Source organism: Microvirga lupini, from assembly GCF_014191055.1.
In the GTDB taxonomy this organism is placed as follows: domain Bacteria; phylum Pseudomonadota; class Alphaproteobacteria; order Rhizobiales; family Beijerinckiaceae; genus Microvirga; species Microvirga lupini_A.
Window position 1 is genome coordinate 730851 of sequence record NZ_JACHWB010000001.1, and the last position, 215743, is coordinate 946593.

The window sequence follows — 215743 nt, forward strand, 5'->3', positions numbered from 1 at the left end:
GGCCGTCTCGTCGCCATCCTGCCTGCCAGCGCCAAGGGCAAGCAGGTGCTGGAAGGCTTCGACCTGCAGTGGTCGCCGGTGATGGAGAACCAGTTCGCCGGAACGAGCGTGGACGTGGTGATCCTGACCGCTACCCGCCTGTAATGCTTGCTCATATCTGAGCAACACAGGTACAATTCAGCCAACACAACAGAGCCGGGCAACGCCCGGCAGGGGAAAGGAAGGTGAAATTAGTAGAGTTGCTGGCACGGAAGCTGGGCGAGTGGCCTGATAGCTGCATGGTTATCGCCCAGGACTTAAGCGGCATAGTATTTCTTTGGAAGTATCAAGACATCGAGTTCGAGGGTAATGGGTGGCGTCACCGAACGAACATGGGTCTTTGTGATTTCGAGTATGAAATCGGCCAGCACGAGACTTGCACTGACCACGCCACCGCCATCGTCACCCGCGAGCAGTGGCAGGCCGAGCGTGATCGACTGATCGCCAGCGGCGAAGAGCTGCCCACCCATCGCATCGTCGGTGACGCCAACGATGCCGAGGGCGCGCTGGCCGGCGCCCAGGCCGAGGCCGACACCTGGGAGCAGCGCGCCGTCAAAGAGGCAACCCGCGTCGTCGAGCTGGAGGCGGAGCGAGCCGATCTCGTAGCGGCACTGGAAGCCATTATCACCATTTCCGACCGCAAGCACGACGCATGGGATCACGCCAAGGCGCTGATTGCCCGCGTCAAGGGCGGTGCGCAATGAACCATCATCTCCTGATCGGGCAGAAGCTCCAGCAGCTGCTGGATCTTGCCGAGCGCGCGCGGCAGAACACCGACCTGCTCAGCAACCACTTCGAGAGCAAAGTCCCGCAACGCCTGACCGACCACTTGGCAGCGCTGCTTGATCACCAGCAGAAGATCATGGCAGCGGACGGTGGCGAGAGCGCCGGCGCCGACTACATGACGTCAATCGATGCTGATATCCGCAAGGTAAAGCACGCCCTCACCGCGTATGTTCCTGAAGCGGCGGGCCTGGTGAGCGGAGGTGCGCAATGAGCATCATCGAGCAGATCGCCGGGCGACTGTTCGCCATCGAAATGCTGCGCAGCGTAGACGGCATGCCGAAGTCGATGTTTGCCGATGGTGGCGGCCTGGACACCGTGGCGCGCAATCTGGAAGCCACTGCAGCGCGCTATCCCGCTGACTACGCCGCCGGCATCCGCCAGGTGACCGGCCAGGTGCTCGCCAAGCTGGCGGCTGGGGGTGGGAAGTGAGCATCGTCAAGGTCAAAAAGGCTTTGGTCATCACCCTTGGTGCCGGGAGCGTGCTGGTCGGGCAGGCCGTCACGCGCCACCAGGCGGCACTGTGCTTCGTCCGGCCAGCAGAGTCGAAGGCGCCAGGAACGCCTGCGCCTGAGCTGGACAACACCATGCAGGTTGAGGATGTCGACGCAGCCATCGCCTTCCCGGACGTCCTGGCGATCGATCGCATGATCAACAACCTCACCCAGCTGCGCGCCGCCTTCGCGGAAGCCAGGAAGCAGCCGGCCAAATGCGTCGAGTGCGACGACGGCATGTGCGGCGGCACCGGCATCTACGAAGGCCGCAAGTGCGATGGGATACCGTTCTGATGGGCTGTGTCATCGAAGGGGAGCGCTGTACTCGATGCTGCGAAGCAATCACTCTGAAAATGAGCCGGTCGCAACTTCTGGCTCATCCATCTTCAGATGCCCAGTTCATCCGCGAGCACTGGAAGCCGATCAGTAAGCGTAGGGCGAAGAAGAAAAACCCTTACCTGTTTCAGCGGCACCCGCGCCTGCAATCTGCAAAGGCATGGCGCCTGTACCACTGCACGGCTCTGACAAGTGAGGGATGCGGAAAGTACGAGGATCGTCCGGCGGTGTGCAGCGGTTACCCTCTGTATGGGGCGGGCGGCCTGCACAGCAGGCCTGACTATCACCCGCAGTGCGTGGAGTGGAAAATGATCGACGTGGTGCAGAATCCCTGATCCCAAAGCAGGGCATCAACACCGCCTCACCCTCGGTGCAGTAAGGCTGCAGTGGTGAGGCGAAAACTTCGGGCGCGTATAGGGCGCTCCAGCAAACAGCCCGGGAGGGCAGAAAGGATGTCGGCTCCACCACTTCTCAAGCGTTTCCCCGCCAACACAGTCGGTCGCGATTTCGCGGTCGGCGATATCCACGGCCATTTCACCCGCCTGCAGGCCGCCCTGGACGCAATCGGCTTCGACCCTGCCGTCGATCGCCTGTTCTCGGTCGGCGACCTGGTCGACCGCGGGCCAGAGTGCGAGGAGGTGATCAAGTGGCTGAACAAGCCCTGGTTCCACCCCGTGCGCGGCAACCATGACGACTACGTGTGCCGGTACGACACGTGCGACATCGGCAACTGGCTGCACAACGGCGGCTCCTGGTTCCTGGGTCTGCCCAGCCTGGAGCAGGCCAACTACCAAGTCATGTTCAACGAGCTGCCGATCGCCATCGAGGTCGAGACGCCGGAAGGCCTGGTCGGCCTGTTGCATGCCGACTGCCCATTCCCATCCTGGTTCGAGCTCCAGTTCGAGCTGACTGGTGCGACCGAGCACAAGCGCCTCAAGTTGGTGAAGAACACCTGCATGTGGTCGCGCAACCGCATCGAGTTCGGCGATGCCAGCGGCGTTGCGGACGTCCGCGCGGTAGTCTGCGGCCACACGCCAGTGCGGCAGCCTGTTGTTCTCGGCAACGTGTACCACATCGACACCGGCGGCTGGTTCCCGGACGAGAGCGGGCACTTCACGCTGCTCGACCTGCAGACGCTGGCGGCAACACCACCGATCCCTGCGAAGCTGGAGTGGTGACACCAACCCCGCTACGGCGGGGTTTTCCGTTGTCGTGACTGCAAAATTGCAGCATGAGCGAAGTCAAAATCCGCCTCCCGGCGCCCCATCCTGTCCAAAAGAAAATCCTCAGTCGCCCGACCCGCTTCAATGCCATCTGCATGGGCGAGAAGGGCGGCAAGACCACGCTCGGCATCGAGGTGCTGATCATGTCAGCCCGCGGCGCATTGGCCGGCAATGCGCCGGTAGCCTGGTTCGCCGCCACCAAGGAAGAGCTCGTCGAGGTCAAGCGCATCGTCCGGCGCGCCATCGACCAGGTCATCAAGCGGCAGCCCAACGCGCGCCGCATCGAGCTCGCCAACGGCAACGCCATCGACTTCTACTCGCTCGACGAGATGCCTAAGAGTTTCCCGCAGTACGGCCTGATCGTGGTCGACGACGTGTGCCAGGTGCCCCTGTTCCTCGATACCTGGGAGGACGTGCTGAGCGAGTGCCTGCGCGAGCACCAGGGCGAGGGCTGGTTCCTGTCGAACGCCTACGGCAAGCGCAACGACTTCTACCGCCTGTACCAGATCGGCAACCTGGATCCGGACTGGTCTTGCTGGCAGTTCCCGTCCGACTGCAACCCGTTCCTGCCCGAAGACGCGAAGGCCGAAATGGCCGAGGTCACCGAGCTCGAGCTGCGGCAGCGGTTCGGCGCCGAGTTTCTGGATGTCGCCGTCGAGCTGACGGCTGCGCAGCGCGTGCTGAAGCAGGGCGAGACCTTCATCCAGTGGTGCGAGCGCCTGGAGCAGGATGGCCTGAAGGTGGACGGCGTCCCGTTCACGCTGTCCGACCGCCCCGCCATGCGCTTCATCTACGAGCTGATCCCGTCCACCAGGGAGGAGGCCTTCGAGCGCGTCGACGTGATCATGAAGTGCACCCAGGTGGGATTCACGGTGATGGAGATGCTGGCGGCCATCTACCTGGCCCTGCGGTTCGCCCCGGCCAAGATCGGCATGTTCATGCCGTCGACGTCCCTGGCGTCGGGCAAGTCCTCTGAGCGCTTCCTGCCGATCGCGCGCACCGTGCCGGCCGTGCACCGCCTGATGACCGAGAAGAACGCCTCTGGCGGCCGCGGTGGCGAGGGTAACGTTCTGATCAGGAACCTGGGGCCGTCGCGCTTCCACTTCCTCTGGACGTCCGGCGCGACCGCGACCGAGTCGTTCCCGATGGACGTCATCTCCTTCGACGAGGTGCAGGAGATGCTGATCGCCGACATGGAGAAGGTGGTCGAGCGTCTGTCGGCGTCCAAGCTGAAATACACCCTCATGGGCAGCACGGCCAACTGGCCAGACAGCGACATCCACTGGTGGTACCAGCGCGGCACCCAGCACCAGTTCCACACCGAGTGCCCGCACTGCGGCCTGGGCCAGGTGCTCGACGAGCACTTCCCGGAGTGCATCCAGTTCGACCCGCAGCACCCGAAGCGCAAGCAGCGCGGCGACACCATCCTGCTCGGCGAGTACCGCTACCAGTGCCACTCGTGCAAGGGCTGGATCGACGACCCGCAGCAGGGCGAGTGGATCGCCAAGAACCCGGCGGCCGACATCCGGTCGGTGCACTTCCCGCAGTTCCTGTCGCCGACGATCAGCCCGCGCAACATCATCGAGGCGTTCCGCAACAACGACAGCATGAAGGGCTTCTACAACCGGAAGCTGGGCAAGCCGTACACCGACCCGTCGCAGGTGCCGGTGAACCTGGAGATGCTGAACCAGTGCGCCGCGGAAGGCATGCGCCGGGGCGTGGTCTGGAAGGATCGGGCGCGCAACACCTTCATGGGCATCGACCAGATGGGCGCCTACAACGTGGCGATCATCAAAGAGCGCATGGACAGCGGTCACCAGGCCGTGATCCACCTCGAGTACATCTTCGACGCAGACCCGTTCATGCGCTGCAGCAAGCTCATGGAGCTCTACGGCGTGCAGTGCTGCGTGGTCGAGACGCTGCCTAACTACAACGATGCGAAGCGCTTCGCCCAGCGCCACTCCGGCAAGGTGTTCCTGGCCGGCTACGGCAACATGGACAATGAGATGCTGATCTGGGGCGACACCCCGAAAAGCAACTCATCCGATCGCCGCACGGACGAAGAAGCGCTCGACCGCTACACGGTTCGCCTCGACCAGTACAAGTGCATGCAGGTTTCGATGGCCCGCTTTGCGACGCAGAGCTGCCTGTTCCCGGATCCTACCGCGCTGGTGCAGATGTATGCCGAGAAGGGCGAGAAGGCGCTGACGCCGGTCTGCAAGGACGTGGCATTCTTCCACTTCACGCGCACGGCGCTGGTGGTCGAGAAGGACGAGGACGAGAAGAAGTACAAGCGCAAGGTGGTCAAGGTCGGCATCGACCCGCACACCAGCTATGCCAACATGCTCTGCGACGTGGCCTGGTCGCGCGCGCACGGCACGAGCACGTTCATCCTGCCGAGCGGCGGCACCGATCACCAGAAGGCCCTGGAGCCCGGGCAGATCGATATTCCTGACCAGATCGCGGCAGTGATGTCTCAGCTGCAGATTTCGAGGGACGAGGTGTGCGGGAACTGCGTCAACCGCGACGAGGAGACCGGCCTGTGCTCTGAGCAGCGGGTGCTCACCGCGAAGGCCGATCCTGGGTGCTGGGCGTTCATTGCCAAAGGCTGATCAGTCGTAGTCGAACGAGCTGACAGAGTAGCTGCGCAGGATCGCAGGTGCGCCTGGGTTGTTGATCAGTACGTCTACGGTGTCGCCATTGTCGATCCAGCAGCCCTTGACGCCGAATGCGTCCTGCCCGGGCTTGCTCAGGCGGATGTCAGCGGCCTTGCCGGGCACGCCGTGGCAGCTCATGTGGGTGTCCAGGTCGAGACGCACTTCCATCTGCCCGTTGGCGCCGAAGGTGTCGCGCAGTACAGGGCGCACCTTCGGCCGCGGCTGGGTGGCTGACACCGGCGACATGTTCCAGTCGGTGAAGTGCTCGGTCTTCACAAAATCGTTGATGTTGCGGATGAACTCCGCCGGCGCGCCGGTCTCGTTGCTGCGCATGAACAGGGTCACGGTGCCGTCACCGTTCGGCCACCAGCAGCCGATGCCCAGGCGATGGATCAGCTTGGGGGCGTTCGGCGACATGCCACCGATCACCGCCGCCGGGTAGCCCGTGCGGCCCTTGCAGGCGCGAGGCTCGGCCTCGTGGTCGTGCAGCTCCAGGGCGTACATGACCGAGCTGGATGACTTGGTGAGTGCGGCCGCCACGACTTCGGCATGGGCGGAGGTGGTGGCCAGGACAGCGGCCAGGGCGATGGCATAACGGATCATGGGCATATACTCCTCAGCTTATCGACTACCGGACGTTGAGTCCGGCGTCGACGCACCAGTGGTTGAGTGAGGCGCCTGGCGCTGTTCTGGTGTGGATGGCTGCTCCTGCAGCTCGCCCCAGGCCTGGCGGCGGCGCTGGGCCGCCCGGGCTTGTGTCATTCGTCGCATTCTTCTTCCTCGGCAGCCATCGGCCCGTGATCTGGGCAGTGTGGCGGCCCTACTTCATCCAGCCATTTGCGCGAGACGCGCGCCACGTAACCGCAATCTGCGCAGAGCACCTTCATCAGGCGGGTGGTCTGCTTCTTCGGAGCGTTGGTGATCAGCTCCTGCAGCTTGTCGCCCGCCAGGCCTTCCCGGATGCCCTTGGCGATCAGGCCGGCGCCTTGTGGGCGTTTGCCGGACGGGAACAGGCCCTCTGGGCGCCACTGCAGCTTGCCGTGTGGCAGTTGGCCCAGCTCGTCGATGAAGGGCTGCACCCATGCCTCGAACACTGGTGTCGGCACCGTGCAGGTGAATGGCTTGGTCATGCCGATCAGCATCATGAGCCGTTTGAAATTGCCCTTGTGGCCCTCCTGGAGCCCGACCGCCACGTGGCAGAGCTCGTGCGCCAGATAGGCGGTCACCATCATCGGGCGATCCTCATCCGGACGGATCAGGATCTCGAACTTGCCGTCAGCGCTGGCCACGTCCGACCAGACCTCGGCGGCCGCGCGGGCGTTCTGCCCGCCGGAGGTGAAGCCGATCGAGACGCGGAATGGCTTGAGGGGGAAGCCGAGCTCGGCGAAGCGCGGAGCCATACGCTCCGCGATCGCGTTCAACCATGTTTCCCTGTTCACGGCTTGGCCTGATCAGGTACGCCCTTGTTCAGCATGCTGCGCACACTCTCGACCAGCTCTACAGGCGCCAGGGCCTGGGTTTTCTTCGCTGGCTGAGGCAGAAGCTTGCCGGCTTCAGGAAAAATATCGATCAACTGACGGGATGTGCGGCAAGAGCTGATGACGTTAGTTGCCTTCGCATGGAATTCGACGGCCGCCCTCAAGATATCCAGCAGCTGTTCTTTGACTGCGCTGGCCTGTTTGGCGATCTTGCTGCCAGCCTCTACCTCTCCCATGCCGTTCAGACGAGGGACTGAACCATTGGTCGACGTGAACTGGAGCTCGTAGTTATCGTAGTAGCCTTCCTTGCGAACGAAGCTGGCAACCTGTGCGTACTCAGGTGTTTTGAGGATGGTTTTAAAAATATCGAGACGCGCGCTCTCGTCGCTGCGGTGGCGGGAGAAGGCGATCCGCAGAGGGTTCCCTTGTCCGGGCACCGAAAGGCTCTCCCGCGTGGTTGCCGCCACGACACCGGCGGCGATCAATTCTGGGTAGCGCTTCGGATCGATCTGCAGAACCTTCCCGACCGCGGCAGCGTGATCGGCCCAAAACTGCTCGTTCAGCTTGGTAAGAGTTGCACCGATGCGCTTGCCATGCTTCGCGACAGCCTGCTGTGTGAGTTGGTCTACAACGCGCTCGCGCATCTCTTTGGATAGCGCAAAAGATTGAGTGGTCATTTCCTTTCCTTCTAGAGTAATCGTCAGTATTTAAAGGCCATTTGCTGCGGCCTGGATGAATCATACTTGATCAAAAATAAGTAATGCAAGCATTTGGTCAAAGAAAACCCGCCGAAGCGGGTCTTTTGCATGGTGCAGGTCAAAGCAGAACGAGCGGCTGCTTCGGCACCAACTGATCAGCCAGCATGCGGCGCAGGATACGCTCATGCGGTGACTGGCTGACCTGCTCGTTCGCCCAAGCTTCCCAGTCGCTGCGCTTGCCGTACTCGGCGATGATGCGCCCGGCCTCGCCGCGGGCGGCCAGCCAGGTGTCCAGGCTCTTCTGGCGTTGTTGAGCGATGAGGGTCATCAATAGGCCTTCCCGCCGGCCAGCTGCCGGGTTTCCAGCTTGTGATCGGCGCGACGCTGGTTGTAGGCCAGCTTCTCGATGGCAGCGCTGGTAATGTCGAGCTCGAGGAAGCCACCCAGGTCAAGAATGCGGATCAAGGCGTCCGCCAGCTCAACCTCGATCATCTGACGGTGAGGCAGGTGGTCGTCCATCAGCTTTTTGCGATCGCCTTCCATCGCCTCGCTGATTTCCGAGTGGATCAGGCACAGTTTCTCGGCGACGTTGACCTGCTCCAGGGTCTTGCGCTCCCCAGTCGCTTTGTCAGTCCACCAGCCGCTGAGGCAGGCCAGCGAGTGGCAGAGATCCTGAAGGATATCCAGGCCCTCGACCGCGCGCTCAATGCCACGGGTATGTTGGATGCCGCCGATGTATGGAGTGGTCGCCATGATGGCTTCGAGTTCTTGTGCTGCCTGGTTGAGTGGAGTGGTCACGTTCCTTTCCTCGTTGGTGGTTGGTCATGCTGCCGCGCGCCTGGCGGCTGTCTGTTCGGCCCTGCAGGCCTTGCATTCTGAGTGGTAGTGCCCGCGCGTGGTAATGAAGCTGAAGAATTCGTCAGTCTGCGGCCACCACTCTTCGCAGTGCCCGCACAGCTTTTCTATCTCGCCGTCAATTTTTCTGAGTACAGGCCTACCAGCGTAGCGTCGGATTACCATCGCTTGACTGCTCTGTGGGTGCTGGCGTGCTGATGATACTCAAAAATGAACAAGCAGCGCAACAGCACCCGTCGTGACGTGAAACTAGCGCCATGAGCGATAAAGCGATCGAAGTAGCACACAACCCAGCAGCGCCTGCCGACGAGCAGCGCGATGCCATGCGCGTCGCTCAGAAAGACGCGATGCCGTCCACCGTGCGCGATATGCTGCCGGTGGTCGAGTTCATGCAGCGCCAGATCGAAGAGCAGGACATGCACAAGGCTCTGTCGAAGCCGAATGTGATCCCGTTCCCGTCGACCGCTATCGAGAAGAAGCGCGACGGCATGCAGTCGGTCTTCCTGGACGATCGCCGGATCCAGATGCTTGGCGACTACTACGAGCCGCCCGGCAATTTCGGCTTCGACATGATGCGCGCGATGGTCGACCAGACGCCGATCCTGTCGTCGGTGATCTTGACCCGCCAGCGCCAGATCAAGCGCTTCTGCCGCGTGCAGGAGAGTGGCAAGGGGCCAGGGTTCGCCATCAAGCTCAAGGACACCTCTGCAAAGCAGGGCGATTCCGAGCGCCAGTCCATCCAGCTGCTGGAAGGGTTCTTCACCAACTGCGGGTGGGAGGCGAGCCCCAGGGTGCGCAAGCGCCTGCGCCGGGATAACTTCTCCGGCTTCATGATGAAGCAGGTACGGGACAGCCTGATCCTGGACAGCGCGCCGATCGAGACCGAGTGGAAGCGCGACCGCAAGCTCGGCATCGACGGGTTCTACGCCGTGGACGGCGCGACCATCCGCCTGTGCAGCGAGGAAGGCTACCAGGGCGACGACGAGATTTTTGCCCTGCAGGTCGTCCAGGGCAACCTGCGGGCAGCCTACACCTACGACGACCTGATCTACGAGCCGCGCAACCCGCGCACTGACGTGATGGTTGGCGGCTACGGCATGTCCGAGACCGAGCTGCTTATCAAGGTGGTCACCGGCCTGCTCAATGCCATGACCTACAACCTGAAATTCTTCGACAGCAACAACATCCCGAAAGGGATGCTGCACCTGTCCGGCGACTACTCCGAAAGCGACCTGAATTCGTTTAAACGCTACTGGAACGCCATGGTGAAGGGTATCAACAATGCCTGGAGCCTGCCGGTGATGGTCTCCAAGAACCAGGAGTCCAAGGCGTCGTTCGAGAAGTTCGGCGTCGACATCGATGACGTGATGTTCGCCAAGTGGATGACCTTTCTCACGTCGATCGTCTGCGCGATCTACGGCATGGCCCCGGACGAGATCAACTTCGAGTCGTTCACGGCCGGCAATACCTCGGCGCTGTCCGGCAGCGACACCGAAGAGAAGCTGATCAACTCCAAGGACAAAGGTCTTCGCCCGCTGCTCAGCCACTTCGAGGACGTCTTCAGCGATTTCATCGTCGCCGAGTTCGGCGACAAGTACGTGTTCCGCTGGACTGGCCTGGACGAGATGAATCCGGAGCAGGCCTGGAAGGAAGAGGAGGCCCTGAGCACGCTGAACGAGGCGCGCAAGGCCCGCGGCTGGGACGAGATCAAGGACGAGATCCTGGGCAACGCGCCACTGAACCCGAACCTGATGGGCGCGTACATGCAGGCCCATGCGCCGGCAGGCGATGAGCCCGAACAGTCGGCGGCACCCCAGGGCAAGCCTGCTCCCAAGGCCGATCGCAACCCGGAAGACGACGCCGAGGATGGCGAGGATCTGGCGAAGTCGTTCGGCCTGCCAGTTTTCAGGGTCGACCCATGAATCAAGCCCAAGCATAACCCTGAATCCTGACAGGGCCTGGCCGGGGCTAAGCGGCCGGGGCATTTTCTACCTCTCGCGGTCGGAGGTCTGCCCATCAGTGATGGTGGTCGGCAGGAACGACTGAGAAGCGCAGCCCTCTGCTCGGTTCGCCGGGTTCGTCGCTAAGGGGGAAGTTCCAGCCGCCGGCGCAGCGCTAACTGCCCGGCGGCCGGGGCGCCACCACTCCAGCTGCGAGCCAAGGCCAATGTCCAACCTCTTTCTCGACATCTACCCCCTCTCCGAGCGCGCCACCAACGACGCGCTCGAGTACATTTTCAAGGCGCACGACCACGGCGGCGACGGCATCTGGTCGCCTCACGAGTCGCCGCTGATCCGGCGCCTGGTCGAGCTGTTCACCAAGCGCGGTCTCGACCGCCTGGACGCCGTCCAGAAGCAGATCCTGGCCTGGGAGGCAGGTGATCACCACAAGCCCAGCGAGGCGCCGGTGGCCCGCCCTGGCATGATGGAGCGCTGGAACGAGGCCGAGCTGTCTCTGGTGAAGCTTTACCTGGAGAGCCTGCCGCCCGAGCAATGGGGACTGGATGACCATATGATGGCCGTCGACTACGTCGTGCAGCGCTACCTGCCGGCCGACGAGCTCAAGACCGAAGCCGAGTGGCTGTCGACCCGCGCCGGCATGATGGGCAAGGTGCAGGCAAACCTCGATGCCGCCGCCGTAGCAACCATGACGGGCAAGGGCGCCGACGCGATCCTGGCGGCTCTGCCCAGCACGGTTGCCCAGGCCGTCAGCCAGTTCAACCTGCCAGCGCAGCAGCGCGCCACCCTGGAGTTCGCCCGGGTGCGCACCGCTGAGAACGTGCGGGCGCTGACGGATTCCGTGCGGCACCGCATGCGCAACACCATCGTGCAGCACCTGGAGGAGCAACAGACCACCGCCGCAGGCGTGCCTGGCCAGGCCCTGCAGTCGAAGCTGTTCGACCAGTTCGCCATGCTCAACCGGGACTGGCGTCGCATCGCCGTGACCGAGGCTGGCGAGGCACAGACGCAGGGTTATATCGCCAGCCTCAAGCCGGGCACGAAGGTGAAGCGGGTCGAGCAATACGCAACCGCCTGCGGGTTCTGCAAGAAGATCGACGGCGTGATCGCTACCGTGGTGGCCGCCGACGCGCCGGACAAAGACCCGGAGACCCAGATTTGGCCAGGCAAGAACAACGTCGGTCGCTCCGCCTCGCCGCGCAAGCGCGTTGGCGACCAGCTGGTGGCGCGTGATCCGGACGAGATGTGGCAGTTGCCGGCAGGCCTGGCGCATCCGCACTGTCGCGGGCGCTGGGTGCCGGTGATCGAGGACGAGCCAGGTGACGATCCTGAGTTCGCCGACATGTTGCGCGAGCTGCTGGCGTAGCGCCACCGCTCAGCTTGCGCTAAAATGATCAAACCTGACCCGGAGCCAACCACATGAAAAAGCTGCTGCTGTCCCTGTACATCGCCACCGCCACTGCCTGCATGGCCGGCGGCCCTGTGTTCGCCGCCGATGCCGGCAGCTGCTATGCGATCGCTGACGCGGATGCGCGGGCCTACTGCCTGGCGAAGGCGCGCGGCGACAGCGGCACCTGTTACACGATTCAGTCGAGCGGCCTGCGCTCGCAGTGCCTGGCCGAGGTGCGGAAGTAGTTGCAGGCGCGATAGCTCTGCGCGCATACTACCCGGGCACTTCCTTTCCTTCCCCAATTGCCGCTCCCTGGAGCGGCTTTTTTATGCCTGCGCTCCCAGCTGAAATCGTCGTGACAGCAAACTGACTTCATGAACGAAGCAGAGCGCATCGGCGCGAACCCAGAATACCTGAGCATTGGCACCATGCTCAAAGCTCGCCCCTCCGAGGAGGGTGGCGAGCGCTTTATCTATCTGGAAGCCGCCCGCGAAGGCGTTGACCAGCAGAACGAGTGCGTCCTGGCCAAAGCGCTTGGCGACTCTGCAGAACACTTCCTCAAGTTCGGCAACATCGACATCGATCACAAGACCATGCCGGTGATCGCCAAGGCTTACGGTTTGACCCTGGCCGAGGCCCAGTCCCATGAGATCGGCACGCCGGAAGACGTGCAGGTCGACGGCAAGTCCGTGCTGGTGAAGGCCCGCCTGTACCGTGGCGACACGCCGCTGGCAGCGAACGCGAACATGGTCTGGGACAGCATGACCAAGCTGAACCCGCCGAAGCGCTGGTATGCGTCCGTGGGCGGCGCGACTCTGGCGAAAGCCGCCGGCATCGACCCGGCCACCAAGAACCGCGTCGAATTCGTGACGAAGGTGCGCTGGTCGAATCTCGCGATCAGCCAGCAGCCTGTGAACCAGCATGTCTCCCCGGTCAGCACCATTCCATTTGGTGCCCTGGCCAAGTGCTGGACGGCTGAAGGCTTCAACATGGCCAAGGCCCTGGAGGCGAGCTTCGCCACCGACGCCGCGGCAAAGACCGGCGGCGCCGCGCTCGGCATGCAGTCGCTCGATACCGGCAGCAACCAGCCGGTCAGCTACTACGACTTCCGCAACAAATTGGCCGATGCGCTGCAGGGCAGCCTGGTCGGCCAGAACATGCACGCGATGATCGATCACGCGGTGCAAGAATTCAGTCTGTCGCCAGATGAGGCGGCGGAGTGGGTGGATCGCTTCCTGAGCGATTTGAAATCTAGTCTATCCAAACGGAGCTAAACATGAGCACTGGCAAATTCGATGAATTGCTCGCTCAGCTCAATGCTGAGCAAGAAGAGCAATCCACCCTGGCCAAGGCCCTTCCGGCGGATGGCGGTGAGGACGACAAGGCGATCCAAACTGCTTCCGCTGAAGGTGCCGAAGGCGAGAACACCAATCCCGAGGACGAAGGCGAAGAGGGCAAGCAGCCCCTGGCCAAGTCCATGACCACCGCCGAAGGCGAAGAGCTGGAAATCGTCGACGCAGGTGAGCTGATCAAGTCGCTGCACGACCTGACCGGCCGCACCACCGTGGTCGAGGAAACCCTGACCAAGGGCCTGGAAGCCGCTCTCGGTCTGATCAAGGGCCAAGGCGACATGATCAAGTCCCTGCAGGGCCAGATCAGCAAGCTGGGTGGCCAAGGCGCTGGTCGCAAGACCGTGCTGGCTGTGCACGAGCGCGCCGCTCCTGCCGCCGAAACCCTGGCCAAGTCCCAAGCCGAAGAAGGCATGACCAAGGAACAGTTCCTGGCCAAGTCCGAAGCTGCCTGGCAGGCCAACAAGATCACCGGCATCGAATTCTCCGCAGTGGACGCAGCTTTGCGCACCGGCGGCAAGCTCGACCCGTCGCTGATCCAACGCATCGTTCAGTAACCCGCCGCACTGGCAAAACCATCCACTGAGGATACCAAATCGATGGACGCAAACTCCCTACTCGCTCAGCTTGCCAGCAGCGCAACTGCTACGAGCGGCGGCAACTCCCAGCTCGGCGGCTCGATGGGCGGCGCAGGCGCTGACCTGCTGAAAGCCCTCGAGGCCAGCAACTACCAGACCGACGTCGCCACCCTGGACGGCGGTGGTGCTCTCGGCATCCAGTCGCTGGACACCGCGATGAAGACCGTTGTTCAGGAAGAGAAGCACTTCACCCTGTTCAACCGCCTGCAGCGCACCAACGCCACCAACATCGTCGACGAGTACACCCGTCAGAACAACATCGGCGGCTTCCTGGGCGGCTCGACCAACACCCAGATGGGTCAGGTTCGCGCGGCTACCGGCGAATACAAGCGCGAAGTTGGCTTCGTGAAGTTCCTGATGACCCTGCGTCAGGTCGGTTACGTGCTGAACGTCGGCAACAACCTGGCCCAGCCGCTGGCTGTCGAAGAGCGCAACGGTGCCAAGCAGCTGCTCACCGACGCCAACTACCTGCTGTATCACGGCAACGCTGATGCCAGCCCGACCCAGTACGACGGCATCATCAAGCAGATCGAAGACGGCGTTTCCAAGGGCGAGATCGCTCCGGAAAACGTCATCGACATGCAGGGCAAGAAGCTCGACAGCGTCGAGGCCTTCAGCCAGGTCAACGTTTCCGTGGGCAACTACGGTTCGTGGGGCCGCAGCACCGACGTGTTCCTGCCGATGAGCGTGCAGAACGACCTCAACCAGGGTCTGGATCCTGCCTTCCGCTGGACTCCGCAGGGCATGAACACCCCGATGGTCGGTGGCCATGTCGAAGGCATCCGTCTGCAGGGTGGCGTTCTGCGCACCAACGAAGACACCTTCATCCATAACGAGTACCACCCGATGGTGTCGCCGTTCGAGGTGACTCAGCCGGTCGTGGCCGCTGCCAACGCCGCATTCAAGCCTGCCAGCATCGCCGGCGTGGCTGCTGCCGACGCATCGTCCCAGTTCACCAGCACTCGTGCCGGTAACTACTTCTACGCTGTCGCCGGTATCGGCGCCAACGGTGAAGGCCTGACTGCTGTCGTGAAGTCGGCCCAGGTCGCAGTTGCTGCGGGCAACAAGGTCACCCTGACCATCACCCCGTCTGCCGCGAACTCCGAAACTGGCTACGCGATCTATCGCAGCCGCCAGAACGGCAGCAACGACACCGCCGACATGCGTCTGGTGAAGGTCATCGCGAAGGCCCAGGGTGCCAACACCGTGTTCGTCGACCTGAACCGCGACATCCCGGGCACCGTCACTGTGCCGCTGCTGAACATGGACACCGGCGCCGATGCCATCGGCTGGCGTCAGTTCCAGCCGATGACCAAGATCCCGCTGCCCTTCGGTGTCGGTGGTGTCCCGGTTCATTCCTGGTTCCAGTTTCTATTCGGTTACCTCCGCGTGACCAAGCCGAAGCACCACGGCATGATCAAAAATATCTTGCCCTCAAACTCGAAGTGGCGCCCGCACCAAGGGGAGTAATGGCGTCCACACGCTAGAGTGAGTTAGAATGGCGGCCTTTATAGGCCGCCATTTCTATTTGACCATGCCAAAATTTACGATCGACGAATGCTTTGAAGAGGCAAAAAAATACAGCGCGAGAGTTGATTTTTTCAAAGGAAGCCCGGCCGCATACGCCGCTCTTCAGAAAAGAAAACTGCTTTCTGATGCTTGCTCCCACATGACGCTTTCTCCCAGGTATTCGTACACGCGCTGGGACGTTGCATCGGCATTCGCTGAGGCAGCGAAATACAAAAATCGAGCTGAGTTCAAGCGCAAATGTCCTGGCGCCTACGAGTTCGCGCTGGCCAACGAAATCCTAGACCAGGCATGCTCAACAATGCGTAGTGGGCATCGCTTTTGGCACCTGTTTGAGCTTATGGCGGTCGCGCTGAAGTATGATGACTGGGGTCAATTTCAAAGGCATGAGCGTCAAGCCTACACTTACGCTACGAAATACAAGCTGCAGGCTCTAGCTAGCTCTCACATGAAAAAGTTGCGCATCACCTGGACAAAGGATTTGGCAATGGCCGAGGCCGCCAAGCACCAGTCGCGCGGACTATTCCAGGCAGCAGCCTCCGGCGCCTACAAGCACGCCGATCAATATGGTTACCTCGACGAGGCGTGTGCCCACATGCCGCCACCGGAGTATGGGTTCTCGAAGGAAAAGCCGTCCGTGCTTTACCATCTCCGCATCACCACCCCTAGCGTCGTGCTCTACAAAATCGGCATTACAAACCGAGATCCTGCCGCAAGGGTGAAAGGCATGGGAGTGCCGGCGGGCACTGATGTCGAGGTTCTGGACATGATCAAATTTGAATCTGGTCGTGATGCCAGAATCGCAGAGAAGCGTTTGCATCGGCGGCATGCCGAGCATCGCTACACTGGAGCGCCGGTGTTGAAGAACGGAAATACCGAGCTTTTCACCGTCAACGTTCTCGAAATTTAGCGATCAGAGGATCCTTCCATGCCCCGCGTAATTTGTGACCTGCCGTTCGCCAGCGATCTGATCAACGGCGTTGCATTCCATCCGCTCGACCAGGGCGGCAAGATTTCCGACGACATCGAGACCGAGCTGGCCGAGTGGTTCGCCACCATCCCCGGCTACAAGCTGGACGAGGAAGGCACCGAGCCCGAGGCGCCGGTAGTGACCCCGCCCCCGAAGCTGACCAAGGCCCAGCAGAAGGCTGCCGATAAGGCTGCCGCGCAGAAGGCCGCGGAAGAAGCGGCAGCCAAGGCGAAGCCCGAGGCTCCGGCGACCACCGAGACCGCTGCAACCGAGTCCCAGGCCGAGACCCAGTCTGAGGGCGACACCCAGACCGAAACCCAGTCCGAAACCGAAACTGAGACCGAAGCCACGGCCTCGGAAGAAGGTTCGCAGGACGCAGTGTTCTAAGGAGGACACATGAAGGAGACCATCCGCAAGCTGTTGAACAACCTCAACATCGGCACCAACAAGGCGAAGGTCGGCGACTATGTTGCCAGCCTGGAAGACCGCATCAAGACCCTGGAGACCAAGGTCGCCGCTCTGGAATCTGCCGCCGCCTGACCGGCGTGATGTCACACTAAAGGCCGCCGCGTGCGGCCTTTTTCTTGAGGATTTTTCATGACCACGATCATCGCCGGCAGCCCGGCCAGCTTCTCCGTAACCGTCCAGGCGAACGGCCAGCCTGTGCCGATCACGGGCGGCGTCGAGGCCCGTGTCTTCTCCATGGACGGCAAGCAGGAGTTCGTGCCGGCCTTCCCGGCCCAGGGCGACGCATCCGGTGCTGTCGCGGTCGAGCTCGACGATACCCAGACCGGCACGCTGCCAGCCGGCGACGTCATGCTCGTGCTGTCGGGCGGCTTCGGGATCAAGCGGTTCAAGCTGACAGTGGAGACGCTGTTCGAGCCCACTCGCACATCCCTGTTCATCAAAGACATCATCATCGAGGAGCTGCGCAACGATCGCCTGATGGCGGCCGCTGCCGGCGTGCTGCAGGACGTGGTGGTGAGCGACGACTACCTGTGGGACAAGATTCGGGCCGCAGAATCCGAGCTGTCGCACACCCTGCGCGTGCCGTTGGTGCCCACCCGCTTTTTCCCGAACCAGCCCACCCAGGAGCAGATCGACGCACTGGACGGCATGGCCTGGGCGGTCGAGGTCGGCAACGACTACGACCCGACCATGTGGCAGGGCGACAAGTGGGGCTTCATCGTTACCCGCGAGCGCCCGATCATCTCGATTGATGACCTGGTGTTCCGGTACCCGGGCGGCAGCTTCGGTGTGGTGAACATCCCGCCGCAGTGGATCAACGTCGACGCGAAGTACGGTCACGTGCGCATCGTGCCGACCACCAGCGTGGTCTACAACGGCATGGCCGGCGCCGTGATGATGGCCGGCGTCAGCGGGCGGATCATTCCGTCCATGATCCAGATGACCTACACCGCGGGCCTGACCGACGTTGCCAACACCTACCCGGAGCTGCTGGACGCCATTAAGAAGAAGGCCGTGCTCAAGGTCGTCGGCGACACCTTCCTGCCGCAGTCCGGATCGATCAGCGCTGACGGCCTGTCGCAGTCGCTGTCGGCCGACATGGGCAAATACTACGAGGCCATCGACCACATCATCAACGGCCCGGCCGGCAGCAACGGCGGCCTGATGTCGAAGATCCATGGCATCCGTATGATGGTCATGTAAGGGGGCTCCATGCGCTTAAATCCCAACGCCTTCAACCGCCACGTGGTCAAGATGGGCCAGCAGGTGCTGTGGCGCCCGGCCTACGCCTGCTCCTGCACCAACCCGGACAGCGGCGCGCCGGATCCGAAATGCAAGCTGTGCCGCAAGCACGGGCGCATCTGGAGCGAGCCGCTGCAGACCGTGGTCGGCCTACAGAAGCAGGAGGTCAAGCCAGAGTGGGAGAACTCAGGCCTCTGGGAGGCCGGCGACCTGATGGTGACCGTCCCGGAGAACTCGCCCATGTGGAATGGCGGCCAGTTCGACCGGGTCACCATGCTCAACGCCGAGGATCGCTTCTCCAAGCCCCTGGTGCGCGGCCGGCCCGACGAGGATCTGTCCACGCTGTCGGTGAAGCGGATCGAGCGGGTATTCTGGAAGCACCCGGTGACCCAGGCGCTGGTCGAGGGCGGCATTCCTGTGGTTGACGCAGAGGGCAAGATCACCTGGGGTGAGGGGGCGCCACCAACTGGCATGGCCTACAGCATCACCGGCTTCAAGTACCCCGACTATTTCATCTGGGCCGAGCTCCCGTCGAACAGGAACATGCATTCCGGGGTGCGCCTGCCCAAGCGGGTCGTGCTGCGGCGATGGGATCTTATTTCGCGCGGGTGAGGCTACCCGCCGAGCTGCTTCTTGATGGCCGCGGCGAACGCGGCATTCGCTTTCGGCTGCATTTTTTGCTGAACCTTGCGTGCCAGAAATTGCCCGGGTTGTGCCGGTCTGACCCATCCCGTCGATCCCTCCATAAGCACCCTGAACGTGAGGTAGGCGCTACTCTTAGCCCCGCCAGGCGTGCTCGTATTGAACCGCACCATGCCGGCGGCCCACTTATGCTGGCCCGCGTCCGCCTTGCTCAGCTTCTGACCCCAGGCGTAGTTGTTCTGCGGCACCATCATCGCGCTGTGCGTCTTGGTGCTCGAGAGGAATGGCGTCTGGTTCTTGGACGGCGACATGCCTGACTTTGGCGACAAATGGGTGACCTCGCCGCTGGGGCGGGTGCTCTGGCTGGCGACGGTAGACGCGCCCAGCGCCTGCGCCTGCTCGTACAGGCCTGCTTCCTGCAGCTTCTTCACGTTGTGGCGCATCGGGATGACCAGGAAACGCTTGCCGCTCTCGGTGCGGCGCACCTTGGGGCTCGTGTTCAGCATCTGCTTCATGTCGTAAGCAGGGCGGCCGTTCTCGATGGCCTGGTCGTGCTTGTAGTTCGACTCGATCACCGCGGTGAAGTCGCCGGTCATCTTCCAGGTGATGGTGCTGGCGTAGGCGTCCTTTTCGCCGCTCCAGAGCTTGGCCTGGTAGACCTCCTTCTGCCATTCCGCCGCCGTTTGCTGGGCGACAGCCCGCACCGCCTGATTCAGGAGCGGGAAGACCTGCTTGTTGATGATCGCCGTGACGTCGAGCTTGGAGCCCAGGTCAAAGCTGATTTTGAAGGATGATCCGGCCATAGGCTTAGCATGCCGTCACGCCTCGTCGTGACGCCACAATGCCCACATGGCAATTTCAATCGTCCAGCCACTCCCCGCCGGCAACGCTATCCGGCTCTTTATCGCCCCGCCTCCGGGTGCGAGATACTGGCTCGTCCTGCGTTCCGCGATGGATGATTTCGACAGTATGCAGCCCCTGGCAGACGCGCAGCGGGTCGACCACGACGGCCTGCCGTATATGGTCTGGGATGACGGCGCCATGGTTCCGATCGCCTACGAAGGCGACGAGCGCGTGGTGATCGATGCCAAGCACCTGCAGAACGAGGTCATGGCGTTCTACCGCCCGTACTACCGGATGCCTGACGGCAGCTGGCAGGCTGCTCAGACCGCCACCGGCACGCCCAAGGCCCTGTTCGAGGAGAGCACGACCGACGTGCAATCCTTCATCCGTGATCGGCTTGAAGCCGGCCTGAAGGTCGAATGCGAGCGCGAGAACCTGGTGACCGAGCACGGCTACGTGCAGGTCTACACCGCCCCGCCAGCGCTCGAACAGAACCTGCGTTTCCCTCTGGTGACGATCACCCTGGAGAACGAGTGCCCGGTCGAGCGCGGCATCGGTGAGGACGTGGCCGGCGACGCGTTCGACGCAGTCGGTGACGACTGGTTCGACTCCGAGGGCTGGCTGGCGCAGGTGCAGTTATCCCTCGTCGGCTGGTCGCTCAACAGCGACGAGCGCATCGAGCTGCGCAAGGCCATGCGCCGGGTGATCCTGGCCAATCTGCCGATCTTCGAATCCGTGGGCATGCTCACCCCGCAAGTCAGTTTTCAGGACGTTGACGCCCTCAGCGGCGAGTTCAACGCCAACATGTACCAGGTCATGGGCTCCTTCTCGTGCCTGGCCCCAGTCCGCGTCGGTCGCCGTTACGGCGAGGGCGAGGTCGTCAACGATGTCATCACCAGGAGCACCAATGGCTAAATCTCCCGCCGTTGCGGACAAGCCCGTCGAAAGCGCGGGCAGCGAGCCGCTTACCCTAACCGAGTTCTGCATCCGGCTCTCGAAGCGCGTGAAGCGCGTCGAGCTGATCGGCGCCTTCGAGTTCGTCGAGAAGGCTGCAGGCCACGTCCGCGATACCGAAGAAGCCTTCCAGGGCCGCTTCGACGCGTTCATCAAACAGCCTGCATAAGGAGGCGACATGTCCGTTTTCTTCGACGGGAAACTTCTCGTTACCCCGACTACCGCGTCTGTCGTCAATGACGAGGCGATGCGCAACCAGAACATCTCGGTCGGCAACGTCGCCGCCCTGGTCGGCCGTTCCACCGGCGGCGAGCCGCACAAGCCGCTGCGCTTCTCCAGCCCGAGCGAGGCCAAGCGTGTCCTGCGCAGCGGCGAGCTGCTGGAAGCCGTGCTAAAGGCGTTCGATCCGTCCGCCGAGGTCGGCAGTCCTGCCACCGTGGTCGCCGTGCGTGTGAACCCGGCCATCCAGTCGGCGCTGACCCTCAAGAATGGCGCTGATGCCGACGTCATCAAGCTGACTTCGATCGGCTTTGGCCTGGGCGAAAACCAGATCAACGCCAAGATCGAGTCCGGCACCCTGACCGGCAAGCGCATCACCATCCAGCAGGGCAACCGCTTCTACTCGGCCGACAACATTGCTCGCAATACTTTCAGCGTGCAGTACAGCGGCGGCGAAGCGACCGCAACACTGACCGTGAGCGGCACCCAGGTCGTGCTGTCGGCACCGGCCGGTACCGCTGTCGAGACCATCGCCCTGGCTGACTTCCCGACTGTCGGCGCGCTGGTCGATCGCATCAACGCCGTGCCTGGCTTCGCCGCCTCGGTAGAAGGCCGCAGCGACTCGCAGCCGACGCTGACCGCGCTGGACTTCGTGTCTGCTCAGGACGTCCTGACCAAGTACACCGCCACCGCCAACCTGCAGGCCGTCGTCGACTGGTTCAACGGTTCCAACCAGGATCTGGTGCGCGCCGAGCGCCTGGCGAATGCCGGCACCGTGCCCGCCAACATCGGCTTCACCTACCTGGCTGGCGGCAGCGACGGCACGACCACCGTTCAGGACTGGGCTGACGCCTATGAGGCCCTGCAGCGCGTCGACGTGCAGTGGGTTACCCCGATCAGCGGCGAGGCTGCCATTCACGCCCTCAACGACACCCATTGCGCCTTCTGCTCCGAGCAGCTGCGCAAAGAGCGTCGCAGCATCGTCGGCACCACGGTGAACACCAGCAACGAGGCCGCCCTGACCGCCGCCAAGGCGCTCAACAGCGACCGCACCTCGCTCGTGCACCTGGGCTACTACGACTACGACCTGAGCGGCAAGCTCGTGCTCATGCCTCCGTACATGACCGCGGCCCTGCTGGCTGGTGCGTTCTCTGGCGTCAACCCGGGCACCCCGCTGACCAACAAGACCATCAAGGTTCGCGGCCTCGAGCGCGACCTGATCAACCCGACCGAGACCGACGAGCTGATCCTGGGTGGCGTGCTGCCTCTGGAAAACACCGAGGCCGGCTACAAGGTGGTCAAGTCGATCAGCACCTGGCGCCAGAACGACAACTACAACCGCGTGGAGCAGTCCTGCGGCTTCGCCCTCGACTTCACCGTGCGTACTGTGCGTGAAGCGCTGGACGTGCTGCGCGGCCAGAAGGCCAACCCGCTGCTGCTGTCGCGCGCGATCAGCATCGCCGACAGCGCCCTGCGCGAGCTGGCCCGCCAGGAGCCTCAAGGCCCCGGCATCCTGGCTGGTGACGCAGAGAGCCCTGCCTACAAGGGGATCAAGGCCTCGATCGAAGGCGACGTGGTTCGCGTCGAATTCGAATGCTCGCCGGTGATCCCTGCCAACTACATCCTCGTGAGCGTGTTCGCTGTCCCGTACAGCGGCAGCGCGAGCGCATAAGGAGCCTGACCCATGAGACAGAACCTCAAAACCCGCTCCGGCAACCGGATCGCCATCGTGCTCGATGGCAAGCAGATCGGTCTGCTGCAGTCCGTCCGCGCAAACGATGACTACTCGCCCGAGCCGGCGAGTGGCATCGGCGACATTCACGTCGTCGAGCACGTGCCGACCATGGCCCGTCACTCGCTGAGCGTGAGCGCGATGCTGCTCAACCGCGGCGCCATGCTGGAGGCCGGCGTCGCCACCGAGAATGGCGAGACCGCGCTGCTCGGCCTGGTCTGCGACATCGAAGTCTACTCCAAGGACGACGGTGCCCTGCTGCGCAAGTACATCGGCTGTACCTACGCATCCGGCGACCTGGAAGTCAGCAAGCACGCCATCGTCATGCAATCTGGCCAGTTCATGGCCCTGGACGTGACCGGCAGCGCGGCGTGACGCCACAATAGCTGTAACCGCCGCCCACCCGACCGGCTGGGCGGCTTTTCTTTATCAGGAGAATGACCATGGCTCGTGAGCCGCAGAAGACAGATTTCCCCGTCGAGGTCGAAGGCCTCGGCACGTTCATTTTCGCCCGGCGCACGATGCGCGACGAGATCGTGATCCAGCGGGAGTTCGCCCGGTACATCGACGGCGTGGAGCCAACCGCCTGGCTGGCCCAGATCGGTGGCTGGCTGTCGGATATGCGCACGCTGATGGTCGAGGCCCCAGAAGGCTGGCTGGCCGATATCGACGGCAACCCGATCAAGGATCTGATGGACGTCGACCCGCTCGACGAGGACACCTACTCCAAGCTCGCGAAGGTGCACGAAGCCTTTCGCGACAAGGAGCGGTCTTTTCGACGCAAACCTGCACAAGGCGGCGAAGCGTAACGGCAAGGAGAGGGCCAAGACGATCGAGTTCTGGTTCAGGCGCAAATACAACCTGACCAGCACCGACCCAAGGTTCCTGGAATGCACGCTGGAAGAAATGACCACCGACTACTGGGCTCACATCTACCACGACGACCCGAAAGCCGGTGACGAGGTGGAAGACGAAGACTTCGACATGGAAGCTGAGCTGGCCAAGCTGGAAAACGACCCTAACGCCTGGGAAAACCTGAGCAAATGAGCATCAAAATCCCTGTTGAGGCCAGTTTCGATTCTGGCGACATTGAGAAGCGCATCGCGCAGGTCAATCGCCAGTTCGAGGCGATCGGCAAGGCAGTCGCAAAGGCCAGCAACCAGCGGTTCGAGCCGATCACGCTGAAGAGCAAGCAGGATCTGGACTACTTCACGAAGCAGTCCCAGCAGCTGCTGCGCATCCAGGGCGAACTCAGCGCGCGGATGAAGAAGAGCGGCCAGGAGGGCAAGAACCCGTTCGAGGCCGACTGGTCGAAGATGTACCTCAACGAGAGCACCCGCCTGCGCCGCATGCGCGAGGCGGTGGTCTTCATGGGCGCATCTTTCGAGGACGCGCATTCCCCTGTCTCGCCATCCCGGCGCCCGGGAGGCTCCTCGAGCCAGCCGCCGACTCGTGCCCCTGAGCCACCGACCCGTCGTCAGCCAGGTGTCGGCGCCGCGATCATCGGTGGTGGCCTGCGCGGCCTCGGCCCGGCTGGCGGCGTTGCTGCCGGCTCGCTGTCGACCGGCCTGTCGATGGGTGCCGGCGCCGGCCTGATGGGCCTGCTCGGCGGCCTGGGCGCCCTTGGCCTGGGCAAGCTCGTCGGCGCCGCCACCGAGAAGATGGGCGTCGCCGAGGACAACGCTGTCGCCTATGACCGGCTGAAGCGCAGCCTGGGCGACGTCAATGTGTCGTTCGGCGCCCTGAAGAGCGTGCTGGAGAGCTCGGCCGACAACGTGAAGGTGACCTTCACCGAGGCCGCGCAGCTGGGCACCCAGTTTGCCAAGCTGGGCAACCTGACGGCCGACCAGTACAAGACGCTCGGCAGCGAGCTGCAGACCGGCGTCGGCCTGTCCCGCGCCTACGGCCTCGACCCAAGCCAGGGCGTCGGCGCGCTCGGCACCATGCGCGGCATGCGCCTGACCAGCAGCGAACAGGACAGCCGCAAGTTCGCGCTGATCATCGGCGAGACCATCGCCCGCTCGAACGCCTTCGCCAAGGCCGACGAGGTGATGGACGCGATCGCCGGCTACGCGACCCAGCAGACCCGGGCGAGCCTGGGGGCGAACGTGGGCGGCTATGCCGGCATGTTCTCGGCCCTGACTGGTTCGGGCATCCCGGGCCTTGACCCTGCCGGCACGGCCGGGCTGCTGGCCCGGGTGAATGCCACGCTGGCCGGCGGCGGCGCCAAGGGCGAGGCAAGCCAGTTCTTTACCCAGACCATCGGCGCGCGGCATGGCCTCGACCCGTTCCAGATGCAGCTTTGGCGTGAGGGTGGCGCATTCTCCACCCTCGACAGCACCTTCGGCCCGGGCAGCATGGCGAGCCGCTTTGGCATCCGTGGCCCCCGCGGGCAGTCCACCTTTCTGGAAGAATCGCTGGCCGGCCTGAAGCAGCAGTACGGCAGCAACGGCGGCATGATGCTGCATGCGACGGCCAACCACCTGGGCGTCAGCATGGCCCAGGCCGGCGCCCTGCACATGATCAACCCGAACCAGGCTGGCGAGATGGAGCGTCGCCTGTCTGCAGCTGGTGTGAAGCTGAGCGACCTGAATGCTGGCGGCATCTCGTCCCTGTCCAAGGTGATGTTCGGCTCGGACGCTGACCGGGCCGGCATTGCCAGCAGCCTGCGCTCCCGCACCGGTGCCGGTGCCCTGTCCGCCGACGAGCAACGCCAGCTCGACCAGGTCATGGGCGGGAACAACATCTCGGCCCAGAAGGAGCTGCTGACCCGCCTGGTGGCCAGCCGCGACCAGGAGCAGACGCAGGGCAAGGACATCCGGGACAGCAAGAACGCCATCGATAACATCAAGACGTCGATCGCCGACAAGCTGATCCCGCTCACCCAGGAGATGCGCCACGGGATCATGTACATCGCCGGCAAGGGCGAGAAGTCCGCGGCCGACATCCAGGAAGGCGTCATGCGGGCCGACTCGAACGGCCGGGCGCAGGCTATCAAGGGCAAGTACGGCGCGCTGATCGACGAGCAGGGCAAGAAAATCTTCGATGCCCGCATGGGCGAGAACCCGGCCGACTACAGCACCATCGAACGCTCCCGCGAGATCCAGAAGGCGGCCAACGAGGAGATCGATCGCCTCAAGCAGGAGCAGGCCGACCTGCTGGCCGAGGAGAACGATATGCTGAGCGAGCGCGTCAAGGCGATGCGCGACGACGAGACCCGCAAGCTGCTGCCGGAGCCGGCCAGCTATTCGTCTGGTGGCCCTGGCCAGCGGTTCGTCAACGGCAGCGGCCGGCGCGGCACGGGATCGGCTGCATACCCAGCCGGCGCCGGTGGTGGCGTGATGCCCAAGGGGCTTGGCAAGCTGGCCTACGACCCGGCGTACCGGGCGATGGTCGCCGGCTACGAGAAGGAGATCGGTGCGCCTGAAGGCCTGCTGTGGGCGCAGATGCAGCAGGAAAGCCGATTCCACGCGGGCGCTGTCAGCCACGCGGGCGCCGAGGGCGCTGCCCAGTTCATGCCGGAGACGAAGGCAGGCATGGAGCGCAAGTTCGGTCGCAAGTTCGACTCGTTCGACCCGCAGGACGCCGCCTTCATGCAGAAGGAGCTGATGCGCGAGCTCTATCAGCAGTTCGGCAACTGGGACGATGCCCTGCGCGCCTACAACGCCGGCCCGCGCCGCAGCCGCTGGAACAACAGCGAGACGCGCAACTACGTGCCGGCCATCCGCGGCCACATGGAGCGCAACGCTGCGAGCCAGGGCACGCCGCTGCCTGACGGCGCCCCTGCTGCCGGCGGCCGAGACCAGCGCTTCATCCTCGATGCGCCGCCGATTGAGGTCATCCACAAGAACGCAGCCGGTCAGCCAGTGGCGCCAACGCAGATGCTGGCGACCACCATCCGTCCGGCCAGTCCGTTCGGCACCACCGGCTAAGGGGTCAGAATGCCGCATATCCAAGACGCGCAGCCGCAAATCAGCGTGCGCCTGTACAAGACGATCAGCCGCACGACGGTGGATGGCCAGACAGCCGTCTCCACCCGGTACCAGGGCAAGGACGAGTACATCGACCTGACCCCGTTCCTGGGTGAGGGATCGAGCGTGGTGACCAGCAAGAGCGTGCGCGAGCCCGCAGGCGCCTTCAGCGTCACCTTCGCCGACCGGCCGCAGGGATCTGTTCTGGCCGAGGTGCAGCAGATGCTCTGCGTGCCGACCCAGGCTATCGAGTCGATCTATGGCCTGGTCGAGCCAATGGACGTGGTCGAGATCCGCATGTGGGGCGGCGTCGGCCCACGCCCGGCGGTGCTGCCGATCAAGATGCGCGGCTTCGTATCGGAAGTGCAGCGCATGCAGAGCATGTCCGGCGACGGCAAGCCGGTGCGCCAGGTGGTGATCAGCGGGCAGGACTACGGGAAAATCTGGCAGACCTTCCAGGTGATCTACCTGGCCGCCTATGCCGAGGGCCAGGCGCTGCTGACCAGCTTCAACCTCTGGGACATGTTCGGCGTCGATGCCAAGAACGTGCTGTCGGCGCCTGAGTTCGTGCGGCAGATGATCAAGAAGGTGATCAACCCGCACATCACCAAATTCATGCCGAAGAACTCGCCCATGCCCAAAGAGCTGCAGACCGGCGACAGCATCGCGGTCAAGCACGGTGTGGTGAACAACAGCTACCAGAACATGCAGGGCTCGATCTACGACATCCTGAAGTTCTACGGCGACGTGGGCGTGTGGAACGAGCTCTACACCGAGGATCGCGAGGACGGCGTGCACGTGGTCTATCGCCCGATCCCGGCCATGCACCTGACCAAGCCGAAGGGGGCGAAGAGCCGGAAGATCCAGGATGATGCGCCGGAGCCGGTCTATGTCACGGTGCCGGACGACTACATCGCCAGCGTCTCTACAGCGCGCTCAGACGCGAACGTGGCCAACTTCTACTGGGTCAACAACAGCAAGTACGACCTGGTGGACGACCTGTACCGCAAGCTGTCGGCCATCAAATCCTCCGATGACACCGTCAACTTGAAGGAATACCCGAACTCGGCCGTCAAATACTACGGTGTGCGCCCCATGTACGCCGAGACCCAGCAGGGTGGCGACGGGATCACCAACGAGACCAGCGGCCTGCCGGAAGAGCAGCAAGACAAGCGATCGTCCGAGATCGAGTCCTGGATCGAGAAGCGCCGCCGGCTGATGGTCGAGATGAACCGCGACAACGTGGTGCTCGAGCGGGGCATGGCCCGGATCAAGGGCGGCCTGATGCGCCGGGACGGCAGTGGGCCGCTGCGCGCTGGCGACTACGCCGTGCTCACGCTCGGCACCACCGAGGCGAACGCCTATGTCGTAACCCTCATCGACGAGTTCCTGCCGTTCCAGGGCTACACGGCCACGATCCAGTTCGAGCGTGGCGAGGGCTTCGTAAACCGTACATCCGCCGAGGGCGGCATCAATTCACCATGGCTGGCCGAGCAGGCCCGCAGGCTGGGATTCCCATGAGTAAGCGCTTGGCGGTGGTCGTTGCCACCCACCCTGAAGACCATTCCGTCGACTTGGTCATGGCCGATACCGGCGAGCGCATGGTCGGCGTGCAGGTCATGACCATGAACGGCAGCAGCCGATCGGGCACGGTCGACCTGCCGGCGGTGCCGGAGAAGGCCAACAAGTGGGATATCTCCCAGCGCACGGGTCAGGATCAGATCGCCGTCGTCGACGTCATCAACAAGCAGCCGGTGGTCAGCGGGTTCCTGTACCCGCAGGTCAACCAGATGCTGTCGAAGGATCCCAAGCGCCTGGTCGGCCGGCACCAGTCCGATGTCCAATGGTCGATCGACGGCGACGCCAACGTGCAGTTCCAGCACCCCAGCGGCACCTACATCCGCATCGGCGAGGCGCCGGACGCCGAGGACACTGCCGGCCAGAACGCGGACGGCAACGCGAAAGCTGATCGCAACACCAGCCGCAAGGTCAACGTCCGCATCGGCCTGGCCGGCAACGCCGTGGTGCTGACCATGACCCCTGATGGCGCCGTCACCTTCAAGCTGGAGAAGGACTTCACCATCGAGGCCGAGGGCGCGATCGCCATGAAGGCGAAGGGCAACATCTCGATGGAGACCGAGGGCGAGTTCCTGGTGAAGGCTTCTGGCGACGCCAAGATCAACGGCGCCAACGTGCGCCTCAACGAGGGCTGATCATGCCAGGCATCTCTCGCGTTGGCGTCGACGCGGCCGGCGGTACCATTATCGGCAACCTGGCGCCCACGGTCTTCATCAATGGGGCGCCATGCGCTGTCCAGGGCGCAGATGTTGCGCCCCATCCGCCGTTCCCGCCACACTCGGCGGCACCGGTGATGGTCGGGCACAGCTCGACGGTCTTCGCCTGCGGGATACCGGTTTGCCGCGCCGGCGACCAGGCCAGCTGCGGGCACGCGGCAACCGGGAGCGGCAACGTCTTCGCCGGCGGCTAGCGTCGTGACCTCATACTGGTGGCATGCTACCAACAGCCCCGCCTACCGATCAGCGTGCCGGCATCCGCCCGATAGCCTTCGTGCTCAACAACGGCGGAAGCCTCGGCTCGCCCGTATCCCTGAAGATCAGGCCAGAGGATCTGCAGCGCAATGAGCCGTCCCGGATCGCTGTAACCCAGACGCTTGGCCGCACCACCCAGGGGTGGGCCGATAACTTCGGGGCTGGCCTGCCTTCGTGCACGATCAGCGGCCACACCGGGTGGCGGAAGGGCGGCTCGAGCGGTGAGGATGGCGCAGAGCATTTCTTGACCCTGCACGACACGGTCATGCCGGCCTATCACGCAGCCAAGCAGGCCGCGATCGAGATCGGCACCGATCCGGCCTCCGTCAAGCTCCTGTTCGTCGACATGCTCGATGGGTTCTGCTGGAACGTGGCGCCCATGAGCTTCACGCTGCGCCGCTCGCGTAACCGGCCGCTCCTCTTCCAGTACAACATCGCCCTGCAGGCCATTTCGACAGACATCGATAACCCTCTGCGCATCCTGCCGTTCCTGGGGAACATTCCGGCCGGCCTTGATGCCCTCGGCGGCGTGCTCGGCCGGCTCTGGGACTTCGCCCTGAGCGTGCAGGGCTGGGTCAGCTCGGCGCTCGGCTTCGTCGACAAGGCCTTGGCCCCGATCGCTGCCACGGTGAAGACTTTCGTCGACATCTCGGCTTCCGTGCTTGGAGCAGTCAGCACGGCGGTCGGGGCCGTCCGCAACGGGGTGAGTGGCGTCGCCAACCGCCTGATCGGCATTGCCGGCGACATGGCCCAGGTCGGGATCAATGTGTTCCGGACGATTTCGTCCATATCCAATCTGCCGGCCCATCTTCGCGCTGCGATATCCAGGGTCGGTGCCGCCTACAACGAGGCGCTGTGCATCCTGCGCAACTCGCTGCGCCCGCGCAAGACCTACCAGGAGTACGATGGGCTGTACGGCGCTTCGAACTGTTCCTCGACCACGGGCGGCCGTTCGATGAGCGCTTACACCAACATGAACGCTTTCGCGCTCATGCAGGAGGAAAAGCTGCCGATCGAACTGAACAGTGCGGCGCTTTCCAGCGTGTCCAGCGTGAATCGTAGTGACCCCGTTCTGGCGCCTATCCCACTGGCAGAGATCGGTCGGCACCTCGACAACATCAACGCCGGCACCGTGGTGAACCAATGAGCGAGTTCGAGCGCGAGCTGCCGCCATTTCGCCTGGTGCAGACGCACCATGGCGACGACCTGGGCACTGTCGCCACCCGTGAGCTTGGTGACGCCAACAGATGGCCTGAGCTGGTCTGGCTCAACGATCTGCTGCCGCCCTACCTCACGGACGACGAGAGCGCAGCAAGCCAGCGCGTCCTGCTCAACGGCACGTTTATCCGTGTTCCGGCCCCGGCGGGCAGATTCCTGGGCGACGATGACAGTGTCGAGCAAACCTTCGGCCGTGATTGCGGCATGTGGGGGCGCAGAATGGCAGCCGACGCGGATGGAGACATCGCAGCCGTGTCTGGCGCCGACAACCTCGTCCAGCAGCTCCGTCACGCGATCATCACGCCACGCGGGCAGCAGAAGCGGCATTCCCAATACGGCTGCCTGGTCTGGCGCCTGCATGGCACAGCCAACGGCCCGCTGGCCTCCACGCTGGGCTCCGAGTACGTCCGCGCCACCCTGGCGGCTGACTACCGTGTCAATACCGTCAAAAGCTCCATCGCTGATGTCTCTGGAGATCAGGTGCGCGTGACGGCGCGCGTCGAGACGATTGCCGGCGACGTGATCGACGTCGGCAGCGATGAGCCGAACTTCGCCACTGAAGACCCAACCCCGGAGCAGGAATTCGGCATGCATGTCGACCTGCTTCATGAATTCGTCCACTTCACTTTGCCGCCAAGGCTGAGGTTTAACCCATGAGCGACACCCCCAACGAACGCATCGAGGCATCGCTGGTGCGTCTTGAGTCCGACACCAGCACGCTGAATAACATCGTCCATGGGCCGGAGGGCGAGACAGTGCCGACTGAATCAGGCGAGGTGCCTACCGTGCACGAGCTGTTCAGGCAGATCGGCGAGCACGTCGGCGCGGTGACGACCGCTGCAGCTGCATCGGCAGAGCAGGCGCGTGTGAGTGCTGTCAGTGCGGCAGAGAGCGCCAACGTGGCGGCCAACCAAGTCAACGTAGCCACGGCTGCGGCAGAAGCTGCCGAACGGAGCGCTCAGGCCGCAGAGCAATCTGTGGCGGCTGCAACTGGCCAAGTAACTGCTGCTGCCGAGTCGGCCCAGCAGGCGCGAGCTTCCGCCAGCACGGCCGCACAGGTCGCCAACCAGGCGCAGCAGGCGGCGCAAAATGCTAGCCAGAAAGCTGATACTGCGGGGCAGGCTGCGGCTACGGCTGATCAGAAGGCGACAGCTGCCGGCCAGGCCGCTGCCGCCGCCAACCAGAAGGCGAGCAGTGTGGTTGCCAATGATGGTGCTGGAATGGTGCCATTCGATAGCAGCATCAGTTACCCAGCCGGGAGCGTTGGCAAGGCATTGGCTGCAGCAACTCAGGCTAGTAGCTCAGTTGACAGGATTGTTTCATCGCTTGGCGAGTTGAAAAGTTTGACTGGTGCCAGAGCCGCCATTCTGAACGGGGTCGTCTATAACTTGGACGAAGAAGACGACTCTTCTGCGGAATCATTTCCGTACCTAGTCGTTTCCAACGATGGGAAAAGATGGAAGTGGGAAGTTCCAAGTGTAATAACGGCTAGAATGTTCGGCGCCGTTCCGGGGATTTCTGCGGACAATACAGCTGCTATTCAGAAGGCGATTGATTACTGTCTAAGTTTCACGCCTGCAAAATCGCTCGTCATTTCGGAACGGTATCGTATCGCCGCCACGCTTATGGTTGACAACCCGGTCGATGCGTCTGCGGGTGAATTCTACTTAATCGGCGTGAACGGCGGCGGGTTCTACGTGAATACGGCGATCACGCTGTTCTCAAGTCGTCTCCCATATGGATCTTTCGGCGCTCTGAAGTCACCTTCCTCCGAGTACCTGCACTTCGACAAAATAAGGTTTGAGGCTTCTGACCGTGCGTTGAATGCGTATGTCGTGAGTGACAAATTTCTCCGCCTGACCTTTGAGAGCTGCCAATGGCGCAATATAAAGTGCTTGCAGTCAGCAGACTATATTCAGAGCTGGGCCTTTACCGGCAAGAACCTGATGCGCCGTCATCAAGGCATATTCCTTAATGCGACTTACGGCTACGACGTCAACATTCAGGACGTAAATTTCGAGATCAGCGGAAGCGGCTTCATTTTCGATCAATTTGTTAACGTCATTCGCATGAGTGGGCTCTACGAAAACTCCGATGGCCCCTTCTTCCGTGGCGGTGCAAATACCGGCACTTTCGAAAAACTTTATTTCGAGATGAATGGCTCTCCAGAGCTAGACATTACGGGTGGCGCAACCATCCGAATTTCCGCTCACTTCCATCTCGATCAGTCTCAGGTGATCCCTGCAAATGATCACTGGCCTATTGTTCTTGGCCAATATGTTGATGCAGTGACCATCGATGGCTGCACAAGCAACGGAAACATTTGTAATAATTCTGCTGCACCCGCGTTTTCTGTTCGTCGCGGAACAAACACTGCCGGCCATCTTGAGTTCCGTACCAATCCGCTTGTCGATACCACTATGGCGGCGGCTGGCACGAACCAAGCAACGGCAACGCCTATCACGAGAGAATATTGTCTCGTGCTGTCCGGCGGAGCGGGTAATGGGGTTCGCTTACCAAGCGCCGACACCAAGGCTAGATACAGCCCCATTACTGTCCAGAATCGAACCGCTTCAACGATTACGGTCTACCCAGCGCCAAATGAGCGTATCCTCGGGAATGGCACTAACGCCGGTATGCCTTTGACTTCCGGGGCAACGGCTCGCTTTGTCTGGCAAAACGGAGACGCCTGGGCAAACTTCTAGAGATCGCCTGACTACTTGCGCAATGCCCAAGTACCGGGCGGACGTTTGAGTCGTGACCCCATACTGCCCGCATCACTAGATGCGGGCATTTTACGTGGCTTTCCAGATCAAGGACTTCGCGTCCATCACCGCCGCCATCATCAACCACATGCGTGGCGTTACCTCGAAGGTGACCGACTACCAGCCAGGCTCGGTGGCCCGCACCATCGTGGAAGGCCCTGCGGTCGAGATGGAAGAGCTGTACCTGCAGATGTTCCTTGGTCTGCGCGAGGCGATCCCGGTGGCGACATTCCAGTCGTTCGGGTTTGACACTCTGCCAGCAGCCTACGCACACGGCTTTGTCAGCGTATCGGCTGCGACTCCACCGGCGGCAGATATCGTCGTGCCAGTCGGAACCAGCTTCACATCTACGGACGGGCGCGAATACCTGAGCTCCGTCGCCGTGACCTGGGCGGCAGGCCAGTCCATGGTGATCGTCCCTGTCATCGCTGCTGCGGCCGGCCTGGCCTACAATATCGCAGCTGGCCTGATCACCAGCTCCGCCTTCTTTGGTGCCGGCTACACCATCAGCAATCAGGCCATCACCAATGGCACCGACGCAGAGACCGATGATGAGCGGTCGGCCCGCTTCGCCGAATTCGTCGCATCGCTCAGCCGCGGCACCGTCCTGTCCTGCCTCTACGCTGCAAAACAGGCCGCCGCGCGTGACGAGACTGGCAACATCTATGAGTACGTCACCAGATCCGGTATTCGGGAAACCGCAGGTTACGTCCGTATCTACCTTTACTCCTCGGTCGGTGTCCCGTCCGAAGGCCTGCTGGCCGATGGGCAGCGCCTGATCGATGGGCAGGCAGACCCGGAAACCGGCACCCCGCTGGTGGCGGGATTTCGTGCTGGCGGGATCCGCGTCGACGTCCTCCCTATGGTTGAGAGATCGATCCCCATGGGCATTGGGGTACGCATGCGGTCTGGGTATGCCCTGACGGCTGCGGTGCAGCAGACGATCTCTGACTCCTACGCCAACGCCATCCGCAACGTGCAGCCTGGTGACACGCTGCTGATCGACAACCTGCGAGCGATCTTGATCGGGACGCCAAACGTGGCGGAGCTGGCATTATCGGCGACCTCGAACATCACCTGCGAGCAGAATGAGGCGTTGGTGCCAGGCGCGCTGACGATCTACGCCATATGAACATGTTGCAGAAGCTCCTCCGCCACCCGCACAGCGCTGTATTCGATAAGCAGCCAGACGCAGTTCGGGCGTTTCGACTGCGACACCCTGATGGCGCGTCGTGGAGCGTGTCCAATGACGTGTTGATCGCTGCGCATCCATCTCGCAGTTTCACCTACGACCTCTCGACCTACACGATCGGTTCGCTGATCCTGCGGCTGAAAGCGGACGGCTTTGCCGTCACAGAGATGTCCTCCTACCTGTTCGGCCTGTCGGCCCGGGTGCTCATTACGGGCAGTGGCTCTCAGAGCGTGTCCAACGGCGACCAGCTCATGGGTTTCCGCTCTCTGCTATGGTCGATCTATTCGGCCTTCACGCCCGAATTACGCGAGGCCAGGCGCCAGGTCGGCGAGGCCCTGAAACAAATGATCATCCCCACAGCCGAGGGCGAGTGGCTGGACTACTGGGGTAGCCTTTACGGCGTTCCTCGTGACGACGGAGAGCCGGACAGTCGCTACCAGGGGCGCATACCGGCCGAGGCCTTCCGGCTTCGCGTCAACAAGTACGCGATCGAGAAGGCTGTTCTCGAGCTGACCGGGAAGAAGGTCGTCATCCGGGAAACCTGGGAAAACATGTTCCGCCTGGATGTGTCTCGCCTATCTGGTTCAGACCACCTGGTCGATGATGCTAGGTGGCGATACGGCTATATCCAGCCAGTGGCCAATGAGCTCTTCGACTGGGGCGAAGTGCTTCGGGTGATCGATCGCAACCGCGCCGCCGGGGTGATCATTTTGCCCCCGCAGGCCGAGATCGACGAGTTCATTGACGGGAGGCTCGACGGTACGGTGACGTTCGGTATCACCGAGCTCTTCGGCGCCTTGGTGCGCACCCTTGACGAGGCGCGCCTGGACTGGATGCAGCTCGGTAACGCCCAGCAGATCCGCAACTGGCGAGTAAAGACGGAGAGCGAGGGAGGAATCCTCGTAGCCGGAGGTGTCGCCGGCATCGTGGCCATGGTCATCTTGGACGAGCTGTTCCCCATCTATGTTCACGGCGATCTGCCTGCAGCTCAAGAGCCCCCCGGCATTGCCGAAGAGTTCCGTCTACCCACCAACATCAACCACTGGTCAGCAGGCAGGACATGGTCGCGCGAGACATGGCGTGCCCGCGGCTCCGCATCGCCGCGCAGGTCTGCCGGCAGGATGGATACAGAGACCGCGTGATCCCGTCGTGACGCGACAATGGTGGCAACACGAATTTACGAGGGTTCAATGGTGGCAATTCTCACCGAACAGGGTCGCGTCGCTGTCGCCGCCTACATGTCAGAACAGCCGCTGCATATGGCCTGGGGCAATGGCAGTGTTGCATGGGATACGACCCCTGTGCAGGCTGGCCCGAACGAAACCAGCCTCGTTGCCGAGGTCGGTCGCCTGAAGGCAACTGCCATCCAGTACGCGGTGCCCAACGCAAGCGGCACCATCGACCTCCCCGAAGGTCGTTTCAACGTCAGTGCGACGCCGACCAAATACCTGCTGCTGACCTTCGAGTTCGCCTACAACCACGCAATCGGCGAGGATATCCGCGAGCTGGGTGTGTTCATCGGCACGACCCTCGCCACTGGCGTGCCTGCTGGCACCATCTACCTGACCCCTGATCAGATCGACAACCCTGGTCGCCTTGTGGTCGTTGAGCGCGTGGCTCGGTTCACTCGTCAGTCGAACACCAAGCAGAAATTCACCTACGTGATCGAGTTCTGATTCCATGGCTGATATCGAGCTGGACAACTATTACAACCGCTACAACCCGGCCAAACAGTACGAAGAGCACCTGTTTCGTGCGGGCAACGTGCTGCAGTCGGCTGAGCTGAACGAGATTCAGGCCTGCTCGGCGCAGCGCCACCGGATGATGGGCGACGCGCTCTTCAAGGACGGCGACATCGTGCGCGATGCTCGCGTGATCGTGGACAGCGTCACCGGTGCTGTGATCGCCGAGTCTGGAGCCATCTACCTGGATGGCCAGGTGCGCGGTGTGCCGCCGGCAAACTTTACGATCCCGCTGACGGGAACTGTGGTCATCGGTATCTATCTGCTTGAGTCGATCGTCACCGAACAGGAAGACCCTGAGCTCGCCGAGCCAGCCACGGACGTCCGCGCCTATGGAGAGCCGGGCGCAGCCCGCCTCAAGGTCGTGCCGATCTGGGGCATCCAGGGAGAGCGCGATGACGCAGAGTTCTACCCGATCTACTACGTCGACGATGGCCAGCTCCGCGCCAAGGAGGCGCCGCCTGTTCTGGATGCCGTGAGCCAGGCAATCGCCCGCTACGACATCGACAGCTCTGGCTCGAACTACGTGGTCGAGGGCATGCTGGTGCGACGCCTGTCCGATGAAGGCACGAACCAGGTGTACACCGTGGATGACGGCCGGGCGCGCGTGAACGGCTTCGGCGTCAACCTGACCAACTCGCGGCGCCTGGTGTATCAGACCGAACCAGTCATCAAATTGATCGACAGCGAGCCGACCACGTCCACGTCTGCAACGCTGCAGCACGTAACCTTTGCCCGCCCGCCGGCGCGCGATGTCGTTCAGGTGCGCATCACCGAGCAGTCGTCCGCTACGATGACGCACGCCAGCTTCTCTGGCGGTGCCGACCCGCTGCCTGACACGTCTGTCGTGCAGATCATGAGTGTCACCCAGGGCGGCACCACCTTTGTGGAGGGCGCCGACTATGTGCTGACCGGGCAGACCGTAGACTGGTCGCCGGCTGGCAATGAGCCCGCCCCGGGCTCGACCTACCAGGTCGTATACCGACACATTTCGACTGCCCAGCCGCAGAATCTGACCGCCAAAGGCTTTGACGTGGCCGGCGCCGTGGTCGGCAGCCTGATCCTGACCACATACAACTGCATGCTGCCCCGGATCGATCGCCTGTGCATCGATGACAGCGGCCAGTTCGTGTGGGTGCAGGGCGTGTCGACCGACTACAACCCGGTGCGGCCGTCCGTCCCGTCCACGATGATCGCCCTGGCCCAGGTTCAGCAGAACTGGGACGATACCACCGTCGTCAACAATGATGGTGTGCGCACGGTCTCCATGCGCGAGATCGAAACCATGTTCACCCGCATGGATCAACTGACGGATCTCGTGGCGCAGCAGCTGCTGATCTCGGATGTGTCTACCCGCGAGGCGGCGGCCAAGAAGGGGATCTTCTCCGACCCATTCCTGAACGATAACCACCGTGACATCGGTGTCGCGCAGACCGCCGCGATCAGCAGCGGCGTACTCACCCTGCCGATTATCCCTGCCGTTCGCTCTGTCGGCAGCGACATCGAGACGCCGCAGAAGTGCGCCTTCGAGATCGAGGTGGTCATCGACCAGGCTGAGCGCACCGGTACCATGAAGGTCAACCCCTACATGGCGTTCGACGTGCCTGCAGCGCCAGTTACGCTGAATCCTTCCGTGGATCGGTGGACTGAGACCAGCACGCAGTGGCTCAGCGACGTCACGCAGAAGTTCATTGCCTACGACCCGGGCTATCACTACGCCCAGGGGAGCGGCCGAGGCCCGACCTATGTGGTGACCAGCCAGAACACCAATTTGGTCTCGAGCAAATCGACGGCGATCGCTTACCTGCGACAGATCCCGATCAACTTCACTATCACCGGCTTTGGCCCGGGCGAAACGCTCACCAGCGTCACGTTCGATGGCATCCCTGTGACTCCGGTTTAAGGAACCTTCATGGCTCTCACTGCAAATCCACAAGGTGTAGTCACCGGGCAATTCACTATCCCGGCCAACGTATCTGCTGGCTCGAAGCGGGTTGAATTCAAGGGCTCCGGCGGCAGCCACGCCAGTGCCTCGTTCTTCGGTCAGGGCACTTTCGTTGAGAACGTGATGCAGAAGGTGGTCAACTCGACCACCCGCTATTACGACCCGCTCGCCCAAACCTTCTATCTCGACAGCCTGCGCCAGGTCGCCGGGCTCGACCTCTACGTCGAAGCGAAGGGTACGACGCCGATCGTCGTGCATATCCGCGAGACCTCGAACGGCTATCCGGCCCAGACCATCTTGGCAGAGGCCAGTCTTCATCCCTCCGGCATCACCGCCGGTGCGTGGAACCGCTGGCTGTTCCAGACCCCGGTAACCCTGCTGCCGAATGTCGAATACTGCATCGTCGTCATGTGTGATGACGCAGTGTCCTCGATTGGGATCGCCGAGCTTGGCAAATGGTCGCTTTCGAGTCAGCGCTGGGTCACCAGCCAGGCGTCCAACGTTGGTGTGCTCTTCTCCTCGTCGAACAACTCGACATGGACGGCGCACCAAGACCGTGACATGACCTTCCGTTTGCTGGCGGCCAAGTACACCCAGGCCCAGCGTGTCGTTGATCTTGGTACCGTAGCTGCCAGCGGGCATACCGACGCACTCGTGCTGTCCGCGCCTGACACCCCGACCAGCGAGACCACCTTCAGTATCGACCTGGAGCTGCCTGACGGCACCGTGATCACCACGGGTGACAGCCAGAAGGTGACGTTCATTCCCGCCGTGACCGGCAATATTGGCGTGAAAGCCCGGCTGTCCGCGAGCGAGCATGTGTCGACTACGGTATTCCCGGGCACGGTGCTCGCGCTGGGCACCGTCCAAACCACGGCTGACTATGTGTCGAGGGCGTTCCCAGCTGGCGCGCCTGATAGCGATGTCATGGTGATCTTCGACGCCTACCTGCCTTCTGGCTCGACCGTTGCGGTTTCTTTGTCCGGCACCGGGGCTGGCGACACATGGGAGACGATCCCCCAGGACGGCGTTGCGCTTCCCATTGGCGACGGGCTGTATGAGTATCGATTCAAGAAGGTCGACTTCAACAAGGCCAACTGCAAGATCAAGCTGGTTCTCAATGGCACCAACGCCGCCCGGCCGATCGTCCGTAACCTGCGTGCGAGTGTGACCTGATGATCGACGATCGCACTCCTGCGCTACAGCTTCCGCTGCCGCACGCCGACAACTACCTGGACGACGACGTCGCCAGGTTGCGGGAGGCCTTCACCTCGCTGGACGAGTTGCTGGCGTCCGACGACCCGGCCCTGTCGAGCATTCAGGAGCTGGTCGATGCGATCAAGGAAAATGCATCGAACATCATGACCCTGCGGGAGGATGCTGAGGAGGTGCAGACGCTGGCCGCTGACCAGACCGTGGTCAACCTCAATAGTCTGACCGATACGACTGGCTGTACCGTCTTCATTGAAGGCGTTCGCCTGAACAAGAACCAGTGGACGCGGGATCCTGCAGTAATGACCCGCTTCACTCTCACCCAGAGTTATTCGGCGCCAATGGTCATTACCATCGTGCGTCGTCAGGGAGGCGTGTGAGCAAACTACTCGACTTTTGGGGCGACATGACTGGTGTCGTCCTCGACTATGCCCTTCCAACGCCGCCGAGTTCGGCCTGGGCTATGTGTTACGGGCAGGCACTGGTAGCGGGCGTACCTGAGACCGCGGCCCTTCGGAAAAAGCTCATCGACGCCGGCTTCCCGCACGGTAAGAATGGCAACAACGACCCGCTCGTGCCCGATGGCCGTGGCCGTGTGTTCGCTGGCTGGGACAGCATGGGCGGCACAGCTGCTGGGCGCTTAACGACAGCCGGCGGCGGGGTTAATGGGGCTGCCCTGGGGGCCGTTGGTGGCGCGCAAGCGCACACACTGACAGCTGCGCAAATGCCGCAGCACAACCATGCCGTCACTGATCCTGGGCACAGTCATAGCGTCTATGACCCAACCCACACGCACAGCGTATATGACCCTGGGCACACCCACTCGATCACAACTACCGACACGGCTGATACGACGACCGGGTCACCAGGTAACGCGCAGGGCACAGCGAACCGAATTTTCAACGCCAACGTCACTGCAAGCGCTACCGGCGTAAGCATCTACGGCGCCGCCACCGGCGTCAGTATCTATGCGTCCGGCACCGGGATCAGCACGCAAAACAACGGCTCCGGCGCCGCTCATCCGATCACCCAGCCGACCGGCGTGATGAACAAGATCATCAAACTCTGACCGCCTGTGTCGTGACAGCAAACTACCCCAAGACGCAAATCTTGGGGTTTTTTATGCAATTTATCGACGACTGGAAACGCCAGTTTCCGCGCCTCTGGAGCGTAAGGCTTTCGCTCTTGGCTGCGCTCGTGTCCAGCGTCGAGGCTGGGTTCACTTACTGGGCAACGGGCAAGGCTCCTGTCCTTGTTGTGGCGGCCGCCGTTATCTCGCTCGGCGCATCCGTGGCCCGCATCGTCGCTCAGGTAAAGGTGAGCGACAATGGCTAAAGTCGGTTCCCGCACCCTGCAAGGCACTGTCGGCGCCGGCGCCGCTGCTCTCCTCCTCGCCTACGTGCCGATGTTCGAAGGCACTATCCTGCGGGGTCACCTCGATCCGATCGGCATCGTCACGGCCTGCACGGGTCACACCAAGACCGCCGTGCTGGGCCGGCCGTACAGTGCTGAGCAGTGCAAGGCGCTGCTGGATCAGGATCTGGTCGAGCACGCCCAGGGCGTCCTGCGCTGCACGCCTTCACTGGAAGGCAAGACCTACCAGCTGGCCGCCGCCAGCAGCTTCGCCTTCAACGTTGGCGTCGGCGCTTACTGCAAGAGCTCGATCGCCCGTGCGTTCAACGCTGGCGACGCGATCACGGCCTGCAAGCGATTCAACGAGAATGCCGCCGGGCGCCCGCAGTGGGTGTCGGCCGGCGGCAAGGTTCTCCCCGGACTCGTCAAACGCCGCGCTATCGAGCGGCAAATGTGCGAGGGCAAGCTGTGATGCCCATGCACCCACCAATCAACCGAGACCAGTAGTAATGGCATCCGATGAGAAAGAGTTTCGGGAGATGGGTACCCAGATCGTCCGCCTTCAGGGGCAGGTCGAGCACATCCAGGAGCGGATGAAGAGTTTTGTCACGCAGGCCGAGTTCATCCCGGTGCGGATCATTGCATACGGACTGACTGGCATGACGCTGACCTCTGTCTTCGCCGCTCTGCTAGCGAAGGTCATCATCAAATGAGACGACAAATCCCCGCCAACATCGCTATCCCACTCATGGTGCTGTTCGCACTCTTCATCATGGTCAGCACCTGGTGGTGGGTCGTTCTCTCCGGCAGCAATCCCTACACCGTGACCAACGTCGGCGTGGTCAATGTCCGCGGCGAAGCGCAGGAGCAGTTCCGTCCGGGCGAGGTGGTCGGCATCATCCGCAATATCTGCACGAGCGAGAGCATCGGCACATCGTTCAATCCCGGACTGCGCAATGACATCGGCCTGTTATTCCCCCTGCCAGGCGGCGTCATCCATAGCGAGGCCGGGTGCCGCCAGGGCAAGTACGGCTTCATCATGCCGAACCTGCCGCCCGGCACCTACACCTACGTCAATACAGTCCTGTACCAGAGCAACCTGGTAGGCCGTGACGAGCACGCGATCTTCCCGCCGCTAACCCTTGAGGTTCTGCCATGATCTCCCTGCGAACCGCCAGCCTGGCGGTTTTAGCTGCCCTCCTGCTCGCCGGCGCTGCCGGTGGTGGTGCCGTCGTTGCTACGTGGAAGGCCAATGCCGGCCACGGCCAGGCGCTGCAGGACAAAGACGCTACCATCCTGCGCCTGGAGGGCCAGGTGTCCGAGCTCAAGCTGGCGATCGCCGAGCAGAACAAGGGCGTGGCGGTGGCCGAGGCCCAGGCCAAGGCAATCGACGACATGCAGGCCCAGGCCCAGCGGCACCTGACCGAGATGGCGACCTTCAGCCAGGGCCGCATGGACAAGCTGGCCAAACTGGCTGAGCAGTCGACGAGCTGCGGTGAGGTGCTGCGCGGTAACTGGGAGATGCGGCGATGAGCGAGCTGAAGAAATTACTGGCCCAGTGCGCGATCGCCGTGGCGGCCTGCCTGGGCACCCTGGTGATTGCCGGGTGCGCGGCTCCCGTGCAGGCGCCTGCGCCAGAAGTGGTGGTGGTCGAGAAGAAGGTGAAGGATCCCTGCATCAGCGAGGCGCCGGCCAGGCCGGCGTATGCAACCGGGAAGGGCGACTATCCGGTCGACGCAAAGGGGCAGCCGGATGATGCCAAGGCGGCGGCCATCCTGGGCCAGGACTTCGAGCTCGCCGATCAGTACGGCAAGCGGTGGGAGGCGGCTGCCGCCGGCTGCGTGAAGGTGCCGGCGGCGAACCTCTAACGGGCGTAGCGCTTGCCGACCAGCTCGGCTTCCGTCTTGCAGGCGACGCACACGTCGAACCCATGCCCGCGGCGCGCTGCGGGCATTTCCGCATCGCAGTTCACGCACTCGGCCGGGCCGTAGCCGGCGTCGCCGGGCTGGTACTTCACCGGCGCCGGCCGGCTCTTGTTATTGCGTTCCCACTCCTGCAGCTCAATCTCCTGAGCGCGGTCTTCAGCTGACATCTTGATCTCCCCAAGGGCATAAAAATGGCGCCGGTGATGTCCGGCGCCTTATGGTTATTGTGGCATCACGCCACGACTTTTATCATCGGCTCGCCCTGGGCTGGCGGCGTGCCACCCGCCAGGACGATCCCCATCCAGGCCGACCACTTGGCCATGGCCGTGCGCATCTGCGGCAGGTAATCCGCCCGGTCGTAGTTTTTCGAACCCGTGTCGTTCTTGGCGTGCTGCTGGATCAGGTCACGGGTGAAACGGTCGACGCCGGCGTCGTGGCTGCGGCTCTTCCATGTGCGGCGGATGTCCCGGGTCTGGAAGTGGGGCAGGTTCACGTCAGGACGCTCGAGCCAGCGGCCGATCGCCTGGTTGATGCTGCGGTGGCAGATCAGATCGTCCTGGCTGCCGGTGCGGGCTGGGAACAGCGGGCCGTCGCCGTGCTTGTCGATCAGCAGCTGCAGGGTCGGGATGACCACCGCCGGCAGCGGCACCGTGTGGGCGTGCTTCCCGCCCTTGGTCTTGCTCGCCGGCATCTTCCACACCTGGTTGGCCAGGTCGATCTCGGCGCCCTCGATGCGCAGGGTCTCCTGCACCCGCTGGCCGCAGCCGATCAGCAGCCGGACGCAGGCGCCGGTCTCCAGGCCGAAGCCGCCATCGTCGTCCAGGGTGGCCAGCCACAGGGCGCGGATCTCGTCGGCGCTCAGGTTGCGGTCGCGGGTCTTGATCGCGCCTTCATCCTTGGCCACGTCCGCCGCCGGGTTCCGGGTAATGCCCCAGTCGATGCGCTGATCGACCGGAACGGTGTAGTCGTTGGCCGACGTGATGGCCCAGGCGAAGGCCGAAGCGATGTAGGAACGGGCCTTGTCGGCGGCGCCACGTTTCCCGCGCTGGTAGAATTTGGACACATGGTTGACCACGTCGAGCGGGGCGACTTCCGCCGCCGCGCGGGTGCGTCCCAGGTCGTCAGCGGCCGATGGCACACGCTTCGACTTGAGCAGCATCCGCTCGACTTCCGGGGCGCTGGCCTGGCCTGATGCCTTCAGCTGGTCGACGTAACCCTGGAACATGCGCTCGACGGTCGCCTGGTTGACCTCGGCCTTGGCGGGTCGCAGCTCGGCGGCCGGATCCAGGCCCTCGGCCACCTGGGCGAAAATCTTGCGGGCCAGCTCGCGGGCCTTCTCCGGCGGCATGTCGCTGCAGCGCGCCAGGGTCATCTTGCGCTGGGTCTTGGCCGCGCTCTTCACCCGGTACCGGACGACATAGGTCTTGCGACCGCTGGCCTGGATGCGCACGCCGAAGCCCTCGAGCTCGCTGTCCCAGTGCCACGAATCGCCGCTGGCCGGGGCCTTCAAATTATCCACAGCCGTCTTCGTCAGTTTTGCCATTTGCATCACCTTTGTCATTGAGCACAGCCCGGGTAAGGCCAGTCTGGTGCTCTGATAGCGGCCAGGATTTCGGGCGCAGGTCGGGCGCAATAATCCGGGGCCGGGTGTGATTTTGGAGGATTTAACGGTCGCGCGTCTCGGTGCTAACCCGTTGTAAACATGATCATAAATGATCAAGCGGGAAAATGCGAGAACTCATGCGAAGAGACTACGAATCTGGGGGTCAGAGGTTCGAATCCTTTCGGGCGCGCCACTTCTTCTAAGACATCGATGCAGACGAGATGAAGGTTCGAAGCGCGGTTCTCGCACTCCGAAGCCTTCACGGGCGCTGCCGCCTGGGTTCTGCCCTTATACTTCCGCCGCCGGAGTCACGCCGAGATCATCCAGCTTGGCTCGAACCTCCGTGACCGACCGCTTCAGCTTCAGGCTGATGACCGAGACGGGAATTCCCTCTCGGGCAAGCGTCAGAAGGGTTTGAACGGATTCATAGCTCCAGGAACCGCCGGAAGAATTCATGGCCGAGACCTCCAATCGTGAGCCGCAAGCGTCGCCTTGAAGTGCGGCGAGATCATGAAAAGAAAATCCACAGGGGCCTCCGCCGCAACCTTAGCCGAAGATGCGCGTTCCTTGTGGAGGCAACACTGACAGGGACTCTCTCATGGGCATTATCTGGACCATCATCATCGGCTTCGTGGCTGGTTTGATCGCAAAGTGGATCATGCCGGGCCGGAACGAGCCGTCGGGCTTCATCATGACGACGATCCTCGGCATCGTCGGTGCTTTCGTCGCCACCTATCTTGGTCAGGCTCTCGGCTGGTACCGGGCTGATGAAGGGGCTGGCTTTATCGGCGCCATCGTCGGCGCCATTGTCGTGCTCTTCATATATGGCCTGATTGTCGGACGCCGCTCGAGCTCGACGTACTGATCGCGCCAGATTCGAACTCAGGAATACGAGGGCCACAGTGATCACTGTGGCCCTTTTCTTTAGCCATGGTGGGCGAGACGACTGCTCTCTGAAGAGCTCATCAGGGCCGCCTTGACTGGGCATTGGCCCATATATCCGCGCCAGGCCAGGTAGGATCCACCCGCAAGCGCCAGAATGTTCAGAAGCGGATTGGGGCGGGGTTTGGCGGCGGCCGCGGCAAGGCCGAGGCCCGCCAGCATGTAGACGCTGCGCTCCGTGGTGCTGAGATTGGGCTCCCCGTTCATCAGCGCCCCGGCCCTGGCGGATATCATGTTCGTCACGTCATTTCTCCTTGATTGGCATGGGCCGAACGCGACGCGAAGCGGTGTTGTTCCCCTCTGAAAAAGACTCCGGAAGACGCCCGGAACCTCCAAGCTTGGCCTCCGTTGAGTCCACGCTTCAACCAAGGAGTTGTCACCATGCCAGCCAAGGAAAAGACCTTAGAAGACCTGTTCCTGCATACCTTGAAGGACATTTTCTACGCCGAGAAGCAGATCCTGAAGGCTCTGCCGAAGATGGCGAAGAATGCGGAGTCGGAAGAACTGGCGCAGGCTTTCGAGACCCATCGTCTGGAAACGGAAGGCCAGATCGAGCGCCTTGAGAAGGTCTTCGAGATGCTCGGCAAGCCGGCCCGCGGCGTGCAATGCGAGGCCATCAACGGCATCATCGAGGAAGGCAAGGAAGTCATGGAGGATTTCGCCGACAGCGAAGCTCTCGATGCCGGCATCCTGGCCGCCGCCCAGGCGGTGGAGCACTATGAGATCACCCGCTACGGTTCGCTGAAAACCTGGGCCCAGGAACTCGGCATGAACGATGCCGCCAAGCTCTTGGACCAGAACCTTCAGGAGGAGAAGAAGACCGACCAGCTTCTGACCCAGCTGGCCGAGGCGCGCGTCAATACCAAGGCGGCCTGACGTTGTCGTCCAAAGTCGAGAACCCCGCGCCCGGAAGCGCGGGGTTCTCTTTTGAGCCTCTGGAGGTTGGGAGGCTCAGTGACGATGGTTCGGGCACGGCGTGACAGCCGTGTCCAGGGTCAGGCGCATGGAGCCTGATGGGGTGATCTCGAGCGCAGCTTTCATGGCAGCCGGATCTTCGACCAGATGCATGAAGGCCAGAAGCCGCAACCGCACGATTGGCGGTAGTTGAGAAAGACAGGCTGCCAGCGTCCGGGCGGCTCCGTCCATCATATGATCCGGTATGATGGACACGACGGGAGGGGTCTCATCAGGTAGCGACATGGGGCACCTTATCGGTAAAGGTGGAAGCACCGGTAGCGCGCATGAGGCATGATCCGCGCAGGCCCGCCAGCCGGCTGACATGCCTCAGGCTGTTGTCCGAAATCTGAATGGCGGCCGCGATGCAGGGCTGGCCCGCGACCATGGTCGGCAGACCCAGGGGCCGGACATTGAACCCCGCCTGCTGCCAGCGCGGCAGCCACCACATCTCCACCACGGCGGTGACCTCCGTCACTCCCTCCTCAAGGCAGAATTGCTGGAAGGCCGCCAGCAGGCGGCAATCCGTGCGGCCCATGCGCCGCTCCCTGACAATGAAGTAACGGGTGCACTCCAGGATCGTCGGGCCGGACAGCACATCCTGACCCCTGACCAGATGGGCAAAGGACTGGCTGATCATGTGCGGCAGCACGGTTGGGTAAAGCCTCAGGCCCCCGACAACGCGATCATGGTCGAGTGCGATCAGGTAGGACGCCTGTTCATTGTCGTAGGCATCGACCTCCCGCCCATTGGGTTGCTCGAGGTCGTGCCACCCGCGCTCGCCCACGAATATCTCATGCCTCAGACGGAAATATTCGTCGAGGATTGCTTCATATCCCGCTCTGTTCTCATCGTTGACGATGTGAATTGAGGTCATGCCCCATGCTCCCCTTTTCTGGAGAGCAGTGTTCATGACTGGCCGGGTTTGAATATTGTAGGAAATTACAGGTGCTGATGGCGCATCGTGCGGCCCGCCGGGTCCGGTCCTCACGATGCGCTACTTCAAGGATTGAGCGTCGGCTTCGATCCCAAAAGTGCAAATCCACTTTTGGGTCCGATGCTATCGGTCAGATCTCGATGAGACGGTGCTGAAGCGCCTTGGCGACCGCATGGGTCTTGTTGGCGGCACTCAGCTTGGCGCAGACGCTGCCGATATGAGCCGTGATTGTCCGTTCCGTCACCCCCAGGATCTCTCCAGTATCGGCAGCCGACTTCCCCAGGGCTGCCCAGCGCAGGGTCTCCTGCTCGCGGGGTGTTAACGGGTTGGGCCGCGGGGACGGGGCCAGGACGAGCCGTGCACGCTCGAACGCATACATGGCCATGAGGTGGATGGCTGGCTTGGTCTGAGGCGTCAGGTCAAGGTCGGGTCCGCTCATGGAGAGACAGGCCTCGAACCCGTTCAATCCATGGATCGGCAGGCAGTAGCCCTGTCGCATGCCGAAATCGGCAGCTCCCTGCATGATTTCCTGGCCCCTGGGGTTTGTCTCGGGATCGTTGCGGGCTTCGCTCCATTCAAAGGGCTGAACGGTCTGGCGGCACAGACGGATGACCGGATCGTGCCGGTCGAAGCTGTTTCGCGTATAGCGCTCGTACCAGCCGAGGGGCCATTTCTTGAGCAGGACCAAACTTTCGATGCGCTGCTCCGGATGAGGTAACCCGGTCATGATGAAGTTCTCGAACCCGAACTGGGCAAAGGAGCGCTCCATCGCGTCAATGATCGCCTGGGGCGATGCCAAGCGGTCGAGCTCCTCGATGAACCCAAACGCCTTTGCCGTATAGTCAAGGCTGCGGCCGCTCACGGGCGTCTCCCTCACAGGTCTAAAGCTTAGGGTTGTTTTCAGATATAATGCTACCAAAAGTTTTAAAGTTGGCATAGACAGGGCAAGGTTCATCAAAGAATGGGAGCGGGGCTTGCAGAAGAAGGCGCCAAACCACATCGACAGGCATATCGGCAGCCGGGTGAGGGCACGGCGGACCATGCTCGGCATGAGCCAGGAACGGCTTGCGGACGCCTTGGGACTCACTTTCCAGCAGGTTCAGAAATACGAAAAGGGCATGAACCGCATCGGCGCCAGCCGCCTGCTTCAGATCGCCGGCATTCTCGATGTCGGCATTGAGTTCTTCTTCGAGGGGCTTCCTGGCCTGCGGACCGGCGGTTTCTCCGAGGATAGCGTCATGGCCGAGTTCCTGACCCGATCGGAGAGCGACCGGCTCGTGCGTGGCTTCCTGCGACTGAAGGACGACGAGGCGCGCAGGAAGGTTGCCGACCTCGTCGACTGGCTCGCTTCGGTTGGCTAACCCAAAAGCGGACTAAAATCCCCTAAGTCTCGGTTTCTAGACGCGGTCGGAACCTGCCGCGCTTCTAGTGGTTACTCCCTCACGATTGAGAGAGGTTGACCATGGGCGTGGGACAGCAAAACACCAACAGGCAGCAGGACAACGGCAACGAAGATTGGGATGCGCTGAAGGGCGACGTTGGCGATATCGCAGACGCCGCCGTGGAACGCAGCCGTTACTTCATCGACACCGCGCGCGAGCAGGCGACGGATTACGTCGATCGCCGCAAGGACGACATCGCGCAGTCGGTCGCCGATTTCGCCACGTCCTTGCGTGAATCCACCCATTCCTTCGACGAGCGGCCGAATATCCGCGCCGTTGTCGATACGGCGGCCGAAGGGCTGGAGCAGCTGGCGGGTTCAATCCGCGACCGGAGCTTTGCCGACTTCTTCAATGATTTCGAGGATGTGGTGCGCCGTCGCCCCGCGACCGTGGCCGCAGTCTCTGTCGCTGTCGGCTTCCTCGCCGCTCGCTTCATCAAGAGCACGGCCGAGGATCTGCGCTATGACAGCATGAATGCCGGTTCGTCTCAGGGTGGCCAGCGCCGCACACGTCCGCAAGGTCAGCAAGGTCAGCAGCGCTCACGCGCCAATGCCAGTGCCTGACGGAGACAGTCATGCAAAGCAACGGCAACCAAACCATTCAGGGCCTCGTGGGTGAGGCACTGCGTGAATCGACCGATCTCGCGCAAAAGGAATTCACCCTTTTCAAGACTGAGGTCTCCCAGAACATGCGAACCCTCTTCATGGGGCTCGCCATGGTGGTCGCGGCGGCCGTCTTCGCGATTGCCGCCGTCATGCTTCTCACCGAGTCGCTGGTCGAGTGGCTGGCAACGGTCGTGAATTCGGAAGCGCTCGCCGCACTCATCGTCGGCGGTGTGCTGGCCGTGATCGCCATCGGCCTCGGGCTGTGGGGGAAGAACGCCATGACGGCGTCGTCGCTCACGCCGCAGAGGACCATGCGCTCGCTCAAGCGCGATGCGGAAGTCCTGTCTGAAAGAGGTGCATGATGACGTCGCAAAGTCTGCAGGATCTGGAAAGGGACATCGAGCGCAGCCGCGCTCAGCTCGACCAGACCATCGATCGCCTCCAGGACAAGATGACCGTCTCCGGCGTCGTCGACGATGTGCTCGGTACTGCCCGCAACGGGCAGTACGGGCCGCTTTACGACCAAGTCCTGGAGACGGTCAGGCGTAATCCCGTGCCGGTGATGCTGATCGCCATGGGCATTGGACTTCTCGCTTACCGCCTCGGCCGTCCGACACGGCCCGTGCGCCCGGCGCGGCTGATTGCGGCCGATGAGGATCTCATCACGGAGGAGCATCTGCTGATGGAGGCGGAGGATGCCCGGCTGTACGGGGCGGATGCCGTTCACCAGCCTGCGACGGACACCATGTTCGAGCGACCCGGCATGAATTCCCGCTACTGAAGAATCGAACAGGAGCTTTCCATGGCGAATACCAAGAACGAAACCGGCAAGCCGGGAGCGGACAAGCAGAACGATACCGGCGCAGCCAGCAAGGTTTCCGCTGGCACCTCCGTCGGTAATATCGGTGAGGCTCCGATGCCTCACGCCCATGATCCGAAATCTGCTCAGGGCGCCGGATCGACGACCAGCAACGCGCAGTCTGGCGGCCAGTCCAGAGGTTCGTCATCCGGTCAATCCTCGGGCCAATCCTCGCAGCGGAATGCTCAGGATCAGGCTGGCATGACGGACAAGGCGCAGCAAGCTGCCGATCAGGTGCGTCAGAAGGCTGAAGAGGCGTTCGAAGGTGCCTCCGATTGGGCGCGTGATACCTATGAGCGCGCTTCTGATTGGGCTTCCGATACTTACTCGCAACAGCGTCGTCGCATGAATCGGATGGGCGGACGTTCCTCTCGGGCTTTCGGCAATGCGCGTGGTGGCGTTCAGAGCTACGTGTCTGAGAATCCGATGGTGGTCGGCCTTGTTGGCCTTGCGGCCGGCCTGCTCCTCGGAGCTCTTCTGCCCCGCACCCGCCGAGAGAACGAGATGTTCGGCGAGTGGGCCGATGAGGTTCGCAACCAAGGTCTCCGCTATGCGCGTGACGCTGCCAGCCGTGGGCGCGAATATGTCGAGGAGAATTTCAGCGGCGACGACGCGCAGTTCAGCCGTCACGAGAGCGAGTTCGGCGGCCAGCGCGACGCCAATCGCCACTAACGCAGACCTCAGGATGAAATAAAAAAGGGCGCCGGTTAAAACCGGCGCCCTTTTCGATGCGCTTATGAGGAAAACGTCGAGTGCTCAACGGCCCTGCAGAAACGACAACGGCCACGGCGAGGTGATGCGCGTACATCCGGCGTCATCATCTCGGCATCGTGACCGCTTCTGGTCGGCACAAGTGCCGCCAGCGTGACCCTGAGATGGTGCCAGTCTGTCCTGAATTCAAGTGGGCGGGGAAATTTCTTAACTCTGTTCGACTAAATTCCTTATCCGCACAGGACTCTTCAGGAACGAGGTGCCTCTGAGCTTGTTGGCTTTGGACCAGGGCCAATTTCCTATCTCAAAGGCTCTGCGCGAAAGATGATCCTCCTCAGGCATCAGACTATGGAGTTGGGGCATGCGTATTCTGATCCTCGAAGACGATCCGGCGATCGCGTTTGATCTGCAGGCCATCCTGGAGGCCGATGGGCACGAGGTTGTCGATTCCATCAGCTCTCTTGCCGAAGCCTATCAGCACCTCGACGACAGGTTCGATTGTGCTCTGCTCGACATCGACGTGATCGGCGGCAAGAGCTTTGGTGTGGCCGAGACCCTTATGGAGCGCCACATCCCTTTCGTCTTCGTGTCGGCCTCCGCTCCGTCTGATCTGCCTCAGCCCCTGCAGCGGGCAGCTTTCGTGGCGAAGCCGTTCGAGGAGAAGGTGCTGCTGAAAACCGTCGAACACGCGGTTCCCCATTTCCTTCCTTGCTGATGATGCGAGGGACCGAGGAACCTGTCCTCACCCGGCGACTTCCCTCATGATGCGAGACTTCCGTTTCGGCTTCTGCTGCAAGTACATTCCCGAAGATGGTTCGGCGCAGGCTGCCCGGGCCTTGAACACGACCACGGTGACGATGGCTTACTTGAGCCGTCTCGAACCGAAGGCCGCGTACGATAAGCTTGCGGCTGTAGTGTCTCACAATCTTGAAGCCTTTCGGCTGCAGATCGAGCATGTCGCTGGAAGGCAGAAGCTGGAACGCCTCCACCGTCTCTCCAGCGATCTGCTTCCCGGCTATACCCATGCAAGCTGCCGGGAGTTCTATCGGGATCCCGATCTTCGCAGCCTGATTGAGACGAAGCTTGCACAGATCGGGCATTTCGCCAGGGACAAGGATGTGCGCCTGAGCATGCATCCCGGCCAGTTCTGCGTGATCGCCTCCGCCAATCCTTCGGCTGCCGCCAACGGCATTGCGGAATTCGAATATCACGCCGAAGTCATGGCTCTCATGGGCTATGGGGAAGGGTGGCATCCGCATGGAGCCCACATCAACATCCATGGCGGCGCAAAAGCCTTGGGTGCGGAAGGGATCCGGAGCGGCCTTGCTCACCTGTCACAGACCGCGCGCAATCTGATCACCATCGAGAACGACGAGGTGAGCTTCGGCCTCGACGATCTTCTGCCTCTCGTGAATGACGTTCCGCTCGTTCTTGATCTTCATCATCATTGGATCATGAGCCAGGGCGAGTTTATCGAACCTGATGATCCGCGCATCGCCCAGATCATCGCGTCCTGGGGGGGCGTGAGGCCGGTGAGTCATGTGAGCGTGTCCCGCGAGGGCCTTCTTCCGGATTACGACATCCACAGCCTTCCGGATTTCAAGGCGCTCGTCGCATCAGGCATCAAGCCAAAGGATCTGCGTGGCCACTCCGACCTGATGTGGAACGAAGCCGTCAATGATCTGGTGATGCGTCATCTGTCATGGTCCGACTTCGAGATTGAGGCGAAGCTGAAGAACATTGCCACCGAGGGTCTGGCGCATCACGTGGAAAAGCGGGGACTGTCCTGCGAGCAACGGGATAAAGTTGCATAAACTGCGAGAGTGGTGGAACCAACCCAACCGGGAGTCGTTGTCGCGTATTGTATCGCGAGTCACGAAGTGATGTTGCCTGCCCATTCCACAGTCCTTCTAGTTGAAGACGAGCCTTTGATCCGGCTCTTCCTGTCCGAGCTTCTTGAAGAGAACGGGTTCAGAGTTGTCGAAGCAGCCAATGGCGCCGAGGCTCTGGTGCTGATGGAGGCGGGGCTGCAGATAGACGTGCTTCTCACCGATGTGGACATGCCGACCGGCTGCAACGGCTTCGAATTGGCCCATCGGGTTCACGAACTCTGGCCTGGAATCGAACTTCTGATCATGTCTGGACGGCAATGGCCATCGGCCGGAGATCTTCCTCCTGGAGCAGCCTTCCTGGCGAAGCCATGCCCCAACGAGGCGATCGTCTCCCATGTCATTTCCGCAGCGGAGCGCAGAAAACGCCAGTTTCATGTTGCTGAAAACACACGGAAGCCCACGGAGCGAGGTTCCAACATCCTGCTCTTTCCGAAAACAGCCTAAATTCCTGAACTCGATCTTGCTGACGGCGTTGAGCGGACATAAGCTCTGCCGGAATTGACCTTCACCAGGGGCCGGGGGCGGTGAACACTCCTCGGAATGTCCGACCGAAGGTTGGTCAATACGCTTTTCGAGCCTGGTCCAAGGCTTTTGACAAGCTTCCCCACACCATTCCCGGAGGAATACATGGCGACCAAGACGACTGACGGAAAAGCCGGCGCGAAGAAGGCTGCAGACAAGCCTGCCGCCAAGAAGGCTGCCGGTTCCAAGCCCAATGCCCTTCAGCAGCCCCTGCAGCCGTCCAAGGAGCTGGCCGTGATCGTGGGCTCGAACCCGCTGCCGCGCGGTGAGGTTGTGAGCAAGATGTGGGAATACATCAAAAAGAACAACCTGCAGAACCCCGAGAACAAGCGCGAGATCCTGGCTGACGACAAGCTTCAGCCGATCTTCGGCAAGCCAAAGGTGACGATGTTCGAGATGAACAAGCACCTCGCCCAGCACCTGAAATAGGCGAACGGCCTCAGGCTGATCAGGAGTCCTGCCGCCATTGATCGAGCGGCAGGATCTCCGGCTTCTGACCCGGAGCCTTCCTCCACGGGTCCACGGCCCATCCGGCACCAGTGTGTTTCTCGGTGATCACGGCCGTGAAATGCGGGTAGCGCCCGTCAAGAAAGAACCCCCGCGATTCCGGCTGCTCCACCACATGATGGGTCAGGAGCCCGCGCTCTTGGAGGACGAGGAGCAGGCTGGTCGTGTTCGCGGTTTCATCCAGGCAATCCATTTGCCCGTGAACACCAGACATATGAGCTGGCGATCCCGGAACGTCGGGGCTCCCACCCAGGGAAGCAGCCAGATACGCGGTATAGGATCTGATCACCTCGGCCAGCGCCTGCCTCTCGGCCGTGGGCGAACCCTGCGCTGACCGCAACAGCCCGCTTGCACGGCTCAGCAGGCCGCCATCGACCGAGAGCGCCAGCCGCCGGGTGCATCCATAGCCGTGGCAGGCAATGATGCGGCCTCCTGCGGGCTCGACATAGCCACGTTCGTTGAACCATCTCTCGGCCGCCTGAGGTCCGGCGACCGCCGGAGCGTTCAGGAACAGGGGCGGCAGAACCGTCGAAATGAGAAGTAGCGTCGATCTCACGATGGGGGTACCTATCGCCTTAGCTTGCAGGGCTCTTGGCGATATAGGTCGAGCGGCTCAGCTGCCCATAGGTTAAGCTTGTTTGAGTCGGGTTACGACTTTTGAGGTTTTCATGTCCCGCATCGTCTTCCTGAATGGGTCCTTCCTGCCGATCGAAGAGGCCAAGGTGCCGTTCATGGATCGCGGCTTTCTGTTCGGCGATGGGGTCTATGAAGGGATCGGTGTGCTCGACGGCCAGCTGATCGACAACGAGGCACACCTTGAACGTCTGGAGCGCTCCCTTGCCGAGGTGCACATCCGCAACCCCTATTCGAGAGCCGAGTGGACCCGCCTCCAGGAGGAGATCGTCCGTCGCAACGGCATGACAGAGGGTTTCATCTACTTCCAGGTCACCCGTGGCGTGGCTGAGCGCGACTTCTTCTTCCCGGAGAACGCCGAGCCCACAGTGGCCATGTTCACCCAGGCCAAGGCCATCGCTGACGCTCCGGCGGCCCGGACGGGTATTGCGGTGGTAACCGTGCCGGACCAGCGTTGGGGGCGTCGCGACATCAAGTCGATCAACCTGCTCGCCCAGGTCCTGGCCAAGCAGGCAGCCAAGGAGGCCGGGGCCCAGGAGGCTTGGTTGGTGGAGGACGGTTACGTGACCGAGGGCGGTTCGTCGAGCGGCTTCATCGTCACGAAGAAGGGCAGCATCGTCGTGCGCCCCCTCTCGAACGCCATCCTGCCCGGCATCACCCGCAAGTCCCTCCTGCGGCTCTCAGAGGAGGCCGGCATCCCGCTTGAGGAGCGCCGGTTTACGGTCGAGGAGGCCTACGATGCCGCCGAGGCCTTCCTGACCAGCGCGTCGAACTTCGTCCTGCCCATCGTGTCGATCGACGGACGTCCCGTGGGGGACGGCAAACCCGGTCCCATCACGAAGCGGCTGCGTGAACTCTACCTGTCCATGGCCCGCGTCCCAGCCCTGGCCGCCGAGTAGCTTTGCCGGAACCGGCCAATGGGTCGCTCGTTGCCTTTGCAAAGGAGCGACCCATGAACCGTGTTCTGGTGCTATCGACAATTCTGGCGTGCTGCCTCAGTACGGCTGCTCTCGCGCAGAACCCTGGGGTGCTGAATCAGCAGGCCCCTAACATGCCGGCGCCGAGCCAGATGCCGGCCGAGAAGGTGGAGCCCGACAGCAACCTCTCCGGCACCAACGGTCCTTCGTCTACAGGCTCGACCAAGACCTTGAGCGATAAGCTCGAGCAGACCGACGGCGTGATCCGCCCCCCGGAGACGGCCACCCCGGACATCACCGTACCGGCGCCCGTGCCCAATCCCGGGACTACGCCGGTCATTCGCCCGCCGGCCAACCAGCAGATCGATCCGAAATAAGGTTATGACGCCGGGATCTGCTTCCCGGCCGAACGGCGGCGCTTACCCTCGCGGGACCTGTTGTTCTCGCGGGGTTTGCCGTTTGACGTCGGGTTGCCTCCGCTCTTCATGATCTGAGCGGCCACCTCGGAGATCTGACGACGGAGCTCATCGTTCTGGCCGCCGGAGGTGTCCATACTGCTGAGCCGTTCCTGGGCTTCGTCGCGCTCCGCCTCGATTTCGCGGATGCGCTGTTCGAGGATCAGGCCGCGCTCCTGCTCGGCGGCAATGCCCTTGGCGAGCTCCGCCAGGCGCAGGCGCTCGTCGGACAGCTCGCTGTGGCGCTCGTTCAGGGCCCGCTCGAAGTCGTTGCCGCGGGCGGTCTGGGTCATCAGGCGGGTTTCGAGATCCGAGATGGTGATGCGCTTTGTGTCGAGATCGCTCAGGGCGGTCGTGAGCCGGCGCTCCATATCGGTGAATTCCGTCTCCAGCCGGGCCAGCTTCTCTTCGGCGTGAAGGAGCTCGGTCTTCGTCCTGGAGCGCTCGTGCTGGGTGAGTTCCAGCTCCATGCGGGTGTTGGACAGCTCATTGAGGGTTGCCCGGTGGGCATTCTCGAGGGCGGTCAGGGTTTCGCGGGTGCTGGTGAGATAGGTCCTGGTCTGCGCAAGGTCTTCGTCGCTTGCCGCTAGGCGCGTCTGGGTGCCGGCGAGGCCGACTTCGAGCTGGGCCACCGTCTGGTCGCGCTCGGCCAGGGTGCTCTCCAGGGCCTCGATGCGGATCGCCCGCCGTCCCAGTTCCTCCATGCTCTCGCGCTTATAGGCCAGCGCCTCCTCGGCCTTGCGTTCGATCCGCCGCTGAAGAACGGCGAATTCCGCGCGCAGATGGTCCTTCTCCGCGGTCAGTTCGGAGATCGACATGGGAAAGAGGGCCTCAGCCCTGCGACGGGCAAGACGCTCCGCGCGGGCGTTGACGGCTGGGATGATCAGAAGCGCGATGAGGGAGGCCGCAACGAACCCCAACGCGAAAATCATGGTTGTTTCGATCACGCGGACGCCAACTCCAAGGTGCTTGACCGGTAACGCTCAAGCACCTTGCCTTGTGCCTGCGCAGCTTTCCAGAACTCCAACGCTCCAGACGGCCCGTTGTAGCGCATCCGAAGGCAGTTTCCACTGCCTCGGAGATGGCACCCGCTCGTCTCGCAGCCTAGAATGGGTTCCAGGTCGGTTCCGAGGTGAATTTCAGGTAGCCGATATTGACGCCCAGACGGGCCCCGACGCCGGCGCGGATCGGCACCACGATCATCTCGTCCGCCGCCACGGCCGTCACGCCGAATCCGCCGATGAAATAGGCCGAGCCGTCGACGCCGACGAAGCGCTTATAGAGCGCGTCGGTGAAGGGCATGTTGTAGACCAGCATCATGGTGCGGGCGCCGTCGCCGCCCACGTCAAAGCCGAGAGAGGGACCCTGCCAGAAGATGCGGCGATCCCCGGCATTGCGGGTGAATAGCTTGCCCTCGCCGTAACGCAGGCCGCCGAAGAAGGCCCCGGAGGCTTCCTGACCCAGGATATAGCCGTTGGGTTCGCCCCAGCGGCGGATCGCCTCCTGGAGGGCAAGGGCAAGGCCCCGTGACGCCGAACCGAAGAATTGATGGCCGGACTGGACCAGTTCATCGGAACGGAAAGATTCCGGGCTGCCGGGATTGGCAACATAGGCGCGCTGGACGGTTTGGGCGGAAGCCTGCAGGGGCAGGGCGCCGATCAGGGCGGCAAAGGCCGCAGCCGCAAGAAACGTGGACCGGGAGCGCATGGGCTATCTCCTCGCATGAGACAGGGGACAATTCGGCCATCGTAGGCCGAAAGGCTGCTATCGAGGTTCGAACCTTAAGGTCATCAACCCTAACAATCTCTGTACGGAATGCCCTTTGGACAGACCTGAGGGCGTTTTGAGCCGGGATCACCGGAATTCGACGAAGATGCAGGAATGTAGGACTGGTCCTATGCGGCCGAGGCCGATACGGGCAAGTCCAGCCGGGGCGCGAGAGCCGTGTCGCCGATGGCCGCGAAGGGGCCGTTCCGATAGCCCTTGTCCTCATGGCCGTAAGTGAGGGGGGCCCCCCCCGGTCCGACCACGCTGCCGCCGGCACAGGTGAGGATATGATCGCCCGCCGCCGTGTCCCATTCCATGGTCGGGCCGCAGCGCACATAAATGTCGGCCTCGCCGGAGGCGATAAGGCAGAACTTCAGGGCCGAGGAGGTCATGCGCCTCGTGCCGATCGACAGGACGGAGAGGCAGGCTTCCGTGGCGATGTCGCCATGGCGGCGGCTCACCAGCGCCACGAGATCCTTTTCGGGGGCCGGGCGCACCTTCGCCTCGCGCCAGTCGAAATCCGTGTCGCCGCCATTGGGCAGGGTGCTCAGGCGGGCGGCTTCGCCGGCAATCCAGATCGACCCCATGGCCGGAGCGGCCACCACGGCCGCCATGGGCCGGTTTCCACGGATGAGGGCGATGTTAACGCTGTATTCGCCGGTGCCTCGGATAAAGTCTCCCGTGCCATCGAGTGGGTCGACCAGGAAGAAGTAGTCGTCCGTCTGGGCCGTGCTGGAGGTCTCCTCCGCGACCACCGGGACGCCGTGCCAAGCCTCGTTCAGGCGCCGGATGATCAGCTCCTCGGCTGCCAGATCGGCGTCTGTCGTGGGGGTTCCATCGTCCTTGATGCGCTTGTCGACCAGCGCATTCTCCATGCCGAGCAGGACCCGGCCCGCCTCCCAGGCGATGTGAGCGAGTCTCAGGGCGATGTCGTCCGGGGTCTGTCCATCGAAGCGCATCATGGAGTTGTGCCTGTTCCCTCGCGGGCTGTCGATGTCTTTTTGCCCGCTTTTCAAAGAACTCTGAGCCGGGTATCCCGGTTCACGTTCTCTTTCCTGTTTGGCTGTATTCATGCGGTCGAAATCCCGATTTCATGAATGAACAGCTGACGTTACGGTGCCTCCGGAGCCCTCATGGCCACGATCTCCCTCGATTCGCTCGATCTCGCCGCTCTCCTCTGCTCACGCGTCTGCCATGACGTGATCTCGCCGGTGGGTGCGATCGTCAACGGGCTCGAGGTTCTGGAGGACGACAGCGACGCCTCCATGCGCGACTTCGCGCTCGACCTGATCCAGAAGAGTGCGAAGCAGGCTTCGGCCCGTCTCCAGTTCGCTCGCCTAGCCTTCGGGGCGGCGGGGTCTGCCGGCGCCTCGATCGATCTCGGCGATGCCGAGCAGGTAGCCCGCGGGCTTTTTCTCGACGACAAGATCAGCTTCTCCTGGTCGTCGCCCCGGCTCCTGTTCCCAAAGAACCGGGTGAAGCTCCTGCTGAACCTGGTGATGATCGCCACTACGGCCATTCCGCGGGGCGGCTCGATTGCCGTGACAGTGACGGGGGACGCCGAGAACTGCGCCTTCACCATCGTGTCGAAAGGCCTGAATGCCCGCATTCCCGCCCATTCCGAGGCGCTCCTCGCGGGCAGCTCGGAAACCGGTACCGTCGATGCCCATGGCATCCAGATCTACTACGCCGGCATGGTGGCCCGCGCCTCGAACATGACGATCGCTTTCTCCATCGAGGGCGACGAGGTGACGATCAAGGCTGCTACGCCTTAAGACAGCCGACGGCATTCTTTTCGACGCATAAAAGAAAAGCCCGGCATTCAGCCGGGCTTTTTCGTGTCGGATGTAAACTGCGTCAGATCGCGATGCGCTCTTCGGCCTCGTTGGGCTCGCGCAGCACGTAGCCGCGGCCCCAGACGGTCTCGATGTAGTTGCGGCCCTGGGAAGCATTGGCGAGCTTCTTGCGGAGCTTGCAGATGAAGACGTCGATGATCTTCAGCTCCGGCTCGTCCATGCCGCCATAGAGGTGGTTGAGGAACATCTCCTTGGTCAGGGTCGTGCCCTTGCGCAGGGAGAGGAGCTCCAGCATCTGGTATTCCTTGCCGGTCAGGTGCACGCGGGCGCCGCCGACTTCGACCGTCTTGGTGTCGAGGTTGACGATCAGGTCGCCGGTGGTGATCACCGACTGGGCGTGACCCTTCGAGCGGCGCACGATCGCATGAATGCGGGCCACCATCTCGTCCTTGTGGAACGGTTTGGTGAGGTAATCGTCGGCGCCGAAGCCGAGACCCTTCACCTTGTCCTCGATGCCAGCCATGCCGGAGAGGATCAGGATCGGCGTCTTCACCTTCGCGACGCGGAGCGTCCGCAGAACCTCGTAGCCCGACATGTCGGGCAGGTTCAGGTCGAGAAGGATGATGTCGTAATCGTAGAGTTTGCCGAGGTCGATGCCCTCTTCTCCGAGATCCGTCGTGTAGATGTTGAAGTTCTCGGACTTCAGCATCAGCTCGATGCTTTGCGCTGTCGCGCTGTCGTCTTCGATCAGAAGTACGCGCATGTTCAATCCCCAGCCCTTGCCCTTGAGCTTTGAAACAGCGGAAGGCTGTTCATCCGCCGCCGGGCTTGGGACGGATGCTCTTTTGAACTGATTCGAAACGCTAGTACGGAATGGTTAACAAACCCTGATTCTGGGACGCAAGCGCTTAACGAACTTGACAGGCAGATCATCCGCCGAAGGCAATTATCCTGTGGATTCTGGGTAACCATAGGGAACCGCCTTACAACATCCCAAAAGCTTATCATTCAAGCGTTTCAGCCTTTGCCCGGAGACGGACCCGAGGGGACCGCGACCGTGACCAGGGCAGTCTTAACGAAATCGGTAAACGAATGGTTTACGGGGCCGAAGCAACGCAAGCTTGGGGCAAGGCTTCGCCCAGGGGATTGAGATCACAGGAATTTTTTGTCGGTCCCGGTAAGGAAAGCTCAACCTCCATGGGCGATGGTGTCGCATGTCTGGCGGATAACTGAGCGATCCGTGAGGCGAAATGAAACAGCGACGTGTGGAGTTGAATCAAGATGAAGTCGCGGGACACGCTCATCCGCCTCAAGCGCTTTCAGGTCGACGAGAAGCGTCGCCGCGTGGCGCAGATCGAGATGATGATCGCCGAGTTCGACCGCATGGCGGCTGACCTTGATCGGGAAATCGCAGCGGAAGAGCAGAAGGCCGGTATCACCGACCTCAACCACTTTGCCTATCCAACTTACGCGCGCGCTGCCGCCCAGAGGCGCGACAACCTGCGCCTTTCGGCTCAGAACCTGCATATTCAGCTCGACGACGCGAAGGCCGAGCTTGGAGAGGCGTTCGAGGACCTGAAGCGGGCTGAGAGCCTCGAAGACCGCGAGCGCTCCATGGATGCGGCCATCAGCCAGGCCGGCCAGGGCCGCGTGGTTCGTGCCACGGCCTGAAAGCCACCGCACTGGAATCCGAGAGGGCGCGCCAGACCGGTGCGCCCTTTTTTATGCCGCAGGCGACAGCAGCGGAATGTGGGGAGCCGCGTCCCGGGGGAGGAACCCGAGAAGACGCGGATCGTCTGCCACCTCGATGGCGCGCCGATAGGGCGTGAAACCGGAGCGCGTATAAAAGGTGAGGGCGCCGGGGGAGTCGAGCGTGCAGGTATGGACGAAGAAGCGCCGGATCGGCCGGGCGAAGGCACGGTTGATGGCCTCGTTCATCAGGAAGCGTCCTGCTCCCTGTCCAATACAGTCCGGCACGAGCCCCAGAAAGGCGAGTTCGACCTCGTCGTCGGCGCGGAAGTCCAGTTCGAGCAGGCCCACATCGCCGGTTCCGTCATGAAGGGCATAGGCCTCCACCTTCGGATCATCGAGGATCGCGGCGAGTTCATCATCGGACATTACGGCTCGACTGAACCAGAGCCACGGCTCTCCCACGGTACGAAACAGCGACCGGTAGCGCCCATGGTCGTGATCGATCCGCTGGAGGGTCCAGCCTTCCGGCTGCTGGATCGAGGGCAGTGCCGGCGGCTTCCGCATCTCGAGATAAGTGACAATCGTGGCGATTTTGCCAGGAGGCAGATCGGTATAGCCATTGAGGTTGAGAGCTGCTGCCGAAGCGCTCGTCATGGATGGTCGCCTTCCAGGGTCTTCAAGGACATGGCTGCTTGATAAAGCGATCGCATCCTCACGTCACGCTTTCCGCTTGGACTTTATGTCATGGACCTCCACACCAATATCTCCTTGCAGACCAAGGGGATTGTGGGCACAGAGGAGCCAATGAGGGAGATATGCCGGCTCGATGAAGAATGTGCGTGAGTTCATTTGGCCTGTGATCGGGCTGCTGGCAGTCATCGTCTCCGGCTGGCTTCTCTATCGCGAATTGCGTGGCATGTCCCTGGATGATGTCTGGGACAGCCTGACCGCCGTTCCGCCTCAACGCTACGCTCTTGCCGGCCTCTCGACCCTTGTCGCCTATGCGGCGCTCGCCTGGTACGACCGGATCGCGCTGCTGCATCTCGGCGTCCGCCACATCTCCTGGCTGTTCGTGTCGGTCACGTCGTTCACGACCTATGCGCTTTCTCATAATATCGGCGCCTCGGTCTTCTCCGGTGCGGTCGTCCGCTATCGAGCCTATACGTCGAAGGGCTTGAGCGCCCCACAGATTGCCGTGTTGGTGGCCCTCTGCTCCTTCACCTTCGGGCTCGGCACCATCCTTCTCGGTGGCGTGGCGCTGGTGGCCGATCCGACGCTCCTTCACAGGCTGGAGGAGCTTCTGCCCGCAATGCTGACCAATCCGGCCACGGCCCGCATCGTCGGGCTGCTGCTGCTCGCCTTCGTGGCGCTCTACGTGATCGGCTCCGTCCTGCATCTTCCGCCGCTCGTCATCCGCAAGGCGAAGCTCGAATATCCCCGCCCGGCCATCATGGTGCGGCAGCTGATTGCAGCGCCGCTCGAACTCCTTGGTGCTGCCGGCATCATCTACTTCGTGCTCCCGGCCCATCTGGAGCCGAGCTTCATCGTCGTGCTCGCCGTATTCCTGGCCTCCTTCTCGGCGGCCCTGGTGAGCCATGCCCCCGGCGGGCTCGGGGTGTTCGAACTCGTATTCCTCACGGCCATGCCTGATATCCCCAAGGCGGACGTGCTGGCGGCGCTCATCATCTTCCGCCTGTTCTATCTCCTGATCCCCTTCGGCATGTCGCTCGTGGTCGTCCTCATGTTCGAGCGTGCGCGGCTGGCGCAGGCCTGGCGTGGCCGGATGGTGGCCGCCGACGGCTCCGTGCCGCCGCCGCCGCTGTCGTCGTCCGATCAGTAAGAAAAAAGCGCGAGCGCTCAGGCCGGGCGCTGGCCCGGCTCCGGCACGGCGATGCCGGCCTGCATGTATTCATTGAGCTTGTTGCGCAGGGTGCGGATCGAGATCCCAAGGATTCTCGCCGCATGCGTCCGGTTGCCGAGGCAGGAGGCGAGCGTGTCGAGGATCAGGTGCCGTTCCACATCGGCGATGGTCCGGCCGACCAGAATGCGCCGCAGGGTCTCGACGGTCTGTTCCTGACCGGCAGGAGAGGGCGCTTCGAGGGAACTTGGTTGGTCCAACAGATCCTGGGTGCCGAGCACGTCGATGGCCTGCCTTAAGGGAAGTGATTCAGGAGTTTATGCTCATCTTATGGTTAGGAAGCTCTTAACGGCCGAGCTTCAGCATCGAACTTTCGTCCTTCAAACGGAAAAGGCGCTGGCTCGGGTGAGCAGCGCCTCATCGTCGGATCTTTACTGCCGGTACTGCTGGATGCGCGTGGTGCGCAGACCCGCCAGGCCATGCTGGTCGATGGACAGCTGCCAGCTTAGGAACTCCTCGGTGGTCAGCGTGTAGCGCTGGCAGGCTTCTTCGAGGCTCAGAAGACCGCCGCGAACGGCGGCCACAACCTCGGCCTTGCGGCGGATGACCCAGCGGCGGGTGCTGGAAGGGGGAAGGTCGGCAATCGTCAGGGGACTGCCATCAGGCCCAATGACATACTTGACCCTTGGGCGGTGGGGTTCGGTCATGATACGCTCACACAAAAATTCAACGACCTCAGTGGCTCGAACCTACGCGACGGGACTTAATGTTTTCCTAAGCCCGATCAGGCGGTTATCGAGAGCGCCTAAGCTTAGCCATAAACGTTAACGTTGCCTTATTCCTCAGCACTTTCCCTTTAAGAATTGTGGCGTGAGAGCATCGGACCCAAAAGTGGGCTTGCACTTTTGGGGTCCATCCGATGTTCAATCCTTGAAGCGACGCATCGTGTGATCCGGACCCAATGGGCCGCGCCGGCGAAAACCGGGTCCACTTTTCCGCACGATGCGTTATAGAAGGGCTTTGGCCCCTCCCGTGCGCCGCCTTGAACGGCGCCTCTGGATGGAATGATGCTCAACTCACTCGACCTGCCTACCGAACCCTCGAAGACACGCGTCGTGGTTGCGATGTCGGGCGGCGTGGACTCGTCCGTCGTCGCGGCCCTGCTCAAGCGCGAGGGCTACGACGTCATCGGAATCACGCTCCAGCTCTATGACCACGGCGCAGCCGCGCACCGTAAGGGCGCCTGCTGCGCCGGCCAGGACATCTACGATGCCCGCCGGGTCGCGGAGGCCATCGGCATCCCCCATTACGTGCTCGACTACGAGGCCCGCTTCCGCGAGGCCGTGATCGACCGCTTCACCCAGAGCTATCTGGCGGGTGAGACGCCGATCCCCTGCGTCGAGTGCAACCGCTCGATCAAGTTCCGCGATCTCCTGGAGACCGCCCGGGAACTCGGCGCCGACGTGCTGGCCACCGGCCACTACGTGGCGAGCCGCCGCCTGCCTGACGGGCGCCGCGCCCTCCATCGCGCCGCCGATCCGGAACGGGATCAGAGCTACTTCCTCTATGCGACGACGCCCGAGCAGCTCGACCTGCTGCGCTTTCCCTTAGGCGAGCTGCCGAAGGATCAGGTCAGGGAGCTGGCGCGTGAGTTCGGGCTCACCGTGGCGGAAAAGGCTGACAGCCAGGACATCTGCTTCGTCACGCAAGGGCGCTACAGCGATGTGATCGAGCGCCTGAAGCCCGGCGCCGTGCAGGGCGGCGAGATCGTTCATATCGACGGCCGGATCCTCGGTCGTCACGAGGGCATCATCCACTACACGGTGGGGCAGCGGAAGGGCCTGGGGCTCTCCGTGGGCGAGCCGCTCTACGTGGTGCGCCTTGAGGCCAAGGAGGCCCGCGTTGTGGTTGGGCCCCGGGAGGCGCTGGCCACCCGGCTGATCCGTGTGACGGACGTGAACTGGCTCGGCGACGTGCCACTCGAAGCTCTCGGTGAGAAGGGTATGGAGGTGGCCGTGCGGGTGCGCTCCACCCGCGAGCCGCGCCCGGCGATCCTTCGATCCACAGGAACCAGCACTACGGTCGAGCTGTTATCGGCGGAAGACGGGGTGTCTCCCGGTCAAGCTTGTGTCATCTATGAGAGCGATGCTCCGCGGGCACGTGTGCTTGGCGGGGGTACGATTGCTCGCACAATGGCCGAAGCCGCCCCCGCCGCGGCCTGAGGCCTCGACCGAAGGGACCTTTATGACGGATGGAGCGACCACCGTCCTGATGCGCAAGGCTTATGCGCGTTGGGCGCCGATCTATGACCTCGTCTACGACAAGCTGACTGAACCGGCTGCCCGCGCCGCCGTCAACGCCGCCGTCGCCTGCGGTCCGAAGGTGCTGGAGGCCGGCGTCGGCACGGGCCTGTCCCTGGGCTATTACCCTGCCCATGCCGAGGTTTATGGGGTCGATCTCTCCGAGGACATGCTCCGCCGGGCGCAGGAAAAGGTCGACCGGCGAGGCCTCACCCATGTGAAGAGCCTGCAGGTGATGGACGTCACCCGCCTCGGCTTCCCGGACGGAACCTTCGATGCTGTGACCGCCCAGTTCATCATCACCCTGGTGCCTGAGCCCGAGACGGCACTGAACGAGTTCATGCGCGTGCTCAAGCCCGGCGGCGAGATCATTCTGGCCAACCACTGGGGCCAGCCCTCCGGTCCCGTCGCGAAGGTCGAGGAGATGGTCTCTCCCATCGCCAAGGCCATCGGCTGGAGCTCGGCCTTCAAGGCCGCCCGGGTGGAGGATTGGGCTCGGCAGACGGGTCGCATGGAGGTCGTGGAGCTGCGGTCCCTGTTCCCGAGCGGCTTCTTCAAGCTGATGAGAATCAAGAAGAATGCCTGAAGGGAGCGAATAGCCGACTGAGCGGGGGGCTCAAAGCGAAGACGTGACTTTCGGGTTCCAAGCCCTATCTCTAAGGGCAAGGGCAACCCCAGATCACGAAAGAACTTCCGATGCGCCTTTTCATGTTCACCTCCCAGGCCAAGGAGGATCTTCACGCTTTTGCAGGTGATGAATCCGGCACCAAGCTTCCGGCCAAATACGCCCCCTGGGGCCTGACCGGTACGCTGAACTCCCGCGAGACCCCGCCGCACAAGTTCTCCCGCAAGGCCATCGAACAGGCGGTCTCGAACGAGGGCTTCCAGCTCTGGCGGATGAAGCCCAAGGGCTGACGGGAGCGAACCGCATCAACCCCGGACGAGCGCAGGTCTTCGGGCGCATCGCGCCGAAATCCTGCCGGCCGGGCGCATGGCCGGCGGGCTGGCGATAAATCCGTACTTTCCCCGCGGGTCTTTCTTGACACTGAGGGCGAACCTTCCCTATATCGCGCTTGCCTGACGCGGGGTTGAGCCCCGCTGCCTGGGGCGGAGTAGCTCAGTTGGTCAGAGCAGAGGAATCATAATCCTTGTGTCGGGGGTTCAAATCCCTCCTCCGCTACCATCAAAAAAGCCCGCAGAAGCAAGAGCTTGGCGGGCTTTTTGCTGTCTGAGACAGGCTGTTTTCGTGTTGCAAATCGCTGCAACATATTTCCTTAATTTACAAAGGTTTGTGCAACGTTGCATTCTGCTCCTCGCAACACAGATGCAACACGCAATGCTAAGCCACATCGCTCTGTGTACTAGCCATGGAGTGTGCCTTGAAGAAGCCGGAGCCCGTGTTTGAAGTTGATCTTGGCCCCAATGGCGGGCTGCAGCGGTTTTACTCACACGACGGCCTAGCCGCTTTCATCGATGCACAAATAACTACTTGGAGCTGGGTTCATACTGAAACACTTACAAATGATGGCAACATCCATCGAGTAAGGGATATACTTCACCATTGGCTGGTACACGCGAAGCAGTACCATGTTAACTGGCAAGCAGACCCAACGCTCCTCCCACAGTTCGAATCTGTATTCAGGCAGGCTTTCGCTTCCACTCCGCTAGCGGGGTCGCCGAAGGAAACCTTCATATCAGAACTGCGCTCCGACAAAGGCCCGATCACAGCTGCTGCGGCTCTCGGTTACTTCATAGGCATTGTGGCTGACATTCAATTTGCGCATCCCCTCATCTTGAGGGGGGTGTTGTCAGCATTCGCCTTCGAGGAGAATCTCAATTCAAAGGCGGCTTCCTCAACACGCCGATCAATCGAAGGCTTGGTCAGCAAATTCAGCAAGTCACTCGCGAATCTGGAAGGCCAAGCAAGAGATGAAGCTGCCCGCTACGAGGAGGCAGAGTCTCACGCCCTGCGCTCTGTCAACGTAATGAACCGCTTCGTTCGGCTTAAGCTCAGGAGACACGAAAGGAAACATGCAACTGAGATGCATGAAGCGATCAAACGCATTGATGATACGCGCGATCTATATCAGCAATTCATGCAGCTTCGTGGTCCGGTCGACTATTGGATGAGCAAGGCGCGGGCGCATCAAAGAAAGGCCAAAATCCACTGGGATCGACTGATGAAGATTGCAGGATGGGGCGGTGCAGGTGTCCTCGCGACCCTCATTCTCGTGGCCAAGATCGCGTTTGATCAGGCCAAAACCGCATATGCTAACCAGCCTGCCACCCTATACTTAGTTCTTGTCACCATTGGTGTCGTGGTCACAACGATGGTTTTTTGGGCGATCCGTATCCAGGTGCGCCTCTACATGAGCTAACATCACATGGGTATTGATGCCGAGGAGCGCGCCACCATGGTTAAGACCTACTTGGCGCTAACCGAGAAACATGCCGCTGACGAGAAGGATCGTGCTCTCGTGTTAGCCTCGTTGTTCCGACCTACAACTGATGGAATTGTGCGAGATGACGGCGCTCCAGATATGTCGCCGGCTGCTCTGCTTTCGAAAGTTCTTAACCGACCGTAGGGTCAATCGCGCTACATCTGTAATCAGATCTTTGATTTATGATCATATAGATCACGCCGCATTCGGCGTCGCTGCCGCGCGCAGGAGCATGCCGAAGAGGTCGCGGGGTTCGTCGGGGTCGGCCAGGAGGTCGAGCTCGTCGGAGAGGCCTGTCTGCTCGATCTGGCGTTTCACGTAGCGCAGGGCGGAAAAATCCTCGATGGCAAAGCCGACGGAATCGAAGAGGGTGATCTGGCGGTCTCCCGTGCGGCCGGGCTCGTGCCCGGCGATCACGCGCCAGAGTTCGTTGACCGGGTAGTCCGGCGGGAGCTGCTGGATCTCGCCTTCGATGCGGGTCTGCGGCGGATATTCCACGAAGATGTCGGAGCGCTTCAGGATGTCGGCATGGAGCTCGGTCTTGCCCGGGCAATCGCCGCCGACTGCATTGATGTGAAGGCCTGAGCCGACCATGTTGTCGGTGAGGATCGTGGCGTTCTGCTTGTCGGCCGTGACCGTGGTGACGATCTGGACGCCTTCCATCGCCCCCTCGATGGAGTTGCAGACCGTGATGCTAAACCCGAGGCCTGCGAGATTGCGCACGCATTTCGCGCTGGCCGAGCGGTCGATGTCGTAGAGCCGCAGGGTGTCGATGCCCAGCAGCGCCTTGAATGCCAGAGCCTGGAACTCGGCCTGTGCCCCGTTGCCGATGATGGCCATGGCGCGCGCTCCCTTGGGCGCGAGGTGCTTGGCGGCCACGGCGGATGTGGCGGCGGTGCGGAGCGCCGTGAGGATGGTCATTTCGGTCAGAAGCACGGGATAGCCGGTTGCCACGTCGGCCAGCACGCCGAAGGCCGTCACGGTCTGGCGTCCCTCGCGGGTGTTCTTAGGGTGGCCGTTCACATATTTGAAGCCATAGACCTCGCCGTCGCTGGTCGGCATGAGCTCGATCACGCCCTCGCGGCTGTGCGAGGCCACCCGCGGGGTCTTGTCGAAGGATTCCCAGCGGCGGAAATCGGCCTCGATGCATTCCGCCAGCTCCAGCAGGAAGCGCTCCACGCCAATCGTGAGCACGAGCTTCATCATGTTGTCGACGCTGACGAAGGGGACGACGTTCAGTTTCAGGTTCATGGCTCAGTGCGCTTTCGGCGTGTGGCGGTAGCTCTGGGTCGGGCGGTCGAGCACGCGCCGGCCCATGAGGCTCGAGACGAGATCGACCATCAGAAGGGCCGTGCGCCCGCGCTCGTCAAGGAAGGGGTTCAGCTCGACCAGATCGATGCTCCTCACGAGGCCGCTGTCGTGCAACATCTCCATGATGAGATGGGCCTCGCGGAAGGTGGCGCCGCCGGGAACGGTCGTGCCGACCCCGGGGGCAATGCCCGGATCGAGGAAATCCACGTCCAAGCTCACGTGGAGAATGCCGTCGGCTGCCGCCACGCGCTTGAGAAAAGCGTCGAGGAGCGGCGCGACGCCGTTCTCGTCGATAGCGCGCATGTCATAGACTGTCACGCCGACTGTCGAGAGGGCGGCCCGTTCCGCCGGGTCGACGCTGCGGATGCCGATCATGCAGACGTTCTGCGGGTTGAGCGGGTTGGCCACACTCGGGAAGAAGCCCTCGAAGCCTTTCAAGCCCGTCGCATAGGCCATCGGCACCCCATGGAGGTTGCCGCTGGTCGTGGTCTCAAGGGTGTGGAAATCCGGGTGGGAGTCGAGCCAGAGCACGAAGAACGGGCGGCCCTCCTCGGCGGCCCGGCGGGCCAGCCCCGTCATGGAGCCGGCAGACAAGCTGTGATCCCCACCGATGAAAATCGGCATGCCGTCGCCGCTGGCCTGATAGGCAGCCTCCGTGATGGCTTCGGTCCAGGCCACCGTTTCCGGCAGAGCCTTGATGGCGCCGTTCGGGTGGCGCACCTCGCGCTGGGGCGCAGGCACGATATTGCCGCGATCTTCGACCGCGTAACCGAGATTGCGCAGCTCTGTGACCAGCCCCGCCGTCCGAAACGCGCTGGGACCCATGTCGCAGCCGAGCCGGCCGGCGCCCTCCTGCACGGGGATTCCCAGAACGATGCACGTGGTCGCGGCCATTCATCTCTCCTGTCTTGCCGTCAAGCTACCGGATCGCCTTGGCAGAATGAACAAGGTACTTTGACAAAGAGCACAAGAGTTGTGATCAATGTGGCAAGTTCAGCTCATCAAAACGGCACTTCATGGATGATCTCGACCAGCGCTTGATCACGCTCCTGCGGCATAACGGGCGGCGCAGCGTCTCGGATCTGGCTATTGCGCTTGGCGCCTCGCGTGCGACGGTCCGGTCCCGGATGGAGCGCCTGGAGCGCTCCGGCGATATCGTCGGCTATACGGTGATCCTCCGGGCCGATGCGGTGGCCTTGCCCGTGCGTGGAATCATGCTGATCGAGGTGGAGGGCAGGGCGGGCGATCGGGTGGTGGATGCACTCGGCGGCTTTCCGGAAGTAAGCGCCATTCACACCACGAATGGCAAATGGGATCTGATCGTCGAACTCGGTGCGTCCAGCCTCGCAGATTTCGACGCCATCCTGCGGCGGGTGCGCCTGATCCCGGGCGTCATCGCGTCAGAGACGAACCTCCTGCTGGCAACCCCGCGCAGCACTCGTGCCAAACTCTAGAAGCACTTCCACAGCAGCAATGACACCCTAGGCTGGCGCGACTGTCGTCATTCGCTACAGTGCGGGCTGTATTCGGGAGGATCATTCATGTCGAAGGAAGTCGTTGAAGTTCCCATTCTGTCCGAGGGCGTGCGGAAGGTAGGCGTGCCGCTGTCCATGGTGACAAGGGCAAACGGGTTCGTGTTCGTGTCGGGAACGCCGCCTTTCAACATGGAGAGCGGTGGGTTCGTAAAGGGCGATATCGAGGTGCAGACGGAGGCTTCCCTCCGGGCGTTGCAGCATTGCCTGGAGAGTGCCGGCACCTCCCTCGACAAGGTGGTGATGGTGCGGATCTATGCGGCCAATGCCGGTTTCTATGGCGCCATCAATCGCGTCTATGCCCGGTTCTTCCCGGAGAACCCGCCCTCACGGACCTTCGTGCCGGTTGCGTCCTGGCCCATGGAGTTCGACATCGAGATCGAGTGTATCGCGGTGGCCTGATCCGGTCCTCAGGCGGCCGCGTTCGGACGAGGCGTCCGGTGTTGGACGGCATCTTCTCCGGGGCTGCGAACGGCGTTGCGCCCCGCGGCTTTCGCTCGATAGAGCGCTTGGTCGGCGGCCTCGAAAAGGGTGTTCCTCTCGCTCCCGCGGGAGGGCCGCGCTGAAGCGACACCGATGCTGACTGTTACGATGTGATAGGGGCTGCCTTCATGCGTCACTGCCATCGTGGCGATCGTCTGACGGATGGTGTCGGCAATTCTCATTGCACCAGTCAGATTCGTCTCGGGCAGGATGACAGCAAACTCCTCGCCGCCGTAACGGGCTGCGATGTCCCTGGGACGCCGGATGCTGGCATCGAGGGTGCCGGCGATTGCGCGCAGAACCTCATCGCCGCGGCCATGCCCGTACCGGTCGTTGAAGCTCTTGAAATAATCGGCGTCGATGAAGAGCACCGACAGGGCGGAGCCTGAGCGGATGGCATGACGCCATTCGCGCTCGAAAGTCTCGCGGAAGGCGCGCCGGTTCGGCAGGCCTGTCAGATCATCCGTTCTGGCAATCCGCCTCAGCTTGGTCTCGGCTCTCGTGCGGCGCTTCAACTCCCGCTGGAAGACGAACGTCAATCCGACCACGGCACAGCAGAGCACCAGCGTCACAAGGCTGAGAACAAGTGCCTTCCTCTCCCAGGCGGCGAAAACTTCATCCACCGACAGGGCCACAGTGAGCACGAGAGGGTACTTTTCCAGCCGTCCGAAGGAGATGATGCGGTGCACGCCATCGATCGGCGACACCGAATCGAATGTGCCGGCCTTGTCCTTCAGGAGGCGCTGGACGTGGGGAGAGCCGCCCAGATCTTGATTGATCTGGCTCTCATCGAAGGGATAACGCGTCAGCAGGACGCCGTCGCCGCGGAAGAGATTGATGGCTCCCTGCTGGCCCAGGCTCAGGTGCTCAAATCGCTGATTGATGGTGTTGAGGGCAATCGACCCCATGACAACACCGGCAAACCCACCGCCGGAGTCGGAAAGCCTTCGGCTGATTCCAATGGCGAGGTCACCATGGGGGGCTCTGCTCTGGTAAGGGCGGCTCACGTAGAGGCCGAGATGCTGTGTGTTCTTGTGAACCGTGAAGTACTCGCGGTCGGACACGTTGAGCGACCGTGAGGCGATCACAGGCCCGGCGTCGGCAATCAGGTCACCATTGCTGTCGACGAGCAGAAGGGCTGTCATAAAGTTTGCCGAAGCCGCGCGGTCGAACAGCATCCGATACCGGAGATCGGGCGACAATTGGTGAGAGCTGAGGTGGCGCAGTCCCTCGATGGCCCCCTTCAGGGAGAGATCAAGCAACTCAAGATTGTTGTCGAGATCGCGGGCGATGGTCGTCAACACATTCCTGGAGGATCTCTCTGCCTCCTGCCAAGTGCCAAGCCGATCCATCCAGAGCGTATGGGCGGAAATCCCAAGGATACCGAGGGCAATCACGCCTGCGATCAGGTGCAAGTAGACTTCTGATAACAGGCGTTTCATTCGGCTGCACAACGATCTTGTCTGAATTTATTCTATAGTGAAGGAAATGAAACGAGCCAACAGAATTGTTGGCGACAGAACAGTGGCCATTAGTCTCTTGTGGAGATTGGTGCTTGATTTGGGATGGAGCTAAATGCCTCTATGGCATGGACCATTTTATGTTCTGTTATAAAGGTAAGTTATAACTCAAGCTTTGCTTTATCGTGTACATAGCTGCCCGCAAAGCTTTAAAGATCCGCCATCAGAGGAGGGCGGCCTATGTTCGGTCCCTCACAATCCCACAGAATATGGCGCATGATGAGCGCCCTGATCGATGCTCGCCCGGAATGGGCCGACAAGGATGTTTTCGAGGCGGATCGGGAGAAAATCCTTCGATATGGAACTTCCATCGGGATCAGCGTTGAGGAGCTTCTCCGGATGACGGAGCCGGATGCTATCCTCGGACTCTGGACCGCAGCCGAAGCGGCGCAGGCTGAAGACTGAACAGTCAGAACATAGGATCGTGCGCGGCCATGAGGCTGCCGCGCACGATCATTCTCCATTATTGCGCCTTCTTGGCGCGTCGGGACAGCATATTGAGGGCCTCGATCAGGGCCGAGAATGCCATTGCGGCGTAGATATACCCTTTGGGGACGTGAGCACCGAAGCCTTCCGCAATCAGCACCATGCCGATCATGAGCAGGAAGCCGAGTGCGAGCATGACCACCGTCGGGTTCGCTTGGATGAAGCGCGCCAGGGGATCGGCCGCCAGCAGCATGACCGTCACAGCCACCACCACGGCGATCACCATGATCGGCACGTGATCAGTCATGCCGACCGCCGTGATGATGCTGTCGATGGAGAAGACGAGGTCCAACAGCAGGATCTGCACGATCGCCGAGGCGAAGCTCATCTGGACCTTCTGCCCTTCAAAGAGATCCGGGCCTGGATCAGGATCCACATGGTGGTGGATCTCCTTAGTGGCCTTCCAGACCAGGAACAGTCCGCCCGCGATCAGGATCAGGTCACGCCAGGAGAAGCCATGGCCGAATGCGGTAAAGAGGGGCTCGGTCAGCTGAACGATGATGGCGATGGTCCCAAGCAGGCCTAAACGGAGAATGAGGGCGAGTCCGATGCCGATGCGCCGGGCCCTTGCCTGCTGATGGGCGGGCAGCTTGTTAGTCAGGATCGAAATGAAAATGAGGTTGTCGATGCCAAGCACAACTTCCATGACGACGAGGGTTGCCAAGGCAGCCCATGCGGCTGGGTCCGCTGCGAGTGCAAATAGCTGGTCCATAAAGCCTTCCTGTAATTGCGACCCTTTATTTCGGTTACTGCAGAGCTTGCACAAGGGCTAAGCCCTCTTTCTTGCCGCTTTCACATCACAGACGCGTGATCAGAGCACCAATTGGCAGGGAACCAAGGGTAGCAACGGCCAAGCTTCACTGCCGAACAGAATGTTGAGCCATGGCATAAGGTCGAGCTTTTCCTGAAAAAGACTCAAATTTCACAAATATTTAATCGTGCCGCTCCTGAATAAGGGTTGAGCCGTGGAACCGCCCATGGCGGCACAAGCGTTCTTCCATAGCAGGAATGGGAGTTGTGCCATGACAGGGTCACCAGGACGTTGGCTGTTGACAGCTTCGCTTATCAGCGTCCTGTCGACTACAATGCCGGTGCTTGCCCAAGCGGGACGTCCCTGGGTCGATCCTCCGCCGGAGGCCGGCGCTACGCCGTCTTTGCCGACTCCTGCGCCCGCGGCCTCATCACCACAGGCCGCTGCTCCAGCAGCTACACCACCAACGCCTCAGCCTTCATCAGCTTCTGCCCCCCCGCAGCCAGCCAAGGATAATGAGACGGTTGCCGCACAATCGCGTCCTGAGGTCTCTCCACGCAAACAGCAGGAAGGTGAGCAGGTTAAGCAGAAGACCGCCGCTGAGCGTAAGGTGCGCCCTTCAACGCAACAGGTCCGTAGCACTGCTCGCCCTCAGAAGCGCGAAGAGCTGGCCACCCGGCGGCGTGAGCCAAGCCTGGAGGTTTCTCAGGCGCGTCCACCTCGCAACGGGATTGAGCGGCGGGCCCGAGGCACACGCTATGGATCGGTTCAGGAGGGACTCGATGCAGGGCTGCAGGTGATGAGGCTTCGGACGATCCAGCTCCCCGACGGTCGGCGCATCGAGATCCTGACGCGCCCCAACCAGGATATCGCAAGCCAACTCCCGGATGGTTACTGAACCGAACACGGTGAAGAGGTTGCCGCGATGCCCGATCAAAGGAGACCCGTCCCTATAGGGAGGATCGGCTGATTTCTTGAACTGCGATTTCCTGAGTCCGATGACGGATGTCGAGCCACAGGCGCATCTCGCGTCGGGCATCGGCAAGAGCGCGATGCTCGGCAGGGCCGAGTTCATCGTCCTTTCTCTGAGCCTGGGACAGAACCCTCTTCATGAGCTCATCATGAAGGTCAACCGGGACGTTCATCCCGATCAGGGCTTCACGCACAGTCTGTTGATGGAGTTCTTCCGTATCCTGCAGGCGTAGGGCATGTCGTGGGAGCCCTGCGGACCGCAGCAAGCGGCTCAGCCATTTTCCATCCCATGACGGCGCTGTCGCATAAAGGGTATAGCCTTTAAGAGCGGACATCATTCGCCGTGCGACATCAGTCACGGCGGCTCCTTCCGCATGCAGCCGATCCCGGCTGAGGCCGTGAATGGTCTCCGCCTCGAGATCCCAATCGGTCCAGGTCGGATCAGGCTGAATGAGGTGGCTCTCTTCTTCACCATTTGAGAGAACCCATGCCACCTCGATAGGATATCCATGCTTGCCCAATGAGGAAGCTTCGAAATCGAGAAAAGCAATCTCTGGCAAATCGGACATAGCGGATCCGTTATCCTCCTGGCTGCTCGTCATGACAAACTGTTCCAGTTGGAGCTATAGCTGCGAGGCCGACGACTCTTCAGCCAGTTGTGATCGGATAGCTCGCAGCAAGTCATCATCGGGGACACTCGTCTCCCAGTCTTCAGGAAGTTCGAGGCGCACGGATTTCGCTCCTCCCGATGGGGTACAGACGATATGGATCTGGTTTCGCGTGCCTTCGACGCGCGCGGCATCCGCTTTCTCGGGATCATTGCCGAGCCCGGCGAAAGCCTGGATGCAGGTCCACGTGACGCCCTCAGCATCACTTACATCGCGTGGCATGTTCTTCGTCCTTTCTGGCATGCAGAAGTGCGCCAGTCCCGTCAACGCGTGAGGTGGTCCGATGCTCCAGGTGTCCGGGTTCACCCCGTCTGAGACTTTATCTTTCTTGACACATGGCGCCCTCGGGCCGAGCCTTGCTCGGCTGCCAGATGGCAGAACCCTGTGTGGAGAGGACCATGGCTAGAAATGTGAAGGATCTGCTGGCCGAGGCAAATTCCTCAGTGCCCAAGCTGTCCCCCAGTGAGGCTGCCGAGAAGATGCGCTCGGACGATGTTCTTGTGGTGGATGTGCGCGATCCGACGGAGGTTCAGCAAAGCGGAAAGCTCAAGGGTGCCGTCAATGTCTCCCGCGGCATGCTGGAATTCCGGGCCGACCCGGAGAGCCAATATCATAATCCGGCATTTCAGAAGGATAAAACCATTCTCCTGCATTGCGCCTCTGGAGGGCGCTCCGCTCTGGCAGGCAAGACCCTGCAAGACATGGGCTACACGGCTGTATTCAACATCGGCGGCTTCAAGGACCTGACGGAAGCGGGCATCGATACGGAGCCTGCCTGATTGCGAAGGATCGAGCCTCGGGAGTCAAGTCGCTCGGCCTTGTCTATGGCCGAGCGTCGAGCGGCAAGGATCCTAGATGCGCCGTCTGGCAAGATCACTGGGCATTTGCAGACGTAAATGCCGAGGATCGCAATGCGGGTTCGGCCGCTGAGATGGACCCAGTCGAAGCCGGATCGGCGACAGCCGTGGCGAGCGCGTGAAGCAGCCCCTTGCGCTTGGCCTCATAGTAGTAGCCGCTTGAATAGAGCGCGACCGCCCGATCGGAATTGCCGCCTGCAACTTTATAGGCATTGGCAAGATAAGGGACTGCATAAGTAAGGTTGGTGTTGGCATCGAGCAGACCTGATGGGCTTCCTCGATATCCCATCCCACGAGCTGTTGCGTAACGGATCTGCATCAGGCCGAAATTACCCCTGCTCAGTGCTCGCGGATTATAGCCACTTTCTCGTCTGATCACTCTGTGAACCAAGGCCTCTGGAACATTGTGGGTCCTGGCATGATGCGCAACAAGCGAGTTGATCGTTGTGAGATCCGATGCAGTCGCGGGCATGGAGCAGACGACTGCAGCGCAGGCAAGAAGAAGACGAGAAATCATGCATATCCCCTTGTTTGAGGGAAATTTCTCATCGTCAATCGTGGCAGCAAGAGGTCAGCTTGGCTGTAAGGCCTTCTATAATGTGGATGTGGGCGTCAGCAAAAGGTCTTTATAAGCTGAAAGATCAGCCATCTACCTCTTTCGGGTGAGGGCTGCTTTTCACGTCAACATTTCTGTCAGCTGATCATGGACGATACGCTCGCGAGTGCCGCTTGAAACAGAGTGATTCCTGCTAGATGACCAGGAAGTCAGCTGCGGTCAGCTTCAAATTCTTGTCGATCTTGGCAAACTGGATGGCACGAGTTGGACCGGATCCATCGGGATCATAGAACAGGTTGCCCGTCTTGTTGTTGTAGACGATCCGATCCTGTGCATCCGATGCCTTTGAGCCGATGCTAAAGCTTTCCGGCGGAAGCCTTCCAGATTTGAGCTTTTTGAACACAGTATCATTGAGACGGATTGTGTCGTCCTTGGTGCTGAAGTTCAGGATGACGTCGACATTGTTGGTTCCGAGCTTTGTGTCGAACGTAAAAGCATCCCTACCGGACGACCCGACAAGAATGTCGTTCCCGCTCTTGCCCCAGATCATGTCATTGCCACCTTTGCCTTCGATCCTGTCGTTTCCGCTTGAGCCTGTGAGCTTATCGGCCTTGCTCGTGCCAGCGTATGTCTTCGACGTGGATGGAAGGGCAGCATTCTTCAACAAGGCTTGAGACGCGTTGCTCGTGTGGCTGAATTTGAGCTCGTAGAAAGACGTCTGGCCATAGCCGGTTCCTTGCGTTTCATTCACTCCGAGGTAAGTGCCCGCCTTGAAGTAGAACGCATCGGCTCTCCACGCCTGATTGACCTTGTCCGAGGCCATATAGGTCTGGCCGTCAGCCAACACAGTCACCTTTACACGATCGGCTGTGACATCAATCGTATAGGTGAATCTCTCGTTGAGAGTGACATTAGGCTTTGAGCCGATCTTGCTGGTCAAAGCAAACTTCGTTTCCTGACCCGTGGCACCTGCAATATCGTTCACGAAGTAGAGTGTGCCTTTTTCCCAATAGAGACGAACGAGTTCGTCGTCTTGCCCGTGAACTTGCCCGACGACAACACGTCCCTTTGTCCCGTTGAAGAGGCTTGGTGCCTGGTCGATCTTGAGGGTCGCCTTCATGAAGCCACCTTGCATGACAGTCCATGCTGCTCGTTCCGAACCACTCATCTCCCGAAGCTCGGAGCGCGCGTATCGTGAGCCGGTCGTCGTTGCTCCTTGCACGGGAGCTTTGAAGACCATAGCTCCGTCAGACCCCATGTAGAAGTATTCCGGATCTGCGTAGCCATTAAGGTTCTTCACCTCATAGGCGGTGCCTGAGAAAGCACCTTTCCGATCTGTTGGAAGAGTAATTTTCCAAGGCTTCAGATTGAAGAAGCGACTTGGCGCGTATGATGAATACGTAGTCAAAATTGATATGCCCCAAAATTTCTGAGCCTTTGATCGGCTTGTTTTCTGCTAAGGGACTAGAGGTCCTTTAACGTTATAAAAATCGTTCTGACGCTGAGAGTGGAAGGTCGCATGTCCTGAGGGACGAAAGTGACTAATTTTCCTAAACCATGGGTTAAAATGGTATTCTGAAATCGATCATTGTGAGGCTGGCTGCTGCGTCGCTGAAAAATTAGCCAATTGGGGCAGTCGCAGGAGCACAGATAACCCTTGATATTTACCTCACTCAAATGGGCTAGACCGATATAGAGCGCCGCATGGCCTAGTTGGCCAATGAGGCTTGAAGTCTTCAGTTTTGATGAGAAATCACAGCTTCAGATCAAGATGCTCTCATCGAGATTAAGCATGAGTTTTGATGTGCCTGGAGGGCGCAGCCTGGGAGGCCTGAAGGAAGAACCCGATGAAGGTTATTCCTTGGGACACCAATTTGAACAGGAATTGCCTCACATGTCTAATTTATCTTCCCCATTATTTCGTTTAAACATATGAATCATAAAGCACAACAAGCGTATAGTTTTGTAATTCATGCTGTGTGCGATGCAATATAATAATCAAGTGGGTGCGCATACTCTTATGAGTTAAGCATGATCTATTGATGGGAGTAATTCTCTACTTAATCCGTATGGGGTATCTCTCCAGCCGAAATAGTGAAGCGCTTTTGAGTAAAGCAGGAGTATTTATTGGGCTACACCCGGCGCATATCTTTTGGGCGCCTTGATTTCACTGTTAGTCGGCAGGAACAGCCTAATGCAAATTAGTGTCTTTGGGATTGGCTATGTCGGAGCGGTCTCATCGGCGTGCTTGGCCAATGATGGTCATCACGTCATCGCAGTCGATCCGAATCCTCAGAAAGTGGGCCCTCTCAATGAAGGTATCAGCCCGATCGTCGAGCCGGGATTGGGTGAACTGATACAGAGTGGAATTCACAACCGGCGCCTTATGGCAACAAGCGACGTGCGCGAAGCCGTGAATGGAACGGACATCTCATTCGTGTGCGTTGGAACACCTTCGCGGTCGAACGGCTCTCTAGACACCTCATATGTCAGCGCCGTCGCTGAGCAGATCGGCGCAGCGATCCGGGAGAAGAACTCCTTTCATTCCGTCGTCATGCGCTCCACGATCCTACCTGGGACAATGGAGAGCATCGTTCTGCCTGCGCTCGAGCGTGCGTCCGGACGCCAGGCCGGAGTAGGGTTCGGCGTTGCCTATTATCCGGAGTTTCTGCGAGAAAGCACCGCTATCAGCGATTACTATGATCCAGGTGCCATCATCTTCGGACGCCATGATCAGGCAACGGTGGATCGACTGGTTGAAATCCACAAGATCTTCAAAGTCGAGCCGAGGATCGTCTCCATCCGCACGGCTGAGGCAGTGAAGTATACCAACAATGCGTGGCACGCTCTCAAGATCAGCTTTGCCAATGAGATCGGCAATATTTGCAAAGAAGCAGGGATTGATGGCCACGCCGTGATGGACGTGCTCTGCGCAGACAATCGGCTTAACATTTCAAAAGCCTACCTGAAGCCTGGGTTCGCGTTCGGCGGTTCTTGTCTGCCGAAGGATTTGCGCGCTCTGCGTTTTGCCGCTCGAAAGCTGGATGTTCCAACGCCGATCCTTGATGCCACCATGGACGCAAACGAGGAGCAACTGCGGCGCGCGTATTCCATGGTTGCCGCAACGGGCAAGCGCCGGATTGGCATCATTGGCCTGAGCTTCAAGCCTGAGACCGATGACCTGCGTGAGAGCCCGCTGGTGGAGCTTGCGGAGCGGCTTTATGGTCGTGGATATGATATTCGCATCTATGACCCGAACATCCAGGTTTCCAAGCTGACCGGTGCGAACCTTCAGTTCGTGAAGGCGCATCTTCCTCACCTGGCTTCATTGCTGACGGCCGATGTTAACGAGGTCATCGATCACGCTGACGCGTTTGTCCTTGGTAATCGTGAAGAGGCTAAGCGCCTGCTGAGTATCGTGCAGGATGACCGGCCTCTTATTGATCTCGTTCGCATCGACCAGACAAGGTGTTCAGGTGACTTCTATCAGGGAATCTGCTGGTAACAACGGCAGTGTCTGCCTCTCGGAGTCGGTTGGGGCACATATTCTCTATGTGGTTGCCGTGGCGGCTTTTGCCGCCGCGCTTCCGCCTGAGGCGTATGTCTCTGTCGGGTCTGGCGTGATTGGAGCTATCGGAATACTTGCCATGTGGCGCTACGGATGGGGCCTGCTGCACTTCATCCGCGCGCTCATCTTCCGGAAGCTGATCTTTCCAAGCCAGCGAAAGGCCTCCGACGAGGCGATCAGGCTCGATCCTCCGAATGCGTTTCTCCTTGTAACGACATTTCGGATCGACAGTGCTGTTACGACGCGTGTCTACAGAGCAGCCTTTGAGGCCGCCCTGGCTGCCCCTGGTAAGGCCACCGTCGTTGCGTCGATCGTCGAGGCTGGTGATCAACGGCTGATCAAGAGCTTGTTTCAAGCGATTTGTGGCCAGCAAGATAAAGTGGATCTGGTCGTCGTAAGGATTGCGGGAACAGGCAAGCGGGATGCTCTCGCGTACGGATTCAGGGCCGTCGCCCGACGTGCCCCGGCAGCGGATGATGTTGTCGCTGTGATCGACGGCGACAGTATCGTTCCGCGCGATCTCGTGCAGAAATGTGCCGGATTCTTCCGGCTCGACCCCGAAGTCGGCGCTCTGACCACGGATGAACTGAGCGAAGTCAGGGGAAGCCGTATTTTCCAAGAATGGTACGCACTGCGTTTCGCACAGCGGCATACACTCATGTCCTCCGTAGGGTTGTCAGAGCGAGTCCTGACATTGACTGGCCGCATGTCAATGTTCCGTGCAAATATTGTGTGCGATCCGGAGTTCATCCGCCAAGTTGAGCTTGACTATGTCGATCATTGGCGCCTCGGCCGTTTCAAGTTCCTCACCGGCGACGACAAGTCGAGCTGGTTCTGGCTGCTGCGAAACGGCTACAAGATGCTCTATGTGCCGGATATCGTCGTTCTGACGGTAGAGGATCCACCATCGGAAAACTTTGTCTCGGCCGCAGCCATGCTGATGGTGCGATGGTTCGGTAACATGCTGCGCACGAATGCGAGGGCTCTTGCTCTTGGACCCCGGAAAATCGGCTTGTTCACGTGGTGGTCGATCCTTGATCAGCGTCTGTCGATGTGGACCTCGCTTGTCGGATTTTTCGTTGCACTTCTCGCCGGGTTCTTCATCAGCGGGTACGCACTCCTTCTGTACGCGCTCTGGATCCTGACAACCCGCTATATCCTGACCCTTTCGCTCCTGGCATCCCGCCAAAGGGTGTCAGTCTTCTATCCCTTCCTTCTCTACTTCAATCAGATCTTCGGATCGCTGATCAAAGTCCACGTGACGTTCCGTCTCGACCGTCAGAAATGGACACGGCAGAAGACAACAACTGCGATTGGGGCAAAGCGTCCCCTGATCGCGAGCAATCTTATGTCCGCATACATGCATAGCGTTGCGCTCATCGCATTTGTCTCGGTCTTGGCATGGAGCATGAATGTCCTTCCGACGCCGAATTCCATGTTCTTTCTTCCCTAATGATAGCGGTGCCGCTTGGAGAGTTTATCAATGACGAGAATTACGCACGAGGCAGAGGTTCAGAGGCAGCATCCTCGTTACCGCCTGCCTGTGAACTGCATTCACAAGGGAGCGCAACTCGCAGTCGTTGACATTTCGGTTGGAGGTCTGGGGCTTCGCACTGGATCGTTGGACACGAAGCCTGGGCAGGTGCTCGACCTTACACTCGCCTTTCCGTTTAGTGGTTATGAACTGACGCTACCCATCAATGCGGAGGTGCGTTACATCGCCAGCGAGCACAGCAGAATTGGTTTGCGCTTCGTCGATGTCTCGCCGCGCCAGCATAGTCTTCTGCGGTTTGTCCTCGATGCCTATCTTGCTGGTGAGGTCGTGGAGGCAGGGGATGTGCTGGATGTTGTCTCACGGCGCAATGAAGGGAAGACCCGTGAGGTTCCTCCACAGCCTCAACCCCAAGGGGCTGTGGCTAGCCTCGTTCACCGTGGCCGGAGCGCTGCGGGCTACATCGGCATCGGTGCGGCGACACTGCTCCTCCTGGGGTTCATCGGAACGAGCCTGTTCGACCGCCTCTTCCTGATCCCAGCTCAATCGGCCCAGATCACCGCCGACTTGGTCAACGTGCCGGCTCCATCGAACGGCCAACTCACCTTTGTCGCCGCTGGAGACGAGGTCAAGGCCGGCGAGCCGCTCCTCACAATTCAAGGGGCGCAGGGCAACAGCATCGTCATCGATAGTCCCTGCAATTGCGTGGTTCAGGCGCGGTACAGCCGGGCCACCAACTTTGTGCGGGAGGGGGCGCCGATCATTACGCTACGGGAGAAGACAAGTAACCCTTACATTACCGCCAGCATTCCGCAGGATCAGGCCTTGCGGTTCTATAAGGGAGCAAATGCGGTCATCGAATATGCTGACGGAACTCGCGTAAGGGAAGCCAATATCGAGCGTTTGCCATCCCTCGAAGATCCTTCGCTTGAGGGCCGCTTGATTGTCAAGTTGGCGCCTGGCCGTGAACTCGGCGCGTCGATGATCGGTCAGCCTGTATCCGTCGTCTTCAACACGTTTTCAGGATCTTCGATCGGATCTGCCGCCAACAAGCTGCAGACAGCCCTCAACTGGGCAGGAAACAAGATTGCAGCTATCCTGTCTCAGGACAGCGCGACGGCCGATGCACCAAGAAAGGCCACAGAGCCTCAAAGTGAGAGTGGAAGGCGGCTAGCCGGGCTCAGTTCTGGGGAATGAACGATCCCGGGCCATCACCGGAGGACATCACTTGGATTTTCTGGAGATCAACAATGGACAATATCATCCCGGTTCTCATGTGCGGCGGCTCAGGCACTCGACTATGGCCAGTCTCTCGGTCCAGCGAACCAAAGCAATTTCACGCTCTTTCTGGCAGCGAGAGCCTATTTCAACAAACGGTTCAGCGCTTCCGCACGGAGCAGTACGCAGAGCCTCTCATCGTCGTTAACACCAATCATCGCGATCTTGCATTGCGTGAGATCGGGCATTTGAGCGCAGGGTCGGCCCGGCTTCTGGTCGAACCATGTGTCCGAAGTACCGGCCCCGCCATAGCGGCCGCGGCGGCTCTGATCGCGGAAGAGGATCCTGACCGTTTGATGCTGGTCGCACCGAGCGATCACGTCATTGAGCAGAATGAGGTGTTCACGAAAGCTGTGGCGCAAGCCGCAGTCGCGGCACGTCGAGGGCAGATCGTTCTCTTCGGTATTCGCCCGACTCATCCTGAGACCGGTTTCGGGTATATTGAAGTCAGCGAGGCTTTTGACGAATCCAGCTTCAAGGTCGCGGGCTTTGTCGAGAAGCCGAAGCGAGATGCGGCTGAGGCGTTGGTAGCGGAGGGGCGTCATCTCTGGAACAGCGGTATCTTCATGTTCACCGCGCGGACCATTCTGGAAGAGCTTGAACGTTATGCGCCAGACGTCCTGGCCTGTGCCCGCCGGGCTCTGTCGACAGCCCAGCGCGGTAACGACACAATCCGTCTTGCTGCTGAATTCGATACGGCTCCTGTAATCTCGATTGACTATGCTGTCATGGAGCGGAGCGACCGACTGGTCTGCGTTCCAGTGGCGCCGGAATGGCGCGACCTTGGTTCTTGGGCGGCTTTATGGGATGTGGGAAGCAAGGACAGCAACGGAAATGTCTCCCGCGGCGACACCCTCCTTCAGGAGGTGCGCGACAGCTATGTTCTCGGAAACTCCAGACTTGTTGCCGTCATGGGAGTCGAGAAGCTTGTTGTCATCGACACGGCGGATGCTGTTCTCGTGAGCTCCTTGGATCAGGCTCAGAATGTCGGACGTCTTGCAGCTGAGCTCGCGGCAGCGAAGCGGCCAGAGGCCAACCTCCACAAGAGAGTGCGGCGCCCATGGGGCTCTTATGAGTCCCTGCGCGTCGGTGAGACTTTCCAGGTGAAGCACATCGTCGTCGATGTGGCAGGGCGGTTGTCGCTGCAGTATCATCATCATCGCTCTGAGCACTGGACGGTTGTTTCCGGCACGGCGCGTGTGACTGTCGGCGAGAGGGTCTTTGTCATGAAGGCCAACGAGTCGGTCTATATCCCCAAAGGCGATGTTCATAGACTGGAGAACATTGGCGACGACGAGCTTCACCTGATCGAGGTCCAGTGCGGCACCTATCTCGGCGAAGACGATATCGTGCGTCTGGAGGACCAGTATGATCGCATCGTCACGATCTGACGGTCGAAGTCTATTGCGTATTGTCTCCCTGTTCCTGTCCATGGCGCTGACTTCCAGCGTCATGGCACAGAGCGGCAATGAAATCTCGCGCCTCGCAGAAGAAGCCCGTCAGGCCTTTCTTTCTGCGGAGCAAAGTGGCCTCAGCGTGAAGCAGAAGGCCGGATTCTATCAGGTCGCGCGAGCCCGGGTGAAGCTGCTTGAAAAGTTTGCTGGTCAGGATAGTGCAGGGGCCTCGGAGTTGCGTGATGGGGCCCGTGCCGAACTCATGCGCCTTGCAGATGACGGATTGAGCCATGACATTCTCAGCTCCTTCCTTCTGCAGACTTCGCTTGGGGATATCACCGGCGCCACATCCGCTGCGGATCGTGTGGAGGTCGGCGTATGGTTGCATCAGCTTGCCGGCGAGCAGAGGTCGCCAGCTTACCGTTCAACGGCCTTCGTGGATCTCGCTTATGCCTATGCCAAGGCCGGTGCTCAGGATCGTGCACTGAGATATGCCTCCCTTGCGCTAGACACGGCTGATCGGATTCCCGAGCTAGGAACACGAGGGGGGGCCTACAAGGCTGTAGCCCGCGTAGCTGCCGGGCTGGGACCATTGGGGGGGGATCTGGTTGACCGTGCCGTTACACGGCTTCCTCAATCCCGTGACCGCGCTCATGTGCGCCACGATTTGGCACGAATGCAGCTCAAGGGCAGTGCCTGGGACAAGGCTACGGACGCCAAGCTGGCGGCAGAGGCAAAGAAGCGGTCGGAGAATGGGGATCTCTCTGGAAGCGCATTGATGGCGCTCTCGCTTCTGGACAGCAAAGCAAGAGATGATCTGCTTTCCAGTCTCATCGATGCTGCGATTGCCCAGAAAGAGGACAGGGTAGCCCTTATGGCTGCGCAGGGAATCCTCGATTCCGTCAGCCAGGATGAGGCTATCGGGGCGCTTGTCAGGAGTTATGTCGACCGGGGTGTCCCGCTCCAGGCTGCCAACATGCTCAACGCCATGCAGGACAGCTCCGGTAAGGTTTCGATCCAGCTGACACTCGCCGCTACCCTGAAGCAGGACGGCTATGATGCCATGGCCGAGCAGCTCTTGTCCGCAAGCACGCGACTAGTGGATACTTACCCTGAAACCCTGCAACGCTCCCTTCTGCCCTATGTTGTTCGGGTACTCACACGATCCGAACGTCTCAACGAGGCGCTGGGTTATTCCAGCCGGATTGGGTCTGACGCAGAGGGATCGGCTGCCCTCAGTGAATTAGCGAAAGCGCTCGCGGATCGCGGCCGTGTAGCCGATGCAGAGGCCTTATTGCCGCGCCTTGTTCAGCGAGACGACCGCTCCCATGCGCTGAGTGGAATTGCTCAAGCGAAAGCAAAATCTGGAGATGTTGCCGCCGCCGTGCAGCTCATCCCTGAGCTCGCTGGAACAGAGGATGTGGGACGTGTTCTCGCGTCCGCCGCCAGCACCCGCTCCCAATCCGGCGAGTTTGAGCAAGCGATGAAGCTGGCTGAACGGATCCAGGATACAGGTTACCGTCTTGCGGCCCTCTCGGAAATTGGGCGTCAGGCTAGGCAGCAGAACAAGACGGAAATGAGCGACCTTGTGTTGAACCAAGCCGTTAGGATGACAGAGGGATTGGAGGCAGGGGCGCGGGATAAGGTGCTCCTGGAGATCGTCAGGGCTCTGGCATTAGAGGTAAATAGGGCTCAGGCAGCTGAGCTCGCCAGGCGTATTACGGATGATGACATTCGCGCACGTGCCGAACGGCTGGTCGTTGCAGCCGAGGTAAAAGATCTAATCAGGAAAAGGAGCCGTGGTGAGGTTCCAGAGGCTCTCCTATTGCGAGGCATCAAGAAGATACAAGGCGATGAGAACAAGGCGGAGCTCGCATTTGAGCTCGCCACTCTCCAAGAGGGAGGGATCCACGCTGCCGATCTGATCCGCTCGATCCAAGACGAAAGGCTCCGTCTGACGACTTTCCGGCGTCTGGCCGAGATGCTGGCTGAACGTCTCAGGAATCCGGCCGCGGAGGAGCCCGGTATCGGCATATCGCAGGACGTGCAAACGGTCGCATCCATCTCCGAGAGCCCTGAGGAAACAGCCCAGGAGATCCAGACCAGAAGAGGTCTAGCGCTTATCGCGGGAGATGCTGGAAAGCCCATGAATGCAGTGGGGCAGATCCCCCGAAGTTTCGTGACGGCTGCAGATGTCAGAACTGATACCCCATGGCCCACGGGCGCAGTGGTTGGAAGCACATTCGCGAACCACAATCCCTACATCGCAAGGTTTTTTGAGGACGATGAGCAGGGGAGTGCACGCCTGGAGCAGGCAATCCGGCATCAGGGATTGTCGTCGCCTCGGGTTATCGTGGTTCAAAGTGGTGTCGCGACACTAGGAATGGTTGCCCGCCAATTGCAAGGCACCGAAGCGCGGGATCTCATCGAGTATGGTTCAGGTGCTGTGACAGTGCGCGCGCCCATTTTTGTTGCTCCCGGAGCCACGCTCATTCTGTCCCGCCTTGACAGCCTGACTTATCGTCTCAGCGCCAATGCTGGCGCTTTTATCGTCAATGCCGGTAGTGTTCACATCATCGATGCCGAGGTTGTTGGATACGACGAGAAAGCAAGGGAGCCCCTCTGGGCCGGTCCTGATACATCCAGCAAGTTCCGTCCGTTCCTCCTCACCTGGGGAGACGGACGCATGAACGTGGCTTCATCCACTCTCATGGCCCTGGGCTATGATAACGCCAAGTCATTTGGCTTGAGTTACTCGTCAGGACCGGAGCGCGTGGCGGAGCTACGAGACCAAGCGCGACCTACAGGCGTTGTGGTCGATAGCGTGTTCCATAACCTGCATGTCGGCTTCCACTCCTACGAGGCAGAGCGCATTCAAGTTATCGGCAACGAGTTTCGTGACAATGTTGTTTATGCCTTAGACACTCATGATCGAACGAGAGAGAGCGTAATCGCTCTCAATACGCTCTATAATACAAAGCAAAGGCATGGGATCACTATCTCTCGTGAGGTCAACGAAGGATTGGTAATCGGGAATATCTCATTCGATAATGCCGGTTCAGGAATAGTTATCGATCGTAACAGCACGAACAATGTCATTGATGCCAACAGCTCATTTCGGAACGATCAGGACGGAGTGACCGTCTTCGAGAGCTCTTGCAACGTCCTGACCAACAATTTTCTTGCGAGCAACAGGAGAGACGGTCTGAAGGTGCGTAACAGCGTCGATGTGGGAGCTTATTCCAATCGGATCGAGGCCAATGCCAATTCTGGCGTCAGCGCCTATATCGCCAACATTCTGACGCAGAAGGGCGGAGAGAACCGCAACGCGGATACCGTCAGTTATCTTCCACTCGCCAGCCTGTCTCTCAGACATAACCGCTTCTCGGCGAATGGCGTCGGCATCAACGTCCAGGGTGTGTCGAGCTTGGCCCTGTCCTCTAACAGGTTCGTGAAGCAGTCCCGACGTCTTCTCGGCGGAGATATCCGCGGGTTGGAAGGTCAGATTCTGCGCCTTACGTCACAATCCGATGTTCTTGTCGCAAGCACATGCCGCCCGGCAAAGCCGGTTTCAGTATGCCGCTTACGGGATCAGGGTTTCTTCGAGGGAGGCCGTGAGCTCCAGGTGTTCAGGTCTCAAGGGGGATCAGACTGTACGGATGTCAGTGGGAGCGTTCAGCATCGTGCCTTCTCCAGCACATCTCAAGGTATATAGAGGCAGCATGAAATCGGTTTTCATCGTCCTTCTGCTGAATCTCCTGACGATCGGTTCATCCCACGCTCAGAACAAGGGGTATGGACTGTTCGATGTGGAACTCCGCAGGGCCGCTCTGGCTCAGCCCGCGTTCACAAGCGCTCGCGCGGCTTGCCTTGCCATACCACGCGACCCCGCGTGGAGCAGCCTCAAGCCTATCGATCGTCTCAAGGCGAGTGAGGGTTACGGAACGGACGGGGCTGCCAATGATTTTGCCTGGGCTGTCATGGTCCTCACCGGACGTGCCCTTGCAGGCGATGCCGCTTCGGAAGCCTCACTGCGCGATCTTCTGCTCGCGTGGGCCAAGGCAAAGGCTTTCTCCGATATGGAGGTCGAATATGACGCCTATCATGCCTTGAAACGTGCCCTTCTGCCCACTGTCGCGGCCTATTCCGTTCTGCAGCGCGGACTTCCTGAGGAACACAAGCGGGTGCTGTCCGAGTGGATCGACCCCCTGGTTCGCAAGACCGATCAATCCTTTGAAGGCGATGTCGACCGCAACAACCACCGCTACCTCGCAGACAGTTTGCTGATGGCCTGGGGGGCTGTCATTCGAGACGAAGCTCTCTACGCAAAAGGATATGACCGCTATCGCTCAATCCTGGCGGAGGCACGCCCTGACGGAAGCCTCGCCCGGGAGTCCCGGCGAGGCGCCAGGGCTCTCTGGTACATGCGTCAATCTTTGGCGAGCTTGGTCGTGATGGCGGAGGTGGCTGCCACGCGCGGCACCGATCTCTACGACCTTCGCGTTGGAGAGGTGAATCTTGACCGCATCGTGTCCTACCTCCTCAATGGCATAACGGAGCCCAACGTCGTCATGGCCTATGCGTCCGAGAACTACATTCCAGGTGGGGAGACGGACGCCCGCCGCCAGGATTTGGGCTTCATGACGAAACGCAACCATGGGCGTCACTATATGGCATGGACCGAGCCTCTATTGGTACGGGATCGAGCGGGGCTTGCGACAAAGAGGCTAAAAGCATTGTTCGTCCGCAGTATCCGCTCTGAGCGACCCCTTATCGATGAATTCGCTGGCGGCAATGCGACATGCTTCTGGGGACGCTGATGGCTGAAATCAAATCGCTCCTCGCCAGCACTGTCGCGCTCCTCGCCATCCTTTCGACGTCGGTACTCCAGGCACAGGATTCAACAAGTCCCGAAATCAAGGCTCGCTATCGTGCTGTAACGGCCAAATTGGAAGAGTTGAAACAGCGTGGCGATCCCGCTTCCCTGGTCGAGCATGCGCAACTGTTCCAAGATGGAACTCCGGTCAGCGAAACCAATTCTCTCAAAGTTCGGCGCCTTGACGAGGCAGAGCGCCTTTATGACCAGGCGCTCGCAGTGCAGGGAATGCACTGGCCTTCTGCCGCCGTGCGCCGAGCCAAGATGATCCTGTCACGCGACAAGGACCAGCCTTCTATCCAGAAGGCAATAGACCTTCTGCGCCGAGCCGCGGCGATGCAGAACCGTGAAGCGCCCTTCATTCTGGCTGGCTTGATGGAAGCCGGCATTGGAGGAAAACGCGATATCGAAGCGGCGAAGAATTTGTATCAGATCGCTTTGCGTTTTGAGCATGGTCCTTCGGGCCTCGCTCTGGCACGTTTGGAGACTGATCCCGCCAAGGCGACCGTGTTTGCAACCCAGGGATTGAGGCTTCTCTTCCAGGAGGCGAGGCAGGGTTCGGCCGAAGCGGCGAGGACATTGGCTGATCACTATCGGACAACAGGTGATGGTCCAGAGCGCTTGAGCGCTGCGATCGAGTGGTATCAGCGTGCCATCGAACTCGGTGATGCGGAAGCTGCCTTGCGCCTGGGTCGTCTGCGTCTCGATCCGAAGTCACCCCTGCGCCAGCCGCAGGAGGCCCGGACTGCCTTCGAGAAGGCTGCCGAGCGCGGCTCGGTGGAGGCTGCCATGATCCTGGCTGAGGATCCCTATAATGGCGCTGCTCTCGGCGTTCAGAACGATACCGCTGAACGATGGCTCAACCGCGCCATCGATACAAAAGCGCCGCGCGCGTTGGTTCTGGCAGCGGAGATCCGCAGCCAGTATGGTAATGAGGGCCGCGCAGCTGCCAAGACCCTCCTGCTTGAGGCGCTGCAGAGGGCGGACGACGATGTAACGGCTCTTCTGGCTCTCGGACGCCACGTGCGTGATGGTGTTTTGATTGATCGCGATGTTCCACTTGCGCTGAAACTCTTCGACAGAGCGTCAATCAGCGACAATACGGCAGCATATTATGAGTTCGCCCGCACTGTGCTCAGCCATCAGGACGTAGCAACAGGCGAAATGATCCACTCGGCGATTGACCGGCTGAGGACCGCGGCTGAACGCGGCCATGTGAAGGCAGCCATAACGATGGGCGACGCGCTGCTGCATGGCCATGGGGTTCCGGAATCACAAGCCGCAGCCATGGAGTGGTACCGGAGAGCGGCGGAGAGCGGATCTCCTGTGGCTTATATCCGTCTCGGAGATGTCTATGTCGGCCGTTCCGCCGGGCTGGAGGCTCCTCGGGCCCTGGAATGGTACCGCAAGGCCGCGGAAGCCAACAGCGCGATCGCTATGGTCCGCCTTGGCAAGATGTTCAATGAGGGCAGGGGAGTGCCTCAGGACCAGGCGCTTGCGGCCACATGGTTCAGCCGTGCGGCGGCAGCCGGCAGCGGCTCTGCCATGGTCGAGCTGAGCTCGCTCTACTCTCGCGCTGGCGGCCCAGGACATTTCAACTTGGCTCGCGATGCACTTGAGAAGGCAATCCGCGCCGGCGATGCTCGTGCTCCCATAGCCCTGGCAAAGCTTTACTTGGTTCGTGGAGAGCGCGCACTTGCCGAGATGACGCTCAAGAGGTCCGCCGATAGCGGCAGTGCGGAAGCAGCCTTGAGTTTGGCAGAGCTCTACCTTTCTGGGTCGGCGACGGCAGATCAGCAAAGTGCTGCCCGCCGGTGGCTCGCCTTCGCCGAAAAAGGTATGGCGAAGGAGGACGATCAGGCGAGCAGGATCGCCTCGATGTATCTGCGGCTTCCAGATCCGGCCTCGATTGAGCACGGCTCTTCCGCTTTGGAAGCTTTGGTCCGCAAGAACGACGCGGAAGCGATGACGCTGCTGGCCACCGCTCTCCTGCAGGGAACTGGCCTGCAGCGCGATCCCGTGCGAGCTGAGGCTTTGTTCCGCCGCGCTATCCAGCTTGGGCATGATGGTGCACGCTTCATTCTCGCCAAAGCCTACCGGGATGGTGATGGGATGCAACGTGATCCTGCTCGGGCATTCGCTCTCTATCGTGAAATCTACAGCGAAGAACCGGGCGATACGAAGATTCAAATCGCATTGGGTGATGCCTATGCCCGAGGTGAGGGTGTTGCCCTGGACAGGCGTCTGGCTGCTGAATTCTATGCTCAGGCGGCCCGCCAGGGTGATCCGGATGGGCAGGTTCGCCTTGGAACCGCATATCTCTACGGTGGGGGCGTGGAGAGGGATAGTCAGAAGTCGGATTATTGGTTCTCTCGAGCCGGCGACGCCGGAGTGATTGAGGCAAAAGTCCAGCTCGGCAGCGCGAAGCTGTCGGGCCTTGCGGCAGCGGTCGATGCAGAAGGGGCATTCGCATCGTACCTTCGCGCGGCGGAGGCCGGCTCACAGCCAGCCATGATCGAGGTGGCGCGAGCCTTGATGAAGGGCTTCGGCACTCTCGCCGATCCGGCTCTCGCGAAGATGTGGCTGGAGCGGGCTGCCGGGCTTGGTTCGCCGGAAGCAATGTTCGAACTCTACCGCCTTCACGATCTCGGAGCGAAGCCGAATGTTCGCGAAGCTGAAAGGTGGCTCAGGCAGGCAGCGCAGAGTGGCCATGCCGCCGCCATGTACCGTCTGGCGGTCCGCTATCAGCAAGGAACGTCCGATCAGGACAAGGCAGTGGCTCGAGAATGGCTCGAGAAGGCCGCGCAGGCTGGACATTCGCAGGCTGCCAAGGCCCTGCAGAAGTCCACTGCATCTGCAGCAGACCCGGGGTGAGAGGTGACGACGTGACGATGAGCGTGGCGCAACTGGCTTCGGAACAAGTTCAGGTAGAACGGAGCACGGCAATGATGGTCCTCAACCGTTCCACCAGCAGGAAAGTAAGATACGGCATCGTACAATCGATGCTGTGCCGTTCCGGAACAGCATTGGCCGCCTTCATGATCATGGGCAGCCTTACCGAAGCACAAACTCTGCCGCCGCAATCCCTGGCGCCTGCCTCTGATTTCAGCAAGATCTGCACGCCGGATCCCAAGCCGTTTCTGACCCGGGATTGGAGCAAGTGGGACAAGTCTCAGCCCGTCATCGATCCTGAAGAGATGTATGACGCGGCCATTGCGTATGCGGAGGGGAACTCCGCCATCACGCGCGATCCCGTCGCGGCGAAGCGCCTGCTCGAGGACCTGACCGATAGGGCTTGGCCGGGGCGTGGGCGGGCTCATTTCCGCCTTGGCAAGCTGCTTCTCGATCCGCTTGCAGGACCTGTCGACCCCGAACGCGCCTCGGCACATCTCGCAACCGCTTCATCCATGCTGAACATGGATGCATCCGTTCTGTTGGCTGAACTTCATGAACAGGGGCGGATCAGCAATGCCAGCCTGGCAGAGGCAGAGCGGCTGCTTCGTGCTGCGTCCACAGCCGGTCACGTCGATGGTTTGATCAGCTTGGCCCGGCTGCAGCGCAGCGGGCGTCTTGGCTCGGCGCCCCAGGCTGCAACCGGCGATCTCGTCAATCTCGCCTTGCAGACCCTCTACGGCGAGTTGAGCAAGGGGCGGTGCTCGGCGCTCTACCGGATCGGGCTCATCCTCAGCGACGACAGCCTTGTCCCCGGGGGCTTGCCGGAAGGTGTGAAATGGCTTGAGGCCGCGGCCCGCCAAGGCGATACCAACGCCGATCTGGCCCTGGCTGAGATCTATCTGCAAGAGCGTGCCAAGGCTAGTCCGGACCGCTTCATTCATCACCTCGAACGGGCTGCGGAGGGTGGAAGGCCTCGTGCCATGACTCTGTTGGGCGAGCGCCTCATGCTGGGAGACAAGGCACCCAAAGATGTGTCGAAAGCCGTCACATGGCTGGAACGTGCCGGCCTCAATGCCGATCCTGAAGCCTATAAGCTTCTTGCGCGACACTACCGCGGGGAATTCGGAGCTGCCCAGGACCTGCCGAAAGCTGCAGACGCCCTTGTAAAGGCGAGCCGGTTGCCTAGCCACAGCACGAGCGTTCTTGTGAGCCTCGCACGCCTCTACGCCAACGGCGTGAATGGGCAGCCGGATGTCAAGGCAGCGCTGACCTATTATCGCCGGGCTGCCGACCGGGGCGACGTAGGGGCTCTGACCGATATGGCGAAACTTCTGCTGAACTATCCGCACGAGGGACGTCCGGACGAACCATTGCGGCTGCTCAAAGAGGCTGCTGCCCGCAATCATCCCGAAGCCATGGGGGTCCTCGCAGATCTGTATGCCTGCAGCGCCGTCGTCCCTCCCGATGCATCTCAGGCAAGGATTTGGTTAGACCGTGCAGCGGAGATGGGGCATGTGCGCAGCATTCTCGCCGTCGCGTCCCGAGATGTTTCGGATCAAGGGACTGTTCAGAAGAACGCAGCATCGCTTCTTCGAGCTGCGGAGCGAGGCGACCGGGAAAGCATGATTCTGCTCTCCCATTATTTGAGGTCGGGTCTGGGTGTGAAGCAGGATAGCCAGGAGGCCGATCGCTGGCGGGATGCTGCGCTCGCACAGGGTGAAGGGCGGTCTCGTGCGCTGCTCCTTCTGGCGCGCAGAATCCAGAACGGTGAGGACGAAGACCGGAATGCTGGGGCTGCGAAGAAGTTTCTCGAACAGGCTGTACAGGAAGGTGAGCCGGGCGCTCAGCTGGAGCTCGGACGCCTTTTGATCGGCCAACGTGGCGACAACGCCGATGTATCGCGAGGTCTGCAGCTTCTCCAGGCAGCGGCAGCTGCGAACAATACCGCAGCCATGCTGGCGCTGTCCGAAGCTCCGAACGACCTGCTGCCTTCAACGGGAAGAACGGCGCAGGATTGGAAGAAAGCCGCTGCGGAGGCTGGAAACCCCCGGGCCGCCATTGCGCTTGCATCAGCTGCGCGGGACGAGACGGAAGCAACGCGTTGGCTTTCACGTGTCGAGACGCTGCCGGTATGCGCAACACGGGATATGGTTGAACTCGCACAGGCCTATCATAAGGCACCTGGCGCACAGCATGATGAGCGTGCGCGCCACTGGATGCAGAAGGCACTCAGCCATATCCAAAATGGTGTGCGGGATCCGGCGGCCTTGTTCCTGGTTGGCAGAGCCATGGCCGACGGGGTCGGTGGGATGGCGGATAAAGAGGTTGCTATCGCCTATATCAGGCTTGCTGCCGATGCCGGGCGTATTGATGCCATGCGGTACCTCGGACGTGGGTATGTATCCGGTCAGTTCGGAGAAGGTAACATTCAAGCGGCCGTGGAATGGCTGTCAAAGGCTCTGCGCAGCGGTGACGGCACTGTTGCGGCTGATCTGTCTCGCCTTGCGGCCATTCCTGGCAAGGAGGGAGAGGAAGCGATCTCTGCTCTGAAGGAGAGCGCGGAGAGTGGATTTGCACCCGCAATGCGAGAATACGGCCGCAGCTTGCAGCTCGGATTGGGACTGCCTCCGCAGCCGGATGTCGGCGCCTCCTGGCTGCAGAAAGCTGCGGAGGCTGGTGACACACCTGCGATGAAGGAACTCTCTCGCGCCTATGCCTCCGGCTATGGCGTTGAACTCTCAGCCCAGTCGAGCACGGAATGGCTGAAACGCGCTGCAAAAGCTGGCGATGCAGAGGCCATGCAGGGTCTCAGCCTCGCCATGACTCTCGGCTTCGGAACGGATGTTGATCCCATTGCGGCCCAGGAATGGCTGAAGACGGCCGAGGGAGCAATCCGGAAGTAAGCTCGGCTTCGGAACGGAAGACGGATGTAACCGTCTCTATATGGCGGTAGGAGAGGCAGATGATGAGAACAACTCAATTTGTGTTTTTGAGTTCTCTGTTGGCAATGACCGCGCCGGCCACAATGGCTTCTCCAAACCCAGGCGGCGGATCACAGGTGAGGCAATCTCAGACGGCCGTGCCCTCTGCGCCGCCTACTCAGGCGCAGCTTCGAGCCATGTCCACTTTGCGTCTGTTGAAGCTCGGGCAGAAAGCGCTGACTGAAGAGATGGACACGCAGGATTTCGTGACCGGGCTTGATGCCGTCAAGATTGCGTCTGCGCGTGGAGACCGTGAGGCGACGCGCCTGATGGCCAAGATCATGGCTCGTCATCAGATCATCCTTGGCTCTGACGATCGCGCAAAGCTTGAAAAGCGCTTTCGGTATGAGGCCCTCCGAGGGGCATCGAGTTCTGTTCTCGCCATTGCCAATATGTATGACCGCGGCGATGGCGTCCCGGCTGATACGAAGAAGGCGGCTGAATGGTACTTGTGGGCTGCACGTGTCGGGCACGAACGCGCCATGGCACATGTCGCCTATGCCTACGGAACTGGTCGCGGATTGGAGCGCAACGCGGCCACTGCCCTGAAGTGGCTCGATGGCGTGAACGAGGGGCGCCAGCGGAGCACTCTTCTTGAGATTGGATGGGCTCTCGCCTTAGGCACGGAAAGTACAAGAGATATGCCGTCCGCTCTTCGGTTCTTTGAACGCGCAGCACAGATCAAGCCCAGCGCTGTCTATCAGGTCGCCCTCGATCTTGAGAGGGGGACACGAGGGGTTCAGGATCGCGATGCTGCAGGCCAATTGATCCGGATCGCTGCCGAACGGGGCGACAGTGGCGCTGCCACTCATCTGGCCAATGCGCTTTCCAGCAGCGGCAATGTCGAGGATCAACGTCGGGCGGTGCAATTGTACAGCCTCGCGGCTCAAGACAAAACCAATCTCGCCGCTGGGCAGAGCCTCTCGCGTCTGCTTGCTCTGCGACCATCAGGAGATCTTGTCGCTGACATCATTACCGCCCTAGACAAGGCAGCCGCAGCGGGCAACACAGAAGCGCTCATAGGCTTGGCCCATGCTTATTCCGAAGGTATCGGTCTTGATCCTTCGCCCGAAAAGGCGGCCGCTCTGCTGCAGCAAGCTGCAGAGGCAGGACTTCCTGAAGCGAAGTATAGATTGGGCCTCATGTATAAGACGGGTACAGGGGTCGCGGCTGATCTCGGAAAGGCCGTTGAGCTCATAACGAGTGCTCGGGAGAGCGGTTATCCTCTCGCTGCCGTTGCGCTGAGTTCCATGACAGAGCCTGCCGTGACAAACTCCGTCGAGCAAGCTGCGAAGCCTGCAGACCAGGCAAGCGAAGCTGTTGTAAAATAACACTATGATGCCAGCCTCAATCGCAGGCTCTATAGCTCTGCAGTGCGGGCATAATTGTATAATAAGGTCTCACCGGACCAGGTGTACCCTTATGGCCGGGGCTAATGGGTAAGCTTGTCGAAGGTCGAGGTGCGATAACTCTGTTAGGACGATACGCTTCGCCGATCTGAGATCTCTACCTCCTAAGCATAGTTCTTTACCTCTTTATTAGGGATGGTTGAAGAAGCATTAATTTGTACAATTGGAGGTAATCTCTGCGGAAAAGGCACATTGCATGTCAAACCTGTTGCCGATCACCACCGTCCTGGGTTGCAAGAACTCCATGCTTCGCGAAGGCTTAAAGCATGTCCTCTCAAGCACGCGCTTTAAACTGTACTCAGAGGCTATGACACAGGACGAGATCCTTCTGGATCGGGAGGTGCTCGGTTCGCCGCTGCTCGTCATCCTCGATGCAAATCTTTATCCATCGAGGCTCTCTCATGGGGTGGCATCCATCAAGGAGCAGTATCCTCAGGCGCGAGTTGTCGTTCTCTCCGATAGCTTTAGCCTCGATGCCATGAAGTCCGCATTCCAATCAGGTGCAGATGGCTACTGTCTTGCGACGACTGGATGCGAGGCTCTGATCAAGTACCTTGATCTTGTCATGTTGGGTGAGGTGGTATTTCCGTCGGCTGCATTCCTCAATGCCATCTCCGACACTCGGCATGAGACTGATACTTTGAAGGAGGCATCAGCGATCATGATCCCTCCCGCACATGTGCCGCAAGCTCTTGAGAACCAGGAATCGGCCATACGGACACTTTCGAGCAGGGAGGCCGAGATCCTTCAGTGCCTCATGCAAGGAGCCCCGAACAAAGTGATCGCACGCAAGCTCGATGTGGCTGAAGCAACAGTCAAAGTGCACATCAAAGCTATTCTTCGCAAAATCCGCGTCGCCAATCGAACTCAGGCTGCCATGTGGGCGGTCAATCATCTCTCCGGTGGGGGAGAGGCCTCGTTGCAGTCATCCAGTGAAAGGCTGTCGGCACACGGTCTGCGTTAAGTCGACTTCCAAGGTAGGGTGACGCAGGTTGGTGTCCCATTGGCTGTTGCCGAGTCCGACACCTATGAAACGGAGCCTCAACAGGTTCTCCTCATCATCCATGATGCAAGGTTAAATGGCATCAGGCCAGACGTATCGTTTGGCCTAAGCTCGCACCTGGATCTGTGTAAATGCCCTCAAAAGTCTAGAGAATCGAACGCAAAAGTGGGCACCGGTTTTGCGTGGAAAGATGCTTTAAGTTTTAGAATCAGGATTTTGCCAGACAAATCTTTCTGATCTTCAGAGAGTCAAAGTCTGTCACGCCACTTCTCTGAACAAGAATTGATACATAATTATATACGGATTTGCCTCCAATCCAGCTTCTCTTGAAGATTTATGTTCTTTGCATTTGCTACTTTGTAGCCGATTATACCTTATGATGAACGATTGTTAAAATGTTTTGAATGGGCATTGATTGCTTCTAATAAGATTATAAGCTAAATAACTTAAGGGAAATTTTACTATTTGCCTTACCGAATCAAGACCAGAAAGGCATCTGCAATGCGGAACACCTACGATCTTGATAGCCTCCCTCATCCAGGTGCCTCTTCGGCCAAGGATGTCGCATACTCCAGATATATGGAGTTGGCGCGTTCGATCGAGCCTACTGGTTCAGACCATGCTGCAACCAGACCGATCAGGACGTTTCTTGTTGAACCCAATGCCCTGCTGCGGGAAGGCTTGAGACGAATTCTGTCGGAAACTGTGTATGCTCCCTCAGCTGCGGCAGGAACCCTCGATGAGGTCAGCGCCCAGTGCGGCCCCGACAATGGTACGGTTGTGCTCATCGTGGATGCAAGCCGCGATCACGAGGGGCTGTGCCGGCAGGCGAAGCTGCTGAAAGAGCAGAACCCGAATGCAAAGGTGGTCATGCTGGTCGACCAGTACGACCTGAACCAGGTGCTCACCGCTTTCCGTTCAGGGGCGGATGCCTACCTCAAGAAGTCCATATCCTATGAGGTGCTGGTCAAGTCGCTGGATCTCGTCCTCCTGGGAGAAGCCATCTTCCCCGGTGCGATCATCGATCTCCTGCGTGAGCAGGATGCCCGCGTCGAGCAGAGCAAGCAGACATCGGCTCCGGAAGGACCTCAGGAGTTGAACCCGCCTGCAAAGGGCCTATCCGTGCGTGAGACGGTCATTCTGCGCTGCCTGATGGATGGAGACTCGAACAAGATCATCGCGCGCAAGTTCGATATCACGGAAGCCACTGTGAAGGTCCACGTCAAAGCCATTCTGCGGAAGATCCAGGCCAAGAACAGGACGCAGGCGGCCATTTGGGCTGCGAGCCACTTGTCGGCAAGTCGAGGAGCCGCCGCCAGCTGACGGTGTCCACTTGCTTGGAAGTGTCGTTCAAGGGAGCCTATGGCTCCCTTTCTTTTTGCGCGAATAGGTCGCTCTTCGCCGAGTTCAGGCCGAGCGGAGAACCTGAACGCGGGTTTGCGCCTGATCCTCCAGGATCATCGCGGCGCCCTTGTCGGCGATCATCAGCGTGGGCGAGTTGGTGTTGCCACTGGTAATCGCCGGCATGATCGATGCATCGATGACACGAAGGTTCTCAATACCGCGGACCCTCAGCCGTGCGTCCGTGACGGCCATGGGATCGCTGTCGATGCCCATTCTGGCGGTGCCCACGGGGTGAAAGATCGTCGTGCCGATGTCTCTGGCGCCGTTCAGGAGTTCCTCATCGCTCGTGAGCTGAGCTCCTGGCTTGTACTCTTCGGGACGGTACCCCTGGAGTGCCGGCATCGAGATGATCCGCCGGACGAGGCGCAGGGCATCCACTGCCACCCGCTGGTCTTCCTCTGTCGAGAGGTAGTTCGGACGAATGGACGGAGCTTCTCCCGCCTTGCCACTGCGAATCCGCACTGTTCCGCGACTGGTGGGCCGCAGGTTGCACACGCTCGCGGTAAAAGCCGGGAAGGGGTGCGGATCCTCGCCGAATTTATCGAGCGAGAGGGGTTGTATGTGGAATTGAAGGTTCGGAGTGGCGTAGTCCGGAGAGGAGCGTGTGAACGCCCCCAGCTGTGAGGGCGCCATGGTGAGGGGGCCTTTACGGAAAAGCGCATACTCAAGCGCCATCTGGCCTTTCTTGAACAGGGATCGGTATTCCTCGTTGAGGGTCCGCACGCCACTGACCTTGTAGATGGGCCGCAGCTGAAGATGATCCTGCAGGTTCTCGCCGACGCCCGGCAGGTGGTGGACGATGTCGATCCCATGCTCCTGCAGGAAGGGGCCGTTGCCGATCCCGGACAATTGCAGGAGCTGCGGGGAGGCTATAGCGCCGGCTGACAGAACGACCTCCTTGCGGGCCATGATCCTTCGCAGGTTGCCGTTCTGCAGGATTTCCACGCCGATGGCGCGCTTGCCCTCAAAAAGGATCCGCGTGGCATGAGCGTGCGTCTCCACCTTCAGGTTCGGGCGTGACAGTGCCGGCCTGAGAAAACCGCGTGCGGCCGACCAGCGCCGCCCGTTCTTCTGGTTGACGTGGAAATACGAGATGCCCTCATTGCTGCCCGTGTTGAAGTCGCTCACGCGGGGGATGCCGGCTTCAACGGCAGCGTCGATAAAGGAGTCCAGGATCTTCCAGCTCATGCGGGGCGCCTCGACCCGCCATTCGCCTCCCGCACCGTGATGCTCGCCGGCACCAAGGTAGTGGTCCAGATGATGGCGGAAGATCGGCCGCACATCATCCCAGCCCCAGCCCTCAAGGCCCATCTGGCGCCAATTGTCGTAATCCTCGCGCTGACCGCGCATATAGATCATGGCGTTGATGGCGGAGCAGCCGCCCAGGACCTTGCCGCGGGGATAGTTGAGGACGCGGCCGTTCAGGCCCGCTTCCGCCTCGGTCTTGAACATCCAGTCGGCGCGCGGATTGCCGATGGCGAAAAGGTAGCCGACCGGAATGTGAAACCAGATCCAGTTATCCTTGCCACCCGCCTCAAGGAGGCAGACTGCATTGCGTGGATCCTTGGACAGGCGGTTGGCGAGAACGCATCCGGCCGAGCCGGCGCCGATGATCACGTAATCAAATGTTTCGCTGTCTGGCATGGTCCAGCTCAATCAATGGCCGACGCTCGCAGCAGAGAGCGCCGGCAGGGTTCCGATGCCCCTTAAGTTACGCAGCGCCTTTCGACCTGCGCTTTGTGAACTCCAGAATCTCACCCACGATGCCCCGGCGGAACAGCAGCACGCAGATCACGAAGATGATGCCGATCAGCACGGTGACGGGGAAGTCCGAGGCTGCGAGGTAGTTCTGCAGGGCGATCACAAGGCTGGCGCCGACGATCGGGCCGATCAGGGTGCCGATGCCGCCGAGCAGGGTCATGAGGATCACCTCGCCGGACATCTGCCATTGCACGTCGGTCAGGGTCGCGAATTGGAAGACGATCGCCTTCGTCCCACCGGCGAGGCCCGCCAGCGCCGCCGACATGACGAAGGCGCCGAGCTTGTACCGATCGACGCGGTAGCCGAGCGAGACCGCCCGCCGCTCATTCTCGCGGATCGCCTTGAGGATGTTGCCGAAGGGCGAGTGGACGATGCGCCAGATGGCGAAGAAGCCGAACAGGAAGATCGCCAGCGTGACATAGTACATCGCCAGCGGCTGGTTCAGGTCGATGATGCCGAGCAGATGCCCTCGCGGGACGCCCTGGATGCCGTCCTCGCCGTGGGTGAAGGGCACCTGCAGGCAGATGAAGGCGAACATCTGCGACAGGGCAAGCGTGATCATGGCGAAGTAGATGCCCTGGCGCCGGATGGCCAGGAAGCCCATGACAAGACCCATGGCGGCAGCGCCTGCCACCCCGAGCAGGATGGCGGCCAGGGGCTCCCAGCCCCAGACCTTGGCCGCATGGGCGGTGAAATAGGCCGCGCCGCCGAAGAAGGCGGCATGGCCGAAGGAGAGCAGGCCCACATAGCCGATAAGCAGGTTGAACGCGCAGGCAAAGAGCGCGAAACAGAGGATGCTCATCAGGAGCACGGGATAGAAGAAGAAGGGAGCCGCCAGCAGGGCCGCAATGGCAATCGCGCCCAGCACGATGGCGGAGGTGCGCAGCTTGGGCTGCTCTGCGAGATATTCGGTTCCAACAGCCATGATGTTACTCCTCCCGCCCGAAGAGACCTGCCGGCCTGACGAGCAGAACGATGGCCATAACCACGAAAATAACAATGCTCGAGGCTTCAGGATAGAACACCTTGGTGAGGCCCTCGAGAACGCCGAGCACATAGCCTGTCACGATGGCGCCCAGGATCGAGCCCATGCCGCCGACCACCACCACGGCGAACACGATGATGATGAGGTTCGAGCCCATGAGAGGGCTGACCTGGTAGATCGGGGCCGCCAGCACGCCGGCAAGGGCTGCCAGCGCGGCGCCCAGGCCGTAGGTGAGGGTCAGAAGCAGCGGCACGTTCACGCCGAAGGCCTGAACGAGGGTGGCATTCTCGGTCGCAGCACGGAGGTAAGCGCCGAGCCGGGTCTTCTCGATGAGAAGCCATGTGCCGATGCACACGACAAGGGAGGCGATGACCACCCAACCGCGGTAGATCGGCATGAACATGAAGCCCAGATTGACCGCGCCGGTCAGCTGCGAGGGTGCGGCGTAGGGCTGGCCGGCCGCTCCGAACCAGTAGCGGAAAGCGCCCTCGAGAATGAGCGCTAGGCCGAAGGTCAGGAGGAGGCCATAGAGGTGGTCGACACCATAGAGTCTGCTCAGCATGGTGCGCTCGATGACGACGGCGACAGCGCCGACGACCAGAGGCGCCAGGACAAGGGCGAGCCAATAGTTGATGCCGAGCCAGTTCAGGAGCAGGTAGGCTGCGAAGGCGCCCAGCATGTACTGCGCTCCATGGGCGAAGTTGATGACCCGCAGCAGGCCGAAGATCACCGCCAGACCCAGGCTCAGCATGGCATAGAAGGAGCCGTTGATCAGACCGATCAGAATCTGGCCGTACAGGGCAGGGGTGGGAATGCCGAAGATTGTACTCATGATGCTCTACACCCCAAGAACTTCGTGAAGTTCGTCCATGCGCGCGTCGAGCTCGTGCCCCGGGAACGAGTTGACCATACGCCCATCCTCCATGAGGTAGAAGCGGTCCGCCACCTTCTTGGCGAAGCGGAAATTCTGCTCGACCAGAAGGATCGTCATGCCGCGTTTCTTCAGCGCCACCAGCACGTCGCCGATGCGCTGCACGATCACTGGAGCCAAGCCCTCCGTCGGCTCGTCGAGGAGGATGATTTTCGCGCCCGTGCGCAGCACGCGGGCGATGGCCAGCATCTGCTGCTCGCCGCCCGAGAGCTTCGTGCCCTGGCTTGAGCGCCGCTCATGGAGATTGGGAAAGAGCGTGTAGATCTCCTCCACGCTCATGCCGCCGTCCGATACCGTCGGCGGAAGCATGAGGTTCTCCGACACGCTGAGGCTCGCGAAGATGCCGCGCTCTTCCGGAACGTAGCCGATGCCAGCCTGCGCGACCTTATGAAGGGGCAGGCTCAGGAGGTCCTTGCCGCGCAGCCGAATCACGCCCTCGCGATGGCGCAGAATGCCCATGATCGCGCGCAGGGTCGTGGTCTTGCCGGCGCCGTTGCGGCCGAGAAGCGTGACGGTCTCTCCCTCACGGATGTCGAGATCGACTCCATGCAGGACATGGCTTTCTCCGTACCAGGCATTGAGCCCGCGCACTTCGAGAAGAGGGGCGTTACTCATGCTCGGTTCCCATATAGGCTTCGCGCACCCGCGGATCCTGGCTGACTTTGTCGTAGGATCCATCGGAGAGGATCTCACCGCGCGCCAGAACGGTGACACGGTCGCAGAGATCGGCGACGACGTTCAGGTTGTGCTCGACCATGAGCACGGTGCGGTTCTTGGCAATGCGCCGGATCAGGTCAGAGATGCGCCCGATATCCTCGTGACCCATGCCGGCCATGGGTTCGTCGAGCAGCAGCATGGCCGGGTCGAGCGCCAGCGTCGTGGCGATCTCGAGCGCTCGCTTGCGGCCGTAGGACAGTTCGGCGGCCGTCAGGTCCCTGTAGGACGAGAGATTGACCGCATCGATCAGCTCCATGGCTCGCTGATCAAGAGCCGAGAGGGTGCTGGACGAGCGCCAGAACTGCGTCGCAAGACCTGACGGGCGCTGCAGCGCCACACGCACGTTGTCGAGCACGGTCAGATGGGGAAACACCGCCGAAATCTGGAAGGAGCGCACAAGACCCAGGCGGGCGACCTCGGCCGCCTTCAGCCGGGTAATGTCCGCACCCTTGAACGTGATCTGCCCGCGGGTCGGCGTGAGAAACTTGGTGAGCAGGTTGAAGACCGTCGTCTTGCCCGCGCCGTTGGGGCCGATCAGGGCATGGATTGTGCCCTCGTTGACGGATAGCGTCACGTCCTTGACGGCGACGAAGCCACGGAACTCCATGGTGAGCCCGGTGGCGCTGAGGATAGGTTGCGTACTGACCATAGGGTTCGGCCGCTACTCTCTGGATGAGGCGATGATTGGTTCAGGCATCCTGCGCGGTGCCCCCAGCGATCGCCGGACAGCAATGGACATAGGGCAGCGCGCAATGCTGCCCTATGTCGTTCAAGATGCTTACTGCGTGAGCTGGCAGCCGCTCTCGGCAGCCTTCATGTAGGCGCTGTCGCCGGGGATCTTGGCGAGCTGCTTGTACATGTCCCACTCGCTCTTGCTTTCTTCCGGCTTCTTCACCTGGAAGAGATACATGTCGTAGACCATGCGGCCGTTCGGCAGCACCTTGCCGTTCTTGGCGAAGACGTCCTGAACCGGCATCTCGTGCAGCAGCTTGGCAACCGGCTCGGTCGCATCCGTGCCGGCTTTCTCGACGGCCTTGAGATACTGCGTCACGGCCGAGTAGGTGCCCATATGGATCATGTTCGGCATGCGGCCGGTCTTGTCCATGAACTTCTTCGCGAAGGCACGGTTCTCGTCGCTTTGATCCCAGTACCAGCCTTCGGTAAGGGTCAAGCCCTGTGCAGCCTTAAGTCCTAAGCCTTTCACCTCGGCCAGCGTGAAGAGAAGTGCCGCGAGACGCGTGCCGCCCTGGGTGATGCCGAATTCCGCAGCCTGCTTGATGGCATTGGCGGTATCGAGTCCCGCATTGGCCAGGCCGATGACATTTGCGCCGGAGCTCTGCGCCTGGAGCAGGAAGGAGGAGTAATCGGAGGCCGCCAGCGGATGGCGCACGGCGCCGACCACCTGACCACCCTTCGACTTCACGAATTTCGAGGTCTGCTCCTCAAGGGAGTAGCCGAAGGCGTAGTCGGCGGTGAGGAAGAACCACTTGTTGCCGCCATTCTCCACCAGCGCGCCGCCGGTGCCGACCGCAAGCGCGTGGGTATCATAGGCCCAGTGGAAGCCATAAGGAGAGCACTGCTTGCCGGTGAGATCAGACGTGGCCGCACCGGTCGTCATGGTGATCTTCTTCTTGTCCTTGGACAGGCCTTGCACGGCAAGCGCCACCGAAGAGGTCGTCAGCTCCATGATGGCATCGACCTTTTCCGTATCGTACCACTGGCGGGCGATGCTGGCGGCCACGTCTGGCTTGTTCTGGTGGTCGGCGCTCACGATCTCCACCGGAACACCGAGTACCTTGCCGCCGTAATCCTGTACCGCCATGCGGGCGGCCTCGACGGAGGACTTGCCGCCGAAATCGGCATAAACGCCGGACTGGTCGTTCAGGATGCCGATCTTGACCACGCCGTCGGACGCCTGCTGAGCATAGGCCGATGAAGCCAGGGCCGTGCAGCTGAGGGCAAACAGGAGCTTATTGAGAACTCGCATCGATTTCCTTCCCTTTATTCTCAAGGCGGATTGATCCTGCCTTGCTGAGCCGCAGCCTGAGGCATGCGAGCGATGGTCAGAAAGGTACAGACACTTCGGCCCCGATCAATGAGAGGGGTGTTCATCCTTAAGTCGCAGAGGTCTTTGATTTTTATCTTAATTTCAGACGTCGGACGTCCCGGTCCCAAAAACGTGAAAGCTCCTGAGGCAACCCGGTCCCGCATCTCCTGCGGTTCACAAGCCCAGCGGCAGCCCATATATGACTTGCTGCTTTTCGTTTTCGCCTTGCCCGATGGAGCCCTGTGATGACTGCTCATGCCAAGCCTGTGGATCGTCGTGTTCTGAAATTGCGGGACCCATCCTTGCTGGTGGACCGGGCGTATGTGGCGGGGGAATGGGTGGGGGCGTCCGTCGGGCGCAGCTTTGCCGTCACCGACCCGTTCGACGGTGCCGTTATCCTCGAACTGCCTGATCTCGACGTCGAGGCCGCCCGGCAGGCCATCGACACGGCGCACGCGGTGCAGAAGGAGTGGGCCAAGCGCACCGCCAAGGAGCGCAGCGCCATCCTGCGCCGCTGGTACGACCTGATCATCGCCAACGCCGACGACCTGGCGCTGATCCTCACCACCGAGCAGGGCAAGCCCCTGGCGGAGGCCAAGGGCGAGGTGATCTCGAACGCGGCCTATATCGAGTGGTTTGCGGAAGAGGCCAAGCGCATCGACGGCGACATCATCCCCGGAGCCAGCCCGTCCCAGCGCATCCTGGTGCTCAAGCAGCCGGTCGGCGTGTGCGCGGCCATCACGCCCTGGAACTTTCCCAATGGCATGATCACCCGCAAGGTCGGCCCGGCGCTGGCTGCCGGCTGCACCATGGTGCTGAAACCCGCAGCCCAGACCCCGCTCTCGGCCCTGGCGCTCGCCGTGCTGGCCGAGCGGGCGGGCGTGCCGAAGGGCGCCTTCTCGGTGATCACCACCACGGAGGCGAAGCCCATCGGCGAGGAGTTCTGCCACAACCCGAAAGTGGCCAAGATCACTTTCACTGGCTCGACCAATGTGGGGCGATGGCTGATGAAGGAGGCAGGCGACAGCATCAAGCGCCTGTCGCTGGAGCTCGGCGGCAACGCGCCGTTCATCGTGTTCGACGATGCGGATCTCGATGCGGCGGTGGAAGGGGCGCTGGCGTCCAAGTTCCGCAATGCGGGCCAGACCTGCGTGTGCGCCAACCGGATCTACGTGCAGGAGAGCGTGGCTCAGGACTTCGCCGCCAGGCTGGCCGAGAAGGCGAGTGGCCTCAAGCTCGGTCGCGGCACGGAAGCCGGAGTCGCCATGGGACCGCTGATCGACGAGCGTGCGGTCGCCAAGATGGAGGAGCACGTTCAGGATGCGCTGGAGAAGGGCGGGCAGGTGCTGGTGGGCGGCAAGCGCTCCGATCTGGGCAGCACGTTCTTCGAGCCCACGGTGATGACGGGCATCACGCAGGCCATGAAGGTGACCCGTGAGGAGACGTTTGCGCCGCTGGCGCCGATCATCACGTTCAAGGATGAGGCGGAGGTAATCGGGATGGCCAATGCGACGGAGTTCGGGTTGGCGTCGTACTTCTATGCGCGGGACATGGCACGGGTGTTTCGGGTAGCGGAGGCGCTTGAGAGCGGCATGGTGGGGGTGAACACGCCGGCACTGGCCAACGAGATGGCGCCGTTTGGCGGGGTCAAGCAGTCGGGCCTCGGGCGCGAGGGCTCCAAGTACGGCATCGAGGGCTTCCTCGAAATCAAGTACATCAACCTCGCAGGACTCTGACCAGAACGATAAAGCCCGGCTCAGCCGGGCTTTTTCTTGCATGGTGTTATTGAAAGCTGGTCAACCCTTTGCCTTAAGCAGCAGGCTGGCGAGTTCCGCGAAACCGTCGCCCGAGTGGTTCTCCGTGATGTATGCGGGCTTATGCGTCAGCCGATGCGCGAGGGCCTGGATATTGGCGACACCCACGCTCAAGGGGAAAGCCTCGAACATGGGCTCATCGTTGGGCGAGTCGCCTGCATAAACCACGGCGTTCTTCGCCTGCTCCCAATCCATGCCGAACACATCCGCCAGAAGGGTTTTCGCCATGCTGAGCTTATTGTATGCGCCGAACCAGCCGTTCACGTGAATCGAGCTGACCTTCGCCTGCGCGCCGGCCTTCTCGAAGATGGCTACGATCCGGTCCACTTCCGTCTCCGGCAGAGCCGGCACATCCTCGCAGAAGTCGACAGCGAGGTCCGCCAGGCGGTAGGCCTGATCGCTGGCTAGCGCTGAGCCCGGCACTGTGGCCAGCACTTCCTTCTCGATGGCATCGAGCCTGATACGGTTCTGCTTCAACTCCTCGGGGCTGGCCCAGAAGTGCTGCTGCATCTTCTTCCTCTGCCGGTCATAGCGGAAGTAAAAGGCGCCGTTCTCGCCCACCACCGCATCCACCGGCCACATGCGGGCGATGTGATCGCACCAGCCAGCCGGTCGCCCGGTGACCGGGATGACGATGAAACCGGCCCGATGCAGCTCTTCAAGCGCGCCATAGGCCTTTGCCGTCAGCAGGCCCTCTGTGGTCACCGTGTCGTCGATGTCGGTCAGCACCACGCGAATGGAGCGCGCCGCCGCAAGCGGAAGCTGCGAGAGAGGCTTCATATCCCGAACTCCGAGACAAAGGGGCAGGGGAGCGGCATCGGCAGAGGCATCCTTCTTGAAGCGACCGTCATCCGAATGGTGAGACGGCTAACGGCAGGTCTTTAAGCACGGAGGAGGGGCGGGCTCCAAGTCCTTTGATCAGCATTCTCGACAGGCTTCACGGGCGCGATTTCTCACGTAAAGTGGCCTCATGCAAATCGATCGTGACATCCTCCACGCCCTGTTTGAGGCGGCCTTGCAGGCAGCGCTGCCTGATGGAAAATTCGACGGCCGTCTGCCGGAAAGGCCCAAGGGGCGCACCATCGTCCTCGGCGCCGGCAAGGCCTCGGCCCGCATGGCGGCTGCCTTCGAGGAGGCCTGGGCCCGTATGGGCGGAACCTGCGAAGGGCTTGTGGTCACCCGCTACGGGCATGCGGTGCCGACCCGGTCGGTCACGATCGTGGAGGCGGCCCATCCCGTTCCGGACGAGGCCGGATTACAGGCGGCCAGGCGGATTCTCGCCCTGGCGCAGGATGCGGGCCCTGACGATCTCGTCGTCTGCCTCATGTCGGGTGGAGCCTCGGCGCTCCTGTCCCTGCCAGCCGAAGGCGTCACCCTGGCCGACAAGCAGGCGCTGAACCGCGCCCTGCTGAAATCCGGTGCGCCGATCGGCGAAATGAACCTCGTGCGCAAGTCGTTGTCGGCCATCAAGGGAGGGAGGCTGGCAGCGGCTGCAGGGAAGGCGAAGCTCGTCACCTATCTGATTTCAGATGTGCCGGGTGACGATCCTTCGAGCATCGGATCGGGGCCGACAATCCCCGAGAGGATCGACCCGGAGGCGGCCCTAGCGATCCTGCGCCGCTATCGCATCGATGTGCCGAACCATGTCATGCAGACCATCCGGTCGAACGCCATCACAGAGCCTGTCGCGGGTGGCGATGTCCATATGCTGGCAACCCCCAAGATGGCCCTCGATGCGGCGGCTGCCAAAGCGCGTGAACTGGGCTTGAATGCTCTCGTTCTCGGCGATGCTCTCGAAGGAGAGGCGCGCGAAGTCGGGCGCGTCATGGCCGGCATTGCACAATCCGCGCTGATGCATGGGGAGCCCGCCCGGGCGCCTTGCGTCCTTCTGTCCGGCGGCGAGACCACCGTGACGGTGCGCGGCCAGGGGCGTGGAGGGCGCAATGTCGAGTTCCTGCTGTCTCTGGCTCTCGCCCTGAAAGGGGAGGCCGGGATCTCCGCCCTTGCGTGTGACACTGACGGCATCGACGGATCGGAGGATAATGCCGGTGCCTGGTGCGATGGCAGCTTGCTGGAGAGCGCCCGTGCAAAGGGGATGGATCTTGCCGCCCGCCTGGAGGCGAATGATGCCTACACGGCGTTTGCGCAGCTCGAGAGGCTCGTCGTCACAGGGCCGACGCTGACAAACGTGAACGACTTTCGCTGCATTCTGGTCCGTCCGTGAAGGAGCGGCCAGACCTTCTTCAGATGGAATAGCTGAGGCCGGTCGTGTTCGTTTCCGGCACGATCAGACTCACCTTGGTGCCGCGCCTCGCGCGGCTCTCCAGCTCAAGATTTCCGCCATGGAGCTTGAGGATGTACCAGGCAAGGCTTAGGCCCAGGCCAGTTCCGGGCAGCTTCTTGGCATTCCGACCGCGAAAGAAGGGCTGCAGGACGAAAGGCAGATCCCGCTCCGGAATACCGATGCCGCGATCCTTGACGGTGATCCTGATCATGCCGTCCTCCCCGCGTGCCGTCACATCGATCGGCTGATCCGGGCGTGAATATTTCATGGCGTTCGACACCACGATGACCAACGCCTGCTCCAGCAGGACCGGATCTCCGATGATCGTCTCCGGCATGTCCTTGATGTCGAGATGAAAGGGGCGGTCGGGCTCCTGACCTCCCTGCTCGCGGCAGACGCGCTTGATGAGTTCCGACGGATGAAACTCGCTCGGGTTGAGCATGATCCCGCCGGCGCTGGCGCGGGTGTATGACAGGATCGTTTCGATCAGCTCATCGAGCCGCAGGCTCGCCCGCCAGATTTTTTCGGCTTTGACTTGAATATCAAGCGTGCTCAGCCGGTCGGCCCGCCGGATCAGGCCCTGAGCCAGGGCATTGATCGTCGATAGGGGCGTCCTGAGCTGATGGGCCAGCAAGGCCATGGGGTCCAAAGGCAGAGCCGCCCCGCGAGACGCTGTGCGGGAGGTGGAACGGCGGGAACCCTTGAGCGAGGATCGAGAGGGACGGGCGGCGGACACGTAATTAAACTTTATAACGTTAAATTTCGGTTCGATCCGAACTAGGGCTCCATGGCCTATTGTCCATCCCCATCCAAAGAAAGACTGATACACGCCAGGCGAGGGGAGCATCACCTCCTCGGCTTGGCAGCAATGAATAAAATGTGTAGATGGTCTCCGTAATTGCTGGATTTGACCAAAATTTAATCCAGAAATGCTCTCGATAATAACTAGATATCTTCTCTAGAACTATATCAAGACCGCTCTGATCAGCATGCGTTTGCATTTTGCAGAGTTTGCCATGTTCCATCGAAACCTAAGGCTTTCTCGAGCGTTTGCTTGTCAGATGTCTTGAGAGGAGAGAAACATGGATCGTGATCGCAGCGAAGGCAGCATGAAGAACATCAAGGGTCGCATGAAAGAGGGGCTCGGCAAGGCCCTGGGCGATTCGAAGATGGAAACCGAAGGCAAGATGGATAAGGCCGAGGGCAAGATCCAGAACACTATCGGTGGGATCAAGGATTCGCTCCGCAAGGACACCTGATCCTCAGAAAGCCGACAAAGGGGCCCGGTTCGCCGGGCCTTTTTCATACCGGCGGGCCGGCCTTGCGGATGACAAAGCTGATGCTGGTGTTCTCCTGCCGCTGGTCCTCCAGAATGTCGCCGGTTTCGCGGATCAGGTTCGGAACATCGATCCCGGCCAGAGGATCCGTGCACACAACCCTCAGCAGCTCGCCGGGCTGCAGGGAGTGAAGGGCTTTGCGGGTTCGCAGAACCGGCAGGGGACATTTCAGGCCGGACAGGTCAAGTTCCGTCATTCAACGCTCTCCTGCCGGACCAGGGCCTTGGCATGCCTGAAATCCTCGGGCGTATTGATGTTGAAGAAAGGGTCGACAGGCTCGACCGGCCATGAGGCTTCGGCATGGCCGTGGCGGCCGATCCAGTCTCTGATGCTGCGCATTCCCTGATCCGCGAGCGCCTGACGCAGATCGTGCCGCAGTGAGACGGGCCAAAGGCCCACTGCGAAATGCACCTGCGAACCCGAGGCGGCGCAGGCAATGAGCTTGCGGTTTTCGCTGCATGCCCTGTGCAGCCGCAGCACCAGATTCATGGGAATGAAGGGCGTGTCGGCCGGGACGCTCACGATCCAGCCGATGTCCGGCTGGTGGGCCGCACTCCATTCGAGGGCAGCCAGGATGCCGGCGAGCGGCCCCGGATGATCCGGAATGGAATCTGGGATCACCGGAAACGACGTCCTCCCGAACCGCGAAGGGTCGCCATTGGCATTGAGGATCACGCCCTCGCATTGCGGCGCAAGGCGCCCAGTGACGTGATCCATCAAGGGCCGACCTGCAAGAGACAGAAGAGCCTTGTCGTTGCCGTCCATGCGCCGCGAGAGCCCACCGGCCAGAATGACACCAAGCGTCGGAGGCAGGCACATGCCAGGCGCGCTCACTCGATGACGATGCGCGGGGCAGGGCGCGCGGCAGCGCCGCCCGACAGAGCGGTCCAGACCTGCTGCGCCATATCCTTGTAGATCCTGGCATGCGGTCCTTCCGGCTCCGCGACGACGACGGGGCGGCCTGCATCCGACAGCTCGCGGATCGTCATGTTGAGCGGAACCTCGCCGAGGAAGGGCACACCGAGGCGCGCCGCCTCATCCCTGGCTCCCCCATGGCCGAAGATGTGCGAGCTCTGTCCGCAATGGGGGCAGACGAAGGTTGCCATGTTCTCGACGATGCCGAGGATCGGGATCTCCACTCGCTTGAACATGGACACCCCGCGCCGCGCATCGATGAGGGCGAGATCCTGGGGCGTGGAGACGATCACGGCACCCGCCAGAGGCGTCGCCTGAGCCATGGTAAGCTGCGCATCGCCCGTGCCGGGCGGCATGTCGACTACGAGCACGTCGAGGTCGCCCCAGGCGACCTCCCGCAGCATCTGGGTGATGGCCGACATCACCATCGGGCCGCGCCAGATCATGGCGGCTTCCTCCTCCACCAGGAACCCGATGGACATGACCTTGATCCCATAGGCTTCCATCGGCTCCAGGATCCGGTTCTCGAGCAGGCGGGGCTTGCCGTGGATGCCGAGGAGCTTCGGCATGGAAGGGCCGTAGATGTCGGCGTCCAGCAAACCGACCTTCAGGCCGAGCGCCTTCAGGCCCAGCGCAAGGTTGCAGGCGGTGGTGGACTTGCCGACGCCGCCCTTTCCGGACGCCACGGCGATCACATGCTGCACGCCTGGAATGCGCTGGTTCTTGGGCTGGGCCGCCGAGCGCGGGCGGGCTCCGCCGGGAGGTGACCCGGATGGGCCTGCGCCGGCAGGCCGGTCGGCCGTGAGGCTGGCGAAGACACCTTTGACCGCCGGCAGACCCTGCACGGCCGTGACCGCCGCCTGGCGTACTCTTTCCATGCTGGCAGCCTCGGACGGCTCGATGGTGATCGCGAACATGACCCGGCCCGCATCGTCCACCACCACATCGGACAGGCGGCCTGATGCCACGAGGTTGGTTCCGTTTGCGTCGACCGGCACGGTCGACAGGGCCTGCAGCACATGCTCACGGGTGATCGCCACTTCGTCGTCTCCTGGGCCATTCAAGGCGTCATCTTCGTGACATCTATAGGCTGCCGGGCCGTTCGTTAAGGCATTCCCGCTGAGAAGATGCGGTATTCCGAACCAAAGCTCACCTTGTCCGTTGTTCACCCGACCCCTCGGGAGCCGGCTCGACCGGCCGAGTGGCTGCCTTCGCTGATCACATCCCGGGAGCGCGAAATCAATCGAGGAGACGACAATGCACCAGCACGGCCATAACGATCCGAATGCTGCAAAGCTTTACGATCTGATCAAGGACGTGAAGATCGCCATGATGACCACCGTCGAGACCGACGGGACCCTGCACAGCCGGCCCATGCACAGCCAGGACGCTGACGAGCATGGCGACCTCTGGTTCTTCACCCAGATTCAGTCTCCCAAGATGACGGAGATTTCGCGCGACAGCGAAGTCAACCTCGCCTACAGCGATCCGAAGACCCAGACCTATGTCTCGGTGTCCGGCAAGGCGGAGATCGTTCGCGACAAGGCGAGGATCGAGGAGAAATGGTCCGAGCCTCTGCGGGCCTGGTTCCCGAAAGGCACGGACGACCCGCAGATCGCCCTGATCCGTGTTCATCCCGCCAAGGGCGAGTACTGGGACAGCCCATCCTCGACATTGGTGCATCTCTATGGCTACGCGAAGGCCGTCGTGACGGGCGAGCAGCCGAAGCCGGGCGATCAGGCGAAGGTCAACTTGAGCTGATTACGAGCTCAGCATGAAGAGTAATCGGGGCCGCTTCGTGGCCCCTTTTCTTTGCCCTTATTGCATCTACCTGTACGTTAGAAGCTTGGGTATAGTCAGTGGTTGAGAGACGGAGATAATCCGCTTCAAGCTCACAATGAAAAATTTCAGGGGGCACTTGGAGGAAGCGATGAAATCCATCCTGCTTGCTGCTGGTTCCATTGTTGCTCTTGCGTCTTCCAGTCTTGCCCAACCCGCCGCTCAGCCGTCGGCGAGCAATCTTGAGAAGCTGACCTCTTTCCAAAGCACAGGGACCGAGGAGCCGAGGCCCATTGCTCAAGAGGGGCGCCGCGCGGACGCCCTGCGGCGCAATCTGGAGAAAATCCAGCTTCCGGCCGGCTTCAAGATTGAACTCTACGCCGTCGTGCCCGATGCGCGTCATATGGCTGTGGGCCCCAATGCCAGCGTCGTCTTCGTCGGCACGAGAAAAAGCAATGTTTACGTTGTGACGGATCGCGACAAGGATCGTGTCGCAGACGAGGTCAAGCAGTTCGCCCCGTCGATCGCCATGAAGATCCCGAACGGCGTCTGCTTCTCGCGCGACGGCATGCTCTACGTGGTGGAGCAGAACCGTGTCCTGCAGTTTCCCGCCGCAGAGTTCTTCTATGAGGGGCCGGATGTTGCTGCCTTCGTAGTCGCGAAGCAGGGCGATCTGATTCCGCCCACCGAGGAAAGCTTCAACCACACGGCACGCGTCTGCCGGATCGGGCCTGACAACAAGCTCTACATCGCGCTCGGACAGCCCTTCAATGTGCCGCCGAAAGACAAGATGGATCTCTACAAGCGCGTCGGAATCGGCGGCATCATCCGCATGGATCAGGATGGCAAGAACCGCGAGGTTTATGCGACCGGCATCCGCAATTCGGTCGGCATCGACTTCAATCCGGCCGACAAGTCGCTGTGGTTCACCGACAACCAGGTCGACGGCATGGGCGATGACCAGCCTCCCGGAGAACTCAACCGCATCGCCAGCATGGGGCAGAATTTCGGCTTCCCCTATTATGGCGGCGGCACCGTCCGCACCGTTGAGTACAAGGATGATCCGGTTCCGGCCGGCGTCGTAGGCCCACAGGCCGAAACGGATCCGCACGCGGCCGATCTCGGGATGATGTTCTATACGGGCAAGATGTTCCCTCAATCCTATCAGGGTGGCATCTTCATAGCCCAGCATGGATCCTGGAACCGCACGAAGCCGATCGGCGCACGCATCATGTTCGCGCCGCTCAAGCAGGACGGCACGGCCGACAAGCCGCAGGTCTTCGCCGAAGGATGGCTCACGGAGAACGGCGAATATCTCGGCAGGCCGGTGGATGTCGCCATGTTGCCGGACGGCTCACTCCTCGTGTCAGACGACACAGCCGGCGCAATCTATCGTATCTCCTACGAGGGCCGATAAGCCTGTTCAGACGGGCGCGCCGCGCGGCGCGCCCCTTTTTCGCTGGAACGTCAATCATGAAGATGATCCCGATCCTCGCCCTGACGGGACTAGCCCTGAGTTGTGTTGTTGCCGGTCAGGCCCATGCGGGAGACGCCAGGGCAGGGCGCCAGAAGCTCACCACCTGTCAGGGCTGCCATGGTCTCGATGGCCTCTCGAAAAATCCGGAAGCGCCCAATCTCGCCGGTCAGCTCGAAAGCTACCTCGTCAGGAGCCTCGCCGCCTATAAATCCGGCGAGCGCAAGAACGAGTCGATGAACATTGTAGCAAAGGACCTGTCGGACGAGGATATCGCCGATGTGGCGGCCTATTACGCCTCGATCCAGGTCGATGTCCTGCCGCCTTAAGCTGTGGCTGCCGCCATCCTTGTCGCCGGGCACCCTTTCATCATGGGCGGCCCTTCGCTATTGTCCTGCTCCCCGCGAGTGGCAAGGAGCAGGCGATGGTGGACATCGCAACCCGCGTCTACAACCATACCTGGAAGATCGACCCGATCGTCCGGTCGGTTCTGGACACGGATTTCTACAAGTTGCTGATGGCGCAGACGATCTTTCGCCGCCATCGCGACGTGAAGGTGACGTTCGGTATTCACAACCGGACCACCCGCATTCGCTTGGCCGACATCATCGATGCCGGCGAACTGCGCGAGCAGCTCGATCACGTGCGCAGTCTGCGACTGACACGAGGCGAGTCCACCTGGCTGCGGGGCAACACGTTCTACGGCAAGCGGCAGATGTTCTCACCGGAATTCATGGACTGGCTCGAGACGTTCCGCTTTCCGGAATATCTGCTGGAGAAGGAGGACGGCCAATATGTCCTGACCTTCCACGGCCCCTGGATCGAGACCACCATGTGGGAGATCCCGGCGCTCGCGATCCTCAACGAGCTGCGCTCGCGAGGAGTCCTGAGAGGCATGGGCAAGTTCGAGCTTCAGGTGCTCTATGCCCGCGCCATGACCCGGGTGTGGGAGAAGATCGAACGGCTCAAAGACCTGCCGGATCTCTCCATCGCTGATTTCGGCACCCGTCGCCGTCATGGCTTTCTCTGGCAGGATTGGTGCGTGCAGGCCATGATGGAAGGGCTTGGATCGTCCTTCCTCGGAACGTCCAATTGCCTGATCGCCCTGCGCCAGGAGGTGGAGGCGGTGGGCACCAATGCCCATGAACTTCCCATGGTCTATGCGGCGCTGGCCGAGACCGACGAGGAACTCGCCCGATCCCCTTACGACGTGCTGTCCGATTGGCAGGAGGATTACGAGGGCAACCTGCTCGTCATCCTGCCCGACACCTATGGCACCACGAACTTCCTGCAGAATGCCCCCGACTGGGTGCCCGCCTGGACCGGTATCCGCGTCGATTCCAAGGATCCCATCGAGGGCGGCGAGGAGGCGATCGAATGGTGGCGCAAGCGCGGACAGAACCCACGCGACAAGCTCGCGATCTTTTCCGACGGCCTCGACGTGGACGTGATCGAACGCATCCACGGGCATTTCCGCGGCCGCATGCGCATCGGCTATGGCTGGGGTACGCTGCTTACCAATGATTTCCGTGGACTGGCGCCTGAGGGCAAGCTCGATCCCATCTCCATCGTCTGCAAGGTCATCTCGGCCGATGGACGGCCGACGGTGAAAATCTCCGACAATCCGACGAAGGCCATGGGGCCGAAGGCGGAAGTCGAGCGCTACAAGCGCATCTTCCAGGTGGGCGAACAAGCGGCGAAACCGGTATTGGTGTGACGGACATGATCATCGATCTCAACTGCGACATGGGTGAAGGCTTCGGTCCCTGGCCGATGGGAGACGACGAGGCGATGCTCGACATCGTATCCTCGGCCAACATCGCCTGCGGTTTCCATGCGGGCGATCCGTCCATCATGTTCCGCACGGCGGAGACCGCGAAGCGCAAGGGCGTGGCCGTTGGGGCGCATCCCGGCTTCAACGATCTCCACGGCTTCGGCCGCCGCATGATCCGAGGCGATTCTCCTGCCGAGATCGAGCGCATGATCGCCTATCAGATCGGCGCCATGCAGGCCGTCGCCTCGCTGGCCGGCCACAAGGTCACCTATGTGAAGGTGCATGGGGCGCTCAACAACATGGCCAATGAGGACGAGAGCCTCGCACTCGCGATTGCCCGCGCCATCAAGGGCGTGGATGCAAGCCTCATCAACATGTGCATGCCGGGCCTTCTGATGGAAAAGGCATCGCACGATGTCGGTATTCCGGTCGTGCGCGAGATCTTCGCCGACCGCACCTATGAGGATAACGGCACGCTCACCAGCCGTAAGAAGCCCGGTTCCGTGCTGCACGATGCCGAATTCGCGGCCGAGCGTATTCTGCGCGCCGTTCAGGACAAGGCGATCACGACGGTATCCGGCAAGCGGATCCCGGTCGAGATCGACACCATCTGCGTGCACGGGGACGAGCCGAGCGCCGTGGCCATGGCTCGCACGGTGCGTGCGAAGCTGGAGGCGAACGGGGTCACGATCGCGCCGTTCTCACAGACCGGTTTATAACTCTCACCTCATCTTGAGGAGGATTGCGCGAGCAATCCGTCTCGGTGGATCATCCAGAGAGCACTGGAGCCTCCTTCGAGACGCCGCTGCGCGGCTCCTCAGGATGAGGTGAGACGTTACAATTGCGCGAAAGCTTTGGCGAGGAAGGGCTGCAAGGCTGCCAATGTCTCCTCCGGCGCCTCCTCAGCCAAGTAGTGACCGCAATCGATGGCATGGCCCTCCACGTGATCGGCCCAGTCGCGCCAGACGGACAGCACGTCGTACCATTGATCGAGCCCGTTCCTGCGGCCCCAGAGCGCCTGGACCGGGCACATGATCCGCCGGCCGGCCTTCTGGTCTTCCTGGTCGAGACGCATGTCGATGGTTGCGCCGGCGCGATAGTCTTCGCACATGGCGTGGATCGTGTCCGGATTGGTGTAGCAGCGGCGGTATTCCGCAAGCGCTTCTTCAGTGAAGAGATCGCGTCCCCTGCGAAGATAGATGGCGTCCGGATCCGACGCGATCAGGCGCTCCGGCAGGGGATGAGGCTGCGCGAGAAAGAACCAATGCCAGTAGCCCATAGCAAAGGCCATGTCGGTGCGTTGGAAGTGCTCGGCGGTCGGGATGATGTCCAGAACCGATAGCGCCAGAATCCGCTCCGGGTGGTCGAGGGCCATACGGTAGGCGCAGCGTCCGCCACGGTCGTGGCCGACGACGGCAAAGCGCTCGAAGCCGAGAGCCTGCATGACCTCCACCTGATCGCGCGCCATCGCACGTTTGGAGTAAGGTTCATGCGTGTCGTTCGTCGGAGGCTTGGAGCTGTCGCCATAGCCGCGCAGGTCGGCGCAGACGATTGTGTAGGTCTCCGCGAGTTGCGGCGCCACCTTGTGCCACATGACATGGGTCTGCGGGTGTCCATGCAGCAGGAGCACGGGCGGCCCCTTGCCGCCGACACGCAGGGTGATGACGGCTCCGGATGTTTCGATCCGGCGATGAGTGAAAGTCTCGAACATGCTGTGAGTGTCTTACACTTTTCGCTGCGGATCCAGGGGCTGCCTCCTGGTTCAGGATCGAGCTTCACCAGGAGCGACGCTCTCCATTGTCGATGTGAATGATGCCGTTCCGGTACATCTTCAGGCCTCCGACCTGCGGATGAGACCGCAGATAGGCCATGACGCCGCGCACGCGGGTGCGAACCCTGAAATCGATCGCCCGGCAGGAGAGGTGAAGGGATTGGCGGGCGCCGCCGGCGCTCCAGTTCCGTGACCGGCTGCGATGGGTGGACTCGACGCTGACGGCGCCGAACTTCTCCGCCACGGAGGCGACGACTTCCCGCAGATTGCCCGGAACGCAATGGGTCGGGGCACTCGCCCGCAGCGTGATGGTTCCTTGTGAGACCAGAGAGGCGAAACCGGAGAGGGTTCTCGCATTCGGCAGGCTTCCCGTCGTTTTGGGATCGTTCATCTCGTCGTTCGAGGGAAGGCTGGCATATTGAGCCGGAGGGATGAGCCCGCCTTCTTCACCGGCTTTCAGGACGTTTGTTGAGAAACCAAGCAGAAGGGCGCTGACCGCAAGAGTCGTTTTGAACGCATGGCGGACTCGGCATTTGTTGCTCATCGGGTTCTCCCGTTCTGAGCCCCTACAGATCATGCCGCGCGTTGATCCTCCCGGCGGCATGTTTGTCTTCTTGGTCAGACGACTGACGGTTGCGCGAACAGCGCTAAAGATGGCTACCTAAAGTAAGCTCTATCTTAGGCAACAAGACCTAAGCGGATCTAAGCCATGAGAGACAATGCATGGCTGGCAAAGCTTTGCTCTGCAAGGATTCCTATGAAAGGAAATTTTGGGTGAGTTATGAAATAACAACGGTCTGATCTTGCAGAACCTTATCCGAATTCACACATCAATGTCCGTTGAGCCGATCATCGGGATCGGCCCGCGGAGACTGGAATGAACACTGTTCGTGGTGATGTTTTCGACGCTATCAAAGCTGCCGGCCCGAGCCGGGAGGATGCGATGGCGCGCATCACGCTGGTTGCGAGACTGATGGACAGCGCCGTGCTGATCCCAGGCCTGAACCGGCGCGTCGGTCTGGACGCGATGCTCGGCCTCGTGCCGGGGATCGGCGATGCCGTCTCCGCTGCCATCGCAAGCTACATCATCTGGGAAGCCCGTCAGCTCGGTCTGCCGCGCTGGAAGATCGCGCGGATGATCGGCAACGTCGCGGTCGATACCGCCATCGGCGCAATCCCGTTCGCAGGCGACCTGTTCGACGTGTTCTTCAAGGCCAATATGCGCAACCTGCGCATCATTCACGACCATCTCGGCACCCCCAAGCGCGGCCCGAAGGAGATCGACGGGACCGCAATCCGGATCGAGGAGCGCTGAATGAGACGGCTGCTGTGGGTCCTCGCCTGGATGGCCGTGGCGATCTGGTCGCTGTTCGCCTGGGGCGCCTACGGACTTCTGGACTTCTTCGGCGGCATCGCCGCCCGCAATGCCGACATCGTCACGGGACATCCCGAGACGGTCGAATGGCTCTCCTGGGCATTGACGACTCTGAGAGGCCTGGGCCTCGGGGCCATTGTGGTCGTCTGGGGACTGGTGTCGCTCCTGATCCTGGCCGTTCCGGCCGTGTTGAGCCTGTTTCTGGGCGGCTCGCGACATGAGCAGTATGGTGGCGAATGGCGCGGTCCGCCGGTCGATGCTCGACCATCGTCGCCCCCGTTTCCACCCGCCTCGGGACAGCCCCCGATCCGGCGCATCGAAAGACGCTGAACAAAAGGGCGAAGCAGATGTTGCTTCGCCCTTCGTTTTGACTTCTCAGCGGTGGCTTGAGATGAACTGCTTGAAGCGCTCGGATTTCGGAGCGCCGAACACCTCCGCGGGTGCGCCTTCCTCCTCCACCACGCCCTTGTGCAGGAACACGACCCTGTTCGAGACGTCGCGGGCAAAGCCCATTTCGTGGGTCACCACCAGCATGGTGCGGCCCTCTTCGGCGAGCGAGCGCATGACGCGCAGCACCTCGCCGACGAGTTCCGGATCAAGCGCCGAGGTCGGCTCGTCGAAGAGCATCACCTTGGGGTGCATGGCGAGCGCCCGCGCGATGGCCGCGCGCTGCTGTTGGCCGCCGGAAAGGTGCGAGGGATATTGATTGCGCTTGTCGACGATGCCGACCTTCGCCAGCAGCTCCTCGGCTTCCGCGATGCATTCCGCCTTGGGGCGCTTCTGCACATGGACGGGTGCTTCGATGACGTTCTCCAGGATCGTCATGTGGGACCAGAGATTGAAGCTCTGGAACACCATGGCGACGCGGGAGCGGATGCGGTCGACCTGACGTTGATCGGCCGGCTCCATGCCCTTGCGGGTCTGCTTCAGGCCGATGGTCTCGCCCCCGATGCGGATCTCGCCGGAATCCGGCACTTCCAGCATGTTGATGCAGCGGAGCATGGTGGACTTGCCGGAGCCGGAAGCGCCGAGGATCGAAATCACGTCGCCTTCCCGGGCGCTGAGCGACACGCCTTTGAGGACTTCGAGCGATCCGAAGCTCTTGCGGAGATTCTGCACGGAGACGGCCGGGGCCACCTCAGAAGACGCAAGGTGAGACGACAAGGATGCAACTCCGTTAGACATGGGCGGCCTCCAGGCGCGGCTCCACGGCCGGTGGGCGGCGCAGGTGAGGCGAGAGCCACCATTCGATGGCCATGATGATGCGAGTGATGATGAAGTTCAGAACGAGATAGATCAGGCCGGCGACAACGAAGACCTCGACCGCGCGGAAGCTCTGCGAGATCAGTTTGGCCGCGAGGCCGGTCACTTCCATCATGGTGATGATCGAGGCGAGCGACGTCGCCTTCACCATCAGGATGATCTCGCTGCCATAGGCCGGAAGAGCCTGGCGGACCGCGATGGGAAACACGATGCGGCGGAAGAGCAGGAAGCCCGACATGCCGCAAGCCCGTGCCGCCTCGACCTGATTGTGGGGAACCGACTGAAGTCCGCCGCGGATGATCTCGCTGGCGTAAGCCGCGGTGTTAAGCGTCAGCGCGAAGACTGCGCACCAGTACGGCTCGCGGAAGAAGGTCCACAGGCCCCATTCCTGCAAGGTGGGGCGGAACTGCCCGAGGCCGTAATAGATCAGGAAGATCTGCACGAGCAGCGGCGTTCCGCGGAACACGAAGACATAGGCCTGTGCCGGCCAGTCGAGCACCTTGAGACCCGACATGCGCATGAGCGCCAGCAGCATGGCGAGAACGGCGCCGAGGCCCACGGCCATGAAGGCGAGGTTCAGGGTCAGCGGCACGCCGCCGATGAGCGTCAGGAAGCTATCCCGCATGAAGGCGAAATCCATCAGGAAGCCCTCCGCATGCCACGCATCGAGTGGGTCTCCGCGCGCTGGAACAGGTAGGTCGAAACCCAGGTGATGAGCAGGTAAAGCACGGCGGCCGTAAGGTAGAAGTCGAACGGACGGCGGGTGGAGCCGGCTGCGATATGCGACTGCCGCAGCAGCTCGACGAGGCCGGTGACCGAGATGAGCGCGGATTCCTTCAGGACCAGCTGCCATGTGTTGCCGAGGCCCGGAATGGCATAGCGCAGCACCTGCGGGGCGATGATGCGGCGGAACATGAGCCAGCGATGCATGCCCACCGAGCGTGCTGCCTCAATCTCGCCGCGGCTCACCACCTGATAAGCGCCGCGGAAGACCTCGGCCTGATAGGCGCCCGATATGATGCCGATGGCGAGCGCCCCGGTGACGAAGGCTGGCACGCCGATGAATCCGTCGGCGCCGAAGAGGCTGCCGATGGCGCCCAGGGCCGCGCTACCGCCGAAATAGAACAGGTATATCACGAGAAGATCGGGAATGCCGCGCAGGACGGTGGTGTACCCGTCCGCGAGGCTGCGGATCACGAGATTGCCGCCGATCTTGCCCCAGGCCACCAGGGTTCCGACGACGGAGCCCGTAAGAAAGCCGCAGATGGCGACCGCAATCGTCATTGCCGCTGCAGTGAGGAGAGCCCATCCCCATCCATTGGGACCAAACCCGACGAGCTCGAAATAGCTCAGTTGCTGCACGCGTCTAAACTTTCTTGAATATGTCTCCCCTCTGTGGAAGGCAGCGGGCGAGACGGCATCGGTAACATCCGGCCTTGAGCCGGATCATATCCCGGGTCCGCACTACAGGACCCGGGACTGCACTTCCGGCACGCCGTTGTCAGACTTGCGGGGTCGCGTCAATCTTGAACCACTTCTCGGACAGCTTCTTGATCGTGCCGTCCTTGATCGCAGCCTGGATCGCCTCGTCGAAGCTCTTCTTGAGCTCCGTGTCGTCCTTGCGCATGCCCACGGCGACGCCGCGACCCAGCAGGCCGCCGCGCATGCCTGTGCCGGCGATGACCATGTCCTTGAACTCGGGCTTCTCCTGCGTGGCCTTCAGGGCGCCGTGGCCGGCAAAGATGGCGTCGATACGCCCGGCGGTCAGGTCGAGATCGTGCTGCTCCGTGGTCTTGTACTCGCGGATTTCGATCGTGTCCTTCAGGTAGGTTTCCAGGAACTGCGAGTTCACGGTCGAGCCCTGCACGCCGACGGTCTTGCCCTTCAGCAGCGGCTTCCAGGCCTCGATCGCCTTTTTCGCGCCCTCAGGGTCCTTCTCGAAGCTCACCGTGGTGCCGGTCCCTGCCAGCTTGGCGAGCGGGGAATCCTTCATCACGCCAAAGCCATGCGGAGTGGCCGCATAGGGGAGCGAGAAGTTGATCACTTCCAGACGCTTGTCGGTGATGTTCATGCCGGCCATGATGGCGTCGTACTTCTTGGCATTCAACGCCGGAATGATGCCGTCCCAATCCTGAGCCACGATCTCGCACTTCACCTTCATGCGCGCGCACAGGTCATTGGCGAGGTCTATCTCGAAGCCTTCGAGCTTGCCGCCTGCGCCGGTGAAGTTCCAGGGAGCATAGGCGCCCTCGGTGGCGATCTTGACCGTCTTCTCCTGAGCGGCCGCTCCGCCCATGGCGAGTGTCGTGGCGAGTAGGCCGAGACCCAAAGTCTTGAACAGTTTCATTGTCTTCCCTCTGGTCAGTTTCGACTGATCCGGTTTTCGGGTGGAAGGCGGCTCCCTCGAGCCAGGCCTCCCATCCTGCGTGTCAGAGCTAACATTCAAAAGCCAAGCCGGTGCAAGCCCTAAACATGTTGAATAAGGCAGCCAAGCTGGCAATTTCGGTGGCAGATGGCGCGCATCCATACAAAAAAGCGCGGCCGGAGCCGCGCTTTCGAAGAAAGGCGTCAGAGATCAGACGCGGGGGGTCGTGTCGATCTTGAACCACTTCTCGGACAGCTTCTTGATCGTGCCGTCCTTGATCGCAGCCTGGATCGCCTCGTCGAAGCTCTTCTTGAGCTCGGTCTCGCCCTTGCGCAGGCCGACGCCGACGCCGGCACCGAGCAGGCCGCCGGTGATGGACGGGCCGGCCAGGGTGTAGTCCTTGAACTCAGGCTTCTCGAGGGTGCCGATGATGGCCGTCGCGTCCGCGAGAACGGCGTCGATGCGGCCGGCAGCCAGATCGAGATCGTGCTGCTCGGTGGTCTTGTACTCACGCACCTCAGCCGTGCCCTTCAGGTACTTGTCGGCGAAGTTGGAGTGAATGGTCGAGGTCTGAACGCCGACGGTCTTGCCCTTCAGGAGCGGCTTGTAGGCCTCGATGGCCTTCTCGGCTGCGGCCTGCTGGGTGCTCAGGTTGAAGGCCTCCCCCTTGCCGGGCATCTTGGCCAGCGGCGAGTTCTTCGCCACGAGGAAACCGTTCGGGGAGTTGGCGTAAGGACCAGCGAAATCGATGGTCTTCTTGCGCTCTTCCGTAATGCTCATGCCGGCCATGACGGCGTCGTACTTCTTCGCCTGAAGGGCCGGAATGATGCCGTCCCAATCCTGAGCCACGATCTCGCACTTCACCTTCATGCGCGCGCACAGGTCATTGGCGAGGTCTATCTCGAAGCCTTCGAGCTTGCCGCCTGCGCCGGTGAAGTTCCAGGGAGCATAGGCGCCTTCGGTGGCGATCTTGACCGTCTTCTCCTGGGCGGCCGCTCCACCCATGGCGAGAGCGGAACCCAGAAGAGCCAAACCCACAGTCTTAACGATATTCATTGTCGTTCCCTTGTTCGTGGGCTTCGGGTTTGAGCCGAAGCCATACTCATCCGCAGCCCGTCCGGGCCACGCCGTGACGCAGTAACGGCCAAAGTTGCATAAAACGCAAGAGGTAGCCCGCCGGGCTTACACAACCCGCAGCCGGATCTCGCCCAGGCCTTCGACGGCGCCGATCATGGTCTGCCCTTGCGTGACCGCCCCCACGCCATCCGGGGTGCCGGAGAAGATCACGTCACCGGGGGCAAGCTCGAAATAGGTCGAGAGATAGGCGATCTGCTCGGCCACCGACCAGATCATGTCCGACAGATCGGCCTTCTGCTTGATGGTGCCGGCGACTTCCAGAGAAATGGCACCGTTCGCCGGGTGGCCGACAGCCGAGGCCGGATGGATCGGCCCAACCGGGCCGGACAGGTCCGCAGACTTGCCGAGCTCCCAGGGACGTCGGAGCTGCTTGGCCTCGTCCTGCAGATCGCGGCGGGTCATGTCGAGGCCGACCGCATAGCCGAAAACATGGTCGAGGGCTTGGCTGACGGGAATGTCCCGGCCGCCCTTGGCCAACGCCACCACCATCTCGATCTCGAAGTGATAGTTGCCGGTCTTGGGCGGGTAGGGGTGATCGACGGTTGCGCCTTCCGCGACGGGCTGCAGGGCATCGGCGGGCTTCATGAAGAAGAATGGGGGCTCGCGGGTCGGGTCACCACCCATCTCGCGGGCATGGGCGGCATAGTTGCGGCCGACGCAATAGACGCGGCGAACCGGGAACAGGTCTTTGGTGCCGGCAACCGGAAGAGCGGGTATCGAAGGCGCGGGAATGACGTAGGCCATGGGGGCTCGCGTTAGGTGAGGTGAGACAGGATCCCTTCCTACACTCTGCGGCTCGCATCACAAGCCGGGAAAAAGGTCCAATCCTTCCTCGGGCTTCCTCCATAAGAACGCGGCGGGTCCAATGGACCCGCCGCACTGTAAGGTCAGGCTGGAAGCCGGTTAGCGGCGACGGGCGGTCGCTCCCGGGAGGCGGCGAGCATCCTGAAGGTGATGCTCGATGTGCGGGACCACCGAGGCCGCGAACTGGCGCAGCGACGGATCGTTGCCGGCCTGGGCATAGCTCGAATGCAGGGCGAGAGCTTCCTGATGGCCCATGCGCTGTGCCTGTCCGTAGAGGCGGTCGAATTGCGGGCCGGAGGTCGAGGCGAGCTGGTTCAGCATGGCCATCTTCTCTGGCGGAAGCTGAACGCCGAGCTGGATCGGGGTCACGGAGCCCGTCGCCTGGACGTCGGCCGCACCACCGGCCGCTGCACCGGTGGTCGCGCCAACGCCCGCACCGACTGCGGCGCCAACCGGGCCGCCCACCAGGGCACCGACGCCAGCACCGGCCAGGGCACCGGTCGCCGTTCCGCCAGCCGTACCGGGGGAGCCGCTCGACGCAGCACCGGCTGTCGCGCCTGCCGTTGCGCCGATGCCGGCGCCGACGGCCGCACCCACGGGGCCGCCGACCAGCGCACCGATGCCCGCGCCGGCGAGGGTGCCGCTCAGCGAACCGCCGATGAACTGACCGTTGGCGCTATAAACCGGACGGCCGCCATTGAGGGCCTGGCTCGTCATGGAGTGATCCTGGATCATCTGCTGGGCATAGCGACGGACCGTAGGATTGCGGGAGCGCTCGAGGGCGAGCTGGCTCGTGGCAATCTCGAAGGCATCCGATTGCGCCGCCATCATGCGATAGCTCTGGCTGCCCATGACCATCTGGGCGGAGGCCGGGGCGGCCGAAACGGATGCGAACAATGCCGCGAGGGCAACGTACTTCTTCATGAGATGAACTCCTGTTTTCTCGGGTCGCAGAACACCGTGCGCAGCCCGACAGGCTTGCGAAGTTCATGGGTGGCTGCTGCACCCCTTCAACGGAGAGCGATCTGAGCGGTTCCAGGAAAGTGACTGGATTGTGCGAAGAAAATCCGGTGCGAATACTGAAGCTTAGCTTTATCTATGCTCATTGGAGCATGCCGCTTAACTTGTGTTAGCTGGAGCCTGCCGAGAATCGGGCTCTCGGCCTATCTCTCCTCATGCGGCTGACGAATGCGGGCGAGGGACAGCATGCCTAAGCCGCCGACCGTGCCGTCGGGCCTCAAGCCCCGTCGTTCCGCCGTCAGGAGAAAGCCGGTTTCATCCCGACCGATGGTGAAGAGATGATAGCCGGCCGTATGGGTGAGCGTGCCGCCGCGGGCCGAAGCCGAGGGAGCGCCGATCACGGGGATCGGGCCGCGCGGGCCATCGAGATGCGCCAGCGATCCCACATGGTTGTGGCCATGGAGCACGAGCTCCGCGCCCGCCCGGCAGAGCATCTTCTCGAAGCGCTTGGCATCGGTCAGATTACGCCCGGCCTCCGCCCCGCCCACATGCGGTGGGTGATGGATGAGGACGATCCGGAAGCAGCCCGGATCCTGACCCAGCTCCTTGAGGATCTCCTCGGTGGCTTTCATCTGCCTGGAGCCGACCCGGCCCGATGCCACGAAGGGAAGCGTCGGGATGGCCGATGACAGCCCGATGAGCGCAATCGAGCCGTAGCGGCGCAGGTAAGGAAAACCTCCCTCGCGACCGTCATCGCCCCGCGTCCACGGGGCGATTTCCCTCAAGAGCCCTTCCAGGGAGCCGCGGACATAGGCGTCGTGATTGCCCGGCACGAAGGTGACGCGGGATGGGTCGCCGAGCTCCTCGAGAAACACCCGGGATGTCTTCCACTCTTCCGGCAGGCCGATGTTGCAGGTGTCGCCCGTGCAGGTGATGTGGTCGGGCTTCTGGGCATGGATGTCGGCCACCAGCGCGGCCAGAAGTTCCATATCGTGCATGTCCTGCCGGCTGCGGTGCCAGTTGTACCAGCCGGTCAGGCGCTTGCTCAAAAGCTGCTTCAGGCGCGGCCGGGGCAGGGGGCCCACATGGGGGTCGGTCAGGTGAGCGATGCGGAACATGGCGGCCGGGTTCATGCGGGTGGACACGAGAACTCGCGCGGCCGCCCCGCCCCGTCAAGCGCTGCCGATGAAGATACCGGCCAGAAGCACCAGCACGCCGCCGACGATCACCTGATAGGTGGCGCTCCAGAACGGCGTCTCCATGTACTTCGTCCGGATCCAGGAGATCGCAACGAGCTCCACCGCCACCACGAGGGCCGCGATGCTGGTGGCCAGGATGAAGGCGTTGGGCCAGGAATCCGGCACCAGATAAGGCAGGGTGTGGCCAAGGCCGCCGGCCGCCGTCATGAGGCCGCAGACGAGGCCGCGCAGCCAGGGCGAGCCGCGTCCCGTGATCTCGCCGTCGTCCGACAGGGCTTCCGTCAGTCCCATGCTGATGCCGGCGCCGACCGATGCTGCCAGCCCTACCAGAAAGGTCTCCCAGTTGTTCTGGGTGGCGAAGGCCGCGGCGAAGAGCGGGGCAAGCGTCGAGACGGAACCGTCGATGAGGCCGGCGAGGCCCGGCTGCACATATTGCAGCACGAAGAGACGGCGGCGGGCATGCTCCTCGGCGGCCTGCGCATTCTCGGTCAGATGGGCGGCATGAAGCTCGCCGGCCCTGCGCTCGTGCCCGCGCTCGATCTCCGCCAGCTTGGTGAAGAGTTCCCTTAAGGAGACGTCCAGACTCTGCTGGGCGGCCTTCTCGTAGAAGCTCGCAGCCTGCAGCTCCATGACCTCCGCCTCGCGGCGCATCCGGTCGAGATCGAGATGGGCGCTCCACCAGACCGCGCGGCGCTTCAGGAAGCCGCGCACATCCTCCCGGCGGATGGGAGGCAGATGCTCGCCGAAACGGGAGCGGTAGAAGCCGTAGAGGGAGTTGCGGTGCTCGCGCTCTTCCTCGGCCATGCCGTCGAAGATCTCGGCCGAGGCGGGAAAATCAGGCCGAAGGCGATCCGCAAAATGCTGGTAGATCCGCGAGTCTTCCTCTTCGCTCGCGATGGCGAGCGCGACGACTTCGCGTTCGGAAAGTTCGGACAGGGACTTCATAGGGGCTCCAATTTAGAAATATTCTAAAATAGAGCCGCGCCGTAGCCAAGCCCCTGTCAGAGACGGGGATTGTCTGAACTCAGTACTGGGCGCCCGGGATCAGGGTCGAGTAGATCGTGCGGTCCTCGAGGTTGAGGGCGGGCGACCAGGAAAAGCGGGCGGAGCGGTTCAGACGCGAGAGGATGAAAGCGAGAAACATTGGAACACCTTTGGTTGCCGCTGTCTTAGACCTTCGTAGTATGCGGGTCACGCGCCATTTTGAGGTCACTGCTATGCGTTTCATGAATGACTACATTCATCCTCCGGTAATCTTGTTATGATCGCATGGTCCGATGTCTGACTCCCCGCCGTCACGGAAAGCCTCACGCCTCCTGTCCCTGGGGCTGCACACCTATTGGCGCTTCTCGCGAGGCATGACCCTGGGGGTGCGGGGCGTCGTCCTCGACCGGGAGAACCGTGTCTTCCTCATCCGGCACACCTATGTGCCCGGCTGGCATCTGCCGGGCGGAGGCGTGGAGACCGACGAGACGGCCTTGGAGGCGCTCGACCGCGAGCTGCGCGAGGAAGGCTGCATCGCCATGGACGAGCCTCCCTCTCTGTTCGGTGTGTTCTTCAACAACCGGGTGTCCCGGCGCGATCACGTGCTGGTCTATGTGATCCGCCGCTTCACGATGCTGCAGACCAAGCAGCCCGACCGGGAGATCGCGGAGGCGGGGTTCTTCCCCATCGACAATCTGCCCGAGGAGACCACGTCGGCCACCCGCAACCGCCTGGCGGAGATCCTCGACGGCCAGCCTCCCTCGCCGCATTGGTGAAGAGCGTTTGCGCCGCGTTCCCGACGCTGCTATGGCCTAGTGAACAGAGGAAACGCCGAGCCCCATGAGCATCACCCGGATTCTGCGACGACGACACGGCTGACATCCATCAAGCCACCCTATTCTTTTCGTCTCTCGCGCCCTGAGTCCGTTCATGACCGAGCTCTCGCTCCAGATCCGCACCGAGCAACCCATCGATTCCGAGGCCATCGAGCGCCTGCATGAGCGCGCCTTCGGCCCGGGCCGCTTCGCCCGCACCGCCTCGCGCCTGAGGGAAGGGGCGTCCCATCTGCTCGACCTGTCCTTCACCGCCATGGTCGGCACGCTGCTCGTCGGCTCGGTGCGCCTGACGCCGGTCATGGCCGGCAACGAGCCTGCGCTTGTGCTCGGACCGCTGACGGTGGAGCCGGCCTTCGAGAGCCGCGGCATCGGGGCTGCCCTCATGCGCCGGTCGCTCGACGCCGCCAAGGCCAAGGGACACACCCTGGTGCTGCTGGTGGGCGATGAGCCCTATTACAGCCGCTTCGGCTTCAAGCGCATCCCACCCCAGCACCTGCAGCTACCCGGCCCGGTCAATCCGGGGCGGTTCCTGGCGCTGGAGCTGGAGGAGGGGGCGCTCGCCCGAGCGAAGGGGCTGGTGAGCACCCTCCCAGCATCTGAATGATCAGGCGCGCCGCCGTCCCTCGATCAGCCAGGCGGCGAGGGTCGAGCCGATCAGCAGCACCAACCCGATGAAGCCCAGCGCCATCGGGAAGACCGAGACGCCGCGCAAGATGGCGCTGTCGCTCGGTTTGATGCCGATCCAGTCGCCGCCGGCAAAGCGGGAGCCCGAATGCACCGCGATGATGCGGGGCAGGGTGATGCTCTGGTCGCCCTCCATGGCCACGCGCCGGACCGATCCGCCCGTCGCCTGGGCTATGGGTGCGAGAGCCTCGGTGTTGCTGAACACGTCCATCAACTCGCGCGGATTGGCCGGCCCGATGCTGACGAAGGCGATGAGGTCGCCCGAGCGCACCGTGTGGAGCCCGAGTTCGCGGCTCGCCACCTGGGCGGTGAACAGGCCGGGGCGCGACTCGGTGAGAGCCACGCTGCTCTCCTGGCCGCTTGGCGCGACGAGGGTCACCGGGTCGGCCGTCTCCGCCATGGTCTGGCGCTCGATGCGGATGTCGCGTCCCTGCGCACTCGCCCGCAGGGCCTCCTCCTCCAGAGCCGGTTCCTTCATGAGCCAGTGGGCGAGACGGCGCAGGAGGTCGAGATGCGGCCCGCCTTCCTGATAGCCGCGGGCCCAGAGCCAGGCATGGTCGGAGAGCAGGAGCGCCACACGGCCCTTGTCCTCCCGGCGTAGTACCAGGAGAGGCAGGTCGTTGGCGCCCGACATGAGTGTGTCGCCTGACTGCACCTGCGAGCCGATGATGCGCAGCCACTCGCCCCAGGCGGGCGGCGACTGCTCCGATCCCGGCAGGTCGCGGGTGACCGGGTGGCGGTCGCCGGTATCGGTGATCTCGGCCTTGTAGGGCTGCTCGATGATGCTGCCGTTGGGCTGGCCTGGAATGATCGGCGAAAGCCGCGTCTGCGCGAGGCTGCCATAGCTGGCGAATTCCGGTCCCGCTGCCACGAGGATCGCGCCACCCTCGCGCACATAGCGCACGATGTTCTCGAAATAGCTCGACGGCAGGATGCTCTGGTTCGCGTAACGGTCGAAGATGATCAGGTCGAATTCCTTGATCTTCTGCTGGAACAGCTCGCGGGTCGGGAAGGCGATCAGCGACAGCTCGTTGATCGGGGTCCCATCCTGCTTCTCCGGCGGGCGCAAAATCGTGAAGTGCACGAGGTCTACATTGGCATCCGACTTCAGCAGGTTGCGCCAGGTGCGCTCGCCTGCATGGGGCTCGCCGGAGACCAGGAGCACGCGCAGCTTCTCGCGGATGCCCTCGATCGGAATGACCGCCCGGTTGTTAGCCTGCGTCAGCTCGTTGGGCAGGCCCTCCACTTCGAGCTCGACCACGTTGGTGCCGCCATGCTCGATGCGCACGTCGAGGGAGAAGGGCGTGTCAGAACGCACCTGCTGGCGCGTGAGCACCTGTCCGTCCCGACGCACCGTCACGAGGGCCGATCCGGTGCCGCCGCGCTCCATGATCTGGGCGCGGATGGTCTGGTCCTTGCCGACGATGCCGAAGCGCGGGGCCTCCAGGAGTTTGATCTGCCGGTCGCGCTCGTCGGGCCGGCCCGTGATCAGCGCGTGAAGCGGCGCCCTGAACCCGAGCCCTTCCACGGAAGGCGGAATGTCGTGCACGACGCCGTCGGTTACGAAGATGACGCCGGCAAGCCGGTCCGGCGGCACGTCGGCAAGGCCGTTGGAGAGCGCCGCGAACAGGCGCGTGCCGTCGTCGCCGCTGCCGTCATCGGCCTCGATGAAGCGCGGATCGACATCGGCCAGCGAGCCGAACCGGCGCTCCAACTCGGCGCGCACCTGATCGGTCATGGGAGAACGGTCGCCCAGTGTCTGCGAGGTGGAGCGGTCGATGACCACCGCCACGATGTCCTTCACCTTCTCCCGGTCCTCCTGCACCAGCGCCGGGTTGGCGAGCGCGAGCAGAACCAGCCCGAGCGCGACGGCACGAAGGATCGCCACGGGACCGCGCGTGACGAGCGCCAGGATCGCCAGAAGAGCGACGACCGCGCCAAGAGCCCAGAGCGCGTAGTCAGGGATAAGGGGCGAGAAGCTGACCGAAAGCAAAAGACCTCCCCCTTACTGCCCGAGGCGTTCGAGCAGGGCCGGCACGTGCACCTGGTCGGCCTTGTAGTTGCCGGTGAGCGCATACATGACGATGTTGACGCCGCTGCGATACGAGAACTCCCGCTGACGCTGGTCGCTGCCGACGACGGGATAGAGCCACTCGCCCCGCTGGCCCACGGCCCAGGCGGCCGCGAGATCATTCGACGTGATGATGATGGGTGAGACGCCGTCGCCCGAGCGGGCCGGCCGGTTGGCCTCGCCTTCCGCCTGAGGCGGCAGGGCCTCGACCCAGGTCTGACCCGTGGCGTAGCGGCCGGGGAAGCTGTCGAGGATGTAGAAGGTCTTGGTGAGCACGTGATCGACCGGTACGGGCTCGATTTCCGGAATGTCGAGGCCCGCGAGCAGGCGGCGCAGATACTGCCCCTCTGCGGTCGGCGCGCCGTCGAGGCGATTGCCGAAGGCATCGCGCGTGTCGAAGATCACGGTGCCGCCGCCTTTCATGAAGGCGTCGAGACGCCGGATCGCCGCTTCCGACGGGATGGGCCTGCTCGCCACGATCGGCCAGTAGATCAGGGGGTAGAACGCCACCTCGTCCCGCGACAGGTCGATGCCGATGGGCTCGCCCGGCGACAGGGCGGTGCGCTGGCTCAGCACCTGCGTCAGCCCGGTCAGGCCTGCCTTGCTGGTCTCGTCCACCTGCGAGTCGCCCGTAATCACATAGGCGAGCCGCGTCACGAGGGCGGGGCTGGAGCTTTCCATCGTCATCGACGACCGGCGCTCCTGTGCGCTTGCGTCGGACACGGGGTTGAGCAGCCACGTGGAGCCCAGGACGATGGCCGCCGCGGCGCCGGCTTTCCTCAAACGGCCGGAGAGGTTCGAGAGGTGACCGCCGAGCCAGAGCGACGCGATGGTATCGACCACGAGCAGCAGCAGGGCCAGCATGAAGAGCGGCATGCGCAGATCGATGGTCTGGGCTCCGGCCAGTGGGGCGATCCGGGCGTTGAGCGGCGCGAAGTTCAGCGGGGCCAGCCGGTCGCCCGGCAGCAGTGCGTTGACGGCAAGGCTCGAATCCACCGGACCGTAGAAGCCGGGCGGGTGTTCGCCTGTCGCCCGCTCGGCGTAGTTGCGCGTCACGGCACGGGCATTGGCCGGCGGCGAGATGTAGATGCCATAGCCATCAAGGGTCAGACGGGGCGCCACGGTCTCGTTCTCCGCATTGCGCGCCTCCGCATTGATGTCGTTCGGAGCGCCGGCCAGAGCGGTGGTCCGGCGCAGCATATCGACGAAGAGGCCGGACAGGGGCAGGTTCGACCAGGTGGTGTCCGCCGTCACGTGGAAGAGCACGATCATCCCGTCGCCGCGCTTGTCGGCTGTCACGATGGGCGTACCGTCGGCGAGCGACGCCCAGGTCTTGGCCGGCAGATCGCCGTCGGGTTCCGCGAGGATCTGGCGCCGGATGCCGATTTCCTCCGGCACGGCGAGGCCGAAGAACGGGCTCTCGCGGGTGAAGGGCGCGAAGGTCTTGGGGGTATCCCACGACAGCGTGCCGCCAAGGCTGCGCCCGCCGCGGCGCAGGCGCACCGGCACGAGCTCATCGTTGCCGGCGGATAGCCGCGAGCCGGCAAAGCGCAGCAGCATGCCGCCCTGTTCCACGAAGGCCGTGACCTTGCCGAGCGTCTCGCGGTCGAGCCCGCCCACGTCGGCCAGAACCAGCACGGAGACCTGCTCGTCGATGAGCTGGTTCACCGCATCGGCCACGCCGCCGCGTCCCATGCGGATCTCCGAGTAAGGCGCGAGCGCACGCTCGATGTAATAGAGCGGCGAGAGGAGGGGCTGCGCCTGATCCGAGGTGCCGCCGAACACGAGGCCGACGCGCCGGCGCTTGCCACGCTCGTCGAGCAGGTGGACGGCGCCGGCCGAGCCTTCTCCCAGGATCTCGACGCGGGCGATGGCATTGCGAATTTCTGTCGGCAGATCGAAGGGGACGGAGGTCTCCGTGGCATTGGCCTCGAAGGAGAAGCGCATGTCGGCGAGCGGCAGGCTCTTGAGGTCGAGAGCGCGAATGGTGCCGGTATCGCGTCCGTTCGGCTCAGGTCGTACGAGCCTGACATTCAGCTGGCCGCTGGCATTCTCCACGCCGGCAACCGCAAGGGCCGGAGCGCGCTCCGCTTTCAGAACGGTGATCCGCTGACCGTCCGCCATGGGCGCCAAACCATTGATGAAGCCTTGCCCGTCAACGCCCGCGACCCCGTCGCTGATCCAGATGATATTGGCGTCCGGCGTCGATTCCATGAAACGCCGGATGGATTCGAGATGCACTTGGCGGTTCTGCAGGTGCGGCAGGGGCTTCAAGGAGCGCAGGCGCTCGAGCGCTGCGGCGGGGCTCGCGGGCTCGATGGCGGCAGGCGTCTCGGCCGTTGCCACGAGAGCGACCGTGCGCCCGTCACGTCCCGCCGCCTCGATGCGCTCGGACGCCAGATTCATGCGGTCGCGCCAGTCGTGAGCCGCACTGAATCCGTTGTCGAGCACGATCAGGAGGGGCGAGCGGCTGCTGTCCTCGGCCAGGGGATTCCAGATCGGCCCGGAAGCCGCAAGGATCAGAAAGGCGGCGAGCAGCAGCCGCAGGAGCAGCAGCCACCAGGGCGTGCGCGCCGGCATTTCCTGCTCGGGGCGCAGGTCCGCCATGATCCTGAGCGGCGGGAAATCCACGCGCTTCGGCTGTGGCGGCGTGATGCGCAGGAGCAACCAGATCGCCGGCAGCGCGGCAAGCGCCGTGAGAACCAGGGGAACGGTGAAGGTGAGAGGCAGGCCCAGCATCGCTCAGCGACCTCCCACACCAATGCCGCGGGAGGTCGCCACCAGCGTCATGAGACGAAGCGCCGCTTCGCTCGCCGGCCGGTCGGTCCGGTGGATGGTCAATGTCCAGCCGCGGCGACGCGCCAGTTCCTGCAACTCCGCCCGATGCTGCTCGAGCCTCAAGCGATAGGCCTTGCCCCAGGCGGTGGCGTCGCCGATCCGCAGCGACAGGCCATCCTCCAGATCGTGCAGAACCGCCTGTCCCTGGAACGGGAAGGTCTCCTCCACGGGATCGACGATCATCACCAGATGTCCGCGCGCCCCGCGGGACGAGATGCCCTCGACCATGGTGGCGATGTCGCGCGCAGGCGAGAGGAAATCGCTGATCAGGATCGCCTCGTGCTGCGGCGCCACAGCGGCCTGCGGCGGCAGGTCCTCTTCGAGGGAGGCGCGGTCCGCCACCAGGGTCTGGGCCATGGTCTCGGCAATGCGCCGGGTCGCCCGCGGCGACATCAGTCCCAGCATGCCCACGCGCTCGCCGCCCTCGACGAAGCAGCTGGCCAGAGCCATGCCGAGCACGATGGCGCGCTCGATCTTGGACGCCTGAGCGAGGTCCGAGGCATAGCCCATGGAAGCGGACCGGTCGATCCAGAACCAGACGGTCTGGGCCGTTTCCCATTCGCGCTCGCGGACATAGAGGCGGTCGTCGCGGCCCGAGCGGCGCCAGTCGATCCGCTGCGCAGCCTCGCCGGCCACGAAGGGGCGGAACTGCCAGAAGGTCTCGCCGATGCCGGCGCGGCGGCGGCCGTGAATGCCGTGGGCGAGGTTGGCCGCGACACGCCGGGCTTCGAGCACAAGGCGCGGCATCCGGTGAGCGAGGGAAAGCGCGCTCTCCGTCTCTTGGCGGCCCGGCGAGCGGGCGCTTTCGGGGAGGACCCGGACACGGGCCATGGTGATGATCCTAGCCTGCCAGCCGCGCGGTGAGCCGGCCGATGACGCTGCCGATCGTGTCCCCGTCCGCACGGGCCGAGAAGGTGAGCGCCATGCGGTGCTTGAGCACCGGTTCGGCCAGCGCCACCACGTCGGCCAGCGAGGGAGCCACGCGGCCCTCGATGAGCGCACGGGCGCGCACGGCCAGCATCAGGGCCTGGCTGGCGCGGGGGCCTGGGCCCCACAGGATCTTGTCGCTGACGCCCTCGATCCGCTCCGCTTCCGGGCGGGCCGAGCGCACGAGATCGAGGATCGCCTCGACGACGCTCTCGCCCACCGGCAGCCGGCGGACGAGGCGCTGGGCGTTCATGAGTGCTTCCGCGTTCATGACGGCCGTGGGCTTGTGATCCTCGGCGCCCGTCGTCTCGATCAGGATGCGCCGCTCGGCCTCGCGGCTCGGATAGCCGACATCGATCTCCAACAGGAAGCGGTCGAGCTGGGCCTCGGGGAGGGGATAGGTGCCCTCCTGTTCGATGGGGTTCTGCGTCGCCAGCACGTGGAAGGGCTGGGGCAGGTCGTGCCGCTCGCCGCCCACGGACACGTGATGCTCCTGCATGGCCTGCAGCAGGGCGGATTGGGTGCGGGGGCTGGCGCGGTTGATCTCGTCGGCCATGAGGAGCTGCGCGAAGACGGGACCCTTCACGAAGCGGAAGGAACGACGCCGGTCGGCGCCCTCGTCGAGGATCTCGGACCCCAGGATGTCGGAGGGCATCAGGTCCGGGGTGAACTGGATGCGGCGGGCGTCGAGCCCGAGCACGGTGCCCAGCGTATCCACAAGCTTCGTCTTCGCGAGGCCTGGAACGCCCACAAGCAGTCCATGGCCGCCGGCGAGCAGGGTGATCAGGGTGAGGTCCACCACGTCTTCCTGGCCGAAGATGACCGTGTGAATGGCATCACGGGCACGGCCGACAGTCTCAAGCGTCGCCTCCGCGTTGCGGATGATCGCGTCGTCCAAGGCGGTGGGCGCTTGAGCAATGCTGGCCGTCATGAGGTTCGTCTCCCTCTCATACGCATGTGCCCCCGGTAGCTAGTCTGCCTTTGATCCTAGTCGAGTGGCAAGGGTCGATGCGCCGCAGCGTTGAACCCATGTGGAGTGGACGAGACAGCAGAGGACTCTATGCTCTAGGAAGTAACAATTGCCAGCCGTTCGTCGATCCCGAAAAATGAAAATCCTGTTCACGCTTGCGTCATGACCGATCCTTCGTCCCTCACACCCGGAAGCGCCCTGGCCCGCCTGACAGAGGCCCTCGGGTCCGATTCAAAGCGCAAAGGCCCGCCGCCCGTCGAGCGCTGGAACCCGGCCTATTGCGGCGAGATCGACATGCGCATCGCGGCCGACGGCACGTGGCATTACATGGGCTCGCCCATCAACCGGCCCGCCCTCGTGAAGCTGTTTTCCACGGTTTTGCGCAAGGATCCGGAGCGCTACGTGCTCGTCACGCCGGTCGAGCGGGTCGGGATTACCGTGGAGGATGCGCCTTTCCTGGCCGTCGAGATGGCCGTGGAGGGTGAGGGGGAAGGCCGGCAGATCGCCTTCCGCACCAATGTGGACGATCTCGTGCAGGTCGGGCCGGATCATCCTGTCCGCTTCGAGCGGGACGCACATGGCGGCGTGAAGCCTTACGTCAAAGTCCGAGGGGATTTGTGGGCTCTTGTCACGCGAAGCCTGGCCCTCGATCTGGTTGCCATGAGCGAAGAAAAAACCATCGATGGGGCGGCGACCTTCGGCCTCGCCGCAGGCGGCACCTTCTTTCCCATCGCTCCCGCGTCCGAACTGGACATCGCTTGATGCGCCTTGCTCCCCATGACGCGCCGGACTTCCTGACTCTGGCGACTGAGCGGCTGCGGCCTGAACCGCCCCATGCGGAGGAGGCCCTGGCGAATCCGCGCGGCGATCACAGCCTCGACGACGTGCCGCTGGTTTACCCTCTGTCGCCGAAGCCTGCCGCCGTCCTGGTGCCGGTGGTCATGCGCGATGAGCCGATGCTCCTGCTCACCGAGCGCGCCGCGCATCTGCGCCAGCATTCGGGACAGATCGCCTTTCCGGGCGGCCGGGTCGATGCGACGGACGCTTCGGTCCTGGAGGCGGCTTGCCGCGAGGCCATGGAGGAGATCGGCCTCGACAACCGCTTCATCAGCCCGCTCGGCTACCTCGACGCCTACCTGTCCACGACGAATTATCTCGTCATGCCGGTGGTGGCCCGGGTCTCGCCCTCCTACACGCTTGCCATCAATCACGAGGAGGTGGCCGATGCCTTCGAGGTGCCGCTCAGCTTCCTGATGGATCCCGCGCGCCACGAGCTCCATTCCCGCGAGTGGAAGGGCAGGCTGCGCCGCTACTATGCAATGCCCTATCAGGGACGCTACATCTGGGGCGTGACGGCGGGCATCATCCGCAATCTTTACGAGAGGCTCTATATTTCATGACGCGGGCGGTCGTTCAGGGTCTGGTGCTGTTCCTGCTGCCCTTCGTCCTCTTTGGTGCATATCTTGTGATCCGTCGCCGCAATCCTTTGCTCTGGTCGCACTGGAGCAGTCAGTCCGTCTGGCTCACGATTGCAGGCTTGAGTTTCGTTGTCATTTCGCTGATCGCGACAGCGCTGCTGGACGAGCGCCAGACGGGCACCTATGTGCCGACGCATATCGAGAACGGGCGACTTGTCCCGGGACATTTCCAGTGATGCAAAGCCTTGATCGACACGCGCTGACGAGCCTGCTCCAGCGCCCGCAACTGCGCCGCCTCCTCGACGTGTACAACGGTGAGGGCGAGGAGACCCGCGTCGTGGGTGGGGCCGTGCGCAATGCCCTGCTCGGACGGCCCGTGACCGAAGTCGACTGCACCACGACCATGCTGCCCGATGCCATCATGGAACGGGCGAAGCGGGCCGGGTTCAAGGCGGTGCCCACAGGCATCGAGCACGGCACGATCACGGTGATCGTCGACGGCGAGCCCTTCGAGATCACCACCCTGCGCGAGGATGTGGAAACGGACGGGCGCTATGCGGTGGTCCATTTCGGTCGCGATTTCATCCGCGATGCCATGCGGCGGGATTTCACCATCAACGCCCTGTCCCTCGGCCTCGACGGGCAAGTCCATGATTACACCGGCGGCGAGGCGGATCTTGCCGCCCGGCGGGTGCGCTTCATCGGCGAGGCGCGGACCCGCATCCGCGAGGATTACTTGAGGATCATGCGGTTCTTCCGCTTCCACGCGGAATATGCGCAAGGCGATCCCGACGCCGAGGGACTGGCAGCCTCCGGGGCCGAGCGGCAGGGGCTGGCGATCCTCTCGAAGGAGCGGATCCGGCACGAACTTCTGAAGCTTCTCGTGGCGAAACGGGCCGGGGAGACGATCCGCACCCTGGCCGATCACGGCTTTCTCACCGGCCTGCTCGGCGGCGTGGCAGAGTTCGGGCGCTTCGACCGCGTGGCGGCCTATGACACGGACAATCCTGTTCCGATCTGGCGTCTGGCGGCACTGGCCGTGCTGGTGGAGGAGGATGCGGAGCGCCTGCGGGAGCAGCTTCGGCTGTCCAATGACGAGCACAGGAAGCTTGCCGCCTATGCCGGGCTTCTCAACCTCCTGAAGACCCGGGCACTGCCGCTCGATGCCGGGGCCATCCGCCGCCTGGTGGCGGATCATGAGCCTGAGGCTCTCGGCGTTGTTCTCGCGGCAACAGCCGGAGAGCCGTCTCCGGTGGTCCATGAGGAGGCGCGTGAGGCGCTTGCGCGCTACCGCAGCGGCGCCGAGCCCGTGCCGGTTTTCCCCCTGCGCGGGGCCGATCTCATCGAGGGCGGTGTGCCGAAGGGGCCGAAGATCGGCGAAATGCTCGCCCGTGCCCGACAGGCTTGGCTGGCGGAGGGCTGCCGGACGGATGAGACTTCCGCCAGGGACCTGCTCAGGTGCGTGCTGGAGCAGGCTTAGGCCCCCGTATCTCCGGCCGGGAATGACACTCTCTCCTTACATCCCCGGGCTCGTCCCGGGATTCCCGTCTCTGCTGTCCATCTCTCCAGCCTCATCCTGAGGAGCAGCCGTGAGGCTGCGTCTCGAAGGAGCGTCCAGAGGGCACTGGACCCTCCTTCAGGACGGTGCCGCCCCTCCTCAGGATAAGGGAAGAGGGAGGGTAGCAGTCATGTTCTTCTTTTGTTCTTGACTTCTGTCCTAAGCTGGGCTATATGATGGTTCATCCTCGTCCACAGAGGGGCGCGCTCGCGAGGCGTCGCAGATGCGGGACGGGGCGCGGTCCCGCCGCAGGTCTCGCACGCCTGTGATCGCGGGTGGCCGATCCTGGCGCAGATCCAGGTCCGCTGAAACAAACCGCGCGTGACGAGCAGGTCCGGCTCTTCACTTCTCACCACACATCGAGCCGGGCTGCCCAGCACGCCTCCCTCGACTGACCTGACGGCTCGCAGCCCACCCGCTGCGGGCCTGAAGGCGCTGGTTCTTTGACAGGCTATCACACACGTCATCCCGGGGCTGCGCAGCAGAGCCCGGGATCCATCACTGCTGACGGTGCAGACAGAGGTGCAACGCGGCTCGCCTTTTCTTGAAACGCCGTGGTTCTGGATCCCCGCCTGCGCGGGGAGGACAGCGGGGAGGATCCAGCGCTCCGTCCTGCACCCGATCCAGCTACTCCTTCACCCATTCCCGGATGAGGTGGTGCGCGATCGCGATCAGGGCCGGCTCAGGGCCAGCGCACCGTCGGCGGCATGGAGGACAGGATCGACGCGATGTTGCCGCCGGTCTTCAGGCCGAAGATCGTGCCCCGGTCGTAGAGCAGGTTGAACTCCACATAACGCCCGCGCCGGACCTGCTGCTCGATGCGGTCCTGCTCCGTCCAGGGCTTGCTGACGTTGCGGCGGACGATCTCGGGATAGACCTTGAGGAAGGCCTCGCCCACGTTGCGGGTGAAGGAGAAGTCCTCGTCCGGGTTCCCGGTCCAGTGGTAATCGTAGAAGATGCCGCCGATGCCGCGCGGTTCGTTGCGGTGCTTCAGGAAGAAGTACTCGTCGCACCACTTTCTATACTTGTCATAGGACCCCTCCGGCGCGTGGGTGCCGCAGGCCGCCTCCATGGCCTCGTGGAAGAGCACCGTATCCGGATCCTCCTGCGTGCGCCGCCGGTCGAGGACCGGCGTGAGATCCGCCCCGCCGCCGAACCAGGGCTTCGTGGTCACCACGAAGCGGGTGTTCATGTGAACGGTCGGCACGTTCGGATTCCAGGGATGGGCGATGAGCGAGATGCCGCCGGCCCAGAAGCGCGGGTCCTGATCCGAGCCGGGGATCTGGCCCCGGAATTCCGGCGCGAACTCGCCGTGAACGGTCGAGACGTGGACGCCCACCTTCTCGAACACGCGCCCCTTCATCATGGACATGACGCCCCCGCCACCGGGCGTGCCGCTGTGATCCATGCGCTCCCAGGGGGTGCGCACGAACCGACCGGGCTCGGAAGCCTCCGGGGGGAGGGGGCTTGTCACCTCGTCCTCCAGGGCCTCGAAGGCGGCGCAGATCCGGTCGCGCAGCAGCGCGAACCAGACGGGAGCCTCAGCCTGCAGGCGCTCGACGGCAGCTTGGTCGGTCATGGCAGTCCTGTCTTTCAAATCATAAGAAGGCCTCATCCTGAGGAGGATTGCGCCAGCAATTCGTCTCGAAGGAGGATCCAGAGAGCACTGGATCCTCCTTCGAGACGCCGCTGCGCGGCTCCTCAGGATGGGGTTGGTGTTTTACTTTCACGGGTTGATCGTGTCCGGCTGAGGAAACGAACGGGTCTGCCTCAAGGACTCGCCCAGGATCATGGCGGCGGTCACGGCCACGTTGAGGGAGCGCATCCCGGGCTGCATGGGGATCAGGATCCGTGCATCGGCCGCGGCATGAACCTCCTCCGGCACGCCGGCGGATTCCCGGCCGACCAGGACGACGTCGTCGGGCCTGTACGTGAAATCCGCATAGGGGATCGCCCCCTTGGTGGTGGCAAGGACGAGACGTCCCCCGGCCTCCTGCCGCCATGCCTCGAAGGCGCGCCAGGAGATGTGACGGGTGATCGTGACGTGCTGGATGTAGTCCATTCCGGAGCGGCGCAGGTTCCGGTCGGAGACGTCGAAGGCCGCAGGTTCGATGATCTCCACCGGCACGCCGAGGCAGGCTGCCAGGCGCAGCATGGTGCCGGTGTTCTGCGGGATGTCCGGCTGGTAGATGGCAAGACGGGGCATGGCTTCGTCATCGTGGCAATGTGCCCCGCCGTCAAGGGAGCGTCCAAGGAGGCGCCTGAGGAAGCGCCTCGCGGCTCCCGGGTCGGCGGCATTTTGAGGCACAGGCTGGAACAACTCCAATCCGGCTATGGACAGGCGGGCTTGACCGTGCCAAAGAGCCACCGCGCGGCGACTCCCAGTCGCATTGCGCGCGTATTGTCGTGTTCCATATCGGGACGCGTGAGCCGAATGCCAGGGTTACCAAGGCATTGCCGATACGCGGTTCTCGTTTTTTGACCAATGCTGGAGAGCCAAGTGGCCGAGACCACCACTCATGTCGCTGAGCCGACACGGCGCGATTTCCTCTACATCGCCACAGGCGCAGCCGCCGCGATCGGCGGAGCCACCCTGGTATGGCCGTTTGTCCAGTCCCTGGCGCCCGACGCGGCGACGGTGGCTGCCGGCGCCCCCGTCGAAGTCGACTTGGCTCCGATCGCCGAAGGCCAGATCGTCAAGGTGTTCTGGCGCGGCAAGCTGATCTTCATCCGGCACCGCACGCCGGAAGAGATCAAGGCCGCCGAGGATGTGAACGTCGCCTCCCTCCGCGACCCTCAGCCCGACTCGGCCCGCGTGAAGGACGGCAAGGCCCAGTGGCTCGTTGTCTACGGCAACTGCACTCATCTTGGCTGCGTCCCGCTGGGGCAGCAGGGCGAGTATCACGGCTGGTTCTGCCCCTGCCACGGCTCGGTGTTCGACACCTCGGGCCGCGTCCGCGGCGGTCCGGCGCCGATCAATCTGCCGATCCCGCCCTATGCCTTCGCGTCCGACACGAAGGTCATCATCGGCCAAGAAGCCACGGCGTAACCTAAGCGACGATCAGGCGATACACATGAGCCAGCATTCCACAACTTACGTTCCCAAGAGCGCCTTCGGTCAGTGGTTCGAGAGCCGCCTGCCGATCGCGGGTCTCATCCACTCCTCCTTCATCGCCTTCCCGGTGCCGCGGAACCTGACCTATTTCTGGACCTTCGGCGCCATCCTGGCCTTCATGCTCGTCGCGCAGATCGTGACCGGCGTGTTCCTGGCCATGTACTACACGCCGAACGCCGGCATGGCCTTCCAGTCCGTCGAGCACATCATGCGCGACGTGCAATACGGCTGGCTGATCCGCTACCTGCACGCCAACGGCGCATCGATGTTCTTCGTCGCCGTCTACATCCATATCTTCCGGAACTTCTACTACGGCTCCTACAAGGCGCCTCGTGAGGTTCTCTACATCCTCGGCGTGATCATCTTCCTGCTGATGATGGCCACCGCCTTCATGGGCTACGTGCTTCCCTGGGGCCAGATGAGCTTCTGGGGCGCTACCGTGATCACCAACCTGTTCTCGGCGATCCCGCTCGTCGGCGAGACCATCGTGAGCTACCTCTGGGGCGGCTATTCGGTGGGCAACCCGACGCTCAACCGCTTCTTCTCCCTGCACTACCTGCTGCCCTTCATGATCGCCGGCGTCGTCGCCCTGCACATCTGGGCGCTTCACGTGCCGGGCCAGAACAACCCGACCGGTATCCCGATCAAGTCGGGCAAGGACGCGGTTCCGTTCACCCCCTATGCCACGATCAAGGACATCTTCGCCGTCGTCGTGTTCCTGATTTTCTTCGCCTACTGGGTTTTCTACATGCCGAACTATCTCGGCCATGCGGACAACTACATCCCGGCGAACCCGGCCGTGACACCCGCACATATCGTGCCGGAATGGTACTTCCTGCCGTTCTACGCGATTCTGCGCGCCATTCCCGACAAGCTCGGCGGCGTCATCGCTATGGGCGCGGCCATCGTGATCTGGTGCTTCATGCCCTGGCTCGATACCTCGAAGGTGCGCTCCACCGCCTATCGTCCGCTCTACAAGCAGTTCTTCTGGGTCTTCGTGGGCGTCTGCCTCGTGCTCGGCTGGCTCGGCTCCCGTCCGGCCGAAGGCTGGTACGTGATCGCCTCCCAGATCTGCACGGTCTACTACTTCGCCCACTTCCTGATCGTCCTTCCGGTGCTCGGCTTCGTCGAGCGTCCGCTGCCGCTGCCGAATTCGATCCTCGAATCCGTCATGGGCGTGCAGAAGGGCGGGGCTGGCATGCCGGCCGGCGCCAATGCCGAACCGCAGTCCAAGGGCTGAACCGGAGCGTTGAGGAAAAGATCATGATGAAGCGTACCCTTCTCATCGCTGCGGCCGTGCTCGGCCTCTCCGCTCCGGCCTTCGCTGCCGGCGAGACCCCGGTCCCGCCGCAGCTCAAGTGGAGCTTCCAGGGGCCGTTCGGCACCTTCGACCGGGCTCAGGTCCAGCGCGGCTTCAAGGTCTACCGGGAGGTCTGCGCCTCCTGCCACAGCCTGAACTACGTCGCGTTCCGCAACCTCTCGCAGCCGGGCGGCCCGGAATTCTCCGAGGCTCAGGTCCGCGCCCTTGCAGCCGAGTACAAGATCCAGGACGGCCCGAACGAGGCCGGCGACATGTTCGAGCGTGCCGGCCGCCCGGCCGACCGCTTCCCGTCGCCGTTCCCGAACGAGAACGCGGCGGCTTCCGCCAACGGCGGCAAGGCTCCGCCGGACCTGTCCCTGATGGCCAAGGCCCGCACCTACGAGCGCGGTTTCCCCTGGTGGATCACGGACGTCTTCCGTCAGTATTCCGAGAACGGCGCGGATTACCTTGTGGCGCTGCTCAACGGCTACCACGAGGCTCCGCAGGGCTTCACGGTGCCTGAGGGCGGTCACTACAATGAGTATTACCCGGGCCACGTGATCGCGATGCCGAAGCCGCTCAGCGACGGTCAGGTCGAGTATCCGAAGAACGAGGCCGGCCAGCCTCAGGCTCCGGAGACGGTCGACCAGTATGCCCGCGACGTGACGGCGTTCCTCACCTGGACGGCGGAGCCGCACCTTGAAGCCCGCAAGCGCCTCGGCTTCCAGGTCATCCTGTTCCTGATCGTGCTCGCAGGCCTGCTCTACTTCACCAAGAAGAAGATCTGGGCCCGGGTGGGCGGCGAGGTCGAAGGCCACGCCACGCCTCCGATGACGCACAATCCGTAAGGATCGAGATCAAGGCCCCGCAAGGGGCCTTTTTCTTTTCAGGTGACAGCGTGTGACGGCAGCCCTATGTCGGCAGCCATGCTGCAGACGATCGCCGACGATATCTGGGAAAAGCCCTGCCTCGCCTACCATGTTCAGCCCAGTCTCGAGCCAGACACCCGCCAAGCCTTCGAGGCCGTGCAGCGGGCGATTGCCGAGCTCTGGCCTGAGCCGTTGCATGTCGGCCCTCAGCACGGGCTGCATGTCACCATCTATCCGCTAGTTCCGGTAAAGGGCTCCTTCGACAAGGATACCTACTGGCAGGGCATCGCCCGACAAAGCCACAGCCTCCTGCAGGAGCTTTGCACGGGGCACCAAACCTTGGAATTGCGCTTCTTCCGCCTCAAGGTCACCGACACGGCCATCATCGCGACCGCGACCGAGGCAACAGGCCTGATCGATGCCATTCGCAGCAGAATCGTCAGCGATATTCCCCCACCGCCGGGACACAAACCGATCATCTACGATCTGATCCACACGACCCTGGCCCGTTACCGGACAAGCGCCTCCCTTCCAAGAACTGTCGTCGATCGCGTTGAGAGCCTGCCGGTTTCCATAGCGGCACCAGTAAAGCGGATCAGGCTCGTTCGGGAGACGCTGTTCCCTTGCCTCGCAACGGACGAGATTGCCGCGATCCCGTTGAGGTGAGGCTTGGGGAGAAGCCTGCACTCGTCTATGGAGGAGACCAATGGGCTCAGCAGGCGAGGGCGAAATGACGAAGGCGGTTCTAGGCATCATCGGCGGATCGGGGGTTTATGACCTGCCGGGGCTTGAGGACATGCGCGAGGAGCGCATCACGTCTCCCTGGGGCGAGCCGTCGGACGTGCTGCGCATCGGCCGTATCGGCGAGACCACCATCGCCTTCCTGCCCCGCCACGGACGCGGCCACCGCCTGTCGCCCTCCGACATCAACTACCGGGCCAATATCGACGTGATGAAGCGGGCCGGCGTCACCGACCTGATCTCGGTTTCCGCTGTCGGCTCGTTCAAGGACGAGTATTTCCCGGGCTTCTTCGTGCTGGTGGACCAGTATGTGGACCGCACCCACAAGCGGGAGACCTCGTTCTTCGGCCAGGGCTACGTCGCCCATGTGCCCATGGCCCATCCAGTCGGTCCCCTGCTGCGCCAGCGCATCGCCGATGCGGCCGTGGCCGAGCACATCCCGTTTGCGCTCGGCGGCACGCTGGTGTGCATCGAAGGGCCGCAATTCTCTACCTTTGCCGAGTCGATGACCTACAAGCGGCAAGGCTACGACGTGATCGGCATGACGGCGATGCCGGAGGCCAAGCTCGCCCGCGAGGCCGAGATCACCTATGCGACCATCGCCATGGTGACCGACTACGATTGCTGGCACCCGGAGCACGACCATGTGGACGTGGCCTCGGTCGTGGCCGTGGCGCAGCAGAACGCCGCCAAGGTCGCTCGTCTCGTCGCCCGTGTGGCCCGTGATTTCCCCGCCGAGCACGAGCCGTGCCCCGCAGGATCCGACAGGGCGCTCGACGGCGCCATCATGACGGCACCCTCGGCGCGCGATCCGGAGGTTCTGAAAAAGTTGGATGCGGTGGCCGGCCGGGTGCTAAACCCCTCAAAAGCGTGATCGTCGGCGCCTTGCGCGCACAGCCGTCACGGATCCATTCTCATAAACCACCCAGGCAGGCTTGACCCCATGGACCAGCGTCTCCTCACCGACCTGAAGGCCGCGATCCGCTCGATCCCGGATTATCCGAAGCCGGGCATCGTCTTCCGGGACATCACGACCCTGCTGGGCGATGCCCGAGCCTTCCGGCGCTCCGTGGACGAGCTCGTGCACCCCTTTGCCGGCGGGCGAGTCGACAAGGTGGCAGGCATCGAGGCGCGCGGCTTCATCCTCGGCGGTGCGGTGGCCCACCAGCTCTCGGCGGGTTTCGTGCCGATCCGCAAGAAGGGCAAGCTGCCTCACGAGACCGTGCGGATCGCCTATTCGCTGGAATACGGCGTCGACGAGATGGAGATCCACACGGATGCCATCGGTCAGGACGAGCGCGTGGTCCTCGTGGACGATCTCATCGCCACCGGTGGTACGGCGGTCGCCGCCACCCAGCTCCTGCGCCAGATGGGTGCCAGGATCGTGGCCGCCTGCTTCATCATCGACCTGCCGGACCTCGGGGGCGCGAACAAGCTGCGCGACCTCGGTGTCGAGGTGCGCAGCCTCGTAAGCTTCGAGGGGCATTAGTTCGACAGTGGCATCCTCGCCTTCGAGGAAGACACTGGAAAGAACAGGTCACCCCCGCCGTTCCCAGAACACCATGCCGTCGAAGGCGAAGACCTCCTCGCCGTTCTGATTGGTGCCGGTATTGTGGTGGAACACCAGCCCCCATCCCGGGCGGGACGCTGATGGGCGCTTGGCCGTCACGGTGGTGCGGTAGGTGATCGTGTCGCCCGCATAGACGGGCTTCAGCCATTTGAGGTTCGAGAAGCCCGGGGAGGGGCCGAGCCGGGCCGGCCGCTGGCCGTGGGCGAGGGCATAGGCGCGGATTCGGTCGCGATGGCCGACCATGTGCTTCATCCACACGCTTGCCGTATGCCAGCCGGAGGCGCAGAGCGCCCCGAACAGGCTGCTCTTGGCGGCCTCCGCATCCACATGGAAGCGCTGCGGGTCGTATTGCTTGGCGAAGCGGACGATCTCGTCAGGCGTGAAAGGATAGGAGCCCAGCTCATCGGTCTCGCCGATCACGAGATCCTCGAAGTAGGGATTGGACGAGATCGGCGGGATCTCACGTGGTGGATGGTCGCCAGGCAGCGAACCTGCCACTGCCGTGAGAACTTTGCTGCCCTCAGAGGCAAATGGCTCCGCATCGCGGGTAGCGAACATCACCCAGTTGGCCTGCGTCAGCACGGTTTCGTCGGCCTGGTTGACCATGTCGAAGTGGAGCTTCACGAGGCCGAGCGTGGGCCGGCTCTTGGAGACGCGGCTCTCCAGGACCTGCACGTGGGAACGCAGGGTGTCGCCGGGTCTCACAGGCCGGACCCATTTCACCTCCTCGATCCCCGGCGCCCCCATGGCGGACGAATCCAGCAGCAGCCCGTCGGCCACAAGGCGCATGTTGAGGCTGCAGCTATGCCAGCCCGAGGCGATGAGAGTGCCGATGAAGGAGTCCTTGGCCGCAACCTCGTCCACATGGAAGGGCTGGGCGTCGTATTCCCGCGCAAAGGCCAGGATATCGTCCTTCGACACATGGAGTGGGCCGAGGGCCTGAGAGAAGCCGACCGGCAGATCTTCGAACGTGCGCATGAAGCAATCCCTTGTCGAGAATTGCCCTAGCACAAGGGAAGCGCCGTTGGGAGACCCGCGCCTGCAACCCTGATCCGTCGCTCGCACGGCCTGAGAAGCAAAAAGGGGACGGGCGATGCCCGTCCCCTTGAATGCGTCCGTGTCTCGAAGGCTAGAGAACGAACCAGCTCTTGCTGAGGTCGATCGAACCTTTCAGCTTGATCACGGCCTCGGCGGCTTTGTCGTTGTCAGTGTTGAGGTAGACGTAGGTCGCGCTCTTCGTTTTCTCGTAGCGCACCTCGCCAGCCTTGCTGAACGCCTTCTTCCCGATGAAGCTGAAGTTCTGGTCGCCACTCTTCTTCGTATTGGCGTCCACTGCCCGCAGGTCGAGACGGTCGCCGCTGCGGCCGGAGAAGTCGATGATGTAATCGGCCTTGCTCTTGGAGGAGCCCGTCTCCCGGTCGTCGAAGACGAACACGTCCCGACCCGTGCCGCCGGTCATCGTGTCTTTGCCCAAGCCGCCGACGAGGCGGTCGTTGCCGAGACTTCCATCCAGCAGATCATTGCCAAGTCCTCCGATGAGCGAGTCGTTGCCCATCTCGCCAAGCACCCGGTCGTTGCCGCCGCCCGCATCGAGCGTGTCGTTCTCGGAGCCGCCCATCAGCGTATCGTTGCCGAGGTCTGCTTCGATGCGATCATTTCCGCCAAGGCCATTGAAGGAATCGTTGCCGCTTCCGCCCTTCATCACGTCAGCACCGGCGCTTCCGGTCGCCTGTTCGGCAGGAGCGTCCTGAACGTAAATGACGAAGCTGCTGGTGATGCTCTCGCCAAAGGAGTCGGTGGCCATCACCTCGATGGTATGCTGGGTTTCCTGCTCGTAATCGAGTCTGACGCCGTCAGCCACGCTGAGCTTGCCATTCGAGTCGAGGGAAAACCGACCGCCCGCGCTGTTCACGAGAGTGAACGTGTGCCTGTCTCCGGAATTATCATCGACAGAGAAGTCGCCGATGGGTTTCCCGTCATTGCTGTTCTCCATTACCGCGTTGGCATCCAGCTTCAGGCTGCTGGGGGGCGTGTTGAGCAATCCTTCCAGGTTGACTGTGCGATCGGCAAACTGGAAGAACTCAACGTTGACGACGGTATCCGTTCCATCCCGGTTGGCGACGTTGTCTTTGACCTGGAAACCGGTTGCAACACGCTCGATCGTATAGTCGCTACGCTTGCCCTTGAAGACAACGGTGTCGGAACCGCCCGCTCCGTTGAGATAATTGTCGCCCTTGTTGCCGATGAGGGTATTGCCTACCTCGTTTCCGATAAGCTCGCTGACTTCGCTATCCTCGTCCGCCTTTAGGATCTCGACGTCAGCTCCTCCAGTTAGCATATATCCGGACGTCCTAACGATGACAGTGTCCGTACCCTCACCAGCTGTCTCAACGATCTCTTCGCGGCCGTCCGAGATCCAATAGGTGTCATTGCCACCTCTACCGATCAGAGTGTCTTGCCCGCCCTTGCCGTCGAGAATGTTCGCCACACCGTTGCCAGTGATGACATTGTAGAGAATGTTCCCGGTGCCTTTGATGGCATTGCCTCGAAGAACCAGATTTTCCAGATCGGCGCCTAGAGTGTAGTTGATCGTGGATTCGACCGTATCGGTCCCTGAGCTCTCAATCTCGATAACGGTGTCATCGGCATCATCCACGACATAAGTGTCGTCGCCGTTGCTGCCGATCATCGTGTCGGCGCCAGCCTTACCGTCAATGCGGTTATCGCCGTCATTCCCTTCAAGCATCTGATCGAACTCATTGCCCGTGATATTGAGTTCGCGTTCGCTTGCATAATCCTCGGCACGAAGCCGCTCTACCTCCTGGCCGGCCTGCAATACAAAGTTTGGGACGACATTGTCTTGAAGTTTCACGAGAATTTCATCGATACCATTGCCAGTCGCTTCAACGACGCTGTCGCCATTGTCGACATAATAGGTATCGTTGTCGGCACCGCCTTCGAGCGTATCAACACCGTCATCGCCGTACAGATGATCGTTACCCGCATCGCCATAGAGATGATCATTATCATCTCCTCCGTGAATTGTGTCGTCCCCACCGCCACCATAGATGGTGTCGTTGCCGCCGGCGCCATTCAGATCGTCGCCCACGTCCTCAACGGGAGTATTGTCGCTCAAGCGGAATACACGACCAGTATCGTTGCCCCATGTGTTGTCGGCGTAGCTGATGGCGTAGAGATTGCCCTGCCCATCGAGGCCGAAGGACGAGAGGTGCCCGAACTGCATGGGATTGCCGTTCGCATCCCGAAACAGGTTGGTAATGTCTTCAACCTCAGCTTCGGCTCCGCTCACATCCATGGCGAAGATGTGGCCGTTGTTGAAGTCGCCGAAGATGTACTTGCCATTCAGCGGACCCTGGCCTGAGTAGAAGTAACCGCCGGTCACCGATCCACCGATGTCGCGGCCATAATAATGATATGGATCTGTATAGCCCGGTGTATTCTGAGGGCCGTCGGCGACGGGAGCGACGCGCCAACCGTAATTCTTGCCAGCTTCGACGATATTGATTTCCTCGTAGGTGTTCTGACCAACGTCTGCAACGTAGAGCTTGCCATCGGGACCGAAGCAGGCGCGCCAGGGATTGCGCAGGCCAACGGCCCAAATTTCAGATGGCTGTGCCAGCTCGCCAGTGATTTTGTCGAATTCTGTGGGATTGTCCGCCGGGATACGATAGCTTCGGTTCGCATCCGCCGGGAAGTCATCGCCGCTTACATCAATGCGCAGCATCTTTCCGAGGTGGTTGATAGAGCCGTTCTGATTGACGACTGTCTGCGCATTAGAGGCGACTGTATCCTCGCCAGTGGCGATGTAGAGCATGCCATCCGGTCCGAAATCGAGCCAGCCCGCGCGGTGATGCGTGTTCTGCTGCGGGTAGTCGATCAGCATGATCGTCTTTTCCGTCGGCACTTGGCTCAGATTGTTTGGATTGAACGTATACTCGACAATCGCCTGCTTGCGTCCGGTTCCCTGATCATTGTCGGGCGTGGTGTAGTTCACGTAGCATTTGCCGTTGGTGGCAAAGTCAGGGTGGAAGGTGAACCCGAGAAGTCCCGCTTCTGTGTTGTTGTTGACCCTGTTGCTGATGTCGAGGAAAGTCTGAGGAGCCGTCTCAGGGTTATTCAGATCGTGAATCTTGATCGTGCCACCTTGGGACACGACGAAAAGGCGCCCTGTGTCACCTTCCGGTGCCGTTGCATAGAGCGGGCGATAGAGGCCTGAAGCGATTACCTTGCTAGGCGGAGTTCCAGCTTCGGGATAGCCGTAGATCAATTCTGCATTGTCGGTACCGGTGTACCTGTCTGACCCAATGGTGCCGCGATAATCTGCCATGATGAAAGCCCCCGCATTGAAAGAGTTCCTGGCCTAATCTGTCGCGGAGGGCTCCTTGGGCGGCAACTCTCTGAACAGGGGGGATTCCTGACGAAACGTCAGGTTTTTATTCGGGCCGTGCTATTTGGCACCAATCAGGGCGAGAACTGACCCGCCGCGTTGTGCGCCAGGCGGATCGGTTCCGGCAGGCGGTATTTCGGCGAGCAGCGCAGGACGAGTTCGGCGGCTGTCGGGATGTCGGCGAGGTGGCCGGGGGAGATGAACATCGGGTTCTTGGCCGTGCGGGTGCGCAAGGCCACGCCGATGGTCTCCTTGCGGTCGATGAGCGGCGCAGCAGAGCCTTTCTCCTCACCCAGATCCTTGTAGCGTCCGCACAGGAGCGTCTTGCCGCAGCCGATGGTCGGGCGCTGCACCCACAGGCCCATATGGCTGGCGATGCCGATGCGGCGGGGATGGGCGATGCCCATGCCGTCGAAGAGAAACACGTCAGGCTCGGATTTCAGCTTCTCGAACGCTTCTTCAAGCACAGGTCCTTCACGAAAGCTGAGCAGGCCCGGCACATAGGGGAAGGGGGTGGGGCGCTGCGCCAGCACCGTTTCCACCGGCAGGAAGCCCGGATAGGTGACCACCACGATGGCCGCCTGCGACTGCTCGTTCTTCACGCTCACATCGACGCCGGCCACGAGCTCGACCCGGTCGAGGTCGATAGGCCGGTCGGAGACGACCTCCCTGCGCAGCTCATGCTGCAGGGCGATGGCCTCGGAGGGGGAGAGATTCCAGTCGTGTCGATGGTGAAGCTTCATGGCCGTTCATTGAGGATCCGAAACCTCAACGCTCAAGGTTGAGGATCGATCCTTAGGGAGAGGCTGATATGGCCAAGCCTATGAACCCATTACGGGAAAATCCTTAGGGGCATTCTCTGAATTTTGTCCTTGGCCCGATGGGGATACACCCTCGGCCGTCCCAAAGATAAATCCAACAACGAGGATGTCATGTCTCGCGTATCTGCCACGGCCGGCCTTGCCGCCCTCGGCGCCGGCCTCTGGGCGCTGCCCGCCGAAGCGCATGTGAAATGGTTCGCCCCCTACATCGTCGATGCCGCCCCGCAGCCGATCTCCGCCACCCTGACCAATGTATGGTTCTGGACCGGGATCGGCCTGGTGCTGGCCTTCTTCCTGGCCACGCTCTTCGTCGAGCGCACATTCGTCGGCCGCGGCATCCAGTCGGGGCTCGACCGCGTCAGCGCTCCGCTCTGGAGCCGTGCGGACGACTTCATGCGCGTCTCCATCGGCGGCTTCTTCGTGGCGATCTTTGCCGTTGGCGGCATCTATCTCACGCCGGACCTCAAGACGGATTACGAGCTCATCTCGTGGGCTCAGCTGCTGATCGCCATGTGCGTGTTCTCGCGCCGGACCATGCCGATTGCCGCCGCCGGCATCATCACCCTCTGGGTGGTGGCGCTGCGCGAATACGACCTGTTCCATCTGCTCGATTATCTGGCGCTCGGCGTTGCCGTCGCGGCCTATCTGGTGATGGCGTCCTCCCGTGACGAGAAGTGGCGTGCCCGCCGGTTCCTAGCCCTGCGCTGGGGCATCGCGATCGCGCTGATGTGGTCGTCGCTCGAGAAATTCGCCTATCCCGACTGGTTCTTCCGCTTGTTGAGGAGAAGCCCTTCCTGACCTTCGGCATGCCGCGTGATGTGTTCATCCCGATGGCGGGCGTCGCCGAATTCACCATGGGCTTCGGCCTGCTCTGGACCCCGCTGGTGCGCCGTCTCTCGGCCGTGGCCCTGCTGGCGATCTTCTTCACCGCCGTCTATCCGTTCGGCCGCATCGATCTCGTGGGCCATGCCCTGATCATGGCCGCTCTCTTCCTGGTCGCTGCCGATCCGTGCCGCGAGGCTAAGGCGGTTGCCGTGAAGATGCCGAACACATTGCCGCGCTTCGGCAGCCTGGCTTCGGTGCCTGCTGGTCTTGCGGTTGCCCTCGTGGTGCTGGTGAGCGGGTATTGGGGATTGCATGGCGTGTTCTACAGCGCCGGGTATGAGGCCGAACAGCAGATCGAACTGACGACACATTCCCACAGCAAGGAATATCCGCATGGACCTCAGGCCAAGCCTGAGACCCGGAGCCATCACTAATCAACCTCAGGCCGGGCCGTTATAAGCGGTCCGGCTTGATCTTTCGCAAGGAATGGCCGAACGGGATGGAGGCATGATGCTCCATCCTTTCTGGTTTTGAGGAGATCCGCTTTGGCGCCATCAGCCACAGGCCGCAGCATCCCGATCATCAGCCCTGCCGAGGGCGTGACGGAGGAGATGATCCGTCAGCTCGTGGAGACCTTCTACGACCGGGTGATCCGCGATCCGGAGCTCGGGCCGCTCTTTCACACGGCGCTCTCCGGCCGCTGGAGCCGGCACCTGGCGCTGATGGTGGATTTCTGGTCCTCGATCGCGCTGCGGACAGGGCGCTACCAGGGCAAGCCACAGGCGGCGCATATGAACATGAAGCTCACGCCGGAGCTGTTCGCCCGCTGGCTGACGCTGTTCGAGCAGACCGCGAGTGAGATCTTTGAGCCGGACGTTGCGGCATTCTTCGTGGATCGGGCTGGACGCATTGCAGAAAGCCTGCAGATCGGCCTCGGGATCGGACCGAAGGCGTTGCGGCTGGCTTAAACTACCGCTCCCACCACTCAAGCTCGTCGTTGCCGCTCTTGGGCAGCAGGGACGAGATGCCGATCATCAGAAAGCCGCAGGCCACGAGCACGCCGACGAAGAATTCGGCGCTACCGAGGCCGGGGGACAAGAAACTCTCGAAAAAAGCCTGCATGAAGCCACCCTCCATGCAGGCTTTGTCGCATTGTGGTCCTGAACGGGCGAAAAAGCCTGCGTTCAGGATTCCGACAGATTCTAGGTATTGAACCGGAAGTGCATGACGTCACCGTCCTGGACGACGTATTCCTTGCCTTCAAGCCGCAGCTTGCCCGCATCACGCGCGCCGGCCTCGCCCTTCAGGGAGGTGTAATCCGTGTACGCAATGGTCTCGGCACGGATGAAGCCCTTCTCGAAATCCGTATGGATCACGCCGGCGGCGCCCGGAGCCTTGGTGCCCTTGGTGATCGTCCAGGCGCGGGCCTCCTTCGGGCCGACGGTGAAATAGGTGATGAGGCCAAGCAGATCGTAGCCGGCGCGGATCACCCGGTTGAGGCCAGGCTCGGTGAGACCCACCGCATCGAGATACTCCTTCTGCTCGTCGGGCGGCAGAACGGCAATCTCGCTTTCGATCTTGGCCGAGACGACGACGGCCTTGGCACCCTCTTCCTTGGCTCGTTCAAAAACCTTGGCCGAGAAGGCGTTGCCCTGGTCGGCGGAGGCCTCCTCGACGTTGCACACATAGAGAACCGGCTTGGAGGAGAGCAGGCCCAGCATCTGGAACAGGCGCTCTTCTTCGACTTTACGCTCCACCATGCGGGCAGGCTTGCCATCGCGCAACAGGGGCAGGGTGCGGTTGATGAGGTCGAGGGTCTCCTTCGCCTCCTTGTCGTTGCCCTTGGCTTTCTTCTCGAGCGCAGTGACGCGCTTCTCGAGGCTGTCGAGGTCGGCCAGCATCAGCTCCGTCTCAATGGTCTCGATATCGGCAATCGGGTCGATCTTGCCCTCGACATGGGTGATGTCCGTGTCCTCGAAGCAGCGCACCACATGGGCGATGGCATCGACCTCACGGATATTGGCGAGGAACTGGTTGCCGAGGCCCTCGCCGCGGGACGCGCCACGCACAAGGCCGGCAATGTCCACGAAGGTGAGGCGGGTCGGGATGATCTGCGCCGAGCCGGCGATTCCCGCCAGTTGATCGAGCCGGTCGTCCGGCACCGCCACGTCGCCCACATTGGGCTCGATGGTGCAGAACGGGTAGTTGGCGGCCTGGGCCGCAGCGGTCTGCGTCAAGGCGTTGAAGAGAGTGGACTTGCCCACGTTCGGCAGGCCGACGATGCCCATTTTGAAGCCCATGGCCTCACTCCTTTGCGTAGCCAGCGCGTGCCGCTGACGTTGTTTTTAAAAGTTATGTGGCCTTTTCTCCGGGCCGCTTCACGTCCGTCCAGCCTCTCGCCTCCATGGCGAGGTGGACCTTGTTCTGAAAGCTGCCGTCCTCGCCCTTGGCGAGGAGCGCGGCGCTGTCCGCGATGATCCGGCACAGGTCATCGACCCAGGCCTCTTCGCTCTTGCCGAAATCGCCCAGCACATGGCTCTGCACCAGGGCCTTGTGGCCCGGGTGGCCGATGCCGAGGCGTACGCGGCGGTAATCGTTGCCGCAATGGGCCGAGATCGAGCGCAGGCCGTTATGGCCCGCATTGCCGCCACCGATCTTCACGCGCAGCTTGGCCGGCGGCAGGTCGAGTTCGTCGTAGAAGACCGTCACGTCGTGCAGCGGGATCTTGAAGAAGTTCTGCGCTTCTCCCACGGCCTGTCCCGACAGGTTCATGAAGGTCTGCGGCTTGATCAGCAGCACCTTCTCGCCGCCGATGACCGCGTCCGCGGTCTCCGCGTGGAAGCGCTTGCGCCACGGGCCGGCATTGTGCTCGCGCGCGATCTCGTCCACGGCCATGAACCCGATATTGTGACGGTTCCTGGCGTAGCGGGATCCGGGATTGCCGAGGCCGACGAAGAGGCGCATCCTATTTAAGCCATTCGTTTTTGAGAGGCTCGATCTCAGCTGCCACATGGGCCGCGGACCCGAGGGTTTCATCAGCAATTTGCATCGCGATGAGATACTTAAGGTTTTGCACCTGTCCTCTTAAGTGCTTCTTCCATTCCAGAGGGTGCTCAAGCTCGACTTCTATGAGTTGTGGATCGAACTTGATTTCTCTTGGAATCTCGAAAGAGGCGATGCTCGAGCCATTCACTAGAATAGAATAAAGATCTTCACTCTGGTCAGGCGTCCAGTTGAGTAAGAGAGCCGATTGGACGCCCTTAAAGGCTCGAAGGAGTACCGAACGGATAGTCGCAGTTTCAGGAGCCTCTAAGAGCCAGGATTGTGAGTGTCGCAGCTGACTCTCAATCTCTCGCTCCCTTTTGCTCCCGATGAGCTTCATCACCAGCACCTAGGCTCATATTGGTGTAAAAACGCTCCGGCCTTGCGGTCGGAGCGTTAAAGCCTGTCGATGGGCTCAGTAAACGCCCGATCAGAGCCTTTAGGCTGCGGGGGTACCTTCGGCAGCCGCCGGAGCCGCGTCCTCTTCCTTCAGGCCGGTCGGGGCCACGACGGTGACGAGGGTCACGTTCTCGGCCGAGGTCGCCTTGGCGCCGTTCGGCAGCTTGATGTCGTTGAGGTGGATCGAGGAGCCGATGTCGAGACCATCGACCGATGCCTCGATGTAGTCGGGGATCTGGTCGGACGGAACGAGCAGTTCCACCGAGTGCTCGACGATTTGGAGAGCGCCGCCGCGCTTCAGACCCGGGCTCTTCTCCTGGCCGACCACGTGCACCGGAACCACGACCTTGATCGCCTGGCCCTGCGCGAGGCGCAGGAAGTCGATGTGGATCGGGAAGTCACGGACCGGGTCGAGCTGGTAGTCGCGCGGAATGGCGCGGATCGTCTGGCCGTCCACGTCGATCTCGAAGATCGTGGTCAGGAAGTGACCAGCGAAGATCAGCTGCTTGGTCTGGTTGAAGTCGAGGGCGATCGCCTGGGCCGGCTGGCCGGCTCCGTAGATGACGGCGGGAACTTGGCCTTGGCGACGAACGGCCCGGGCGGCCCCCTTGCCGGCCCGGTCGCGCGCCACGGCCTTGATTTGCTTTACTTCGCTCATGGTCGTGGTCCTTTGAAATGGGTTGAAAAACCGATGGCCGCCAAGGTCTTGAAACCTACCGGCGGCCATGAGGTCAGCGCCCGTGCCTCCAAGGGTGTCGAGCGGGCGCGAGGCGGCTTATAGAGAAGAACCGCCGGGAATGCAAGAAAGTCCCGTTTAGTCGAACAGGCTCGACACCGAGCTTTCTGTCGCCGTGCGGCCGATGGCTTCGCCCATCAGAGACGCGATGGAGATGACGCGGATGTTGTGGGCCGCCTTCACCGCCTCGGTCGGCATGATGGAATCGGTGATCACGAGCGCCTTCAGGCGGGAGCTGGCGATGCGGGCCACGGCTCCGCCGGAGAGAACTCCATGGGTGATGTAGGCGTAGACCTCCTTGGCGCCGTTGGCGAGGAGTGCATCGGCGGCGTTCACCAGGGTGCCGCCGGAATCGACGATGTCGTCGACCAGGATGCAGGAGCGGCCGGAGACGTCGCCGATGATGTTCATCACCTCGGACTCGCCGGGGCGATCGCGGCGCTTGTCGACAATGGCGAGTGGGGCATCGATGCGCTTGGCAAGGGCACGGGCGCGCACCACGCCACCCACGTCCGGCGAGACCACCATCCGGTTGCCGCCATCAAGGTGCTCCTTGATGTCGCGCGCCAGGATAGGGGCGGCGAAGAGGTTGTCCGTGGGAATGTCGAAGAAGCCCTGGATCTGGCCGGCATGCAGATCCAGCGTCAGTACGCGGTCGACGCCCGCATGAGTGATCATGTTGGCGACGAGCTTGGCTGAGATCGGCGACCGGGAGGCGGGCTTCCGATCCTGCCGGGCGTAGCCGAAATACGGGATCACCGCCGTGATGCGGCGGGCCGAGGCCCTGCGCAGCGCATCCGTGATGATCAGAAGCTCCATGAGGTGGTCGTTGGTGGGAAACGAGGTCGACTGGATGATGAACACGTCCTCGCCGCGCACATTCTCCTGGATCTCGACGAACACTTCCATGTCCGCGAAGCGCTTCACCTGAGCTTTTGCCAGAGGAACATTGAGATAGGCGGAGATGGCCTCCGCCAGCGGACGATTGGAATTTCCCGCAACGAGCTTCATGAAAGCAACTTTGGCTTTGTGTGACCGATAATGCCCGCTGCGCAACGCCGTGATCCCTGCGCGGCCGGGCGCAAGGGTCTTAGCAGCGATATCAAACCGTCACAATACACGTGAGCGGCTTTGATGCACCGCAAAGCCGGGTTGTTGCCATGCGGTTATTGCATTGCAACTTGGTTCTCCTCGTCGGAGGCCTCTGTCGGCTGGGCCTCCGCCGTCTGGAACGGCGCTTCGGCTGCCGGTGTCTCGGATTTGGCCTCGCTCAGGAACTCCGCGATCTCGCCCATGCTGGCCTGGGCCAGCTTGGCAAGAGCCTGCTTGTCGAGGGACGAGATGGAAGCAACCGGTGCGGGGCTCGACCCCTCCAGACGCTTAGCCCGGCGCTTCTGGGAATCGAACACGTCCCAGACGTAGGACACCTTGGTTTCGCCGTCCTCGGTGGCGGTCGAGAGATAGCCGCGGACCCGGTAGCGGGCCTCGGCGCTGGCGCCGACGAGATCGACCTTGCGGTCGGTGGCCGCGGTGGCGAGCTCCTCGGCCAAGGCGGATCGGATGGGGGCAGGTGCCCCGTCGATGCTCTCAAGGGCGACGGGAATACCCTCGGGCGACGCGCTGAATGTGCCTTGGCAGGCTCCCAGAGCCGCCGTCAGCGCGATTGCGGCAAGCCGTGCAAGCGTCATCCCACTCATGAAAGCCCCCGCTCTTATTCTTCGTAACGAAGTCTTAAGCTTAACGGAGGCGCCCGTCCAGTTCAGCCGTGGCGACGCAGCCGGGTCGCGAGCGAATCGAGCCCTAGGGTGGCAAGACCCGCAACTAGCCCCCAGAAGGCCGAGCCGATGCCGAAGAGGGTGAGACCCGATGCGGTCACCGCCAGGGTGATCACGGCCGGAAAAACCTTGGAGCCTTCGGAGAGGGCAGAGCCCAGAGCCCCGGCGAAGGCGCCCAGGAGGGCCAAGCCTGCCACGGTCTTGATGAGTTCCGGCGGCAGAGCGGCGATCAGGCCGATCAGCGCCGCGCTGAAGGCGGCAAAGACCAGGTAGCTCAAGGCGTAGAAGGGACCGACCATCCAGCGCTTGGCAGGGTCGGGATGGGTGTCGGGCCCGGTGCAGATCGCCGCCGAAATGGCCGCGAGATTGCTCGTATGGGCGCCGAAGAGGGCGGTGACCAGGGAAGCCAGCCCTGTCACGGCCAGGATCGGACGGGACGGGGGCTGGTAGCCGGAGGCCTTCAGCACGGCGAAGCCCGGCAGGTTCTGGGACGCCATGGTGACCAGGAACAGGGGCAAGCCGAGCCCGATCAGCGCCGCAGGCTCGAAGACAGGCGCGATGAAGATCAGGGAGGATAGGCTCAAGGTCGATGTCAGCGGCTGCGCCATCCCGCCGCCGAAGGCGATGCCGAGACCCACGAACAGCACCGCCAGCACGGCCAGCGCCGGATTGACGAGCCGCACCACGAGGAAGATGGCGACCAGGGGCAGGACGAGGCCGGGCGCGCCCTCAGCGCTCTGGAATACCCCGACGACGAACTGGAGGAGCACACCGGCCAGCATCGCGGCCGCGATGGAGGTGGGGATGCGTTCGATCGAACGCCCGAACGGCTTGATGAGAGCCGCAAGCACGATGAGAGCACCGGCCAGCAGGAAGGAGCCGACGGCTGCATGGATGGAAATGCCGGCGGAGGCGGCAATGAGCGCCGCGCCAGGGGTCGACCAGGCCGTAATCACGGGCATCCGGTAGCGGACGCTCAGGTATCCGCTGCTCGCCGCCATGGCAAGGCACAGGGCGGCTACCCAGGAGGAAGTCTGCTCCGCATCGGCCCCCACGGCCTGGGCGGCCGCGATGATGATCGCGATCGTACTGCCGAAGCCCACCAAGGCCGCAACGACGGCTGATGTGACGATCGACAGGCGCATGACCGGCTCCAAAAATCCCCAGGAGCTTAGCCGTTTAGAGGCATCGGAGCGGCTGGTCCAGGCTTCCCGTCTTCTCGAGCGCTCTCACGGCTATTTTAACTAAAGTTACAAAGTTTCTTGCTGGAAATTAGTAACGTTGCATCGTAATCGTGTAGAAGGCTTGAAAGCTAAAGCCTCGGTCCTCGCCTCGAACCCATTTGGAGCTTTCCTATGGTCAGCAATGCCGTCAAGGTCGGCAGCGAAATCCGCGTCAACATTACACCTACCGGATTTCAAGAAAACTCAAGCGTAACGGTTCTCGCGGATGGACGATGGGTCGTGACTTGGTCAGGGAATGGCCCTGATGATGCAAATGGCATTTTCCAGAGGATCTATAAAAGTGACGGGACACCGCTTGTTGAAGGCGAAGTTCGCGTCAATGCTACGACTGCCAGCAATCAGTCCAACCCAAGCGTAACGGCTCTGGAAGGCGGGGGATGGGTTGTAACTTGGCAGGGCAACGGTCCCGGAGATACAAACGGTATCTTCCAGCGGATCTATGACAGCAGCGGAACAGCGATAGGCAACCAGGAAATTCTCGTCAACTCTATGCCGGCCGGAAACCAAATTCGGCCTGACGTGACATCCCGACCTGGGGGCGGCTGGATCGTTACCTGGACTGATATTGCCACTGCCCGCGTCGTACAGAAAGTTTATGACGGACCGGAGGATACAGGCAAAGAAATCGTAGTCGGCAACGTCGGCGCTATCGGTGTCAGCGTGCCGAATGTCACGATACTGGCAGGAGGCGGATGGGTCGTCACTTGGCTCGGGGACATGTCCGGGGAACAGGGGATCATCCAGCAGGTCTATAATGCCAACGGCACGGCAAAGGATGATCCAGCCGTCGTCAAGGCAGGTGATTTCAGCCTGCTGTTCCACTGCGTAACAGGACTTGCTGACGACATGTGGGTCGTCGCCTGGAGCGAAGACGGTAAAATCGTCCAGCAGTTATACAATGCGGACGGATCTAAGAACGGAAGCGAGATTGTGGTTCCTGCGGTGCCTGGCGTGACCGGCACCGTCACGGATCTGACCGCTCTTGGCGGTGGCGGATGGATCGTCACCTGGCTGGGGATGGACGGCAACGGCCAGTCCTATGTCTACCAGCAAATCTATGACGCCGATGGTGCCACCGGTGAGCGAGGCAGCCCGATCAGCAGCGCGGCCGGATCCTCGACGACACTGAGTGCCACCACAACTCAACTCGCTAACGGCGAATGGGTTGTCGTTTGGGATGGCGATGGGCGAGCGATCGGAGACCAGGACGATGTTGGAATCTTCTTCCAGCGCTTCAGGATGCTCGGTACCGCCCCGACGGACATCGAGCTGTCGGGTGTCACAATCGACGAGAATTCCGAACCCGGTACCAAAATCGGCACGCTCTCGGCCACCGACGAGGATCCGGGCGACACGTTGACGTTTTCGCTGCTTGACGATGCCGGCGGCATGTTCGCCATCGAAAACGGGAAGCTGGTCCTCAAGGCCCGCGGCGTGCTCGACGCCGAGGGGACGAAAACTTACAGGATCGAAGTCAAAGTCGAAGATGACGACGGGCTCTCATATACGCAGGAGTTCACGATCACCGTCAATGACGTGAACGAGAACCCGAAGGGCATAGGCATCGATGGTGGAGAGGTCCTGGACAACGTCGCGGCCGGCACGCGAATCGCCACCTTGACGACAGCAGATCCGGACGCGGGCGACCAGGATCCATCCGACTTCACCTATTCCTTCGTGACCGACCGGTCTGGAACGACGCCGGCCACCAGCGACCTCTTCGTCATTCAGGGCGATCAGATCAACCTGAAGGTTGGGAAGGGGTCTCTCCCGCCGGGCGCTTACAGCTTCTGGGTCAAGACGACGGATGACGGAGGCCTCTCCTATGTCAGGCCGGTCACGCTTACCATCACGGCGTCCGGCGAAGTCTTCCCCCAGGAGCCGGACGTCGTGCCTCCCCCGCTCAAGGAAGTGTTCGACGGAACGTCGGGCAGCGACACGCTCACTGGCAATGAGATCGCCAACATCATCAATGGTTGGGCCGGCAACGACAGGCTTTACGGGCTGACGGGCGACGACAAGCTCTATGGAGGGGCTGGTAACGACATCCTCTATGGCAACGAGGGCAACGATCTCCTCGCCGGTGGCCTGGGCAAGGACAAGCTTTACGGTGGCAGTGGCAAGGACATCTTCCTCTTCGACAGCGCCGTGAAGAAGGGGCAGTTCGACCAGATCATGGACTTCAGCTCGAAGGACGATACGCTTCAGTTCAGTCTTTCCGCCCTGAAATCCTTCAAGATCAAAGCCTTCAAAAAGGGTAAGCTGAACAAGAAGTTCTTCACGCTGGACGATAAGGCTGAGGATAAGAACGACTACCTCGTGTACAACAAGAAAAAGGGCGTCGTTCTGCTCGACAGTGATGGCTCCGGGGGCAAGAAGGCGATCGAGATCCTCAAGATCAAGCCTGGGACGAAGCTCGCCGCCGACGATTTCGTCTTTATCTGAGCGGCAGTCCTGCTTTCAGTGCCAGAACCCGGCGGTTATTCCGCCGGGTTTTTGCATGGAAGGCGGCAACCGGGGAGGGTTCAAGCCCTTCCCCTGCGACTCCCGAGCCCTTAAATCTCCCCCATGAGTCGCAACACCACCAATGACGTCCCGCCGGATATTCTGGACAATGAGGAGGACGATGAATCCGTTGCCGTCGAGAGCGGCTCCGATGTCGAGTTCGACCTCGAGGCCAATCCGGGCTCGGTCCAGCGCGGCACCGAGGTGATCCGGCATTTCTGGACGACCCTGCCCAATGCGCCCGGCGTCTACCGCATGCTCGATGCGAGGGGCGATGTGCTCTATGTGGGCAAGGCGAAGAGCCTGAAGAACCGCGTTGGCTCCTATGCTCGCGGGCAGGCTCACTCCAACCGCATCGCCCGGATGATCGGCGAAACCTCGTCGATGGAATTCGTCACAACGGCGACGGAAACCGAGGCGCTGCTGCTCGAGGCCAACCTCATCAAGCAGCTCAAACCCCGCTACAACGTGCTGCTGCGGGACGACAAGTCGCTGCCCTACATCCTCCTCACCGCAGATCACGAGGCGCCGCAGATCGTGAAGCATCGCGGCGCGCGAAAGCGCAAGGGCGATTATTACGGCCCCTTCGCCAGCGTCTGGGCGGTGAACCGCACCATCAACGCGCTCCAGCGCGCCTTTTTGCTGCGCTCCTGCAACGACAGCTATTACGAGAACCGCACGCGGCCCTGCCTGCTTTACCAAATCAAGCGCTGCTCCGGACCCTGTACCAACGAGATCCCGCGTGAGGACTATGCCGAACTCGTTGCCGAGGCGCGGGCGTTTCTCTCTGGCAAGTCGAATGCGGTGAAGCAGCGCATCACCGAGGAGATGCAGCAGGCTGCCGAAGAGCTCGAGTTCGAGCGCGCCGCGCGTTGTCGCGATCGTCTTGCTGCGCTCTCGGCCATCCAGGGCGTGCAGGGCATCAACACCCAGTCGGTGGAAGAGGCGGATGTGTTCGCCCTCGACGAGCAGGCTGGGCAGTTCTGCGTCGAGGTGTTCTTCTTCCGCAACTGGCAGAACTGGGGCAACCGCGCCTATTTTCCGAAGGCCGACAAGTCCATGAGCGCGGACGAGGTCCTGGGCGCCTTCATCGCGCAGTTCTACGACGACAAGCCGGCGCCGCGCCTGATCCTGCTCTCGCACGAGATCGAGGATGCGGAGCTCATGGCGGCCGCGCTCTCGACCAAGACCGACACGAAGGTCGAAATCCACGCGCCGCAGCGCGGCGAGCGGCGTCAGCTCATCGAATACGTGCTTCGCAATGCCCGCGAGGCGCTCGGCCGAAGGCTTGCCGATACGGCTTCACAGCAGAAGCTGTTGGTCTCCCTTGGGCAAGCCTTCGGGCTGTCAAGGATACCGCGTCGCGTCGAAGTCTACGACAACTCGCACATCATGGGCACCAATGCCGTCGGCGCCATGGTGGTGGCGGGAGCGAACGGCTTCATGAAGCAGCACTACCGCACGTTCAACATGAAGTCGGAGGAACTGAAGCCCGGCGACGATTACGGCATGATGCGCGAGATGCTGCAGCGCCGCTTTGCCCGTCTGGTGAAGGAGGAACCGCGTGCTGCAGATGGGGATGGCGCGGCGACTGGAGATGACGGATTTCCCGCCTGGCCCGATCTCGTGCTCATCGATGGCGGCAAGGGCCAGCTCGAGGCGGCCCGTCAGGCGCTTGCCGAGGTCGGCGTCAGCGAGGACGACGTGGCCCTGATCGGCATCGCCAAGGGGCGCGATCGCGATGCGGGCCGCGAGACCTTCTTCAAGCCGGGCCAGCCGCCCTTCAAGATGCCGCCGCGGGATCCGGCGCTTTACTTCGTGCAGCGTCTGCGCGACGAAGCGCATCGTTTCGCCATCGGGGCACACCGGGCCAAGCGCAAGCGCGAGCTGGTCAAGAACCCCCTCGACGAGATCCCTGGCATCGGGCCGACCCGCAAACGGGCGCTCCTGCATCATTTCGGTACCGTCAAGGCGATCCAGCGGGCGGCCCTGGAGGATCTGATGAAAGCGCCCGGAGTGAACGCCGCCACGGCCCGCGCCGTCTACGACTTCTTCCACGAGCGGGGGTGAGGGCGCTGTGAACGAGGAGGGTGGCGCCATGGTGCTGTGCCGCAATTCCAGCCCTGTGCAATTGACGGATTGTCCGTCCTCATGCTTCCTGCGGGTGTGATGAAGTCTGTTTCCTCCTTTGGCCGCTCGAAGGCCTTGAACCTGGCCAACCTGCTGACCTACGGCCGACTGGCGGCGGTGCCGGCCGTGGTCGGCCTGCTGTTCTGGCCCGAGGACCACTGGTCCCGTTGGGCCGCGCTGGTCGTCTTCGCGGTGGCGGCCATTACCGACTACCTCGACGGCTACGTGGCCCGCACCTTCGCCCAGCAATCGGCGCTCGGGCGCATGCTCGACCCCATCGCCGACAAGCTGCTCGTGGCCGCCTGCCTCTTGATGCTGGTGGCCGACGGCACGATCCATGGCTGGGCGCTCTGGGCTGCCATCGTGATCCTGTGCCGCGAGATCCTGGTCTCGGGCCTACGCGAGTTCCTGGCAGAGCTGAAGGTCAGCGTGCCCGTGAGCCGGGTGGCCAAATGGAAGACCACCCTGCAGCTGGTGTCACTCGGCTTCCTGATCGCCGGGCCGGCCGGCGAGACGGTGCTGCCGAACAACACCCTGATCGGCATCGTCCTGCTCTGGGTGGCGGCGGTTCTGACGATCTATACCGGCTGGGACTACTTCAAGAACGGCATCCATCATCTCATGGACGAGGGCTAGAGCCATGAAGCTCGTCTACTTCGCATGGGTTCGTGAGCGGGTCGGCAAGACCGACGAGGAGGTCGAGGTGCCGGTGGGCATCGGGACCGTGGCCGATCTGGTGCGCTGGTTGAAGGGCCGAGGCGAGGAATACGCATACGCCTTCGAGAACGAGGGCATCGTCCGTGCCGCCATCGACCACGTCCATGTCAAGCCCGAGGCTTCCCTTGCCGGCGCGCGGGAGATCGCCTTCTTCCCGCCGATGACGGGAGGCTAGCCTCAGGCGCGCCATGGCACGCATGATCCGCATTCAGGCCGAGCCCTTCGATGTCGCCGCCGAGACGGCTGCCCTGACCGTGGGAAGGGCGGATATCGGCGCGGTGGTTGCCTTCACGGGCCTGTGCCGGGATGAAGGCGGACGGCTCGCAGCCCTCGAACTCGAACATTATCCCGGCATGGCCGAGGTCGAGATCAACCGGATCGCCGAGCAGGCGCAAAACCGCTGGCCGGTGCTGGGGCTTACCGTAATTCACCGTTTTGGACGGATCTCTCCAGGCGAGGAAATCGTGCTGGTTCTGGCCGCCAGCGCCCATCGCACGGCCGCCTTCGAGGCGGCATCGTTCATGATGGATTATCTCAAGACCCAGGCTCCGTTCTGGAAGCGCGAGCACCTCAAGGGCGGCACAATCGGCGCCTGGGTCGAGGCCAAGGAGGCCGATGATCGGGCGATAGAGCGGTGGGGCTGATCTCCTTGCTTGACGCTGCCTGAGGAGAGGAGGACCATCTTCGGTGTCATGACACGCGGAGATGCCTCATGCGCAGCGTTGTCTTCGTTCTCGGCCTGCTGATTTTGGTTCCGGCGGATGCGCATGAACGGCCAGTGCTTCCCCAGCAGGCACAAGCTCCCGATCACAATCCGCTCGATTGCTACTGCCGGGCGCAAGGCAAGATGTTCGCCCCGGGAGAGAAGGTGTGCTTGAAGACGGTCGATGGGCCACGGCTCGCTCAGTGCCGGATGGAGATCAACGTCATGTCGTGGAGCCTCACGGAGGCACCGTGCCCTGAGACATAAAAAAGGCTGCCGGTCAGGGCAGCGCGGAGAGACCATGAAGATTGTCAGGCGGGTTGCCCGGAGTTGCGAAGCGTCCGCTCAGAAAAGACCGGCTACGACAGCGACGATGAAGGAAGAGGACACGCAGACGGCAGCGATGTTGAGCTTGGCTGTCCAGTCGAGATTGGATGTCAGATACATCGTAGCCCCACTTCTGCGTGAGGGGTTAATCCCCTCTGAATGGATAGGTAGGCTATCAAACCTGCTGCCTCCTGAGAAGCAGTCCTGAAGGGATTGAGGGCACTTCGCAGACTTCCCGGAATGGTTAACAAATGGTTAACGCCTTGTTTTGATTGGCTCGTAATCGTTTTCAGCCGCAGGCGAAAAAAGTTCCTGCTCTATTCTGTCGCACCCTGTTTTCCTTACGGTTTCAGAGAGAGGCAAGGCTGATTGAGCCCTCGAATCGGCTGATGCTTTCCGCCGTTGACGGGATGTTTACGGCCCCGGCTTAGTCTCCCACCCATGCGTCGTGGGTTAGTTGCGTTTTTTGCCCTATCGCTCATTGGGCTCGGAGTCACCGGTTGCGGACTGTTTCGGTTCGAGCAGCGTGAGCCTTGGCGCGCGCAGGCCGAGGAGGCTTGCCTCTCGCAGCGGCTCGTGCAGCCTTCCGCCTACATGGCCCTGAGCTCCAAGATCGAGGGCCCCGGCGTCTGCGGCATGGATTATCCGTTCAAGGTTTCCGCCTTCAACAATGGCGCCGTCGGCCTGAAGTCGAAGGTGACGCTTGCCTGCCCGATCATTCCGCAGATCGATACCTGGATCGACGAGATCGTGAGGCCCGCCGCGAAGATGTACTTCGGCGTCCCGCTCGCCGACATCAAGGCAGGCTCCTATTCCTGCCGTCCCCGTAACAACCAGAGGGGCGCCAAGCTTTCCGAGCATTCCTTCGGCAATGCCCTCGACATTATGGGCTTTGCCCTGATCGACGGACGGGAGGTATCGGTGGTCAACGGCTGGCGGAGCCGGGATCCTGCCGAGCAGGAATTCCTGCGCGAGGTCTTCGTCGGCGCCTGCCGCTACTTCACGACGGTTCTGGGGCCGGGCTCCGATGCCTTCCACTACGATCACCTCCACCTCGATCTGGCGCGACACGACCCCAGAGGGCAGCGGCGCATCTGCAAGCCGATCCTGAAGTTTGCGCCGCGAATCGATCCCGAGAAGAGCCAGGAGGTGCTCCAGAGCGCGGCCGCAGCGGGCGATCTGGCCCCGGTGGATCTCGAGCAGGACGTGCCGGAAGGCGAGGCCTACATCCCGCCTGCGCCCCCGCCGCCAGCCCCAAATCTGTCGGCTCCGGTGGCTCCGGCACAGCGCTATTCGTCCTCGAACGGCTATGCGGCCGATCTGCCCGGCTCGGGCGCCTCGAGCGGTTCACCGCCTCCGTCCAATCTGCCGCCCGGCCGGCTTCCGGAGCAGACCTATGCTCCACCTCGGCCTCAGACGCGTCCGGCCAATGCGCCGATGATGCTGAACCGACACGCTCTTTATTAAACCACAAGCGGAGCCTTGACCTTCTCGGGCTTCGCCCACATGGTCGATGGAACACAATCCGAAGACCTGTTGGAGCATCCGAATGAAGTGGCTGGCGGCTTTCATCTCCTGCATGATGTTGAGCGCACCTGCGATGGCCCGTGAGGTCACGCCGGCAGAGCGTCGGGAGGAGCCTTTCGATGCCTCGCTGCCGGCCTGTGCCGATCCGTCCGTGCTCCAGGACATCAGTGCGAACTTCGCTCACAAGGAAGGTCTATACTGGAACTCCAATCTCCAGATCGTCTCCTTCGAGCGGGTGCAGCAGGTCGCCTGGCGCCCCTGGGGTCTCGACTACATTCCCCGCCGCTACTGCACGGGCACCGTGCTGGTCTCCGACGGCTACAGGCACAAGATCAATTTCTCGATCCGCGAGGATCTCGGCTTCATCGGCATTGGCTGGGATACGGAGGCCTGCGTGGACGGCTTTGACCGCCACTATGCCTTCGCGCCCCATTGTAAGCAGGCCGCTCCTTGATCCTGCGTTGGTGCCTCTCTTTTGCGGGCGCCTGCTTTCTCTTGCTCTCTCCCACGGCGGCCCAAGGACCGCGGGAGGCGAGGGGCGCCCCCACGGGGCAGTTCGACTTCTACGTGCTCGCACTCTCCTGGTCGCCGGGCTTCTGCGAGAACAGCGGCAGCCGCAGCCGGCAATGCGACAGCGGCAGCGGACTGGGTTTCGTGACTCATGGCCTGTGGCCGCAGAACGAAAAGGGGTATCCCAGCTTCTGCGAGCCCAACGGGCGCTTCGTGCCGCAGGCAGCCATTGCGGATGCCAAGGGTCTCTTTCCGGACGACAACCTGGCACGCTACCAGTGGCGCAAGCATGGGACCTGTTCGGGCGAGTCCCCGAGCGGCTACTTCCAGGCCGTTCGGCGGGCCCGTGAACTGGTCCGCATTCCTGATGGTTTCAAAGGACTGGACAGCCGCTCGCGGGTGCTGCCGAGCGAGATCGAGCGGGCTTTCCTGAACGCCAATCCGGGCTTGCGGCCCGACATGATCGCGGTTTCGTGCGGACGGCGCATCTTCCAGGAGGTGCGCATCTGCCTCGGCAAGGACCTGCGGGGGTACCACCAGTGTCCCGAGGTCGATCGCGACGGCTGCCGCGCGGGCGAGATCACGGTCCCGGCAGTAAGATAGCGCATCTTTCGACTGTGGAGCCTCCTTTTGGGCTCGATGCCTTAGGACAAACATGAACTACCGCCACGCCTTCCACGCCGGCAATTTCGCCGACGTCATGAAACATGCCCTCCTGGTCCGGATCCTCACCTATCTGCAGCGCAAGGAGACGCCCCTTCGCGTCATCGACACCCATGCGGGAATCGGCCTCTACGATTTGACGGCCGACGAGGCCGAGCGAACCGGGGAGTGGATCGACGGAATCGGGCGCCTGGACGAGGCTCTTGCTCCCGAGGTGGAGGAGATCCTGACTCCCTATCGCAAGGTGATTGCCGATGTACGCGCCCGGCATGGGGGGGCCATCTATCCCGGCTCTCCCGGCATCGTGCGCGAGATCCTGCGGCGGCAGGACCGGGGCGTGTTCGTGGAATTGCATCCGGCCGACCACGCTGTGCTGAGCGAGGCCTTCAATGAGGTGACCAACCTGAAGGTCATGCATCTCGACGGGTGGACGGCGCTGAATGCCCTCATTCCACCCAAGGAGAAACGCGGTCTCGTCCTGATCGACCCTCCTTATGAAAAGCCCAATGAACTGGAGCGCCTCGGCACGGAGCTGCTCGCGGCGCTCAAGAAATGGCCCACCGGCGTCTATGCCGGCTGGTACCCGATCAAGGATGTCGGCTCCGTCGATGCGGTGGCAGAGCGCCTCCATCGGGAGAGTTCGCGTCCGGGTTTGCGGCTTGAGCTCTATGTGGATGATCCGCGCGATGCCACACGGCTCAACGGCAGCGGGCTTTTCGTGCTCAACCCGCCATGGTCGTTGAGGGAGGAGGCGGAAGTTCTCCTGCCGGCTCTCGCAGAGCGTCTGTCGCGCAGCGGCTACGGCGCTTATCGCTGTGAAGCCTTCGGTCCCCCTGCTTAAAACGGATTGCCGCAGGCGCTGCGAGCGTTCATGACTGCCTCATTCTCTCAGATTCAGGGGTTTGCTCATGCTCGTTCTCCGCTCCTCGCCCGCTTCGCCCTTCGGCCGGAAGGTGAAGCTCACCGCCGCAATCCTCAACCTGTCCGACCGGATTGAGATCGTTGAGGCTGATACGCTGAACCCTGAGGATTCGATCCGTCAGCAGAACCCGCTGGGCAAGATCCCGGCCCTCATCCTTGAGAACGGGGATGTGCTCTATGATTCCCGTGTGATCGTGGACTACCTCGATCATCTGGCCGGTGGCGGCCGCGTCATCCCGAACGGGCCGGAGCGGTTCAGCGCCCTGCGCGATCAGGCGCTGGCCGACGGCATCATGGATGCGGCACTGTTGCAGGTCTATGAGGGCCGCTTCCGCCAGGAGGACAGGCGCGAGCCGAAATGGGTGGATCACCAGGCCGACAAGGTCCGCCGTGGCCTCGACCATGCGGAGGCCTGTCTGTCGGCGCCCGGCCAGAACCTGCAGATCGGCCAGATCGCTCTTGCCTGTGCCCTGGGCTACCTCGACCTGCGCTTCGGCGGACGCTGGCGTGAGAGCTATCCGAAGCTCGTGGCATGGCTTGCCGACTTCGAATCCCGCGTTCCGGCCTATGCCAAGACCAGGGTGACGCCCTGAAACGAAAAAGGCCCGGGAAACCCCGGGCCTTTTCCATCTCGTGAGAGACGGATCTTAGTAGGTGCCGAAGCGGAAGTTCAGACCGGCACGAATGACGCCGAAATCGTTGTCGAAGTCGTCGTCGAAGCCCGGGATGTCGTCCTCTTCGAGGTTGACGTAGAGGCCTTCGATCTTGGCCGACAGGTTGTTGGTGAAGGCGTACTCGAGACCACCACCGACGGTCCAGCCGTTGGCGTCGTCAGCGAACGCGAAACCACCGGTGGCGTAGATGAGGGCGCGGTCGAAGGCCACACCGGCGCGAGCACGCACCGTGCCGAACCAGTCGCTGCCGAAGTCGTCGGCATCGCCGTCGCCGTCGAAGTCGAACACGTTGTCACGGCCGAAATCGGCGTACTGGATGTCGCCTTCGAGACCGACCACGAAGGAGCCGATCTGGTAGTTGTAGCCAACCTGGGCGCCGCCGACGAAGCCGCCGTCGTCATCGTCATCAGCGAGATCGAAGGCGTCGAAGTCGTCGTTCGACCAGCCGTAGCCGGCGTTCACACCGACGTAGAAGCCGGTCCAGGTGAAGATCGGAGCAGCTGCGATGATCGGAGCCGGAGGAGCGGAGCGGACCGGGAGGTCCGCAGCAGCAGCAGCCCCGGCGAAGCCGAAGAGGGCGACGCTGGCGAGAAGAATCTTCTTCATGGTTTCTCTTTCCTAATCGATGTCATGCCAGCCGGACCCACTTGCCGTCGGTTCAGGCCGGGCACTCCCCATTTATAGAGCGACAATCTCGCGAGGGCTGTGACCTCACAACCACAGCGGCTAAGAAGTGCTGTGGCAGGATTGTGGCGGCAATACGCAAATGAACCCCTTGCGACATCGCTGGACCTCTAACGCACAGCTTGGCCGTTGGTTCGACGACGCAGCGAAAAAATGTCATTTTCTTGGCGAAGACTGATAATTGACGCTACATACTTACATTTCAAGAGGTTGAGAATGCAAAAAGCAGCCCTGGTGACGGGTGGGGCCCAGCGCATCGGGCGCAGAATCGTCGATCGACTCGCCACAGAGGGGTATGCGGTGGCCATCCATTGCCGCCGCTCCACCAATGAGGCTGAGCGCATAGCGGCGCGGATCAGGGAGGGCGGCGGGAGGGTGGCCGTTGTGCAAGCCGATCTCGCCGATGGCGATGCCGTCGAGCGTCTTGTGCCGGAGGCCGTACGGGCGCTGGGTCCTCTGACTCTTCTCGTCAACAATGCCTCCGAGTTCGAACCCGACGAGGTCGAGACCCTGTCGCAGGAGCGCTGGGATCGGCACTTTGCGGTCAATCTGCGGGCTCCTGCCTTTCTCGCCCGCGACTTCGCGCACCAGCTGCCCGCTGAGGTCCAAGGATGCATCATCAACATTGTCGACCAGCGGGTCTGGAAGCTGACGCCGCAGTTCTTCTCCTACACGCTCACGAAGGCCGCCCTGTTCACCGCCACACAGACCATGGCCCAGGCGCTGGCGCCCCGAATCCGCGTCAATGCCATTGGACCCGGACCGACCCTGTCGAATGTGCGCCAGGGGGATGAGGATTTCGCCAAGCAGAGCAGCGCCGTGCTGCTGGGTCATGGCGGAACGCCGGACGAGATCGCCGATGCGGTACTCTACCTCGCCGAAGCCCGCAGCGTCACAGGCCAGATGATCGCCGTCGACGGCGGCCAGCACCTCGCCTGGGAGACGCCGGACGTTGCCGGTATCAGGGAGTGAGCGCGATCGCCGAGATCAGACGGCCGTAATCCGTCTCCTGCCGGTGGGTAGTGCGGCGATAGCTGAAGAAGCGCTGTTCGTCGGAATAAGTGCAGAGCCCGAGATCCATGAAGGCCCTAATGCCTGCTGTCTCAAGGCGCGCGCCGATGAAGCCGGGGAGGTCGAACATGGCATGGCCCGGCCTCTCAGCCTCCTTGAGAAAGCGCTCATGACCTGGCGCTTCCTTGGTGAAGCGTTCGATGAAGTCGGGGCCGACCTCATAGGCCTTCTGGCTGATCGTGGGACCGAGCACCGCGACGATGGTCTCGCGTCGGGCGCCGAGCCGCTCCATCGCATCGACGGTGGATTCGAGAACGCCCGTCACGGCCCCGCGCCAGCCCGCATGGGCCGCCCCGATCACGCGGGCCTGCGCGTCGGAAAACAGAATCGGCCCGCAATCCGCCGTGGTGATGGCGAGCGCAAGGCCCGGCACCCTGGTCACCATGGCATCGGCCTTGGGGCGCTCAGCTCTCCAGGGCCCCTCGACGACTACGGTATCGGGCGAATGGACCTGATAGACGCTGATCAGAGACTCGGGCGCGACGCTGAGTGCCTCGGCCATGCGCAGCCGGTTCTCCTGCACCTTCGAGGGATCGTCGGAGGATCCGATGCCACCATTCAGCGAGGCATAGATCCCCGTCGAGACGCCGCCCTCACGCGTGAAGAAGGCGTGGCGAATATTCGACTGAGAGGAGAGGACGGGGGCTTGGATGAACATGGCGCAATCTTACGAAGAGAAGGGCAGGGCGGGCAATCCGGGCACGGCTTGGGTCGCCTCATGTGTAACGGCTAAAACCTTAAACAGCTCTCCCATGCCAGCCGCTCCGCGTTCTATCAGGCGAGCAAGCGCCTGGTCGATATCGGCAGCCTGGGCCGGTGTGGCGCGCGCCCTCAGGGCGTTGGCGCGCGCCTCGATCCCGAGCGCTCGAAGAAAGTCGCCCTGCGTGGCGATTCCGTGCCCACGCGCGCCCTGTGCTGCGGCAGCCTGGACGAGGCGGTGGAAGTCCACGTGGGTGGTCAGGTCCGCTTCACCCGGCTCCTGCAGCGGATCGACGGGCTGATGGTTTTTCAGGGCCTGAAGGGTGTCGCCGAAGGCCGGACCCCAATAGCCGTAATCCAGGATCAGGGCCGCGCCGCCGTCCCGGGCCAGCCTTCCGGCGAGCGTGCTCATGACGTCGACCGAGGCGCTTGGCCACTCAAGGATATCGTCTTGGCGCAGCGGCTTGCCGAGAGCCTGCTCCGGCTCCGGTCGCAGGCCGAACACGAGGCGCTCGCCGTCGAGGCCCACCAACCGCTCGCACCAGCCGCGTTCGGTGGCCTGAAACTGGCGCACAGGAAGCGCATCGAAGAATTCGTTGGCAACAAGGAGCATGGGGCCGGTGGGCACGTCCTCGATGCTGTCATGCCATTCAATCTCAAATCCCGAGGAGGCGAGGGCGGTCTTCTGGCGCTGCCTCAAGGAGGGGCTCGTTTCGACGAGGTGAACGGTGGCGGCCCCTTTGAAGTCGGGCAGGAGACGCGTTGCTCGCAAGAAATCCGCCATCAGGGTGCCGCGTCCGGGTCCGAGTTCCACGAGGCGGCAGGCCGGCCGTCCCATGCCGTTCCAGACCTCGAGCATCCAGAGGCCGATCAGCTCGCCGAACATCTGACTGATCTCCGGCGCCGTGGTGAAGTCGCCGGCGGCACCCAGCGGGTCGCGGGTGGCGTAGTAGTGCCGGAGGCACAGGTTCATGTAGCGCTCGACGGAGATCGGCCCCTCCAGGGCGATCGTCTCCCGCAACGTCTCCTTCAGCGCCTTCACGCGACTTCGACTGCCTGCCGGGGCCGCGTGAGGCCCCGGGCCGCCAGCACGATGACACCGGCGCCGACGAGCGCCATAGGGATCGACAGCAGCATGCCCATGGTGATGCCGCCGCCCAGTGCCCCGACGGACGAGCCGAACAGGAAGCCGAGCTGCTCATCGGGCTCGCGGAAGAACTCGCAGACGATGCGTGCCAGCGCATAACCCAGCACGAAGATGCCGCCCAACAGCCCCGGCCTGCGGAAGCCGAAGCGCCGTGCCGCGAAGGCCATGACGATGAACAGAATGAGACCCTCGCCGAAGGCTTCGTAGAGTTGGCTTGGGTGACGCGGTACGGGGCCCGCATGGGGGAAGACCACCGCATAGGGAAAATCGGGCGCCGGCCTTCCCCACAGCTCGCCGTTGATGAAGTTGGCGATGCGGCCGAAGAAGAGGCCGATAGGCGTTACCACGGCGGCCATGTCGAGCATGGCGAGCGGGTTGAGCCCGCGCGAGCGGGCAAACAGCACGATGGCAAGCACCGCCCCTAGGAAACCGCCGTGGAAGGACATGCCGCCGCGCCAGATTGCGAAGATCTCCAAGGGCTGAGAGAGATAGGAACCCAAGTTATAGAACAGCACATAGCCCACACGCCCCCCCAGCACCACGCCGAGCGCCACCCAGACGATGAGGTCGTCTACATCGATGGGTTTCGGCTGCCTCAGCCCGCCCCAGAGATCAGCCTTTGCGGCCAAACGCTTGGCATAGAACCAGCCGCCCAGCAGGCCGGCCACATAGGCCAGCGCGTACCAGCGGATCGCGATGGGACCGATGGAAATGGCAATCGGATCGATGAGCGGAAAGGAGAGCGGCATGAGTGGGCCTTGATCGAACGGGCTGCCATTGGACCTTTCCGGGGAGGATCGTCAACCCTGTTGCAGTTTGAGCCGAATGCGGCCATGTGTGGCGTTCCAGGGCCGATGAGCCCACCGAACGCTGTGGATTGACCCATGACCCAATCGTCCAACCGGATCTTCGATGAACTCGCCCGCTTTGCCACCGATGCCGCAGGAGCGGCCCAGGGCGTCCGGCGCGAGGTCGAGAGCGTGGTCCGCAGCCAGTTCGAGCGGCTGATCAAGGACATGGACGTTGCCACCCGCGAGGAGGTTGAGGTCCTGCGCGAGATGGTGATTGCGGCACGCGAGGAGAACGAGCGGCTGGACGCCCGGGTCAAGGAACTCGAGGCGAAGCTGACTGCCGCTGGCGGCAAAGGTGCCGTGACACCCTGATTGGAGTTAGAGGCCGGCCTGCATTCAGCGCGGGGCTCCTGTTGTGGACAGATGAATCCGGCGCATTGTGACGGAGGTCGAAATCTAAGACTGTCGATTCATGAGCTGATTCGAGAGGCTGGCGGCGGGTTCTCCGAATATTTCAGGTATTCTGAGTACTTCTTCCGAATAGTTCCGGGTCAAAGCAACGGTGTTGCCAGGATGTGTTTACCATATTCAGGCAAGTGAGCGTCCGGGAACGACATGTCGCAGATTCATCTTGAAATCGACCGCTCGGAACATCCGCTCGATGTGGTCGAGCGCCTCGCTTCCCTGCGTCACTGGATCTTCGACCGGGCCGAGGCGGACGAGATGTCCGTCTCCGTTGCCGGACGCTGGGCCGACTACGACATCGCCTTTACCTGGATCGAGGATGTGGAGGCCCTGCACGTGGCCTGCGCCTTCGATCTCAAGGTTCCCGAGCGGCGTCGGCAGGATGTCCTCCAACTCATTTCTGCTGTCAACGAGCAGCTCTGGGTCGGGCATTTCGACCTGTGGAGCACCGAAAACGTGGTGATGTTTCGCCACGCTCTCCTGCTCGCCGGCGGCGCCGATCCGACGGACGGGCAGTGCGAGACCATGCTGCGGGTCGCGGTGGAAGCCTGCGAGCGCTATTTCCAGGCCTTCCAGTTCGTGATCTGGGCCGGCAAGTCGGCCCGTGAAGCCCTCGACAGCGTCCTGTTCGAAACCGAAGGCGAGGCCTGAGCCTCGCTCGACAGAGCCAGACGGACGTGAATAGAGTGCGGCCTCTCCTCTCCATTCCGTCAGGGTAAACCCATGTCGCCGAACGCCTCGCACCTCCCATCGTCGCTCATCCTCATCGGGGCCGGCAAAATGGGTGGCTCCATGCTGGAGGGCTGGCTCAAGGTCGGTATGAGACCGCAGGGCGTCACGGTTCTCGACCCGCGGCCGTCCGAGGATATGAACCGGCTCTGCCGGGAGCAGGGAATAGCCCTCAATCCCGCAAACCCCGCCGCGCCCGACGTGCTGGTGCTCGCCACCAAGCCACAGATGCTGGATGAAGCGGCTTCATCGGTGAATGCCTGCCTCGGGCCGCAGACCCTCATCGTCTCGATCCTCGCCGGCAAGACCATCGGTGACCTGCGCTCCAGGCTCCCTGCCGCAGGCGCCATCGTGCGGGCCATGCCGAACCTGCCCGCCAGCATCGGACGCGGCGCCACGGGCGCTGCCGTCAACGATCAGGTCAGCGAAGAGCAGCGCCTCATGGCCGATGTGCTCTTGAGCAGTAACGGCATCGTCGAATGGCTTCCCACCGAAAACCTGATCGATGCCGTCACGGCTGTATCGGGTTCAGGGCCGGCCTATGTCTTCCATCTCGTCGAGTGTCTCGCCGAGGCGGGCACCGCCGCAGGGCTCCCGCCGGATCTGGCGCAGCGCCTCGCCCGCGCCACCGTGACCGGGGCTGGCGAGCTTCTGTTCCAGAGCGATCTGTCGCCAGCGACGCTTCGCCAGAATGTCACCTCGCCTGGCGGCACCACGGCGGCGGCGCTCGAGGTGCTCATGCGCGACCCGAACGGAATGAAGGGCCTCATGCGCGAAGCGGTGGCCGCGGCCAAGCGGCGAGCGGAGGAACTCGCCGGGTGAGCCTTGGGATTGGTGCGGCGCATCCCTAGATTAAGCGCAACGGCCCATCTTCAGGAGGTTGATCGTGACGGCACAGGCTTCCACAGCTCCCACGGACAAGCGCAGGGCGATTGTCGAGGCTCTCATGGATCTCGCCGCCCGGCGGCCCTGGCACGAAATCGAGATCACCGACATCGCGAAGGCGGCGAATGTCTCGCTCGCAGAGTTCCGCGATCTCTTTCCCTCGAAGGGTGCAGTGCTTGGCGGGTTATCCCGCATGATCGACAAGCAGGTGCTGGAAGGCACGACGGACGACCTTGCCGGCGAGCCTGCACGCGAGCGCATCTTCGACGTGCTGATGCGCCGTTTCGATGCGATGCAGCCCTACAAGGAGGCGCTGCGCCGGATCTCGCAGGATTTGCGATACGATCCTGTGTCGCTCGCGGCGCTCAACCAAGTGGCGCTCAACTCCCAGCGCTTCATGCTAGCGGCTGCCGGCATAAACACCGAAGGGCCGCTCGGCACGCTGAAGCTGCAAGGCGCGGTGCTCGTTTATGCCAATACCATGCGCACATGGCTCGACGATGACGATCCGGCGCAGGCCAAGACCATGGCGCGGCTCGACCGCGAGTTGCGGCGCGGCGAGCGTATTGTGGAAGGCGCCGAGGATATGCGTCGCCTGAGCGCTCCATTGCGCGCGGTCGGCCGCGCTTTCATGCAGGGGCGCCGCTCGTCCCGATCCGAGAGGCGCCGGGCCACGGACGATAATGGCGATGCGGAGAATCCCGCAGCGGCGATCTGATCAGACAGAGAGGGGCAGATGGATCAGGGGCAATCGATCTCGCCGGAGATCACATTCGATGAATTCCTAAAGGTTGAGATCCGTGTCGGTCGCATCGTCACCGCGGAACCCTTTCCGCAGGCTCGCAAGCCGGCCTTCAAGCTCACCATCGATTTCGGACCTGAGATCGGTACCAAACGTTCCTCGGCGCAGATCACGATCAACCACGCGCCGGAGGATCTTGTGGGAACGCTCGTTCTCGCGGTGGTGAATTTCCCGCCGCGGCAGATTGGGCCGTTCCGGTCGGAGGTTCTGACGCTCGGCGTACCTGATGCTAATGGCAACGTGATGCTGATCCGCCCCGATCGTGACGTGCCAGTGGGCGGGCGGCTTTACTGATCAGGCCGGCAGCCGCACCGTTGCACGCAGGCCCCCGAGCGGAGATTCGCCGAGCACGATGTCGCCACCATGGGAGCGTGCGACGTCGCGGGCAATCGCGAGGCCCAGACCCGAGCCGCCCTCATCCTGGTTGCGCGCTTCATCGAGGCGCACGAAGGGCTTGAAGACCTCCTCGCGCATTTCGGGCGGGATCCCCGGGCCGTCGTCGTCCACATGCAGCACGAGCCAGCGGGTTTCGTGATTGGCCGTGATCTCGATCCGGTCTCCATGCCGCGCCGCGTTGCCGACGAGATTGAACAGCAGGCGGCGGAACGCGTCCGGGCGCACCGTGATTATCGGGTCCCCGACTATGTCGAGCTCCGTCACATGACCCTGCCGTTCGGCATCCGATTGCACCTCTTCGAGCAGCTGCCGCAGGTCCGTGGCGATCGCCTGCTCGCCCGCGTCGCCGCCTTCGCCGCGGGCAAAAGCGAGATAGCCTTCGAGCATGCGGCTCATCTCGTCCACGTCGCGCTTGAGGTCTTCCACCTCGGGCGTCTGATCGAGAAACACGAGAGATAGCTTGAAGCGTGTCAGGATGGTGCGCAGGTCGTGGCTCACGCCGTTGAGCATCGTCGTGCGCTGTTCCATGTTGCGCTCGATGCGCCGCTTCATCTCGAGGAAGGCGTGACCGGCCTGGCGCACCTCGCGCGCGCCGCGAGGGCGAAAATCGATCTCGCGTCCTTTGCCGAGAGCCTCTGCGGCTTCCGCAAGCCTCAGGATCGGCCTGATCTGATTGCGCAGGAAGAGAATGGCGATGCCGAGCAGCACGAAGGATGAGCCGCCCATCCATACGAGGAAGATGTGCGAGTTGGAGGCATAGGCCTGGCTGCGCCGCGCCAGGATGCGCATCACGTCGTTCTGATCGAGCTTGACGCGTACTTCCACATAGCTTGAGCGCCCGACCGTATCGATCCAGTAGGGGCGGTCGATCTGTCGGCGCAATTCGTTCGAGAGTGTTTCGTCGAGAATGTCGAAGAACGGCTTTGGCCCCGGCGGCGGCAGATCGGTATTGCGCAGGATGTCCACATCGAGCTGCAGGCGCTCGGAAGCGATGCGCGAGAGGGTGGTGGTGTTCCGGTCCTGTGGATAGCTCTCGTAGATGTCGATGAGCGCCGCGATATCCGCCGTGACTGCAGAGGAGAGACGGCGTGTCACGAGCTCATAGTGGCGCTCCATGAACACGTAGGCTACAACGGATTGCAACAGGATGACCGGCGCAATGATGATGATGAGCGCCCGCGCATAGAGACCCTTTGGCAAAAATCGCCCGAACCAGCGCGCGGCGTGGTCGAGGGGCGTATAGTTCAGGGTCGCGCCGATCTTCATCGGTCTATCACGAGCCGGTAGCCGATGCCGCGCACGGTCTGCAGAAAGATCGGATTGGCCGGATCGGTCTCGATCTTGCGCCGCAGCCGGTTGATCTGCACGTCCACAGTGCGCTCGTTGGCGGCAATTCCGTTGCCGGCCAGAGCCTCGCGGGGCACGTTGTCGCCCGCATGACTGCCAAGGATCGTCAGGATCTCGCGCTCGCGTTCGGTAATGCGCACCATTTCGTCGCCGCGCCGTAATTCGCCCCGGTCGAACCGATAGGAGAACGGTCCGAAATGGATCACGTCGGGCATATCCCCATTGGCCGTGCCCGGTACAGGCACCGCGCGCTTGAGGATGTTCCCGAGGCGAAGGAGCAGCTCGCGCGGCTCGAAGGGCTTCGACAGATAATCGTCAGCGCCGATCTCGAGGCCCGTCACCCGATCCGATGTGTTGGAGCGGGCGGTGAGCATCAGAATCGGTACCTGCGAATGCTCCCTTAAGGAGCGGGCATAGTCGAAGCCGGTTTCACCCGGCATCATCACGTCGAGGACGAGAGCGTCGAAGACGAAGCTTTCCGCCTTGGCCCGAGCCTCCGCGGCGCTGGCCGCCGCCGTCACCCGATAGCCGTTTTCGCTGAGAAACCGGGTCAGCAGGTCGCGCAGGCGGCGATCGTCGTCCACGACGAGGACGTGGGGGGCGTGGTCTGGAATGTCGATGCGTGCATCCATCGGGTCTACAGCATCGGACCCAAAAGTGGATTTGCACTTTCGGGATCCATCCGATGCTTCCTCCATAAATGAGAGCATCATGTTGAGCGGAAAACCGGGTCCACTTTTCCGCACGATGCTCTAGTGCTTCAAGGTCATGGCCCCTGCTTTATCAGGTTTCCTCGGACCCGAATACGAGGTGCTTCACATGGGCGCTGTCGTTCGGATCGATCAGGCTGAGGAGATAGCGGCTTACCGCATCCTTGGCCTCCGGCTCCATGCCGGACAGTGCACGCATGATGCGGCGGGTCTGCAGCTTTGCGAGCTTCAGGGCCAGTTCCCGACCCTGGGGCGTGGCAAAGAGCAGTCGCTGGCGTCGGTCGGAGGTGCCCATCCGGCTCTCGATAAAGTCCTTTTCGATCAGCTCCTTCAGAACTCGGTTCAGGCTCTGCTTGGTGATCCGCAGGATGTCGAGGAGCTCCGCGATGGTCAGGCCCGGGTTGCGGCTCACGAAATGCAGGACCCGGTGGTGGGCCCGCCCGAAGCCGTACTCGTCCAGAATCCGATCCGGATCGCTGACGAAGTCGCGATAGGCGAAGAAGAACAGTTCAATGAGGTCATAGGCAGGGGTCTCGGCGAGAATGTCCTTGCCGGGGTGATGAGACTTCAAAGCCGGTATCGCGTCACGCACCATCCTGTTCCCAAATTTTATGTCAGCCTTGTTGACATATCTCAGGACGATTGTTACTCGTCAAGCCGCTTCCGCGAAATGAATGAAATTGAAATCGATTGGAAGCGCACCGGAAATTACCCGGCCCCGGTTGCCACAAGGCTGGTTTTCAAGGAGATACACGATGTCCGCGACCCCCTTCGATCAACGTGATGGATGGATCTGGTACGACGGACAGCTCGTACCCTGGAAGGATGCCCAGCTCCACGTTCTCTCGCACGGCCTTCATTATGGCTCGTCCGTGTTCGAAGGCGAGCGTGCCTATGGCGGCGAGATCTTCAAATCGACCGAGCACTCGGAGCGCCTGAAGAAATCGGCCGAGATCCTCGACTTCGAGATCCCCTACAGCGTGGCCGAGATCGACGCGGCCAAGCGCCTCGTGCTGGAGAAGAACGGCATGGTCGACGCCTATCTGCGCCCCGTCGCTTGGCGCGGCTCGGAGATGATGGGCGTGGCCGCGCAGACCAACAAAATCCATCTCGCCATCGCCGCCTGGGAATGGCCGAGCTATTTCGACCCGGCTCAGAAGATGAAGGGCATCCGCATCGACATGGCGGAGTACCGCCGTCCCGATCCGGCCACCGCGCCGTCGGCCGCCAAGGCCGCGGGCCTCTACATGATCTGCACCATCTCCAAGCACAAGGCCGAACGGAAGGGCTATGCGGATGCGCTGATGCTCGACTGGCAGGGCCGCGTGGCCGAATGCACGGGCGCCAACGTGTTCTTCATCCGCGATGGCGTCGTTCACACGCCGATCGCCGATTGCTTCCTCGACGGCATAACCCGCCGCACGGTAATCGATCTTGCCAAGCGCCGCGGCTTTGAGGTCGCCGAGCGCCGGATCATGCCGGACGAACTCCCGAGCTTCAACGAGTGCTTCATCACCGGCACGGCCGCCGAAGTAACGCCTGTGTCCGAAATCGGCCCGCACAAATACCAGCCGGGCAATATGACCAAGGTGCTGATGGACGACTACTCGGCCGAAGTGCAGCCCAAGAGCAAGGCCGCGTAGGCTTCTCTCATAGAGGTCACCTGATGCCCGGCCTCGTGCCGGGCATTTTCTTTTCGAGAGGCCGTTCAAAAATCCTCCGCATCGGGAATGCGGTTGAAGGCGATCTTGGCGCCTGCATAACCCCCGGGGATCGTGACCCAGGGACCCCAGTGCAGAAGCGTCTTTCGATGGCGGACGTTGAAATGGTCGGCGATCGCCGAGAGAGACTCCATGCGCCGTTTGAGCTGCGCCTCCGGAGCGTGATCGAACAAATCACCCTCGATATCGCTGAGCGGAACCAGATCGTGCAGCGCCACGTGGACGCTGCGGCTGCGGCGCATGTCCTCCCGCTCGGCGTGGAGAAACAGATGGCTCAACGATGCGAGCAGGGATGGGTCGTCCCAGGTGGGCTGGAAACGCTCCTCTCCATACCAGCCGGCGCTGTTCCGGTCAGTCAGCCAAAGAGCCAATGCCTTGGCGGCGAAACCAGCACGGCGCATCCGGGCTGAAGCCTTGGCGAGCAGCACGCGGGCGGCCGCATAGGCGCCGTTCAGGGAGCGCCAGTCGGCGGGAAGAACCCGGCCGTGGCCGAACATGCGGCGGCGGGTCTCGGGCCGCTCCACGGTGTAGCCGTGCAGCCCCATCCACATCCGTTCCCCTTCGACACTGCCCCAGAGTTGACGCAGCTCCTTGGGTTGGAGCCGCAAGAGGGCGGCCATGTTACTGATGCCGGCGCGGGCGAGCCTCGCCGCGTTGCCTCGCGCGATGCCGGGAATATCCGTAAGCTCAAGGGAGAGCAGGGGGCCAGGCAGATCGTCGGGATGGAGCGCCATGAGCCCATCCGGTTTCTTCATCTCGGCGGCGATCTTGGCCAGCAGGTCATTGGGTCCAAGGCCTACCGAGCAGGTGAGCGTGGGGCCGATCGTGGCGGCGATCACATCCTTCACGCGTTGCCCGATTACGAGCCCTTGCGGCCATTCCGAGGGCATCAGTGCACAGACCATCTCGTCGATGGAGCAGACTGCCCTGACGGGAAGGACCGTCTCGATGGCGTCCAGGATCTGCCGGTGCAACTCCACATAGGCTTCGTGCCGCGCCGTCACGAGAACGAGGCCCGGGCATTGTCGACGGGCGTCGCGCACGAAGGTGCCGCGCTTGAGGCCTTGGGCCTTGGCTTCGCGGCTGACGGCAATGAGCCCCGTATGCTCCGAATCGACCGGAATGACTCCGACGGGCCGACCGCGCAGGCCGGGCTGGAGGTGCTGTTCGGCACTGGCGAAGAAGGAGTCGAAATCGACATAGAGCCGCTCCAGACCTGTCGGTTTGCGCATCAGCCGTCCATCCCTCTCGCTTCGTGAACAAAGCAAGAACACGACCGTGCGGGTGAGTCGAGGGCCAGATCTGTGGATAACGGGGATGAGTCTCCGGGAGTAGTCCGCCTTTCTTTGAGGAACCAAGGTCCTGCAAGCGTGTTCTCATCAGAGAACAAAACTAGAACAATAGGAGTCCTGCATGTCTTCGCATGGCAAAGTGAATTCCGGTGCTTCCGTTAACCATAAACCTTCCGCAGAGGCAGTTAATCCGAAGACCAACCCGGATCCTTCCGACAACCAGATCAAGGATCCGGAGGATTGGGTAACGGGCGATGAACCGATGACCGGCGCCCAGGCATCCTACCTCAAGACCCTATCCGAGCAGGCGCACGACCCGAAGGCCTTTGATCCCGATCTCGACAAGGCCGAGGCCTCGAAGCGGATTGACCAGCTGAAGCAGAAACAGGGTCATTAAAACTTCCTATGACGCGTCATGACCGCGATAAGCCCGGTCATGACGATTCTGAAGAGCACAGCAACCCACGTGATCGGGGTCGCCGGCACAAGGTCGGTGGTGACGAAAGGAAAGAGGATGTTCGAGCCCGGACCAAAATCGGCCGGCCGAGCCCTTTCGCAACCCCTCGGGCATCACCACATTATCCTTCGAGAGCACTATGCTCCGAAGGGATGAAACAAAGACGATGATGAATTTAGCTTCTCGCCGTAGCCGGGTGATGATTGCCCTGGCGGCCGCTTTGGTCTTTGCCGGCAGTGCGGCCGAGGCCCGCGTCGGGCGGGGAAGCGGCGGTTTCGGATCGCGCGGTGCGCGCACCTACACGCCTCCCCCGGCCACGAGGACGGCGCCTGAGGCTGCAGCCCCGATCCAGCGTTCGCAGATTCCGAACCAGGGCCCCAACGTCACTCGCCCGGGCACCCCGGCGCCTAATGTGGCGCAGCCGCGCCGCTTCGGCTTCGGCACGGGCCTGATGGCCGGCCTGTTCGGTGCCGGCCTTCTCGGCCTGCTGTTCGGCAACGGCTTCTTCGGCGGCCTCGGCGGCTTGGCGTCGATCCTCGGCCTTCTGCTCCAGGTCGGTCTCGTGGTCTTGCTGGTGTCGTTTGCCATGAAGTGGTTCCGCCGGCGTCAGGAGCCGTCCTATGCTGGTCAGGGTTATGCCCGCAATATGGGCGGCAGCGTGCCCCCGACAGGCGGACAGCCCATGGGCGACGGCTTGAGCGGCGGTCTTGGTGGCTTGGGTGCAGGCCTTGGTGGCGCGATGGGCGGCCTCGGTGGCCGGTCCCAGCAGTCGCAGGCTCGTCCAGGCGTACGGGATGAGATCGGCATTGGCGAACGTGACTACGCGGAGTTCGAGCGTGGCCTCGTTGAGATGCAGGATGCCTATTCCCGCGAAGACGTCGCCAAGCTCTGGATGATCGCAACCCCTGAGATGGCTGGCTACATCCAGGAGGAACTGAACGACAACACGGCCCGTGGCGTCGTGAACAAGCTCTCCAACGTGCGCCTCAACCAAGGCGATCTGTCCGAGGCCTGGCGCGAGGGCGCGACGGACTACGCGACTGTGGCCATGCGCTTCGGCATCACCGACGTCATGGTGGACCGCGCCAGCGGCCGCGTCGTCGAAGGCGATCCGAACAAGGTCGAAGAGGCGACCGAGCTCTGGACCTTCCGTCGCGATCAGGGCGGCCCCTGGAAAGTCTCGGCGATCCAGCAGGCCTGAAGTCAGGCTATATAAAAATACGAAAGCGGCCGGTGAAAACCGGCCGCTTTTTTGTTGGCTTCAGAGAGTGAATGATTACTCGGCGGCCTGACGACGGCCCGCATGCGAGCCTTCGCGCACCTCTTCGATGATCTTGCCCACGAAAGCATCGAGATCGCCAGGATTGCGGCTGGTGATGAGGCCGTAATCGGTCACCACCGTCTCGTCGCGCCATTGCCCGCCGGCATTGATCACATCGGTCTTGATCGAGTGGTAGGACGTGCACTTCTTGCCCTTGATGATGCCGGCCTCAATGAGAAGCCAGGGCGCATGGCAGATCGCAGCAACGGTCTTGCCTGAGGAATAGAAGGCGCGGATGATCTCGATCGCTTTCGGCTCCACACGCAGCTTGTCGGGATTGATCTGTCCGCCGGGCAGCACGAGCGCATCGTAATCCGCCGGGTTCACTTCCTCGATGTCCTTGTCGACGGACACGGTCTTGCCCCAGTCCTTCTCGTCCCAGCCATAGATCTTGCCGGACTTCATGCGGGACTTGGGCGCGGCGACCTCGACTGTCGCACCGGCATCCGAGAGTTTCTCCTGCGGCACCATAAGCTCCGACTGTTCGAAGCCGTCCGTTGCCATGATGAGGATCTTGGCCTGTTTGATGTCAGGCATGATGTTTCTCCATCGTTTCCTGGGAACTGCTTGGGAACGGGTGAAGCACGGGGCGGTTCCGTCGGAAGACCGCTTTCGGAACCCTGCTCACGCGGGCTTGTTGACCCAATCACGGATTTTACAAAGCGAGGAAGAAACGATGGTCAATCCGGGAGCTCCTACGAACGATCCGCTGCCAGGCGGGAACATCCCAAGCGAGGTGCCGCCAGGAACCATTCCTGATGAGGAGCCGGATATCGGTCCGACGGGACCGCGCACGCCCTATCCCGTCAACGATCCGGGGATCAACGATCCGAAAGGGCCGGGTTCCGAGCCCGATTACCTGCCTGGTAACCCAACGGATCCCGGCACGCGCTATTGAGTGAGGAGCATCATGAGCCGGCAGCGTCTAGAGGCCGGCTCATATTTCGATGAGCGCATAAGGCTTGCCGGTCGGCTTCTCGATATGCTTGGCTACATTGTAGACCGGCTGTCCGCCGGGTGTCCTGCCCTCGAAGCGGCCGCGATGGGCGTGACCGTGCACAATGGCGCTGACCTTGAAGCGATCGATCGTTTCCGCCAGCCGCGACGAACCCAGGAACGGATAGATCTCCAGCGGCTCACTCTCGATGGTCTCCGTGATGGGGGCGTAGTGCAGAATGACCATGGAGCGCTTGGCGCGCACCTGACGCATGGCATTTTCGAGCCGCAGGGTCTCGTTCATGGTCTCGCCGACGAACTGCTTGATGGCGGGCTCGCCGAAGGAGCCTAGCATGCGGCGACCAAAACCACCGGCAAAGCCTTTCACGCCCACGAAGCCAACGCCGTCGATCTCGACCGATTGCCCGTCGAGGACCCGCATCCCGGCATCGCGCAGGATATGCGCCACCTCTTCATGCGCGCCGCATTCGTAATCATGGTTGCCGAGAACGCCGACGACGGGGATTGAGCAGGATTTGATATCCTGGGCCAGAAGTTCGGCCTCCTTGGGCTTGCCGAGATCTGTCAGGTCTCCTGCGAGCACCAGAACATCGGCCTCCTTGGAAATCTCGCTAAACAGGTCGCGATAGGACACCCAGTTGTCTTCGCGCACATGCAGGTCGCCCATGGCAGCGACCTTCATGACTTGCTGTGGTTCGTCACTCATTCCGCCATTCACCTTCGCCGCCCACGTCGGCGAAGCCCCATTGCTTCACGTCGATCTCGTAATCGACACGGGAGAACATCCGCCCGCGGCAGACCTTCATCTGTGGCGGTGGAAGTTCGAGCTGCTTGCTGAGCCTGTCGAGAAGCTCATCCATCACCCAGCGCGGAACCTTGTCGCGCTCGGACGGGTAGATCCAGCGGAAGTTGAGCAGGTGCATGAGCAGCACTTCCCAATGCACTTCCATGTAGGCCAGGAGCCCATGCCAGTCGATCTGGTCGTGAGCCTTGAGGATCGTATGGGCCACGTCGGCGCCATCATAGCGATGACGCAACTGGATGAAGCATTTCGACCAGACGAGTTCGGTGGGTCCGACGATGCGCACCGGAGTGCCGAACACCTCGATCTGACGCGCGTGCTCGAACCACGGATCGCCGATCGGCATGGTGCCGTTCGACGAGGCGAAGATCACGTCAAAGAAGTATTGGCCCTTGAACACCTTGCCGAGCCAGCGGTCATCCTCGATCTCGATGGAGTAGCCGAGACTTTTGAAATGCGAGAGAACGCGCGTGTAGTCGCCGGCCTTGCAGAAGATGTCGAGGTCCTTGGTCGGGCGGGTGATCCCGGTATAGGCCGAGAGCGCATAGGTGCCGGCGAGCAGGAAGGGCAGACCAAGCGTGTTCAGCTCCCGAAGGGCTTCGGCATAGAAGGTCTCGGATTCCGGGTATTTGAGGGTCGGCTCCGCCTTGGCGTCCATGATGGGAACGGCCGGATATGCGCCGGAGGTGAGATCTGGGTCGTGAACTGCCATGGGCCCTGTCCGAAGCGCGGCCAATGATGCCCCGCGTTCGACAACAGAATGGCATTCATGAAGTTCCGTTAAAGGTTAAGCTCGTGACGAAGACGTGAGGTTGGGCTCAGGCGCGCAGCCGCCGCTGCTCGGATTTCTGCTGCGGGGGATCGCAAAGACCAAGGTTTGTCCAGACGCCGAGGGTATTCTCCCCGAACTCGTCAGCGCGCTGGCGAAGTTCGGCTGCGTGCTCCGCATCGCTCAGCGGCTTGCCATCCTTCAACAGGCGCTGCCCCGCGGTAGACAGAACATCCCCGACGAAGCGGATCATGTCCGTATCCTTGTCCTGCAGGGACAGCCACATCAGCTGAGCCATGCGATCCGCCGCGATGCCGCCTCCCGTGATCGGTGAGGCGAGATGGCTGAACTTGCGTTCGAAACGCGAAAGCTCCGCAATGGCCCTGTTGAAGCGCTCTGTCGTGAGCCTTCGCTCACCAGCGCCTTGTACCGGGAGGCAGGGCTGGCAAGAGCCCAGGGCTACAAGGATCGTGAGGGCCTGAGTCAGGCGGTTGAAGCCCGCTTGTGCCAGAGTAGGTTCGGTCAGGATCTCGCGCAGCGTGCGGGGGCCGGGCTCAAGCGCTGCGATCAGGGGATCGTAGATGCCGCTGTGCAGTTTGACAGTATGTCGGAGGCCACGCAGCTCGCGCGGGATCTTGCTGCCTCTGGCCGTCAGGGCGAAGCGTGTCTCAAGCCAGCGCTCGCGGACCTGCTGGGCGGAGAGGCGGACCGCGCCCTTGACGAAGATGTCGCGCCGGAACTGCTGGTCGACGATGTGGTCGCGCGTCATCTGGCGCAGGGCAATGTCGCCGATCCTGGCAAGGAACTCCCGCTGCTCCTTCGTCAGATTGACGTCGTCGAGATTCTCCAGCGCGTTCGCTGGGCCCACCCAGGTCAGCTTCGCCTCAGCGAGTTCTTGCGCCAAATCCGTGAAGTAGAACGGCTCAAGATCCTGGTTGAGATATTCGTGGGCAATGTAGTTGGGGTTATGCTCCTTGAGCTTCTCGATCCGCTTCGCCAACTTGGGGTGACTGGCGAAATAGCGCGTGTCGAGTTTGCCGAGCGCGTCCGCCAGGTCGACGAAGTTCGTGACACGGGATGGGCTGGAGGATCGCGATCCTTGTGCTGCCGTGTGCTCCAAAAGCAGGCGCCGGAGCGGCATCATGGAGGCCCAGCCCGGCATGGTGTTGTAGGAGATGTAGACGAGGCCGCCGGGCTTCAGCTTGCGGCGGATGAACTCGACGATAGTCCGCCGGTTTTCAAGGGAAATCCAGCTGTAGATCCCGTGCAGGCAGATGAAGTCGAAATCAGGCAGGTCGGTGCGGAGCAGGAAGTCGGCGAAGCTGTCGTCGTAGAAGCGGATGTTATGCGAGCCCGTCGACTGGGCAAGGCTCTGTGCCCCGACGATGTGACCAGGATTGAAATCGGTGGCGTAGAACTCAATGTGCGGGTTTGCGGCCGCCAGGAGGTTTGTTGAGAAACCCTGGCCGCATCCGAGCTCGCAATACGCGAGCGGTGCGCCGAGATCGGGCGCCTGGACACCCTGCAGGAGCGTCAGGAAGCTCAAGAGGCTCGGCGTCAGCTCCTGATAGAACCCGTGGGTATAATCGACATCGATAACATAACCTGATGACCAATGCGCCATGACAATATCCCGGCTGCCTCAGAACGGAACTCCGCTTCATCGGAGGCAGAAAAGTTATAAAATAACTTTACGTCGGGCGCCGGTCTTGGGCAATTCCTTTCTGCGGGGTGGATGGGCAGCGGTTGAGCTTAATGGTCCCCGTGCGACACCCGCACATCGCGGGGGCTGTTGAGGATTTCGAGCAAGCTCTGGGCGATATGCCTCGCCTCATCGTCCTTCAGGCGCAGCAGGAAGGGTGGCATCGCACCGGCCTGGAGCGCCACCACGGCCATGCCGTGCTCGTCCATGCCGACGTCGATGGTCTGGGAGGTCACGTCCACCAGCTCTTCCGGCATGTCCTCGCCCTCCTCACCGGCGCTCTCACCGATGGCCGTCAGGAGCTGACTCACGGCCCTGACCAATGAGCGGGCGGCATGGGGGTCCATGACCACGGCGGTGGATTGTTCGCCCTTCTGGAACGCCAGCTGGATGTTGTCGCCTTCGAGCGTGACGGAAATGCCTGCCATCGATGTCCTCGTCCTTGCCCCTCTCATATGGGGTCTGATCGCGACCGGGGAAAGGCAAAGGCCTTGGTACGACGGATGCGCCTCGTCCCCAAGAGGAGAAGCGCATCCTGGTGAATCGACGGTCTTCGGTCCGGGCCGAGGGTCAGACGCCGCTGCCCGAACTCCCGCCGGTCCTGCGGCGGGCGGCGGCCGTGGTGCCGGTTTCCGGAGTTCTGATGCTGCCGGCTCCTGCGGCCCCGGCCCCGGACATCGCGGTGCCGGCAATGCCCGCATCGGCCGCCTGCTGGATGCGCAGATTGTTCTGCACATGGATGACACCGGATACGGACTCGGCGATGTCTTCCGCGTGGCGCTTCTCGAAGCGGCTGTTGACCGTGCCGGAGAGGGTGACCTCGCGGTTCTCGACCCGCACGTCGATCTCGGAGGCGTCGATATGCGGATCCTCGGTCAAACGGTCGTTCACGTCCTCGAGGATGCGGGCATCGGAGCGCTGATAGCCCTTCGGCCCGCGGCCGCGATGCTGGCCGGCTTCGCGCATGTCCCGGTCGCGGCGGCGCTCGGCGTCGTCATCGCCGAACCAGGACCGCACCTCGTCGCCGGCTCGCTCGAAGAAGCCGCGCTCCTCGTTGTAGTCGCGGGAGCCGCGGCCGAAGCTCTCGGATCCGGAGCGGTCGCGCCCATAGCGGTCCTGCCCGAAGCGATCCGGATCGTGCCGGCGATCCGTGTCGAACAGGGGGCGCCCCTGGCCGCGTTCCTCGCCGACGACATCGTGCCAGTCGAGGGCCGACCCACCGGTGCCGTAGCCGGCCGAATCCCCGAAGTCACGGTCACGGCCGCGGCCATAGCCCTCGTCCGAGCCGGAGCGGCGGTCGACGCCGGCGCCCCGGTCGTAGCCGGCGCTGCGGTTGCCGAAGCCGCGTCGGGCGATGTAGCCGTCATCCTGGTCGCGCCAGCCGGAATCCTGATTGCCGTAGCGGTTGCGATCATTGGCCATGGATGCGCTCCTCCTTGCTGTCGTTCGGGCCCCTGGAGGGCCCGCTCTCGCGCAACCAACGTGAGGCGCGACGGTCTGTTCCTGGCTTCCGAGAGTGTTGCGCCGCCTGTTTTTGCCGCCTCGCTTGAACGCTCCCGGAGCCTTCGCATTGAGAGGGTGGGTATCTCCAACGGCAAGCGAGGATCACGATGGCGGATCTGTCCGGGTTGAGCGACGAGGCGCTGGCGGTGTTCGCCTTCGCGGCCTATCACCAGCTGTCGAGCGGCCAGATGGTGCGCAGCGTGGTGCAGAAGGACGGATCGGGCCATCAGGCGAGCGAGGCTGCCGTTCAGGAGCTGAAGGGCCGGGGCCTCATCGAGGCCGACGGCAGCGAGATCCGCTTCACGCCTAAAGGAGAGGAGGCCCTGCAGGGGGTGATTTCAGGGATCCGGGGCAGCCGCTAGAAACCCGTGCTGCTCAGGCATTCGTTGAGGAAGTCACAGGGGAGGAGCCCTGGGCTTTGCCTTGCATTTGCCCCATCTGTACCCTACCTAATCGTTCATCGACATTTGGCCGGACGACTGGGCTTCCCGCTTTGGCACTGCCGGGCGCACGTTCCTTCTCTACCATCTATCGACTAACGGGTGTCTGGCCTTGAGCCCGCATCCACGTGCAAACGACAGTGAAAAGGGAATTCCCATGGAACAGGGAACCGTGAAGTGGTACAATGAAACCAAGGGTTATGGTTTCATCCAGCCCGACAACGGCGGCAAGGACGTGTTCGTTCACGCGACGGCGCTCGAGCGCGCCGGCATGCGCGGCTTGCGCGAAGGTCAGAAGATCTCCTATGAGCTTCAGACCGACCAGCGCACCGGCCGCGCTTCTGCAGTGAACCTGCAGAACGCCTAAGGTTTCAGGCCGGAGGACGTACTTAGGGTACGTCCTCTTGCATATGAGCCGTTCCGGTCCAGGGGCGGCTCTTTTTGTTATGAGGAAAGGCTTTGCATGGCCAAGGAAGAACTGATCACCTTTGAAGGACTTGTGACCGAAATCCTGCCCGACGCGCGCTACCGCGTGCAGCTCGACAACGGGCACGAGGTCATCGCGTACACGGCCGGCAAGATGAAGAAGAACCGCATCAAGACGCTCGCCGGCGACCGCGTGACCGTCGAGATGTCGCCCTACGATCTGGAGAAGGGCCGCCTCATCTTCCGTCACAAGGATTCGGGTGCCTCTTCCGGTCCGCGTCCGCCGCAGCGCGGCAACCAGCAGTTCCGGCGCCGCTAAAGCGACAGGCGCCCCCTGCGGAGCGCCTGTTGAGGGAATGCTCCCTGAGAACAGATCAGGCGACCGCGTGCATCACCGAGAGGGTGACGCGGTCCGGGCCGAGATCCTCCTCCATGTCGGTGAGGTGCATGAGTTCGGCAAGACGGTTGCGGGCCCGGTTGACGCGGCTCTTGATGGTGCCGACCGCGCAGCCGCAGATCTCCGCCGCCTGCTCGTAGGAGAACCCGGAGGCGCCCACCAGCAGCAGCGCCTCGCGCTGGTCGTGGGGCAGGCGGGCCAGAGCCTTCTGCAGATCCTCGAAATCGAGATGGGGCATCTGGTCGGGCGCCACCGAGAGGCCGGCCGCGTATTTGCCGTCCGCATCCTCCACCTCGCGGCGGCGCTTGCGGTATTCGGAATGGAACAGGTTGCGCAGGATGGTGAAGAGCCAGGCCTGCATGTTCGTGCCGGGCTGGAAGCGGTCGATATTGGCGATCGCCCGCATCAGGGTTTCCTGCACGAGGTCGTCGGCGCGGTCCACGTTGTTGGTCAGCGAAATGGCGAAGGCGCGCAGGTTCGGCGTCGCCTTGAGCATGGAATCGCGCAGAGAGATGTCGATACTCATGACTGGTGCTTCTCCGGCTTGCGCTCGTCCAGCCGATTGATGATCTCGATGAACCGGTCCGGGACCGGCTGCTCGCCGAGCGCCAGCGTCTCGTAGAACTGGCGCAGCCGCTGGCCGATCTGGGCCTGCACCGAGCGGCTGAGCGCCGGGGATGATCCGTGAAGGCCAGGGACGGTTTCTGTGTCTTCGTCACGCATGATGTGTGGATTCTTCTTCTGCATCGGGGTGTCCTGGACCATCGTGGACTAGCGACTCCCGCCGGGGACGCACTCGAAGGCGGCACCCAATCGCCGAGGAGGTAACGTCAGGCATTTGTGATCGTTCCGCCCTGGAACCTACCCCTTCGGTGCTCATCCACAGCAAAACCCTTGGCCCCCGAAACAGGGGAACCTTTCTTGAACGGCCAAGTTTCCCGCTTGAAGCGTGGCAACGACACGTCCCGCGGTCATCAAGGAGTTTTTCTCATGGGTATCAGCACCATCCTGCTCATTCTGGTCATCCTGCTGCTCATCGGCGCCGTGCCGGCCTGGCCGCACAGCCGCAGCTGGGGCTACGGCCCGAGCGGCCTGCTCGGCATCGTCCTCGTGATCCTCATCATCCTGCTGCTGATGGGACGGCTCTGACGGGGCTTTTCGGATCACAGCAGAGCGGACAAGGGCGGCCCTGGGGCCGCCCTTTCTCTTTGGCGCGCCGGCACCCTGCGGGCGCGGCGCCGCCTAAGACCGGCAGGCCATCCGCGCCGGATCCATGCGCCACGGCTCCGGGTCACATCGACCCGTGGGGTGGCTTCGCCTTGGCCCTGCGGCGCTGCGCGGTCCAATAGGCCCGGTAATCGTCCAGCTCGTAGCGGATTGCATCGGCGAAAAGGTTGCGCTGCTGCAGGAAGCAGGGCGGGCCGAACCCGCCCTGGCAGCTCTCGTGCCACCGGCAGGTGCGCCGGCGGCAGATCTTGTACGCCATGAACAGGTCGGACAGGCGCTGAAGCGTGTCGTCGAAGTCGGGCATGATGCAGAGGGGAACGTCGTCGTCCTGGATCATGATGAATCTCTTGAGGCAATGGGGATGGAAAGGAATGAATGAAAAGGGCACGGGCTCTCGGTCCCGGGGCCGGCGAAGGCCCCGGGAGGGGAGACAATCGAGGGTGGCGTGTCGTGCAGCCCGGCTCGATGCTATTTGGTGAAGGTGAGAGCCGAACTGCTCGTCACGCGCGGTTTGTTTCAGCGGACCTGGAGACATGCCAGATCGGCCACCTGCGATCACCGGCTTGCGAGGCCTGCGGCAGGACCGCTCCTTGCCCCACTCTTGCGACGCCTCGCGAGCGCGCCCCTCGTCGGGCGAGGATGTTTTTAGATATAGCCGAGCTTAGGCATATTGTCAAGAACAAAGTGAGAACATTGAGAGCGCCCTCACCGAGTCATGGCCGGGCTCGTCCTGGCCATCCACGTCTGAAGAACCACCGCGCATCGAAGACGTGGATCCTCGAAACAAATCGGGGGTGACAACGAAGGTGTCAGAGTCAGAAGCACCACAACCGGTTGATGTGGGCGTCAAGCCCAGACTTTCCACACTGTACGCTGGGACTACCGAAGTCTTGTGTTCTTCCAGTCTCCTTGGCTGGCTTTCTTTACAACTGCTCGCTTTTTAGATGAGGCTTTGCCCGTAGGAACGGCAATGGGCTCCTTTGGAGTTACTTGGCCAACTAGAGGGCCAAGAGCTACAAGCTCAACATCCATGTATGAGCCTGTTACAATTTCTAGCATCGGTTTCTCATCGCCGCCGAGCCACCGTTTAGCCGTGCCGTCAGGGTTCTTTCTTTTACCTTTCTGGAAGATGTCCCTGTATCGAAATGGGGATATGCCTAAAAAGGGTACAAAGGATACGCGGGTTGCACTCTCATTCTCGATTTCAATCTCGTTCTCATGAAGGTCTTTTGCCTTACTTTTAGGGTAGGGCTCCATATAAACTACTCTCTCAATGCCTGCTGCTAGAATGTGCTTGGTGCAGTTATGGCAAGGAAAGGTGGTGCAATAGAGTGTTGCGCCTTTTACACTACGTCCGATGCGAGCGGCATCACATATGGCGCACATCTCAGCATGCACTACTCGACCATACTCGGTGAGGTCCATCGCAATGGCTCCAACTAATGGACCATCCGCATCTTCACCTTTGTCCGCCTTACGACTTAGTGCATCTACCATGTCAGCAGGGCCGCCAAGATTGATGGCCTTTTCAGAGAGAAGTTCAGCTTTCGACAAGCGTTCAAAAAGATCTCTTAAAAGCTCCTTTTTGAGTATTTCATTAGGATCATGACCAAGTCTCACGTCTCGAAAGTCAGGCTGTTCCAGATCCCAATACGTTCCTCCAAATGCCTTAGGAACCTCATTGCACCCTTGAGTGATCAACTCTCCATCTTTGCTAAAGATTGCTGCTCCAACTTGGCGTGATAAGTCTGAGGAACGGAGAGAAGCAGACTTGGCCGCGTACATACCGTACTCGTTTTTTGATGGAGCTATATCTGTCCGACCAAAGAAGGCTTGAATGAACCTTTCGAGCTTCTCATCCATCTCTTGTTTGCTTATGCCATCAATAAATACGTCAGCTAAATGAAACGTCTCCCGTAGCTGCTGGCCATATTTCTCTCCCTGTTCACTCGCATCTTTATCAATCAACTCATCTGCCAAGAAAGAGATGTTTGGCTCGCTAGTGAGTGTTGAAAGGCTTCTCTTTAGTTTTGCCTCTATCAGCTTCTTCCTCTGTTCCGCAGAACCATATGCAGACACGAGGACGAATTGACGCCCGTATACTCTGCGGAGGAGGGCCACTTCGTCAGGCCGCTTGAGTTGCCGAACTATATAAGCAACCTTTTCCGGTATCTTGTTCGGCTGGCCGGTAATTTCGCGTCGGCGGGATGCAATGGCCCGGATTGCTATTCGCGCAAGAGTCGAGGCGTCTTGATACCTCTCACACAGAGCATTCGCGTATTTGATTTTGTGCATGACCTCGGAGTGAAAGTCTCGTTCCTTCGGGTCTGAAACATCAGTGGCGAAGACCTTCATCTCTGTCGTCAGCTTTATGACTTCGGATTGGTATCTGACCACGCGCAGTGCACTACTCAGGCTATCGGTGATTGCGTCAACATCCACTCCAATTGGTCCAGCGATGCCAAAAACCAGTTCTGGAAAATCCCAGGGTTTGAGTGGATCAACCATCAGCCCATCTACTCCTAAAGTGTTGCACGCATACACTAGCCCCGGAACCATCCCGGACTTAACGTGTTGGAACAATGATTCATTGGACGGGGACGAGCCATGGCTGATGAGCGCAAGGACTGGGCGCCAGAGATTGCACTCATAGTTGAAGCTTCAGTTCGTATGGCGGAGCGTTTCAATTGCCACTTTGTCCCAGATTTAAGAAAAATTGAGAGTTTCCCAACCGATGACCGGGTGCTCTCAAACTTTGTCCCGCTGGAATTTCTTTCCTCTCAGAAAGAGACTCGGATTGAGGACAAATAATAACTAGAAATTGAAGCAGCGGTATATCATTCGTTGGTCTATACCCGCACTCCAAGTATCCAATAATTACCTGTTGATTCTCCCCATCGCGCGGAGAACCCTTCATGCCCTTGTCCATCCAGGCCGGCCTGTGGGGCCTGCTCAGCGGGTCGGCCCTCGTGCTGGGGGCGCTCCTCGGGTATTTCTTAAAACTGCCGCAGCGGGTGATCGCGGGCGTGATGGCGTTCGGGGCCGGGGTCCTGATCTCGGCGCTCTCCTTCGACCTCATGGACGAGGCCTATCGCCAGGGCGGCATCGGCTCCACGTCGCTGGGGTTTCTCGCGGGGGCGGCGGTCTACACGGCGGCGAACATCCTCGTGTCGCGCCGGGGCGCCCACCACCGCAAGCGCTCAGGGTTCGCGGAGGATTCCCGGCAGGCCGGGTGCGACGAGGCGGGGAGCGGATTGGCCATCGCGCTCGGGGCGCTCCTCGACGGCATTCCGGAATCCATCGTAATCGGCGTGAGCCTGCTGGAGGGCACGGGCGTCAGCCTCGTGGCCGTGGCGGCGGTGTTTCTCTCCAACCTGCCGGAGGGGCTCTCCAGCGCGGCCGGCATGCGCCGGGCCGGGCGCTCCAAGGCGTATATCTTCGGCATCTGGGGCGGCATCGCGGCGGCCTCGGGCGTGGCGGCGCTCATCGGCTACGGGGCCTTCGCGGAGGCCGGCCCCGCAACCATCGCGTTCGTGACCGCCGTGGCGGCAGGCGCCATCCTGGCCATGCTGGCCGACACGATGGTGCCGGAAGCCTTCGAGACCGCCCACGAATATGCCGGCCTCATCACCGTCGCGGGTTTCCTGGCGGCGTTCACGCTGTCACGGGTGGTGGGGGCGTAGGGGAGGGGCCGTTCTCCCCGACCTGTCACCCTGTCACCTCATCCTGAGGAGCAGCCGTGAGGCTGCGTCTCGAAGGAGCGTCCAGAGAGCACTGGAGCCTCCTTCGAGACGGTCACTGACGTGACCTCCTCAGGATGAGGTTGCATCAGTTGAGAGCGAAGACGTGGATGGCCGGCACGAGGCCGGCCATGACGCGGTGCGGGTTCAGCCCGGGATCCGCCGCTCGTAGTCGGGCCGCAGGCGGGCGATCTGGTCCCAGAAGGGCTCGGCCGGTTCCTGGCCGGCCATGCGGGCCGCCAGGATGTCGAGATGGGTGTGCCAGCCGGAGCTGACGCTGAGCAGGGTCGAGCGCTCGGGCACCCGGTGGTGGGTGACGGTGAGTAGGGCCTTGCTGCCGATGGGCTCGAGCGTGAAGGTGACGCCGCCCGTGGAGCCCCAGGTGATGGCGAGCTTCTTCGGCGGGTCGAGCTCGGTGATCCGGCATTCCAGCCGGTGCTCCTCGGCCGTGCCCGCCGGGCGGGCGCCGGGCGGGGAGGTGAGCTCGTCGTTGCGCCAGACGAACTCGAAGGGCGCGCCGACCGCGAGCGCCATCTCGCCCGCGGCCAGCCATTGGCGGCGCAACTCGCTCTGGGTCAGGTAATCCCACACCCGCTCGACCGGGCCGGGCAGCAGGCGCTGGATGGTCAGCGTGTCGGGTCCGGTCATGACGCCATAGGCATCGGGGGCCAGGGTGGTGGGCGAGAGGTCATTCATGGCTGTCTCCTTCTGGGTTTTGTGCGGGCTTGGTGGCATTGCGGGCATCCTCCTCGCGAAGGAGCCGGTCGAGGGCATCCAGACGATCGGTCCAGAAGCGTTCGTAAGCGGCGAGCCATTCGTGGGCGCTCGCCAGCGGGCCGGGATCGAGGCGGCAGACATGGGTCCGGCCGCGCACCTCGCGCCGGATCATCCCGGCATTCTCCAGCACCTTGATGTGCTTCGAGGCCGCCGCCAGCGAGATCGCGAAGGGCTCGGCGAGCTGACTCACGGTGCGCTCGCCATGGGCGAGGTCGCGCAGCATGTGCCGCCGGGTGGCATCGCCGAGGGCGTGGAAGACATTGTCGAGCGGGGATGTATGTAATTCAACCATGTGGTTGAATATGCATGAGGCGGCGGGGATTGTCAACCGGTCGGTTGAATGATTGTGCGGGGTGGCGCCACAAAGATGGCACGGGCTTCATCCATCATGATGCTTGAGGCGGAAGCCGGAGCGCCGGGATGGTCAGAGGGCTGGTCTGGTTCATGCTGTTCGGGGCGGCGTCCCTGGCGTTCTACCGCGTGAACGACCGGATCGTGTGGGACATCTGCCGGCGCGAGCGGCGGCCCTATCCTCAGGCCTGGACCTTCTCGCCCTACTGGCAATGGCGCACGATCGTCGGCGGCTGGTACACGGATGCCCGGCAGGCCGGCCTGCTCATCCCCAAGGCCGCCGCCACCGCGGCCATTCTGATGGCCGGCATCGGCCCGGTGGTCACGGGCGTGTTCGAGCGGATGCCGGGATAAGGGTCAGAGCGCCCGTGCCGTTCACCATGCCGCAAAGGTCCGGGGTCTTTGCCTGTCGACAAGCCTGGTGCTGCATTGACGGACGAGGGGCGGACTGATGTCTGGCGAGATCGTTCTCAACGAACGCCAATCGGGGGCATCATGAAGAAACTCATCATCCTTGCAGCCATGGGGCTTGCGGCATCGGGCACCACCGCGCTCGCGCAGGCGAAGTTCGGCGCCAACCTGCGCTGGTGCGGCAGCTCGCCGGAATTCAAGCTCTCCGGCGTGCCGAAGGGCACCGCGACACTCGACTTCAACATGGTCGATCTTGACGTGCCGGGCTATCGCCATGGCGGCGCCAAGGTGCCGTATCAGGCGGGCCGGAACACCATCGACTGCAGCGCCGTTTCGGCCGCAGCGCTCGGCGGCTATAACGGCCCGAGCCCGCCGGCCGGCCAGGTGCACACCTATCAATGGACCATCAAGGCCCTAGACGCGAATGGCGGCGTCATCGGGCAGGCCGTCACTCAGCGCAGGTTTCCGGAATAAACGCTCCGGCGAAGGGGCGGCCTACCGCCCCTTCCGTCCCTTGTATTTCGGCTTCTGGCCGGCAAACCCTTGCGTGGAGCGCCCGCTCGGCCGCTCGCGGAAGTTCAGCGGCACCTCGCGGTCGGTGCCCGGGCCCATCTCGTCGAGGCCAGGCTTGCGGATGCGCGTGCCCTCGTCCGAGCGGCCCTTGCCGGTCGGGCCGTAGCTGTCCGAATCCTCGTCGCCCGCTGTCGTGCCTTCGCCTGAAGGCGGAAGCCCTTTCGGCGGAAGGTTGGCGCTGCGGCCATATTTGCGCGAACCGCCATACTTGCCGGCCTCCCGCTCCACGTCGGATTGCCGCGCCATCGGGTCGTCGCTGATCGCAAGCTCCGTGGCCTGGAGGCGCTTGAGTTCGTCGCGCAGGCGCGCCGCTTCCTCGAATTCCAGGTTCGCCGCGGCCTCGCGCATGCGCTTTTCCATGTCGGCGATGACAGCCTTGAGGTTGTGGCCCACCGTGCGGTCTGCGAGGCCCGTATCGACCGACACGTGGTCGCGTTCGTAGACGCTTTCCAGAATGTCCGCGATGTTCTTCTTCACCGATTGCGGCGTGATGCCGTGCTCGGCGTTGTAGGCGAGCTGCTTCTCGCGGCGGCGGTTGGTCTCGGCGATCGCCCGTTCCATGGAGCCGGTGATCTTGTCGGCGTAGAGGATCGCCTTGCCTTCGATGTTACGCGCCGCGCGGCCGATGGTCTGCACCAGCGAGGTTTCGGAGCGAAGGAAACCCTCCTTGTCGGCATCGAGAATGGCGACCAGCGCGCATTCCGGAATGTCGAGGCCTTCGCGCAGCAGGTTGATGCCGATGAGCACGTCGAAGGCGCCGAGCCTGAGATCGCGGATAATCTCGATGCGCTCCAGCGTGTCGATGTCCGAGTGCATGTAGCGCACGCGGATGCCGTTCTCGTGCATGTATTCGGTGAGGTCCTCGGCCATGCGCTTGGTGAGCGTGGTCACCAGCGTGCGGTAGCCGTTCGCCGCAAGCTCCTTCACCTCGTGCACGAGGTCATCGACCTGCGAACGGGCGGGCCTGATTTCCACCACCGGGTCGACGAGGCCCGTGGGGCGGATGACCTGCTCGACGAAGACGCCGCCGGTCTGCTCCATCTCCCACTTGGCGGGCGTCGCCGACACGTGCACCGATTGCGGGCGCATGGCGTCCCATTCCTCGAAGCGCAGCGGTCGGTTGTCGAGGCAGGAGGGCAGGCGGAAGCCGTATTCGGCCAGCGTCGCCTTGCGCCGGAAGTCGCCGCGATACATGCCGCCGATCTGCGGCACGGTCACGTGGCTCTCGTCGGTGAACACGAGCGCATTGTCGGGCAGGTATTCGAACAGGGTCGGGGGCGGCTCGCCGGGCTTGCGGCCGGTGAGATAGCGCGAATAGTTCTCGATGCCGTTGCACACGCCGGTGGCCTCGATCATCTCGAGGTCGAACTGCGTGCGCTGCTCGAGGCGCTGTGCTTCCAGCAGACGGCCCATGCGGGCGAGCTCCTGCAGGCGGTGCTGCAGCTCGTCCTGGATGCCCTTCACGGCCTGCTGCAAGGTCGGGCGCGGCGTCACGTAGTGCGAATTCGCGTAGACCTTCACGAATTGCAGGTCGTTGGTCTTCTTGCCGGTGAGCGGATCGAACTCGACGATGCTCTCGATCTCGTCGCCGAACAGGCCGATGCGCCAGGCGCGGTCCTCCAAGTGGGCGGGAAACAGCTCGATCACATCGCCGCGCACGCGGAAGGTGCCGCGGGCGAAGTCGCTCTGGATGCGCTTGTACTGCAGGGCCACGAGATCCGCGATGAGCTGGCGCTGCTCGATCTTCTCGCCCACCTTCACCGAGAAGGTCATGGCCGTATAGGTCTCGACCGAGCCGATGCCGTAGATGCACGACACGGACGCCACGATGATCACGTCGTCGCGCTCCAAAAGCGCGCGCGTCGCCGAGTGGCGCATGCGGTCGATCTGCTCGTTGATGGAGGATTCCTTCTCGATGAAGGTGTCCGAGCGCGGCACATAGGCTTCGGGCTGGTAATAGTCGTAATACGAGACGAAGTATTCCACGGCGTTGTCGGGGAAGAACGACTTGAACTCGCCGTAGAGCTGGGCGGCCAGCGTCTTGTTCGGCGCGAGGATGAGCGCGGGACGCTGCGTCTCCTCGATCACCTTGGCCATGGTGAAGGTCTTGCCCGAGCCGGTGACGCCGAGGAGCACCTGGTCGCGCTCCTGCCGGCGCACGCCGTCCACCAGCTCGCGGATCGCGTTGGGCTGGTCGCCGGAGGGGGTGAAATCGGACTTGATCCTGAACGGAATGCCGCCTTCCGACTTCTCGGGCCGGGGCGGGCGGTGCGGCACCCAGAGCGTGCCGTTCTTGAAGCGCGGATCGCCCTCGGTGAGCAGCCGCGACAGGGCATCGACCGTGGCGGAATAGCCGGACCCGGAGGAGATCTCGCCCAGTTCCTCGGCCACGTCCGGCCCATCGTCGGGACCCTTGAGGCCGAGCTTCTTTGCGAGCGCCGGGTCGACCTCGGTGATGTCGCCGTGGATGAAGGTCTCCTGCGCGCGCTCGGCGAAACCCTCGGCCGCCTCCCGCTCCCGGTTGACCGCGGGATTGAGGAGATCGGCCAGGTGAGGCGCCAGGGGCTTCAGCTCAGGCTTGGAGGCTTTCCCGGTGGAAAGCTTGGGCTTCTTGGGTGATTTGGCCATAGAACGAATATGGTACAAACAGAGAGGGATTGGAAGGGCGGCAGCCCGGCTCAGGCACCATGCTTCTCGGCCTTGCGGCTGCCGCCGCGCATGGTTTTGATCAGCGGTACGGCGACGAAGTGGGTCAGTGGGATCAGGAGAGCGCCGAGGAGGAGCCCGAAAAGGCCCGAGGCCGCTGCCGAGACCAGCCACTCCACGAAGCCACCCAGCGCCGGAACGGCATGACCGGCCGCCACCGCCACGTCATGGATGGCGTGGCCCAGCCCGGCGAAGCCATAACCTTCGAGCCCGTGAATGATGATGCCGCCGCCGACCCAGACCATCGCGGCGGTACCGACGATGGCGAGAAGCTTGAGCAGGACCGGCATGCCCTTCACCAAGCCCCGGCCGAAGGCCTTCGTCAGGGGCGCCAGGGCTTGGTCAGCGCCCGTGGGCGCCCTGCCCGGCAGGGCGCGCCCCAATAGGCGCGAGACGGGCCGGTTGCTGGCCGCCATGGCGACCCCGGCATCGTCGGCCTTCACGATCAGCGCCACGGCGCCATAAACCAGGGCCGTGATGCCGATGCCGACCACGGCGAGCACCACGGCCTGCATCCAGGTCGATCCGACCGGGATGCTCGCGAGCGTAATGGCCATGATCTCGGCCGAGAGGATGAAATCGGTCTTGATCGCCCCGCTCACCTTCTCGTCTTCGAGGTTCTGGGCCGTCTGCGTGGCTTCGCCAACGGCATTTTCGTGCTGATGCGCCCCGTGAGGGAACAAGGCCTCGAACACCTTCTCCGAGCCCTCGTAGCAGAGATAGGCGCCACCGATCATCAGCAGCGGCGTGATGGCCCACGGAGCGAACAGGCTCAGCAGCAGGGCTGCGGGAAGAAGGTAGATCAGCTTGTTCTTCAGAGACCCGAGGGCGATCTTGCCCACGATGGGCAGCTCGCGCGCGGCGGCGAAGCCCACAACGTAGCGCGGCGTCACGGCCGCATCGTCGATCACCACGCCGGCCGCCTTCGCGCCCGCCTTCGCGGCCTGGGCACCCACGTCGTCCAGCGAGGCGGCGGCGACCTTGGCGAGGCCCGCGATGTCGTCCAGCAGGGCGATCAACCCGATGCTCATGAGGGCTCCTGTCGAATTCGTTCAAGCGTGACTGTTGGCTGAGAGGCAACAGCTACAGGGTGACTGTGCTTCCGACAACGTCTTGGGCGGGGATTGGGTGCAAAGCGGTGGTCTCATCTGCCGTCATTGGCCTGTCATACGACGGGCGCATGAGGATCCGGCTAACCTTGACCGTCTTGCGGGGATCTCATGCATCGCTCCATCATCGTCGGCTCGCTTGCCGCCGCGCTCCTCTCCGGCACCGCGCTCAGCGCCTCGGCTGCCGAGTATTTCGACCGTATCGCCAGCTTCCCGATCACGGCGAACCTGCCGAAGGACGAGGATCCGAAAGCCGAGACCGTCGCCGAGATCATCACGGCGAGCGAAGACGGCAAGCTGCTGATCTATACCGACAGCCCGCGCAAGGCGCTCGGTTTCATCGACATCACCGATCCGGCAAATCCGAAGGCTGGCGGCTCGCTTGCCCTTGGCGGCGAGCCCACCTCCGTGAAGGTCGTGGGCCAGAAGGCTTACGTCGCCGTCAACACCTCCGAGAGCTTCACCAATCCGAGCGGCAAGCTCGTCACGGTGAGCCTCGCTGATCGCAAGATTGCGGCGGAATGCAGCTTGCCGGGCCAGCCGGACTCGGTTGCAGCCAATGCGGGCGTTCTTGCCATCGCGATCGAGAACGAGCGCGACGAAACGGTGAACGACGGTGCGCTGCCGCAGATGCCCGCCGGTTCGCTGGTGCTCGGATCGCTCGATGGCGATCAGCTCGCTTGCGCGGGTCTCAAGACCGTGAGCCTGACCGGTCTTCCCGCTGTGGGAGGCGAGGATCCCGAGCCGGAATATGTCGATGTGTCGGACGAGGGCAAGGTCGTCGTGACCTTGCAGGAGAACAACCACATCGCCGTGGTCGACGGCAAGACCGGCAAGGTCGAGGCGCATTTCTCCGCCGGCAGCGTGGACCTCAAGACCATCGACACCAAGAAGGACGGCAAGATCGAGCTGACCGGCACGATGGACAAGGTCGTGCGTGAGCCGGACGCGGTGCACTGGATCGATGCGAACCGGTTCGTGACGGCGAACGAAGGCGACTGGAAGGGCGGCTCGCGCGGCTTCACCATCTTCAACCGCGATGGCAGCGTGGCTTACGAATCCGGCGCCAGCCTCGAGCACGAGATCGTGTCGCTTGGCCATTATCCAGAGAGCCGCAACAAGAAGGGCGTCGAGATCGAAGGCGTCGAGACCGGCCGCTTCGGCAACGACACGCTGATCTTCGTCGGCTCCGAGCGCGCCTCGGTCGTTGCCGTCTATCGCGACACGGGGGCAGCACCGGAACTCGTCCAGGTGCTGCCGACCGGCATCGGTCCTGAGGGTCTCATCGCCATACCGAGCCGCAACCTTTTCGTCGCCACCAGCGAGACCGATCTGCACGGTGAAGGCGGAGTCGCTCCGCACGTGATGATCTACCAGCGCGCCGAGCGCGCCGCTCCAGCGTATCCGACGATCCGCTCGGCGAAGAACGTCGATGGTCTGCCGATCGCCTGGGGTGCGCTGTCCGGCCTCGCCGCCGATAAGACGCAGGCCGCCAAGTTCCATGCGGTCACGGACAGTGTCTATGGCGCTGCGCCGCGCATTCTGACAATCGATGCGAGCAAGAAACCTGCGCTGATCACCGGCGAAGTGCTTGTCACGCGCAATGGCGCCGCGGCCGAGAAGCTCGATCTCGAAGGCATTGCTGTGGCACAGGACGGCTTCTGGCTCGCCTCCGAGGGCAACCTGGAAAAGGGCGTGAAGAACCTGCTCATCAAGGTCGATGCCAAGGGTGCGATCCAGGAGGAGATCACGGTGCCGGCCGATCTCGAGAAGGGCGCGAAGAACTACGGGTTCGAGGGCGTGACGGTTACGGGTTCAGGCTCCGACGAGATCGTGTGGCTTGCGGTTCAGCGCGAATGGGCCGACGACGGAAAGAACGTCGTGAAGCTCTTGGCCTACAAGCCGTCGGATAAGAGCTGGAGCGCCGTGCGCTATCCGCTCGACGGCGCGGAAGCCGGCTGGATCGGCCTCTCCGAGATCACGGCGGCGGGCGATCGGGTCATCATCATCGAGCGCGACAACCAGATTGCCGAGAAGGCGACAGTGAAGAAGCTCTATGCCGTGTCTCTCGCCGACATGAAGCCTCGGGCGCTCGGCGGCGAGCTGCCGCTCGTGCAGAAGACGCTGGTGCGCGATCTTCTGCCCGATCTGAAGGCTGCGAAAGGCTATGTGCTCGACAAGGTCGAGGGCTTCGCCGTCGACGCCGCGGGCGATGCCTACATCGTGACCGACAACGATGGTGTCAGCGGTTCCTCCGGCGAGACGCTCTTCCTCAAGCTCGGGAAACTGTGAGACGAAACCGTCCACACGGGAAGGGCCGCTCAACGAGCGGCCTTTTTCGTTCGGTCTGTCGATATCCAGGCTGAGCCGAAGCCTCGCAAAAAAGGCAGCCCCGAGGGGCTGCTGAAGTTTGTGATCACTGGGAAACGGGGCGGAGCTTTCGCTCCGCCCATGCCGGGATGTGGGGGATCAGCCCGGCAGCAGAACGGTGTCGACCACGTGGATGACGCCGTTCGATTGCATCACGTCGGCGATGCTGACGGTGGACTTGCCGCCTTTCTTGTCGGTGATGGTGAGCGTGTTGCCCGACGGCGTGACGGTCAGCATCTCGCCCTGCACGGTCTTCAGCATGGCCTTGCCGCCGCCTTCCTTCACCTTTGCCGCGAGATCCTGCGCGGTCATCTTGCCAGGCACCACGTGATAGGTGAGGACACCGGTGAGCTGCGCCTTGTTCTCGGGCTTCAGGAGCGTGTCGACCGTGCCGGCGGGCAGCTTGGTGAAAGCCGCGTTGGTCGGGGCGAACACCGTGAACGGGCCCTGGCCCTGCAGGGTCTCGACGAGGCCTGCAGCCTTCACGGCGGCCACGAGGGTGGTGTGGTCCTTCGAATTGACGGCATTCTCGACGATGTTCTTCGAGGCATACATCGGGGCGCCGCCCACCGTCTTGGTCTGCTCCTGCGCCGTCACGGACAGCGTGAGAGCCGGAGCGGCCAGGGCGATGGCGGCGGTCATGCAGGCAATGCGAATGTTCATGGATCTTGTCCCTGAATTGGTTTGCATGGGATCCCGGCTCCATTGCCGGTGATCGAAGGCTCAACCTTCAGGGCGGGTACCCCGCATGGGTGGGATTGGATGCGAGGTCGCGTTTTCGTGAAGAGAGAATTTTGGGGTCAGGCGGTGAACGCCGTCGGACCCCTCAGGTAAGCCTCCATGCGGTCAAGCTCGACCTCTTCTGACGCCACGAGGTGCGGCTCATCCTGCTTGATTTCAGCAACGGGCAACTTATCGATGGCCGTGCTCTCTTGAAGCGCTTTGTGGAGGGCCTGCAGATGCTTGATCTGCTCGTCATCCGAACTCTCAGGCGGCTGGCGCGGAGCCATGACATCCTCCTTTGGGATTAGCAGAAAGTATTGTCGCGATCCGTGTCACAAATAGGGCGCCGTCACAGTGCGGTGGAGGCCGTTCCCTTCATCACCACCGGTCCCGTGGGCTGTCCCGTAGGGGAGCCGGCGAGCGGCTCGACCGAGATCGCGAACAGTTGATTCGAGTGCGGTTGGGGCAGGTTTCTCGGATCGAGCAGCACCGTCCTGGCCGTCTGCACCACGCCCACGGAGACAGGCGCTCCGTTCGGGTCCGGGAAGGTCCAGACCTGGATGGAGTGGTTGTGCGGGATCTCCATGTCGCCGAGCGGCGTGAGCTCGAGGCGCCCGTCAGCGAAAGTGCGCAGCACGGCGCCGGGCTGGTTCGTCTCGCTCATGAGAACCGCGACGAGCATCGGTTGGCGGGTGGCCTTGTCGGCGAAGTAGCCCACGCCTAAGGCGAGCAGGAGGGCGGCCAGCGCCCCGGCCATGCCGAAGCTGCGCCAGAAACTGAGGCTATTCCAGAGCCCCTGCACCAGGCTTGGCGAAGTCACCCGCCGTTCGGACGCCACGGGCCTCGCGGCTGTTGCTACCGGTTGAGGTTCAAGGCCGGTCTCGATCCGCCGCCACAGGGCATCGCTCGGGGCGACATCGGCCGCCGTGTTGTCCCATTCCGCGAAGCGGGTGCGCCATTGCTGGACGAGAGCCTGGAAGCTCTCGTCAGAGGCCAGCAGGCGCTCCGCCACTCCGCGCTCCTCGCCCTCGAGAAGGCCGAGGACGTGCTCGGCGGCGAGGCGATCCTGATCGTCGCGCGTCATGCCATGCACTCCCGCAGGGCCAGCAGGGAGCGGCGGATCCACGACTTGATCGTGCCGAGCGGCACGCCGAGGCGGCCGGCGAGTTCGCCGTGGCTGAGGCCGTGGATGTACGCGAGGGTGATGGCCTGGCGGCGCGTGGGCTCCAGGCGCTCCAGGCAGCGCTTGAGGCTTCCCGTATCGGACAGGCGCAGCATCACGGCTTCGGCATTCTCCTCGTCGCTTACGAGACCCATAGGCTCGAAATCCTCCACGAGGTCGGTGCGGGTCTCGCCGCGAAGAATATTCAGAGCCCGGTTGCGCAGGATGGCATAGAGCCAGGAGCGGGCATCGCCCCGGGCCGGGTCGAAGCTCTCCGCCTTGCGCCAGACCTGAAGAAAGGTGTCGTGCACGGCCTCCTCGGCCAAGGCCCGCCGCCGCAGGAGCCGCATGGCGACGCCCAGCATCCGCGGCGCCTCGCTGTCATAGATGGCACGCAAGGCTGCGCGATCGCCCCGGGCGCATTGGCCGAGGGCGTGGTTCAGGTCCAGGGCCGGGGTTGAAGCCGTCCCGAGCGCTAAGGCCACACGATGTTCTCCGTTCGAACGTAGCCTTTATACACGCCAGAAGAGCGCCTGGATGCGCGCGAGGTAAAATATTCTGTGAAGGGGCTGCGATCAGGCGCAGCTGCGGCCCATGGCGTTCAGGCCTTCGTCGAGAAGGTCGGCGAGGTTCGGGATACCGATGAGCCAGTCGGCGGTCGAGGCGGAGCTCGCCTCCTCGCGCTCGCGGGCGAGGCGCACCGCGGCGCCCCATTCCTCGGGCTCCATGTCGCCGCGGCCGATATAGACCAGGGCGATCAGGTCGGCGCGCTCATCGTCGTTGAGGCCGGCGATCACATCGCGGACCTCGTCTTCCGTCGCGTCGTCCGGAGAGGCGGTGAGCGCATCGATGCTGCCGTCGTCGATGGGATTCGAGCCCGAGGCCGGATCGGTGATGCCCTCTTTGACGTCGATGGCCCTGACCCGGAGAATGAGTTCGCAAACCTTGTCGAGCGCGATATCCATAGAAACCCTCTTCGAAGCCCTTCCGGGGCCATCGTTTCGTGACGTAGCTGACAGGGAAACCCGGAAGAGGGGATTCGGTTCAGCCCAGCCTCTCCTCGGTCCAATTCCCGTCTTGGCGTCTGACGGGCTCTGCGCATAAGCTGGACGCAGGCTGGGGAATGTCACATGCTCCGATCGATCGTTGTCTGGCTGGTGGGGCTGTTCCTCGCCGCCGTCCCCGTTCAGGAATCCTTTGGGCAGACTGCCCGGCGTACCGATCCTATGAGGCTGGAGCCCCAGCGGGCGGGGCAGACCGACGTCTACATCCTGTCCTTCGGTCTCTGGGGGCCGCAGAGCGTGTTCGAGAGCGAGGCCAAGGGCGCAGCCCGCATCCTCGAGCAGCAGCTCGGCGCGAAGGGGCGCTCCATTGTCCGGTTCAACACCAAGCGCTGGGCCGGCGCCACGCCAGAGACCATCCTGGCCGCCGCCGAGGCGGCAGGCCGCACGCTCGATCCGGCCGAGGACATCGTGGTGCTCGTCTTGACCTCTCACGGGGCACCGGAGGGCATCGGCCTTGTGGCCGGGCGCGAGACCCGTCTCGTCACGCCCGGCGACGTGAGAGCCCTGCTCGAGAGAACCCGGGCGCAGCACCGGGTGGTGATCGTCTCGGCCTGCTACTCGGGCGTCTTCGCCCGCGAACTGGCCGATGCGCAAACCCTCGTGATCACCGCGGCTGCGGCCGACAAGCCGTCCTTCGGCTGCCGGGACGGGGCGACCTGGACCTATTTCGGCGACGCTTTCTTCAACAAGGCCCTCCGGGGTGATGCGCGCCTGGATTCGGCCTTCGAGAGGGCGCGCGGCCTCGTCACCCAGCGGGAGATGCGGGAGGGCTTCGATCCTTCCAATCCGCAGATGGCCGGCGGCTCTCAGGTTCTCGAACGGCTCATGGTCGCCTGCGGGCCTAGCCCCGTGCGGCAAGCGTGCCGATGCGGGCCACCCAGCGCTCGATCCGCCGCCTGTTGACGCCGAAATCCGAGCGGCCGACCTGGCTGCGGGAATACAGGGCGAGGGTCGATGCATCCTGGCCCCGGTCGAACACCTGCACGACTACCGTGTCGGGAAAGCGCATGAACCGGGTGCGCACGAGATAGCGGTCCTGCTCCTGGCCTCTGTCGAGAAGCGTCGTGCCGGGCTCTGCCAGGGCCACCTCGGCGACGAGGCTGCGCAGGCGTGCGCCGGGCACGGAAAAGACCGGCGGCTCGGCATCGGGCTGCGCCTGAGGGCAGATGTCGGCTGAGCAGATCAGGGCATCGTTCGGTGTAGTGCGGCGTTTGAGGGTGGCGAACGCCACAGAGCCGAGGTCGGGCGAGCCGAACAGGCCCTGCCATGCCCGCTCGACCCCCGTTTCCCAGCCGCGCCACAGGCCATAGCCGAGCCCGACACCGACGAGTCCGATTGCCACAGCCTTCTTACGCATGTTTCGCCCGCTCCCACCGACCGCTTGACAGCCCGGCTGAGAAGAATAGGGCAGGGCGCGCCCACCTCCTACCATTTCCGGAAATGCCGATGAGCCCTCACGTTGCCCCCGTCCTGATGCTGGTTGCCTCGAACGTCTTCATGACCTTCGCGTGGTATGGGCATCTCAAGTACAAGACATCGGCTCTCTGGATGGCGGTGATCGTCAGTTGGGGCATCGCCTTCTTCGAATACTGGCTGGCCGTGCCCGCCAACCGGATCGGCTCCGCGGTCTATTCCGCCGCCGAGCTGAAGACCATGCAGGAGGTCATCACCCTGGCGGTCTTCGCCGGATTCTCGGTGCTCTACCTGAAGGAGCCGCTCGGCTGGAACCACCTGATCGGCTTCTGCCTCATCGCAGGAGGGGCCGCCTTCATCTTCCAGGGACGTTGAGCAAACACATCAGGTCGCGGGCTTCATCCGCAGGATGCGGCCGTTGCGGGAATCCGTGAGCAGATAGACGAAGCCATCCGGGCCTTGGCGCACGTCGCGGATGCGCTCGCCGAGCTGCTGCAGCATGCGCTCCTCAGCCGTCACGCGATTGCCGTTGGTGTCGAGCCGCGAGACGAGCTTGCCCGACAATGCACCGACCAGGATGCTGCCGCGCCAGGCCGGGAACTTGTCGCCCGTGTAGAAGGCCATGCCGGATGGGGCGATGGAGGGATCCCAGTAATAGACCGGCTGCTCCAGGCCCGCTTTCTTCGTGCCTTCGCCGATCTTCGCGCCTGAATAATCGACCCCGTAGGAAATGACCGGCCAGCCGTAGTTCCTGCCCTTCTGCGGGATATTGATCTCGTCTCCGCCGCGCGCACCGTGCTCGACGGTCCACAGCTCGCCCGTCGTCGGGTGGAGGGCTGCCGATTGCAGGTTGCGGTGGCCGATGGACCAGATCTCCGCTCGAGCGTCTTCGCGGTTCAGGAAGGGGTTGCCCGGTGCCGCCCCTCCCTCCGGCTTGATGCGGACGATCTTGCCGATGTGGTTGTCCGGGTTTTGGGCCTGATTGCGCAGATCGAAGCGGTCACCCAGGGTCACGAAGAGATTGCCCTCGCGGTCGAACACCAGGCGTGAGCCCCAATGGTTCGGCCCTGTGTAGCTCGGCTCCTGGCGGAAGATGATGTTCAGGGATTCCAGGGCGGTCCCGTTGTCGCTGAGGCGTGCCCGCGCCACGCTCGTGCCGGCACGACCCTCGCCGCGATCTTCGGCAAAGCTCAGGTAGACGAGCCGGTTCTGGGTGAAGTTGGGGTCGAGAGCCACATCGAGCAGGCCCGCCTGTCCGCGCACCGCAATCCGCGGAAGACCCTTGATCGGTTCGGAGAGGGTGCCGTTGGCATCGACCATGCGCAGGCGACCGGCGCGCTCGGTGACCAGCATGCGGTTGTCGGGGAGGAAGGCGAGGCCCCAGGGGTTCTGGAGATCGCGGGCGACCGTCTCGACGATCACCTCCACCTTGTCGGTGCGAAGGCGCTGGGTGTCCTGGGCCAGGGCTGAGGGGAGGGCGCCGAAGGTCAGGGCGCAGGCCAGGGCAACACGAAGCTTGAGCATGCATCTCTCCGTCGATCCGTTGCCGGAGAGCTAGACTCTTGCAGCAGGGCGTCAACCGCGCCGGCGTTCACTCACGCGTTATCGCACAGAATAAACGTGGATGGTTTTCGTGTCCTGAGCGGAGAGGGTCTGGGTGGTGGCCATGACGGAGAGCGTCGCCAAGCTCATCAGCATGATCAGGGCGAGGGAGCAGCGGCTTTCCTGACGCCGGTCGAGACGCTGGACCCGGGACGAGACATGGCAGGTGTTTCTGGCCTGGAAGGTTTTCATCGGTTCTTCCCCTAGCAACCGAACGATGATCACAAGAGGAAAACCGCTTTGATTCAAGAAAGTTCCAGGGTGCGGCGAAAGTGCTGCTTGCGGAGTCTTGGCTAAGTCTTTGTTAACCAATTATTAACCATTGTGGCAAGTCAACCCGACCCAGCCGCAGTCACAACGACCGATGAGGCGGAGCGTTCCCGAGGCCCGTGATGCGCCGCCTCGATGTTGTGACCGTCAGGATCGAAGGCGAAAGCCGCGTAATAGCCGGGATGGTAGGAGCGCTCGCCGGGCCCGCCATTGTCCTGGCCGCCAGCGCTGAGGGCGGCTGCGTGGAAGGCATGAACGCTCTCGCGGTTCTTGGCCTGGAATGCCAGATGGACTCTGGAGACCGGACCCTCGGCCTGATCGACCCAAAGCTCGTCGCAGGCGAAATGCTCCGCGCTCTCGGACGTGAAGTCATGCCCCAGAGCCTGCAGGACCGCGCGGTAGAAACGCCGGCTCGCTTCGAGATCGGAGACGCGCAGGTGGACGTGGTCGATCAGGCGGCCTTGGTGGCGTTCCATCTCTTGTCTCCCATATCTCGCCTCATGCCCGCACTTGTTGCGGGCATCCACGTCTTCAAGCCTCTTAAAACGTGGATGGCCGGGACAAGCCCGGCCATGACGGAGAGGGTGTCATCCCCGGCGAGCGTAGCGAGGGAAGGGGGTCCACTCGCACCCTCGGCGCTATGGATTCCCTTCCCCTCCGCTGCGCTCCGGCCGGGAATGACACCGAGCAGTCTCACTCGGCCTTGATCCCGGCCGCCTTGATGATCTCGGCCCAGGTCTGGATCTCCTTGTCGAGATAGGGCCTGAAGGCGTCCGGGTTGCGGACGTTCAGGGTGAAGCCGAGCTTGGTGATCCGCTCCTTCACGTCGGGCTTGTTGAGGATCGCGATGATCGTGCCCGAGAGTTTGTCGAGGATGGGCTTGGGCGTGTTCACCGGGGCGAAGAAGGCGGCCCAGGATTCCGCATCCGCATTGGTGATGCCCTGCTCGCGCAAGGTCGGCACGTCCGGAGCCTGCGGATTGCGTTGCGGGCTGGCAATGCCGATGGCGCGCATCTGGCCGGCCTGGAACTGGGAGAGAACGCTCGGCAGGGTCGAGTTCGACACGTCGATGCGGCCGGCCATGAGCTCGGTTACGAGGGGAGCGGCGCCCCGGAAGGGCACATGGGTCATCTTGGTGCCCGTGCGGGTCATGAACAGCTCGGTGGCCAGATGCGAGCCGGAGCCCACGCCGGTCGAGCCGTAGTTGAGCTTGCCCGGATCCTTCTTGGCGAGTTCCACCAGCTCGGGAATCGACTTCACGGGCAGGTCGTTCTTGACCACGAACACGTGCTCGAAGGCGCCGGCGCCGGCGAGCGGCGCAAAGTCCTTCACCGCGTCGTAGCCCGGCTCCTTCAGCAGGAACATGTTGTTCCCGTGGGTCTGGTTGTTGCCGAACACGATGGTGTAGCCGTCGGGCTCCGCCTTGGCGACCGACCGGGTGCCCACCGCCCCGGAGGCGCCGGCCAGATTCTCGACGATCACGTTCTGGCCGAGCTCCTTACCCATCTCCTCGGCCACAATGCGGGCGATGACGTCGGTCGGGCCGCCGGCCGGGTAGGGGACCACCATCTTGATGACGCGGATGGGGAAGTCCTGAGCGGAAGCAGCAGAAGCGAAGAGGGCGGCGCCGGCGAAAAGACCGAGCGCAAGGCGGCGGGTGACGGATTGGGTCATCGGAAAAGGCGTCTCCTCAAAATCCCGGCAGGCGGGGCTGTTTTGCTTGCTTGGACGGCTTGCCCAGATTAGGGTCCGCCGCCGTCACGGTCCCTTTCTAACGCCCCGATCGGAGGATTCCCATGGGCTTTTTGTCTGACGCCCTTTCCCGCATCAAGCCGTCTGCCACCATCGTCATCACGCAGAAAGCGCGGGATCTGAAAGCCCAAGGGCGGGACGTGATCAGCCTCTCCGTCGGCGAGCCGGATTTCGACACGCCCGACAACATCAAGGAAGCGGCCATCGCGGCGATCCGCCGGGGCGAGACCAAGTACACGCCCGTGTCCGGCATCGTGCCGCTGCGCGAGGCGATCTCGCGCAAGTTCAAGCGCGAGAACGGCCTCGACTACAAGCCGTCGCAGACCATCGTGTCGACCGGCGGCAAGCATGTGATCTATAACGCGCTGCTCGCCACCCTGAACCCGGGCGACGAGGTCATCATTCCCGCGCCTTACTGGGTGTCCTATCCGGAGATGGTGGTGCTGTGCGGCGGTAAGCCCGTGTTCGTGGATTGCTCCATGGAGCACAGCTTCAAGCTCCAGCCGGAGCCGCTCGAGCGCGCCATCACGCCGAAGACCAAGTGGATCATCCTCAACTCGCCGTCGAACCCGACGGGCGCCGCCTATTCGCGCGCCGAGATGAAGGCAATCACCGACGTGCTGATGCGCCATCCGCATGTGTGGGTGCTCACCGACGACATGTACGAGCATCTCACCTACGGCGATTTCGAGTTCGTCACGCCCGCGCAGGTCGAGCCGAACCTCTACGAGCGCACGCTCACCATGAACGGCGTGTCGAAGGCCTATGCCATGACCGGCTGGCGCATCGGCTATGCGGGCGGCCCCGAGCATCTCATCAAGGCCATGGACTTCGTGCAGGGCCAGCAGACCTCCGGCACGAGCGCGATCTCGCAATGGGCGGCCGTCGAAGCGCTCGACGGTCCGCAGGATCACCTCAAGGTCTTCAAGAAGGCTTTCGAGGAGCGCCGCGACCTCGTGGTCTCGATGCTCAATCAGGCGAAGGGCCTGAAGTGCCCGATGCCGGAAGGCGCGTTCTACGTCTATCCGTCCTGCGCCGAGGCCATCGGCAAGACCGCGCCGTCCGGCAAGGTGCTGGAGACCGACGAGGACTTCGTGTCCGAGTTGCTGGAAGCCGAAGGCGTCGCCGCCGTGCACGGCTCGTCCTTCGGTCTCGGCCCCAACTTCCGCATCTCCTACGCCACGTCGAACGCGCTGCTGGAAGATGCCTGCACCCGCATCCAGCGCTTCTGCGGAAGCCTGCGCTGATGAACGATCTGCCGCGGACCTTCCATCCCGATCCCGCGGCAGAGCCCTATCGGGCCAATCCCGCCTCCATGCACCGCGTGAAGTTCGATGCCCGCATCGACTTCACCAATGGCGGTTACGTGGAGGCGAAGGATTTTCTGCTCGATATCGAGGGCGACTGCATTTCGCCTGAACGTCTGGCCGAGATGATCGTCTCCGCCATGAATCTCCTGCGCGCCGGGCCTGTGACGATCACGGCCATGCGCGTCGTGCGACGGGGCGAGCATCAGGACGGGTGACGATCCCGTCCTGAGCTTTTGGTTGACGCGCTACAGCACGAACCAGCTTTTCTGTAGTTCGATGGCACCCTTGAGCTTGATCACGGCCTCAGCGGACCTGTCATTGTCGGTGTTGAGATAGATGTAGGTGGCACTCTTCGTCTTCTCGAAGCGCACCTCGCCCGCCTTGCTGAAGCTCTTCTCGTCGCCGATGAATGAAAACTTCTGGTCGCCCCGCTTCCTGGTGTTGGCATCGATCGCCTTGAGATCGATCTTGTCGCCCTGGCGGCGCGAGAAATCGAGGATGTAGTCCGCCTTGGATTTGGAGGAACCCGTTTCC

At 62.3% G+C, this 215743-nt stretch carries 240 protein-coding genes, 1 tRNA gene and 1 pseudogene (2 of these 242 only partly in view); 142 read left to right on the top strand and 100 right to left on the bottom strand.

Features of this window, described 5'->3' with window-relative positions; translation table 11 throughout:
- The 8 genes from FHR70_RS03605 to FHR70_RS03640 all read left to right on the top strand — a co-directional run.
- Positions 1-144, top strand: the 3' portion of a protein-coding gene (locus FHR70_RS03605) for a DUF4942 domain-containing protein (RefSeq protein ID WP_210277456.1). 1506 nt of this gene lie to the left of the window's left edge; 144 of the gene's 1650 nt are visible here — the last part of the coding sequence; the start codon falls outside the window, past its left edge; its stop codon occupies positions 142-144.
- Positions 145-278: 134 nt separating this feature from the next.
- Positions 279-743 carry a hypothetical protein gene (locus FHR70_RS03610; RefSeq protein ID WP_183447178.1) on the top strand — a complete coding sequence of 155 codons (465 nt, stop codon included), beginning with the start codon at positions 279-281 and terminating at the stop codon, positions 741-743.
- A complete protein-coding gene (locus tag FHR70_RS03615) occupies positions 740-1036 on the top strand; it encodes a hypothetical protein (RefSeq protein WP_183447179.1) in 297 nt (98 codons plus the stop codon). Before FHR70_RS03610 ends, FHR70_RS03615 begins: the two co-directional genes overlap by 4 nt.
- Positions 1033-1254, top strand: coding sequence for a hypothetical protein (locus FHR70_RS03620; protein WP_183447181.1), 222 nt, complete (start codon positions 1033-1035; stop codon positions 1252-1254). The genes FHR70_RS03615 and FHR70_RS03620 overlap by 4 nt, the downstream gene beginning before the upstream one ends.
- Entirely contained in the window at positions 1251-1610 is a 360-nt protein-coding gene (locus tag FHR70_RS03625) for a hypothetical protein (protein ID WP_183447183.1), read from the top strand. Before FHR70_RS03620 ends, FHR70_RS03625 begins: the two co-directional genes overlap by 4 nt.
- Positions 1610-1987, top strand: a complete 378-nt coding sequence (locus tag FHR70_RS03630) for a YkgJ family cysteine cluster protein (RefSeq protein WP_183447186.1) — start codon at positions 1610-1612, stop codon at positions 1985-1987. The genes FHR70_RS03625 and FHR70_RS03630 overlap by 1 nt, the downstream gene beginning before the upstream one ends.
- Positions 1988-2104: 117 nt before the next feature.
- Complete coding sequence (locus tag FHR70_RS03635) at positions 2105-2830, top strand: metallophosphoesterase (RefSeq protein WP_183447188.1); 726 nt, start codon at positions 2105-2107, stop codon at positions 2828-2830.
- A gap of 53 nt (positions 2831-2883) precedes the next feature.
- Entirely contained in the window at positions 2884-5487 is a 2604-nt protein-coding gene (locus FHR70_RS03640; RefSeq protein WP_183447190.1) for a phage terminase large subunit family protein, read from the top strand.
- Here the strand turns inward: FHR70_RS03640 and FHR70_RS03645 are convergent, their stop codons facing one another.
- The 5 genes from FHR70_RS03645 to FHR70_RS03665 all read right to left on the bottom strand — a co-directional run bounded on the left by FHR70_RS03645 (position 5488) and on the right by FHR70_RS03665 (position 8506).
- Positions 5488-6135, bottom strand: coding sequence for a hypothetical protein (locus FHR70_RS03645; protein WP_183447192.1), 648 nt, complete (start codon positions 6133-6135; stop codon positions 5488-5490).
- A 155-nt stretch (positions 6136-6290) separates the two neighbouring features.
- The gene (locus tag FHR70_RS03650) at positions 6291-6953 is read right to left on the bottom strand and encodes a SprT family zinc-dependent metalloprotease (protein ID WP_210277457.1); all 663 of its coding nucleotides are present in this window, start codon (positions 6951-6953) and stop codon (positions 6291-6293) included.
- 14 nt (positions 6954-6967) lie between these two features.
- On the bottom strand, positions 6968-7687 hold the full coding sequence (locus FHR70_RS03655) for an Nmad5 family putative nucleotide modification protein (RefSeq protein WP_183447194.1): 720 nt from the start codon (positions 7685-7687) through the stop codon (positions 6968-6970).
- Positions 7688-7826: 139 nt separating this feature from the next.
- Entirely contained in the window at positions 7827-8036 is a 210-nt protein-coding gene (locus FHR70_RS03660) for a hypothetical protein (protein ID WP_183447195.1), read from the bottom strand.
- Positions 8036-8506, bottom strand: coding sequence for a nucleoside triphosphate pyrophosphohydrolase family protein (locus FHR70_RS03665; RefSeq protein ID WP_210277458.1), 471 nt, complete (start codon positions 8504-8506; stop codon positions 8036-8038). Before FHR70_RS03665 ends, FHR70_RS03660 begins: the two co-directional genes overlap by 1 nt.
- Before the next feature lie 314 nt (positions 8507-8820).
- Between FHR70_RS03665 and FHR70_RS03670 the strand changes: the two genes are divergently transcribed.
- From FHR70_RS03670 to FHR70_RS03720, 11 genes are all read left to right on the top strand, one after another.
- Positions 8821-10485: a phage portal protein gene (locus FHR70_RS03670; protein WP_183447197.1), complete on the top strand. Its 1665-nt coding sequence runs from the start codon at positions 8821-8823 to the stop codon at positions 10483-10485.
- A 244-nt stretch (positions 10486-10729) separates the two neighbouring features.
- Entirely contained in the window at positions 10730-11887 is a 1158-nt protein-coding gene (locus FHR70_RS03675) for a hypothetical protein (protein WP_183447199.1), read from the top strand.
- A gap of 53 nt (positions 11888-11940) precedes the next feature.
- Complete coding sequence (locus FHR70_RS03680) at positions 11941-12156, top strand: hypothetical protein (RefSeq protein ID WP_183448578.1); 216 nt, start codon at positions 11941-11943, stop codon at positions 12154-12156.
- A 129-nt stretch (positions 12157-12285) separates the two neighbouring features.
- Entirely contained in the window at positions 12286-13185 is a 900-nt protein-coding gene (locus FHR70_RS03685) for a hypothetical protein (RefSeq protein WP_183447201.1), read from the top strand.
- 2 nt (positions 13186-13187) lie between these two features.
- Positions 13188-13817, top strand: a complete 630-nt coding sequence (locus tag FHR70_RS03690) for a hypothetical protein (RefSeq protein ID WP_183447203.1) — start codon at positions 13188-13190, stop codon at positions 13815-13817.
- A gap of 42 nt (positions 13818-13859) precedes the next feature.
- Positions 13860-15368: a hypothetical protein gene (locus FHR70_RS03695; RefSeq protein WP_183447205.1), complete on the top strand. Its 1509-nt coding sequence runs from the start codon at positions 13860-13862 to the stop codon at positions 15366-15368.
- Positions 15369-15396: 28 nt separating this feature from the next.
- Positions 15397-16335: a GIY-YIG nuclease family protein gene (locus tag FHR70_RS03700; RefSeq protein ID WP_183447207.1), complete on the top strand. Its 939-nt coding sequence runs from the start codon at positions 15397-15399 to the stop codon at positions 16333-16335.
- An 18-nt stretch (positions 16336-16353) separates the two neighbouring features.
- On the top strand, positions 16354-16782 hold the full coding sequence (locus FHR70_RS03705; RefSeq protein WP_183447209.1) for a hypothetical protein: 429 nt from the start codon (positions 16354-16356) through the stop codon (positions 16780-16782).
- 9 nt (positions 16783-16791) lie between these two features.
- The gene (locus FHR70_RS03710; protein WP_183447211.1) at positions 16792-16935 is read left to right on the top strand and encodes a hypothetical protein; all 144 of its coding nucleotides are present in this window, start codon (positions 16792-16794) and stop codon (positions 16933-16935) included.
- 57 nt (positions 16936-16992) lie between these two features.
- Positions 16993-18066 (top strand): hypothetical protein, encoded by a 1074-nt coding sequence (locus tag FHR70_RS03715; protein ID WP_183447213.1) that lies wholly within the window; start codon positions 16993-16995, stop codon positions 18064-18066.
- A gap of 9 nt (positions 18067-18075) precedes the next feature.
- Positions 18076-18717, top strand: coding sequence for a hypothetical protein (locus tag FHR70_RS03720; RefSeq protein WP_183447215.1), 642 nt, complete (start codon positions 18076-18078; stop codon positions 18715-18717).
- A 2-nt stretch (positions 18718-18719) separates the two neighbouring features.
- On the opposite strand, the gene FHR70_RS03725 is transcribed toward FHR70_RS03720, so the two are convergent.
- Positions 18720-19550 carry a hypothetical protein gene (locus FHR70_RS03725; RefSeq protein ID WP_183447217.1) on the bottom strand — a complete coding sequence of 277 codons (831 nt, stop codon included), beginning with the start codon at positions 19548-19550 and terminating at the stop codon, positions 18720-18722.
- Between the two features lie 46 nt (positions 19551-19596).
- Here FHR70_RS03725 and FHR70_RS03730 point away from each other — a divergent pair, with 46 nt between their 5' ends.
- The 26 genes from FHR70_RS03730 (at position 19597) to FHR70_RS03855 (ending at position 42310) form a co-directional block, all read left to right on the top strand.
- A complete protein-coding gene (locus tag FHR70_RS03730) occupies positions 19597-20505 on the top strand; it encodes a hypothetical protein (protein WP_183447219.1) in 909 nt (302 codons plus the stop codon).
- Entirely contained in the window at positions 20498-20713 is a 216-nt protein-coding gene (locus FHR70_RS03735; RefSeq protein ID WP_183447221.1) for a hypothetical protein, read from the top strand. Before FHR70_RS03730 ends, FHR70_RS03735 begins: the two co-directional genes overlap by 8 nt.
- 9 nt (positions 20714-20722) lie before the next feature.
- A complete protein-coding gene (locus tag FHR70_RS03740) occupies positions 20723-22435 on the top strand; it encodes a hypothetical protein (RefSeq protein ID WP_183447223.1) in 1713 nt (570 codons plus the stop codon).
- Positions 22436-22447: 12 nt separating this feature from the next.
- On the top strand, positions 22448-22870 hold the full coding sequence (locus FHR70_RS03745; protein WP_183447225.1) for a hypothetical protein: 423 nt from the start codon (positions 22448-22450) through the stop codon (positions 22868-22870).
- A 68-nt stretch (positions 22871-22938) separates the two neighbouring features.
- Positions 22939-23304: a hypothetical protein gene (locus tag FHR70_RS03750; RefSeq protein WP_183447227.1), complete on the top strand. Its 366-nt coding sequence runs from the start codon at positions 22939-22941 to the stop codon at positions 23302-23304.
- A 97-nt stretch (positions 23305-23401) separates the two neighbouring features.
- Positions 23402-23542, top strand: coding sequence for a hypothetical protein (locus FHR70_RS03755; protein WP_183447229.1), 141 nt, complete (start codon positions 23402-23404; stop codon positions 23540-23542).
- Positions 23539-26427 carry a lytic transglycosylase domain-containing protein gene (locus FHR70_RS03760; RefSeq protein ID WP_183447231.1) on the top strand — a complete coding sequence of 963 codons (2889 nt, stop codon included), beginning with the start codon at positions 23539-23541 and terminating at the stop codon, positions 26425-26427. The genes FHR70_RS03755 and FHR70_RS03760 overlap by 4 nt, the downstream gene beginning before the upstream one ends.
- Positions 26428-26436: 9 nt before the next feature.
- A complete protein-coding gene (locus FHR70_RS03765; RefSeq protein WP_183447232.1) occupies positions 26437-27987 on the top strand; it encodes a hypothetical protein in 1551 nt (516 codons plus the stop codon).
- Positions 27984-28679 (top strand): hypothetical protein, encoded by a 696-nt coding sequence (locus FHR70_RS03770; protein WP_183447234.1) that lies wholly within the window; start codon positions 27984-27986, stop codon positions 28677-28679. The genes FHR70_RS03765 and FHR70_RS03770 overlap by 4 nt, the downstream gene beginning before the upstream one ends.
- A 2-nt stretch (positions 28680-28681) precedes the next feature.
- A complete protein-coding gene (locus FHR70_RS03775; RefSeq protein WP_183447236.1) occupies positions 28682-28954 on the top strand; it encodes a PAAR domain-containing protein in 273 nt (90 codons plus the stop codon).
- A gap of 23 nt (positions 28955-28977) precedes the next feature.
- A complete protein-coding gene (locus FHR70_RS03780) occupies positions 28978-30162 on the top strand; it encodes a hypothetical protein (protein ID WP_183447238.1) in 1185 nt (394 codons plus the stop codon).
- A complete protein-coding gene (locus tag FHR70_RS03785; protein ID WP_183447240.1) occupies positions 30159-30890 on the top strand; it encodes a hypothetical protein in 732 nt (243 codons plus the stop codon). The genes FHR70_RS03780 and FHR70_RS03785 overlap by 4 nt, the downstream gene beginning before the upstream one ends.
- Positions 30887-32938, top strand: coding sequence for a hypothetical protein (locus FHR70_RS03790; RefSeq protein WP_183447242.1), 2052 nt, complete (start codon positions 30887-30889; stop codon positions 32936-32938). The genes FHR70_RS03785 and FHR70_RS03790 overlap by 4 nt, the downstream gene beginning before the upstream one ends.
- A gap of 94 nt (positions 32939-33032) precedes the next feature.
- Entirely contained in the window at positions 33033-34130 is a 1098-nt protein-coding gene (locus FHR70_RS03795) for a baseplate J/gp47 family protein (RefSeq protein WP_183447244.1), read from the top strand.
- Positions 34127-35332, top strand: a complete 1206-nt coding sequence (locus tag FHR70_RS03800) for a hypothetical protein (RefSeq protein ID WP_183447246.1) — start codon at positions 34127-34129, stop codon at positions 35330-35332. The genes FHR70_RS03795 and FHR70_RS03800 overlap by 4 nt, the downstream gene beginning before the upstream one ends.
- A gap of 48 nt (positions 35333-35380) precedes the next feature.
- Positions 35381-35866 (top strand): hypothetical protein, encoded by a 486-nt coding sequence (locus FHR70_RS03805; protein WP_183447249.1) that lies wholly within the window; start codon positions 35381-35383, stop codon positions 35864-35866.
- Positions 35867-35870: 4 nt separating this feature from the next.
- Positions 35871-37835 (top strand): DUF4815 domain-containing protein, encoded by a 1965-nt coding sequence (locus FHR70_RS03810; protein ID WP_183447251.1) that lies wholly within the window; start codon positions 35871-35873, stop codon positions 37833-37835.
- Between the two features lie 9 nt (positions 37836-37844).
- Positions 37845-39053, top strand: a complete 1209-nt coding sequence (locus tag FHR70_RS03815) for a hypothetical protein (RefSeq protein WP_183447254.1) — start codon at positions 37845-37847, stop codon at positions 39051-39053.
- Entirely contained in the window at positions 39053-39469 is a 417-nt protein-coding gene (locus FHR70_RS03820) for a hypothetical protein (RefSeq protein ID WP_183447256.1), read from the top strand. The genes FHR70_RS03815 and FHR70_RS03820 overlap by 1 nt, the downstream gene beginning before the upstream one ends.
- A complete protein-coding gene (locus FHR70_RS03825; RefSeq protein ID WP_183447258.1) occupies positions 39466-40158 on the top strand; it encodes a tail fiber protein in 693 nt (230 codons plus the stop codon). The genes FHR70_RS03820 and FHR70_RS03825 overlap by 4 nt, the downstream gene beginning before the upstream one ends.
- Before the next feature lie 53 nt (positions 40159-40211).
- Positions 40212-40424, top strand: coding sequence for a DUF7940 domain-containing protein (locus FHR70_RS03830; protein ID WP_183447260.1), 213 nt, complete (start codon positions 40212-40214; stop codon positions 40422-40424).
- Positions 40417-40914 carry a lysozyme gene (locus FHR70_RS03835; protein ID WP_183447261.1) on the top strand — a complete coding sequence of 166 codons (498 nt, stop codon included), beginning with the start codon at positions 40417-40419 and terminating at the stop codon, positions 40912-40914. The genes FHR70_RS03830 and FHR70_RS03835 overlap by 8 nt, the downstream gene beginning before the upstream one ends.
- Positions 40915-40981: 67 nt before the next feature.
- Positions 40982-41155, top strand: coding sequence for a hypothetical protein (locus tag FHR70_RS03840; RefSeq protein WP_183447263.1), 174 nt, complete (start codon positions 40982-40984; stop codon positions 41153-41155).
- Positions 41152-41601: a hypothetical protein gene (locus FHR70_RS03845; RefSeq protein ID WP_183447265.1), complete on the top strand. Its 450-nt coding sequence runs from the start codon at positions 41152-41154 to the stop codon at positions 41599-41601. The genes FHR70_RS03840 and FHR70_RS03845 overlap by 4 nt, the downstream gene beginning before the upstream one ends.
- The gene (locus FHR70_RS03850) at positions 41598-41975 is read left to right on the top strand and encodes a hypothetical protein (RefSeq protein WP_183447267.1); all 378 of its coding nucleotides are present in this window, start codon (positions 41598-41600) and stop codon (positions 41973-41975) included. Before FHR70_RS03845 ends, FHR70_RS03850 begins: the two co-directional genes overlap by 4 nt.
- Positions 41972-42310 carry a hypothetical protein gene (locus tag FHR70_RS03855; protein ID WP_183447269.1) on the top strand — a complete coding sequence of 113 codons (339 nt, stop codon included), beginning with the start codon at positions 41972-41974 and terminating at the stop codon, positions 42308-42310. The genes FHR70_RS03850 and FHR70_RS03855 overlap by 4 nt, the downstream gene beginning before the upstream one ends.
- Here the strand turns inward: FHR70_RS03855 and FHR70_RS03860 are convergent.
- The 3 genes from FHR70_RS03860 to FHR70_RS03870 all read right to left on the bottom strand — a co-directional run bounded on the left by FHR70_RS03860 (position 42307) and on the right by FHR70_RS03870 (position 44426).
- Positions 42307-42534 (bottom strand): TraR/DksA C4-type zinc finger protein, encoded by a 228-nt coding sequence (locus FHR70_RS03860; RefSeq protein ID WP_183447271.1) that lies wholly within the window; start codon positions 42532-42534, stop codon positions 42307-42309. The two genes, FHR70_RS03855 and FHR70_RS03860, sit on opposite strands and share 4 nt — an antisense overlap.
- Before the next feature lie 65 nt (positions 42535-42599).
- Positions 42600-43910, bottom strand: a complete 1311-nt coding sequence (locus FHR70_RS03865) for a tyrosine-type recombinase/integrase (protein WP_183447273.1) — start codon at positions 43908-43910, stop codon at positions 42600-42602.
- Positions 43911-44258: 348 nt separating this feature from the next.
- The gene (locus FHR70_RS03870; RefSeq protein ID WP_183447275.1) at positions 44259-44426 is read right to left on the bottom strand and encodes a hypothetical protein; all 168 of its coding nucleotides are present in this window, start codon (positions 44424-44426) and stop codon (positions 44259-44261) included.
- Between the two features lie 142 nt (positions 44427-44568).
- Here FHR70_RS03870 and FHR70_RS03875 point away from each other — a divergent pair, with 142 nt between their 5' ends.
- Entirely contained in the window at positions 44569-44835 is a 267-nt protein-coding gene (locus tag FHR70_RS03875) for a GlsB/YeaQ/YmgE family stress response membrane protein (protein WP_183447277.1), read from the top strand.
- A gap of 59 nt (positions 44836-44894) precedes the next feature.
- On the opposite strand, the gene FHR70_RS03880 is transcribed toward FHR70_RS03875, so the two are convergent.
- On the bottom strand, positions 44895-45146 hold the full coding sequence (locus FHR70_RS03880) for a YgaP-like transmembrane domain (RefSeq protein WP_183448478.1): 252 nt from the start codon (positions 45144-45146) through the stop codon (positions 44895-44897).
- Between the two features lie 147 nt (positions 45147-45293).
- Here FHR70_RS03880 and FHR70_RS03885 point away from each other — a divergent pair, with 147 nt between their 5' ends.
- On the top strand, positions 45294-45788 hold the full coding sequence (locus tag FHR70_RS03885; RefSeq protein WP_183447279.1) for a YciE/YciF ferroxidase family protein: 495 nt from the start codon (positions 45294-45296) through the stop codon (positions 45786-45788).
- A gap of 75 nt (positions 45789-45863) precedes the next feature.
- Here the strand turns inward: FHR70_RS03885 and FHR70_RS03890 are convergent, their stop codons facing one another.
- The 3 genes from FHR70_RS03890 to FHR70_RS03900 form a co-directional block, all read right to left on the bottom strand.
- Positions 45864-46112 carry a hypothetical protein gene (locus FHR70_RS03890; protein ID WP_183447281.1) on the bottom strand — a complete coding sequence of 83 codons (249 nt, stop codon included), beginning with the start codon at positions 46110-46112 and terminating at the stop codon, positions 45864-45866.
- Positions 46099-46743, bottom strand: coding sequence for an acyl-homoserine-lactone synthase (locus FHR70_RS03895; RefSeq protein WP_183447283.1), 645 nt, complete (start codon positions 46741-46743; stop codon positions 46099-46101). The genes FHR70_RS03890 and FHR70_RS03895 overlap by 14 nt, the downstream gene beginning before the upstream one ends.
- 190 nt (positions 46744-46933) lie before the next feature.
- On the bottom strand, positions 46934-47665 hold the full coding sequence (locus tag FHR70_RS03900; protein ID WP_343058720.1) for a LuxR family transcriptional regulator: 732 nt from the start codon (positions 47663-47665) through the stop codon (positions 46934-46936).
- Positions 47666-47777: 112 nt separating this feature from the next.
- On the opposite strand from FHR70_RS03900, the gene FHR70_RS03905 reads away from it, so the two are divergent.
- From FHR70_RS03905 to FHR70_RS03945, 9 genes are all read left to right on the top strand, one after another.
- Positions 47778-48164, top strand: coding sequence for a helix-turn-helix domain-containing protein (locus tag FHR70_RS03905; protein ID WP_183447288.1), 387 nt, complete (start codon positions 47778-47780; stop codon positions 48162-48164).
- A 101-nt stretch (positions 48165-48265) separates the two neighbouring features.
- Positions 48266-48808 (top strand): hypothetical protein, encoded by a 543-nt coding sequence (locus tag FHR70_RS03910; RefSeq protein WP_246407788.1) that lies wholly within the window; start codon positions 48266-48268, stop codon positions 48806-48808.
- 11 nt (positions 48809-48819) lie between these two features.
- Entirely contained in the window at positions 48820-49212 is a 393-nt protein-coding gene (locus FHR70_RS03915; RefSeq protein ID WP_183447289.1) for a phage holin family protein, read from the top strand.
- A complete protein-coding gene (locus FHR70_RS03920; protein ID WP_210277459.1) occupies positions 49212-49631 on the top strand; it encodes a DUF3618 domain-containing protein in 420 nt (139 codons plus the stop codon). The genes FHR70_RS03915 and FHR70_RS03920 overlap by 1 nt, the downstream gene beginning before the upstream one ends.
- Before the next feature lie 21 nt (positions 49632-49652).
- Positions 49653-50381: a hypothetical protein gene (locus tag FHR70_RS03925; protein WP_183447293.1), complete on the top strand. Its 729-nt coding sequence runs from the start codon at positions 49653-49655 to the stop codon at positions 50379-50381.
- A gap of 400 nt (positions 50382-50781) precedes the next feature.
- Positions 50782-51135, top strand: coding sequence for a response regulator (locus tag FHR70_RS03930; RefSeq protein ID WP_183447296.1), 354 nt, complete (start codon positions 50782-50784; stop codon positions 51133-51135).
- A 49-nt stretch (positions 51136-51184) separates the two neighbouring features.
- On the top strand, positions 51185-52234 hold the full coding sequence (locus FHR70_RS03935; protein WP_246407857.1) for an apurinic/apyrimidinic endonuclease family protein: 1050 nt from the start codon (positions 51185-51187) through the stop codon (positions 52232-52234).
- A 12-nt stretch (positions 52235-52246) separates the two neighbouring features.
- Positions 52247-52756 (top strand): response regulator, encoded by a 510-nt coding sequence (locus FHR70_RS03940; RefSeq protein ID WP_343058721.1) that lies wholly within the window; start codon positions 52247-52249, stop codon positions 52754-52756.
- A 183-nt stretch (positions 52757-52939) separates the two neighbouring features.
- Entirely contained in the window at positions 52940-53263 is a 324-nt protein-coding gene (locus FHR70_RS03945; protein ID WP_036356729.1) for an SWIB/MDM2 domain-containing protein, read from the top strand.
- Positions 53264-53282: 19 nt separating this feature from the next.
- Here the strand turns inward: FHR70_RS03945 and FHR70_RS03950 are convergent, their stop codons facing one another.
- Entirely contained in the window at positions 53283-53897 is a 615-nt protein-coding gene (locus tag FHR70_RS03950; protein WP_183447300.1) for a hypothetical protein, read from the bottom strand.
- A 112-nt stretch (positions 53898-54009) separates the two neighbouring features.
- Between FHR70_RS03950 and FHR70_RS03955 the strand changes: the two genes are divergently transcribed.
- Both FHR70_RS03955 and FHR70_RS03960 read left to right on the top strand, forming a co-directional pair.
- Positions 54010-54873, top strand: coding sequence for a D-amino-acid transaminase (locus FHR70_RS03955; protein ID WP_183447308.1), 864 nt, complete (start codon positions 54010-54012; stop codon positions 54871-54873).
- A 53-nt stretch (positions 54874-54926) separates the two neighbouring features.
- On the top strand, positions 54927-55268 hold the full coding sequence (locus FHR70_RS03960; protein WP_183447310.1) for a hypothetical protein: 342 nt from the start codon (positions 54927-54929) through the stop codon (positions 55266-55268).
- 2 nt (positions 55269-55270) lie between these two features.
- On the opposite strand, the gene FHR70_RS03965 is transcribed toward FHR70_RS03960, so the two are convergent.
- The 3 genes from FHR70_RS03965 to FHR70_RS03975 form a co-directional block, all read right to left on the bottom strand.
- Positions 55271-56293: a coiled-coil domain-containing protein gene (locus FHR70_RS03965; RefSeq protein WP_183447312.1), complete on the bottom strand. Its 1023-nt coding sequence runs from the start codon at positions 56291-56293 to the stop codon at positions 55271-55273.
- 157 nt (positions 56294-56450) lie between these two features.
- Positions 56451-57053: a DUF1134 domain-containing protein gene (locus FHR70_RS03970; RefSeq protein ID WP_183447314.1), complete on the bottom strand. Its 603-nt coding sequence runs from the start codon at positions 57051-57053 to the stop codon at positions 56451-56453.
- A gap of 188 nt (positions 57054-57241) precedes the next feature.
- Positions 57242-58075, bottom strand: coding sequence for a 3'(2'),5'-bisphosphate nucleotidase CysQ family protein (locus FHR70_RS03975; RefSeq protein WP_183447316.1), 834 nt, complete (start codon positions 58073-58075; stop codon positions 57242-57244).
- 171 nt (positions 58076-58246) lie between these two features.
- On the opposite strand from FHR70_RS03975, the gene chpT reads away from it, so the two are divergent.
- On the top strand, positions 58247-58888 hold the full coding sequence (chpT, locus tag FHR70_RS03980) for a histidine phosphotransferase ChpT (protein WP_183447318.1): 642 nt from the start codon (positions 58247-58249) through the stop codon (positions 58886-58888).
- Positions 58889-58970: 82 nt separating this feature from the next.
- Here the strand turns inward: chpT and ctrA are convergent, their stop codons facing one another.
- On the bottom strand, positions 58971-59672 hold the full coding sequence (ctrA, locus tag FHR70_RS03985) for a response regulator transcription factor CtrA (RefSeq protein ID WP_114944720.1): 702 nt from the start codon (positions 59670-59672) through the stop codon (positions 58971-58973).
- Positions 59673-60190: 518 nt separating this feature from the next.
- On the opposite strand from ctrA, the gene FHR70_RS03990 reads away from it, so the two are divergent.
- On the top strand, positions 60191-60580 hold the full coding sequence (locus FHR70_RS03990; RefSeq protein WP_183447320.1) for a flagellar export protein FliJ: 390 nt from the start codon (positions 60191-60193) through the stop codon (positions 60578-60580).
- 51 nt (positions 60581-60631) lie between these two features.
- Here FHR70_RS03990 and FHR70_RS03995 read toward each other — a convergent pair whose 3' ends face one another.
- Positions 60632-61255 carry a GNAT family N-acetyltransferase gene (locus tag FHR70_RS03995; RefSeq protein WP_183447322.1) on the bottom strand — a complete coding sequence of 208 codons (624 nt, stop codon included), beginning with the start codon at positions 61253-61255 and terminating at the stop codon, positions 60632-60634.
- A gap of 172 nt (positions 61256-61427) precedes the next feature.
- On the opposite strand from FHR70_RS03995, the gene FHR70_RS04000 reads away from it, so the two are divergent.
- Complete coding sequence (locus FHR70_RS04000) at positions 61428-62441, top strand: lysylphosphatidylglycerol synthase domain-containing protein (protein WP_183447324.1); 1014 nt, start codon at positions 61428-61430, stop codon at positions 62439-62441.
- 17 nt (positions 62442-62458) lie between these two features.
- Here FHR70_RS04000 and FHR70_RS04005 read toward each other — a convergent pair.
- Positions 62459-62653: pseudogene (locus FHR70_RS04005) on the bottom strand (helix-turn-helix domain-containing protein); the annotation flags it as partial.
- 237 nt (positions 62654-62890) lie between these two features.
- Entirely contained in the window at positions 62891-63166 is a 276-nt protein-coding gene (sciP, locus tag FHR70_RS04010) for a CtrA inhibitor SciP (protein ID WP_114187418.1), read from the bottom strand.
- A 360-nt stretch (positions 63167-63526) separates the two neighbouring features.
- On the opposite strand from sciP, the gene mnmA reads away from it, so the two are divergent.
- The 6 genes from mnmA to FHR70_RS24570 all read left to right on the top strand — a co-directional run bounded on the left by mnmA (position 63527) and on the right by FHR70_RS24570 (position 67344).
- Positions 63527-64681, top strand: a complete 1155-nt coding sequence (mnmA, locus tag FHR70_RS04015; protein WP_183448482.1) for a tRNA 2-thiouridine(34) synthase MnmA — start codon at positions 63527-63529, stop codon at positions 64679-64681.
- Between the two features lie 22 nt (positions 64682-64703).
- Entirely contained in the window at positions 64704-65345 is a 642-nt protein-coding gene (locus FHR70_RS04020) for a class I SAM-dependent methyltransferase (RefSeq protein ID WP_183447326.1), read from the top strand.
- 110 nt (positions 65346-65455) lie between these two features.
- Positions 65456-65674, top strand: coding sequence for a hypothetical protein (locus tag FHR70_RS04025; RefSeq protein ID WP_183447328.1), 219 nt, complete (start codon positions 65456-65458; stop codon positions 65672-65674).
- 191 nt (positions 65675-65865) lie between these two features.
- Positions 65866-65942: transfer RNA gene (locus tag FHR70_RS04030), tRNA-Met, on the top strand.
- Between the two features lie 196 nt (positions 65943-66138).
- Positions 66139-67137, top strand: a complete 999-nt coding sequence (locus tag FHR70_RS04035; protein WP_183447330.1) for a hypothetical protein — start codon at positions 66139-66141, stop codon at positions 67135-67137.
- Between the two features lie 6 nt (positions 67138-67143).
- Positions 67144-67344: a DUF6161 domain-containing protein gene (locus FHR70_RS24570; protein ID WP_425487836.1), complete on the top strand. Its 201-nt coding sequence runs from the start codon at positions 67144-67146 to the stop codon at positions 67342-67344.
- A gap of 51 nt (positions 67345-67395) precedes the next feature.
- Here the strand turns inward: FHR70_RS24570 and FHR70_RS04040 are convergent, their stop codons facing one another.
- Positions 67396-68451: an ornithine cyclodeaminase gene (locus FHR70_RS04040; protein WP_183447332.1), complete on the bottom strand. Its 1056-nt coding sequence runs from the start codon at positions 68449-68451 to the stop codon at positions 67396-67398.
- A gap of 3 nt (positions 68452-68454) precedes the next feature.
- Complete coding sequence (rocF, locus tag FHR70_RS04045) at positions 68455-69405, bottom strand: arginase (protein ID WP_183447334.1); 951 nt, start codon at positions 69403-69405, stop codon at positions 68455-68457.
- A gap of 122 nt (positions 69406-69527) precedes the next feature.
- Here rocF and FHR70_RS04050 point away from each other — a divergent pair, with 122 nt between their 5' ends.
- Together FHR70_RS04050 and FHR70_RS04055 are read left to right on the top strand one after the other, a co-directional pair.
- Entirely contained in the window at positions 69528-69965 is a 438-nt protein-coding gene (locus FHR70_RS04050; protein ID WP_183447336.1) for an Lrp/AsnC family transcriptional regulator, read from the top strand.
- An 87-nt stretch (positions 69966-70052) separates the two neighbouring features.
- The gene (locus FHR70_RS04055) at positions 70053-70445 is read left to right on the top strand and encodes a RidA family protein (RefSeq protein WP_183447338.1); all 393 of its coding nucleotides are present in this window, start codon (positions 70053-70055) and stop codon (positions 70443-70445) included.
- 8 nt (positions 70446-70453) lie between these two features.
- Here FHR70_RS04055 and FHR70_RS04060 read toward each other — a convergent pair whose 3' ends face one another.
- Positions 70454-71941 (bottom strand): sensor domain-containing diguanylate cyclase, encoded by a 1488-nt coding sequence (locus tag FHR70_RS04060; RefSeq protein WP_210277460.1) that lies wholly within the window; start codon positions 71939-71941, stop codon positions 70454-70456.
- 321 nt (positions 71942-72262) lie between these two features.
- Between FHR70_RS04060 and FHR70_RS04065 the strand changes: the two genes are divergently transcribed.
- Positions 72263-72451: a hypothetical protein gene (locus FHR70_RS04065; protein WP_183447342.1), complete on the top strand. Its 189-nt coding sequence runs from the start codon at positions 72263-72265 to the stop codon at positions 72449-72451.
- Positions 72452-72509: 58 nt separating this feature from the next.
- Here FHR70_RS04065 and FHR70_RS04070 read toward each other — a convergent pair whose 3' ends face one another.
- Positions 72510-73244 (bottom strand): TerC family protein, encoded by a 735-nt coding sequence (locus FHR70_RS04070; protein ID WP_183447344.1) that lies wholly within the window; start codon positions 73242-73244, stop codon positions 72510-72512.
- A 1013-nt stretch (positions 73245-74257) separates the two neighbouring features.
- Here FHR70_RS04070 and FHR70_RS04075 point away from each other — a divergent pair.
- Positions 74258-74488: a hypothetical protein gene (locus FHR70_RS04075; protein WP_183447346.1), complete on the top strand. Its 231-nt coding sequence runs from the start codon at positions 74258-74260 to the stop codon at positions 74486-74488.
- A 390-nt stretch (positions 74489-74878) separates the two neighbouring features.
- On the opposite strand, the gene FHR70_RS04080 is transcribed toward FHR70_RS04075, so the two are convergent.
- On the bottom strand, positions 74879-75145 hold the full coding sequence (locus tag FHR70_RS04080) for a hypothetical protein (protein WP_183447348.1): 267 nt from the start codon (positions 75143-75145) through the stop codon (positions 74879-74881).
- Positions 75146-75321: 176 nt separating this feature from the next.
- Between FHR70_RS04080 and FHR70_RS04085 the strand changes: the two genes are divergently transcribed.
- Complete coding sequence (locus FHR70_RS04085; protein WP_183447350.1) at positions 75322-75702, top strand: rhodanese-like domain-containing protein; 381 nt, start codon at positions 75322-75324, stop codon at positions 75700-75702.
- Between the two features lie 94 nt (positions 75703-75796).
- On the opposite strand, the gene FHR70_RS04090 is transcribed toward FHR70_RS04085, so the two are convergent.
- Together FHR70_RS04090 and FHR70_RS04095 are read right to left on the bottom strand one after the other, a co-directional pair.
- Positions 75797-76297 (bottom strand): lytic transglycosylase domain-containing protein, encoded by a 501-nt coding sequence (locus tag FHR70_RS04090; RefSeq protein ID WP_183447352.1) that lies wholly within the window; start codon positions 76295-76297, stop codon positions 75797-75799.
- Between the two features lie 232 nt (positions 76298-76529).
- Positions 76530-77744: a polysaccharide lyase family 7 protein gene (locus FHR70_RS04095; RefSeq protein WP_183447354.1), complete on the bottom strand. Its 1215-nt coding sequence runs from the start codon at positions 77742-77744 to the stop codon at positions 76530-76532.
- A gap of 786 nt (positions 77745-78530) precedes the next feature.
- Here FHR70_RS04095 and FHR70_RS04100 point away from each other — a divergent pair.
- The 11 genes from FHR70_RS04100 (at position 78531) to FHR70_RS24265 (ending at position 98555) form a co-directional block, all read left to right on the top strand.
- Positions 78531-79841, top strand: coding sequence for a UDP-glucose dehydrogenase family protein (locus tag FHR70_RS04100; RefSeq protein ID WP_183447356.1), 1311 nt, complete (start codon positions 78531-78533; stop codon positions 79839-79841).
- On the top strand, positions 79762-81357 hold the full coding sequence (locus FHR70_RS04105; protein WP_183447358.1) for a glycosyltransferase: 1596 nt from the start codon (positions 79762-79764) through the stop codon (positions 81355-81357). The genes FHR70_RS04100 and FHR70_RS04105 overlap by 80 nt, the downstream gene beginning before the upstream one ends.
- A 30-nt stretch (positions 81358-81387) precedes the next feature.
- Positions 81388-82593, top strand: coding sequence for a PilZ domain-containing protein (locus FHR70_RS04110; RefSeq protein WP_246407863.1), 1206 nt, complete (start codon positions 81388-81390; stop codon positions 82591-82593).
- 77 nt (positions 82594-82670) lie between these two features.
- A complete protein-coding gene (locus tag FHR70_RS04115) occupies positions 82671-84065 on the top strand; it encodes a mannose-1-phosphate guanylyltransferase/mannose-6-phosphate isomerase (protein WP_246407865.1) in 1395 nt (464 codons plus the stop codon).
- Positions 84043-87783, top strand: a complete 3741-nt coding sequence (locus tag FHR70_RS04120) for a right-handed parallel beta-helix repeat-containing protein (RefSeq protein ID WP_183447368.1) — start codon at positions 84043-84045, stop codon at positions 87781-87783. The genes FHR70_RS04115 and FHR70_RS04120 overlap by 23 nt, the downstream gene beginning before the upstream one ends.
- Positions 87784-87790: 7 nt before the next feature.
- Positions 87791-88888, top strand: a complete 1098-nt coding sequence (locus FHR70_RS04125; RefSeq protein WP_183447369.1) for an alginate lyase family protein — start codon at positions 87791-87793, stop codon at positions 88886-88888.
- Positions 88888-91818, top strand: a complete 2931-nt coding sequence (locus FHR70_RS04130) for an SEL1-like repeat protein (protein ID WP_183447370.1) — start codon at positions 88888-88890, stop codon at positions 91816-91818. The genes FHR70_RS04125 and FHR70_RS04130 overlap by 1 nt, the downstream gene beginning before the upstream one ends.
- A 71-nt stretch (positions 91819-91889) precedes the next feature.
- Positions 91890-94742: a tetratricopeptide repeat protein gene (locus tag FHR70_RS04135; protein ID WP_183447372.1), complete on the top strand. Its 2853-nt coding sequence runs from the start codon at positions 91890-91892 to the stop codon at positions 94740-94742.
- 59 nt (positions 94743-94801) lie between these two features.
- Positions 94802-96151 carry a tetratricopeptide repeat protein gene (locus tag FHR70_RS04140; protein WP_183447374.1) on the top strand — a complete coding sequence of 450 codons (1350 nt, stop codon included), beginning with the start codon at positions 94802-94804 and terminating at the stop codon, positions 96149-96151.
- Positions 96152-96425: 274 nt separating this feature from the next.
- Positions 96426-97193 (top strand): LuxR C-terminal-related transcriptional regulator, encoded by a 768-nt coding sequence (locus FHR70_RS04145; protein WP_183447376.1) that lies wholly within the window; start codon positions 96426-96428, stop codon positions 97191-97193.
- Between the two features lie 744 nt (positions 97194-97937).
- Positions 97938-98555, top strand: a complete 618-nt coding sequence (locus FHR70_RS24265; RefSeq protein ID WP_210277462.1) for a LuxR C-terminal-related transcriptional regulator — start codon at positions 97938-97940, stop codon at positions 98553-98555.
- An 84-nt stretch (positions 98556-98639) separates the two neighbouring features.
- On the opposite strand, the gene FHR70_RS04155 is transcribed toward FHR70_RS24265, so the two are convergent.
- The 6 genes from FHR70_RS04155 to FHR70_RS04180 form a co-directional block, all read right to left on the bottom strand.
- The gene (locus FHR70_RS04155; protein WP_183447380.1) at positions 98640-100280 is read right to left on the bottom strand and encodes a GMC family oxidoreductase; all 1641 of its coding nucleotides are present in this window, start codon (positions 100278-100280) and stop codon (positions 98640-98642) included.
- Positions 100281-100347: 67 nt separating this feature from the next.
- A complete protein-coding gene (locus tag FHR70_RS04160; protein WP_183447382.1) occupies positions 100348-101322 on the bottom strand; it encodes a branched-chain amino acid ABC transporter permease in 975 nt (324 codons plus the stop codon).
- Between the two features lie 4 nt (positions 101323-101326).
- Positions 101327-102214, bottom strand: coding sequence for a branched-chain amino acid ABC transporter permease (locus tag FHR70_RS04165; protein WP_183447383.1), 888 nt, complete (start codon positions 102212-102214; stop codon positions 101327-101329).
- A 6-nt stretch (positions 102215-102220) separates the two neighbouring features.
- A complete protein-coding gene (locus FHR70_RS04170) occupies positions 102221-102928 on the bottom strand; it encodes an ABC transporter ATP-binding protein (RefSeq protein WP_183447384.1) in 708 nt (235 codons plus the stop codon).
- Positions 102921-103679, bottom strand: coding sequence for an ABC transporter ATP-binding protein (locus FHR70_RS04175; protein WP_183447385.1), 759 nt, complete (start codon positions 103677-103679; stop codon positions 102921-102923). The genes FHR70_RS04170 and FHR70_RS04175 overlap by 8 nt, the downstream gene beginning before the upstream one ends.
- Before the next feature lie 129 nt (positions 103680-103808).
- Positions 103809-105017: an ABC transporter substrate-binding protein gene (locus FHR70_RS04180; protein ID WP_246407789.1), complete on the bottom strand. Its 1209-nt coding sequence runs from the start codon at positions 105015-105017 to the stop codon at positions 103809-103811.
- A 305-nt stretch (positions 105018-105322) separates the two neighbouring features.
- On the opposite strand from FHR70_RS04180, the gene FHR70_RS04185 reads away from it, so the two are divergent.
- Positions 105323-106813, top strand: a complete 1491-nt coding sequence (locus FHR70_RS04185) for an NAD-dependent succinate-semialdehyde dehydrogenase (RefSeq protein ID WP_183447386.1) — start codon at positions 105323-105325, stop codon at positions 106811-106813.
- 60 nt (positions 106814-106873) lie between these two features.
- On the opposite strand, the gene FHR70_RS04190 is transcribed toward FHR70_RS04185, so the two are convergent.
- Positions 106874-107671 (bottom strand): HAD family hydrolase, encoded by a 798-nt coding sequence (locus tag FHR70_RS04190; RefSeq protein WP_183447387.1) that lies wholly within the window; start codon positions 107669-107671, stop codon positions 106874-106876.
- 190 nt (positions 107672-107861) lie between these two features.
- Between FHR70_RS04190 and FHR70_RS04195 the strand changes: the two genes are divergently transcribed.
- The gene (locus FHR70_RS04195) at positions 107862-109115 is read left to right on the top strand and encodes a glycerate kinase type-2 family protein (protein ID WP_183447388.1); all 1254 of its coding nucleotides are present in this window, start codon (positions 107862-107864) and stop codon (positions 109113-109115) included.
- Between the two features lie 19 nt (positions 109116-109134).
- Here the strand turns inward: FHR70_RS04195 and FHR70_RS04200 are convergent, their stop codons facing one another.
- The gene (locus FHR70_RS04200; RefSeq protein WP_183447389.1) at positions 109135-109815 is read right to left on the bottom strand and encodes a sensor histidine kinase; all 681 of its coding nucleotides are present in this window, start codon (positions 109813-109815) and stop codon (positions 109135-109137) included.
- Positions 109816-110257: 442 nt separating this feature from the next.
- Between FHR70_RS04200 and FHR70_RS04205 the strand changes: the two genes are divergently transcribed.
- On the top strand, positions 110258-110434 hold the full coding sequence (locus FHR70_RS04205; protein ID WP_183447391.1) for a CsbD family protein: 177 nt from the start codon (positions 110258-110260) through the stop codon (positions 110432-110434).
- 43 nt (positions 110435-110477) lie between these two features.
- Here FHR70_RS04205 and FHR70_RS04210 read toward each other — a convergent pair whose 3' ends face one another.
- From FHR70_RS04210 to FHR70_RS04220, 3 genes are read right to left on the bottom strand one after another with little or no spacing between them, the layout of a single operon-like run.
- Positions 110478-110708 (bottom strand): sulfurtransferase TusA family protein, encoded by a 231-nt coding sequence (locus FHR70_RS04210; RefSeq protein WP_183447393.1) that lies wholly within the window; start codon positions 110706-110708, stop codon positions 110478-110480.
- Positions 110705-111331, bottom strand: a complete 627-nt coding sequence (gene mobA, locus FHR70_RS04215) for a molybdenum cofactor guanylyltransferase MobA (protein ID WP_183447395.1) — start codon at positions 111329-111331, stop codon at positions 110705-110707. The genes FHR70_RS04210 and mobA overlap by 4 nt, the downstream gene beginning before the upstream one ends.
- An 11-nt stretch (positions 111332-111342) precedes the next feature.
- The gene (locus FHR70_RS04220; protein WP_183447397.1) at positions 111343-112467 is read right to left on the bottom strand and encodes a P-loop NTPase; all 1125 of its coding nucleotides are present in this window, start codon (positions 112465-112467) and stop codon (positions 111343-111345) included.
- A gap of 217 nt (positions 112468-112684) precedes the next feature.
- On the opposite strand from FHR70_RS04220, the gene FHR70_RS04225 reads away from it, so the two are divergent.
- The 5 genes from FHR70_RS04225 to FHR70_RS04245 all read left to right on the top strand — a co-directional run bounded on the left by FHR70_RS04225 (position 112685) and on the right by FHR70_RS04245 (position 117173).
- Positions 112685-113188, top strand: coding sequence for a pyridoxamine 5'-phosphate oxidase family protein (locus tag FHR70_RS04225; protein WP_183447399.1), 504 nt, complete (start codon positions 112685-112687; stop codon positions 113186-113188).
- Positions 113189-113357: 169 nt separating this feature from the next.
- Positions 113358-114623 carry a PQQ-dependent sugar dehydrogenase gene (locus FHR70_RS04230; RefSeq protein ID WP_183447402.1) on the top strand — a complete coding sequence of 422 codons (1266 nt, stop codon included), beginning with the start codon at positions 113358-113360 and terminating at the stop codon, positions 114621-114623.
- Positions 114624-114679: 56 nt separating this feature from the next.
- Entirely contained in the window at positions 114680-115009 is a 330-nt protein-coding gene (locus FHR70_RS04235; RefSeq protein WP_210277464.1) for a c-type cytochrome, read from the top strand.
- A 95-nt stretch (positions 115010-115104) separates the two neighbouring features.
- A complete protein-coding gene (gene pncB, locus FHR70_RS04240) occupies positions 115105-116397 on the top strand; it encodes a nicotinate phosphoribosyltransferase (RefSeq protein ID WP_183447404.1) in 1293 nt (430 codons plus the stop codon).
- A gap of 5 nt (positions 116398-116402) precedes the next feature.
- Positions 116403-117173 carry a LamB/YcsF family protein gene (locus FHR70_RS04245; protein ID WP_183447406.1) on the top strand — a complete coding sequence of 257 codons (771 nt, stop codon included), beginning with the start codon at positions 116403-116405 and terminating at the stop codon, positions 117171-117173.
- Between the two features lie 116 nt (positions 117174-117289).
- Here FHR70_RS04245 and FHR70_RS04250 read toward each other — a convergent pair whose 3' ends face one another.
- Together FHR70_RS04250 and FHR70_RS04255 are read right to left on the bottom strand one after the other, a co-directional pair.
- Positions 117290-118165 (bottom strand): alpha/beta fold hydrolase, encoded by an 876-nt coding sequence (locus tag FHR70_RS04250; RefSeq protein ID WP_183447408.1) that lies wholly within the window; start codon positions 118163-118165, stop codon positions 117290-117292.
- Positions 118166-118229: 64 nt separating this feature from the next.
- Complete coding sequence (locus tag FHR70_RS04255) at positions 118230-118616, bottom strand: D-Ala-D-Ala carboxypeptidase family metallohydrolase (RefSeq protein ID WP_183447410.1); 387 nt, start codon at positions 118614-118616, stop codon at positions 118230-118232.
- A gap of 486 nt (positions 118617-119102) precedes the next feature.
- Here FHR70_RS04255 and FHR70_RS04260 point away from each other — a divergent pair, with 486 nt between their 5' ends.
- Positions 119103-119540, top strand: a complete 438-nt coding sequence (locus tag FHR70_RS04260) for a DUF4112 domain-containing protein (RefSeq protein WP_183447412.1) — start codon at positions 119103-119105, stop codon at positions 119538-119540.
- Positions 119541-119930, top strand: coding sequence for a hypothetical protein (locus FHR70_RS04265; protein ID WP_183447414.1), 390 nt, complete (start codon positions 119541-119543; stop codon positions 119928-119930). It abuts the gene before it with no gap.
- A gap of 45 nt (positions 119931-119975) precedes the next feature.
- Here the strand turns inward: FHR70_RS04265 and FHR70_RS04270 are convergent, their stop codons facing one another.
- From FHR70_RS04270 to mbfA, 9 genes are all read right to left on the bottom strand, one after another.
- A complete protein-coding gene (locus FHR70_RS04270; protein WP_183447416.1) occupies positions 119976-120785 on the bottom strand; it encodes an ABC transporter ATP-binding protein in 810 nt (269 codons plus the stop codon).
- Complete coding sequence (locus FHR70_RS04275) at positions 120778-121503, bottom strand: ABC transporter permease (protein WP_183447418.1); 726 nt, start codon at positions 121501-121503, stop codon at positions 120778-120780. The genes FHR70_RS04270 and FHR70_RS04275 overlap by 8 nt, the downstream gene beginning before the upstream one ends.
- Entirely contained in the window at positions 121503-122225 is a 723-nt protein-coding gene (locus FHR70_RS04280; protein ID WP_183447420.1) for an ABC transporter permease subunit, read from the bottom strand. Before FHR70_RS04280 ends, FHR70_RS04275 begins: the two co-directional genes overlap by 1 nt.
- 139 nt (positions 122226-122364) lie before the next feature.
- Positions 122365-123210 carry a lysine/arginine/ornithine ABC transporter substrate-binding protein gene (locus FHR70_RS04285; protein ID WP_183447422.1) on the bottom strand — a complete coding sequence of 282 codons (846 nt, stop codon included), beginning with the start codon at positions 123208-123210 and terminating at the stop codon, positions 122365-122367.
- A gap of 228 nt (positions 123211-123438) precedes the next feature.
- Entirely contained in the window at positions 123439-124284 is an 846-nt protein-coding gene (locus tag FHR70_RS04290) for a lysine/arginine/ornithine ABC transporter substrate-binding protein (protein WP_183447424.1), read from the bottom strand.
- Positions 124285-124410: 126 nt separating this feature from the next.
- On the bottom strand, positions 124411-125109 hold the full coding sequence (locus tag FHR70_RS04295; RefSeq protein ID WP_183447425.1) for a fumarylacetoacetate hydrolase family protein: 699 nt from the start codon (positions 125107-125109) through the stop codon (positions 124411-124413).
- Positions 125110-125268: 159 nt separating this feature from the next.
- Positions 125269-126093: a DUF4142 domain-containing protein gene (locus FHR70_RS04300; RefSeq protein WP_183447427.1), complete on the bottom strand. Its 825-nt coding sequence runs from the start codon at positions 126091-126093 to the stop codon at positions 125269-125271.
- 239 nt (positions 126094-126332) lie between these two features.
- Entirely contained in the window at positions 126333-127247 is a 915-nt protein-coding gene (locus FHR70_RS04305) for a metallophosphoesterase family protein (protein WP_183448488.1), read from the bottom strand.
- Between the two features lie 54 nt (positions 127248-127301).
- On the bottom strand, positions 127302-128273 hold the full coding sequence (gene mbfA / locus FHR70_RS04310; RefSeq protein WP_183447429.1) for an iron exporter MbfA: 972 nt from the start codon (positions 128271-128273) through the stop codon (positions 127302-127304).
- Positions 128274-128605: 332 nt separating this feature from the next.
- Between mbfA and FHR70_RS04315 the strand changes: the two genes are divergently transcribed.
- Together FHR70_RS04315 and FHR70_RS04320 are read left to right on the top strand one after the other, a co-directional pair.
- Entirely contained in the window at positions 128606-129088 is a 483-nt protein-coding gene (locus tag FHR70_RS04315; protein ID WP_183447431.1) for an NUDIX domain-containing protein, read from the top strand.
- 154 nt (positions 129089-129242) lie between these two features.
- Complete coding sequence (locus FHR70_RS04320; RefSeq protein WP_183447433.1) at positions 129243-129752, top strand: GNAT family N-acetyltransferase; 510 nt, start codon at positions 129243-129245, stop codon at positions 129750-129752.
- Here the strand turns inward: FHR70_RS04320 and FHR70_RS04325 are convergent, their stop codons facing one another.
- Genes FHR70_RS04325 through FHR70_RS04340 form a run of 4 tightly spaced genes read right to left on the bottom strand, consistent with a single transcriptional unit; the run spans position 129753 to position 136599 of the window.
- Entirely contained in the window at positions 129753-131825 is a 2073-nt protein-coding gene (locus FHR70_RS04325; RefSeq protein WP_183447435.1) for a hypothetical protein, read from the bottom strand.
- Positions 131826-131837: 12 nt separating this feature from the next.
- A complete protein-coding gene (locus tag FHR70_RS04330; protein WP_183447437.1) occupies positions 131838-134642 on the bottom strand; it encodes a DUF4159 domain-containing protein in 2805 nt (934 codons plus the stop codon).
- A 3-nt stretch (positions 134643-134645) separates the two neighbouring features.
- On the bottom strand, positions 134646-135572 hold the full coding sequence (locus FHR70_RS04335) for a DUF58 domain-containing protein (RefSeq protein ID WP_183447439.1): 927 nt from the start codon (positions 135570-135572) through the stop codon (positions 134646-134648).
- 10 nt (positions 135573-135582) lie between these two features.
- A complete protein-coding gene (locus tag FHR70_RS04340; protein WP_183447441.1) occupies positions 135583-136599 on the bottom strand; it encodes an AAA family ATPase in 1017 nt (338 codons plus the stop codon).
- Between the two features lie 201 nt (positions 136600-136800).
- Between FHR70_RS04340 and FHR70_RS04345 the strand changes: the two genes are divergently transcribed.
- Genes FHR70_RS04345 through FHR70_RS04360 form a run of 4 tightly spaced genes read left to right on the top strand, consistent with a single transcriptional unit; the run spans position 136801 to position 139536 of the window.
- Positions 136801-137400 (top strand): DUF1285 domain-containing protein, encoded by a 600-nt coding sequence (locus FHR70_RS04345; protein WP_183447443.1) that lies wholly within the window; start codon positions 136801-136803, stop codon positions 137398-137400.
- Complete coding sequence (locus tag FHR70_RS04350) at positions 137400-138038, top strand: CoA pyrophosphatase (RefSeq protein WP_183447445.1); 639 nt, start codon at positions 137400-137402, stop codon at positions 138036-138038. Before FHR70_RS04345 ends, FHR70_RS04350 begins: the two co-directional genes overlap by 1 nt.
- On the top strand, positions 138035-138292 hold the full coding sequence (locus FHR70_RS04355) for a DUF6111 family protein (RefSeq protein WP_183447447.1): 258 nt from the start codon (positions 138035-138037) through the stop codon (positions 138290-138292). Before FHR70_RS04350 ends, FHR70_RS04355 begins: the two co-directional genes overlap by 4 nt.
- The gene (locus tag FHR70_RS04360; RefSeq protein ID WP_183447449.1) at positions 138292-139536 is read left to right on the top strand and encodes a CCA tRNA nucleotidyltransferase; all 1245 of its coding nucleotides are present in this window, start codon (positions 138292-138294) and stop codon (positions 139534-139536) included. Before FHR70_RS04355 ends, FHR70_RS04360 begins: the two co-directional genes overlap by 1 nt.
- A gap of 760 nt (positions 139537-140296) precedes the next feature.
- Here FHR70_RS04360 and hemF read toward each other — a convergent pair.
- Positions 140297-141193: an oxygen-dependent coproporphyrinogen oxidase gene (gene hemF / locus FHR70_RS04365; RefSeq protein WP_183447451.1), complete on the bottom strand. Its 897-nt coding sequence runs from the start codon at positions 141191-141193 to the stop codon at positions 140297-140299.
- Positions 141194-141340: 147 nt separating this feature from the next.
- Positions 141341-141820 (bottom strand): tRNA (cytidine(34)-2'-O)-methyltransferase, encoded by a 480-nt coding sequence (locus FHR70_RS04370; protein WP_183447453.1) that lies wholly within the window; start codon positions 141818-141820, stop codon positions 141341-141343.
- A gap of 279 nt (positions 141821-142099) precedes the next feature.
- On the opposite strand from FHR70_RS04370, the gene petA reads away from it, so the two are divergent.
- The 6 genes from petA (at position 142100) to FHR70_RS04400 (ending at position 147128) form a co-directional block, all read left to right on the top strand.
- On the top strand, positions 142100-142663 hold the full coding sequence (gene petA, locus FHR70_RS04375) for a ubiquinol-cytochrome c reductase iron-sulfur subunit (protein ID WP_183447455.1): 564 nt from the start codon (positions 142100-142102) through the stop codon (positions 142661-142663).
- A 25-nt stretch (positions 142664-142688) separates the two neighbouring features.
- On the top strand, positions 142689-143969 hold the full coding sequence (locus FHR70_RS04380) for a cytochrome b (protein WP_183447456.1): 1281 nt from the start codon (positions 142689-142691) through the stop codon (positions 143967-143969).
- A gap of 23 nt (positions 143970-143992) precedes the next feature.
- Positions 143993-144877, top strand: coding sequence for a cytochrome c1 (locus FHR70_RS04385; RefSeq protein ID WP_183447458.1), 885 nt, complete (start codon positions 143993-143995; stop codon positions 144875-144877).
- Between the two features lie 66 nt (positions 144878-144943).
- A complete protein-coding gene (locus tag FHR70_RS04390; RefSeq protein WP_183447460.1) occupies positions 144944-145564 on the top strand; it encodes a hypothetical protein in 621 nt (206 codons plus the stop codon).
- A 64-nt stretch (positions 145565-145628) separates the two neighbouring features.
- Positions 145629-146513 (top strand): S-methyl-5'-thioadenosine phosphorylase, encoded by an 885-nt coding sequence (locus FHR70_RS04395; protein WP_183448490.1) that lies wholly within the window; start codon positions 145629-145631, stop codon positions 146511-146513.
- Positions 146514-146582: 69 nt separating this feature from the next.
- Positions 146583-147128 (top strand): adenine phosphoribosyltransferase, encoded by a 546-nt coding sequence (locus FHR70_RS04400; RefSeq protein ID WP_183447462.1) that lies wholly within the window; start codon positions 146583-146585, stop codon positions 147126-147128.
- Positions 147129-147176: 48 nt separating this feature from the next.
- On the opposite strand, the gene FHR70_RS04405 is transcribed toward FHR70_RS04400, so the two are convergent.
- The 3 genes from FHR70_RS04405 to nfi form a co-directional block, all read right to left on the bottom strand.
- Entirely contained in the window at positions 147177-148187 is a 1011-nt protein-coding gene (locus FHR70_RS04405; RefSeq protein WP_183447464.1) for a MaoC family dehydratase, read from the bottom strand.
- Between the two features lie 151 nt (positions 148188-148338).
- Positions 148339-151557, bottom strand: a complete 3219-nt coding sequence (locus FHR70_RS24270) for a PQQ-dependent sugar dehydrogenase (protein WP_183447466.1) — start codon at positions 151555-151557, stop codon at positions 148339-148341.
- A gap of 134 nt (positions 151558-151691) precedes the next feature.
- Positions 151692-152360 carry a deoxyribonuclease V gene (gene nfi, locus FHR70_RS04415; protein ID WP_183447468.1) on the bottom strand — a complete coding sequence of 223 codons (669 nt, stop codon included), beginning with the start codon at positions 152358-152360 and terminating at the stop codon, positions 151692-151694.
- A gap of 189 nt (positions 152361-152549) precedes the next feature.
- Here nfi and FHR70_RS23850 point away from each other — a divergent pair, with 189 nt between their 5' ends.
- The 3 genes from FHR70_RS23850 (at position 152550) to FHR70_RS04425 (ending at position 154231) form a co-directional block, all read left to right on the top strand.
- Complete coding sequence (locus FHR70_RS23850) at positions 152550-153236, top strand: hypothetical protein (protein WP_246407790.1); 687 nt, start codon at positions 152550-152552, stop codon at positions 153234-153236.
- An 8-nt stretch (positions 153237-153244) separates the two neighbouring features.
- A complete protein-coding gene (locus FHR70_RS23855; RefSeq protein ID WP_246407791.1) occupies positions 153245-153697 on the top strand; it encodes a hypothetical protein in 453 nt (150 codons plus the stop codon).
- A 111-nt stretch (positions 153698-153808) separates the two neighbouring features.
- Positions 153809-154231 (top strand): group III truncated hemoglobin, encoded by a 423-nt coding sequence (locus FHR70_RS04425; protein WP_183447470.1) that lies wholly within the window; start codon positions 153809-153811, stop codon positions 154229-154231.
- Between the two features lies 1 nt (position 154232).
- Here the strand turns inward: FHR70_RS04425 and FHR70_RS04430 are convergent, their stop codons facing one another.
- The 8 genes from FHR70_RS04430 to FHR70_RS04465 all read right to left on the bottom strand — a co-directional run bounded on the left by FHR70_RS04430 (position 154233) and on the right by FHR70_RS04465 (position 160360).
- Positions 154233-154385 (bottom strand): hypothetical protein, encoded by a 153-nt coding sequence (locus FHR70_RS04430; protein ID WP_183447472.1) that lies wholly within the window; start codon positions 154383-154385, stop codon positions 154233-154235.
- A gap of 80 nt (positions 154386-154465) precedes the next feature.
- On the bottom strand, positions 154466-155563 hold the full coding sequence (ychF, locus tag FHR70_RS04435) for a redox-regulated ATPase YchF (protein ID WP_183447474.1): 1098 nt from the start codon (positions 155561-155563) through the stop codon (positions 154466-154468).
- Between the two features lie 52 nt (positions 155564-155615).
- Entirely contained in the window at positions 155616-156227 is a 612-nt protein-coding gene (gene pth, locus FHR70_RS04440; RefSeq protein ID WP_183447476.1) for an aminoacyl-tRNA hydrolase, read from the bottom strand.
- A 1-nt stretch (position 156228) separates the two neighbouring features.
- A complete protein-coding gene (locus tag FHR70_RS04445; RefSeq protein ID WP_183447478.1) occupies positions 156229-156648 on the bottom strand; it encodes a hypothetical protein in 420 nt (139 codons plus the stop codon).
- 96 nt (positions 156649-156744) lie between these two features.
- The gene (locus FHR70_RS04450; RefSeq protein ID WP_183447480.1) at positions 156745-157362 is read right to left on the bottom strand and encodes a 50S ribosomal protein L25/general stress protein Ctc; all 618 of its coding nucleotides are present in this window, start codon (positions 157360-157362) and stop codon (positions 156745-156747) included.
- A 156-nt stretch (positions 157363-157518) separates the two neighbouring features.
- Entirely contained in the window at positions 157519-158451 is a 933-nt protein-coding gene (locus FHR70_RS04455; RefSeq protein WP_183447482.1) for a ribose-phosphate pyrophosphokinase, read from the bottom strand.
- A 155-nt stretch (positions 158452-158606) separates the two neighbouring features.
- On the bottom strand, positions 158607-159137 hold the full coding sequence (locus FHR70_RS04460; protein ID WP_183447484.1) for a hypothetical protein: 531 nt from the start codon (positions 159135-159137) through the stop codon (positions 158607-158609).
- Positions 159138-159199: 62 nt separating this feature from the next.
- Positions 159200-160360: a benzoate/H(+) symporter BenE family transporter gene (locus FHR70_RS04465; protein WP_183447486.1), complete on the bottom strand. Its 1161-nt coding sequence runs from the start codon at positions 160358-160360 to the stop codon at positions 159200-159202.
- 618 nt (positions 160361-160978) lie between these two features.
- Between FHR70_RS04465 and FHR70_RS24475 the strand changes: the two genes are divergently transcribed.
- From FHR70_RS24475 to FHR70_RS04520, 11 genes are all read left to right on the top strand, one after another.
- Entirely contained in the window at positions 160979-162904 is a 1926-nt protein-coding gene (locus FHR70_RS24475; RefSeq protein WP_183447487.1) for a cadherin domain-containing protein, read from the top strand.
- 123 nt (positions 162905-163027) lie between these two features.
- The gene (gene uvrC, locus FHR70_RS04475; RefSeq protein ID WP_183447489.1) at positions 163028-165034 is read left to right on the top strand and encodes an excinuclease ABC subunit UvrC; all 2007 of its coding nucleotides are present in this window, start codon (positions 163028-163030) and stop codon (positions 165032-165034) included.
- 99 nt (positions 165035-165133) lie between these two features.
- Entirely contained in the window at positions 165134-165730 is a 597-nt protein-coding gene (gene pgsA / locus FHR70_RS04480; RefSeq protein ID WP_183447491.1) for a CDP-diacylglycerol--glycerol-3-phosphate 3-phosphatidyltransferase, read from the top strand.
- 4 nt (positions 165731-165734) lie between these two features.
- On the top strand, positions 165735-165986 hold the full coding sequence (moaD, locus tag FHR70_RS04485) for a molybdopterin converting factor subunit 1 (protein WP_183447493.1): 252 nt from the start codon (positions 165735-165737) through the stop codon (positions 165984-165986).
- A 13-nt stretch (positions 165987-165999) separates the two neighbouring features.
- Complete coding sequence (locus FHR70_RS04490) at positions 166000-166455, top strand: molybdenum cofactor biosynthesis protein MoaE (RefSeq protein ID WP_183447495.1); 456 nt, start codon at positions 166000-166002, stop codon at positions 166453-166455.
- Between the two features lie 68 nt (positions 166456-166523).
- Complete coding sequence (locus FHR70_RS04495) at positions 166524-166781, top strand: hypothetical protein (RefSeq protein WP_183447497.1); 258 nt, start codon at positions 166524-166526, stop codon at positions 166779-166781.
- Positions 166782-167282: 501 nt separating this feature from the next.
- The gene (locus FHR70_RS04500; RefSeq protein ID WP_183447499.1) at positions 167283-168308 is read left to right on the top strand and encodes an extensin-like domain-containing protein; all 1026 of its coding nucleotides are present in this window, start codon (positions 167283-167285) and stop codon (positions 168306-168308) included.
- Between the two features lie 82 nt (positions 168309-168390).
- Complete coding sequence (locus FHR70_RS04505) at positions 168391-168822, top strand: hypothetical protein (RefSeq protein WP_183447501.1); 432 nt, start codon at positions 168391-168393, stop codon at positions 168820-168822.
- The gene (locus tag FHR70_RS04510) at positions 168819-169481 is read left to right on the top strand and encodes a ribonuclease T2 family protein (RefSeq protein ID WP_183447503.1); all 663 of its coding nucleotides are present in this window, start codon (positions 168819-168821) and stop codon (positions 169479-169481) included. Before FHR70_RS04505 ends, FHR70_RS04510 begins: the two co-directional genes overlap by 4 nt.
- A 52-nt stretch (positions 169482-169533) precedes the next feature.
- The gene (locus FHR70_RS04515) at positions 169534-170382 is read left to right on the top strand and encodes a 23S rRNA (adenine(2030)-N(6))-methyltransferase RlmJ (RefSeq protein ID WP_183447505.1); all 849 of its coding nucleotides are present in this window, start codon (positions 169534-169536) and stop codon (positions 170380-170382) included.
- Between the two features lie 67 nt (positions 170383-170449).
- On the top strand, positions 170450-171055 hold the full coding sequence (locus FHR70_RS04520) for a glutathione S-transferase (RefSeq protein WP_183447507.1): 606 nt from the start codon (positions 170450-170452) through the stop codon (positions 171053-171055).
- A 54-nt stretch (positions 171056-171109) separates the two neighbouring features.
- On the opposite strand, the gene FHR70_RS04525 is transcribed toward FHR70_RS04520, so the two are convergent.
- Complete coding sequence (locus FHR70_RS04525) at positions 171110-171742, bottom strand: outer membrane protein (protein WP_183447509.1); 633 nt, start codon at positions 171740-171742, stop codon at positions 171110-171112.
- Between the two features lie 294 nt (positions 171743-172036).
- Between FHR70_RS04525 and FHR70_RS04530 the strand changes: the two genes are divergently transcribed.
- Entirely contained in the window at positions 172037-172792 is a 756-nt protein-coding gene (locus FHR70_RS04530) for an SDR family oxidoreductase (protein ID WP_183447511.1), read from the top strand.
- Here the strand turns inward: FHR70_RS04530 and pgeF are convergent.
- From pgeF to lgt, 3 genes are read right to left on the bottom strand one after another with little or no spacing between them, the layout of a single operon-like run.
- Positions 172782-173549, bottom strand: a complete 768-nt coding sequence (pgeF, locus tag FHR70_RS04535; protein WP_183447513.1) for a peptidoglycan editing factor PgeF — start codon at positions 173547-173549, stop codon at positions 172782-172784. The two genes, FHR70_RS04530 and pgeF, sit on opposite strands and share 11 nt — an antisense overlap.
- Positions 173550-173558: 9 nt before the next feature.
- On the bottom strand, positions 173559-174632 hold the full coding sequence (locus FHR70_RS04540) for a class I SAM-dependent methyltransferase (protein ID WP_343058722.1): 1074 nt from the start codon (positions 174630-174632) through the stop codon (positions 173559-173561).
- Positions 174629-175486 (bottom strand): prolipoprotein diacylglyceryl transferase, encoded by an 858-nt coding sequence (gene lgt / locus FHR70_RS04545; protein ID WP_183447515.1) that lies wholly within the window; start codon positions 175484-175486, stop codon positions 174629-174631. Before lgt ends, FHR70_RS04540 begins: the two co-directional genes overlap by 4 nt.
- A gap of 135 nt (positions 175487-175621) precedes the next feature.
- Between lgt and FHR70_RS04550 the strand changes: the two genes are divergently transcribed.
- From FHR70_RS04550 to FHR70_RS04570, 5 genes are all read left to right on the top strand, one after another.
- Positions 175622-175900 (top strand): accessory factor UbiK family protein, encoded by a 279-nt coding sequence (locus tag FHR70_RS04550; RefSeq protein WP_183447517.1) that lies wholly within the window; start codon positions 175622-175624, stop codon positions 175898-175900.
- 243 nt (positions 175901-176143) lie between these two features.
- Positions 176144-176644 (top strand): type III secretion system chaperone family protein, encoded by a 501-nt coding sequence (locus FHR70_RS04555; RefSeq protein WP_183447519.1) that lies wholly within the window; start codon positions 176144-176146, stop codon positions 176642-176644.
- A gap of 72 nt (positions 176645-176716) precedes the next feature.
- A complete protein-coding gene (gene proC / locus FHR70_RS04560) occupies positions 176717-177544 on the top strand; it encodes a pyrroline-5-carboxylate reductase (protein ID WP_183447521.1) in 828 nt (275 codons plus the stop codon).
- 124 nt (positions 177545-177668) lie between these two features.
- On the top strand, positions 177669-178325 hold the full coding sequence (locus tag FHR70_RS04565) for a TetR/AcrR family transcriptional regulator (protein WP_183448494.1): 657 nt from the start codon (positions 177669-177671) through the stop codon (positions 178323-178325).
- 18 nt (positions 178326-178343) lie between these two features.
- Entirely contained in the window at positions 178344-178703 is a 360-nt protein-coding gene (locus FHR70_RS04570; protein WP_183447523.1) for a tRNA-binding protein, read from the top strand.
- Here FHR70_RS04570 and FHR70_RS04575 read toward each other — a convergent pair whose 3' ends face one another.
- From FHR70_RS04575 to FHR70_RS04585, 3 genes are all read right to left on the bottom strand, one after another.
- Positions 178704-180071, bottom strand: coding sequence for an ATP-binding protein (locus tag FHR70_RS04575; RefSeq protein ID WP_183447525.1), 1368 nt, complete (start codon positions 180069-180071; stop codon positions 178704-178706). It lies immediately after the preceding gene.
- Positions 180068-180784 (bottom strand): response regulator, encoded by a 717-nt coding sequence (locus tag FHR70_RS04580; RefSeq protein WP_183447527.1) that lies wholly within the window; start codon positions 180782-180784, stop codon positions 180068-180070. Before FHR70_RS04580 ends, FHR70_RS04575 begins: the two co-directional genes overlap by 4 nt.
- 151 nt (positions 180785-180935) lie before the next feature.
- Positions 180936-181457, bottom strand: a complete 522-nt coding sequence (locus FHR70_RS04585) for a MarR family winged helix-turn-helix transcriptional regulator (protein WP_183447529.1) — start codon at positions 181455-181457, stop codon at positions 180936-180938.
- 160 nt (positions 181458-181617) lie between these two features.
- Here FHR70_RS04585 and FHR70_RS04590 point away from each other — a divergent pair, with 160 nt between their 5' ends.
- Positions 181618-182505, top strand: a complete 888-nt coding sequence (locus tag FHR70_RS04590) for a branched-chain amino acid aminotransferase (protein ID WP_183447531.1) — start codon at positions 181618-181620, stop codon at positions 182503-182505.
- A gap of 65 nt (positions 182506-182570) precedes the next feature.
- Here FHR70_RS04590 and FHR70_RS04595 read toward each other — a convergent pair whose 3' ends face one another.
- Positions 182571-183815: a Y-family DNA polymerase gene (locus tag FHR70_RS04595; protein WP_183447533.1), complete on the bottom strand. Its 1245-nt coding sequence runs from the start codon at positions 183813-183815 to the stop codon at positions 182571-182573.
- A gap of 181 nt (positions 183816-183996) precedes the next feature.
- Between FHR70_RS04595 and FHR70_RS04600 the strand changes: the two genes are divergently transcribed.
- Entirely contained in the window at positions 183997-184272 is a 276-nt protein-coding gene (locus tag FHR70_RS04600) for a DUF3072 domain-containing protein (protein WP_183447535.1), read from the top strand.
- Positions 184273-184498: 226 nt separating this feature from the next.
- On the top strand, positions 184499-185533 hold the full coding sequence (locus tag FHR70_RS04605) for a Tim44 domain-containing protein (protein ID WP_183447537.1): 1035 nt from the start codon (positions 184499-184501) through the stop codon (positions 185531-185533).
- A gap of 75 nt (positions 185534-185608) precedes the next feature.
- On the opposite strand, the gene FHR70_RS04610 is transcribed toward FHR70_RS04605, so the two are convergent.
- Complete coding sequence (locus tag FHR70_RS04610) at positions 185609-186190, bottom strand: type 1 glutamine amidotransferase domain-containing protein (protein ID WP_183447539.1); 582 nt, start codon at positions 186188-186190, stop codon at positions 185609-185611.
- Between the two features lie 139 nt (positions 186191-186329).
- Here FHR70_RS04610 and FHR70_RS24480 point away from each other — a divergent pair, with 139 nt between their 5' ends.
- The gene (locus FHR70_RS24480; protein ID WP_183448496.1) at positions 186330-186551 is read left to right on the top strand and encodes a hypothetical protein; all 222 of its coding nucleotides are present in this window, start codon (positions 186330-186332) and stop codon (positions 186549-186551) included.
- 39 nt (positions 186552-186590) lie between these two features.
- Here FHR70_RS24480 and FHR70_RS04620 read toward each other — a convergent pair whose 3' ends face one another.
- The 5 genes from FHR70_RS04620 to FHR70_RS04640 all read right to left on the bottom strand — a co-directional run bounded on the left by FHR70_RS04620 (position 186591) and on the right by FHR70_RS04640 (position 191305).
- Positions 186591-187316, bottom strand: coding sequence for a metallophosphoesterase family protein (locus FHR70_RS04620; RefSeq protein ID WP_183447541.1), 726 nt, complete (start codon positions 187314-187316; stop codon positions 186591-186593).
- Positions 187309-188124 carry a nucleotidyltransferase family protein gene (locus FHR70_RS04625; protein ID WP_246407793.1) on the bottom strand — a complete coding sequence of 272 codons (816 nt, stop codon included), beginning with the start codon at positions 188122-188124 and terminating at the stop codon, positions 187309-187311. Before FHR70_RS04625 ends, FHR70_RS04620 begins: the two co-directional genes overlap by 8 nt.
- A 106-nt stretch (positions 188125-188230) precedes the next feature.
- Positions 188231-189805, bottom strand: coding sequence for a class I SAM-dependent methyltransferase (locus FHR70_RS04630; RefSeq protein ID WP_183447543.1), 1575 nt, complete (start codon positions 189803-189805; stop codon positions 188231-188233).
- A 128-nt stretch (positions 189806-189933) separates the two neighbouring features.
- On the bottom strand, positions 189934-190311 hold the full coding sequence (locus tag FHR70_RS04635) for a hypothetical protein (RefSeq protein WP_183447545.1): 378 nt from the start codon (positions 190309-190311) through the stop codon (positions 189934-189936).
- Between the two features lie 142 nt (positions 190312-190453).
- Positions 190454-191305 carry a BON domain-containing protein gene (locus FHR70_RS04640; RefSeq protein ID WP_183447547.1) on the bottom strand — a complete coding sequence of 284 codons (852 nt, stop codon included), beginning with the start codon at positions 191303-191305 and terminating at the stop codon, positions 190454-190456.
- A 188-nt stretch (positions 191306-191493) separates the two neighbouring features.
- Here FHR70_RS04640 and FHR70_RS04645 point away from each other — a divergent pair, with 188 nt between their 5' ends.
- The 3 genes from FHR70_RS04645 to infA all read left to right on the top strand — a co-directional run bounded on the left by FHR70_RS04645 (position 191494) and on the right by infA (position 192571).
- On the top strand, positions 191494-191748 hold the full coding sequence (locus FHR70_RS04645) for a hypothetical protein (protein ID WP_183447549.1): 255 nt from the start codon (positions 191494-191496) through the stop codon (positions 191746-191748).
- Between the two features lie 235 nt (positions 191749-191983).
- On the top strand, positions 191984-192193 hold the full coding sequence (locus tag FHR70_RS04650; protein WP_036351194.1) for a cold-shock protein: 210 nt from the start codon (positions 191984-191986) through the stop codon (positions 192191-192193).
- A 96-nt stretch (positions 192194-192289) separates the two neighbouring features.
- The gene (gene infA, locus FHR70_RS04655; protein ID WP_009494617.1) at positions 192290-192571 is read left to right on the top strand and encodes a translation initiation factor IF-1; all 282 of its coding nucleotides are present in this window, start codon (positions 192290-192292) and stop codon (positions 192569-192571) included.
- Positions 192572-192626: 55 nt separating this feature from the next.
- Here infA and FHR70_RS04660 read toward each other — a convergent pair whose 3' ends face one another.
- Both FHR70_RS04660 and FHR70_RS04665 read right to left on the bottom strand, forming a co-directional pair.
- On the bottom strand, positions 192627-193175 hold the full coding sequence (locus tag FHR70_RS04660) for a sigma-70 family RNA polymerase sigma factor (RefSeq protein WP_183447551.1): 549 nt from the start codon (positions 193173-193175) through the stop codon (positions 192627-192629).
- Positions 193172-193396, bottom strand: coding sequence for a NepR family anti-sigma factor (locus tag FHR70_RS04665; RefSeq protein ID WP_246407794.1), 225 nt, complete (start codon positions 193394-193396; stop codon positions 193172-193174). Before FHR70_RS04665 ends, FHR70_RS04660 begins: the two co-directional genes overlap by 4 nt.
- 243 nt (positions 193397-193639) lie before the next feature.
- Here FHR70_RS04665 and FHR70_RS04670 point away from each other — a divergent pair, with 243 nt between their 5' ends.
- The gene (locus FHR70_RS04670; protein WP_183447553.1) at positions 193640-193798 is read left to right on the top strand and encodes a DUF3309 family protein; all 159 of its coding nucleotides are present in this window, start codon (positions 193640-193642) and stop codon (positions 193796-193798) included.
- 142 nt (positions 193799-193940) lie between these two features.
- On the opposite strand, the gene FHR70_RS04675 is transcribed toward FHR70_RS04670, so the two are convergent.
- Both FHR70_RS04675 and FHR70_RS04680 read right to left on the bottom strand, forming a co-directional pair.
- Positions 193941-194213, bottom strand: a complete 273-nt coding sequence (locus FHR70_RS04675) for a hypothetical protein (protein ID WP_183447555.1) — start codon at positions 194211-194213, stop codon at positions 193941-193943.
- Between the two features lie 542 nt (positions 194214-194755).
- Positions 194756-196384: an anti-phage dCTP deaminase gene (locus FHR70_RS04680; RefSeq protein WP_183447557.1), complete on the bottom strand. Its 1629-nt coding sequence runs from the start codon at positions 196382-196384 to the stop codon at positions 194756-194758.
- A 99-nt stretch (positions 196385-196483) separates the two neighbouring features.
- Here FHR70_RS04680 and FHR70_RS04685 point away from each other — a divergent pair, with 99 nt between their 5' ends.
- Positions 196484-196687: a hypothetical protein gene (locus FHR70_RS04685; RefSeq protein ID WP_183447559.1), complete on the top strand. Its 204-nt coding sequence runs from the start codon at positions 196484-196486 to the stop codon at positions 196685-196687.
- A 104-nt stretch (positions 196688-196791) separates the two neighbouring features.
- Positions 196792-197559, top strand: coding sequence for a ZIP family metal transporter (locus FHR70_RS04690; RefSeq protein WP_183447561.1), 768 nt, complete (start codon positions 196792-196794; stop codon positions 197557-197559).
- A gap of 204 nt (positions 197560-197763) precedes the next feature.
- Here the strand turns inward: FHR70_RS04690 and FHR70_RS04695 are convergent, their stop codons facing one another.
- Both FHR70_RS04695 and FHR70_RS04700 read right to left on the bottom strand, forming a co-directional pair.
- On the bottom strand, positions 197764-198312 hold the full coding sequence (locus FHR70_RS04695; protein ID WP_183448502.1) for an SRPBCC family protein: 549 nt from the start codon (positions 198310-198312) through the stop codon (positions 197764-197766).
- Positions 198305-198685, bottom strand: coding sequence for an ArsR/SmtB family transcription factor (locus FHR70_RS04700; protein ID WP_183447563.1), 381 nt, complete (start codon positions 198683-198685; stop codon positions 198305-198307). The genes FHR70_RS04695 and FHR70_RS04700 overlap by 8 nt, the downstream gene beginning before the upstream one ends.
- Before the next feature lie 128 nt (positions 198686-198813).
- On the opposite strand from FHR70_RS04700, the gene FHR70_RS04705 reads away from it, so the two are divergent.
- A complete protein-coding gene (locus FHR70_RS04705; RefSeq protein ID WP_183447565.1) occupies positions 198814-199098 on the top strand; it encodes a hypothetical protein in 285 nt (94 codons plus the stop codon).
- A gap of 141 nt (positions 199099-199239) precedes the next feature.
- Positions 199240-199629, top strand: coding sequence for a YbhB/YbcL family Raf kinase inhibitor-like protein (locus tag FHR70_RS04710; protein ID WP_246407795.1), 390 nt, complete (start codon positions 199240-199242; stop codon positions 199627-199629).
- A gap of 21 nt (positions 199630-199650) precedes the next feature.
- On the opposite strand, the gene uvrB is transcribed toward FHR70_RS04710, so the two are convergent.
- Together uvrB and FHR70_RS04720 are read right to left on the bottom strand one after the other, a co-directional pair.
- On the bottom strand, positions 199651-202356 hold the full coding sequence (gene uvrB / locus FHR70_RS04715) for an excinuclease ABC subunit UvrB (protein ID WP_183447567.1): 2706 nt from the start codon (positions 202354-202356) through the stop codon (positions 199651-199653).
- 50 nt (positions 202357-202406) lie between these two features.
- Positions 202407-203465 carry a DUF808 domain-containing protein gene (locus FHR70_RS04720; RefSeq protein ID WP_183447569.1) on the bottom strand — a complete coding sequence of 353 codons (1059 nt, stop codon included), beginning with the start codon at positions 203463-203465 and terminating at the stop codon, positions 202407-202409.
- Positions 203466-203654: 189 nt separating this feature from the next.
- On the opposite strand from FHR70_RS04720, the gene FHR70_RS04725 reads away from it, so the two are divergent.
- Positions 203655-205835, top strand: a complete 2181-nt coding sequence (locus tag FHR70_RS04725; RefSeq protein ID WP_183447571.1) for an esterase-like activity of phytase family protein — start codon at positions 203655-203657, stop codon at positions 205833-205835.
- Positions 205836-206012: 177 nt separating this feature from the next.
- Here FHR70_RS04725 and FHR70_RS04730 read toward each other — a convergent pair whose 3' ends face one another.
- From FHR70_RS04730 to FHR70_RS04750, 5 genes are all read right to left on the bottom strand, one after another.
- Positions 206013-206576, bottom strand: a complete 564-nt coding sequence (locus FHR70_RS04730) for a fasciclin domain-containing protein (protein WP_210277465.1) — start codon at positions 206574-206576, stop codon at positions 206013-206015.
- A gap of 137 nt (positions 206577-206713) precedes the next feature.
- Positions 206714-206923 (bottom strand): hypothetical protein, encoded by a 210-nt coding sequence (locus FHR70_RS04735; RefSeq protein WP_183447573.1) that lies wholly within the window; start codon positions 206921-206923, stop codon positions 206714-206716.
- A gap of 62 nt (positions 206924-206985) precedes the next feature.
- The gene (locus FHR70_RS04740) at positions 206986-207720 is read right to left on the bottom strand and encodes an anti-sigma factor (RefSeq protein WP_183447575.1); all 735 of its coding nucleotides are present in this window, start codon (positions 207718-207720) and stop codon (positions 206986-206988) included.
- On the bottom strand, positions 207717-208283 hold the full coding sequence (locus FHR70_RS04745) for a sigma-70 family RNA polymerase sigma factor (protein ID WP_183447577.1): 567 nt from the start codon (positions 208281-208283) through the stop codon (positions 207717-207719). The genes FHR70_RS04740 and FHR70_RS04745 overlap by 4 nt, the downstream gene beginning before the upstream one ends.
- 90 nt (positions 208284-208373) lie before the next feature.
- Positions 208374-208763 carry a DUF3775 domain-containing protein gene (locus FHR70_RS04750; protein WP_183447579.1) on the bottom strand — a complete coding sequence of 130 codons (390 nt, stop codon included), beginning with the start codon at positions 208761-208763 and terminating at the stop codon, positions 208374-208376.
- 165 nt (positions 208764-208928) lie between these two features.
- Here FHR70_RS04750 and FHR70_RS04755 point away from each other — a divergent pair, with 165 nt between their 5' ends.
- On the top strand, positions 208929-209765 hold the full coding sequence (locus FHR70_RS04755) for a C13 family peptidase (RefSeq protein ID WP_183447582.1): 837 nt from the start codon (positions 208929-208931) through the stop codon (positions 209763-209765).
- Here FHR70_RS04755 and FHR70_RS04760 read toward each other — a convergent pair.
- The gene (locus tag FHR70_RS04760; protein ID WP_183447584.1) at positions 209704-210219 is read right to left on the bottom strand and encodes a DUF1499 domain-containing protein; all 516 of its coding nucleotides are present in this window, start codon (positions 210217-210219) and stop codon (positions 209704-209706) included. The genes FHR70_RS04755 and FHR70_RS04760 overlap by 62 nt on opposite strands.
- An 89-nt stretch (positions 210220-210308) precedes the next feature.
- Here FHR70_RS04760 and FHR70_RS04765 point away from each other — a divergent pair, with 89 nt between their 5' ends.
- On the top strand, positions 210309-210650 hold the full coding sequence (locus FHR70_RS04765; RefSeq protein ID WP_425487837.1) for a DMT family protein: 342 nt from the start codon (positions 210309-210311) through the stop codon (positions 210648-210650).
- A 9-nt stretch (positions 210651-210659) separates the two neighbouring features.
- Here the strand turns inward: FHR70_RS04765 and FHR70_RS04770 are convergent, their stop codons facing one another.
- The 4 genes from FHR70_RS04770 to FHR70_RS04785 all read right to left on the bottom strand — a co-directional run bounded on the left by FHR70_RS04770 (position 210660) and on the right by FHR70_RS04785 (position 213821).
- On the bottom strand, positions 210660-211799 hold the full coding sequence (locus FHR70_RS04770) for a PQQ-dependent sugar dehydrogenase (RefSeq protein ID WP_183447588.1): 1140 nt from the start codon (positions 211797-211799) through the stop codon (positions 210660-210662).
- Between the two features lie 78 nt (positions 211800-211877).
- A complete protein-coding gene (locus tag FHR70_RS04775) occupies positions 211878-212069 on the bottom strand; it encodes a hypothetical protein (RefSeq protein WP_183447590.1) in 192 nt (63 codons plus the stop codon).
- Positions 212070-212209: 140 nt separating this feature from the next.
- Complete coding sequence (locus FHR70_RS04780) at positions 212210-212623, bottom strand: VOC family protein (protein WP_183447593.1); 414 nt, start codon at positions 212621-212623, stop codon at positions 212210-212212.
- A 217-nt stretch (positions 212624-212840) separates the two neighbouring features.
- Positions 212841-213821: a Bug family tripartite tricarboxylate transporter substrate binding protein gene (locus tag FHR70_RS04785; RefSeq protein ID WP_183447595.1), complete on the bottom strand. Its 981-nt coding sequence runs from the start codon at positions 213819-213821 to the stop codon at positions 212841-212843.
- Between the two features lie 122 nt (positions 213822-213943).
- Here FHR70_RS04785 and FHR70_RS04790 point away from each other — a divergent pair, with 122 nt between their 5' ends.
- Together FHR70_RS04790 and FHR70_RS04795 are read left to right on the top strand one after the other, a co-directional pair.
- Entirely contained in the window at positions 213944-215146 is a 1203-nt protein-coding gene (locus tag FHR70_RS04790; RefSeq protein ID WP_183447597.1) for a pyridoxal phosphate-dependent aminotransferase, read from the top strand.
- Complete coding sequence (locus FHR70_RS04795; RefSeq protein ID WP_210277466.1) at positions 215146-215424, top strand: hypothetical protein; 279 nt, start codon at positions 215146-215148, stop codon at positions 215422-215424. The genes FHR70_RS04790 and FHR70_RS04795 overlap by 1 nt, the downstream gene beginning before the upstream one ends.
- A gap of 30 nt (positions 215425-215454) precedes the next feature.
- On the opposite strand, the gene FHR70_RS04800 is transcribed toward FHR70_RS04795, so the two are convergent.
- On the bottom strand, positions 215455-215743 hold the end of the coding sequence (locus FHR70_RS04800) for a calcium-binding protein (protein WP_183447599.1). It continues 1703 nt past the right edge of the window; only the last 289 of its 1992 coding nucleotides appear in the window; its start codon lies off the right edge, out of view — the gene reads right to left on this strand; it ends in the stop codon at positions 215455-215457.

What these genes read in the sequence shown, in the direction of transcription:
- FHR70_RS03880 (WP_183448478.1), bottom strand. Translation starts at nt 45,146, where the DNA reads ATGATATCCGCCAGGGCCGGGGCGCTGATGAACGGGGAGCCCAATCTC.
- FHR70_RS04380 (WP_183447456.1), top strand. Translation starts at nt 142,689, where the DNA reads ATGAGCCAGCATTCCACAACTTACGTTCCCAAGAGCGCCTTCGGTCAG.
- FHR70_RS03685 (WP_183447201.1), top strand. Translation starts at nt 12,286, where the DNA reads ATGAACGAAGCAGAGCGCATCGGCGCGAACCCAGAATACCTGAGCATT.
- FHR70_RS04765 (WP_425487837.1), top strand. Translation starts at nt 210,309, where the DNA reads ATGAGCCCTCACGTTGCCCCCGTCCTGATGCTGGTTGCCTCGAACGTC.
- FHR70_RS04600 (WP_183447535.1), top strand. Translation starts at nt 183,997, where the DNA reads ATGTCTTCGCATGGCAAAGTGAATTCCGGTGCTTCCGTTAACCATAAA.
- FHR70_RS03715 (WP_183447213.1), top strand. Translation starts at nt 16,993, where the DNA reads ATGACCACGATCATCGCCGGCAGCCCGGCCAGCTTCTCCGTAACCGTC.
- FHR70_RS04260 (WP_183447412.1), top strand. Translation starts at nt 119,103, where the DNA reads ATGAACACTGTTCGTGGTGATGTTTTCGACGCTATCAAAGCTGCCGGC.
- FHR70_RS04175 (WP_183447385.1), bottom strand. Translation starts at nt 103,679, where the DNA reads ATGGTCAGTACGCAACCTATCCTCAGCGCCACCGGGCTCACCATGGAG.
- FHR70_RS04285 (WP_183447422.1), bottom strand. Translation starts at nt 123,210, where the DNA reads ATGAAACTGTTCAAGACTTTGGGTCTCGGCCTACTCGCCACGACACTC.
- FHR70_RS04185 (WP_183447386.1), top strand. Translation starts at nt 105,323, where the DNA reads ATGACTGCTCATGCCAAGCCTGTGGATCGTCGTGTTCTGAAATTGCGG.
- FHR70_RS04070 (WP_183447344.1), bottom strand. Translation starts at nt 73,244, where the DNA reads ATGGACCAGCTATTTGCACTCGCAGCGGACCCAGCCGCATGGGCTGCC.
- nfi (WP_183447468.1), bottom strand. Translation starts at nt 152,360, where the DNA reads ATGAAGCTTCACCATCGACACGACTGGAATCTCTCCCCCTCCGAGGCC.
- FHR70_RS04370 (WP_183447453.1), bottom strand. Translation starts at nt 141,820, where the DNA reads ATGCCCCGTCTTGCCATCTACCAGCCGGACATCCCGCAGAACACCGGC.
- FHR70_RS04355 (WP_183447447.1), top strand. Translation starts at nt 138,035, where the DNA reads ATGACGCGGGCGGTCGTTCAGGGTCTGGTGCTGTTCCTGCTGCCCTTC.
- FHR70_RS03800 (WP_183447246.1), top strand. Translation starts at nt 34,127, where the DNA reads ATGAACATGTTGCAGAAGCTCCTCCGCCACCCGCACAGCGCTGTATTC.
- FHR70_RS04585 (WP_183447529.1), bottom strand. Translation starts at nt 181,457, where the DNA reads ATGGTGCGTGACGCGATACCGGCTTTGAAGTCTCATCACCCCGGCAAG.
- FHR70_RS03620 (WP_183447181.1), top strand. Translation starts at nt 1,033, where the DNA reads ATGAGCATCATCGAGCAGATCGCCGGGCGACTGTTCGCCATCGAAATG.
- FHR70_RS04105 (WP_183447358.1), top strand. Translation starts at nt 79,762, where the DNA reads ATGACCGGCCTCTTATTGATCTCGTTCGCATCGACCAGACAAGGTGTT.
- FHR70_RS23855 (WP_246407791.1), top strand. Translation starts at nt 153,245, where the DNA reads ATGCCGCGTGATGTGTTCATCCCGATGGCGGGCGTCGCCGAATTCACC.
- infA (WP_009494617.1), top strand. Translation starts at nt 192,290, where the DNA reads ATGGCCAAGGAAGAACTGATCACCTTTGAAGGACTTGTGACCGAAATC.
- FHR70_RS03630 (WP_183447186.1), top strand. Translation starts at nt 1,610, where the DNA reads ATGGGCTGTGTCATCGAAGGGGAGCGCTGTACTCGATGCTGCGAAGCA.
- FHR70_RS04275 (WP_183447418.1), bottom strand. Translation starts at nt 121,503, where the DNA reads ATGGATTTCGCCTTCATGCGGGATAGCTTCCTGACGCTCATCGGCGGC.
- FHR70_RS04110 (WP_246407863.1), top strand. Translation starts at nt 81,388, where the DNA reads ATGACGAGAATTACGCACGAGGCAGAGGTTCAGAGGCAGCATCCTCGT.
- FHR70_RS04465 (WP_183447486.1), bottom strand. Translation starts at nt 160,360, where the DNA reads ATGCGCCTGTCGATCGTCACATCAGCCGTCGTTGCGGCCTTGGTGGGC.
- pth (WP_183447476.1), bottom strand. Translation starts at nt 156,227, where the DNA reads ATGCGCCTCTTCGTCGGCCTCGGCAATCCCGGATCCCGCTACGCCAGG.
- FHR70_RS03720 (WP_183447215.1), top strand. Translation starts at nt 18,076, where the DNA reads ATGCGCTTAAATCCCAACGCCTTCAACCGCCACGTGGTCAAGATGGGC.
- FHR70_RS04620 (WP_183447541.1), bottom strand. Translation starts at nt 187,316, where the DNA reads ATGAGTGACGAACCACAGCAAGTCATGAAGGTCGCTGCCATGGGCGAC.
- FHR70_RS03835 (WP_183447261.1), top strand. Translation starts at nt 40,417, where the DNA reads ATGGCTAAAGTCGGTTCCCGCACCCTGCAAGGCACTGTCGGCGCCGGC.
- FHR70_RS04520 (WP_183447507.1), top strand. Translation starts at nt 170,450, where the DNA reads ATGCTCGTTCTCCGCTCCTCGCCCGCTTCGCCCTTCGGCCGGAAGGTG.
- pncB (WP_183447404.1), top strand. Translation starts at nt 115,105, where the DNA reads ATGGTGGACATCGCAACCCGCGTCTACAACCATACCTGGAAGATCGAC.
- rocF (WP_183447334.1), bottom strand. Translation starts at nt 69,405, where the DNA reads ATGGCCGCGACCACGTGCATCGTTCTGGGAATCCCCGTGCAGGAGGGC.
- FHR70_RS03695 (WP_183447205.1), top strand. Translation starts at nt 13,860, where the DNA reads ATGGACGCAAACTCCCTACTCGCTCAGCTTGCCAGCAGCGCAACTGCT.
- proC (WP_183447521.1), top strand. Translation starts at nt 176,717, where the DNA reads ATGTCGCCGAACGCCTCGCACCTCCCATCGTCGCTCATCCTCATCGGG.
- FHR70_RS04270 (WP_183447416.1), bottom strand. Translation starts at nt 120,785, where the DNA reads ATGTCTAACGGAGTTGCATCCTTGTCGTCTCACCTTGCGTCTTCTGAG.
- FHR70_RS03875 (WP_183447277.1), top strand. Translation starts at nt 44,569, where the DNA reads ATGGGCATTATCTGGACCATCATCATCGGCTTCGTGGCTGGTTTGATC.
- FHR70_RS03765 (WP_183447232.1), top strand. Translation starts at nt 26,437, where the DNA reads ATGCCGCATATCCAAGACGCGCAGCCGCAAATCAGCGTGCGCCTGTAC.
- FHR70_RS04085 (WP_183447350.1), top strand. Translation starts at nt 75,322, where the DNA reads ATGGCTAGAAATGTGAAGGATCTGCTGGCCGAGGCAAATTCCTCAGTG.
- FHR70_RS03705 (WP_183447209.1), top strand. Translation starts at nt 16,354, where the DNA reads ATGCCCCGCGTAATTTGTGACCTGCCGTTCGCCAGCGATCTGATCAAC.
- FHR70_RS03915 (WP_183447289.1), top strand. Translation starts at nt 48,820, where the DNA reads ATGCAAAGCAACGGCAACCAAACCATTCAGGGCCTCGTGGGTGAGGCA.
- FHR70_RS04735 (WP_183447573.1), bottom strand. Translation starts at nt 206,923, where the DNA reads ATGGCTCCGCGCCAGCCGCCTGAGAGTTCGGATGACGAGCAGATCAAG.
- mnmA (WP_183448482.1), top strand. Translation starts at nt 63,527, where the DNA reads ATGCTCAACTCACTCGACCTGCCTACCGAACCCTCGAAGACACGCGTC.
- FHR70_RS04675 (WP_183447555.1), bottom strand. Translation starts at nt 194,213, where the DNA reads ATGATCCAGGACGACGACGTTCCCCTCTGCATCATGCCCGACTTCGAC.
- FHR70_RS04490 (WP_183447495.1), top strand. Translation starts at nt 166,000, where the DNA reads ATGGCACGCATGATCCGCATTCAGGCCGAGCCCTTCGATGTCGCCGCC.
- ctrA (WP_114944720.1), bottom strand. Translation starts at nt 59,672, where the DNA reads ATGCGCGTACTTCTGATCGAAGACGACAGCGCGACAGCGCAAAGCATC.
- FHR70_RS03670 (WP_183447197.1), top strand. Translation starts at nt 8,821, where the DNA reads ATGAGCGATAAAGCGATCGAAGTAGCACACAACCCAGCAGCGCCTGCC.
- FHR70_RS04790 (WP_183447597.1), top strand. Translation starts at nt 213,944, where the DNA reads ATGGGCTTTTTGTCTGACGCCCTTTCCCGCATCAAGCCGTCTGCCACC.
- FHR70_RS04570 (WP_183447523.1), top strand. Translation starts at nt 178,344, where the DNA reads ATGGATCAGGGGCAATCGATCTCGCCGGAGATCACATTCGATGAATTC.
- FHR70_RS04160 (WP_183447382.1), bottom strand. Translation starts at nt 101,322, where the DNA reads ATGGCTGTTGGAACCGAATATCTCGCAGAGCAGCCCAAGCTGCGCACC.
- FHR70_RS04195 (WP_183447388.1), top strand. Translation starts at nt 107,862, where the DNA reads ATGCAAATCGATCGTGACATCCTCCACGCCCTGTTTGAGGCGGCCTTG.
- FHR70_RS04785 (WP_183447595.1), bottom strand. Translation starts at nt 213,821, where the DNA reads ATGACCCAATCCGTCACCCGCCGCCTTGCGCTCGGTCTTTTCGCCGGC.
- FHR70_RS04670 (WP_183447553.1), top strand. Translation starts at nt 193,640, where the DNA reads ATGGGTATCAGCACCATCCTGCTCATTCTGGTCATCCTGCTGCTCATC.
- sciP (WP_114187418.1), bottom strand. Translation starts at nt 63,166, where the DNA reads ATGACCGAACCCCACCGCCCAAGGGTCAAGTATGTCATTGGGCCTGAT.
- FHR70_RS03710 (WP_183447211.1), top strand. Translation starts at nt 16,792, where the DNA reads ATGAAGGAGACCATCCGCAAGCTGTTGAACAACCTCAACATCGGCACC.
- FHR70_RS03840 (WP_183447263.1), top strand. Translation starts at nt 40,982, where the DNA reads ATGGGTACCCAGATCGTCCGCCTTCAGGGGCAGGTCGAGCACATCCAG.
- FHR70_RS04685 (WP_183447559.1), top strand. Translation starts at nt 196,484, where the DNA reads ATGGCTGATGAGCGCAAGGACTGGGCGCCAGAGATTGCACTCATAGTT.
- FHR70_RS04530 (WP_183447511.1), top strand. Translation starts at nt 172,037, where the DNA reads ATGCAAAAAGCAGCCCTGGTGACGGGTGGGGCCCAGCGCATCGGGCGC.
- FHR70_RS04565 (WP_183448494.1), top strand. Translation starts at nt 177,669, where the DNA reads ATGGATCTCGCCGCCCGGCGGCCCTGGCACGAAATCGAGATCACCGAC.
- FHR70_RS04125 (WP_183447369.1), top strand. Translation starts at nt 87,791, where the DNA reads ATGAAATCGGTTTTCATCGTCCTTCTGCTGAATCTCCTGACGATCGGT.
- FHR70_RS03970 (WP_183447314.1), bottom strand. Translation starts at nt 57,053, where the DNA reads ATGCGCTCCCGGTCCACGTTTCTTGCGGCTGCGGCCTTTGCCGCCCTG.
- FHR70_RS03610 (WP_183447178.1), top strand. Translation starts at nt 279, where the DNA reads ATGGTTATCGCCCAGGACTTAAGCGGCATAGTATTTCTTTGGAAGTAT.
- FHR70_RS04770 (WP_183447588.1), bottom strand. Translation starts at nt 211,799, where the DNA reads ATGCTCAAGCTTCGTGTTGCCCTGGCCTGCGCCCTGACCTTCGGCGCC.
- FHR70_RS04660 (WP_183447551.1), bottom strand. Translation starts at nt 193,175, where the DNA reads ATGAGTATCGACATCTCTCTGCGCGATTCCATGCTCAAGGCGACGCCG.
- FHR70_RS04295 (WP_183447425.1), bottom strand. Translation starts at nt 125,109, where the DNA reads ATGGCCTACGTCATTCCCGCGCCTTCGATACCCGCTCTTCCGGTTGCC.
- FHR70_RS04130 (WP_183447370.1), top strand. Translation starts at nt 88,888, where the DNA reads ATGGCTGAAATCAAATCGCTCCTCGCCAGCACTGTCGCGCTCCTCGCC.
- FHR70_RS03770 (WP_183447234.1), top strand. Translation starts at nt 27,984, where the DNA reads ATGAGTAAGCGCTTGGCGGTGGTCGTTGCCACCCACCCTGAAGACCAT.
- FHR70_RS03885 (WP_183447279.1), top strand. Translation starts at nt 45,294, where the DNA reads ATGCCAGCCAAGGAAAAGACCTTAGAAGACCTGTTCCTGCATACCTTG.
- FHR70_RS03955 (WP_183447308.1), top strand. Translation starts at nt 54,010, where the DNA reads ATGTCCCGCATCGTCTTCCTGAATGGGTCCTTCCTGCCGATCGAAGAG.
- FHR70_RS23850 (WP_246407790.1), top strand. Translation starts at nt 152,550, where the DNA reads ATGTCTCGCGTATCTGCCACGGCCGGCCTTGCCGCCCTCGGCGCCGGC.
- FHR70_RS04460 (WP_183447484.1), bottom strand. Translation starts at nt 159,137, where the DNA reads ATGAGTGGGATGACGCTTGCACGGCTTGCCGCAATCGCGCTGACGGCG.
- FHR70_RS03740 (WP_183447223.1), top strand. Translation starts at nt 20,723, where the DNA reads ATGTCCGTTTTCTTCGACGGGAAACTTCTCGTTACCCCGACTACCGCG.
- FHR70_RS04580 (WP_183447527.1), bottom strand. Translation starts at nt 180,784, where the DNA reads ATGGATGCACGCATCGACATTCCAGACCACGCCCCCCACGTCCTCGTC.
- FHR70_RS04430 (WP_183447472.1), bottom strand. Translation starts at nt 154,385, where the DNA reads ATGCAGGCTTTTTTCGAGAGTTTCTTGTCCCCCGGCCTCGGTAGCGCC.
- FHR70_RS04000 (WP_183447324.1), top strand. Translation starts at nt 61,428, where the DNA reads ATGAAGAATGTGCGTGAGTTCATTTGGCCTGTGATCGGGCTGCTGGCA.
- FHR70_RS04050 (WP_183447336.1), top strand. Translation starts at nt 69,528, where the DNA reads ATGGATGATCTCGACCAGCGCTTGATCACGCTCCTGCGGCATAACGGG.
- FHR70_RS03815 (WP_183447254.1), top strand. Translation starts at nt 37,845, where the DNA reads ATGGCTCTCACTGCAAATCCACAAGGTGTAGTCACCGGGCAATTCACT.
- FHR70_RS04360 (WP_183447449.1), top strand. Translation starts at nt 138,292, where the DNA reads ATGCAAAGCCTTGATCGACACGCGCTGACGAGCCTGCTCCAGCGCCCG.
- FHR70_RS04400 (WP_183447462.1), top strand. Translation starts at nt 146,583, where the DNA reads ATGGACCAGCGTCTCCTCACCGACCTGAAGGCCGCGATCCGCTCGATC.
- FHR70_RS04040 (WP_183447332.1), bottom strand. Translation starts at nt 68,451, where the DNA reads ATGAACCTGAAACTGAACGTCGTCCCCTTCGTCAGCGTCGACAACATG.
- FHR70_RS04450 (WP_183447480.1), bottom strand. Translation starts at nt 157,362, where the DNA reads ATGAGCGAAGTAAAGCAAATCAAGGCCGTGGCGCGCGACCGGGCCGGC.
- uvrC (WP_183447489.1), top strand. Translation starts at nt 163,028, where the DNA reads ATGAGTCGCAACACCACCAATGACGTCCCGCCGGATATTCTGGACAAT.
- FHR70_RS03855 (WP_183447269.1), top strand. Translation starts at nt 41,972, where the DNA reads ATGAGCGAGCTGAAGAAATTACTGGCCCAGTGCGCGATCGCCGTGGCG.
- FHR70_RS04590 (WP_183447531.1), top strand. Translation starts at nt 181,618, where the DNA reads ATGTCCGCGACCCCCTTCGATCAACGTGATGGATGGATCTGGTACGAC.
- FHR70_RS04080 (WP_183447348.1), bottom strand. Translation starts at nt 75,145, where the DNA reads ATGCCACGCGATGTAAGTGATGCTGAGGGCGTCACGTGGACCTGCATC.
- FHR70_RS04610 (WP_183447539.1), bottom strand. Translation starts at nt 186,190, where the DNA reads ATGCCTGACATCAAACAGGCCAAGATCCTCATCATGGCAACGGACGGC.
- FHR70_RS04395 (WP_183448490.1), top strand. Translation starts at nt 145,629, where the DNA reads ATGACGAAGGCGGTTCTAGGCATCATCGGCGGATCGGGGGTTTATGAC.
- FHR70_RS04710 (WP_246407795.1), top strand. Translation starts at nt 199,240, where the DNA reads ATGAAGAAACTCATCATCCTTGCAGCCATGGGGCTTGCGGCATCGGGC.
- FHR70_RS03780 (WP_183447238.1), top strand. Translation starts at nt 28,978, where the DNA reads ATGCTACCAACAGCCCCGCCTACCGATCAGCGTGCCGGCATCCGCCCG.
- FHR70_RS03845 (WP_183447265.1), top strand. Translation starts at nt 41,152, where the DNA reads ATGAGACGACAAATCCCCGCCAACATCGCTATCCCACTCATGGTGCTG.
- FHR70_RS03960 (WP_183447310.1), top strand. Translation starts at nt 54,927, where the DNA reads ATGAACCGTGTTCTGGTGCTATCGACAATTCTGGCGTGCTGCCTCAGT.
- FHR70_RS04140 (WP_183447374.1), top strand. Translation starts at nt 94,802, where the DNA reads ATGATGAGAACAACTCAATTTGTGTTTTTGAGTTCTCTGTTGGCAATG.
- FHR70_RS04500 (WP_183447499.1), top strand. Translation starts at nt 167,283, where the DNA reads ATGCGTCGTGGGTTAGTTGCGTTTTTTGCCCTATCGCTCATTGGGCTC.
- FHR70_RS04300 (WP_183447427.1), bottom strand. Translation starts at nt 126,093, where the DNA reads ATGAAGAAGTACGTTGCCCTCGCGGCATTGTTCGCATCCGTTTCGGCC.
- FHR70_RS04700 (WP_183447563.1), bottom strand. Translation starts at nt 198,685, where the DNA reads ATGGTTGAATTACATACATCCCCGCTCGACAATGTCTTCCACGCCCTC.
- FHR70_RS04245 (WP_183447406.1), top strand. Translation starts at nt 116,403, where the DNA reads ATGATCATCGATCTCAACTGCGACATGGGTGAAGGCTTCGGTCCCTGG.
- FHR70_RS04775 (WP_183447590.1), bottom strand. Translation starts at nt 212,069, where the DNA reads ATGAAAACCTTCCAGGCCAGAAACACCTGCCATGTCTCGTCCCGGGTC.
- FHR70_RS04625 (WP_246407793.1), bottom strand. Translation starts at nt 188,124, where the DNA reads ATGGCAGTTCACGACCCAGATCTCACCTCCGGCGCATATCCGGCCGTT.
- uvrB (WP_183447567.1), bottom strand. Translation starts at nt 202,356, where the DNA reads ATGGCCAAATCACCCAAGAAGCCCAAGCTTTCCACCGGGAAAGCCTCC.
- FHR70_RS04225 (WP_183447399.1), top strand. Translation starts at nt 112,685, where the DNA reads ATGCACCAGCACGGCCATAACGATCCGAATGCTGCAAAGCTTTACGAT.
- FHR70_RS04205 (WP_183447391.1), top strand. Translation starts at nt 110,258, where the DNA reads ATGGATCGTGATCGCAGCGAAGGCAGCATGAAGAACATCAAGGGTCGC.
- hemF (WP_183447451.1), bottom strand. Translation starts at nt 141,193, where the DNA reads ATGACCGACCAAGCTGCCGTCGAGCGCCTGCAGGCTGAGGCTCCCGTC.
- FHR70_RS04090 (WP_183447352.1), bottom strand. Translation starts at nt 76,297, where the DNA reads ATGATTTCTCGTCTTCTTCTTGCCTGCGCTGCAGTCGTCTGCTCCATG.
- FHR70_RS03700 (WP_183447207.1), top strand. Translation starts at nt 15,397, where the DNA reads ATGGCGGCCTTTATAGGCCGCCATTTCTATTTGACCATGCCAAAATTT.
- FHR70_RS03930 (WP_183447296.1), top strand. Translation starts at nt 50,782, where the DNA reads ATGCGTATTCTGATCCTCGAAGACGATCCGGCGATCGCGTTTGATCTG.
- FHR70_RS03935 (WP_246407857.1), top strand. Translation starts at nt 51,185, where the DNA reads ATGCGAGACTTCCGTTTCGGCTTCTGCTGCAAGTACATTCCCGAAGAT.
- FHR70_RS03635 (WP_183447188.1), top strand. Translation starts at nt 2,105, where the DNA reads ATGTCGGCTCCACCACTTCTCAAGCGTTTCCCCGCCAACACAGTCGGT.
- FHR70_RS04385 (WP_183447458.1), top strand. Translation starts at nt 143,993, where the DNA reads ATGATGAAGCGTACCCTTCTCATCGCTGCGGCCGTGCTCGGCCTCTCC.
- FHR70_RS03755 (WP_183447229.1), top strand. Translation starts at nt 23,402, where the DNA reads ATGACCACCGACTACTGGGCTCACATCTACCACGACGACCCGAAAGCC.
- pgeF (WP_183447513.1), bottom strand. Translation starts at nt 173,549, where the DNA reads ATGTTCATCCAAGCCCCCGTCCTCTCCTCTCAGTCGAATATTCGCCAC.
- FHR70_RS03690 (WP_183447203.1), top strand. Translation starts at nt 13,188, where the DNA reads ATGAGCACTGGCAAATTCGATGAATTGCTCGCTCAGCTCAATGCTGAG.
- FHR70_RS04255 (WP_183447410.1), bottom strand. Translation starts at nt 118,616, where the DNA reads ATGAACGATCCCAAAACGACGGGAAGCCTGCCGAATGCGAGAACCCTC.
- FHR70_RS03990 (WP_183447320.1), top strand. Translation starts at nt 60,191, where the DNA reads ATGAAGTCGCGGGACACGCTCATCCGCCTCAAGCGCTTTCAGGTCGAC.
- FHR70_RS04305 (WP_183448488.1), bottom strand. Translation starts at nt 127,247, where the DNA reads ATGTTCCGCATCGCTCACCTGACCGACCCCCATGTGGGCCCCCTGCCC.
- FHR70_RS04705 (WP_183447565.1), top strand. Translation starts at nt 198,814, where the DNA reads ATGGTCAGAGGGCTGGTCTGGTTCATGCTGTTCGGGGCGGCGTCCCTG.
- FHR70_RS03995 (WP_183447322.1), bottom strand. Translation starts at nt 61,255, where the DNA reads ATGACGAGCGCTTCGGCAGCAGCTCTCAACCTCAATGGCTATACCGAT.
- FHR70_RS04210 (WP_183447393.1), bottom strand. Translation starts at nt 110,708, where the DNA reads ATGACGGAACTTGACCTGTCCGGCCTGAAATGTCCCCTGCCGGTTCTG.
- FHR70_RS04330 (WP_183447437.1), bottom strand. Translation starts at nt 134,642, where the DNA reads ATGCTGGGCCTGCCTCTCACCTTCACCGTTCCCCTGGTTCTCACGGCG.
- mobA (WP_183447395.1), bottom strand. Translation starts at nt 111,331, where the DNA reads ATGTGCCTGCCTCCGACGCTTGGTGTCATTCTGGCCGGTGGGCTCTCG.
- FHR70_RS24480 (WP_183448496.1), top strand. Translation starts at nt 186,330, where the DNA reads ATGGTCAATCCGGGAGCTCCTACGAACGATCCGCTGCCAGGCGGGAAC.
- FHR70_RS03675 (WP_183447199.1), top strand. Translation starts at nt 10,730, where the DNA reads ATGTCCAACCTCTTTCTCGACATCTACCCCCTCTCCGAGCGCGCCACC.
- FHR70_RS04335 (WP_183447439.1), bottom strand. Translation starts at nt 135,572, where the DNA reads ATGGCCCGTGTCCGGGTCCTCCCCGAAAGCGCCCGCTCGCCGGGCCGC.
- FHR70_RS04780 (WP_183447593.1), bottom strand. Translation starts at nt 212,623, where the DNA reads ATGGAACGCCACCAAGGCCGCCTGATCGACCACGTCCACCTGCGCGTC.
- FHR70_RS04350 (WP_183447445.1), top strand. Translation starts at nt 137,400, where the DNA reads ATGCGCCTTGCTCCCCATGACGCGCCGGACTTCCTGACTCTGGCGACT.
- FHR70_RS04595 (WP_183447533.1), bottom strand. Translation starts at nt 183,815, where the DNA reads ATGCGCAAACCGACAGGTCTGGAGCGGCTCTATGTCGATTTCGACTCC.
- FHR70_RS04235 (WP_210277464.1), top strand. Translation starts at nt 114,680, where the DNA reads ATGAAGATGATCCCGATCCTCGCCCTGACGGGACTAGCCCTGAGTTGT.
- FHR70_RS04025 (WP_183447328.1), top strand. Translation starts at nt 65,456, where the DNA reads ATGCGCCTTTTCATGTTCACCTCCCAGGCCAAGGAGGATCTTCACGCT.
- FHR70_RS03790 (WP_183447242.1), top strand. Translation starts at nt 30,887, where the DNA reads ATGAGCGACACCCCCAACGAACGCATCGAGGCATCGCTGGTGCGTCTT.
- FHR70_RS04760 (WP_183447584.1), bottom strand. Translation starts at nt 210,219, where the DNA reads ATGCGTAAGAAGGCTGTGGCAATCGGACTCGTCGGTGTCGGGCTCGGC.
- FHR70_RS04180 (WP_246407789.1), bottom strand. Translation starts at nt 105,017, where the DNA reads ATGCGAGTTCTCAATAAGCTCCTGTTTGCCCTCAGCTGCACGGCCCTG.
- mbfA (WP_183447429.1), bottom strand. Translation starts at nt 128,273, where the DNA reads ATGAAGTCCCTGTCCGAACTTTCCGAACGCGAAGTCGTCGCGCTCGCC.
- FHR70_RS04635 (WP_183447545.1), bottom strand. Translation starts at nt 190,311, where the DNA reads ATGGCAGGCATTTCCGTCACGCTCGAAGGCGACAACATCCAGCTGGCG.
- FHR70_RS04345 (WP_183447443.1), top strand. Translation starts at nt 136,801, where the DNA reads ATGACCGATCCTTCGTCCCTCACACCCGGAAGCGCCCTGGCCCGCCTG.
- FHR70_RS03775 (WP_183447236.1), top strand. Translation starts at nt 28,682, where the DNA reads ATGCCAGGCATCTCTCGCGTTGGCGTCGACGCGGCCGGCGGTACCATT.
- FHR70_RS04250 (WP_183447408.1), bottom strand. Translation starts at nt 118,165, where the DNA reads ATGTTCGAGACTTTCACTCATCGCCGGATCGAAACATCCGGAGCCGTC.
- FHR70_RS03735 (WP_183447221.1), top strand. Translation starts at nt 20,498, where the DNA reads ATGGCTAAATCTCCCGCCGTTGCGGACAAGCCCGTCGAAAGCGCGGGC.
- FHR70_RS04740 (WP_183447575.1), bottom strand. Translation starts at nt 207,720, where the DNA reads ATGACGCGCGACGATCAGGATCGCCTCGCCGCCGAGCACGTCCTCGGC.
- FHR70_RS03805 (WP_183447249.1), top strand. Translation starts at nt 35,381, where the DNA reads ATGGTGGCAATTCTCACCGAACAGGGTCGCGTCGCTGTCGCCGCCTAC.
- FHR70_RS03925 (WP_183447293.1), top strand. Translation starts at nt 49,653, where the DNA reads ATGGCGAATACCAAGAACGAAACCGGCAAGCCGGGAGCGGACAAGCAG.
- pgsA (WP_183447491.1), top strand. Translation starts at nt 165,134, where the DNA reads ATGAAGTCTGTTTCCTCCTTTGGCCGCTCGAAGGCCTTGAACCTGGCC.
- FHR70_RS03820 (WP_183447256.1), top strand. Translation starts at nt 39,053, where the DNA reads ATGATCGACGATCGCACTCCTGCGCTACAGCTTCCGCTGCCGCACGCC.
- FHR70_RS04065 (WP_183447342.1), top strand. Translation starts at nt 72,263, where the DNA reads ATGATGAGCGCCCTGATCGATGCTCGCCCGGAATGGGCCGACAAGGAT.
- FHR70_RS03785 (WP_183447240.1), top strand. Translation starts at nt 30,159, where the DNA reads ATGAGCGAGTTCGAGCGCGAGCTGCCGCCATTTCGCCTGGTGCAGACG.
- FHR70_RS04695 (WP_183448502.1), bottom strand. Translation starts at nt 198,312, where the DNA reads ATGAATGACCTCTCGCCCACCACCCTGGCCCCCGATGCCTATGGCGTC.
- FHR70_RS03975 (WP_183447316.1), bottom strand. Translation starts at nt 58,075, where the DNA reads ATGATGCGCTTCGATGGACAGACCCCGGACGACATCGCCCTGAGACTC.
- FHR70_RS03945 (WP_036356729.1), top strand. Translation starts at nt 52,940, where the DNA reads ATGGCGACCAAGACGACTGACGGAAAAGCCGGCGCGAAGAAGGCTGCA.
- FHR70_RS04230 (WP_183447402.1), top strand. Translation starts at nt 113,358, where the DNA reads ATGAAATCCATCCTGCTTGCTGCTGGTTCCATTGTTGCTCTTGCGTCT.
- FHR70_RS04165 (WP_183447383.1), bottom strand. Translation starts at nt 102,214, where the DNA reads ATGAGTACAATCTTCGGCATTCCCACCCCTGCCCTGTACGGCCAGATT.
- FHR70_RS04725 (WP_183447571.1), top strand. Translation starts at nt 203,655, where the DNA reads ATGCATCGCTCCATCATCGTCGGCTCGCTTGCCGCCGCGCTCCTCTCC.
- FHR70_RS04505 (WP_183447501.1), top strand. Translation starts at nt 168,391, where the DNA reads ATGAAGTGGCTGGCGGCTTTCATCTCCTGCATGATGTTGAGCGCACCT.
- FHR70_RS04265 (WP_183447414.1), top strand. Translation starts at nt 119,541, where the DNA reads ATGAGACGGCTGCTGTGGGTCCTCGCCTGGATGGCCGTGGCGATCTGG.
- FHR70_RS03655 (WP_183447194.1), bottom strand. Translation starts at nt 7,687, where the DNA reads ATGACCACTCAATCTTTTGCGCTATCCAAAGAGATGCGCGAGCGCGTT.
- FHR70_RS03645 (WP_183447192.1), bottom strand. Translation starts at nt 6,135, where the DNA reads ATGATCCGTTATGCCATCGCCCTGGCCGCTGTCCTGGCCACCACCTCC.
- FHR70_RS04755 (WP_183447582.1), top strand. Translation starts at nt 208,929, where the DNA reads ATGCTCCGATCGATCGTTGTCTGGCTGGTGGGGCTGTTCCTCGCCGCC.
- ychF (WP_183447474.1), bottom strand. Translation starts at nt 155,563, where the DNA reads ATGGGCTTCAAAATGGGCATCGTCGGCCTGCCGAACGTGGGCAAGTCC.
- FHR70_RS04690 (WP_183447561.1), top strand. Translation starts at nt 196,792, where the DNA reads ATGCCCTTGTCCATCCAGGCCGGCCTGTGGGGCCTGCTCAGCGGGTCG.
- FHR70_RS03890 (WP_183447281.1), bottom strand. Translation starts at nt 46,112, where the DNA reads ATGTCGCTACCTGATGAGACCCCTCCCGTCGTGTCCATCATACCGGAT.
- FHR70_RS04020 (WP_183447326.1), top strand. Translation starts at nt 64,704, where the DNA reads ATGACGGATGGAGCGACCACCGTCCTGATGCGCAAGGCTTATGCGCGT.
- FHR70_RS04135 (WP_183447372.1), top strand. Translation starts at nt 91,890, where the DNA reads ATGATGGTCCTCAACCGTTCCACCAGCAGGAAAGTAAGATACGGCATC.
- FHR70_RS04115 (WP_246407865.1), top strand. Translation starts at nt 82,671, where the DNA reads ATGTGCGGCGGCTCAGGCACTCGACTATGGCCAGTCTCTCGGTCCAGC.
- FHR70_RS04320 (WP_183447433.1), top strand. Translation starts at nt 129,243, where the DNA reads ATGACCGAGCTCTCGCTCCAGATCCGCACCGAGCAACCCATCGATTCC.
- FHR70_RS03680 (WP_183448578.1), top strand. Translation starts at nt 11,941, where the DNA reads ATGAAAAAGCTGCTGCTGTCCCTGTACATCGCCACCGCCACTGCCTGC.
- FHR70_RS04340 (WP_183447441.1), bottom strand. Translation starts at nt 136,599, where the DNA reads ATGACGGCCAGCATTGCTCAAGCGCCCACCGCCTTGGACGACGCGATC.
- FHR70_RS24570 (WP_425487836.1), top strand. Translation starts at nt 67,144, where the DNA reads ATGGGTATTGATGCCGAGGAGCGCGCCACCATGGTTAAGACCTACTTG.
- FHR70_RS04495 (WP_183447497.1), top strand. Translation starts at nt 166,524, where the DNA reads ATGCGCAGCGTTGTCTTCGTTCTCGGCCTGCTGATTTTGGTTCCGGCG.
- FHR70_RS03920 (WP_210277459.1), top strand. Translation starts at nt 49,212, where the DNA reads ATGACGTCGCAAAGTCTGCAGGATCTGGAAAGGGACATCGAGCGCAGC.
- FHR70_RS04650 (WP_036351194.1), top strand. Translation starts at nt 191,984, where the DNA reads ATGGAACAGGGAACCGTGAAGTGGTACAATGAAACCAAGGGTTATGGT.
- FHR70_RS03865 (WP_183447273.1), bottom strand. Translation starts at nt 43,910, where the DNA reads ATGGCAAAACTGACGAAGACGGCTGTGGATAATTTGAAGGCCCCGGCC.
- FHR70_RS03830 (WP_183447260.1), top strand. Translation starts at nt 40,212, where the DNA reads ATGCAATTTATCGACGACTGGAAACGCCAGTTTCCGCGCCTCTGGAGC.
- FHR70_RS04190 (WP_183447387.1), bottom strand. Translation starts at nt 107,671, where the DNA reads ATGAAGCCTCTCTCGCAGCTTCCGCTTGCGGCGGCGCGCTCCATTCGC.
- FHR70_RS04315 (WP_183447431.1), top strand. Translation starts at nt 128,606, where the DNA reads ATGTCTGACTCCCCGCCGTCACGGAAAGCCTCACGCCTCCTGTCCCTG.
- FHR70_RS04605 (WP_183447537.1), top strand. Translation starts at nt 184,499, where the DNA reads ATGATGAATTTAGCTTCTCGCCGTAGCCGGGTGATGATTGCCCTGGCG.
- FHR70_RS04630 (WP_183447543.1), bottom strand. Translation starts at nt 189,805, where the DNA reads ATGGCGCATTGGTCATCAGGTTATGTTATCGATGTCGATTATACCCAC.
- chpT (WP_183447318.1), top strand. Translation starts at nt 58,247, where the DNA reads ATGGCCACGATCTCCCTCGATTCGCTCGATCTCGCCGCTCTCCTCTGC.
- FHR70_RS03810 (WP_183447251.1), top strand. Translation starts at nt 35,871, where the DNA reads ATGGCTGATATCGAGCTGGACAACTATTACAACCGCTACAACCCGGCC.
- FHR70_RS04055 (WP_183447338.1), top strand. Translation starts at nt 70,053, where the DNA reads ATGTCGAAGGAAGTCGTTGAAGTTCCCATTCTGTCCGAGGGCGTGCGG.
- FHR70_RS04550 (WP_183447517.1), top strand. Translation starts at nt 175,622, where the DNA reads ATGACCCAATCGTCCAACCGGATCTTCGATGAACTCGCCCGCTTTGCC.
- FHR70_RS03895 (WP_183447283.1), bottom strand. Translation starts at nt 46,743, where the DNA reads ATGACCTCAATTCACATCGTCAACGATGAGAACAGAGCGGGATATGAA.
- FHR70_RS03615 (WP_183447179.1), top strand. Translation starts at nt 740, where the DNA reads ATGAACCATCATCTCCTGATCGGGCAGAAGCTCCAGCAGCTGCTGGAT.
- FHR70_RS03725 (WP_183447217.1), bottom strand. Translation starts at nt 19,550, where the DNA reads ATGGCCGGATCATCCTTCAAAATCAGCTTTGACCTGGGCTCCAAGCTC.
- FHR70_RS04100 (WP_183447356.1), top strand. Translation starts at nt 78,531, where the DNA reads ATGCAAATTAGTGTCTTTGGGATTGGCTATGTCGGAGCGGTCTCATCG.
- FHR70_RS04525 (WP_183447509.1), bottom strand. Translation starts at nt 171,742, where the DNA reads ATGAAGAAGATTCTTCTCGCCAGCGTCGCCCTCTTCGGCTTCGCCGGG.
- FHR70_RS04405 (WP_183447464.1), bottom strand. Translation starts at nt 148,187, where the DNA reads ATGCGCACGTTCGAAGATCTGCCGGTCGGCTTCTCTCAGGCCCTCGGC.
- FHR70_RS03850 (WP_183447267.1), top strand. Translation starts at nt 41,598, where the DNA reads ATGATCTCCCTGCGAACCGCCAGCCTGGCGGTTTTAGCTGCCCTCCTG.
- FHR70_RS03760 (WP_183447231.1), top strand. Translation starts at nt 23,539, where the DNA reads ATGAGCATCAAAATCCCTGTTGAGGCCAGTTTCGATTCTGGCGACATT.
- FHR70_RS04200 (WP_183447389.1), bottom strand. Translation starts at nt 109,815, where the DNA reads ATGGCCTTGCTGGCCCATCAGCTCAGGACGCCCCTATCGACGATCAAT.
- FHR70_RS04145 (WP_183447376.1), top strand. Translation starts at nt 96,426, where the DNA reads ATGTCAAACCTGTTGCCGATCACCACCGTCCTGGGTTGCAAGAACTCC.
- FHR70_RS04750 (WP_183447579.1), bottom strand. Translation starts at nt 208,763, where the DNA reads ATGGATATCGCGCTCGACAAGGTTTGCGAACTCATTCTCCGGGTCAGG.
- FHR70_RS04155 (WP_183447380.1), bottom strand. Translation starts at nt 100,280, where the DNA reads ATGCCAGACAGCGAAACATTTGATTACGTGATCATCGGCGCCGGCTCG.
- FHR70_RS03750 (WP_183447227.1), top strand. Translation starts at nt 22,939, where the DNA reads ATGGCTCGTGAGCCGCAGAAGACAGATTTCCCCGTCGAGGTCGAAGGC.
- FHR70_RS03640 (WP_183447190.1), top strand. Translation starts at nt 2,884, where the DNA reads ATGAGCGAAGTCAAAATCCGCCTCCCGGCGCCCCATCCTGTCCAAAAG.
- FHR70_RS04680 (WP_183447557.1), bottom strand. Translation starts at nt 196,384, where the DNA reads ATGGTTGATCCACTCAAACCCTGGGATTTTCCAGAACTGGTTTTTGGC.
- FHR70_RS04575 (WP_183447525.1), bottom strand. Translation starts at nt 180,071, where the DNA reads ATGAAGATCGGCGCGACCCTGAACTATACGCCCCTCGACCACGCCGCG.
- FHR70_RS03860 (WP_183447271.1), bottom strand. Translation starts at nt 42,534, where the DNA reads ATGTCAGCTGAAGACCGCGCTCAGGAGATTGAGCTGCAGGAGTGGGAA.
- petA (WP_183447455.1), top strand. Translation starts at nt 142,100, where the DNA reads ATGCTGGAGAGCCAAGTGGCCGAGACCACCACTCATGTCGCTGAGCCG.
- FHR70_RS04290 (WP_183447424.1), bottom strand. Translation starts at nt 124,284, where the DNA reads ATGAATATCGTTAAGACTGTGGGTTTGGCTCTTCTGGGTTCCGCTCTC.
- FHR70_RS04455 (WP_183447482.1), bottom strand. Translation starts at nt 158,451, where the DNA reads ATGAAGCTCGTTGCGGGAAATTCCAATCGTCCGCTGGCGGAGGCCATC.
- FHR70_RS04515 (WP_183447505.1), top strand. Translation starts at nt 169,534, where the DNA reads ATGAACTACCGCCACGCCTTCCACGCCGGCAATTTCGCCGACGTCATG.
- FHR70_RS04390 (WP_183447460.1), top strand. Translation starts at nt 144,944, where the DNA reads ATGTCGGCAGCCATGCTGCAGACGATCGCCGACGATATCTGGGAAAAG.
- FHR70_RS04795 (WP_210277466.1), top strand. Translation starts at nt 215,146, where the DNA reads ATGAACGATCTGCCGCGGACCTTCCATCCCGATCCCGCGGCAGAGCCC.
- FHR70_RS04645 (WP_183447549.1), top strand. Translation starts at nt 191,494, where the DNA reads ATGGCGGATCTGTCCGGGTTGAGCGACGAGGCGCTGGCGGTGTTCGCC.
- FHR70_RS03910 (WP_246407788.1), top strand. Translation starts at nt 48,266, where the DNA reads ATGGGCGTGGGACAGCAAAACACCAACAGGCAGCAGGACAACGGCAAC.
- FHR70_RS03745 (WP_183447225.1), top strand. Translation starts at nt 22,448, where the DNA reads ATGAGACAGAACCTCAAAACCCGCTCCGGCAACCGGATCGCCATCGTG.
- FHR70_RS04555 (WP_183447519.1), top strand. Translation starts at nt 176,144, where the DNA reads ATGTCGCAGATTCATCTTGAAATCGACCGCTCGGAACATCCGCTCGAT.
- FHR70_RS24270 (WP_183447466.1), bottom strand. Translation starts at nt 151,557, where the DNA reads ATGGCAGATTATCGCGGCACCATTGGGTCAGACAGGTACACCGGTACC.
- moaD (WP_183447493.1), top strand. Translation starts at nt 165,735, where the DNA reads ATGAAGCTCGTCTACTTCGCATGGGTTCGTGAGCGGGTCGGCAAGACC.
- FHR70_RS04730 (WP_210277465.1), bottom strand. Translation starts at nt 206,576, where the DNA reads ATGAACATTCGCATTGCCTGCATGACCGCCGCCATCGCCCTGGCCGCT.
- lgt (WP_183447515.1), bottom strand. Translation starts at nt 175,486, where the DNA reads ATGCCGCTCTCCTTTCCGCTCATCGATCCGATTGCCATTTCCATCGGT.
- FHR70_RS04170 (WP_183447384.1), bottom strand. Translation starts at nt 102,928, where the DNA reads ATGAGTAACGCCCCTCTTCTCGAAGTGCGCGGGCTCAATGCCTGGTAC.
- FHR70_RS03870 (WP_183447275.1), bottom strand. Translation starts at nt 44,426, where the DNA reads ATGAATTCTTCCGGCGGTTCCTGGAGCTATGAATCCGTTCAAACCCTT.
- FHR70_RS04120 (WP_183447368.1), top strand. Translation starts at nt 84,043, where the DNA reads ATGATCGCATCGTCACGATCTGACGGTCGAAGTCTATTGCGTATTGTC.
- FHR70_RS04640 (WP_183447547.1), bottom strand. Translation starts at nt 191,305, where the DNA reads ATGGCCAATGATCGCAACCGCTACGGCAATCAGGATTCCGGCTGGCGC.
- FHR70_RS03660 (WP_183447195.1), bottom strand. Translation starts at nt 8,036, where the DNA reads ATGACCCTCATCGCTCAACAACGCCAGAAGAGCCTGGACACCTGGCTG.
- FHR70_RS03730 (WP_183447219.1), top strand. Translation starts at nt 19,597, where the DNA reads ATGGCAATTTCAATCGTCCAGCCACTCCCCGCCGGCAACGCTATCCGG.
- FHR70_RS04665 (WP_246407794.1), bottom strand. Translation starts at nt 193,396, where the DNA reads ATGCAGAAGAAGAATCCACACATCATGCGTGACGAAGACACAGAAACC.
- FHR70_RS04720 (WP_183447569.1), bottom strand. Translation starts at nt 203,465, where the DNA reads ATGAGCATCGGGTTGATCGCCCTGCTGGACGACATCGCGGGCCTCGCC.